The sequence below is a fragment of the Bradyrhizobium sp. SZCCHNR1002 genome (assembly GCF_032381435.1).
In the GTDB taxonomy this organism is placed as follows: domain Bacteria; phylum Pseudomonadota; class Alphaproteobacteria; order Rhizobiales; family Xanthobacteraceae; genus Bradyrhizobium; species Bradyrhizobium aeschynomenes.
The window spans coordinates 115344-346029 of record NZ_JAUHIS010000004.1 but is presented as its reverse complement, the minus strand read 5'-3'; the positions used below and the strand labels follow the sequence as shown (position 1 = coordinate 346029).

198 protein-coding genes and 3 pseudogenes (1 of these 201 running past the window's edge) are annotated in these 230686 nt (G+C 66.0%); 86 read left to right on the top strand and 115 right to left on the bottom strand.

Features of this window, described 5'->3' with window-relative positions; genetic code table 11:
- Positions 1-553: 553 nt before the first annotated feature.
- The 3 genes from ppc to QX108_RS21210 form a co-directional block, all read right to left on the bottom strand.
- Complete coding sequence (gene ppc / locus QX108_RS21220) at positions 554-3337, bottom strand: phosphoenolpyruvate carboxylase (protein WP_315782564.1); 2784 nt, start codon at positions 3335-3337, stop codon at positions 554-556.
- 138 nt (positions 3338-3475) lie between these two features.
- Positions 3476-5020, bottom strand: coding sequence for an acyl-CoA synthetase (locus QX108_RS21215; protein WP_315782566.1), 1545 nt, complete (start codon positions 5018-5020; stop codon positions 3476-3478).
- 126 nt (positions 5021-5146) lie between these two features.
- Positions 5147-5956 (bottom strand): crotonase/enoyl-CoA hydratase family protein, encoded by an 810-nt coding sequence (locus tag QX108_RS21210; RefSeq protein ID WP_315719192.1) that lies wholly within the window; start codon positions 5954-5956, stop codon positions 5147-5149.
- 102 nt (positions 5957-6058) lie between these two features.
- Between QX108_RS21210 and QX108_RS21205 the strand changes: the two genes are divergently transcribed.
- Entirely contained in the window at positions 6059-6934 is an 876-nt protein-coding gene (locus QX108_RS21205; protein WP_006613814.1) for an SDR family oxidoreductase, read from the top strand.
- A gap of 119 nt (positions 6935-7053) precedes the next feature.
- A complete protein-coding gene (locus QX108_RS21200) occupies positions 7054-8634 on the top strand; it encodes a fatty acid--CoA ligase (RefSeq protein WP_315782568.1) in 1581 nt (526 codons plus the stop codon).
- Positions 8635-8947: 313 nt separating this feature from the next.
- On the opposite strand, the gene QX108_RS21195 is transcribed toward QX108_RS21200, so the two are convergent.
- Entirely contained in the window at positions 8948-10222 is a 1275-nt protein-coding gene (locus QX108_RS21195) for an acyl-CoA dehydrogenase family protein (RefSeq protein ID WP_315782570.1), read from the bottom strand.
- A gap of 157 nt (positions 10223-10379) precedes the next feature.
- Here QX108_RS21195 and QX108_RS21190 point away from each other — a divergent pair, with 157 nt between their 5' ends.
- A complete protein-coding gene (locus QX108_RS21190; protein ID WP_315782572.1) occupies positions 10380-11159 on the top strand; it encodes an enoyl-CoA hydratase-related protein in 780 nt (259 codons plus the stop codon).
- Positions 11160-11406: 247 nt separating this feature from the next.
- On the opposite strand, the gene QX108_RS21185 is transcribed toward QX108_RS21190, so the two are convergent.
- The 3 genes from QX108_RS21185 to QX108_RS21175 are packed head-to-tail and all read right to left on the bottom strand — an operon-like array spanning position 11407 to position 13573.
- Positions 11407-11793, bottom strand: coding sequence for a DUF6285 domain-containing protein (locus QX108_RS21185; protein WP_315782574.1), 387 nt, complete (start codon positions 11791-11793; stop codon positions 11407-11409).
- Positions 11793-12782: a phosphotransferase family protein gene (locus QX108_RS21180; protein WP_315782576.1), complete on the bottom strand. Its 990-nt coding sequence runs from the start codon at positions 12780-12782 to the stop codon at positions 11793-11795. The genes QX108_RS21185 and QX108_RS21180 overlap by 1 nt, the downstream gene beginning before the upstream one ends.
- The gene (locus QX108_RS21175) at positions 12779-13573 is read right to left on the bottom strand and encodes an enoyl-CoA hydratase/isomerase (RefSeq protein WP_315782578.1); all 795 of its coding nucleotides are present in this window, start codon (positions 13571-13573) and stop codon (positions 12779-12781) included. Before QX108_RS21175 ends, QX108_RS21180 begins: the two co-directional genes overlap by 4 nt.
- Before the next feature lie 178 nt (positions 13574-13751).
- On the opposite strand from QX108_RS21175, the gene QX108_RS21170 reads away from it, so the two are divergent.
- Positions 13752-14531 (top strand): SDR family oxidoreductase, encoded by a 780-nt coding sequence (locus QX108_RS21170; protein WP_315719185.1) that lies wholly within the window; start codon positions 13752-13754, stop codon positions 14529-14531.
- Between the two features lie 167 nt (positions 14532-14698).
- Positions 14699-15532 carry an alpha/beta fold hydrolase gene (locus QX108_RS21165; RefSeq protein ID WP_315782580.1) on the top strand — a complete coding sequence of 278 codons (834 nt, stop codon included), beginning with the start codon at positions 14699-14701 and terminating at the stop codon, positions 15530-15532.
- 114 nt (positions 15533-15646) lie between these two features.
- Here the strand turns inward: QX108_RS21165 and QX108_RS21160 are convergent, their stop codons facing one another.
- A complete protein-coding gene (locus QX108_RS21160) occupies positions 15647-15940 on the bottom strand; it encodes a hypothetical protein (RefSeq protein WP_315782582.1) in 294 nt (97 codons plus the stop codon).
- A gap of 184 nt (positions 15941-16124) precedes the next feature.
- Between QX108_RS21160 and QX108_RS21155 the strand changes: the two genes are divergently transcribed.
- Positions 16125-16736 (top strand): flavin reductase family protein, encoded by a 612-nt coding sequence (locus tag QX108_RS21155; RefSeq protein WP_315719183.1) that lies wholly within the window; start codon positions 16125-16127, stop codon positions 16734-16736.
- A gap of 257 nt (positions 16737-16993) precedes the next feature.
- Here the strand turns inward: QX108_RS21155 and yghU are convergent, their stop codons facing one another.
- Entirely contained in the window at positions 16994-17884 is an 891-nt protein-coding gene (gene yghU, locus QX108_RS21150; protein WP_409998542.1) for a glutathione-dependent disulfide-bond oxidoreductase, read from the bottom strand.
- 166 nt (positions 17885-18050) lie between these two features.
- On the opposite strand from yghU, the gene QX108_RS21145 reads away from it, so the two are divergent.
- Complete coding sequence (locus QX108_RS21145) at positions 18051-19562, top strand: acetyl-CoA acetyltransferase (protein WP_315782586.1); 1512 nt, start codon at positions 18051-18053, stop codon at positions 19560-19562.
- A gap of 37 nt (positions 19563-19599) precedes the next feature.
- On the opposite strand, the gene QX108_RS21140 is transcribed toward QX108_RS21145, so the two are convergent.
- From QX108_RS21140 to ltnD, 11 genes and pseudogenes are all read right to left on the bottom strand, one after another.
- On the bottom strand, positions 19600-19938 hold the full coding sequence (locus QX108_RS21140; RefSeq protein WP_315782588.1) for an antibiotic biosynthesis monooxygenase: 339 nt from the start codon (positions 19936-19938) through the stop codon (positions 19600-19602).
- 116 nt (positions 19939-20054) lie between these two features.
- A complete protein-coding gene (locus QX108_RS21135; RefSeq protein WP_315782590.1) occupies positions 20055-21170 on the bottom strand; it encodes a tetratricopeptide repeat protein in 1116 nt (371 codons plus the stop codon).
- A gap of 39 nt (positions 21171-21209) precedes the next feature.
- Positions 21210-22172, bottom strand: a complete 963-nt coding sequence (locus QX108_RS21130) for an MBL fold metallo-hydrolase (RefSeq protein ID WP_409998541.1) — start codon at positions 22170-22172, stop codon at positions 21210-21212.
- A 310-nt stretch (positions 22173-22482) separates the two neighbouring features.
- A complete protein-coding gene (locus QX108_RS21125) occupies positions 22483-24174 on the bottom strand; it encodes a methyl-accepting chemotaxis protein (RefSeq protein WP_315719179.1) in 1692 nt (563 codons plus the stop codon).
- A 253-nt stretch (positions 24175-24427) separates the two neighbouring features.
- Complete coding sequence (locus QX108_RS21120; protein WP_315782932.1) at positions 24428-26056, bottom strand: methyl-accepting chemotaxis protein; 1629 nt, start codon at positions 26054-26056, stop codon at positions 24428-24430.
- Positions 26057-26213: 157 nt separating this feature from the next.
- Positions 26214-26686, bottom strand: a pseudogene (locus tag QX108_RS33515) (methyl-accepting chemotaxis protein); the annotation flags it as partial.
- A 27-nt stretch (positions 26687-26713) separates the two neighbouring features.
- Positions 26714-28738 (bottom strand): HAMP domain-containing methyl-accepting chemotaxis protein, encoded by a 2025-nt coding sequence (locus QX108_RS21110; RefSeq protein WP_315782594.1) that lies wholly within the window; start codon positions 28736-28738, stop codon positions 26714-26716.
- Between the two features lie 291 nt (positions 28739-29029).
- On the bottom strand, positions 29030-31057 hold the full coding sequence (locus tag QX108_RS21105) for a HAMP domain-containing methyl-accepting chemotaxis protein (protein WP_315719176.1): 2028 nt from the start codon (positions 31055-31057) through the stop codon (positions 29030-29032).
- 278 nt (positions 31058-31335) lie between these two features.
- Positions 31336-32613, bottom strand: a complete 1278-nt coding sequence (gene otnK, locus QX108_RS21100; RefSeq protein WP_315719175.1) for a 3-oxo-tetronate kinase — start codon at positions 32611-32613, stop codon at positions 31336-31338.
- Entirely contained in the window at positions 32610-33392 is a 783-nt protein-coding gene (gene otnI, locus QX108_RS21095) for a 2-oxo-tetronate isomerase (protein WP_315719174.1), read from the bottom strand. The genes otnK and otnI overlap by 4 nt, the downstream gene beginning before the upstream one ends.
- Before the next feature lie 30 nt (positions 33393-33422).
- The gene (ltnD, locus tag QX108_RS21090; RefSeq protein WP_315782597.1) at positions 33423-34337 is read right to left on the bottom strand and encodes an L-threonate dehydrogenase; all 915 of its coding nucleotides are present in this window, start codon (positions 34335-34337) and stop codon (positions 33423-33425) included.
- Positions 34338-34465: 128 nt separating this feature from the next.
- Here ltnD and QX108_RS21085 point away from each other — a divergent pair, with 128 nt between their 5' ends.
- The 6 genes from QX108_RS21085 (at position 34466) to QX108_RS21060 (ending at position 40369) form a co-directional block, all read left to right on the top strand.
- Positions 34466-35128, top strand: coding sequence for an aldolase (locus tag QX108_RS21085; RefSeq protein ID WP_172112006.1), 663 nt, complete (start codon positions 34466-34468; stop codon positions 35126-35128).
- A gap of 23 nt (positions 35129-35151) precedes the next feature.
- Complete coding sequence (locus tag QX108_RS21080) at positions 35152-35364, top strand: hypothetical protein (protein ID WP_315719171.1); 213 nt, start codon at positions 35152-35154, stop codon at positions 35362-35364.
- Between the two features lie 710 nt (positions 35365-36074).
- Positions 36075-37109, top strand: coding sequence for an ABC transporter ATP-binding protein (locus tag QX108_RS21075; protein WP_315782598.1), 1035 nt, complete (start codon positions 36075-36077; stop codon positions 37107-37109).
- Positions 37110-37148: 39 nt separating this feature from the next.
- The gene (locus tag QX108_RS21070) at positions 37149-38438 is read left to right on the top strand and encodes a PotD/PotF family extracellular solute-binding protein (RefSeq protein WP_172112003.1); all 1290 of its coding nucleotides are present in this window, start codon (positions 37149-37151) and stop codon (positions 38436-38438) included.
- Between the two features lie 89 nt (positions 38439-38527).
- Positions 38528-39463 (top strand): ABC transporter permease, encoded by a 936-nt coding sequence (locus QX108_RS21065; protein ID WP_315782599.1) that lies wholly within the window; start codon positions 38528-38530, stop codon positions 39461-39463.
- 3 nt (positions 39464-39466) lie between these two features.
- A complete protein-coding gene (locus QX108_RS21060) occupies positions 39467-40369 on the top strand; it encodes an ABC transporter permease (protein ID WP_315782600.1) in 903 nt (300 codons plus the stop codon).
- Between the two features lie 407 nt (positions 40370-40776).
- On the opposite strand, the gene QX108_RS21055 is transcribed toward QX108_RS21060, so the two are convergent.
- The 6 genes from QX108_RS21055 to QX108_RS21030 form a co-directional block, all read right to left on the bottom strand.
- The gene (locus QX108_RS21055) at positions 40777-41481 is read right to left on the bottom strand and encodes an ABC transporter ATP-binding protein (RefSeq protein ID WP_315782601.1); all 705 of its coding nucleotides are present in this window, start codon (positions 41479-41481) and stop codon (positions 40777-40779) included.
- Positions 41465-42196 (bottom strand): ABC transporter ATP-binding protein, encoded by a 732-nt coding sequence (locus tag QX108_RS21050; RefSeq protein ID WP_315782603.1) that lies wholly within the window; start codon positions 42194-42196, stop codon positions 41465-41467. Before QX108_RS21050 ends, QX108_RS21055 begins: the two co-directional genes overlap by 17 nt.
- Complete coding sequence (locus QX108_RS21045; protein WP_315719165.1) at positions 42193-43197, bottom strand: branched-chain amino acid ABC transporter permease; 1005 nt, start codon at positions 43195-43197, stop codon at positions 42193-42195. The genes QX108_RS21050 and QX108_RS21045 overlap by 4 nt, the downstream gene beginning before the upstream one ends.
- Positions 43197-44075 carry a branched-chain amino acid ABC transporter permease gene (locus QX108_RS21040; protein ID WP_315719164.1) on the bottom strand — a complete coding sequence of 293 codons (879 nt, stop codon included), beginning with the start codon at positions 44073-44075 and terminating at the stop codon, positions 43197-43199. Before QX108_RS21040 ends, QX108_RS21045 begins: the two co-directional genes overlap by 1 nt.
- A 195-nt stretch (positions 44076-44270) precedes the next feature.
- The gene (locus QX108_RS21035) at positions 44271-45515 is read right to left on the bottom strand and encodes an ABC transporter substrate-binding protein (protein WP_315782605.1); all 1245 of its coding nucleotides are present in this window, start codon (positions 45513-45515) and stop codon (positions 44271-44273) included.
- Positions 45516-45583: 68 nt separating this feature from the next.
- Complete coding sequence (locus tag QX108_RS21030) at positions 45584-46402, bottom strand: putative hydro-lyase (protein WP_315719162.1); 819 nt, start codon at positions 46400-46402, stop codon at positions 45584-45586.
- A 113-nt stretch (positions 46403-46515) separates the two neighbouring features.
- Between QX108_RS21030 and QX108_RS21025 the strand changes: the two genes are divergently transcribed.
- The 3 genes from QX108_RS21025 to QX108_RS21015 are packed head-to-tail and all read left to right on the top strand — an operon-like array spanning position 46516 to position 49665.
- Complete coding sequence (locus QX108_RS21025; protein WP_315719161.1) at positions 46516-47478, top strand: LysR family transcriptional regulator; 963 nt, start codon at positions 46516-46518, stop codon at positions 47476-47478.
- Positions 47475-48725 carry a Zn-dependent hydrolase gene (locus QX108_RS21020; RefSeq protein WP_315782608.1) on the top strand — a complete coding sequence of 417 codons (1251 nt, stop codon included), beginning with the start codon at positions 47475-47477 and terminating at the stop codon, positions 48723-48725. The genes QX108_RS21025 and QX108_RS21020 overlap by 4 nt, the downstream gene beginning before the upstream one ends.
- Before the next feature lie 28 nt (positions 48726-48753).
- The gene (locus QX108_RS21015) at positions 48754-49665 is read left to right on the top strand and encodes an NAD(P)-dependent oxidoreductase (protein WP_315782610.1); all 912 of its coding nucleotides are present in this window, start codon (positions 48754-48756) and stop codon (positions 49663-49665) included.
- A 430-nt stretch (positions 49666-50095) separates the two neighbouring features.
- Here QX108_RS21015 and QX108_RS21010 read toward each other — a convergent pair whose 3' ends face one another.
- A complete protein-coding gene (locus QX108_RS21010) occupies positions 50096-51169 on the bottom strand; it encodes a tartrate dehydrogenase (protein WP_172180724.1) in 1074 nt (357 codons plus the stop codon).
- A gap of 171 nt (positions 51170-51340) precedes the next feature.
- On the opposite strand from QX108_RS21010, the gene QX108_RS21005 reads away from it, so the two are divergent.
- The 6 genes from QX108_RS21005 (at position 51341) to QX108_RS20980 (ending at position 58764) form a co-directional block, all read left to right on the top strand.
- Positions 51341-52117 carry an SDR family oxidoreductase gene (locus tag QX108_RS21005; protein ID WP_315782612.1) on the top strand — a complete coding sequence of 259 codons (777 nt, stop codon included), beginning with the start codon at positions 51341-51343 and terminating at the stop codon, positions 52115-52117.
- A 78-nt stretch (positions 52118-52195) separates the two neighbouring features.
- The gene (locus QX108_RS21000; RefSeq protein WP_315782614.1) at positions 52196-53620 is read left to right on the top strand and encodes an amidase; all 1425 of its coding nucleotides are present in this window, start codon (positions 52196-52198) and stop codon (positions 53618-53620) included.
- 186 nt (positions 53621-53806) lie between these two features.
- Positions 53807-55132, top strand: a complete 1326-nt coding sequence (locus QX108_RS20995) for an MFS transporter (RefSeq protein ID WP_315719156.1) — start codon at positions 53807-53809, stop codon at positions 55130-55132.
- Positions 55133-55173: 41 nt separating this feature from the next.
- A complete protein-coding gene (locus QX108_RS20990; RefSeq protein WP_315782616.1) occupies positions 55174-55836 on the top strand; it encodes a sulfite oxidase-like oxidoreductase in 663 nt (220 codons plus the stop codon).
- 388 nt (positions 55837-56224) lie between these two features.
- Positions 56225-56590, top strand: coding sequence for a hypothetical protein (locus QX108_RS20985; protein WP_315719154.1), 366 nt, complete (start codon positions 56225-56227; stop codon positions 56588-56590).
- Positions 56591-57546: 956 nt separating this feature from the next.
- Complete coding sequence (locus QX108_RS20980; RefSeq protein WP_315782618.1) at positions 57547-58764, top strand: bifunctional alpha/beta hydrolase/OsmC family protein; 1218 nt, start codon at positions 57547-57549, stop codon at positions 58762-58764.
- Between the two features lie 179 nt (positions 58765-58943).
- Here QX108_RS20980 and QX108_RS20975 read toward each other — a convergent pair whose 3' ends face one another.
- Positions 58944-59990: a YeeE/YedE family protein gene (locus QX108_RS20975; RefSeq protein WP_315782934.1), complete on the bottom strand. Its 1047-nt coding sequence runs from the start codon at positions 59988-59990 to the stop codon at positions 58944-58946.
- Positions 59991-60232: 242 nt separating this feature from the next.
- On the opposite strand from QX108_RS20975, the gene paaI reads away from it, so the two are divergent.
- The 3 genes from paaI to QX108_RS20960 all read left to right on the top strand — a co-directional run bounded on the left by paaI (position 60233) and on the right by QX108_RS20960 (position 62510).
- On the top strand, positions 60233-60694 hold the full coding sequence (gene paaI / locus QX108_RS20970; RefSeq protein WP_315782620.1) for a hydroxyphenylacetyl-CoA thioesterase PaaI: 462 nt from the start codon (positions 60233-60235) through the stop codon (positions 60692-60694).
- Positions 60695-60714: 20 nt separating this feature from the next.
- Positions 60715-62037 (top strand): phenylacetate--CoA ligase PaaK, encoded by a 1323-nt coding sequence (paaK, locus tag QX108_RS20965; RefSeq protein ID WP_315782622.1) that lies wholly within the window; start codon positions 60715-60717, stop codon positions 62035-62037.
- Between the two features lie 149 nt (positions 62038-62186).
- Positions 62187-62510 carry a GIY-YIG nuclease family protein gene (locus QX108_RS20960; RefSeq protein ID WP_315782624.1) on the top strand — a complete coding sequence of 108 codons (324 nt, stop codon included), beginning with the start codon at positions 62187-62189 and terminating at the stop codon, positions 62508-62510.
- A gap of 156 nt (positions 62511-62666) precedes the next feature.
- On the opposite strand, the gene paaE is transcribed toward QX108_RS20960, so the two are convergent.
- The 8 genes from paaE to QX108_RS20920 form a co-directional block, all read right to left on the bottom strand.
- Entirely contained in the window at positions 62667-63746 is a 1080-nt protein-coding gene (gene paaE / locus QX108_RS20955; protein WP_315782626.1) for a 1,2-phenylacetyl-CoA epoxidase subunit PaaE, read from the bottom strand.
- Positions 63747-63848: 102 nt separating this feature from the next.
- Complete coding sequence (gene paaD, locus QX108_RS20950; protein ID WP_315782628.1) at positions 63849-64352, bottom strand: 1,2-phenylacetyl-CoA epoxidase subunit PaaD; 504 nt, start codon at positions 64350-64352, stop codon at positions 63849-63851.
- Complete coding sequence (gene paaC / locus QX108_RS20945) at positions 64346-65122, bottom strand: 1,2-phenylacetyl-CoA epoxidase subunit PaaC (RefSeq protein ID WP_315782630.1); 777 nt, start codon at positions 65120-65122, stop codon at positions 64346-64348. Before paaC ends, paaD begins: the two co-directional genes overlap by 7 nt.
- 144 nt (positions 65123-65266) lie before the next feature.
- Entirely contained in the window at positions 65267-65554 is a 288-nt protein-coding gene (gene paaB, locus QX108_RS20940) for a 1,2-phenylacetyl-CoA epoxidase subunit PaaB (RefSeq protein WP_009025702.1), read from the bottom strand.
- Positions 65555-65569: 15 nt separating this feature from the next.
- Positions 65570-66559 carry a 1,2-phenylacetyl-CoA epoxidase subunit PaaA gene (paaA, locus tag QX108_RS20935; protein WP_315719145.1) on the bottom strand — a complete coding sequence of 330 codons (990 nt, stop codon included), beginning with the start codon at positions 66557-66559 and terminating at the stop codon, positions 65570-65572.
- A gap of 78 nt (positions 66560-66637) precedes the next feature.
- Positions 66638-67519, bottom strand: a complete 882-nt coding sequence (gene paaX / locus QX108_RS20930; RefSeq protein WP_315782632.1) for a phenylacetic acid degradation operon negative regulatory protein PaaX — start codon at positions 67517-67519, stop codon at positions 66638-66640.
- Positions 67520-67612: 93 nt separating this feature from the next.
- Positions 67613-68089, bottom strand: a complete 477-nt coding sequence (locus tag QX108_RS20925; protein WP_315719143.1) for a phasin — start codon at positions 68087-68089, stop codon at positions 67613-67615.
- A 138-nt stretch (positions 68090-68227) separates the two neighbouring features.
- A complete protein-coding gene (locus QX108_RS20920) occupies positions 68228-69028 on the bottom strand; it encodes a hypothetical protein (protein WP_315782635.1) in 801 nt (266 codons plus the stop codon).
- A 146-nt stretch (positions 69029-69174) separates the two neighbouring features.
- On the opposite strand from QX108_RS20920, the gene QX108_RS20915 reads away from it, so the two are divergent.
- Entirely contained in the window at positions 69175-70095 is a 921-nt protein-coding gene (locus QX108_RS20915; RefSeq protein ID WP_315719141.1) for an alpha/beta hydrolase, read from the top strand.
- A gap of 274 nt (positions 70096-70369) precedes the next feature.
- Here the strand turns inward: QX108_RS20915 and QX108_RS20910 are convergent, their stop codons facing one another.
- Together QX108_RS20910 and QX108_RS20905 are read right to left on the bottom strand one after the other, a co-directional pair.
- A complete protein-coding gene (locus tag QX108_RS20910) occupies positions 70370-71374 on the bottom strand; it encodes an alpha/beta hydrolase (protein WP_315782637.1) in 1005 nt (334 codons plus the stop codon).
- 132 nt (positions 71375-71506) lie between these two features.
- Positions 71507-71767 (bottom strand): DUF6489 family protein, encoded by a 261-nt coding sequence (locus tag QX108_RS20905; protein WP_172111972.1) that lies wholly within the window; start codon positions 71765-71767, stop codon positions 71507-71509.
- A gap of 554 nt (positions 71768-72321) precedes the next feature.
- On the opposite strand from QX108_RS20905, the gene QX108_RS20900 reads away from it, so the two are divergent.
- From QX108_RS20900 to QX108_RS20855, 10 genes are all read left to right on the top strand, one after another.
- Complete coding sequence (locus QX108_RS20900; RefSeq protein ID WP_315719139.1) at positions 72322-73920, top strand: ABC transporter substrate-binding protein; 1599 nt, start codon at positions 72322-72324, stop codon at positions 73918-73920.
- A 109-nt stretch (positions 73921-74029) separates the two neighbouring features.
- The gene (locus QX108_RS20895) at positions 74030-75010 is read left to right on the top strand and encodes an ABC transporter permease (protein WP_315719138.1); all 981 of its coding nucleotides are present in this window, start codon (positions 74030-74032) and stop codon (positions 75008-75010) included.
- Between the two features lie 2 nt (positions 75011-75012).
- Complete coding sequence (locus tag QX108_RS20890; protein WP_315782640.1) at positions 75013-75981, top strand: ABC transporter permease; 969 nt, start codon at positions 75013-75015, stop codon at positions 75979-75981.
- Positions 75982-76012: 31 nt separating this feature from the next.
- Positions 76013-76996 (top strand): ABC transporter ATP-binding protein, encoded by a 984-nt coding sequence (locus QX108_RS20885; RefSeq protein WP_315719136.1) that lies wholly within the window; start codon positions 76013-76015, stop codon positions 76994-76996.
- Complete coding sequence (locus QX108_RS20880; RefSeq protein WP_315782642.1) at positions 76993-78000, top strand: oligopeptide/dipeptide ABC transporter ATP-binding protein; 1008 nt, start codon at positions 76993-76995, stop codon at positions 77998-78000. Before QX108_RS20885 ends, QX108_RS20880 begins: the two co-directional genes overlap by 4 nt.
- Positions 78001-78163: 163 nt before the next feature.
- Positions 78164-79966, top strand: a complete 1803-nt coding sequence (locus QX108_RS20875; RefSeq protein WP_315719134.1) for a gamma-glutamyltransferase family protein — start codon at positions 78164-78166, stop codon at positions 79964-79966.
- 9 nt (positions 79967-79975) lie between these two features.
- Positions 79976-80686: a DUF1028 domain-containing protein gene (locus tag QX108_RS20870; protein WP_315782644.1), complete on the top strand. Its 711-nt coding sequence runs from the start codon at positions 79976-79978 to the stop codon at positions 80684-80686.
- A gap of 123 nt (positions 80687-80809) precedes the next feature.
- Positions 80810-82282 carry an ABC transporter substrate-binding protein gene (locus QX108_RS20865; protein ID WP_315782646.1) on the top strand — a complete coding sequence of 491 codons (1473 nt, stop codon included), beginning with the start codon at positions 80810-80812 and terminating at the stop codon, positions 82280-82282.
- A gap of 159 nt (positions 82283-82441) precedes the next feature.
- The gene (locus tag QX108_RS20860; RefSeq protein WP_315719131.1) at positions 82442-83383 is read left to right on the top strand and encodes an ABC transporter permease; all 942 of its coding nucleotides are present in this window, start codon (positions 82442-82444) and stop codon (positions 83381-83383) included.
- Positions 83384-83444: 61 nt separating this feature from the next.
- Positions 83445-84275: an ABC transporter permease gene (locus QX108_RS20855; RefSeq protein ID WP_409998540.1), complete on the top strand. Its 831-nt coding sequence runs from the start codon at positions 83445-83447 to the stop codon at positions 84273-84275.
- Between the two features lie 230 nt (positions 84276-84505).
- Here the strand turns inward: QX108_RS20855 and QX108_RS20850 are convergent, their stop codons facing one another.
- The 3 genes from QX108_RS20850 to QX108_RS20840 all read right to left on the bottom strand — a co-directional run bounded on the left by QX108_RS20850 (position 84506) and on the right by QX108_RS20840 (position 89567).
- On the bottom strand, positions 84506-87604 hold the full coding sequence (locus QX108_RS20850; RefSeq protein WP_315719129.1) for a MexW/MexI family multidrug efflux RND transporter permease subunit: 3099 nt from the start codon (positions 87602-87604) through the stop codon (positions 84506-84508).
- 84 nt (positions 87605-87688) lie between these two features.
- A complete protein-coding gene (locus QX108_RS20845; protein ID WP_315782650.1) occupies positions 87689-88879 on the bottom strand; it encodes an efflux RND transporter periplasmic adaptor subunit in 1191 nt (396 codons plus the stop codon).
- A 1-nt stretch (position 88880) separates the two neighbouring features.
- Positions 88881-89567, bottom strand: coding sequence for a helix-turn-helix domain-containing protein (locus tag QX108_RS20840; protein ID WP_315782936.1), 687 nt, complete (start codon positions 89565-89567; stop codon positions 88881-88883).
- Positions 89568-89836: 269 nt separating this feature from the next.
- Here QX108_RS20840 and QX108_RS20835 point away from each other — a divergent pair, with 269 nt between their 5' ends.
- Complete coding sequence (locus tag QX108_RS20835) at positions 89837-91057, top strand: cytochrome P450 (protein ID WP_315782652.1); 1221 nt, start codon at positions 89837-89839, stop codon at positions 91055-91057.
- A gap of 1103 nt (positions 91058-92160) precedes the next feature.
- Here the strand turns inward: QX108_RS20835 and QX108_RS20830 are convergent.
- The 3 genes from QX108_RS20830 to QX108_RS20820 form a co-directional block, all read right to left on the bottom strand.
- Positions 92161-93102 carry an NAD(P)H-binding protein gene (locus tag QX108_RS20830; RefSeq protein WP_315782938.1) on the bottom strand — a complete coding sequence of 314 codons (942 nt, stop codon included), beginning with the start codon at positions 93100-93102 and terminating at the stop codon, positions 92161-92163.
- 494 nt (positions 93103-93596) lie between these two features.
- On the bottom strand, positions 93597-94445 hold the full coding sequence (locus tag QX108_RS20825; RefSeq protein WP_315782654.1) for a VOC family protein: 849 nt from the start codon (positions 94443-94445) through the stop codon (positions 93597-93599).
- Positions 94442-95701, bottom strand: a complete 1260-nt coding sequence (locus QX108_RS20820) for a Glu/Leu/Phe/Val family dehydrogenase (RefSeq protein WP_172134150.1) — start codon at positions 95699-95701, stop codon at positions 94442-94444. Before QX108_RS20820 ends, QX108_RS20825 begins: the two co-directional genes overlap by 4 nt.
- A 203-nt stretch (positions 95702-95904) precedes the next feature.
- On the opposite strand from QX108_RS20820, the gene QX108_RS20815 reads away from it, so the two are divergent.
- The gene (locus tag QX108_RS20815; RefSeq protein WP_172134149.1) at positions 95905-96798 is read left to right on the top strand and encodes a sugar kinase; all 894 of its coding nucleotides are present in this window, start codon (positions 95905-95907) and stop codon (positions 96796-96798) included.
- A gap of 22 nt (positions 96799-96820) precedes the next feature.
- The gene (locus QX108_RS20810; RefSeq protein ID WP_315782657.1) at positions 96821-97729 is read left to right on the top strand and encodes a ribokinase; all 909 of its coding nucleotides are present in this window, start codon (positions 96821-96823) and stop codon (positions 97727-97729) included.
- Here QX108_RS20810 and QX108_RS20805 read toward each other — a convergent pair.
- Complete coding sequence (locus QX108_RS20805) at positions 97726-98961, bottom strand: NAD(P)/FAD-dependent oxidoreductase (protein ID WP_315782659.1); 1236 nt, start codon at positions 98959-98961, stop codon at positions 97726-97728. The genes QX108_RS20810 and QX108_RS20805 overlap by 4 nt on opposite strands.
- Positions 98962-99111: 150 nt before the next feature.
- On the opposite strand from QX108_RS20805, the gene QX108_RS20800 reads away from it, so the two are divergent.
- Positions 99112-99897 (top strand): enoyl-CoA hydratase/isomerase family protein, encoded by a 786-nt coding sequence (locus QX108_RS20800; RefSeq protein ID WP_315719120.1) that lies wholly within the window; start codon positions 99112-99114, stop codon positions 99895-99897.
- An 8-nt stretch (positions 99898-99905) separates the two neighbouring features.
- On the opposite strand, the gene QX108_RS20795 is transcribed toward QX108_RS20800, so the two are convergent.
- Together QX108_RS20795 and QX108_RS20790 are read right to left on the bottom strand one after the other, a co-directional pair.
- Positions 99906-101624: an IlvD/Edd family dehydratase gene (locus tag QX108_RS20795; RefSeq protein ID WP_315782940.1), complete on the bottom strand. Its 1719-nt coding sequence runs from the start codon at positions 101622-101624 to the stop codon at positions 99906-99908.
- Between the two features lie 135 nt (positions 101625-101759).
- The gene (locus QX108_RS20790; RefSeq protein WP_315782661.1) at positions 101760-102578 is read right to left on the bottom strand and encodes an NAD(P)-dependent oxidoreductase; all 819 of its coding nucleotides are present in this window, start codon (positions 102576-102578) and stop codon (positions 101760-101762) included.
- An 89-nt stretch (positions 102579-102667) separates the two neighbouring features.
- Here QX108_RS20790 and QX108_RS20785 point away from each other — a divergent pair, with 89 nt between their 5' ends.
- Entirely contained in the window at positions 102668-103636 is a 969-nt protein-coding gene (locus QX108_RS20785; RefSeq protein ID WP_315782663.1) for an SMP-30/gluconolactonase/LRE family protein, read from the top strand.
- A 163-nt stretch (positions 103637-103799) separates the two neighbouring features.
- On the opposite strand, the gene QX108_RS20780 is transcribed toward QX108_RS20785, so the two are convergent.
- Together QX108_RS20780 and QX108_RS20775 are read right to left on the bottom strand one after the other, a co-directional pair.
- A complete protein-coding gene (locus QX108_RS20780) occupies positions 103800-105230 on the bottom strand; it encodes an aldehyde dehydrogenase family protein (RefSeq protein ID WP_315719117.1) in 1431 nt (476 codons plus the stop codon).
- A 488-nt stretch (positions 105231-105718) separates the two neighbouring features.
- Positions 105719-108103, bottom strand: a complete 2385-nt coding sequence (locus tag QX108_RS20775; protein ID WP_315782665.1) for a transketolase — start codon at positions 108101-108103, stop codon at positions 105719-105721.
- Between the two features lie 142 nt (positions 108104-108245).
- Here QX108_RS20775 and QX108_RS20770 point away from each other — a divergent pair, with 142 nt between their 5' ends.
- The 3 genes from QX108_RS20770 (at position 108246) to QX108_RS20760 (ending at position 112640) form a co-directional block, all read left to right on the top strand.
- Positions 108246-108707 (top strand): Lrp/AsnC family transcriptional regulator, encoded by a 462-nt coding sequence (locus tag QX108_RS20770; RefSeq protein ID WP_006613390.1) that lies wholly within the window; start codon positions 108246-108248, stop codon positions 108705-108707.
- 1509 nt (positions 108708-110216) lie between these two features.
- The gene (locus QX108_RS20765) at positions 110217-111320 is read left to right on the top strand and encodes a ferredoxin (RefSeq protein ID WP_315719115.1); all 1104 of its coding nucleotides are present in this window, start codon (positions 110217-110219) and stop codon (positions 111318-111320) included.
- A gap of 54 nt (positions 111321-111374) precedes the next feature.
- Positions 111375-112640, top strand: a complete 1266-nt coding sequence (locus QX108_RS20760) for a 2Fe-2S iron-sulfur cluster-binding protein (protein WP_315782667.1) — start codon at positions 111375-111377, stop codon at positions 112638-112640.
- 285 nt (positions 112641-112925) lie between these two features.
- Here the strand turns inward: QX108_RS20760 and QX108_RS20755 are convergent, their stop codons facing one another.
- The 10 genes from QX108_RS20755 to QX108_RS20710 all read right to left on the bottom strand — a co-directional run bounded on the left by QX108_RS20755 (position 112926) and on the right by QX108_RS20710 (position 125180).
- A complete protein-coding gene (locus QX108_RS20755; protein ID WP_315782669.1) occupies positions 112926-114098 on the bottom strand; it encodes a fumarylacetoacetate hydrolase family protein in 1173 nt (390 codons plus the stop codon).
- A 114-nt stretch (positions 114099-114212) separates the two neighbouring features.
- Positions 114213-115166: a DMT family transporter gene (locus tag QX108_RS20750; protein ID WP_315782942.1), complete on the bottom strand. Its 954-nt coding sequence runs from the start codon at positions 115164-115166 to the stop codon at positions 114213-114215.
- Between the two features lie 194 nt (positions 115167-115360).
- Positions 115361-116200, bottom strand: a complete 840-nt coding sequence (locus tag QX108_RS20745; protein WP_315782671.1) for an aldo/keto reductase — start codon at positions 116198-116200, stop codon at positions 115361-115363.
- A 197-nt stretch (positions 116201-116397) separates the two neighbouring features.
- Positions 116398-119091 carry a molybdopterin-dependent oxidoreductase gene (locus QX108_RS20740; protein WP_315782673.1) on the bottom strand — a complete coding sequence of 898 codons (2694 nt, stop codon included), beginning with the start codon at positions 119089-119091 and terminating at the stop codon, positions 116398-116400.
- A gap of 18 nt (positions 119092-119109) precedes the next feature.
- A complete protein-coding gene (locus QX108_RS20735; RefSeq protein WP_315782675.1) occupies positions 119110-120324 on the bottom strand; it encodes an NAD(P)/FAD-dependent oxidoreductase in 1215 nt (404 codons plus the stop codon).
- A 5-nt stretch (positions 120325-120329) separates the two neighbouring features.
- A complete protein-coding gene (locus QX108_RS20730; RefSeq protein ID WP_315782677.1) occupies positions 120330-120755 on the bottom strand; it encodes a globin family protein in 426 nt (141 codons plus the stop codon).
- Between the two features lie 82 nt (positions 120756-120837).
- Positions 120838-121632, bottom strand: coding sequence for an ABC transporter ATP-binding protein (locus QX108_RS20725; protein WP_315726045.1), 795 nt, complete (start codon positions 121630-121632; stop codon positions 120838-120840).
- A gap of 11 nt (positions 121633-121643) precedes the next feature.
- The gene (gene ntrB, locus QX108_RS20720) at positions 121644-122552 is read right to left on the bottom strand and encodes a nitrate ABC transporter permease (RefSeq protein ID WP_315782679.1); all 909 of its coding nucleotides are present in this window, start codon (positions 122550-122552) and stop codon (positions 121644-121646) included.
- A 64-nt stretch (positions 122553-122616) separates the two neighbouring features.
- A complete protein-coding gene (locus QX108_RS20715; RefSeq protein ID WP_315719107.1) occupies positions 122617-123933 on the bottom strand; it encodes a CmpA/NrtA family ABC transporter substrate-binding protein in 1317 nt (438 codons plus the stop codon).
- A 326-nt stretch (positions 123934-124259) separates the two neighbouring features.
- Positions 124260-125180 carry an intradiol ring-cleavage dioxygenase gene (locus QX108_RS20710; protein WP_315782681.1) on the bottom strand — a complete coding sequence of 307 codons (921 nt, stop codon included), beginning with the start codon at positions 125178-125180 and terminating at the stop codon, positions 124260-124262.
- A gap of 146 nt (positions 125181-125326) precedes the next feature.
- On the opposite strand from QX108_RS20710, the gene QX108_RS20705 reads away from it, so the two are divergent.
- Both QX108_RS20705 and QX108_RS20700 read left to right on the top strand, forming a co-directional pair.
- Positions 125327-126601, top strand: a complete 1275-nt coding sequence (locus QX108_RS20705) for a serine hydrolase domain-containing protein (protein ID WP_315782683.1) — start codon at positions 125327-125329, stop codon at positions 126599-126601.
- A 242-nt stretch (positions 126602-126843) separates the two neighbouring features.
- On the top strand, positions 126844-128358 hold the full coding sequence (locus QX108_RS20700; protein ID WP_315782685.1) for a sensor histidine kinase: 1515 nt from the start codon (positions 126844-126846) through the stop codon (positions 128356-128358).
- Positions 128359-128362: 4 nt separating this feature from the next.
- Here QX108_RS20700 and QX108_RS20695 read toward each other — a convergent pair whose 3' ends face one another.
- A complete protein-coding gene (locus tag QX108_RS20695; RefSeq protein WP_315719104.1) occupies positions 128363-129097 on the bottom strand; it encodes a cytochrome c biogenesis CcdA family protein in 735 nt (244 codons plus the stop codon).
- Between the two features lie 348 nt (positions 129098-129445).
- Positions 129446-129691, bottom strand: coding sequence for a hypothetical protein (locus QX108_RS20690; RefSeq protein ID WP_172112161.1), 246 nt, complete (start codon positions 129689-129691; stop codon positions 129446-129448).
- Between the two features lie 520 nt (positions 129692-130211).
- Between QX108_RS20690 and QX108_RS20685 the strand changes: the two genes are divergently transcribed.
- The 3 genes from QX108_RS20685 (at position 130212) to QX108_RS20675 (ending at position 133018) form a co-directional block, all read left to right on the top strand.
- Positions 130212-131441, top strand: a complete 1230-nt coding sequence (locus QX108_RS20685) for a LysR family transcriptional regulator (protein WP_315719103.1) — start codon at positions 130212-130214, stop codon at positions 131439-131441.
- A gap of 7 nt (positions 131442-131448) precedes the next feature.
- A complete protein-coding gene (locus QX108_RS20680; protein ID WP_006611929.1) occupies positions 131449-131844 on the top strand; it encodes a helix-turn-helix domain-containing protein in 396 nt (131 codons plus the stop codon).
- 355 nt (positions 131845-132199) lie between these two features.
- A complete protein-coding gene (locus QX108_RS20675; protein WP_315782688.1) occupies positions 132200-133018 on the top strand; it encodes an enoyl-CoA hydratase in 819 nt (272 codons plus the stop codon).
- Positions 133019-133115: 97 nt separating this feature from the next.
- Here the strand turns inward: QX108_RS20675 and QX108_RS20670 are convergent, their stop codons facing one another.
- From QX108_RS20670 to QX108_RS20660, 3 genes are all read right to left on the bottom strand, one after another.
- Positions 133116-134195, bottom strand: coding sequence for an isocitrate/isopropylmalate dehydrogenase family protein (locus QX108_RS20670; protein WP_315719101.1), 1080 nt, complete (start codon positions 134193-134195; stop codon positions 133116-133118).
- 130 nt (positions 134196-134325) lie between these two features.
- Positions 134326-135393: an alcohol dehydrogenase gene (locus tag QX108_RS20665; RefSeq protein ID WP_315782691.1), complete on the bottom strand. Its 1068-nt coding sequence runs from the start codon at positions 135391-135393 to the stop codon at positions 134326-134328.
- Between the two features lie 218 nt (positions 135394-135611).
- Positions 135612-136679: a CaiB/BaiF CoA transferase family protein gene (locus QX108_RS20660; RefSeq protein WP_409998539.1), complete on the bottom strand. Its 1068-nt coding sequence runs from the start codon at positions 136677-136679 to the stop codon at positions 135612-135614.
- Positions 136680-137021: 342 nt separating this feature from the next.
- Between QX108_RS20660 and glgA the strand changes: the two genes are divergently transcribed.
- Positions 137022-138437, top strand: a complete 1416-nt coding sequence (gene glgA / locus QX108_RS20655) for a glycogen synthase GlgA (protein ID WP_315719099.1) — start codon at positions 137022-137024, stop codon at positions 138435-138437.
- Between the two features lie 157 nt (positions 138438-138594).
- Here the strand turns inward: glgA and QX108_RS20650 are convergent, their stop codons facing one another.
- The 3 genes from QX108_RS20650 to QX108_RS20640 all read right to left on the bottom strand — a co-directional run bounded on the left by QX108_RS20650 (position 138595) and on the right by QX108_RS20640 (position 143012).
- The gene (locus QX108_RS20650) at positions 138595-140718 is read right to left on the bottom strand and encodes a HAMP domain-containing methyl-accepting chemotaxis protein (RefSeq protein WP_315719098.1); all 2124 of its coding nucleotides are present in this window, start codon (positions 140716-140718) and stop codon (positions 138595-138597) included.
- A gap of 248 nt (positions 140719-140966) precedes the next feature.
- The gene (locus QX108_RS20645; RefSeq protein WP_315782694.1) at positions 140967-142121 is read right to left on the bottom strand and encodes a patatin-like phospholipase family protein; all 1155 of its coding nucleotides are present in this window, start codon (positions 142119-142121) and stop codon (positions 140967-140969) included.
- A gap of 69 nt (positions 142122-142190) precedes the next feature.
- The gene (locus QX108_RS20640) at positions 142191-143012 is read right to left on the bottom strand and encodes a 3-hydroxybutyrate dehydrogenase (protein WP_315782696.1); all 822 of its coding nucleotides are present in this window, start codon (positions 143010-143012) and stop codon (positions 142191-142193) included.
- Between the two features lie 184 nt (positions 143013-143196).
- Here QX108_RS20640 and QX108_RS20635 point away from each other — a divergent pair, with 184 nt between their 5' ends.
- Positions 143197-144099 carry a LysR family transcriptional regulator gene (locus tag QX108_RS20635; RefSeq protein WP_315719095.1) on the top strand — a complete coding sequence of 301 codons (903 nt, stop codon included), beginning with the start codon at positions 143197-143199 and terminating at the stop codon, positions 144097-144099.
- A gap of 18 nt (positions 144100-144117) precedes the next feature.
- Here the strand turns inward: QX108_RS20635 and QX108_RS20630 are convergent, their stop codons facing one another.
- The gene (locus tag QX108_RS20630; RefSeq protein WP_315719094.1) at positions 144118-144828 is read right to left on the bottom strand and encodes a peroxiredoxin-like family protein; all 711 of its coding nucleotides are present in this window, start codon (positions 144826-144828) and stop codon (positions 144118-144120) included.
- An 84-nt stretch (positions 144829-144912) separates the two neighbouring features.
- Positions 144913-145194, bottom strand: a complete 282-nt coding sequence (locus QX108_RS20625) for a hypothetical protein (RefSeq protein ID WP_315782698.1) — start codon at positions 145192-145194, stop codon at positions 144913-144915.
- 245 nt (positions 145195-145439) lie between these two features.
- On the opposite strand from QX108_RS20625, the gene QX108_RS20620 reads away from it, so the two are divergent.
- Positions 145440-145928, top strand: a complete 489-nt coding sequence (locus QX108_RS20620; RefSeq protein WP_409998538.1) for a cupin domain-containing protein — start codon at positions 145440-145442, stop codon at positions 145926-145928.
- 93 nt (positions 145929-146021) lie between these two features.
- Positions 146022-147251: an MFS transporter gene (locus QX108_RS20615; protein WP_315782702.1), complete on the top strand. Its 1230-nt coding sequence runs from the start codon at positions 146022-146024 to the stop codon at positions 147249-147251.
- Here the strand turns inward: QX108_RS20615 and ccoS are convergent.
- The 10 genes from ccoS to QX108_RS20565 all read right to left on the bottom strand — a co-directional run bounded on the left by ccoS (position 147221) and on the right by QX108_RS20565 (position 156683).
- A complete protein-coding gene (gene ccoS / locus QX108_RS20610) occupies positions 147221-147403 on the bottom strand; it encodes a cbb3-type cytochrome oxidase assembly protein CcoS (RefSeq protein WP_315719090.1) in 183 nt (60 codons plus the stop codon). The two genes, QX108_RS20615 and ccoS, sit on opposite strands and share 31 nt — an antisense overlap.
- Positions 147394-149595, bottom strand: a complete 2202-nt coding sequence (locus tag QX108_RS20605) for a cation-translocating P-type ATPase (RefSeq protein ID WP_315782705.1) — start codon at positions 149593-149595, stop codon at positions 147394-147396. Before QX108_RS20605 ends, ccoS begins: the two co-directional genes overlap by 10 nt.
- 13 nt (positions 149596-149608) lie before the next feature.
- Positions 149609-150109 (bottom strand): FixH family protein, encoded by a 501-nt coding sequence (locus QX108_RS20600; RefSeq protein ID WP_172180798.1) that lies wholly within the window; start codon positions 150107-150109, stop codon positions 149609-149611.
- Positions 150110-150130: 21 nt separating this feature from the next.
- Positions 150131-151612, bottom strand: coding sequence for a cytochrome c oxidase accessory protein CcoG (gene ccoG / locus QX108_RS20595; RefSeq protein ID WP_315782707.1), 1482 nt, complete (start codon positions 151610-151612; stop codon positions 150131-150133).
- Between the two features lie 99 nt (positions 151613-151711).
- Entirely contained in the window at positions 151712-152584 is an 873-nt protein-coding gene (gene ccoP, locus QX108_RS20590; RefSeq protein WP_172111917.1) for a cytochrome-c oxidase, cbb3-type subunit III, read from the bottom strand.
- Positions 152585-152590: 6 nt separating this feature from the next.
- Complete coding sequence (locus tag QX108_RS20585; RefSeq protein WP_015668233.1) at positions 152591-152755, bottom strand: CcoQ/FixQ family Cbb3-type cytochrome c oxidase assembly chaperone; 165 nt, start codon at positions 152753-152755, stop codon at positions 152591-152593.
- Positions 152756-152773: 18 nt separating this feature from the next.
- A complete protein-coding gene (ccoO, locus tag QX108_RS20580; protein WP_172134115.1) occupies positions 152774-153508 on the bottom strand; it encodes a cytochrome-c oxidase, cbb3-type subunit II in 735 nt (244 codons plus the stop codon).
- An 11-nt stretch (positions 153509-153519) separates the two neighbouring features.
- The gene (gene ccoN, locus QX108_RS20575) at positions 153520-155166 is read right to left on the bottom strand and encodes a cytochrome-c oxidase, cbb3-type subunit I (protein ID WP_315719087.1); all 1647 of its coding nucleotides are present in this window, start codon (positions 155164-155166) and stop codon (positions 153520-153522) included.
- A gap of 221 nt (positions 155167-155387) precedes the next feature.
- Complete coding sequence (locus QX108_RS20570; RefSeq protein WP_009027195.1) at positions 155388-155813, bottom strand: HPP family protein; 426 nt, start codon at positions 155811-155813, stop codon at positions 155388-155390.
- Between the two features lie 36 nt (positions 155814-155849).
- A complete protein-coding gene (locus QX108_RS20565) occupies positions 155850-156683 on the bottom strand; it encodes a universal stress protein (RefSeq protein ID WP_315782711.1) in 834 nt (277 codons plus the stop codon).
- A gap of 329 nt (positions 156684-157012) precedes the next feature.
- Here QX108_RS20565 and fixL point away from each other — a divergent pair, with 329 nt between their 5' ends.
- The 4 genes from fixL to QX108_RS20545 all read left to right on the top strand — a co-directional run bounded on the left by fixL (position 157013) and on the right by QX108_RS20545 (position 160398).
- Entirely contained in the window at positions 157013-158488 is a 1476-nt protein-coding gene (fixL, locus tag QX108_RS20560) for a sensor protein FixL (protein WP_409998537.1), read from the top strand.
- Positions 158481-159098 carry a response regulator FixJ gene (gene fixJ / locus QX108_RS20555; RefSeq protein WP_315726039.1) on the top strand — a complete coding sequence of 206 codons (618 nt, stop codon included), beginning with the start codon at positions 158481-158483 and terminating at the stop codon, positions 159096-159098. Before fixL ends, fixJ begins: the two co-directional genes overlap by 8 nt.
- 77 nt (positions 159099-159175) lie before the next feature.
- On the top strand, positions 159176-159580 hold the full coding sequence (locus QX108_RS20550) for a response regulator (protein WP_172111912.1): 405 nt from the start codon (positions 159176-159178) through the stop codon (positions 159578-159580).
- A 110-nt stretch (positions 159581-159690) separates the two neighbouring features.
- The gene (locus tag QX108_RS20545; RefSeq protein ID WP_315782947.1) at positions 159691-160398 is read left to right on the top strand and encodes a helix-turn-helix domain-containing protein; all 708 of its coding nucleotides are present in this window, start codon (positions 159691-159693) and stop codon (positions 160396-160398) included.
- 15 nt (positions 160399-160413) lie between these two features.
- Here QX108_RS20545 and QX108_RS20540 read toward each other — a convergent pair whose 3' ends face one another.
- From QX108_RS20540 to QX108_RS20525, 4 genes are all read right to left on the bottom strand, one after another.
- A complete protein-coding gene (locus QX108_RS20540) occupies positions 160414-161739 on the bottom strand; it encodes an MFS transporter (protein ID WP_315782714.1) in 1326 nt (441 codons plus the stop codon).
- A 91-nt stretch (positions 161740-161830) separates the two neighbouring features.
- The gene (locus QX108_RS20535) at positions 161831-162328 is read right to left on the bottom strand and encodes a PRC-barrel domain-containing protein (protein WP_315782716.1); all 498 of its coding nucleotides are present in this window, start codon (positions 162326-162328) and stop codon (positions 161831-161833) included.
- Positions 162325-164526 (bottom strand): amylo-alpha-1,6-glucosidase, encoded by a 2202-nt coding sequence (locus tag QX108_RS20530; RefSeq protein ID WP_315782718.1) that lies wholly within the window; start codon positions 164524-164526, stop codon positions 162325-162327. Before QX108_RS20530 ends, QX108_RS20535 begins: the two co-directional genes overlap by 4 nt.
- A gap of 40 nt (positions 164527-164566) precedes the next feature.
- The gene (locus QX108_RS20525; RefSeq protein ID WP_315782720.1) at positions 164567-166330 is read right to left on the bottom strand and encodes an ABC transporter ATP-binding protein; all 1764 of its coding nucleotides are present in this window, start codon (positions 166328-166330) and stop codon (positions 164567-164569) included.
- A gap of 288 nt (positions 166331-166618) precedes the next feature.
- Here QX108_RS20525 and QX108_RS20520 point away from each other — a divergent pair, with 288 nt between their 5' ends.
- Complete coding sequence (locus QX108_RS20520) at positions 166619-167689, top strand: glycosyltransferase family 4 protein (RefSeq protein ID WP_315782722.1); 1071 nt, start codon at positions 166619-166621, stop codon at positions 167687-167689.
- Between the two features lie 52 nt (positions 167690-167741).
- On the opposite strand, the gene QX108_RS20515 is transcribed toward QX108_RS20520, so the two are convergent.
- The 5 genes from QX108_RS20515 to bioB form a co-directional block, all read right to left on the bottom strand.
- Positions 167742-169685: an alkyl/aryl-sulfatase gene (locus QX108_RS20515; protein WP_315782724.1), complete on the bottom strand. Its 1944-nt coding sequence runs from the start codon at positions 169683-169685 to the stop codon at positions 167742-167744.
- Positions 169686-169773: 88 nt separating this feature from the next.
- A complete protein-coding gene (locus tag QX108_RS20510) occupies positions 169774-171036 on the bottom strand; it encodes an adenosylmethionine--8-amino-7-oxononanoate transaminase (RefSeq protein ID WP_315782726.1) in 1263 nt (420 codons plus the stop codon).
- A complete protein-coding gene (bioD, locus tag QX108_RS20505; RefSeq protein ID WP_315782728.1) occupies positions 171033-171665 on the bottom strand; it encodes a dethiobiotin synthase in 633 nt (210 codons plus the stop codon). Before bioD ends, QX108_RS20510 begins: the two co-directional genes overlap by 4 nt.
- Complete coding sequence (locus QX108_RS20500) at positions 171647-172804, bottom strand: 8-amino-7-oxononanoate synthase (RefSeq protein WP_409998536.1); 1158 nt, start codon at positions 172802-172804, stop codon at positions 171647-171649. Before QX108_RS20500 ends, bioD begins: the two co-directional genes overlap by 19 nt.
- Before the next feature lie 90 nt (positions 172805-172894).
- Positions 172895-173944: a biotin synthase BioB gene (gene bioB, locus QX108_RS20495; RefSeq protein WP_315782732.1), complete on the bottom strand. Its 1050-nt coding sequence runs from the start codon at positions 173942-173944 to the stop codon at positions 172895-172897.
- Positions 173945-174060: 116 nt separating this feature from the next.
- Between bioB and QX108_RS20490 the strand changes: the two genes are divergently transcribed.
- On the top strand, positions 174061-174696 hold the full coding sequence (locus tag QX108_RS20490) for a GntR family transcriptional regulator (RefSeq protein WP_315719075.1): 636 nt from the start codon (positions 174061-174063) through the stop codon (positions 174694-174696).
- Positions 174697-174891: 195 nt separating this feature from the next.
- On the opposite strand, the gene QX108_RS20485 is transcribed toward QX108_RS20490, so the two are convergent.
- Positions 174892-175962, bottom strand: coding sequence for an NAD-dependent epimerase/dehydratase family protein (locus tag QX108_RS20485; RefSeq protein ID WP_315782734.1), 1071 nt, complete (start codon positions 175960-175962; stop codon positions 174892-174894).
- An 18-nt stretch (positions 175963-175980) separates the two neighbouring features.
- Between QX108_RS20485 and QX108_RS20480 the strand changes: the two genes are divergently transcribed.
- Positions 175981-176712 carry a TetR/AcrR family transcriptional regulator gene (locus tag QX108_RS20480; protein ID WP_315782736.1) on the top strand — a complete coding sequence of 244 codons (732 nt, stop codon included), beginning with the start codon at positions 175981-175983 and terminating at the stop codon, positions 176710-176712.
- Positions 176713-176854: 142 nt separating this feature from the next.
- Here the strand turns inward: QX108_RS20480 and QX108_RS20475 are convergent, their stop codons facing one another.
- The gene (locus QX108_RS20475; protein ID WP_315719072.1) at positions 176855-177298 is read right to left on the bottom strand and encodes a CBS domain-containing protein; all 444 of its coding nucleotides are present in this window, start codon (positions 177296-177298) and stop codon (positions 176855-176857) included.
- A gap of 498 nt (positions 177299-177796) precedes the next feature.
- On the opposite strand from QX108_RS20475, the gene QX108_RS20470 reads away from it, so the two are divergent.
- From QX108_RS20470 to soxA, 8 genes are all read left to right on the top strand, one after another.
- A complete protein-coding gene (locus QX108_RS20470) occupies positions 177797-179191 on the top strand; it encodes an MFS transporter (RefSeq protein WP_315782738.1) in 1395 nt (464 codons plus the stop codon).
- Between the two features lie 140 nt (positions 179192-179331).
- On the top strand, positions 179332-179781 hold the full coding sequence (locus QX108_RS20465) for a (2Fe-2S)-binding protein (protein ID WP_315719070.1): 450 nt from the start codon (positions 179332-179334) through the stop codon (positions 179779-179781).
- Between the two features lie 10 nt (positions 179782-179791).
- Positions 179792-181975 (top strand): xanthine dehydrogenase family protein molybdopterin-binding subunit, encoded by a 2184-nt coding sequence (locus tag QX108_RS20460; RefSeq protein ID WP_315782740.1) that lies wholly within the window; start codon positions 179792-179794, stop codon positions 181973-181975.
- A 55-nt stretch (positions 181976-182030) separates the two neighbouring features.
- The gene (locus tag QX108_RS20455) at positions 182031-183308 is read left to right on the top strand and encodes an NAD(P)/FAD-dependent oxidoreductase (RefSeq protein ID WP_315782743.1); all 1278 of its coding nucleotides are present in this window, start codon (positions 182031-182033) and stop codon (positions 183306-183308) included.
- Positions 183292-183738, top strand: coding sequence for a sulfur oxidation c-type cytochrome SoxX (soxX, locus tag QX108_RS20450; RefSeq protein ID WP_315782745.1), 447 nt, complete (start codon positions 183292-183294; stop codon positions 183736-183738). The genes QX108_RS20455 and soxX overlap by 17 nt, the downstream gene beginning before the upstream one ends.
- A 6-nt stretch (positions 183739-183744) precedes the next feature.
- Positions 183745-184233, top strand: a complete 489-nt coding sequence (locus tag QX108_RS20445; RefSeq protein ID WP_315782746.1) for a SoxY-related AACIE arm protein — start codon at positions 183745-183747, stop codon at positions 184231-184233.
- A complete protein-coding gene (gene soxZ, locus QX108_RS20440; protein WP_315782748.1) occupies positions 184233-184553 on the top strand; it encodes a thiosulfate oxidation carrier complex protein SoxZ in 321 nt (106 codons plus the stop codon). The genes QX108_RS20445 and soxZ overlap by 1 nt, the downstream gene beginning before the upstream one ends.
- Positions 184550-185326: a sulfur oxidation c-type cytochrome SoxA gene (gene soxA, locus QX108_RS20435; protein WP_315782750.1), complete on the top strand. Its 777-nt coding sequence runs from the start codon at positions 184550-184552 to the stop codon at positions 185324-185326. The genes soxZ and soxA overlap by 4 nt, the downstream gene beginning before the upstream one ends.
- A 354-nt stretch (positions 185327-185680) precedes the next feature.
- On the opposite strand, the gene QX108_RS20430 is transcribed toward soxA, so the two are convergent.
- Positions 185681-186640 carry a LysR family transcriptional regulator gene (locus QX108_RS20430; protein WP_315782752.1) on the bottom strand — a complete coding sequence of 320 codons (960 nt, stop codon included), beginning with the start codon at positions 186638-186640 and terminating at the stop codon, positions 185681-185683.
- 100 nt (positions 186641-186740) lie between these two features.
- On the opposite strand from QX108_RS20430, the gene QX108_RS20425 reads away from it, so the two are divergent.
- The 3 genes from QX108_RS20425 to QX108_RS20415 all read left to right on the top strand — a co-directional run bounded on the left by QX108_RS20425 (position 186741) and on the right by QX108_RS20415 (position 188304).
- Positions 186741-187172 (top strand): DoxX family protein, encoded by a 432-nt coding sequence (locus QX108_RS20425; protein ID WP_315782754.1) that lies wholly within the window; start codon positions 186741-186743, stop codon positions 187170-187172.
- A 63-nt stretch (positions 187173-187235) separates the two neighbouring features.
- On the top strand, positions 187236-187700 hold the full coding sequence (locus tag QX108_RS20420) for a hypothetical protein (protein ID WP_315782756.1): 465 nt from the start codon (positions 187236-187238) through the stop codon (positions 187698-187700).
- A 112-nt stretch (positions 187701-187812) separates the two neighbouring features.
- A complete protein-coding gene (locus QX108_RS20415) occupies positions 187813-188304 on the top strand; it encodes a TlpA family protein disulfide reductase (RefSeq protein ID WP_172111886.1) in 492 nt (163 codons plus the stop codon).
- Between the two features lie 261 nt (positions 188305-188565).
- Here QX108_RS20415 and QX108_RS20410 read toward each other — a convergent pair whose 3' ends face one another.
- The 3 genes from QX108_RS20410 to QX108_RS20400 form a co-directional block, all read right to left on the bottom strand.
- Positions 188566-190221, bottom strand: coding sequence for a regulator (locus QX108_RS20410; RefSeq protein WP_315782758.1), 1656 nt, complete (start codon positions 190219-190221; stop codon positions 188566-188568).
- Positions 190222-190296: 75 nt separating this feature from the next.
- Entirely contained in the window at positions 190297-190983 is a 687-nt protein-coding gene (locus QX108_RS20405) for an isochorismatase family cysteine hydrolase (RefSeq protein WP_315782759.1), read from the bottom strand.
- 1218 nt (positions 190984-192201) lie between these two features.
- A complete protein-coding gene (locus QX108_RS20400) occupies positions 192202-193236 on the bottom strand; it encodes a S1C family serine protease (protein WP_315782761.1) in 1035 nt (344 codons plus the stop codon).
- A 152-nt stretch (positions 193237-193388) separates the two neighbouring features.
- Between QX108_RS20400 and QX108_RS20395 the strand changes: the two genes are divergently transcribed.
- Positions 193389-194156, top strand: a complete 768-nt coding sequence (locus tag QX108_RS20395) for a thermonuclease family protein (RefSeq protein WP_315782763.1) — start codon at positions 193389-193391, stop codon at positions 194154-194156.
- A gap of 200 nt (positions 194157-194356) precedes the next feature.
- On the opposite strand, the gene cyoD is transcribed toward QX108_RS20395, so the two are convergent.
- The 6 genes from cyoD to QX108_RS20365 form a co-directional block, all read right to left on the bottom strand.
- The gene (cyoD, locus tag QX108_RS20390) at positions 194357-194749 is read right to left on the bottom strand and encodes a cytochrome o ubiquinol oxidase subunit IV (protein WP_315719056.1); all 393 of its coding nucleotides are present in this window, start codon (positions 194747-194749) and stop codon (positions 194357-194359) included.
- The gene (gene cyoC, locus QX108_RS20385) at positions 194746-195387 is read right to left on the bottom strand and encodes a cytochrome o ubiquinol oxidase subunit III (RefSeq protein WP_315782765.1); all 642 of its coding nucleotides are present in this window, start codon (positions 195385-195387) and stop codon (positions 194746-194748) included. The genes cyoD and cyoC overlap by 4 nt, the downstream gene beginning before the upstream one ends.
- Before the next feature lie 24 nt (positions 195388-195411).
- A complete protein-coding gene (locus tag QX108_RS20380; RefSeq protein ID WP_315719054.1) occupies positions 195412-196245 on the bottom strand; it encodes a cytochrome ubiquinol oxidase subunit II in 834 nt (277 codons plus the stop codon).
- A 66-nt stretch (positions 196246-196311) separates the two neighbouring features.
- Positions 196312-197631 (bottom strand): PQQ-dependent sugar dehydrogenase, encoded by a 1320-nt coding sequence (locus tag QX108_RS20375; RefSeq protein ID WP_409998534.1) that lies wholly within the window; start codon positions 197629-197631, stop codon positions 196312-196314.
- Positions 197632-197715: 84 nt separating this feature from the next.
- A complete protein-coding gene (locus QX108_RS20370; RefSeq protein WP_172111877.1) occupies positions 197716-199503 on the bottom strand; it encodes a chloride channel protein in 1788 nt (595 codons plus the stop codon).
- Positions 199504-199764: 261 nt separating this feature from the next.
- On the bottom strand, positions 199765-200997 hold the full coding sequence (locus tag QX108_RS20365; RefSeq protein WP_315719052.1) for an acetyl-CoA C-acetyltransferase: 1233 nt from the start codon (positions 200995-200997) through the stop codon (positions 199765-199767).
- A gap of 591 nt (positions 200998-201588) precedes the next feature.
- Here QX108_RS20365 and QX108_RS20360 point away from each other — a divergent pair.
- The 3 genes from QX108_RS20360 to QX108_RS20350 all read left to right on the top strand — a co-directional run bounded on the left by QX108_RS20360 (position 201589) and on the right by QX108_RS20350 (position 205082).
- A complete protein-coding gene (locus QX108_RS20360; protein WP_315782770.1) occupies positions 201589-202557 on the top strand; it encodes an amidohydrolase family protein in 969 nt (322 codons plus the stop codon).
- A gap of 46 nt (positions 202558-202603) precedes the next feature.
- Positions 202604-203917: a C4-dicarboxylate transporter DctA gene (gene dctA, locus QX108_RS20355; RefSeq protein WP_315782772.1), complete on the top strand. Its 1314-nt coding sequence runs from the start codon at positions 202604-202606 to the stop codon at positions 203915-203917.
- Between the two features lie 247 nt (positions 203918-204164).
- Positions 204165-205082 (top strand): PepSY-associated TM helix domain-containing protein, encoded by a 918-nt coding sequence (locus QX108_RS20350; RefSeq protein ID WP_315782774.1) that lies wholly within the window; start codon positions 204165-204167, stop codon positions 205080-205082.
- Here the strand turns inward: QX108_RS20350 and QX108_RS20345 are convergent, their stop codons facing one another.
- On the bottom strand, positions 205083-205811 hold the full coding sequence (locus tag QX108_RS20345; RefSeq protein WP_315782776.1) for a TetR/AcrR family transcriptional regulator: 729 nt from the start codon (positions 205809-205811) through the stop codon (positions 205083-205085).
- 84 nt (positions 205812-205895) lie between these two features.
- Here QX108_RS20345 and QX108_RS20340 point away from each other — a divergent pair, with 84 nt between their 5' ends.
- The 5 genes from QX108_RS20340 to QX108_RS20320 all read left to right on the top strand — a co-directional run bounded on the left by QX108_RS20340 (position 205896) and on the right by QX108_RS20320 (position 212831).
- Positions 205896-207476 carry an efflux transporter outer membrane subunit gene (locus QX108_RS20340; RefSeq protein ID WP_315782778.1) on the top strand — a complete coding sequence of 527 codons (1581 nt, stop codon included), beginning with the start codon at positions 205896-205898 and terminating at the stop codon, positions 207474-207476.
- Complete coding sequence (locus QX108_RS20335; protein ID WP_315719046.1) at positions 207476-208591, top strand: efflux RND transporter periplasmic adaptor subunit; 1116 nt, start codon at positions 207476-207478, stop codon at positions 208589-208591. The genes QX108_RS20340 and QX108_RS20335 overlap by 1 nt, the downstream gene beginning before the upstream one ends.
- A 26-nt stretch (positions 208592-208617) precedes the next feature.
- Positions 208618-211695: an efflux RND transporter permease subunit gene (locus QX108_RS20330; protein ID WP_315782780.1), complete on the top strand. Its 3078-nt coding sequence runs from the start codon at positions 208618-208620 to the stop codon at positions 211693-211695.
- Positions 211696-211808: 113 nt separating this feature from the next.
- Positions 211809-212501 carry a PadR family transcriptional regulator gene (locus tag QX108_RS20325; protein WP_315782782.1) on the top strand — a complete coding sequence of 231 codons (693 nt, stop codon included), beginning with the start codon at positions 211809-211811 and terminating at the stop codon, positions 212499-212501.
- A 27-nt stretch (positions 212502-212528) separates the two neighbouring features.
- Positions 212529-212831 (top strand): DUF3861 domain-containing protein, encoded by a 303-nt coding sequence (locus tag QX108_RS20320; RefSeq protein ID WP_315782784.1) that lies wholly within the window; start codon positions 212529-212531, stop codon positions 212829-212831.
- 366 nt (positions 212832-213197) lie between these two features.
- On the opposite strand, the gene QX108_RS20315 is transcribed toward QX108_RS20320, so the two are convergent.
- Positions 213198-214034, bottom strand: coding sequence for a class III extradiol dioxygenase family protein (locus QX108_RS20315; protein ID WP_315719042.1), 837 nt, complete (start codon positions 214032-214034; stop codon positions 213198-213200).
- Between the two features lie 5 nt (positions 214035-214039).
- On the bottom strand, positions 214040-214393 hold the full coding sequence (locus tag QX108_RS20310; protein WP_315782786.1) for a protocatechuate 4,5-dioxygenase subunit alpha: 354 nt from the start codon (positions 214391-214393) through the stop codon (positions 214040-214042).
- Between the two features lie 123 nt (positions 214394-214516).
- On the opposite strand from QX108_RS20310, the gene QX108_RS20305 reads away from it, so the two are divergent.
- Positions 214517-215449: a LysR family transcriptional regulator gene (locus tag QX108_RS20305; RefSeq protein WP_315782788.1), complete on the top strand. Its 933-nt coding sequence runs from the start codon at positions 214517-214519 to the stop codon at positions 215447-215449.
- Between the two features lie 12 nt (positions 215450-215461).
- Here QX108_RS20305 and QX108_RS20300 read toward each other — a convergent pair whose 3' ends face one another.
- The 3 genes from QX108_RS20300 to QX108_RS20290 form a co-directional block, all read right to left on the bottom strand.
- Positions 215462-215848: a VOC family protein gene (locus QX108_RS20300; protein WP_315782790.1), complete on the bottom strand. Its 387-nt coding sequence runs from the start codon at positions 215846-215848 to the stop codon at positions 215462-215464.
- 67 nt (positions 215849-215915) lie between these two features.
- Complete coding sequence (locus tag QX108_RS20295) at positions 215916-217193, bottom strand: NAD(P)/FAD-dependent oxidoreductase (protein ID WP_315782792.1); 1278 nt, start codon at positions 217191-217193, stop codon at positions 215916-215918.
- On the bottom strand, positions 217186-217905 hold the full coding sequence (locus QX108_RS20290; RefSeq protein WP_315782794.1) for a RibD family protein: 720 nt from the start codon (positions 217903-217905) through the stop codon (positions 217186-217188). Before QX108_RS20290 ends, QX108_RS20295 begins: the two co-directional genes overlap by 8 nt.
- Before the next feature lie 164 nt (positions 217906-218069).
- On the opposite strand from QX108_RS20290, the gene QX108_RS20285 reads away from it, so the two are divergent.
- Positions 218070-219596 (top strand): serine aminopeptidase domain-containing protein, encoded by a 1527-nt coding sequence (locus QX108_RS20285; RefSeq protein WP_315782796.1) that lies wholly within the window; start codon positions 218070-218072, stop codon positions 219594-219596.
- Positions 219597-219632: 36 nt separating this feature from the next.
- On the opposite strand, the gene QX108_RS20280 is transcribed toward QX108_RS20285, so the two are convergent.
- Together QX108_RS20280 and QX108_RS20275 are read right to left on the bottom strand one after the other, a co-directional pair.
- Positions 219633-219833, bottom strand: a complete 201-nt coding sequence (locus QX108_RS20280) for a hypothetical protein (protein WP_315782798.1) — start codon at positions 219831-219833, stop codon at positions 219633-219635.
- Positions 219834-219953: 120 nt separating this feature from the next.
- A pseudogene (locus QX108_RS20275) lies at positions 219954-220082 on the bottom strand (GMC oxidoreductase); the annotation flags it as partial.
- A 33-nt stretch (positions 220083-220115) separates the two neighbouring features.
- Here QX108_RS20275 and QX108_RS20270 point away from each other — a divergent pair.
- Positions 220116-220328 (top strand): annotated as a pseudogene (locus tag QX108_RS20270) (DUF2200 family protein); the annotation flags it as partial.
- An 18-nt stretch (positions 220329-220346) separates the two neighbouring features.
- Here QX108_RS20270 and QX108_RS20265 read toward each other — a convergent pair.
- A complete protein-coding gene (locus tag QX108_RS20265; RefSeq protein WP_315782800.1) occupies positions 220347-221261 on the bottom strand; it encodes a PaaI family thioesterase in 915 nt (304 codons plus the stop codon).
- A gap of 322 nt (positions 221262-221583) precedes the next feature.
- Between QX108_RS20265 and QX108_RS20260 the strand changes: the two genes are divergently transcribed.
- On the top strand, positions 221584-222261 hold the full coding sequence (locus QX108_RS20260; protein ID WP_315782802.1) for a hypothetical protein: 678 nt from the start codon (positions 221584-221586) through the stop codon (positions 222259-222261).
- 64 nt (positions 222262-222325) lie between these two features.
- Here QX108_RS20260 and QX108_RS20255 read toward each other — a convergent pair whose 3' ends face one another.
- Together QX108_RS20255 and QX108_RS20250 are read right to left on the bottom strand one after the other, a co-directional pair.
- The gene (locus QX108_RS20255) at positions 222326-223870 is read right to left on the bottom strand and encodes a L,D-transpeptidase (protein ID WP_315782804.1); all 1545 of its coding nucleotides are present in this window, start codon (positions 223868-223870) and stop codon (positions 222326-222328) included.
- Positions 223871-224229: 359 nt separating this feature from the next.
- Positions 224230-225672, bottom strand: a complete 1443-nt coding sequence (locus tag QX108_RS20250; RefSeq protein WP_315782806.1) for a pyridoxal phosphate-dependent decarboxylase family protein — start codon at positions 225670-225672, stop codon at positions 224230-224232.
- 74 nt (positions 225673-225746) lie between these two features.
- Between QX108_RS20250 and QX108_RS20245 the strand changes: the two genes are divergently transcribed.
- Positions 225747-226427: a winged helix-turn-helix domain-containing protein gene (locus QX108_RS20245; protein WP_315782808.1), complete on the top strand. Its 681-nt coding sequence runs from the start codon at positions 225747-225749 to the stop codon at positions 226425-226427.
- A 131-nt stretch (positions 226428-226558) separates the two neighbouring features.
- A complete protein-coding gene (locus tag QX108_RS20240; RefSeq protein WP_409998533.1) occupies positions 226559-227227 on the top strand; it encodes an alpha/beta hydrolase in 669 nt (222 codons plus the stop codon).
- Here QX108_RS20240 and QX108_RS20235 read toward each other — a convergent pair.
- From QX108_RS20235 to QX108_RS20220, 4 genes are all read right to left on the bottom strand, one after another.
- Complete coding sequence (locus QX108_RS20235; protein WP_315782812.1) at positions 227181-228053, bottom strand: helix-turn-helix domain-containing GNAT family N-acetyltransferase; 873 nt, start codon at positions 228051-228053, stop codon at positions 227181-227183. The genes QX108_RS20240 and QX108_RS20235 overlap by 47 nt on opposite strands.
- Before the next feature lie 330 nt (positions 228054-228383).
- Positions 228384-229319 (bottom strand): sugar-binding protein, encoded by a 936-nt coding sequence (locus tag QX108_RS20230; RefSeq protein ID WP_315719028.1) that lies wholly within the window; start codon positions 229317-229319, stop codon positions 228384-228386.
- An 86-nt stretch (positions 229320-229405) separates the two neighbouring features.
- Positions 229406-230503, bottom strand: a complete 1098-nt coding sequence (locus QX108_RS20225; protein WP_315782814.1) for an ABC transporter permease — start codon at positions 230501-230503, stop codon at positions 229406-229408.
- Positions 230503-230686, bottom strand: partial view of an ATP-binding cassette domain-containing protein gene (locus QX108_RS20220; protein WP_315782949.1) — the final stretch only. Its footprint extends 569 nt past the window's final position; 184 of the gene's 753 nt are visible here — the last part of the coding sequence; the start codon falls outside the window, past its right edge; the stop codon is at positions 230503-230505. Before QX108_RS20220 ends, QX108_RS20225 begins: the two co-directional genes overlap by 1 nt.

Genomic DNA, 230686 nt, shown 5'->3' with positions numbered 1-230686 from the left:
CGGACGTGAAATCGCGTGGTCCTGGCGCCCCGAAGCAGGCGTCAAGTCCGTTGTGATGCCCAGCATCGCACGGGCGACGGTGTCTACGAGCCGGCACACCGGGGAGATCGCGTATAAGCGTGAAGACATCGCGCGGGGAATGCCGGATGTTCGGCTGAACCTGTGGTGACTGCCGCCTGCTTATCTTTCTGCAGGCGGGCCATGGGTGAGGCCTTCACCCGGCATTCCCTGCGCCCTTGCTCGTTTGCGAGGGACGTACCGATGGCAACAGCTCGGGCATGAAGTGCCGCGAGAGCGTCAGCTTACGTCCCGTTTTTTCCGACCGCTGTTAGAGCCGTGAATCCGTCGCATCCACCACCGTCGTCCCGGACAAGCCGCGACGCGCGAAGCGCGGCGTGGCGCCGATCCGGACCCACGCCGCGGCGATCGTGGTGGGCAAAAAGGCCAACGACCAGCGTGCCTCAAACGCTCCCTGGGGGTATGGGTCCCGGCGCCGCGTGCGCAATTGCGCACTAGGCCGGGACGACGGCGAGGCTGCGGCTGCTATCGTGGGCTACCCCGTATTCCTCAACCCTGCCGAGATACCGTTGATCGTGAGCTGGATCCCGCGCAGCACCTGCTCGTCCGGGTTCTGCGCGCGGTGCGCCTTCAACAGTTCGACCTGAACATGGTTGAGCGGATCGAGATACGGAAACCGGTTGCGCACCGAGCGCTCCAGCAGCGGGTTGCCTTGCAGGAGCCGCTCTTGTCCCGTGATGTCGAGCAGCGTCTCGATCACCAGATTCCATTCCCGCCGGATGCGGCCAAAAATCTTTTCGCGCAGGGCCTCGTCGGGCACCAGCTCGGCATAGCGCGAGGCGATCGCGATCGAGCTCTTGGCGAGCACCATGTCCATGTTCGACAGCAGCATGCGGAAGAACGGCCATTCGCGATTGAGCTCGCGCAGGAACGGCATGCCCTGCTCCGGATTCTCCGCGATCCAGGTCTCGACCGCGCTGCCGAAGCCGTACCAGCCCGGCAGCATCAGCCGGCACTGCGCCCAGGAGAACACCCAGGGAATGGCGCGGAGGTCCTCGATCGCGCGGGTCTTCTTGCGCGAGGCCGGACGGCTGCCGATGTTCAAGGTCGCGATCTCGTTGATGACGGTCGAGGCCCAGAAATAATCGACGAAGCCGTCGGTCTCATAGACCAGGCCGCGATAGGCCTTGAAAGCGAGCTCGGAGAGCCGGTCCATCGCGGTGAGGTATTCGCGCTTCGGCGCCGGCTGCCGCGGATGCAGCAGGCTGGCCTCGAGCGTCGCCGCCGCGAGAATCTCGAGGTTGTTGCGGCCGACTTCGGCGTTGGAATATTTGCTGGAGATGATCTCACCCTGCTCGGTGATGCGGATCTGACCGTTCACGGCGCCGCCGGGCTGCGCGATGATGGCGTCATAGCTCGGGCCGCCGCCGCGGCCGACCGAACCGCCGCGGCCATGGAACAGCCGCAGCCTGACGTTATGACGCTCGAAGATTTCGACGAGATGGATCTCGGCCTTGTAGAGCTCCCAGCCCGAGGTGACGAAGCCGCCATCCTTGTTGCTGTCGGAATAGCCGAGCATGACCTCCTGCACGGCGCCGCGGCTGTCGACCAGGCGGCGATAATCGTGCAGCGCCAGCATCCGGTCCATGATGCCGCTGGACGCCTGCAGGTCCTCGATGGTCTCGAACAGCGGCACGATGTTGACGGCGCAGCGGCCGGACGGGTCGATCAGGCCGACCTCCTTCAAGAGCAGCGCGACCTCGAGCATGTCCGACATGCCCTTGCACATCGAGATGATGCACTGGGTGATCACGTCGGCGCCGAAGGTGGCGTGCGCCTCGGCCGCGGCGCGGAACAGATTGAGCTCGCCGACGGTCTCGTCGCTGTATTTCACGAACTGCGACACCAGCGGGCGGGTGTTGCGCAGCTCGCTCACGAGCAGGCCGACGCGGGCGTCCTCGCTCAGCGCCATGTAGGACATGCCGGGCATCGCGGTGTCGATCAGCTCGGCCACGGTGCGCTCATGCACCGCCGAGTTCTGGCGGATGTCGAGCCGCGCCAGATGAAAGCCGAAGCAGTCCACGGCGCGCCGGAGCATCCGCAGCCGGCCGCGCGCGATCACCTCGGCATTGTTGGCGATCAGCGAGCGATGCAGCACGTCGAGATCGTCCTGCAGCTCCTTGAAGCCGTCATAGGGCGCGACCGCCGCCACCGGCAGACGGCTGATCTGGATGCCGAGCTTCTTCGCGGTCGCCGCCAGCCGCGCATAGATGCCGGAGACCGCCAACCGATACGGTTCGCCGCTGCGGTGTGGGGAGGTATCGGGCGAGCGCTCGGCGAGCACGCGCAGCTCTTCGGAGACGTCGGCGAGATGGGCTGCAATGGACAGCTCACTGCCGAGCAGATGCAGCTCTTCGAGATAGTAGTGCAAAGCCAGGCTGGATTGCAGCTTCAGCGTTCCCCGCATCACCTCGGCAGTCACGAACGGGTTGCCGTCACGGTCGCCGCCGATCCAGCTGCCCATGCGCAGGAACGACGCCAGGTCACCCGCGACCTCGGCGCCGTCATTGAGCCGATCCTCCAGCGCGCACAACAGCCGCGGCACCTCGCGCAGGAAGGTGTAGTCGTAGAACGACAGGCCATTCGTCACTTCGTCGAGCACCGTGAGCTTGGTCCGGCGCAACAGGTTGGTCTGCCACAGGGTCAGCACGGCGCGGCGCAGCGCCTCGTCATTGGCCTCGCGCTCGTCCGGCGTCAGCTGCATCCGCTCGCGGCGGTCGAGCAGCATCGCGATCTCCATCTCGCGATCCATCGTACTCTTGCGCCGCACTTCTGTCGGATGGGCGGTGAGGACCGGGCTGACCAGCGCGGTGGAAAAGAACTTGCGCAGCTCTGCAGCCTCGAACCCGGCCGACTTGGCATGCGCGAGCGTCGCCGCCAGCATGCCGGCGCCGCCGTTCGCATCGGTCCTGGCGCGCATCCGGCGGATGTTGTTCTGGTCCTCGGCAATGTTGGCGAGGTGGGAGAAATAGCTGAAGGCGCGGACGATGCGGACGGTCTCTGCGGTCGACATGCCGTCCAGGATCTGCTCCAGCTCGCGCCTGGCCTGGCGGTCCTCGTCACGGTGAAAGCGCACCGACGTCTGGCGTATGCGCTCGACGAGATCGAACACGTCTGCGCCCTCCTGGTCCCGGACGGTGTCGCCGAGGATGCGGCCGAGCAGCCGGATATCGTCCCGGAGCCGCGCGTCCTCCTCCATGGCCTGCGCCTCGGCGGCGCGATTGGGGCGGATTTCCTCTGGTATGGCTTGCGGCGACATGGATGCGCTCTCCAGCAGCTGCCCATTTACGGGTCAGTCTGCCGTATCTGTATTGCAGCGCAAGATCAAGAAAGAGGCGTCGCCTGCCCTAACCGATGCGGGTTTCGTCTCCGCTCGCCATCGAATGCCGCCCTTGCGCTAGATCTTCCGTCCGGCCCGCTCCCAATAGGGATCCCGCAGCCGCCGCTTGAAGATCTTGCCGGAATCCTCGCGCGGCAGTTTGTCGTGGATTTCGATCTGCCTGGGCACCTTGTAGTCGGCCAACGACGCTTTCAGCCGCGCCTTGATCTCGCCCGTATCCAGCGTGGCGCCGGGCTGCGGCTCGACGACGGCCATCAGCGCCTCGCCGAACTCCGCGTCGGGGATGCCGAACACAGCGCAATCATGCACGCCGGGCACCGCATGCAGCACGGCCTCGATCTCGGCCGGATAGATGTTGACGCCGCCGGAGATCACCATGTCGCGCTTGCGGTCGCAGAGGAAGACGTAGCCCTCCGCGTCCATGTAGCCGACGTCGCCGGAGGTGATGAAGCCGTCGCGATCGATCTCTGCGCGCTTCTCCGGCTTGTTGTGATAGGTGAAATCCGGATTGCCCGCGATGCGCGAATAGATCTCGCCGATTTCCCCCTGCGGCAGCACGCGACCGTTCTCGCCGAGAAAGCGCAGCTCGGCGCCCGGCGAGACCTTGCCGACGGTGCCGGGCTTTTTCAGCGCGTCCTCGGAGGTCGCGAAGGTCACGGCGCCCGACTCGGTCGAGCCGTAGAACTCGTAGATCACGGGGCCCCACCATTCGATCATCGCGCGCTTGACGTCGGCGGGGCACGGCGCGGCGGCGTGGATGACATGGCGCAGCGACGACACGTCGTAGCTGCGGCGCACCTCCTCCGACAACTTCATCAACCGGATGAACATGGTCGGGACCATGAAGATGGTATCGATCCGCTCCGCCTGAAGGATGGCGAGAAACTCCAACGGCTCGAAGCGCGGCATCAGCACCAGGGCGCCACCGAGGCGGCCGGCCCGCAGGCCAAAGGCGTTCGGCGCCGAATGGTACAGCGGCCCCGGCAACAGCGCCCGCGCGCCCGGCTGCAGGCCATAGATCAGCGCCCGCATCCGCTCGGCCGAGGCCGCCTGCTCGATCGTCGGCGCGTTGCGACGCACGCCCTTCGGGTGGCCGGTCGTGCCCGAGGTGTAGATCATGTTCTGCGGCTGCGGCACCTGGGGCCCTTCGTAACGGCTCTGCCGGGCGAGCCAATCCTCCAGCGCGACGGCGAAGTCGGGCGTTTCGAGCAGATCGGAATCGATCTTGTAGTTGGACAGGATTTCGGGCGGCGTCGGGACGCTGATCACGGTGACTCCGGATGGGATCAGACCGCGCAACTGGTGCAGGAGATCGGCGTGACCGATCAGCACCCGCGTTGCGGAGTCCTTGAGGATGTAGTCGATCTCCTCCGGCTTGAAGTGCCAGTTCACCGGCACGCCATAGGCGCCCAGCCGCATCGCGCCATAGGCCGCCTCGATGAAGGCGATGTCGTTGCGCATCAGCATGCAGACGCAATCGCCCTGGCGCACGCCGAGCTGCACCAGGCCGCTGGCGATCCGCGCGGCGCGGTCGGCGATCTCGGCGTGAGTACGGCGACGATCGCCGGAGATGATGCCCGAGAACAAAGAGGACGTTTCCATTTTCTTGTCTATCCGATCTGTCGTCGGTTCTATTTCATCGCGGTCATTCCGGGGCGATGCGCAGCATCGAACCCGGAATCTCGAGATTCCGGGCCTGCTCCTTCGGAGCATCCCGGAATGACCGTGCTAGTCCGCAAACTTCGGCGCACGCTTCTCGATGTTCGCCCGCACCGACTCCAGCTGGTTCGGGCTGCCGATCAGCTTCTGCTGCTCGACCGATTCGGCGAGCAGCGCCGGGCCCGGATCGACGGAGAGGTTGTTCAGCATCCGCTTCGCGGCGCGGATCGCATCGGGGTTCTTGCCGGCGATCTCACGCGCCGTCTCGAGCGCGGCCGCGCGCGGATCGGCGCAGATGCGGGTGACGAGGCCGTAGGCCTGGCCTTCCTCCGGCGAGAACACCCGGCCGGTATAGGTCAGCTCCCGCAGGATGTCATCGCGCATCAAGGTCGCCAGGATCGGCGTGCCGGCCATGTCAGGCACGAGGCCCCATTTGATCTCCATGATCGACATCTTGGTGTCGGGCGCGACGTAGCGCATGTCGGCGCCGAGGGCGAGTTGGAAGCCGCCGCCATAGGCCACGCCATGCACCGCAGCAATGACCGGTACCGGCAGCTGCCGCCAGCCCCATACCGCCTGCTGGGCGAAGTTCGCCTTGCCGTGGGTGCGAACGGTGAGGTCACGCTTCTCGCCGCCAGCGATCCCGTTGCCGCCGGACTCCTTCATTGCCGCAAAGCGGCCCATGTCGAGCCCGGCGCAGAACGCACGGCCCTCGCCGGACAGCACCACCGCGCGCAGCCCCTTTTCCTTCGACAGCCGTTCGGTGGCCGCCACCAGCGCCGCGAACATCTCCTGATCGAGCGCATTCATCTTGTCGGCGCGGACCAGGCGGACATCGGCGACGCCGTCCTTGATCTCGATCGCGATGCGGTTGTCCATCGAGCGGTCTCCCTACAAATGTCTTTGTGACTTTACAGAAGGCTGTTGGAGCGTTTTAGTCAATCGACCAATTAACTCACAAGATGTCAGGCGGAAACTCCCATGTTCAAGGACAATCTCCTCGAAGGTCGACGCATTCTGGTGACCGGCGGCGGCACCGGCCTTGGCAAGGCGATGGCTGCGCGCTTCCTGCAGCTCGGCGCGGAAGTGCATATTTGCGGACGGCGGAAAATCGTCTGCGACGAGACCGCGACAGAGCTGATGGATCTCTATGGTGGCCGCGTCACCAGCCACGGCGTCGACATCCGCAACGCGATGGCGGTCGAGGAGATGATCGAGGCGATCTTCCAGGAGGGCGGCCTCACCGATCTCATCAACAACGCCGCCGGCAACTTCATTTCCCGCACCGAGGAATTGAGCCCGCGCGGTTTCGACGCAGTCGCCAACATCGTCATGCACGGTACCTTCTACGTGACGCATGCCGTCGGCAAGCGCTGGATCGCGGCGAAGCAGCCGGGCAATGTCGTGTCGATCACGGTGACCTGGGTGCGCAATGGCTCGCCTTATGTCGTGCCGTCGGCGATGAGCAAATCGGCGATCCACGCCATGACGATGTCGCTCGCCACCGAATGGGGCCGCTATGGCATCCGCCTCAACACCATCGCGCCCGGCGAAATTCCGACCGAGGGCATGAGCAAGCGCATCAAGCCGGGCGACGAGGCCGGCGCGCGCACCAAGGCGATGAACCCGATGGGACGCGTCGGCACCATGGAGGAGCTGCAGAACCTCGCCGTGTTCCTGATCTCCGGTGGCTGCAACTGGATCAACGGCGAGACCATCGCGATGGACGGCGCGCAGGCGCTCGCCATGGGCGGCAATTTCTATCAGCTGCGCGACTGGAGCGACGACGACTGGACCAAGGCCAAGGAGTCGATCAAGGCGCAGAACGAGAAGGACCGCGCGACGCGCACGAGCTGACGGCGCTGTTGATTGGCGGCGCGTGCCCTGTAGACTGACGCAAGATGCTTGCTCCGGCGCAATCCGGAGCGGGATGTTTAAAAAAGAAACGAAGAACACGGCACAATCGGAGGGGAAACATGTCCGTCACGACGGCAGCGTCGACGCTCGTCGACGTCGTGCGCAGCCAAGCGCAGGCACTCGGCTCCGCCACCGCCTATGAGTTCGAAGGCCGCATCACCAGCTTTTCCGAATTCGACCGCAAGACCAACCAGGTCGCAAATGCGCTGAAGGCGCTGGGCATCAAGCCGGGTGAGCGGATCGCCTATTTCGGCAAGAACAGCGACTTCTATTTCGAGCTGCTGGTCGGCGCCATGAAGGCCAACGTCGTGATGGCGCCGGTGAACTGGCGGCTGGCCGGTCCCGAGGTCGCCTTCATCGTCGAGGACTGCAAGGCCCCTGCCCTGTTCGTCGGCCCCGAATTCATCACGATGATCCGGCAGATCCGCGATCAGATCCCGAGCGTGCGGCACATCATCACCACCGAAGGCGGCGCGCCGGAATGGCAGGACTACACCGCCTGGCGCGACGCACAGAGCGCCGATGATCCTGGCGTCGAAATCACGCCGAAGGATATCGCGCTGCAGCTCTACACCTCCGGCACCACGGGCAAGCCGAAAGGCGCGATGCTGTCGCACGCGAACTTCCTCAATCTCGTCAACACCGGCAATCCGGACGAGAAGCCGGACTGGAACAAATGGTCCACCGACGACGTCTCGCTGATCGCGATGCCGATCTTCCATATCGGCGGCTCCGGCTGGGGCCTGATGAGCCTGTATCACGGCGCCCGCGGCGTCATCGCGCGCGAGTTCGATCCGACCAGGATCCTCGATTTCTTCGAGCAGTCCGGCATCACCAAACTGTTCATGGTGCCCGCCGCGATGCAGTTCGTGGTGCGGCAGCCGCGCGCGCGGCAGGTCGATTTCTCGCGGCTCAAATACATGCTCTACGGCGCCTCGCCGATTCCGGCAGCGCTGCTCAAGGAATGCATCGACGTGTTCAAATGCGGCTTCGTGCAGATGTACGGGATGACCGAGACCACCGGCACCATCATCGCGCTGTCGCCGGAGGACCATGTCGAGGGCCTCGAGCGGATGCGCTCGGCCGGCAAGCCGCTGCCCGGCATCGAGGTCGCGATCATCGATGTCAACGGCAATCCGCTGCCGCCGCGCGAAGTCGGCGAGATCGCCACGCGCTCCGGCTCCAACATGACGGGCTACTGGAATTTGCCGGAGGCGACCGCGCGCACGCTCGGCAAGGACGGCTGGCTGCGCACCGGTGACGCCGGCTACATGGACGAGGACGGCTACGTCTACATCCACGACCGCATCAAGGACATGATCATCTCCGGCGGCGAGAACATCTATCCGGCCGAGGTCGAGAGCGCGATCTGCGATCATCCCGATGTCGCCGAGGCCGCCGTGATCGGCATTCCCGACGACAAATGGGGTGAGGCGGTCAAGGCGATCGTGGTGATGAAGCCAGGCAAGCGCGCCACCGAGACCGACATCATCAACTTCACCCGCACCCGCATCGCCGGCTTCAAGACGCCGAAGACCGTCGACTTCCTCGACGCCCTGCCGCGCAATCCCTCCGGCAAGATCCTGCGGCGGAATCTGCGCGATCCGTATTGGGCGGGAAAGGACCGGCAGGTGAATTGACTATTGGCGGACGGGGAGCGTGCCCGCTCCACGAGTCATTCCGGGGTGCGCCGCGCAGCGGGGCGAACCCGGAATCCATATTCATGAAACCGGGTGGGGCGCGATCTGGTTGTGGCGCTGGTCTTCGTCACGCGGGCGGTCGTGGTTATGGATTCCGGGCTCGTGCTGCGCACGCCCCGGAATGACTGCGGAGAGAGTTTGCGCGCTCTCCCCACCCTCATTGCGAGGCGCCCTTACGCCGAAGCTATCCAGGGGCCACGCGACAAGTCTGGATTGCTGCGCTGACGCTCTCGATGGCTGAACTACGACGAACTCACCTCTTGTTCACCCCCATATACCCGAACAGGAACCCCGCCACCTTCCGCATCTGGATCTCTTCGCTGCCTTCGGTGATGCGGTAGCGGCGGTGGTGGCGGTAGATGTGCTCGAACGGCTTGTGGCGCGAATAGCCCATCCCACCGTGCACCTGGATCGCACGGTCGGCGGCCTCGCAGCACAGGCGGTTAGCCCAGTAGTTGCACATCGACACCTTGTCGGACAGCGTGTGCTCGACCTGCGCCTGGGTGAGCTGATCCATCTCCCACGCGGTCTTGCGGATCAGCAGCCGCAGCATCTCGGCCTGCGTCGCCAGCTCCACCAGCGGCCATTGAATGGCCTGGTTCTCGGCCAGCGCCTTGCCGAACGGCTTGCGCTCCCGCGCGTAGTTGACGCTCTCATTGATGCAGAAGACCGCGGCGCCGAGCGAGCTCGCCGCCTGCCGGATGCGGTTTTCGTGGACGAAGCATTGCGCCAGCGACAGGCCCCGCCCGACCTCACCGAACAGCGCGGCCTCGGGCACGAACACGTCGGTGAAGCTGACGCGGGGATGGTCGGTTGGCATGTTGAAGGTCCAGAGATATTCCTCGACCTTCACGCCCTCGCTCTTCGCCGGCACCAGGAAGCAGGTGATGCCGCGGGCATCGCCGTCATTGCCGGAGGTGCGGGCGAACAGTGCGCAATGGGTGGCGACGTGCATGCCCGTCGTCCACATCTTCTCGCCGTTGATCAGCCAGCCCTTGACGTTGTCGCGGGTGGCGGGGACGGCCTTGGTATCCATATGAGTCGCGTCCGAGCCGTGATGCGGCTCGGTGAGGCCGAAGGTGATGCGATACTTGCCGGTGATCGAGCCGTCGATCATCGCCTTCTGGTCGTCGCGGCCGTAGCGGTCGAGCATGGTGACGATCGGCAGATTGCCGACGATGGAATGCTCGTTCTGCAGATCATTGTGCAGGCCGAGGCCCTTCGAGGCGAAATGCTCGCGGATTACGGCCATCCAGAGGTTGGAGCCGTCCTTGCCGCCATAGCGCTTGGGGATCGCGAAGCGCAGATGGCCGGCCGCATCGGCACGGTCTTTTGCCTTGCGCAGCAGCTGCTCCCAATCATGCCGCGGCAGGCCGCCATTCTCGAAATCGGTCCGCGCCCATTCGCGGCGATGATCGAAGAATCTGATGTTGTCGTCGGCCTCTTCCAGCGGCTTGATCTCGGCGGCGATGAAGCGGTCGAGCTCGTCGAGATAGGCGACCAGATCCTTTGGCAAGGAAAAATCCATGGCGTGTCTCCCTGTACGTATCGTTGTTGTTCTTGATCTTGGACCTGCGCCGCGTGCTTGTGGCGCGCAGCGCGGTTGCGTATTTGGATGACCGCGCACGCGGCGCAGACGCTAAGCTCGCGTGACGTTGCCAATCAGAAACCAGGAGGAACGGCCGATGGAGCTGAAGTTCTCGAAGATCACGCGCAAGGGACCGATCACGATCGTCACCCTGGCCCGGCCCGAGGTCTACAACGCCCTGCATACCGATGCGCATTACGAGCTCGAGGCGGTGTTCGACGGCTTCGCCGCCGATCCCGAGCAATGGGTCGCGATCGTCACCGGCGAGGGCGACAAGGCGTTCTGCGCCGGCAACGATTTGAAATGGCAGGCAGCCGGCGGCAAGCGCGGTTGGGGCCGAAGCGGCTTCGGCGGTCTGACCTCGCGCTTCGATTGCGACAAGCCGCTGATCGCGGCGGTCAACGGCGTCGCGATGGGCGGCGGCTTCGAGATTGCGCTGGCCTGCGACCTGATCATCGCCTCGGAGAATGCGACGTTTGCTTTGCCCGAGCCGCGCGTCGGCCTCGCCGCGCTGGCCGGTGGCCTGCAGCGGCTGCCGCGCCAGATCGGCATGAAGCGCGCGATGGGCATGATCCTCACGGGGCGCCATGTCGGCGCCCGCGAGGGCCACGAGCTCGGCTTCGTCAACGAGGTGGTGCCGCAGGGCGAGGCGCTGGCCGCCGCGGAGCGTTGGGCCGAGACGATCGCCAAGAACTCGCCGATGTCGATCCGCGCCTCGAAGCAGGCGATCGAGAAGGGGCTGGCGGTGTCGCTGGAGCAGGCCATCACCGAACAGCGCGACTATCCCGCGGTCCAGGCGATGATCCATTCGCAGGACTACATCGAGGGGCCCAAAGCATTTTCGGAAAAGCGGCCGCCGAAGTGGCTGGGGCGGTGAGCGCCAATCGCGGTCGTCATTCCGGGGCGCGACGCAGTCGCGAGCCCGGAATTCATAACCACGATCGGGAGTATGGATTCCGGGCCTGCGCCTGACGGTGCATCCCGGAATGACAGCGGAGGTGATCAATCGACCTGCTCCGCTCTCACCACCGTCATTGCGGGCGAAGCGAAGCAATCCAGACTTCCTCTGCAGAAGCAATCTGGATTGCTTCGTCGCTGACGCTCCTCGCAATGACGACGGAGAGCTAGGCGCCATCTTGGCCCCTCCCCGCCTCGCGCTTGTAGGATGCGTAGTTCGGCTGATCGACGGCGAGCTTGGCGAGCGTGGTCCGCCAGAGGTGCTCCTTCAATCCCGGCGTCGTGAGATCGACTTGTCCGTCGGCGATGCGGGACGCAAGCACACGGTTCAGATCCAGCAAGTCACCGTCTTGCCCCAGCAGCTGCTTCAGCCGCGCATGCTCCGCCGCGTCCGCGGCAGCCGCCTGCTCCAGCTGCCGAACCACCAGATCGAGCGCGTTGATGCCCACGCGCAGCTTGAACGCCTGATGGCCCGAGATCAGCGGCGCGATGTCGTTGCGAAGGAAATCCGCCACGGCCTGCACCAGCTCGGTCGGTGTCGGTTCGTCCTGCATCAACTCTCTCCTCGCGGTGCCAAGAGCCGCAGCAGATCGATTTCCGTCTCCGAGGCGCGGCGGCCGATCATGGCGCGCTCCATCGAATGGTCGGGACCGATCCGAAACCGCTGCATCATGCCGCAGCACATCACGCCCCAGCGCAACGTGCCCATGACTTCCCAGAACTTCACCCGGTCAGCATCGACCTTGCGGCCCGCCGACTCGTATCCGGCGAACAGCTCCTCGCGCGAGCCGAAGCCGCCGACGGGCTTGTCGATCTCGCCGAAGCGCCAGGAATTGACGCAGATCCAGCCGAGGTCCTCCATGGGATCGCCGAGATGGGCGAGTTCCCAGTCGAGCACGGCGCGCACGCCATCGGGACCGATGATAAGATTGCCGTTGCGGAAATCGCCGTGCACCAGCGTCACCTCGGCCGAGGGGCCGGGATCATTCTGCGACAGCCAGCGCAGCGCCAGATCGAACACCGGGCGCGGCCAGTCGAAGCTGTGATATTCGCGCGCGAGCTCCGCGATCTCCCGGGTCGCGTTCATCTCGCGTAGCTCAGGAAGCTCTGCGCGCGCGATGCCGTGGATGCCGGCCGCGATGCCGCCGAGCTGACGCGCCAGCCGCGGCCGTGCTTGCGCGTACTCCCCATCGCGCAGGATCTTGCGCGCGATGGTCTCACCCTCGACGCGGCGCATGATGAAGCCGGTGCCGAGATCATCCTCGGGGCTCAGCACATGCAACACTTCGGGCGACGGCACGCCGGCGGCGTGTGCGAGCCGCATCAAGCTGGCCTCGTTGTCGAGCCCGGCAGCGCGGCCGGGCGCCGCGCCATATCCCTTCGGCGAGCGGCGCAGGATGGCACCGACATCGCCGTCGGGATGGACGATGTCGAAGCGCCACGTCTCCTGGCTGGCGCCGCCGGAGAGCTTTGCGGCGCCACGCACGCCGGTCGCCCCCGCCATGAACGAGGCGACGCAGCGGGACAGCTCGGTCTCGATCATTGGCCCTTGAACTTGGCGGGACGCTTCTCGAGGAACGCGCTCACACCTTCCTTGAAATCGGCGGTGCTGCCGGCGATCCGCTGCGATTGGAATTCCGCGTTGAGTTGCTCCTCGAACGAGTTCTCCGGGCTGTCCCAATACAGCCCGCGGATCTGCGCCAGCGCCACGGTCGGCCCGTTGGCGAGCTCATGGGCGAGCTTCATCGTCTCCCCCTTCAGCGCCGCGTCGTCATAGACGCGGTTGACGAGCCCCCATTGCAGCGCCGTTTCCGCCGGCAGCTTTTCGCCGAGCAGCGACAATTCGATCGCGCGCGCCTTGCCGACGAGGCGCGGCAGCAGCCATGTCGAGCCGCAATCCGGCACCAGGCCGATGCGGCGGAAAGCTTGCAGGAAGTAGGCGGACTTGGCGCACAGGATCATGTCGCCCATCAGGGCGAAGCTCATGCCGGCGCCGGCCGCCGGGCCGTTGACGGACGTCACGATCGGGCAATGCAGGTTGCGGAGGCGTCGCAGGAAGGGATGGAAGGCGGTCTCGAGCGCGGCTCCGGCATTGCTGCGGCCGGGCTTGGCCTGTGCGTTGCGCCCCTGGAGGTTGGCGCCGGTGCAGAACGCGCGGCCCGCGCCGGTGACGACGAGACAACGCACCTCGGCCTTCCGCTCCTCGATCTCGTCAAGCGCCTCGGCGAGCCCGCCGAGCATGTCCATCGAGACCGCATTCATCACCTCCTGATGATCGAGCGTAAGAATGGCGACGGCCCCGTCGAAATCGAGCGTGACGTGCTTGAACTGCATGGTTTCCTCTCAAGAGCTTTTCGAAGGCGGCATTCTTCGCGGCGGAAATTCGAAGCGCCGCCCGGTTCGTGCAGCATATTTGATTTTTGCGCTTCGCTTGTCCATGGTTGCGACATCCAAACAATCGAAGCGACGCACAGCGCGCTCACATCATCACGGAAACACCCAAGAGAGCACCATGAGCATGTTCGATCTCACCGGCCGCGTGGCCGTCGTCACCGGCGGCAATGGAGGCATAGGCCTCGGCATCGCCCAGGCACTTGCGTCCAGTGGCTGCAACGTCTCGATCTGGGGCCGCAACGCCGAGAAGAACAAGGCCGCCGCGGCATCGATGGCCGCAGGTCCCGGCAAGGTCGACACCCGGATCTGCGACGTGACCAGCCCCGCTTCCGTCGCCGAGGCGATGAAGGCGACGCTCGATACGTTCGGCCGCGTCGACGGCTGCTTCGCCAACGCCGGCATCGGCGGTGGCGGCCGCAAGCCCTTCATCGAGCGCAGCGAGGAGGAATGGCGCACGATGTTCGCCACCAATCTCGACGGTGTCTTCCACGCCTTCCAGGCCGCCGCGAAGCACATGACGGCGCGGGCGGAAGCCGGCGATGCATTCGGCCGGCTGGTTGCGACCTCGAGCCTCGCCTCGCTGTTCGGCACGGCGCGCAACGAGCACTATGCCGGGACGAAGGCCGCCCTCAACGCGCTGTGCCGGGCGCTCGCGGTCGAGCTTGCCCGCTACGGCGTCACCGCCAATGCGATCCTGCCGGGCTGGATCAAGAGCGACATGACGGCGGGCATCATGGGCAACGAGAAGTTCGTCGCCAACGTGATGCCGCGCATCCCGGTGCGCCGATTTGGCGAACCGTCCGACTTCGGCGGCATTGCCGTGTACCTGATGAGCAAGGCATCGTCCTATCACACCGCCGACTGCTTCGTGATCGACGGCGGCTACACGGCGTTCTGACTCTCGATGCGGGCAGTGAACCGGTATGCCGGTTCACTGCCCGCAAATTTGTTCCCGTTCCGCGCTGCAAGATTTCCGAAATTTAATCCGGTGTCGGCTGCCACGCCCCCGTGACTATGGCGTTGTCCCTCATCACATGACGGGGAGACTTCCAAGGGAAGGACGCCATGAAGCGCGGTGTGACGGTTTTGGCATGTGTGTCTGCTCTGGCGGTTGCCGGCTACTTTGCGATGGCCAAATGGGGCATCCAGCACGAGAGCCGCGAGTTTTTCGACGCGGCGCGGCAGCGACCGATCAATGTCGACGTCGCCGTACGCAAGGACTATGAGATGAAGGCCAATGCCGGGCTGTGGCGCCTGCCGGTCGCCATCATCAGCAACGGCAACACGGTGAAGAACACGGAGTATTCGTTCCTCGCCAACGTCTTTGCGGCCCGCGGCTATCTCGTCGCCAGCGTGCAGCAGGACCTGCCGACCGACCCGCCGCTCGTCACCAAGGTCGGGATGCCCTATGTCGGCCGCCTCGACGTCTACAAGAAGGGCGAAGCCAATATCCTTTGCGTGCTTGGCGAGATGAAGAAGCGCCATCCGAATGCCGACTATGATCATCTGACGCTGGTCGGTCATTCCAATGGTGGCGACACTGCGATGTATTTCGCCCAGCAGCATCCGAACCTGGTCACGCAGGTGGTCACCCTGGACAATCTGCGCGTTCCCTTCGTCATCAGGGACAAGCTGAAGATCCTGTCGTTCCGCTCCGACGATCCCGAGTTCAAGACCGATCCGGACGTGCTGCCCAAGCAGCTCGGGAAGAAGAGCGGCATCGACATCATCAAGACCGAGTTTCAGCATACCTGGATGAGCGACCGCGGCCCCTACACGGCGCGGGAGCGGATCCAGGCGACGCTCGACAAATATCTCGGCGGCGAATCCACCAGTCAGCTGGCGCCGGCGGACACGGACAATCTGATCGTCACCAACGGAGCGGCCGCGCTGCCGTGACACGATCGAGCTAAACCTTGCCTGTGACGATTGGCTTGCGGAGAGCGTCGAATAACCACGGCACAATGAAGGGGGCGGCTGCGCAAGCGCGCGGCCGCCCCCGTCCATTCACGTTCAGTCCTGCGGCTTCTTGGCAGGCGGGCCATTCTTGTTGCCCGGCATACCCTTGATTTTTGACGGATCCTGCGCGCTGACGTCCGGGTTCTGCCGGTTGATGGTCGAGGACGAGCCGACCGTGCCGGTGTCGGTCGCCGACGGTCCGTTCTTGTTGCCGGGCGCCCCCTGGATGCCGGCTCCGGAATTCTGCGCGCTCGGCGGTGACGTGGTCTGCTGCTGCGTGCCCTGGGCCAGGGCTGACGTGGCCGAGACGATGAACGCACATGCGATCAGACTGACGATGGGTTTCATGGCGTGACCTCCTCTGTCGTTGTTGTGCTGTTCGAACGTGGCGCCGTCGGAGCCGTTCCAGGCAACACCGAATTTCGCGGAGTGCGCCGCCGCAGCAGCACGCAGCCCTGCCCGCTTTATCGGCTTTCGCGTTGCATCACGTCCAACTACGCTGCCGTGCCCAACCGCAACAAAGGCCGCGACAATGGAATACCTCTCGACCGATCTCAGCCCGCGCGAGCGCTACAAGATCCTGACCTCCTTCGTGCTGCCGCGGCCGATTGCCTGGGTGACGACGAGAGGCGAGAATGGGGTCGTCAATGCCGCGCCATTCTCGTTCTTCAACGTGCTCGGCGAGGACCCGCCGCTCTGCGTGTTCGCAATCAATCTGCGGCCGGACGGCCGGGTCAAGGACACCCTGGTCAACATCCGCCGCAGCGGCGAATTCGTGGTGCACATCACCGACGAGCCGCTGGCGCAGGCGATGCACGAGACCGGCGGCGACTTTCCGCCGGACGTCAGCGAGCCGGATCATCTCGGCCTGAAGCTGAAGCCATCGCGCACGATCGGCGTGCCGCGGCTGGCCGAGGCGCCGTTCGCCATGGAGTGCAAGATCTGGCAGCTGATCGACGTCAACGGCGATCGCGTGCTGGTGTTGGGCGAAGGCCTCGCCTTTCACATCCGCGACGAGCTCTGGGACACCGAGAAGATGCGGGTGGAGATGGAGCTGTTCCACCCGGTGGGCCGCATGTTCGCCGATCGCTATTGCCGAACCAACGACCGGATGGACTTCCCGCCGGCGAAGGGAATGGGATGAGAAGCGCTCCGTCATTGCGAGAGCAGTAAAGCAATCCAGAGCCTCGCGCGAGACGCTGGATTGCTTCGTCGCGGAGCCTGCCCTCGGGCTCGCCGTAGGCGAGACCCGGGGGCTCCTCGCAATGACGATTGTTGCTGCAGCGTGCCTGAACGAGAGGCCGCGCTGTACTGGATGCCCCGCCGGAGCCTCATCGGGTCCGCCGAAGGCGAGACCCGGTGGCGGGGCATGACAGCCGAGTGAGGGGCGAGAGCGCAGCCCTAAGAGGCTTGCCCGATCTTGTCCTGCGTCTTGGTATCAAAATCGCCGGCGTCGTGGCGTTCGTGGAGCTGGCTCTTGGGATCGCCGGAGACGCGGTTGACCATGCGGCCGCGCTTGACGGCTGGACGTTGCGCGATCTGATCGGTCCAGCGCTGCACGTGTCTGTAGTCCTGCACCGAGAGGAACTCGCCGCCCTCGTAGAGCAGGCCCTTGGCGAGCGCGCCGTACCACGGCCACACCGCGATATCGGCGATGGTGTAGTCGGGGCCGCCGAGATACTCGCTGTCGGCAAGACGCCGGTCGAGCACGTCGAGCTGGCGCTTCACCTCCATCGCGAAACGGTCGATCGCATACTCGATCTTGGTCGGCGCATAGGCATAGAAGTGGCCGAAGCCGCCGCCGAGATAGGGCGCGGCGCCCATCTGCCAGAACAGCCAGGACAGGCACTCGGCGCGCTTGGCCGGCTCGGTCGGCAGCAAGGCGCCAAACTTCTCGGCGAGATAGACCAGGATCGCGCCGGACTCGAACACGCGGATCGGCTCGGGTCCGCTGCGGTCCAAGAGCGCCGGGATCTTCGAGTTCGGATTGATCGCGACGAAGCCGGAGCCGAACTGATCGCCCTCGCCGATGCGGATCAGCCACGCGTCGTACTCGGCGCCGGCGTGGCCGAGCGCCAGCAGCTCCTCCAGCATCACGGTGACCTTCACGCCGTTCGGCGTTCCCAGCGAATAGAGCTGCAAGGGATGACGGCCGACAGGCAATTCCTTGTCATGCGTGGGACCTGCGATCGGGCGGTTGATATTGGCGAAGCGACCGCCGCTGGCCTTGTTCCAGGTCCAGACCTTGGGCGGGACGTAGCTGTTCTGTTCGGACACGAGAAACTCCGGCATGAGCGGCAAGGGAATGAAGGTTCTAGGCGCATATGCCGTGAAGCGGAAGCCATGCCGCGCGCGGGCGCCATCCGCATTTTCTGCATTGCGCGGTCGAACCTGCGATGACAGAACGGAGACAAGACAACAATGACGGTCCGTGGCGGGCCGGCCTCTGGAAACGCCGATGACTGCAAGTGCCCTGCCCCCGGACCGCATTCCCGTCATCGTCGGCGTGGGCGAGATCGTCGATCGCCCGAAGGAGATCCGCGATGGCCTCGAGCCGCTGGCGCTGCTCGAACAGGCGATCCGCCGGGCGGAGAACGACGCCGGCGCCAAGCTGATTCACGACGCCGGCTCGCTCGACGTCGTCAACTTCCTGAGCTGGCGCTATCGCGATCCGGAGCGGCTGCTCGCGCAGCGGCTCGGCATCAGCCCGTCGCATTGTCACTACGGGCCGGTCGGCGGCGAGAGCCCGATCCGGTTCCTGCACGAGGCCGCTCTGCGCATCGCGCGCGGCGAATGCCAGGTTGCCGTGGTCTGCGGCGCGGAGGCGCAATCCACCGCAACCAAGGCCGAGCGCGCGGGCGTACAGCTGCCGTGGACTCCATTCGCCCATGACGTCGAGGAGCCGAAGCGCGGCGCCGCGTTCCAGAAGCCGCTCGCGGTGAAGCTCGGCGTGTTTCGCCCGGTCTCGGTCTATCCGTTCTACGAGGTCGCAAGCGCCGCCAGATGGGGCCAGACGCCGCGGCAGGCGCTCGCCGAATCCGGCGAGCTGTGGTCGCGCTTCTCCGCGGTCGCGGCCTACAATCCGAATGCCTGGCTGAAGCGGCACTTTGCCCCCGAGGAGATCACGACGGCGTCGGTGGACAACCGCCCGATCGCCTGGCCCTACACCAAGCTGATGGTGGCCAATCCCATGGTCAACATGGGCGCGGCGCTGATCCTCACCAGCCTTGCGAAGGCCCGCGCCGCCGGCATTGCCGACAACCGGATGATCTATCCGCTCGGCGGCGCGTCGGCCGAGGATCCGCGGGACTATCTGACCCGTGATCAGTTCGCCGAGAGCCATCCGCAGAACGCGGTGCTGCAGGCGGCGATGAACCTGGTCGGCGGCACAGGCGCGGCGTTCGACGTCATCGAGCTCTACAGCTGCTTTCCCTGCGTGCCGAAAATGGCCCGGCGAACCCTCGGGCTCGGCGCCGACGTCGAGCCGACTGTCACCGGCGGCCTGACCTTCTTCGGCGCGCCGCTCAACACCTACATGACGCACGCCGCCTGCGCGATGGTGCGGCGGCTCCGCGGCGGCGCCAGGCGCGGCCTGCTGTACGGCCAGGGCGGCTTCGTCACCAAGCATCATGCGCTGGTGATCTCGCGCGAGCCGCCCTCGTCGCTGTCGCAGGAGGTGAGCGTGCAGGCGGAGGCCGATCGTCACCGCAGCGCCGCGCCGGAGTTCGTCAGCGAGGCTGGCGGCAACGCCAAGGTCGAGAGCTTCACCGCGCTTCACGATCGCAACGGCGAGGTCGAGCATGGCGTGGTGATGTTACGCACGGAGCAGGACATGCGCACGCTCGCGCGCGTGTCGGCGCAGGACAAGGCGACGCTCGTGCGGCTGATGGATCTGGACAGAACGCCCGTCGGCACGGTCGGCACCGTCACCATGGCTGCCGATGGCGTCCCGCAGTGGCGGGCGAACTAGCTAGCACGGCCTCCGGCATCCGCCGTCAGATTGCAGTTCACACCTCCCGCGCCTCGCGCTGCCAGCGAGCGTAAGCCGTGTCCCAATCGGGTTCTGTATCAGCTGCAAATCCGAGCGTCCTGCCGCCGCCGAGATCGGCGAAGCCGAGCATGGCGCGACGATGCGCGCCGCTTCTCACATAGGCGCGCATGCTGGCCTCGTCGGTCCAGACCGTCAGCGTATGATACACGCCATCGACCGGTCGCAGCGCGACGCGCAGATTGCCGGGCGCGCTGCGCGCCTGCCGGACGGCACGCAGCGTGTGCCACCAGAACCGCGCCAGGCGCAGCAGGCCGCGGTGTGGACGGAAGCCGGTGACGGAGACATAGACGCCCATCGCGCGCTCCTGGGATCGCGAGCCGCCGCGCAGCCCGGTCGCCCGGGCGGCGGGTCATGGAGCAAACGATGCTGGGCGCCGATTGGATGCCTCGGCCTGGTCAGCAGCGTGCCGGCTCAGCGCCGCGCGGCTGCCGGAACGGATCTCGGCGCCGCGTCGGCGGGCAACGCGCCGGTCGTCTCGGGGCTGGGCTGCCGCGGATCGCTGTCGCCGGCGAGTTGCTGGTCGCGCCGACGCGCGAGCGCATCGTCGCGGCGAGCCACGGCGGTCGCAAGCTCCGGGTTCAGCTTCAGGGCCTGGTTGAAATCGGCGAGCGCACGATCGTAGCGCCCCTTGGCGAGCCAGACCGCGCCGCGGTCGCTATACAGCTCGGCGTCGCTGAAGCTCATGCGCACGGCCCGATCGAGATCCACCAGCGCCTCGTCGAGCTCGCCCGTCCGCTGTAGCGCCAGCGCGCGATCGTGAAGCAGCGCCGGATTGTTCGGATCGAGCCGGATCGCCCGCTCATAGTCGGCCACGGCGCGATCCCAGCGCCCCCTGCGGCCAAGGTCCCTGGCGCGATAGCGGTAGAGGTCGGCATTTCGCGGCGCGAGCCGGATCGCCTCGTCGAAATCGGCAATGGCGCCGTCGAGATCACCTTGCTGGCTGCGCTCCAGACCGCGCCTGACGAAGCCTGCGGCAGTGGTCGGAGACGCCGGCAAGACCCGCTCTCCTGCGGTGGCCTCCGTTGCCGGTGCCGGCACCGGCGCCGGGCTGCTCGTGGCCACCGGCGGCGATGCCGGCAGCACCGCGCCGGTTGCGTCCTGCGCCGCGGACGCCGCATCGAGAAGCGGCTCCGATCGGGGTTGAGGGGATGGCTGCAGTGCGACGGAGCGCGTGGCCTCCGGTCGGCTCGTCCAATCGGCGAGCGATGGAAACAGCAGGATCTCGATCCCGATCAGGATCGCGCTGAGCACCGTGGTCGCTGCAATGAACTGCAGCACCGCGTCCCAGCGCTCGCGGCGGATGCGCGCGCGCTCTGAGGCAAGCTCATCGTCATAATCGGCGCGCAGGCCCGGGTCGCTCAGGATCTTGTAGGCAAGGATGATGATCTTGAGCTGGTGCTCCGACGCCGCATCGCCACCCCCTCTGAGATCGGGATGATGCGCCTTCGCGGCCTGCCGGAATGCGCGCTTGATCGTACCGAGATCGGCGCGCGGCGAAACCCCGAGCACCTCGTAATGGGTTTTCATAATTCAGCCTCGCGGCCCCCTCCCGCGCTCCGTTCGGAATCATGCGGACAGCATGTCGAGCGCATAATGGGCGCCATCGCGAACGAGCCGGCCAAATCCGGGCCATGGAAAATGCGAGCCGCAGATCAGCATGCTGTCTGCGACCACCCTGTCGAGCAATCTGCGCCGGCTGACCTCGGCAGCCGGACCGTCCTGGTCATAGGCCCCGTGCCATCCGGGATGGCGCAGGCTGAGCGCCGGCACATAGGCCGTGTCGCCCGAGATCATCAGCTGCTCCTGGCCGGAGCCGAGATGAAAGGCGGTATGTCCCGGCGTGTGGCCGGGGACGCTGACGAAATGAATGCCGGGCACCACCTCGTCCTGCCCGTCGACCGGCAGCACGTTCTTCCAGCCGGGGATGACGCTCTGGATGCGGCGGGCGAGCGCCTGGCGCCACGGCGGCAGGCGACTGGTCAGCGACGGATCGGTCCAGAACTTGTACTCGGCCGCAGCCACGATGATCTCCGCATTGGGAAATACGGGCGCATTGCTGTCCTCGCCGAGCAGTCCGAAAATATGATCGGGATGGAAATGCGAAATCAGGATGGTGTCGATGTCCTGGGGACGAAGGCCGGCCGCTTTCAGATTGTCCAGCATGCGGCCCGACACGAAGATCGAGTCGGAATTGTAGCCCTGCACCTGCCCGCCGCCGCCGGCGTCGCACAGCACGGTCTTGCCCTTCAGCCGCACCACATAGGTGCAGATCGGGACGGGGACGAAAGCGGGGCTGAGGCCGGCCGCGCGCAGCGCCGCCTTGACGTCATTGACGCCGGCATTGCTCAGGAAGCCCGCCTCATGCGGCTTCTCCCAGATGCCGTCATAGAGTGCGATCACCTCGGCATCGCCGATGGCGATCCGGCGAAAGCCGCGCTCCGGATCCTGGGTGCGGCGTCGTGGCTTGGCGGCGACGGCGAGCGGCGCATCGAGACCGAAGGCCGCGGCGGCGATCGCAGCCGACAGCACCAAGGTCCTGCGCGTGGGGTCGCACGCGATCACATTGCCCGCCACGTATTTGCACCGCTGGTTGAACAAATCTCGGATACAAGGAAGCTTTGCACCTTAGCGGGATTATGGCGCGATGACGGCGTTTGTGGCCGGTCCGTCCTGTGTGAGATGTTTGCAACGGTGCAGCGCACACAGACCGTGTCAGACGTTGCGACTGATTTTGCAGATCCGCAGCAGCGCCGGGGCCAACGCCTCGTTCGAGCATCGAACGCAAACAGCGGCCGTTCCCGGCCGCTGTCATCTGTCGTCATGAAAGCGGCGCGTTCGATCAGGCGGCGCGCACCGACTGCAGGAAACGGCTGACCTCCTGCTTGAGCTTTTGGCTGTCGCCCGACAGCTGGCGGGCGGCGGTGAGAACCTGCCCCGAGGTGTCGCCGGTCTCGCTGGCGCCGCGCTGGACGTCGGTGATGTTCGACGAGACCTCCTGGGTGCCGGCCGCAGCGTGCTGAATGTTGCGCGAGATCTCGGAGGTCGCCGCACCCTGCTCCTCCACGGCGGCGGCGACGGTGGCCGAAATTTCCGACAGCCGCTCGATCGTGACCGAGATTTCCCTGATCGCCGTCACCGACTCCTGGGTCGCGCTCTGGATGCTGCCGATCTGCTGGCCAATCTCACCGGTCGCCTTGGCGGTCTGCTCGGCCAGCGCCTTCACCTCAGAGGCGACGACCGCGAAGCCGCGGCCGGCCTCGCCAGCGCGCGCCGCTTCGATGGTGGCGTTGAGCGCCAGCAGGTTGGTCTGGCCGGCGATGGTGTTGATCAGCTCGACGACGTCGCCGATCCGGGTGGCGGCCTTGGACAGCTCGCCGACACGATCGTTGGTGCGGCGTGCCTGCTCGACCGCATCGGAGGCGATGCGCGCCGATTCCTGCACCTGGCGGCTGATCTCCCTGACGGACGAGGTCAGCTCCTCGGTCGCCGAGGCGACGGCCTGAACGTTCGCGGAGGCTTCCTCCGAGGCCGCGGCCACCGTGGTCGAAAGCTCCTGCCCGCGCGTCGCGGTGCCCGACAACGAGTTGGCCGAGTTCTCCAGCTCGCTCGATGCCGAGGAGACGGTCTCCACGATGTTGCCGACGGCGCTTTCGAAGCTGTCGGCGAGCCGCGACATCTCCTGCTTGCGCGAGACAGCGGCGCGCTTCTCCTGCTCCATGAGCTCGCGCGCATTGAAGCGCACCATCGTCTGCACGGTCTGCAGATTGCGCAAGGCGCGGCCGATCTCGTCGTCGCGCTCGATGCGCATCCGGGTGTCGAGCTTGCCCTGCGTGATGCTCTCCATGGTCTCGTTGACATGATCGAGCGGACCCACGATGACCTGCATCGTTCGCAAGCCGACCAGGCCGCAGAGCAGCACGCCGGCAGCCGCGATGCCCGCGCCGGTCATGCCGGCGAGCCCGCCGCCGCCGAACGACATCACGCCGAGCACGATCAGGAACAGGGTCTGCAGACCCAGCAGCGTCCGCAGCCGGGACGCAATCGTCCCGGTGAACATTGTAAGGTGATCGAACACCGAGCGGCGGCGGACGATGCCGTCATCGATCTTGTAGCCATGCGGCTTCTTCTCGCGGATCGCCGCGTAGACCTGCTCGGCCTCGGCGCGCTGGTCGGACGGCAGCTTGGTGCGCACCGACGTGTAGCCGACGACCTGGCCGTCCTTGCGGATCGGCGACGCCGTCGCCAGCACCCAGTAATAGTCGCCGTTCTTGCGGCGGTTCTTGACCGCGCCGACCCAGGGCCGCCCCGCCTTCAGCGTGGTCCAGAGATTGTCGAACGCCTCCGGCGGCATGTCGGGATGGCGCACGATGTTGTGCGGCTGCCCCATCAGCTCGGCCTCGGTGAAGCCAGCGGCGTCGACAAAATCCTGGTTGAAGAATGTCAGCTTCCCCTTCGCGTCGGTCTTCGACACGATCAGGGTGTCATCCGTGATCGGATACTCGACATTGGTGACGGGCAGGTTCTTACGCATGGCGCGGCTTCCAGTTTGTAATGATGGCCAGGAGGTCATGCCCGCACTGGCATGATTAACTATTCAGCAATCGGTCTACAGATTGTCGCAGCCGCTGATTAACCTAAGATAAAATGGCACAACCGCGAAACTACGGTTCTTCGGGTATGTTCCCATAGGTTGAGTCAGCCCCCAGCCGTCACGAGGACTCCAGCCAAAGAAAAACGGCGGCAACCATGTTGCCGCCGTGAGCCGAATGGGCTGCTGCCGTGGATCAGGCCGCGCGAACCGTTTGCAGGAAGCGCGAGACTTCGGCCTTCAGGCGATTGCTGTCGGACGACAGCGCCTGCGCCGCGGACAGAACCTCCGACGAGGCCGAGCCGGTCTCGTTGGCACCGCGCTGAACCTCGATGATGTTGGTGGAAACGTCCTTGGTGCCCTGCGAGGCGTGCTGGACGTTGCGCGAGATCTCCTGCGTGGCCGCGCCCTGCTGCTCGACGGCAGCAGCAATGGTCGAAGCGATCTCCGACAGCCGCTCGATGGTGCCCGAAATCTCCTTGATGGCGCCGACCGATTCCTGGGTCGCACTCTGGATGCCGGAGATCTGCTGACCGATCTCGCCGGTCGCCTTCGAGGTCTGCTCGGCCAGCGCCTTGACCTCGGTGGCGACCACCGCAAAGCCACGGCCAGCCTCACCGGCGCGCGCCGCCTCGATGGTGGCGTTGAGCGCCAGCAGATTGGTCTGGCCGGCGATGGTGTTGATGAGCTCGACCACGTCGCCGATCCGCGCCGCGGCCTTGGACAGCTCGCTCACCTGCTCATTGGTCCGGCGTGCCTGGTTGACGGCTTCGCCCGCCATGCGCGCCGATTCCTGCACCTGACGGCTGATCTCGGTCACCGACGACGACAGCTCCTCGGTCGCGGAGGCGACCGACTGCACGTTGCTCGAGGCGAGCTCCGAGGCCGAGCTCACGGTCGTGGTCAGCTCCTGCGCACGATCGGCGGAGCGGCTCAGCATATTGGCCGAGGTCTCCAGCCGTCCCGATGCGCTGGAGACGGCGTTGACGATGTCGCCGACGGTCTGCTCGAAGCGCCCGGCAAGATCCATCATGTCGCGGCGGCGATTCTCGGCCTGACGTCGCTCCGTCTCCTTCTGCTCGGCTTCGAGCGCCTGGACCCGGATCGCGTTGTCCTTGAAGATCTGCACGGCTTTCGCCATGTCGCCGACTTCGTCGCGGCGATCGAAATAGGGAATCGTGACGCTGAGATCGTTGGCGGCGAGACGTCCCATCGCGGCGGTCATGCTGGTGATACCGCGCGTGACCGCGCCGTTGAGGACGAACAGCGCGATCACCGCGATCGCGGCCATGACGATGCCGCCGGTGACGATCGCCGTCCGCGACGAGGCCAGGGCCGCGTCGGCGGCATCCGCGCGCGCCTGCAGCAGGGACGCTTCGGCGTCGATGACCTCCTTCACCAGCCCGCGCAGACCGTCCATGTACTTCTTGCCGGCGCCGGAGGCCTCGAGGTTACGTGCCTCGGCCACCGTCTGCGGATTGCGCATCAGCGCGATCTCCTTGTCAGCCACATCCTGGCGCCAGCCGGCCGCGGCCTTCTCGATCTGCTCGAAGCGGCGCTGCTGAGCCGGATTGTCGGACGTCAAGCGCTTCACTTCAGCCAGCGCCTTCTTGAAGGCCGCATCCGAATTTTTGTAGGGCTCGAGGAAGTTCTCGGTTCCGCCGACCAGGAAGCCGCGCACGCCGGTCTCGGCATCGACCATCGCGGAGACGAGCGCCTTGGTCTGATCGATCACCTGATAGGTATGAACCGTCCATTGATTGTTCTGGGCCAGCGTGGACAGGTTCTGCCATGTGATCATGCTGGCAATCACGGACACGACCATCGTCATCAGGAAGGCGGCGGCAAGCTTGCGCGACGTCTTCATGTTCAGCAGAAACGAGAGCATGCGAATCCTCTAAGGAGTTGGGGTCCCCCCGCAGCAGGCAGAAGGCGACTTGACATGGCGTAACGACAATTCCCCATGACAATTGAAGCAGGCGTTAACGATTGTGGCAGTAGATCCACGGGTATCGGCGCGACCGCTGCTCGGGAAACCATCGGCGCATGAATAAAGGGCGCGGCTTTCCGGCCACGCCCTGATCTCGTCGTCGCCGGATCTGCGCCGCCGACAGCACCTGGGACGACGCCGAGCCGGTCTCGCTGGCGCCGCGCGTACCTCGGCAATATTGGACGACACCTGCCGGGTGCCGATCGACGCCTGCTGGATGTTGCGCGAGATCTCCTGCGTCGCCGCGCCCTGCCCCTCGACCGCGGCGGCGATGGCCGACGAGATCTCCGACAGCTTCTCAATGGTGCCGGAGATTTCGCAGATGGCGCGGACGGATTCCTGCGTCGCCGCCTGGATGCTGCCGATCTGCTGGCCGATCTCGCCGGTGGCCTTGGCGGTCTGCTCGGCCGGCGCCTTCACCTCGGAAGCGACCGCGGCAAAGCCGCGGCCGGCCTCGCCGGACCGCATTCGGAGAGGCTGATGTGAACGGTGCTACGCCGCGCGCACCGTCTGCAGGAAGCGGCTGACCTCCAGCTTCAGGCGGTTGCTGTCCGTCGACAGGGTCTGGGCGGCCGACAGCAGCTGCGAGGACGCCGAGCCGGTCTCGCTGGCGCCCCGCTGAACCTCGGTGATGTTGGACGAGACCTGCTGCGTGCCCTGCGCGGCCTGCTGGACGTTGCGCGAGATCTCCTGGGTGGCCGCGCCCTGCTCCTCCACGGCGGCGGCGATCGTCGACGAGATTTCCGAGAGCCGCTCGATCGTGCCGGAGATCGCCTTGATGGCGCTGACCGACTCCTGGGTTGCCGCCTGGATGCCCGCGATCTGCTGGCCGATCTCGCCGGTCGCCTTCGAGGTCTGCTCGGCCAGCGCCTTGACCTCGGTGGCGACGACGGCAAAGCCCTTGCCGGCTTCGCCGGCGCGCGCCGCCTCGATGGTGGCGTTGAGCGCCAGCAGGTTGGTCTGGCCGGCAATGGTGTTGATCAGCTCGACGACGTCGCCGATCCGGGCGGCGGCCTTGGACAGCTCGCTGACCTTGTCGTTGGTGATGCGCGCCTGGTCGACCGCACCGCTCGCCATGCGCGCCGACTCCTGCACCTGGCGGCTGATTTCGGTCACCGACGACGACAGCTCCTCCGTGGCGGAGGCGACCGACTGGACGTTGGTCGTCGCCTGCTCGGAGGCCGCGGCAACGGTCACGGCCATCTGCTGCGAGCGTTCGGCGGTCGAAGTCAGCGAGCCCGCCGAGGCCTCCAATTCGGTCGAGGCCGACGAGACGGTCTCGATGATCTGTCCGACCGAGCGCTCGAACGAGTCGGCGAGCTCGCGCATGTCGCGCTTGCGCTGCTCGGCGGCGATCGCATCCGCCTGCGCCTTCTGCTCGGCCTCGGCGCGCGCCTTGGCTTCGGCGTTCTCGCGAATGATCACGACGTTCTTGGCCATGTCGCCGACCTCGTCGCCGCGGTTCGCGCCGGGCACCTTGATATCGAGATCGCCGGAGGCCATGCGGCCCAACGCACCGTTCAGCGCGACGATCGGGCGGGAGATGCCCATGAAGCCGAACGCCACTGAGCCGGCCAGCACGAGGACGAGCACGACCGAGAGCGTGAAGTTCACCCGCGTTGCGCTCGCAATCGTCGCCTCGGCTGCCTCCTTGGCTTCCTTGGCGAATTTGTCCGCCGCCTGGACGGCCTCCGCCATCAGCTTGCCGGCCTGATCGGCCGCGGGAAACATGCGTTCGGCGAGCAGCTTCGTCTTGGCCTCCTCGAGGGAGGCCGCCTTGGTCGAGGACTCGATATAGGTCTTGAGATCCTCGCGCAGCTTCTCAATGTCCGTCTTCGCCGCTTGCGGCACCCGCGCCATGATCTGGACGAAGCTCTGGTCAAGCTCCTTGGCCCGGGCCATCATGGTCTCCTTGGATCTCACGTCGCCGGTCGCCAGATAGCGCCACGCATGGGTGCGGATCCCGATGCCCACGGCGTTGAGCTCATGCAGATCGCGCTCGAGCGCGGTGGCGTCCGCCGCCTCCTTCAGCGCCGGTAGCTTGATCAGGTGATCGAACTGCTTGGTCCAGTCGGCGGCCTCCGTGTCGCGCAGCGCGTTCGTCGCCAGCAGCTCCTTCTGCATCCGGACGATCTCCTCGGCGCCGTTCTTGTAGTCGACCGTGAGCGCGAGAACCTTGCCGAAGCGCTCCTTGCTGGCCGGACGGACCGCCGTGTTCTGCGCGTTCTCGAGGCTCGACTTCACGCGTGCCTCGATCTGATGCTCGTCGGCAAGAAGCTTGTCGACCTCGGCCACGCTTCGCGCCAGCCGCACGCCGCGGTTGGCGAGTTGAAGGCTGCGCAGGTCGGCGTCCGCAGTCATCGTCAGCCTGCTGATCACCACTTGGCGATCGGACGCCTTGGTGGCCTCTTCAACGGCGCTCTGCGACATCTGCTGGTTGACGAGCGCTGCGACGGCCAGCAGCATGCCGATCAAGCCGGCGAGGCCCAGCTTGTAGCCGATACGATTGAGCTTCATGTCTCCGCTTCCCGGTGAGGCGCTGCAAAGTCCGATCGCTGGGAAACGCCGCGCCAATTTGCAAGAATTCAGACGTGCAAATTGGAACTCGCGCGTAGGGGAACCCTTAACGGACAGCACCGGAGATCTACGGGAGTTCAGCAGCCGCGCTGCGGCAGATTGACGCGAATGACGTAGAACTACGCCCCTTCGGAGGCTGCGCCCCCGCAAAGCTGAAAGGCCGGAGCGTTGCCGCTCCGGCCTTTCATTTACGTCTCGGACCAGTACTCGCCCGTTGTCCCGCTTGTTTTGCTACGCCGCCCGCACCGAGCCGAGGAAGCTCGCGACCTCCTGCTTGAGACGGCTGCTGTCGCCGGACAGCGCCTGCGCCGCGGCGAGCACCTGCGCCGAGGCCGAGCCGGTCGCGGCCGCGCCGCGCTCGACGTCGATGATGTTGGCGGAGACCTGCTGGGTGCCATGCGCGGCCTGCTGGACGTTGCGCGAGATTTCCTGCGTCGCCGCGCCCTGCTCCTCCACGGCGGCAGCGATCGCCGACGAGATCTCCGACAGCTTCTCGATCGTGGCAGAGATCTCCTTGATGGCGCCGACGGATTCCTGGGTCGCGACCTGGATGCTGGAGATCTGCTGACCGATTTCGCCGGTGGCCTTCGCGGTCTGCTCCGCCAGCGCCTTGACCTCGGAGGCGACCACCGCGAAGCCGCGGCCGGCGTCGCCGGCGCGCGCCGCCTCGATGGTGGCGTTGAGCGCCAGCAGGTTGGTCTGACCGGCGATGGTGTTGATCAGCTCGACCACGTCGCCGATCCGCGTCGCGGCCTTGGACAGCTCGCTGACGCGGCCGGTCGTGCTGCGGGCCTGGCCGACGGCATCGTTGGCGATGCGCGCGGATTCCTGCACCTGGCGGCTGATCTCGGTGACCGACGAGGCCATCTGTTCGGTCGCGGACGCCACCGACTGAACGTTCGTGGTGGCCTCCTCGGAGGCGGAGGCAACCGCCGTGGTCAGGCCTTGCGAGCGCTCGGCCGCCTGGGTGAGCGTTGTCGCGGACTGCTCGAGCTGGCTCGACGCCGACGAGACGGTGTTGACGATCTCGCCGACCGCGGCTTCGAACTGCTCGGCGAGCCGCTGCATGTCGGCCTTGCGCTGGCGCGCGGCGGTCGCATCCTGCGCACTCTTCGTCTCCGCTTCGGCGCGCGCCTTGTCCTCGGCATTGCTCTGGATCACGGTCACGGTCTTGGCGACGTCGCCGATCTCGTCACCGCGCGATGCGCCGGGGATTGCGATGTCGAGCCGGCCCCGCGCCATCTCGCCGAGCGCGGCATTGAGACGCGTCAACGGCCGGGCGATGCCGAAGAACGAGAACACGACCGATGAGATCACCGAGACGAGAACGGCCAATCCGACGATCAGCGTGATGCGGCTGGCCTGCGCCGCCACCTCGTTGGCATCGTAGCGGGCGCTGGCGTTGCGCGCGCGGGCATCCTGGATCGATGCGGTCATCAGCTCGCCGGCCTCGCCGAGATATATGAGCGTGCGGTCGCGCAGCAGCGCCTCCTTGATGCCCTCGGTCTTCACCACCTCGTCGTTGGCGGCGACGAACTCGGATGCGATGCCGTTGAGCCGGGTGATCGCGGCCTGAATCTCGCGGTCGTCGGCGAGCATGCGCGCATCGGTGAGCGAGCTCTTCAGCACCGGCACGGTCTGCTTGACCAGCGTGATCGTCGCGGCGTCGCCGGTCACGCCGAAGCGCCACGCCTGCGATCGCACATAGTTCAGCTTGGCGTCGGCGGCATGAAGCTGGCGCTCGACGCGCTCGCGGAAAGCGAGGTTCGGCAGCGTCGGCGAGCTCAGCACCGCCTGCAGCCCCTTGGTCCATTCGTTGGAGACGGCGCTGCGCTTGTCGATCTGCAGCAGCAGCGTCTTCTGCGCCTGCGCCAGCTCGACCGCGCCCGAGGCATAGCTCGTCATCAGCTCCTTGAGCCGGGTCAGGCGGGTGCGGTTCTCACTGGTCGTGACATTGGCGAGCGCGCCGTCGATGTCGGTGACCATGGCGGTCGAGAATTGCTGAATGTCGCTGGCCGCCTTCTCGGCGTCGGCCGGCAGCCGCGCCAGCCGCGCCGAGCGGCCCGCAAGCTGGCTCTGCTGCATGTTGATGCTCGCCGACATCACGCTTTCGACCACGCGCCGGGCGCGCTCGGCCTGCTCATTGGCGCGGTTGACCGCCGTCTCTGCGATCATCTGATTTGCGATCATGCCGACGGCCAGAGTTGCGCCGATGGCGCCAGCGAGCCCGAGTTTATAGCCGATCCGATTCAGTTTCATTGCCCCACCCACAGATGGACGCGTCACGCGACGCTCCGTATCGGCGGTATACAGGTGAGGTCCCTAGAGACCGTTAATTTACGGGAGTCGACGTGCATTACACGCGAAAAACTTCTGCTTTTTCTGTGTGCGTGACGGCGCTTATGGCGGCACGGTCATGCCTCCCGGCAATCCTCCGGCTCACAAACTATGCAGATGAGGAAATCAGGCTCCAGGCCTTGCAGGGCGTTCCAAAATCCGGCACGCCCTGATGCAGCCGGCCGGCGGCCGATGCGCTGCTACCGCATCAGCCCCAGCGCATCGGCAAAGAACTGCGGGCCGCCGAAATTGCCCGACTTCAGCGCCAGCAGCATATCCCTCGCCTCGGCGCCGATCGCGCGCAGCACCGGCACGCCGGCCGCAATCTCCGGCCCGACCAGGAAGCCGGGGATCTTCAGCCGGTCGACCACCGCGCCGGAGGTCTCACCGCCCGCGACGATCAGTCGCCTCACACCGGCGCCGATCAGTCCCTCCGCCAGATCGGCCATCGCCTGCTCAATGGCGTGTCCCGCGGCGTCGCGGCCGTGCCTCGCCTGCAGTGCGCCGACCTGATCCGGCGTGGCGCTGGAGGCGATCAGCACCGGCCCCTTGCCGATGCGTTCACGCGCCCAGGCGAGCGCGCGCCGCGTCTCGTCGGGTCCGGCGATGAGGCCCGCCGCGTCGAGATGCAGCACCGGCATGATGGTCTCGGCCTGCGCGATCTGCTGCAAGGTCGCCTGCGAGCAGCTGCCGGCGAGACACGCCGCCAGGCCGCCGACCGGCGCATCCGCATGATGGGCGAGGCCGTGCGACTGTACGTGACCGCCCTCGACCAGCGCCCGCGCCAGGCCGAGCCCGATGCCGGAGGCGCCGACGGAGACGCGGTTGTTCAGAGCGGCTGCGCCGATCGCCGTCAGATCGGCATCGAACACGGCGTCGACGATGGCAGCGCCAATGCCCTGCCCCGCCAGCTCGGCGAGCCGATGGCCGATCGCCTCGGGGCCGTGCACCACGGTCGCGAGATCGACCAGCCCGATCTTCCTTTGGCTCTGCCGCGCCAGCACCCGCACCAGATTGGCATCGTGCATCGGGTTGAGCGGATGATCCTTCAGCGGGCTCTCGTTGAGCGGCACGGCGCCGACGAACAGGTTGCCCTGATAGACCGTGCGCCTGGTCTCCGGGAAGGCCGGGGTCACCAGGACGATGCCGTCACCGGCATCGCCGGCGAGCGCATCCATGACCGGGCCGATATTGCCGGCGTCGGTGGAGTCGAACGTCGAGCAGATCTTGAACAGCACGTGCCGGGCGCCGCGCCCGCGCAGCCACGTATCGGCCTCGCGCGAGCGGGCCACGGCAAGGGAGGCCTCGATCGAACGGCTCTTGAGCGACACCACGACCGCATCGACCTCCGGCAGCGCGAGATCGGCGGCCGGCACGCCGATCGTCTGCACCGTGCGCAGGCCGGCGCGGGTCAGGGTGTTGGCGAGATCGGAGGCGCCGGTGTAATCGTCGGCTATGCAGCCGAGCTTCAGGGTCACGGCTTCACTCCCTTGTAGGCTGCGAACCAGCCGAGGCCGTCCTCGGTGCGGCCGCGCGGGTTGTACTCGCAGCCGACGAAGCCGGCATAGCCGAGCCGGTCGAGCTCGGCGAACAGGAACGGATAGTTCAGCTCCTCGCCGTCAGGCTCGTTGCGCGAGGGGATGCTGGCGATCTGGATGTGGCCGGTGATGTCCATCATCTCGCGCAGCCGCATCGTGACGTCGCCGTGGATGATCTGGCAGTGATAGATGTCGAACTGCAGCTTCAGGTTCGGAAGCTTGAGCTCGCGGATCAGATCGCGGGCGAAGCCGAAATCGTTGAGGAAATAGCCGGGCACGTTGCGCGCATTGATCGGCTCGATCACGACGTCCAGGCCATGGGGCGCGAAGAACTCCGCCGCCCACGCGACAGACTTGTAGTACGCCTCGACCGCCTTCGCATCGCTGCGCTCGGCGATCCCCGCCATCATGTGCAGCCGCTTCACGCCGGTGGCCTTGGCGTAGGGCAGCGCGGTCTCGAGGCTCGCCTTGAGATCGTCGAAGCGCTGCGGCAGCGCCGCAAAGCCCTTCTCGCCGGCATCCCAATTGCCGGGCGGAAGATTGAACAGCGCCTGGGTCAGGCCGTTGCCGTGCAGCCGCTTGCCGACCTCCTCGACCGGATGATCGTAGGGAAACAGGAATTCCACCGCCGTGAAGCCGGCCTTGGCGGCGGCGGCGAAGCGGTCGAGGAAGGGATGCTCGGTGAACATCATCGAGAGATTGGCGGCGAAGCGGGGCATGGCGTGAGAACTCGTGCTGTTACTTTGCTATCACTTGGAAGAGCCCGGCAGCTTGGTGCCGGTCACCTGCGCATACATCCGGGCGACCGACGCGTCGTCGTCGCGGCCCATGCCGGCGGCCGATGTCATCAGGAACATCTGCAGCGCGGCGGCCGAGACCGGCACCGGGAAGCGGTGATTGCGCGCCATGTCCTGGATGATGCCGAGGTCCTTGACGAAGATCTCCACCGCGCTGCGCGGCGTATAGTCGCCGTCGAGCACGTGCGGCATCCGGTTCTCGAACATCCAGGAATTGCCGGCAGAGGCGGTGATGACCTCATAGACCTTTCTGATATCGAGCCCCTGCTTGGCGGCGAAGGCGATCGCCTCGCTGGCGGCAGCGATGTGCACGCCGGCCAGCAGCTGGTTGATCATCTTGAACGCGGCGCCCTGCCCCGATTCATCACCGAGCTCGTAGAGCTTGGCGGCCATCGCATCGAGCGCGGGCCGCGCCTTGGCGAAGGCGGCCGGGCTGCCGGAGGCCAGGATCGTCAGCTCGCCCTGCGCGGCGCGCTGCGCACCGCCAGAGATCGGCGCATCGAGATAATGCCGCCCGGTGGCTTCGAGCTGCTTGGCGAGCCGGCGTGCGACATCTGGGTCCATGGTCGCGGAGGACACGAACACGGCCTCCTTCGGCATCGTTTCGGCGGCGCCGCCGGGGCCAAACAGGATCGCTTCGGTCTGCGCCGCATTGACGACGACGCTGACCACGATGTCGGCGCCTCGAGCCGCCTCCGCCGGACTGCTCGCCCCCTTGCCGCCGTCGGCCACGAACCGCGCCACCGCATCCGCCGAGACGTCGCAGCCGGTCACCGCAAAGCCCGCGCGCTTGAGCGAGGTCGCCATGCCAAATCCCATCGAGCCGAGCCCGATCACGGCGACGTTCAATTGCGATGGCGACGACATGCGGCAGATCCCTGAAGCGTTTCCTGGTGATGTCCGGTTGGCCCGGACTGGACCTTGGGTAACACGGCTTGGCCGGGTTGCCAAAGCGTGAGACAAAGCGGCACAACGGCGACGATGAGGAAAGACGCGTGGCGGACACTGCGATTCGCGAGGCCATCTGCCGGTTCGGCCGCTCGCTGTTCGAGCGCGGGCTGACGCCCGGCTCCTCCGGCAATATCAGCGTGCGGCTGGAGGACGGCGGCTGGCTGGTGACGCCGACCAACGCTTCGCTCGGCTTCCTCGATCCCGCCCGGCTGTCGCGGCTCGATGCCTCGGGCCGACTGATGTCGGGCGATGCCCCGACCAAGGAGGTGCCGCTGCACACCGCGCTCTACCAGACGCGCGATGCGGCGCGCGCCGTGGTGCATCTGCACTCGACCCATTCGGTCGCGATCTCGATGCTGCCGGAGATCGACCCCCGCGCCGCATTGCCACCGCTGACACCTTATTATTTGATGCGCTGCGGGCAGACGGCGCTTGTGCCCTATCATCGCCCGGGCGATCCGGCCGTGGCCGACGCCATCAAGGGCCTCGCCGGCAAATACGCCTCGGTGCTGCTGGCCAATCACGGTCCCGTCGTCTCCGGCGATACGCTGGAGGCCGCCGTGTTCGCGATGGAAGAGCTCGAAGAGACCGCAAGGCTCTATCTGCTGCTACGCGGGCTCAACCCGCGTCATCTGTCGCCGCAGCAGGTCGCCGACCTCGTCAAGGTGTTCGGCCTCAGTCTGCCCGAACACGCCGATCATCCCTGATCGCAGCGGTCCCGTGGAAGCGCATGCAGTACCCTGCACCATCGCCCGCCGAGATCGAAGCCGCCACCCGCGTGCTGTTCGACGAGGCGAGGTTCTATCGCTGGTTTCCGATCACGACCGAGTCCTATGAGATCTTCGCCGAGTCCGACCGGGTCGGCGCCGCCGAATTGCGCGGCATTGCCGAGCGCATGCTGATGGCGGCTGCCCACGCCAAGCTGGGAACAAGATTGCGCTAGCTGAAGCGAAAGAACTCTGGCGCACGTTCGCGCTTCGCGGCGCGCACCGTTGAGGCGAGCCCCGCTGTCACCCTCCCCTGGAGGGGGAGGGTCGGCTCACATGGAGCGCAGCGGAATGTGAGCCGGGGTAGGGTGATCTCTCCGCTTGCACCGGTTTCCGCGGCTCACCCCACCCCGCTCGCCCGCTTCGCGCGCGAGCGACCCACCCCCTCCAGGGGAGGGTGACCGCGAGATCGCGGCGCCTGCCGTGGCGTCACGCTCCGTCTTGTCAGCGCAAAGCTTTGATGCCTAATATTGAGGCAGAACTTGGCTGCGCAGGCACTCAGCGGCCGCTCGATCGATAGGCAGACACTGGCGAATTGCGCGCAGCCGCGCGACCGGCGTCTCCACCATCGATTGTAGTGGCGCCCGCTTCACACGCCTGGTGCACGGGCAGGGACGGGCTAAGGTGCCTCCACAACGTCGTGGTTGCCGTTGTTTTCTCGGAGAATCGTCCGGCACGAGCCAAGCGGCCGCCGGAGCAGACGGCGTATGCCGGCCTCTTGCATACGGTTCGGCTGAAGCGCGCGCTCTTTATGCACACGGCAATCCGGTTTCCGGTCATTGGCATATCCGTTGCAGACACCACGCAGGTCGGAAGCCGGGCGTTCGACCATGCGTGCGAGCACTCATGCCCGGCTGACGGCAACGATCGAAGACACGGAGGGCGGATGGCGGCGGGCGCGAGCTTGGAACTGGTGAAGGTGACGAAGATGTACGGTCACGTCACCGCCGTCGACGCAATCGACCTGCGGATTCCCGCAGGGTCCTATTGCTGCCTGCTCGGCCCTTCCGGCTGCGGCAAGACCTCGACCTTGCGCATGATCGCCGGACACGAGTCCGCGACCTCGGGCGACATCATCGTCGGCGCGAAGAACGTCACCGAGCTGCCGCCAGCGGGCCGCGGCACTGCGATGATGTTCCAGTCCTATGCGCTATTTCCGCATCTTTCCGTGATCGACAACGTCGCCTTCGCGCTCAAGATGAAGGGCGTCTCGAAACCCGAGCGCCACGCGCGGGCGCGCGAGCTGCTCGAACTCGTGGACATGCAGAGCTATGCCGGCCGCCTGCCGGCGCAGCTGTCCGGCGGCCAGCAGCAGCGCGTGGCGCTGGCGCGCGCGCTGATCACCTCGCCGCAGATTCTGCTGCTCGACGAGCCCTTGTCGGCGCTCGATCCGTTCCTGCGCCTGCGCATGCGCGCCGAGCTGAAGCGGCTGCAGCGCGAGCTCGGCCTCACCTTCATCCACGTCACCCACGGCCAGGACGAGGCGATGGCGCTGTCCGATCTCGTCGTGCTGATGAATGGCGGCCGCATCGAGCAGCAGGGCAGCCCGCGCGAGATCTTCAACCATCCGCGCACCGAGTTCGCCGCCCGCTTCATCGGCGGCCACAACGTCATCCCGCTGAACGGCGAGACCTTCGCGGTGCGCGTCGACCGCATCCAGCTGAAGGCGCCGAACGCGGCGATCGACGGGCCGGCGGTGCCGGGCACGATCAGCAAGATCGAATATCAGGGCACGTACGTGCTGGTGGCGGTCGCGACCGATGGCGGCCCCGAGATTTCGGCGCAGCTCAGCGACGACCAGTTCGATGCCGAGACGCACGTGATCGGCGAGCGCGTCGTCGTCACCTGGAATCCAGCCTACGCCGATGCTCTGACGCCCCGCCCTGCCGCAGCCGCGCCCGCTGCGGAGCTGGTCGCCTGATTTCGTTTGCTCGTTCTTTCTTTCCTCAAGGAGATGATCATGACTGATCGATCGAAGAAGACCCCTATCAGCCGCCGCTCGCTGCTCAAGGGCGCGGCCGGCGTCGCCGGTCTCGCCGGCACGGGCACGCTGCTCAGCGCGCCCTACGTCCACGCCGCCGACCCGAAGGTGCTGCGCTATCTCGGCACTGCCGTGAACGAGGGCGACGAGATCGCCAAGAAATGCCTCGCCGACACCGGCATCAAGATCGAATACATCACGGCGACCACCGATGACGTCACCAAGCGCGTCATCACCCAGCCGAACTCGTTCGACGTGCTCGACACCGAATATTTCTCGCTGAAGAAGCTCGTGCCGTCGGGCAACATCTTTCCGCTCGATGCGCGCAAGATCAAGGAGTTCAACAACATCACGCCCGTGTTCACCAAGGGCGAGCTGCCGAACGGCAAGAAGATCGGCGGCCAGGGCACCGCGCCCTGGAAGGTGCTGTATCTCGACGGTCCGAACTCCAAGACCTTCTCGGCGACGCCGACCGAATACGTCACGCTGATCCCGACCGTCTACAACGCCGACACGCTCGGCATTCGTCCCGACCTCATCAAGCGTCCGATCTCGTCCTGGGCCGAGCTGCTCAACCCCGAGTTCAAGGGCAAGGCCTCGATTCTCAACATCCCCTCGATCGGCATCATGGACGCCGCCCTCGTCGTCGAGGCGACCGGCCAGTACAAATATGCCGACAAGGGCAACATGACCAAGGCCGAGATCGACCTGACCATGAAGGTGCTGACCGAGGCCAAGAAGGCCGGCCAGTTCCGCGCGTTCTGGAAGGACTTCAACGAGTCGGTCAACCTGATGGCCTCGGGCGAGACCGTGATCCAGTCGATGTGGTCGCCGGCCGTCACCAAGGTGCGTTCGATGGGCATTCCTTGCGTGTTCCAGCCGCTGAAGGAAGGCTATCGCTCCTGGGCCTCGGGCTTCTGCGTCTCGAAGGCGGTGGGCGGCAGCCCGAAGCTCGACTGGGCCTATGAGTTCGTCAACTGGTACCTGTCCGGCTGGGCCGGCGCCTATCTCAACCGCCAGGGCTACTACTCGGCCGTGCTCTCCACCGCCAAGGCCAACATGACCGAGGACGAGTGGGGCTACTGGATGGAAGGCAAGCCCGCCAAGGCCGACATCAAGGCGCCGGACGGCACCTTGATGGAGAAGGCCGGCGCGGTGCGCGACGGCGGCTCCTACGACGACCGCATGGGCGGCGTGGTCTGCTGGAACGCGGTCATGGACGAGAACGACTACATGGTCCGCAAGTGGAACGAGTTCATCGCAGCTTGATCTGATCAGCCATGCTGCCGCGCCCATGCTCATGGGCGCGGCAGCAGACTTTTCCAGCGCCCAGCATCCGCATCGACAGGTTTTCGCCCGTGGCCGTGACGATCGACAATTCGCCCGACACCATAGCTCCGGCGGACAGCGGCTTTCGCAGGCTCGCCATGCGCTCGATCGCCTGGCTTCAAGCCGGCCCGATGATGCTGGTGTTCGCGCTGTTCTTCCTGCTGCCGCTGGTGCTTGTCGTCATCGTCAGCGTCTGGGACTACAATGAGTACGAGATGATTCCGGCGCTCAGCTTCCGTGGCTATACGGACACGTTCGAGGGTTGCGTCGCCAATCTGCCCGAGCTGTGCACGATCCTGAAGACCTATCTGAAGACGCTGAAGCTGTGCCTGCTGACCTGGGGCCTGACGCTCCTGATCGGTTTCTGGGTCGCCTACTTCCTCGCCTTCCACGTCCGCAGCAAGACCTGGCAGATCGTGCTGTCGCTGTTGTGCACGATCCCGTTCTGGACCTCCAACGTCATCCGCATGATCGCCTGGGTCCCCCTGCTCGGCCGCAACGGCCTCGTCAACCAGGGGCTCGTCGGCGCAGGCGTGATCAACAAGCCGATCGAATGGCTGCTGTTCTCGGAATTTTCCGTGGTGCTGGCGCTGGTGCACCTGTTCACCTTCTTCATGGTGGTGCCGATCTTCAATTCGATGATCCGCATCGACAAGCGCCTGATCGAGGCCGCCTATGACGCCGGCGCGTCGGGCTGGCAGACGCTTGTCAACATCGTCATTCCCCTGTCGAAGCCCGGCATCGTGATCGGCTCGATCTTCGTCATCACCATCGTGATGGGCGACTTCGTCACCATCGGCGTGATGGGCGGCCAGCAGATCGCCTCCGCCGGCAAGATCATCGAGGCGCGCCTCTCGGCGCTGCAATTCCCGGCGGCCGCGGCGAATGCCGTGATCCTGCTCGGCATCACCATCATCATCATCTCCGCGCTGACGCGGATCGTCGACGTCCGCAAGGAGCTCTGAGAGATGGGAGACAAGCGCCCGCGCTCTTTCTACATCCTGGCAGCGTTCTTCTCGGCCTATGTGCTGTTCCTGTACGGGCCAATGATCGCGATCTACATCCTGTCGTTCCAGGGCCCCGACGGCGGCCTCACCTTTCCGATGAACGGCGTGTCGCTCACCTGGTTCGGCAAGGTGTTCTCCGGCGGCGGCATCGTCGACATCGGCGCCGCGTTCAAGCGGTCGCTGGCGCTCGGCCTCGTCGTGATGGTCATCACCGTGGTGCTGTCGGTCGCCGCCGGCATGGCGTTCCGCAAACCGTTCCGCGGCGCCTCGATCCTGTTCTACACCGCCATCGCCAGCCTGATCATGCCGTCGATCATCACCTCGCTCGGCATCGCGCTGGAGTTCCGCCTGATCGACGACTTCATCAACAAGCATGCCGCCGATTACGGCCTCGGCTGGCTGGCCGAGGGCCACACCACCGCGATGGGCCTGTTCACGTCGGGCTTAGGGGCGCACCTGACCTGGACGCTGCCATTCGGCCTCCTGATCATGTTCGCGATCTTCAACCGCTTCGACGGCCGCCTCGAGGAAGCCGCCCGCGACCTCGGCGCCACGCCCTGGCAGACCTTCCGCCACGTCGTGCTGCCGATCATCCTGCCCTCGGTGGTCGGCATCGGCCTGTTCGGCTTTACCTTGTCTTGGGACGAGCTCGCCCGTTCAAGCCAGGCGATTGGGTCAGTGAACACCTTGCCTCTGGAACTGCAGGGCCTGACGACGACGGTGACCAAGCCGGATATCTACGCCCTGGGCACGCTGACCTCAGCGGTGTCCTTCGTGGTGATCTTCGCCGCGCTGTTCGTGATTCTGGTGCTGCAGGCCCGCCAGCGCCGGCAGGGCTCGGATGCAGGTAAGGGGATGGTGTAAGTCAGCGCCGAGAACTCTCACGCGTCATATCGCGACGCTTTCACTGCACCGCAAGCACGGTGCCCATGAATGCGCCCTCGCCCCTTGTGGGAGAGGGCATGTAGGAAAGAGCAGCAAACTCGGTTGGGTGAGGGGTCTGCCTCTACGAGCGCCGCTCGCGGAAAGAGACCCCTCACCCAACCGCGTACGCGGATGGGCCGCACATGCCCTCTCCCACAAGGGGCGAGGGCGCTGTATCTGGCAGCGCTGTTGTCTCACCGCTTGCTCGGCGCGTAGGGTGGGCAAAGGCGCGCCCACATCATTGCCGTCAGCACTGCTGTTTTGCGCCCCGTGCCCACCGGCCGCGCTCACCAGCACCGGCGGTGGGCACGCGGCGCCTGACGGCGTCGCTTTGCCCACCTACCCGACTACAATCCCAGATACGCCTTCCGCACATCCTTGTTGCCGCTGATCTCGGCGGCCGTGCCCTGCATCAGCACGCGTCCCGTCTGCAGGATGTAGGCCCTATCCGCAATCTCCAGACACTCGGCCATGCGCTGCTCGACGATCAGCACGGTCATGCCGGCGTCGCGGATTTTCTTCACCGCCTGGAAGATCTCGTCGACCAGCTTCGGCATGATGCCCTGCGACGGCTCGTCGAGCATCAGCAGCCGCGGCCGGGTCATCAGTGCGCGGCCGATCGCCAGCATCTGCTGCTCGCCGCCCGACAGCGTCTCCGCGCGCTGATCCATCCGCTCGGACAGCCGCGGGAACAGCTTGAAGACGAAGTCGAGCGGCTCCTCGCGGTTGGCCTCGCCGCGAAACATGTAGCTGCCGAGGCGCAGATTGTCGCGCACCGCGAGCCGCGGGAACAGCCGCCGGTTCTCCGGCACGTAGGCGATGCCCTTGGCCGTGATCAGATGCTGGGCCATGCCGTCGATGCGGTTGCCATCGAAGGTGACGGAGCCGGCGCGCGGCCGCTCAGCGCCGGCGATCGACTTCAGCAAGGTCGACTTGCCCGCGCCATTGGCGCCGGCGACGCAGACGATCTCGCCCTTGTTGACATCGATCGACACGTTAGAGATGGCGACGAGGCCCTGATAGGCGGTGGTGACGTCACGCACCGACAGCATGGCGGTCTCCCAGATAGGCGGAAATGACTTTGGGATCACGGACGACGTCCGTGGGCTTGCCTTCGATCAGCACCTTGCCGAGATCGAGCACGATGGCGCGGTCGACCAGCGGCATGACGATCTCCATGACGTGCTCGACCATCAGCACCGTGATGCCGGTGTCGCGTACGCGGCGGACGAGCTCGACGCCCTTCTGCGATTCGACCGGCGTAAGCCCCGTCAGCACCTCGTCGAGCAGCAGCAGCTTCGGCTCGGTCGCAAGCGCCCGCGCCACTTCGAGCCGCCGCTTCTCCGACGGCACGAGATCGCTGGCCAGCACGTCGGCCCGAGCGCCGAGGCCGCAGAACTCCAGCACCTCGTGCGCCCTGCGCCTGGCATCGCGCATGTGAGTGGTGCGCACCAGGGAGCCGACGATGACGTTCTCGATCACCGTCATGGTCTCGAAGCTCTTCACCACCTGGAAGGTGCGGCCGATGCCGCGCTGGCAGCGCTCGGCTGCCGGCAGCGCCGTGACGTCCTCGCCGTCGAAGATGATCTGACCTTCGGTCGGCTTGAACGCGCCGGCGATCAGGTTGAACAAGGTCGACTTGCCGGCGCCGTTCGGACCGATCAGGCCGACGATCTCGCCGCGCCCGACCTTGATCGAGACGTCGGAGTTGGCCGTCAGGCCCGAGAAGCGCTGGGTGATGTTGCGCGTTTCCAACAAAGCCGTCATGACGCCACCGCCTCTCGGACCGGCTGAGCCGCCGGCTTGGGCTTGCGGGAGAACAGGCTGACCAGGCCCTGCGGCCGCGCCAGCGAGATCGCGATGATCAGGCCGCCATAGACGATCAGATCGACGCCGCGGCCGGAGCCGCCGATATAGGAGCGGGTCAGCTCGGTGAGCGGGATCAGGATCACCGCGCCCAGCAGCGGTCCCCAGAGGGTGCCGATGCCGCCGAGCACGGCCGGAAGCGCCATCAGCAGCGAGAACTGGAATCCCATCACGCTTTCGGGGTCGATGTAGCTGACGAACTGCGCATAGAAGCTGCCGCCGATCGCCACCAGGAACGCGGACACGGCTGCGGCACCCATCTTGGAGTTGAACACGTCGACGCCCAGGCTCTCGGCCGCGACCGGATTGTCCTTCACCGCGCGCCACCAATAGCCCCACTTCGAGTCCTCCAGCCACCAGGTCACCAGCCAGGCGACGCAGGCGAGCCCGAGGGCAAAATAGAAGTATGGCAGCTTGGAGCGCGTGAACTGGAACGTCACCCAGGAGTCACGCCGCACCGGGATATCGATGCCGAGCGCAGCGCCGGCCCAGTCCCAATTGTGGAACAGCAGCAGCGTGATTTCGGCGATCACGATGGTGGCGATGACGAAGTAATGGCCGCCGAGCCGGAAGCAGGGATAGCCGAGCGCCATCGCGATGATGGCGGACAGCACGCCCCCGGAGAGCATGCCGAACCAGGGCAGTACGCCGAACTTGGTGAACAGGATCGCGGTCGTGTACGCTCCGAGTCCGAAATAGAGCGCATGGCCGAGCGAGATCTGTCCGCAATAGCCGGACAGGATGTTCCAGCTCTGCGACAGCGCCCCATACATCAGGGTCAGCACCATGATGTTCTGGACGTAGACGTCCTTGACGAACATCGGCACGACAGCTGCGATGGCCGTGAGGAAGGCGGCGACAACGAGGTCGCGCCGGCGACGTTGAATGAATGCCTTGTCCATCAGATCGATCCGAACAGGCCGCGCGGGCGGACGAAAACAACGAGGAGGTAGACGCCGTAGATGCCGACGGTCTTCAGCGACGGCGGCAGGATCAGCGTGGTGATGGCCTCGACGAGGCCGACCACGATGCCGCCGGCAAAGGCCCCGAACACGCTGCCGAAGCCGCCGAGCGCCACCGTCACATAGGCGATGGTCGCGAACGAGGCGCCGACGTCGGGAAACACGTAGAAGAAGATCGCCATGACGGCACCGGCAAGACCGACCAGTGCCGCGCCGAGGCCCCAGCCGAGCGCGAACACCTTGTTCTTGTCGATGCCGACCAGCGCCACCGCGCCGGCATCCTCACGCGTCGCCTCCAGCGCCCGGCCGAAATCGGTGCGGTGGATGAAGAAGTAGAGCCCGGCAAAGGCCGCGATCGCGATCAGCGCGCCGATCAGCTGCGGCTGCGGCAGATAGATGCCGGCGATCGAGATCGTCTTGCCGCCCAGCCAGGAGTGCGGGATGCTGCGATAATCCGGCGTGAAGAAGTACTGCGCGACGCCGCGCATCAGCACCGCCAGGCCGAAGGTGGAGAAGATCTGCACCATGCCGGTATTGGCCTTGGCCCTGACCGCAAATCTGACGATCAGCAAGTAGACCACCGCGCCGAACACGAACAGCGCGGCGGCGACCAGCGGCGCCGACAACAATGGATCGAGCGCGAAGAACGCGAACAGGAAGAAGGTCGCGTACATCGCGATCATCAGGAACTCGCCATGGGCGAAGTTCACGACGTCCATCAGGCCGAAGATGAGCGCCAGGCCCACGGCGATCAGGCCGTAGAGCAGGCCCATCAGCAGGCCGCTGGCCAGACTTTGAATGATTGTTTCTGCTGTCACAGGCTTTGCCCCCAACTCTCGATGTGACACGGGATGTCGTCCCGGCGAAAGCCGGGACCCATAACCACGACTGTTCTTGTGGGGCACGACGACAGACAATCATCGTCCAACCACGGCCTCGGCATATGGGTCCCGGGTCGGCGCCGCCACGCGCTGGCGCGCGTCGCGGCTTGCCCGGGACGACATCCGAGATAATTACTTCATCGGCCAGATGGCGTCGGCGACCGCGGCCTGGGCCGGGAAGATGGTGACGAACTTGCCGCCGACATATTGCAGCAGCACCGGATCGGCGTCGTTGTTCTGGCCACTCTCGTCGAACTTCACCCGCTTCCACGGCATGATGGTCTGCGCGCCCGGCATGTCGGTCGCCGCCAACGCGTCGCGGATCTTCTCGCCGTCGACGGACTTGGCGCGGTTGATGGCGTCGGCCATCACGATCAGACCCATGAACTGACGCGAGGAGAAGTCGTTCAGGTCCTTGCCGGACTTCGCCTTGAACATGTCGTTGATCTTGCCGACCATCGGCCGCTTGGCGGCGAGGTCGAGCGAGAACGAGCCGCGCGAGATCACGCCTTCGAGCTTGTCGCCGACCGCGTCGTACAGCGCCTTCTCGGAGAAGCCGGCGTCCTGCGCCACGATCGCGTTCGGCTTGTAGCCGAGCTCGGCCATGGTCTTGACCAGCAGGATGCCGTCGGTGGTGTAGCTCGACGGCATCAGTACGTCGGCGTTGGCGGCCTTGAGCTGCTGCACCTCGGCCGACAGCGACGGCGAGTTGGCGCGGTACTTGATGTCGGCGACGACCTTGTAGCCGCGCTCATTGGCGAGCTTGAGCTGGGCATTGCCGGAATCGGTGCCGAAGATGGTGTCCTCGTGGAACAGCGCCAGGGTCTCGATCTTGGTGCCCTTCTTCTTCATCGCATCGAAGAAGTCGAACATCGCCGCCGAGAACATCTCGTCATGCGGCGCGGCGCGGAAATAATACTTCAGGCCGCGGCGATGCAGGCTCGGCGAGGAGTTGTCGGCCGACAGATACGGGATCTGGTAGCGTTCGCAGGTCTGGCTCGCGGTGACCGCGACGGAGCTCTGATACGAGCCGATGACGGCGGCCACCTTCTCCTGCGTGATCAGGCGCTCGGCTTCGGCGCGGCCCTTCTGCGGGTCGGCCTGGTGGTCGGCGAACACCAGCTTGAGCTTGGCGCCGCCGAGGCCCGGCAGGCCCTCGGTACGGGCAAGCGGCAGATCGTAGTCATATTTGCCGTTGATGATCTCGGCGGCGGTCTCGAACGCGCGCTGCGCGTCGACGCCGATCTGGGCGCTGGCGCCCGAGAACGGATAGATGATGCCGATCTTCACTTCGGAGGTCTGGGCGCGGGCGGCGATCGGGCCGAGCGCAGCGGCGGCGGTGGCTCCAAGCAGGACGTTACGGCGCGTGATGGTCATTGCGATATCCTCTGGGGTAAACGACTGAGAGCGATGAAGGCAGAGAACTCCGAGCGGTCCGGCGACGCTCAGAGGACGGCGAGGTCCTTGTTCTTGAGATCGGTGATCAGCATCAGCCCCGGCGCATGGGTGATGGCGAACGGCAGCCTGGCTGCCGCGATCACCGCTTGCGGCGTGACGCCACAGGCCCAGAACACCGGGATTTCGTCGGCGGCGACCGGCACGGGATCGCCGTAGTCGGGCTTGTTGATGTCGGCGATGCCGATCTGATCGGGATGGCCGAGATGCACCGGCGCGCCATGCACGGCCGGAAAGCGCGTCGTGATCTGCACCGCGCGGATCGCCTGCGCCGGCTTGAACGGGCGCATCGACACCACCATGGGGCCTGCGAACGGCCCCGACGGCGTGCAGGCGATGTTGGTGCGATACATCGGCACGCGGCAGCCCTGCTCGATGTGACGGATCGGCAGACCGTCGGCCATCAGCGCCTCCTCGAAGGAGAACGAGCAGCCGAGCACGAAGGTGACGAGATCGTCACGCCAGTGCGTCATCAGATCGGTCGGCTCCTCCACCATCTCGCCGTCGCGCCAGACGCGATAGCGCGGCACGTCGGTGCGGATGTCGAGATCGGCGCCGAGCGCCGGGATATGCGGATTGCCAGGATCGGACATGCCGATGATCGGGCACGGTTTGGGATTGAGCTGGCAGAAGCGGTGGAAGGCGCCGGCATATTGCTCGGGCAGGATCGCCAAATTGCCCTGGACGAAGCCGTTGGCAACGCCCGCCGTGCTCCAGCCTTTGCCGGATCGATAGTCCAGCCGCGCCTGATGGCTGGGGAGAAGCTCGGCCGCGGCGGCCGGTTGCTGCAGTGCCACAGAAACAGTCATGTGAGCCATTTGCCTAATATCTCGACAAACTCACTGAATATCAGCCATGCTATAAAGTCTAATCTTCATTTTTAATCAGGATCGATAAATCAAATTGATCCGAGGCGGGCACGATGTTGGATTTCCGTTCCATCGAGACGTTCCTCTGGGTGGTGAAGCTCGGCAGCTTCCGGGGCGCGGCGCAGCGCCTCAACACCACCCAGCCAGCCATCTCCCAGCGCATCGCGCAGCTCGAGCGCGAGCTCGGCGTCAAGCTGCTCAACCGCGACCATCGCGTGGCCTCGCCCACGGCGAGCGGCCGGCAGATGCTGGTCTATGCGGAGAAGCTGATCGGCCTGCGCGCGGAGATGCTGGCCGAGGTCGGCGACCGCTCGGCGATGCGTGGCGTGCTCCGGCTCGGCGTCGCCGAGACCATCGTGCACGACTGGCTGCCGCGGCTGATCAAGAGCGTCAACGAGAGCCATCCGAACCTGTCGCTTGAGATCGAGGTCGATGTCACGCCGAACCTGCATGCGCGGCTGCTGGCGCAGGAGATCGAGCTCGCCTTCGCGCTGGGATCGCCGACCGAGTCGGGCATCCGCAGCCGCGTGCTGTGCGACTATCCGATCAGCTTTCTCGCAAGCCCGGCTCTCGGCTTCGGTGACGGCGTGGTGACCGCGGAGCAGATGGCGCGGTTTCCGATCATCACCTTCCCGCGCAAGACCCAGCCCTATGACAACGTGCGCTCGCTGTTCAATCGGCCGCATCTGCCGCCGATGCGGCTGCATGCCAGCGCCTCGCTCGCGACCGTGATCCACATGGCGATCGAGGGCCTCGGGGTCGCCGTCATTCCCGCGGCGATCGTCGCCAATGAGCTTGCGACCGGACGGCTGCAGGAGCTCAAGACGGACTTGCGGATCCCGCCGCTGACCTTCACCGCGAGCTGGCTGTCGTCGCCCGAGATGGTCGCGATCGAGCGCGTCGCCGAGCTCGCAGCCCGGACGGCGCAGACGGCCAGCCATCCCTCGGCATCGGTTGACGCCGCCGTCGCGGCGCGCGATGGACAGGATGCCGGAGTACAGGGATTTCAAGCATGAGCCGCGCCGTCACCAATCTGCAGATCGATTCCGCCCGCCTCTGGGACAGCATCCACGAGACCGCCAAATTCGGCGGCACGCCGAAGGGCGGCGTGCGGCGGCTCACCCTGAGCCAGGAGGACAAGCAGGTCCGCGACTGGTTCCGCAAGGCCTGCGAGGACGCCGGGCTCGAGGTTCACATCGATGCGCTCGGCTCGATGTTCGCGCTCCGCAAGGGGCGCGACATGTCGAAGCCCCCTGTCGGCCTCGGCTCGCATCTCGACACCCAGCCGACCGGCGGCAAGTTCGACGGCATCCTCGGCACGCTCGGCGCGCTGGAGGTGATCCGCACGCTCAACGATGCCGGCATCGAGACCGACGCGCCGCTGTGCATCGTCAACTGGACCAACGAGGAAGGCTCGCGCTTCGCCCCGGCGATGATGGCCTCGGCCGCCTATGTCGGCGACTTCACCGTCGAGGACATTCTGTCGCGCAAGGACGCAGCGGGCACCACGGTCGGCGCGGCGCTGGACGAGATCGGCTATCGCGGCGCGACCGCGGTCGGCACGCAGAAATTCTCGGGCTTCGTCGAGCTGCACATCGAGCAGGGCCCGATCCTGGAGGCCGAGAACAAGACCATCGGCGTGGTCGATCACGGCCAGGGCGTGTTCTGGTACGACGGCAAGATCACGGGCTTCGAGAGCCATGCCGGATCGACGCCGATGCCGCTGCGCCGCGACGCGCTGCTGGCGCTGTCGGAGTTCGCGCTGACCCTGGAGCAGATCGCGCTCAAGCTCGGACCGAATGCGGTGGCGACCATCGGCGAAGCCGTGATCGCCAATCCCTCGCGCAACGTCATTCCCGGCGAGATCGCCTTCACCATCGACTGCCGCAGCGCCAATGCCGATACTTTGGAGGCGCTCGATGCCAGCCTGCGCGCGGCCGCAAGCGAGATTTCGAAGAAGCGCCGCGTCGAGATCGCGATCGACCAGGTCTGGCGCAAGCCGCCGACGCATTTCGATCCCAAGCTGGTCGACGCCGTCGAGCGCGCCGCCGGCACGCTCGGCTATGCGCACCGCCGCATCACGTCAGGAGCCGGCCACGACGCCTGCAACCTCAACACCATCATGCCGGCGGCGATGGTGTTCGTCCCCTGCAAGGACGGCATCAGCCACAACGAGCTGGAGGACGCGACGCAATCCGACTGCGCGGCAGGTGCGAATGTGCTGCTGCACACCGTGCTGTCGCTGGCCGGCGTGGCGTCGTAGTCCAGTGGAAGCTCATCAGGAGGTATCCGTGCGCGGAGTTTTCATCGACGCCAACGACTCACTGGCCGAGATCTTCGAGCGGCAGCGCAAGCCGGGCGATCCGGAGATGCGCGTGCATCTCGATCCCGACATCAAGCCGGAGGATTGGCCCGCCATCCTCGACGGCGCCGAGATCGGCGTGGTCGACCACACCGCGCTGCCCACCGGGGTCGCGAAGCAGTGCAAGGGGCTCAAGCACGTCGTCTTCCTCGGCACCGGCGCGCGCAGCTACATGAATCCGGAGGAGCTGGCCGAGCTCGGCATCACGGTGCACCTCATCAAGGGCTACGGCGACACCGCCGTGGCGGAAGCCGCCATCGCGCTGATGTGGGCCTCGGCCCGCGGCATCGCGCAGATGGACCGCGAGATGCGCGCCGGCAACTGGCTGCGCGACGACGGCATGCAGCTCACCGGCAAGACGCTCGGCCTGGTCGGCTTCGGCGGCATCGCCGCCGAGGTCGCGCGCATCGCATCCGGCAGCGGCATGACGGTGATCGCCTGGAACCGGTCGCCGAAGAGCCATCCGGGAGTGAACTTCGTCGAACTCGACACGCTGCTCAAAGAGAGCCACGTCGTCTCGCTGCATCTCCTCCTCAACGACGAGACCCGCGGCTTCCTGTCGCGCGAGCGCATCGCGCAAATGCGCAAGGGCGTGATCTTCGTCAACACCGCCCGCGCCGCCATCGTCGACGAGGTCGCGATGATCGATGCCTTGCGCAGCGGCCACATCCGCCACGCCGGCCTCGACGTGTTCAACACCGAGCCCCTGCCCGCGGACCACGTGCTGACGACGATCCCGAACGTCACGCTGTCGGCGCATTCGGCGTTTCGCACGCCCGAAGCGAGCGAGAATTTGATCCACGCCGCGTGGGAGCACTGCCGAAGGGTGGCAAAGGAGTAGTTGTCGACGCGTAGGGTGGGCAAAGCAGCCGCCCGCAGGGCGGCCGAGTGCCCACTGCGCATCCGTGTTCACGCGGCAAGACGGTGGGCACGGCGCCACCGCGACTTCGTATGGAGATGCAGCAGAGCCGCCCACCCTACGGTCTTTCTCCGTCATTGCGAGCGAAGCAATCCAGGGCCGAGTGCGCGACTCTGGATTGCTTCGTCGCGGAGCCTGTCATCGGGCCGCGCGTTGCGCGGACCCGTTGGCTCCTCGCAATGACGGTTGGTGCGCGAGCTGTCGCCCCAAGCACCAGCGTCGTCCCGGCGAACGCCGGGACCCATACCGCGTGATTTTATCAGTGGCGCGCGGTGGCAGATGCCGGCAGCCACAACACCGGCCGGTGGTTATGGGCCCCGGCGTTCGCCGGGGCGACAACAAACAGCGTCGACTAATCCACCATGTCCGCAACGGCCTTGCCGCACGCCTCGGTATCCGCATTTCCGCCCAGATCCCGCGTCCGCAACGTCCGCTCGCCCAGCGTGCGCTCGATCGCGCCGACGATCGACTGCGCTGCGGTCTTCTCGCCGAGATGCTCCAGCATCATTGCGCCCGACCAGATCATGCCGATCGGATTGGCGATGCCCTGCCCCGCGATATCGGGCGCGGAGCCGTGCACGGGCTCGAACACCGACGGGAAATTGCGCTCCGGATTGATGTTGCCCGACGGCGCGATGCCGATGGTGCCGGTGCAGGCCGGGCCGAGATCCGACAGGATGTCGCCGAACAGATTGGAGCCGACGACGACGTCGAACCAGTCCGGATGCAGCACGAAGTTCGCGGTGAGGATGTCGATGTGGTACTTGTCCCACTTCACGCCCGGATAGTTCTTGGCCATCGCCTCGACGCGCTCGTCCCAATACGGCATCGTGATCGAGATGCCGTTGGACTTGGTCGCCGACGTCAGATGCTTCTTCGGCCGCGATTGCGCCAGCTCGAAGGCGAACTTCAGGATGCGGTCGACGCCGGTGCGGGTCATCACCGTCTGCTGCGTGACGAACTCGCGATCGGTATCCGGGAACATGCGGCCGCCGACGGACGAGTATTCGCCTTCGGTGTTTTCGCGCACCACCCAGAAATCGATGTCGCCGGGCTTGCGGCCCGCCAGCGGACTGGGCACGCCGGGCATCAGGCGCACGGGACGCAGGTTCACATACTGGTCGAACTCACGGCGGAACTTGATCAGCGAGCCCCACAGCGAGACGTGGTCGGCGATCTTGGCCGGCCAGCCGACGGCGCCGAAATAGATCGCGTCATGGCTGCCGATCTGCGTCTTCCAGTCGTCCGGCATCATCTGGCCGTGCTTCTCGTAGTAGTCGTAGCTCGAGAAGTCGAAATGATCGAACTGCACCGCGACGCCGTGCTTCTTGGCAGCCGCCTCGATCACGCGCAGCCCCTCGGGCATGACCTCCTTGCCGATGCCGTCACCGGGAATGACTGCGATACGATAGGGCTTCTTGCTCATCGAGCGGATCCTTGCGGGTTGCGCCGGTTGGCCCGGCTGAATTTGTCGATCGCCTGAATGGACCAAACGGCCGACGAGCGCAACGCTGCGGTGCAAGATTGACCGCATGGCTGACGCGCAAGACAATCGCACAAGCCAAACCGGTCTCCTCTTCATCCAGCGAGAGTTGTCATGGACCTTCATCTGCGCGGCAAGCGCGTCCTCATCACCGGCGCCTCCAAGGGCATCGGCGCCGCGGCGGCCGAGGCCTTTGCCGAGGAAGGCTGCCACGTCCGCCTCGCCGCGCGCAGCGCCGACCGCCTGTCGGCGCTGGTGGAGCAGCTCCGGTCGAAGCATCAGATCGACGCGGCGGCGCATGTGGTCGACCTGCGCAAGTCCGAGGATGTCACGCGGCTCGCGCAGGAAGCGGCGGACATCGACATCCTCGTCAACAATGCCGGCGACATTCCGGGCGGACCGATCGACAAGATCGACGAGGCGACCTGGAGGCATGCCTGGGATCTGAAGGTGTTCGGCTTCATCAACCTGGCGCGGCTGGTCTACGCCCAGATGAAGGCGCGCGGATCGGGCGTGATCATCAACGACATCGGCGCCGCCGGCGAGAAGTTCGACGCCAACTACATCTGCGGCAGCGCCGGCAATGCGGCGCTGATGGCCTTCACCCGCGCGCTCGGCTCCAAGAGCCTTGCCGACAACATCCGAGTCGTCGGCATCAATCCCGGCCCTGTCGGCACCGACCGCCACGTGACCCTGCTGAAGACCCGCGCGAGGCAGCAGTTCGGCGACGAGAGCCGCTACACGGAATTCCAGAAAGGTCTCCCGCTCGGCCGCCCGGCGTATCCGCGCGAGATCGCCGACCTGATGGCGTTCCTCGCGTCCGACCGCGCCGGCTACACCTCCGGTGTGATCTATACCGTCGATGGCGGCATCAGCGCAGGGTGGGGTTGATCGCCGCGACCTTCCCACGTCGCCGCAAACGTGATCTACAACGTCGCGCCGGACGCTTGCCATCAGGAGAACCGCACTTTGGCCGACCAGGGATTGATCCGCGAGACCGCCTGCACCGTCGTCGACAAGTTGAAGGCCGGCGAGGTCACGCCGCTCGATTGCCTCGATGCGCTGGAAGCGCGCATTTCAGCCGTCGACGGCAAGGTCAATGCGCTGCCGACGCTGTGCTTCGACCGCGCCCGCGATCATGCCAAGGCGCTGATGAGCAAGCCCGCCGGTGCCCGCGGTCTGCTCGCTGGCCTGCCGGTGCCGATCAAGGACCTCACCGATGTTCAGGGCGTGCTGACCACGCAGGGCTCGCCGATCTTCAAGGACCGGATTCCGGAACGCTCCGATCTCATGGTCGAGCATCTCGAAGCCAATGGCGGCGTGATCTACGCCAAGTCGAACACGCCGGAGTTCGGCGCCGGCGCCAACACCTTCAACGAGGTGTTCGGGGCCACGCTCAATCCCTGGGACACATCGCGCTCGGCCGCCGGCTCCTCCGGCGGCGCCGCGGTGGCGCTGGCCACCGGCATGGCCTGGCTGGCGCATGGCTCGGACATGGGCGGCTCGCTGCGCAATCCCGCGAGCTTCTGCGGCATCGTCGGCCTGCGCCCGAGCTTCGGCCGCGTCGCGCATACGCCGGCGGTCGCCGTCGATCGCAATCTCGGCGTCCAGGGCCCGATGGCCCGCAATGTCGAGGACCTCGCGCTGCTGCTGGACGCGATGAGCGGCGAGCACGCCGCCGACCCGATCTCGCTGCCCTCGCCCGCGACCTCGTTCCTGGCGGCGGCCCGCTCCGGCAACAAGCCGGTGCGCGTCGCCTATTCGCCCGATCTCGGCATCACGCCGGTCGATCCCGAAGTGATTGCAGTGACCCGCAAGGCGGCGCAGCGCTTCGCTGAGCTGGGCGTCATCGTCGAGGAGGCGCATCCGGATTTCAGCGAGGCGCATGAATGCTTCCATGTGCTGCGCGCGCTCGACTTCGCGATGAGCAAGCAGGAGCTGCTGCGCACCAAGCGCGAGCAGTTGAAGCCCGAGGTGATCTGGAACATCGAGGAAGGACTGAAGCTCTCGGTCGCGCAGATCGCGCGCGCGGAGGCGCAGCGCGTGGCGATCACCGCACGCGCGGTAAAATTCTTCGAGACCTATGATCTGCTGCTGGCGCCGGCGACGATCGTGCCGCCCTTCCCGGTCGAGAACCGCTACGTCGCCGAATGCGCGGGGCACAAATTCGACAACTACGTGCAGTGGCTCGGCATCGTCTATGCGATCACGCTGGCCTGCTGCCCGGCCCTGTCGCTGCCCTGCGGCTTCACGGCATCGGGGCTTCCGGTGGGGCTGCAGGTGATCGCGGCGCCGCGCGCTGACGCCAAGCTGCTCGCCGGCGCCAAGGTGCTGGAGGACATCCTCGGCATAGCCAGCTCGACCCCGATCGATCCGCGCGCCCCGAAAAGCTGATCTGATCAGGGGCCTCATGGTTCGAGACGCCCGTCTTCTGGCGGGCTCCCTCAGGGGCGGCAGGTCTGCTTTGATTTGCGCCGAGTTCCATGCGCTGAACATGGGACCCATGTCCGTTATCGGCTGTTGGCAATTCGGGCGGCTGCCGTAGAAGGGCCGCAAACCACGCTTGCCCGGAGACCGGATATGACAGACCAGGCGATCGAGCCTGCCGTAGAGCCCGCTACGACGTTCAGCGACGTCGAGCGGCGCATCAAGGCCATCCTGATCGGCTCCGCCGGCAATCTGGTCGAATGGTACGACTTCTACGCCTACACGGCATTCGCCTTGTACTTCGCGCCGGCTTTCTTCCCGTCGAAGGACCCCGTCGTCGAGCAGCTCAACGCGGCCGTGGTGTTCGCCGCGACCTTCCTGATGCGCCCGCTCGGCGGCTGGCTGTTCGGCTACCTTGCCGACCAATATGGCCGCAGGCTGTCGCTGACGGTCTCCGTGCTCTGCATGTGCTTCGGCTCGCTGATCATCGCGGTGACGCCGACCTACGCCACCATCGGCATCGCCGCGCCGATCATCCTGGCGCTCGCCCGCGTCATCGAAGGCCTCAGTCTCGGCGGCGAATACGGCGCCAGCGCCACCTATCTCTCGGAGGTCGCCGACGCCAGGCATCGCGGCTTCTATTCCAGCTTCCAATACGTGACCCTGATCGGCGGCCAGCTCACCGCGATCATCGTGCTCCTGCTGCTCCAGAAGGTGTTTCTGACCACAGACGAGCTGAAGGCCTGGGGCTGGCGGATCCCGTTCTTCATCGGCGCGGGCCTTGCGATCTTTGTCGCGGTGATGCGGCGGAACCTGCACGAGACCGAGGCTTTCGTGGAGGCCAAGAAGAAAGCCGGTCCCTCCGGCTCGATGGCCGCACTATTCAAATATCCCCGCGAGCTCCTGCTCGTCGTCGGCCTCACCGCCGGTGGCACCGCCGCGTTCTACACCTTCACGACCTACATGCAGACTTTCGTGAAGCTGTCGGTCGGCCTGACCGAGGACCAGACCACGATGGTGATCTTCGGCTCGCTGCTGTTCGCCTGCGTGCTGCAGCCGCTGTACGGCGCGATCTCGGATCGCATCGGCCGCAAGCCGCTCTTGATCTTCTTCGGCATCGCCGGCACCTTGTCGACGATCCCGATCCTGACGGCACTGAAGGGCACCAAGGAGCCGTTGACAGCCTTCCTGCTGATCTGCGGCGCCTGGATCTTCACCGCCGGCTACACCTCGATCAATGCGGTCGTGAAGGCCGAGTTGTTCCCGACCAACGTCCGCGCGCTCGGCGTCGGCCTGCCCTACGCGATCACCGTGTCGCTGTTCGGCGGCACTGCGCCGGCGATCGCACTCTACTTCAAGAGCATCGGGCACGAGACCTGGTTCTATTATTATCTCACCGGCGTGATCTTCCTGTCGCTGCTCATCTATGCGACCATGCGCGACACCAAGCATGCATCCGCCATGCACCGGCATGACTAGAGCCGCGTGAATGAGCCGCACGACCCTGACGAGGTGCTGACATGGCCGACGAGTCCGGGCTGCCGCCCGAGAGCAAGCTGACCCGCAGCAAGGAGCGCTGGGCGCGCGAGGGCAAATTCCTGACCGGCCGCATCGTCAGGCCGGAGGACCAGCGCCTGCCGCCCGGCCAGCATCTGACCCGCGACTGGCCAGTGCTCGATCTCGGCCTGACGCCGTCGGTCACGTCCGAGCGCTGGCGGCTCGATGTCTACGGCGCGGTCGAAAATCCGCTGTTCTGGGATTTCGCGGCCTTCCGCGCCCAGGAGCAGCGCCAGTTCGTCTCCGACATCCATTGCGTCACGACCTGGTCGCGCTACGACAATCAATGGGAGGGGCTGGCGACGCGCGACCTGCTCGCCGCCTGCCGGCCGCGCGGCACCGCCGACTTCGTCGTGCTGCATTCCTATGACGGCTACACCACCAACCTGACGCTCGAGGATTTCGCCGCCGAGGACGCGCTGCTCGCGCACAGCTGGTCCGGCGCGCCCCTGACACAGGAGCATGGCGGCCCGGTCCGCGTCGTGGTGCCGCATCTGTATTTCTGGAAGAGCGCGAAATGGCTGAAGGCGATCGAGTTTCTCGAGGCCGACAAGCCCGGCTATTGGGAGGTGCGCGGCTATCACAACCGCGGCGATCCCTGGACCGAGCAACGCTATTCGGAGTGACGGCCTTCGCTAACGCCGAGCTGACGGAGCCGTAGGGTGGGCAAAGACGCGCAGCGTCGTGCCCACCATCATCCTGCCGAAAGAACGTGACACGTTTGGCTTCACCGTCCGGGACCGAGTTCATTGCAAATATCCGAGCGCGGCTGCGCGATACAGCGCCCTATCCCCTTGTGGGCCCCTTGTGGGAGAGGGCATCTCCGGCCTATCCAGTCACTCGGTCGGGTGAGGGGTGTCTCTCCACGGATACCTTGCTTGCGGACACATACCCCTCACCAAACCGGGCCTGCCGCTCTTTCCTACATGCCCTCTCCCGCAAGGGGAGAGGGCGCAATCACGACCAGCGGGCTGACGATCTGATCGTCATGTCCAAACGTGCCAGAGACCCAGCATGGAGTTCACCTCAGAGACCGGCAAGATCCCCAAGGGCTATGGGTATCTGCTCAAGCCGAGCGTCATCCTCGCCGCATTGACCGCAAGGGATCTCGGCGGCATTCGCATCCATCTCGTGCGCAGCCACGGCCGGCGTCTGTTCGATGCGCGATATCGGCCGCCGGACGGCGACATCCCCTATGAGCGTCTCAACATCAAGGTCGGCACCGCGCACGAACGCGACCTGCCCCCGCTTCGCCGGCAGGCGAAGGACGAAGCGCTGCCGGCGCTGGTCCAATGGATTTCCGATCTCGTCGCGCAGGACCTGCCGACGGCGATCCGGAACGGCGAACAGGTCATCGAGCTGATCCCTCAGCGGGAGTGATACTTCGCGTGCGAGATTGTCGGTCAGTCAGACCGCAGATCAATCGCATGGAGAGATAATGGGCTGTCTCAACGAACGATCCCGTCAGTGAGTTACTCCGTCATGCCCGGGCTCGTCCCGGGCATCCACGTCGGTCCGAGCACTCCGAGTGACGTGGATGGCCGGGACAAGCCCGGCCATGACGATGCGGAGACAGGCGCGCGCAAGCCCTGCCGAAATTCGCTCTTGACGATTTCTGAAAATCGTGATTTACTCCCCGCCATCCCGCCTCGTTGCAGAGGGACGTATCGCGATCGTCACGGACGTGGAGCGCGGGATGCGGTGGGCGCGACGGGTCGCAGCGTGGTGATCCATGCGGACGAACGATCCGGTGCGCACGGCGAAATCGTGTGGTCTTGACGCCGCGGCGCTGGCGTCAAATCGCGGTGCAATGACGTGCATCGCGGTGACGGGGGCAAGACAGCCGTTCCCCGGAGAGAGCACGTATAAGCCGTTCCAACCATTGCGCAGGGAAGGCCGGGATGTCCTTAAGCCGAACCTGTGGTACCTGCCGCCTGCATTTTTTCCGCAGGCGGGCCATGGGGGCGGCAGGCTCCCGACCTTCCCTGCGCCCTCTCGCTCGTGAGAGGCGCGACGATCTCAAAGCTCGGGCCGTGCAGGCCGCGAGATGGCGTCATCGTATCTGTAGCTGATGCAGCACGGGGTGTCGTTGCTGACGTCTTGGCGTCATTGCTGAGCCCCTGGATCGCTTCGCTTGCGCTCGCGATGACGGAGTTTGTGAAGCGTCCGCTGCCCGCCACGGCAGTCATTGCGAGCGCAAGCGCCGCAATCCAGAGGCCGCACGAAGGGTGCTGATCGGTTCCACTCACCGGCACATGCAGGCCCGATCTGATATACGACAATGTGAGACGACGCAGCGCATCGCCGCGAGCGGACGCACCGATGGGAGACCAACCATGCCGACCGAACGTTTCCAGTTTCAAGGCGCAAGCGGCGACAAACTGTCTGCGGCCCTCGACATGCCCGACGGCGCGCCGCGCGCCTATGCGCTGTTCGCGCATTGCTTCTCCTGCGGCAAGGACACCCATGCGGCGCGGCGCATTGCGATGGCGCTGACGGCGCATGGCGTCGCCGTGCTACGGTTCGACTTCACCGGCCTCGGCTCCAGCGAGGGCGACTTCGCCAACACGACGTTCTCCTCCAACGTCGCCGACCTCGTCCGCGCCGCCGATCATCTGCGCGAGACAAAACAGGCGCCGGCGATCCTGATCGGCCACAGCCTCGGCGGCGCCGCCATGCTGGCCGCCGCCGGCGACATTCCCGATGCAAGGGCCGTGGTGACCATCGCAGCCCCGTCCGATCCGGCCCATGTCACCGACATGTTCAAGGACAGTCTCGAGGCGATCCGCCGCGACGGCTCGGCCGAGGTCTCGCTCGCGGGCCGCCCGTTCCGCATCAGCAGCTCGTTCCTCGACGACGTCGCCGAGCAGCGCCTTCTCGACAAGGTCAGGCATCTGCACAAGGCGCTCCTGGTGATGCATTCGCCCGTCGACGACACCGTCGGGATCGACAATGCGACCCACATCTTCGTCGCCGCCAAGCACCCGAAGAGCTTCATCTCGCTGGACCATGCCGACCATCTCATCAGCAACAAGCTGGATGCCGCCTATATCGCCGAGGTGATCGCGGGTTGGGCCAGCCGCTATGTCACACCGGCCTCCGCCGAGCCGTCAGCCAAAGACGGCCCGCGCGACGTCGTCGTGCGCGAGACCCGCGCGAGCAAGCTGCAGCAGAGCATCGCGCTCGGCCCGCATCGGCTGACGGCCGACGAGCCGGTCTCGGTGGGTGGCCAGGACACCGGCCCCGGCCCCTATGATCTGTTGCTCGCCGCGCTCGGCGCCTGCACGTCGATGACGATGCGGCTCTATGCCGACCGCAAATTCCTGCCGCTCGACCGGGTCACCGTGACCCTCCGCCACAGCAAGATCCACGCGGAGGACTGCGCGGAGTGCGAGACCAGGGTCGGCCTGATCGACCAGCTTGAGCGCGAGATCCATCTCGACGGCGCACTCGACGAGGAGCAGCGCAAGAAGCTGATGGAGATCGCCGACAAATGCCCGGTGCACCGGACGCTGACATCGGAAATCCGCATCGTCACGCGCGCGGCGGAGTGAGCGTTCGACCGCGTCCCACCCACCGTCATTCCGGGGCAAGGCCGACAGGCCTTGAACCCGGAATCCCGAGATTGTCTTGCGTTCTTGTCCGGCCCTCTCGAGATTCCGGGTTCAATCATCGATGCACTAGCGCGCATCGACGATTGCCCCGGAATGACGGTGGGGGTGACGGAGTTGAACTAATGCGCCGCCTGCGGCTCGATCTTCAATGGCCGCACCCGCAGGGCCCCACGCAAACCAACCGCTGTGCCGATGAAGATCCCGGCGATCGCCACGAACGACGGCAGCGCCAGGGTCGACAGTCCCGTGAGCCCCTGCCCGACCGAGCAGCCCAGCGCCATGACGCCGCCTACGCCCATCAGCGCGGCGCCGCCGGCCGAGCGCAGCATGTGCCGCGGCGAGTGAAAGCCTTCGAGCTTGAACCGGCGCGTGACCAGCGCGGTCACGAGGCTGCCGGCCAGCACGCCGGCCACGGTGGCGATGCCGAAACTCACCGTCGATCCGGTCGACAGCATCACATATTGCAGGGCATCGGCAATCGGTGCGACGAAGGTCAACGAGGCCACCGGTACCGGATTGAAATCGTCAGCGCCAAGATACCCGGTTGCAAACCAGCCCGCGGCGATCAGCAGTCCGACGATGAGACCGGCGAGCATCTGGCCGGGCGCGCGCCGGAACGGCGCATGCGCAAAGGCGAAGACAAGCAGCGCGCAACTGAGCGCTAGCGCCGGCAGCAGCCGCGCCGGCGCGCCGTGCAGGCCACCGACCGAGAGCAGCGCGGGGAGCGACGTCGCCGTTGCCGTTGTCTGGGACGTCTGCATCAGCGCGATGCGCAGCGGCGCGATCAGCCCCTTCAGCGTCATCTCCGCCGCGACCGCCAGCACAATCACCACGACGAAGGAGCGCAGATTGCCGCGGCCAAGCAGCACCAGCGCCCGCGAGCCGCAGCCATTCGCCAGCACCATGCCGTAGCCGAACAGGACACCGCCGGCGAACATCGACGGCAGCGAGAAGGTCGGCTGCAGGTAGATCGACTTGCCGAGATCGACGGCGCCATTGGCCGCGAGCAGCTGCGTGGCGATCACCGCAACGCCCATCGCCAGCGCGTAAGTTCGCACCAGACGGCCGTCGCCGGCGGCCCACCAGCCGCGCAGGCTGCTCATCATGCAGAAGCCGCTGAGCAGCCCGACCACGCCATAGACGAGGCCAATCCCCAGACCGGCCATGATGGCCACATCAGCAGTTTCCGGCACGCGCGGCAGTCCTTCTGGTTGCGGAAAAGAGGCGGCGGCACGCTGGCTGCGCAAGCATCGCTTTCGCTTGACGCGCGCGGAATATTCGCCACGATATCGCGCTTAACTAGTTCAGAATGCTTGTTCCAACAAGCATCAGCGGGAGAGAACGCCGTGGTTTCACCAGCGCATCCTCATGCGCCGATTCTGGCCGCTGCGCGGCCGGAGGCCCGCCCATGAGCGGAGCGGCGCAACTCTCTCCCGACGCCCTCGCCCGGGCCTGCGCGGACGCGATGTGGCAGGACGATCGCGCCAGCCAGGGGCTGGGCATGCAGATCGTCGAGATCGGTCCGGGCCGCGCGACCCTGCAGATGACGATCCAGCCGCACATGGTCAACGGCCATGGCATCGCCCATGGCGGCTTCATCTTCACCTTGGCCGATTCCGCCTTCGCATTCGCCTGCAACTCCCACAACGACCGCACCGTGGCGGCCCAGGGCAGCATCAGCTTCATCCGGCCGGGCAAGCTCGGCGATGTCCTGACCGCCCGTGCGCACGAAGTGTCGCGCAGCGGGCGCTCCGGCATCTACGACGTCCGTGTCGCCGCAGGCGAGACCGTCATTGCCGAGTTTCGTGGCCATTCCCGCAGCATCGGCGGCACGCTGGTGCCGGCCGGTACGCCCGAAGCCGCAGGCTGATCCGCCGGAGGACATGACCCATGACCAAGCATCAATCGGCAGGCAGCTACGTGCCCGAGATGGACGACACCGAGCGCGCCTCGCGCGACGAGATCATTGCGCTGCAGACCAGGCGCCTCGCCTGGTCGCTGAAGCACGCCTATGACAACGTCGCCCATTACCGGCAGGCCTTCGACAAGGCCGGCGTGCATCCGTCGGATTTCCGCGAGCTGGCGGATCTCGCCAAATTTCCCTTCACGGTGAAGACCGACCTGCGCGACAACTACCCGTTCAACATGTTCGCCGTGCCGCGCGAGCAGCTGGTCCGGGTGCACGCCTCCTCGGGCACGACCGGCAAGCCGATCGTCGTCGGCTACACCAAGAACGACATCGCGACCTGGTCGACCGTGATGGCCCGCTCGATCCGCGCCGCCGGCGGCCGCGGCGGCATGATCATCCACAATGCGTATGGCTACGGCCTGTTCACCGGCGGCCTCGGCGTCCACTACGGCGCCGAGCAGCTCGGCTGCACCGTGGTGCCGATCTCCGGCGGCATGACCGAGCGGCAGGTGCAGCTGATCAACGATTTCCGCCCCGAGATCATCACGGTGACGCCGAGCTACATGCTGGCCATCCTCGACGAGTTCAGGCGCCAAGGCCTCGATCCCCGGCAGAGCTCGCTGAAGATCGGCATCTTCGGCGCCGAGCCCTGGACCAACGCGATGCGCGCCGAGATCGAGGATGCGTTCGCGATGGATGCCACCGACATCTACGGCCTGTCCGAGGTGATCGGTCCGGGCGTCGCGCAGGAGTGCCTGGAGACCAAGGACGGGCTGCACATCTGGGAGGACCATTTCTACCCGGAGATCGTCGACCCCGACACCGGCAAGGTGCTGCCCGACGGCGAAATGGGCGAATTGGTGTTCACCTCGCTGACCAAGGAGGCTTTCCCGATCATCCGCTATCGCACCCGCGACCTGACGCGGCTATTGCCCGGCACCGCTCGGCCGGGCATGCGCCGGATGGAGAAGGTCACGGGACGCTCCGACGACATGATCATCCTGCGCGGCGTCAATTTGTTCCCGTCGCAGATCGAGGAGATTTTGCTGACCACCGAATGGTGCGGCGGCCATTTCATGCTCGAACTCACGCGTGAAGGCCGCATGGACGAGTTGACGATCTACGCGGAGTCGCGCCCCGAGCATTGGGACGAGACGGGCTTAAGCGAGCACGCGGAGCGGATCTCGATCCACATCAAGAACACCATCGGCGTGACAGCGAAGGTGAAGGCCGTGCCGCCGGACACACTGGAGCGCTCGGCGGGCAAGGCGAAGCGGATCAAGGATCGGCGGCCGGTGGCGTGACTTGCGCGGACCGCGCAATGCAGCTCCTCATGGTGAGGAGCGCCGCAAGGCGCGTCTCGAACCATGAGGCCACAGCTTGGGCCTCGCCCTTCGAGACGCCCGCCCCCGGCGGGCTCCTCAGGGTGAGGAGAAGCAGCGAGGGAAAAACCATGACCGAAGGCGCCTATCTCTACATCCTGCTCTGCGCCGACGGCCGTCTCTACATCGGAACCACACGCACGTCGCTGGAGCTGCGCCTGGCCCAGCACAATGACGGAAGCTTCGGCGGCTACACGTTGACACGGCGTCCAGTCCAACTGATCTACTCGCAATGGTTCGAGCGGATCACGGATGCCATCGAGAACGAGCGCAGCCTGAAGAAATGGACCCGCGCCAAGAAGGAAGCTTTAATTCGTGGCGATCTCGATGCGCTGCAGGCTCTCTCTGCACGCAGAACGACTTTTGAGGAGGCGCGCGACTCCGAAAAGCTATGAAAGCGACTAACCCGCACGAACAACTCGATACCCTCATGGTGAGGAGCACCGCAGGCGCGTCTCGAACCATGAGGCCACAGCCCGGGCCTCACCCTTCGAGACGCCCGCCTCCGGCGGGCTCCTCGGGGTGAGGAGTAGAAGTGGCGGGCCCTCCCCTCACATATGATCGTAGTCCACCACCACCCGCTCCGTCACCGGCCTCGCCTGGCACGTCAGCACGAAACCCGCCTGCAGCTCCCACGGCTCGAGCGAGTAGTTCAGCTCCATCTCGGCCTTGCCCTCGACCAGCTTGGCGCGGCAGGTGGAGCACATGCCGCCTTTGCAGGCGAACGGCAGGTCGACGCCGGCGCGCAGTGCGGCATCGAGGATGGCCTCGCCCTCGGCCACCGGGACTTCGCGGCGCTTGCCGTCGATGATCAGGGCGGCAATCGCCTTGGGTGGCGCGGAGTCAGGAACGATCATCTTTGGTCGCGGCCTGCCGCCGGCGCCGGAGACGAAGCGCTCGACATGGACGCGCTCGTCGGCGATGCCGAGCGCGCGGCAGGCGGCCTCGATGTCCTCGCTCATCCCGGTGGGGCCGCAGATGAAGACGTGGTCGACGCTCTCGGCCGGCACCAGCGAGCGCAGCAGCATGCGTACCTTCTCGCCGTCGAGGCGGCCTTGCAGGATCGGCAGATCCTGCTCCTCGCCGGAGATGACGTGGAACAGCGAGAAGCGCTGGAGGAAGCGATCTTTCAACTCCTCCAACTCCTCGCGGAACAGCATGCCCGCGGTGGTGCGGTTGCCGTAGAACAGGAAGAAGCGGCTGTCGGGCTCGCGGGCCAGCACAGCTTTGACGATCGACAGGATCGGCGTGATGCCCGATCCCGCCGCGAAGCCGACATGGGTGCGCGCCGCCTCCGGCTGCAGCGCCACGCCGAAACGTCCGGTCGGCGTCATGACGTCGATCTGGTCGCCACGCTTCAATTCGTCGGTGACGAAGCTGGAGAACGCGCCGCCATCGACGCGCTTCACGGCAATGCGAATCTCATTATCGTCGGGGCCGGAACAGATCGAATAAGAGCGGCGGACCTCTTCGCCGCCGAGCGTGGTCTTCAGCGTGAGATATTGTCCCGGTGCGAACTGATAGTCCGCTGTCAGCTCGCTCGGAATCGCAAACGTCAGCGACACCGCATCAGGCGCCTCGCGGCGCAAGTCACGGACAGCAAGACGGTGGAAGCGCGGCGTTGTCGACATCGGTTCTATCCCCGCGTCATTGCGAGCGAAGCGAAGCAATCCAGAGCCGCGTACGCAGCCCTTGAAAGCTTCGCTTCGCTCGCCATGACGGCTGTGGCTGCATCAGTGGCACTTGAAGTAATCGAACGGCTCGCGGCACGACTTGCAGCGCCACAATGCCTTGCACGAGGTCGAGCCGAACTCGGCCAATTGCTCTGTGTCGACCGAGCCGCATTGCGGACACGCGACCTCGGCGACGCCGAACAGCGCCCGCCGGCCGCTCGTGGCTTGCGGCGGCGCGATCCCATACTCTCGCAGCTTGCGGCGGCCCTGCTCGCTCATCCAGTCGGTGGTCCAGGCCGGCGACAGCACGGTGCGCACGCTGGCCTCGCGAAAGCCGGCGCGCTCCAGCGCGAGCTCGATCTCCAGCGCGATCATGTTCATGGCGGGACAGCCGGAATAGGTCGGCGTGATCGCGACCTCGACGCGGTCGCCGACCACCTCGACCTCGCGCAGCACGCCGAGATCATCGATCGTCAGCACCGGGATTTCCGGATCGGCGACCGACGCCGCCGCGTCCCAGGCACGCTGGCGCAACTCGGCCGGGCTGGTGTCGGCGACTACCACGTCGCACCGGGGAAACTGCGCTGCATATATTGCAGCTCGCTGAGGAGATGGCCGAGATGCTCGCTGTGCCGCCCGTCGCGGCCGCCCTGCTGCATCCAGTCGTTCTCAGGCAGCACCAACGACGCCTCGCGCACGAGGTGCGAGACGATCGACAGCCATTCCGGCAACAGCATCGTCGGGTCGATCGCGATGCCGGCATCGATCAGGCCACGCTCGGAGTCGTCGACGCTGAACATCTCGCCGGTATACGCCCAGAGATCGTCGACCGCGGCCTGCGCGCGGGCGTGGCTTTCGTCGGTGCCGTCACCGAGCCGGATCACCCATTCGCTGGCATGGCGCAGATGATAGGCGCATTCCTTCTCCGACTTGGCCGCGATCGCCGCGAGCGTCGCATCGGTGGAGCCCATCATGCCGCGCCAATAGAGATCGGCGAACGCCGCGTAGAACAGCTGCCGCACCATCGTGTGTGCGAAATCGCCGTTGGGACGCTCGACCAGAAGCAGGTTGCGGTACTGCCTGACGTCGCGGAGATAAGCGAGCTTGTCCTCGTCATGGCCGCGGCCCTCGACCTTCGCCGCGTAGCCGTAGAGCTCGCGCGCCTGGCCGATCAGGTCGAGCGCCATGTTGGACAGCGCCATGTCCTCTTCGAGAACAGGCGCGTGGCCGCACCATTCCGACAGGCGATGGCCGAGGATCAGCGCATCATCGGCACGACGCAGCGTGTAAAGCACCAGCGGCGTTTCGGAGACGGTGATCGAGGGAGCGGTCATGACGTTTCGCCTCTGAAGCCACGCATTCGACCTCATCCTGAGGAGCCCGCCGCAGGCGGGCGTCTCGAAGGATGGGCCATAAGCGATACCGGGCCTCATGGTTCGAGACGGCGCTACGCGCCTCCTCACCATGAGGAGTTGCACCTACATATGCCCGACTTCTTCCGGCACTTCATAGAACGTCGGGTGACGATAGATCTTCGATTCCGCCGGCTCGAACATCATGCCCTTGTCGGCGGGATCGGAGGCGGTAATCGCGCTCGACGGCACCACCCAGATCGACAAGCCTTCTCCGCGGCGGGTGTAGAGGTCGCGCGCGGCCTGCAGCGCCATGGTGGCGTCGGGCGCATGCAGCGAGCCGCAATGCTTGTGCGCGAGCCCGTTGCGGCTGCGGATGAAGACCTCCCACAACGGCGTGTTCGGCGTCGCCATTTCGCTCTCCCTGTCCTACTCGGCGGCCTGCGCCATCTGGCGCCGCGCGCGCTTCTCGGCATAGGCGGCCGCGGCCTCGCGCACCCAGGCGCCGTCGGCATGCGCCTTGCGACGCGCCGCGAGCCGATCACGGTTGCATGGGCCGTTGCCGGCGAGCACCTGCTTGAACTCGTTCCAGTCGATCGGGCCGTGCCGCCAATGGCCCTGCTCGTCCTGCTTCATCTCGGGATCGGGCATCGTCAGACCGAGATACTGCGCCTGCGGGACGGTGGCATCGATGAACTTCTGGCGCAGCTCGTCATTCGAGAAGCGCTTGATCTTCCATTTGGTCGAGGTGTCGCTGTGCTGGCTTGCCTGATCGGGCGGGCCGAACATCATCAGCACCGGCCACCACCAGCGGTTCAGCGCGTCCTGCGCCATCGCCTTCTGCTCGGCCGTACCGTGGCAGAGCGTCAGCATGATCTCGTAGCCCTGGCGCTGGTGGAACGATTCTTCCTTGCAGACGCGGATCATCGCGCGCGCATACGGACCGTAGGAGCAGCGGCACAGCGGAATCTGGTTCATGATCGCGGCGCCGTCGACAAGCCAGCCGATCACGCCGATGTCAGCCCAGGTCAGGGTCGGGTAGTTGAAGATCGAGGAGTACTTCGCTTTGCCCGCCAGCATCGCGTCGACCAGCTCCTCGCGCGAGGCGCCGAGCGTCTCGGCGGCGGCGTAGAGGTAGAGCCCGTGGCCGCATTCGTCCTGGACCTTGGCGAGCAGCGCCGCCTTGCGGCGCAGGCTCGGCGCGCGCGTGATCCAGTTGCCCTCGGGCAGCATGCCGACGATTTCGGAATGGGCGTGCTGGGAAATCTGTCGGACCAGCGTCTTGCGGTAGGCCGCCGGCATCCAGTCGTTCGGCTCGATGCGCTCCTCGGCATCGATGCGCGCCTGAAACCGTTGGGCGCGCACGGCGTCCTCGGCGTGGCTGCCCTCCTCGGGCGAATTAAGCGCCTGCGTGTACATGCGGCGGCGTCCTCCCAGGACTTGGTTGCCGCCAACATATTACAAAATTCGAGTGATGCAATCGAATTCCGTAATATATCAGCGCGCCTCATCCTCGTCGGTGAACCGCCGCATCAGCGCCGCATCCGCCACCGGCAGCGGCCCGTCCTCGTTGGTCGCATGCGCGTCGAGCCAGCGCTCGGCACCGGTCAGCAGCAATCGATAGATCTCACCGCACAGCGCCCTCGCCTGCCGCCCCGGCCAGTTCCCGGGCAACAGCTCGGCCGGCAGCAGTGGATCGCGCAGCACGACGCGCCGATAGTGGTGGATCAGCAAGATCCGGGCGGTGAAGGCCTGGCCGTCGGTCAGCGCCTCGCCGCGTTCGATGCTGGCCTTGAGCGGCGCGAACGACGCGCTGAACTTGCGATAGGCCTCGGCCGTCCGCTCCAGCGCCCAGCTCTCGGCGACCAGCCGCCGCGCCATGTCGGAGCCCGCGGAGGTCTGCAGGCGGATCGCGCCCTCCACGGCATCGGGCACGGCAATGCTCGAGGGCGCCACGAACACGCCGGGCAGCGGGCTGCCAAAGCCGGCGTCGCGCAACGCGGTCCGGGCTTGCTCGCGGTCATCGGCGCTGCCGGTCAGCACCAGCTCGAAGCTGCCGTTCCATTCGGCCGGCGGCGAATCGTAGATGTGCCGGGTGGCGCCGGCAAAGGTCTGCTCGCCGCGCCGGGTCAGGCGATAGAAGCTGTTGCGGCCGCTCTTGGTGCGCTCGAACCAGCCCTCCGCGGTCAGCCGCGACATCGCCGTGCGGACGACGCTGCCGTCGATCGCGAGTCCCTCGAAGAAGGCGAGCAGGCTGCCGAGCCAGACGCTGCCACCGCGCGGCACGATGGCGTCGCCGAACACCGTGATGATCAGCGACCCCGTGCGCGAGGGCTCGCTCTTGAGCTGGCTGACGATGCGGGACAGCGACTGGGGCATGATCCCCGCTTTATCCGGTTTCGCCCGATCACAAAAGAAAAGGCCCGCGCGATGCGGGCCTTGAAGGTCGATCGACTGACGCTGTTGACGCGATCAGGCGGTCTTGTTGTAGGCCTTGGCCATGTTCTCCTGGGCGACCTTGGCCCCCTCGGTGACGAGCTTGCCGACATACTCGCTGGTCGACTTCGCACGGGCCACCAGGGCCTCGCCGCGGGCACGGGCCAGCTCACCCTGGATCTGAACGGCTTCGCTGATCGACTTGGCGGACGCGAGCTTGTCCAGGCCGTCGAAGAACGCCTCGGTGTCCTGATACAGCGCCTGCTGGATGTTGCGGCTGATCTTGCCGGCCTCGGTCACGCCGTCGAACACGGCGGTCTCGATCGCCGAGGTCACCTTCTCGGAGCCTGCGAGGGCCTCCGCAGCGCGCTCCTTGGCGGTCGACGCGGTCTTCTTGACGAACTCCCGCGCGGATTCCGGCACTTCCATGGTCTGCAGGTTCTTGAACGCGTCCGTCACCGGCGCAAAGGCATCCTTGACGGTATCGAACACGGTATTGGTCTCGGTGGTCATGGTCGTCTCCATCCTCGTCTGAGCTATGGCTCTCGCTCCGTCCCTAAGAAAACCGGAGTAACTCAACCATACCACAAAAATGGTGCACCGCAACAGTTATGTTGCAATGCACCATTGCGGGAGGATCGGGAATGCGGCTCAGCCGCCGCCGTGCTTCTTGTTGCGCGACTTGCCAGGGCGGACCGGCTCGGCGGCTCTGGAGGCGGCTTCGGCCGACGCTGGAGCCTCGGTCGCAGGAGGAACCTCGGCTACCTCCGACGCGACCTCGACCGCATGCTGGGTCTGCTTGACCAGCACATCGAGCGCGGACCGGATCTCGCGCAACCCCGCCTCGATCGAGGCCGTGGCTGCAGGTTCCCGCGTCTGCGCACCCTTCAGAAATTGGTCGAGCAGCGCCTTGATCTCGCTCAACTGGGGCGTGGGATCGACGGGTGGCTTCACTTCCGGCCGAGGGGCCTTGGATGCGGCAACAAGCTCGCCCAGCAAAGCCTTGATCACGTGGAGTTCAGGCGTGACATCCACCAGCGTCGGGGCGGCGGGCGGCGGGACCTTGGACGCGGCAACAAGCACGTCGAGCAAGCCCTTGATATCGTTCAGCTGGGGAACCAGGTCCACAGCCGGCTTTTCTGCTGGGGGCGCCTTCGTCGCGGCCAGCAGTTCCTTGAGCAGCGCCCGCGTCTCCGCCAGTTCGCTCTCGATCGAGGTCAGCCGTTCGCTCAACGCCGTGAGCTGACCGCGGCTCGGCACGTTCATGCCGGCGAAGTAGTTTTCCATCAGATCGGCCATGGGCTTCTGTCCGTTTCCAGAAGTTGCGGGATCATCGGAGGAGCTGGTCGCCGCGCCCATCGGGCGCAGCCGGGTGAAGGCCGTGAAGCTCTTCTGCATCTCCCCGACCATCTGCTGCCAGAATGCGATCGGGTCGCCGGATTTGTTCGCCATCGGCACGCTCCTTCAGACCAACACAAGACTCAAACACAACCTATCATAGCACGATCTCGCTGCGGTGCGGGAGGATCATGGGCCGCTTCTCTCGATCAACGGAACCATGCCATAGAGGACCCGTTGGCCTTGAACGAGGGAACACCGTGACTGCCATTGCTCATCAGCCGCCGCAGACCGTCCGCGCCAACGGTATCGACATCTGCTACGAGATCTTCGGTGATCCCGGCGCGCCCCCTCTGCTGCTGATCATGGGCCTGGGCGCGCAGATGATCATCTGGGACGACGAGTTCTGCGAACAGCTCGCTGCCCGCGGCTTCCGCGTCATCCGCTTCGACAATCGCGACATCGGCCAGTCGAGCAAGCTGCATGGCGGCCGCCGGCTGTCGCCGTTCGAGCTGCTCAAGCTGCGCTTCTTCCACATTCCGGTGTCCGCGCCCTACAAGATCCTGGACATGGCCAACGACACGGTCGGACTGATGGACGCGCTCGACATCAAGTCGGCGCATCTCGTCGGCGCCTCGATGGGCGGCATGATCGCCCAGGAGATCGCGATCAGCTTTCCCCATCGCGTACGGTCATTGACCTCGATCATGTCGACGACCGGGAACCCGCGCCTTCCTCCGCCGACCCGTGAGGTTGCGATGTTGCTGATGGCACCGCCGCCCAAGACCAGGGACGAGTACATCAAGCGCTTCCAGAAGACCTGGAAAGCGCTGCGCGCCGGCTCCTTCCCCGAAGACGAGGCCCGCGACGCGGCGCTCGCCGAACGCTGCTTCGCCCGCGGCCTCAACCCCGCCGGCGTCGGCCGCCAGCTGCGCGCCATCCTCGCCTCCGGCAGCCGCAAGCCACGGCTGCATCTGGTCACGGCGCCGACGCTCGTCATCCACGGCAAGCGCGACCCGCTGGTGCATCACGCAGCCGGTACGGATACCGCGGAATCGATCCCGAACGCCAAGCTGGTGATGATCGAGCGCATGGGCCACGCCATCCCCATCCCGACCTGGCCTGTGATCATCGCTGCCATCGCGGAGCACGCGCATGGTGCGAACGCGCAGGCGGCTTAGGACGGCAGCTCTCAGAGCCATCGCTGTCGCGCGGAAAAAGGTGTCGTCCCGGCGAACGCCGGGACCCATAACCACCGACCTTCGTGGTTGCGACGCGCTGTGGCACCAGCCCGCTTTCACGATCAGGGGCGGTGAATATGGATCCCGGATCTGCGCCCGCCGACGCGTTGCGTCGGCAGGCTTGTCCGGGACGACACCTGTTGCTGGGGCGCCGCTGTCGCTACGTCCACGACGGGCCTGCAGCTCAGGCGCCCCCGGCCGAACCGCCCCGCCCCTACCCAAACCTCCGCCGGCGCCATTCGATCAGCTTGGCGCTGACCTCCGCCGGCTGCTCCTGCTGCGTCCAATGGCCGCTGTCGCGGACGAGGTATTTCTCCAGGTCGGGAACGAGCTTCTCCATGCCGTCGGCGGCCGAGGGCGGCAGCACGGCATCGTTCTCCGCCATGATCATCAGCGACGGCACCCGCACCGTATGGTCGAGCCCTTCCGAGCGCTGCCAGTTGCGGGTCATGTTGCGATACCAGTTGATGCCGCCGGTGAAGCCGGTGCGCGAGAATGTCTCGACGAACACGCGCTTCTCCGCGTCCAAGAGAATCGGCTGCCGCGCGTCCTTGGCGGCGTCATAGGCCGCGATCATCTGCGGGAACGCCAGGTTGAGCGAGGGCGATGCAGCGATTCCACCTGCTGGCGGCTCGGTCGACGGCGCATCGTTGCGCGGCAGCGGCTTACGCATGAAGGCGTCGAAGGTCTGCTCCACCCGCGAACCGAAGATCCGATCGGGCTCGCGCGCGGGGTCCTGGAACTGCACGATGTACATCGTGTCGCCGAAGCGCTTGCGCATGATCGCGATCGGATCGGCGGGCGCACGCGGCAGATGCGGCGTGTTGATGCAGACCACGCCGGCGACACGGTCGAGATGACGCAGCGGCATCTGCCAGACGACGAACCCGCCCCAGTCATGGCCGACGAAGATCGCCTTGTCGATTCCGAGATGATCCAGCAGACCGACGAGGTCGCCGGTGAGATGCTCGAGATCATAGGCCTCGACCGGCTCCGGCCGGTCGGTGGCCCCGTAGCCGCGCTGGTCCGGCGCGATGACGCGGATGCCGGCCTCCGCAAGCGCCTTCATCTGATGCCGCCACGAGAACGCCAATTCCGGCCAGCCGTGGCAGAGGATCATGGGCGGCCGGTCGGTTGCGGGACCGGCCTCGTAGTACCCCATGCGAATGCCGTTGGTCATCGCAAACTGCAGCGGCGGCATCCCAGCCGGATCGGTCATGCGTCCTCCCTCAAGCTGCTGCGCCGGCCTTTGCTGGCGGTCGCGTGCCTCGGTCTGGAGCAGGCTCCAGGCCGGACGTGCAGGCGTCTCGCTGCTCCGCTGGTTCCGCGCAGCGAAATCGATCGGCCGTGATCAGGCCGATTTCTTGTCGCTCGAGCGGCTGCCGCCCAGGCCGGTCATGGTCAGCATCAGGTCCTGAAACCGCTCGGCCAGGCGCGGATCGAAGGTGAACCAGCTCTGCATGATCGCTTCAGGGGTCAGCTTGTCGATATTGCTGGTCATCTGATGCTGAAGCCGGTCCATCACCGCGGCCTGCATCGGGCCGACGTCGGGAAGTCCGAAAAACTGCCGTGCCTCGAGCGGTGTGCAATCGATCTCGATGTTGACTTTCATGTCCGCTCCGCGCTGTTCGAACCATTCCCCGCCGCCTCCAGCAGGACCCCGCTCACATGGGACGCCCTCCGGGACTCTCGGCCGAGAGCGGCACAGTATCACCGCTTGCCGCCCTCTCTAGCAAGCGGCGCGTTGCTGCAGGTGCGCAATTCCCGGGACATGGTCAATCCCAGCCCGGGGCGGCCGAATGCGACGGTCGAGTCCCGCGTGCGCTGCACATCCAGGGCTCGGGGACTAACCATATCGTTTAGGCTTAAACAAACTGCACTTGTGTGCCGCCGCCGAATTCTGGCAACATCGTCAGATCGACGTGCCGCGGGTCCTCCAGCGCACCGCCAAGCCGAAGCCTTCGAACGGCCAAGGCTTCGGTACAAGGCTTCGGGATCAGTCATTCCGGCGCGGCATCAGACTTGCAAGCACATCGCTCGGCGTCCTGTTGCTTCTTGAAGTTCGTGCAAGAGGCGCCTCTGACATCACGAACTTCGAAGCAAGGCCGGCCGGATCAAATCGCGCCTGCCGAGAAAACAAGCGTCAAACGCGGAGAATTTGAACATATGTCGGGACGCAAATCCCTGCTCATCGCGGCGGCCGTCGCATTCGTCGGCCTTGCCGGGCTGCCGGCCTCGGCCCAGACCCTGCGCTATGCCAACCAGGGCACCCTGAAGTCGCTCGATCCCTACACCTTCAAGGAATCGACCACGATTGCGCACCATGCCCACATCTATGAAGGACTGACCGCGCGCGACAAGGATCTCAAGATCATCCCCGCGCTGGCTGAAAGCTGGGAGACGCCCGAGCCAACTCGCTGGCGCTTCCATCTGCGCAAGGGCGTCAAGTTCCACAATGGCGAACCCTTCACCGCTGACGACGTGATCTTCTCCGCCGAGCGCGTCCGCGCCACCGGCTCGAACTTCCTCTCCAACGTCCCGCCAGACGCAAAATTCATCAAGGTCGACGACTACACGGTCGACGTGAAGCTCGATGCGCCCAATCCCATCCTGATCTCGCAGTGGGACACGTGGTACATCATGAGCAAGAAGTGGTGCGAGGAGAACAACTCCGTCGCGCCGACGCCGGTGTCGGCAACCACGCCGAGCTACGCCGCGCTGCACGAGAACGGCACCGGCCCCTTCATCATCGAGAGCCATCAGCCCGGCGTGAAGACCGTGTTCAAGGTCAATCCGAACTGGTGGGGCAAGCCCGAGCATAATCTGAAGGAGATCGTGTTCACCACCATCTCCTCCGACGCCACGCGCGTCGCGGCGCTGCTGTCCGGCGAGGTCGACATCATCGAGCCGGTTCCCGTGCAGGACATCGGCCGCGTCGATTCCAGCCCGAACGCACAGGTCCTGAAGGGACCGGAGCTGCGCACGATCTTCCTCGGCATGGACCAGAACCGCGACGAGTTGCTCTACTCCAGCGTCAAGGGCAAGAACCCGTTCAAGGACGTCCGCGTCCGCGAGGCCTTCTACAAGGCCGTTGACGTCGAGCTGATCAAGACGCGCGTCATGCGCGGCCTGTCGACGCCGTCGGCATTGATGATCGCGCCGGAGCTGTTCCCGCTGTCGAAGGAGTTCACACGGCCCAAATTCGATCCGGACGCAGCCAAGAAGCTCTTGACCGAGGCCGGCTATCCGGATGGCTTCGAGGTCGGAATGGACTGCCCGAACGATCGCTACGTCAACGACGCGGCGATCTGCCAGGCCGTGGTCGGCATGCTCGCCCGCATCGGCGTCAAGGTGAACCTGAACGCGCAGCCGAAGGCGCAGTACTTCGCCAAGGTGCTGAAGCCGGGCGGCTACAACACCTCGTTCTTCCTGCTCGGCTGGACGCCGTCCTCGATGGACCCGCACAACGTGCTGCACGACATCATGGGCTGCCGCGAGGACCCGAAGGATCCGACCCGCGGTGAAGCCAATCTCGGCAACTATTGCAACAAGGAGCTGGACGCGCTCACCGACAAGGTCCTGGTCGAGACCGACACCGCCAAGCGCAACCAGATGATCAAGCAGGCCTTCGAGATCGGCATCAAGGACTACGGCTACATTCCGCTGCACCAGCAGGCCGTGGCCTGGGGCGTGTCGAAGAAGGTGAAGATCCCGCTGCGCGCCGACAACGCCGTGCTGCTGTTCCTCGCCACCAAGACCGAGTAGTTCGCCAGACGACCACGAGTCCCGGAAAGCAGAACTGCTTTTCGGGACTTTTCATTTCCAGCGGCAGGTGCTACCCGCCGCCGCGTCTTTCAAGTCCAGAAGGGATCAGATGCTCGCCTTCGCGCTTCGCCGAGCGATCCAGGCCATCGGCGTGATGATCGCCGTCGGAATCATCTCGTTCGCCATGTTCCGCTTCGCCGGCGATCCGGTGAACCAGCTGGTCGCCATCGATGCCTCGGCCGCGGAGCGTGCCAGCATCCGCGAATCCCTGGGTCTGGACGATCCTTTCATCGTGCAGTTCGGCCGCTATCTCTACAATGCGGCCCAGTTCAAGTTCGGCGTGTCCTACCAGTTCCGGCAGCCGGTCTCGGATCTGCTCAAGGAGCGGATGCCCGCGACGCTGGAGCTTGCGATCTGCGCGACCATCCTGTCGCTGTTCTTCGGCATCCTGATGGGCGTGTTCTCCGCGCTGCGCCGCGACTCCCTGATGGCCAAGCTGTTCCAGATGGTGTCCCTGATCGGCATCTCCCTGCCGACGTTCCTGATCGGCATCCTGCTGATCTATTTGTTCTCGGTCACGCTGGGCTGGCTGCCCTCGTTCGGCCGCGGCGACGTCGTGAAGCTCGGCTGGTGGTCATCAGGCCTGTTCACCCTGTCCGGCTGGAAGGCGCTGATCATGCCCTCGATCACGCTCGGCCTGTTCCAGATGACCCTGATCATGCGCCTCGTCCGCGCCGAGATGCTCGAGGTGCTGCGCACCGACTACATCCGCTTCGCCCGCGCCCGCGGCCTCACCACCCGCGCCATCCATTTCGGCCACGCCCTGCGCAACACGCTGGTTCCGGTCATCACCGTGGTCGGCCTGCAGTTCGGCTCCGTCATCGCGTTCTCGATCATCACCGAGCAGGTGTTCCAATGGCCGGGCATGGGTCTGCTGTTCGTGCAGGCCGTGCAGAACGTCGACATCCCGATCATGGCGGCCTATCTGATGATGGTGTCGCTGATCTTCGTCACCATCAATCTCGTGGTTGATATCCTCTACACCGTGGTCGATCCGCGCCTGCGCACGACCATCAGCCGTCCGGCCTGATCATGAGCGACGCCGCCGTCCCCCACCCCGCTCCCGTCGAGGCGCCACGCGCAGCTCCCGATGGCTGGCTCAAGCGCGCGCTCGCCAGCGACCTGTTCTATTCGTTCCGCCGCTCCAAGCTCACGGTGATCGCGGCCGTCATCACGCTGCTGTTCTTCCTGCTCGCGATCTTCGCGCCGCTGCTGTCGCCGCAGAACCCGTTCGATCCGGCGCAGTTGCAGCTGTTGAACTCGCGGATCTCGCCGCTGTGGACCGCCGACGGCCAGAGCCCGTTCCTGCTCGGCACCGACGAGCAGGGCCGCGACGTGCTCTCGGCCATCCTCTACGGCCTGCGCATCTCGCTGATCGTCGGCATCCTCGGCGTGCTGTTCTCCGGTGCCCTCGGCATCGCGCTCGGCCTGATCGCCGGCTATTTCGGCGGCCGCGTCGATACCGTGATCATGCGTATCGCCGACGTCCAGCTCACCTTCCCGCCGATCCTGATCGCGCTTCTGGTCAACGGCATCGCCAAGTCGGTCTCCGGCAATCGCCTGGACTGGCTGAGCATGCTGATCGTTCTGGTCCTGGCCATTGGCCTCTCCTTCTGGGTGCAATATGCGCGCACGGTGCGCAGCTCGGTGATGGTCGAGAAGAACAAGGACTATGTCGCCGCCGCGCAACTGATCGGCCTGCCCGCGCCCGTGATCATGCTGCGCCACGTGCTGCCCAACACGACGGGTCCGGTGCTGGTCATCGCCACCATCAATCTGGCGCTCGCCATCATCACCGAGGCCACCTTGTCGTTCCTCGGTTCAGGCATGCCGGAGACGATGCCCTCGCTCGGAACCCTGATCCGGATCGGCAACAATTATCTGTTCGCCGGCGAATGGTGGATCGTCGCCTTCCCCGGCATCGCGCTCGCGGGACTGATCCTCGCGATCAACCTGCTCGGCGACTGGCTGCGCGACGCGCTCAACCCGAAACTGCGATGACCCTGCTCCTGCGTATGAAGGTCTCAACCTCATGACCGCCCCCGTTCTGTCCGTGCGCAATCTGCAGGTCGAGTTCGAGACCAGGCGCGGCACCTTGCGCGCGATCGACGGCGTCTCCTACGACATCGCCAAGGGCGAGGTGCTCGGCGTCGTCGGCGAATCCGGCGCCGGCAAGTCGGTCACCGGCTTGGCCGTGATCGGCCTGATCGACCGCCCCGGCCGCATTTCCGGCGGCGAGATCCTGCTGTCGGGCCTGCGCATCGACAACCTCCCGCCGGAGGAGATGCGCAAGGTGCGCGGCAAGCGCATCGGCATGATCTTCCAGGACCCGCTGACCTCGCTCAATCCGCTGTACCGCGTCGGCGACCAGATCATCGAGACCATCAAGACCCACACCAATCTCACCGACCAGCAGGCGCGCAAGCGCGCCATCGACCTGCTTGCCGAGGTCGGCATCCCCGCGCCCGAGAAGCGCATCGACGGCTATCCACACGAATTCTCCGGCGGCATGCGCCAGCGCGTCGTGATCGCGCTCGCGCTCTGCGCCGAGCCGGAGCTGATCATCGCCGACGAGCCGACCACCGCGCTCGACGTCTCCGTGCAGGCGCAGATCATCTCGCTGATAAAGCGGCTCGGCCGCGATCACGGCACCGCCGTGATGCTGGTGACCCACGACATGGGCGTGATCGCCGAGACCTGCGACCGCGTCGCCGTAATGTATGCCGGCCGCGTCGCCGAGATCGGCCCGGTGCAGGAAGTCATCAAGAACCCGCTGCATCCCTACGCCAAGGGCCTGATGGGCGCGATCCCGACGCTCGCCGGCGAGGACAAGCGCCTGGTGCAAATCCCGGGCTCGATGCCGCGGCTGTCGGCGATCCCACCGGGCTGCTCGTTCAATCCGCGCTGCAACGCCGCCTTCGACCGCTGCCGCATCGACCGGCCAGAGCCGCTGCGCCAGGGTACCCAGGCGGTCGCCTGCCATCTATATGATCGCGCGACGGAGACCGCGGCATGAGCGATTTCGTCGAGGTCAAGGATCTGCGCCGGGTGTTCGACGTCTCGAAGCCCTGGCTCAACCGCGTCATCGAGCGCCAGCCGCAGGAGTTTTTGAAGGCGGTTGACGGCGTCAGCTTCGGCATCCGGAAGGGTGAGACGTTCGCGCTGGTCGGCGAGTCCGGCTCCGGCAAGACCACGGTGGCGCGCATGGTGGTCGGGCTGCTGGCGCCGACCTCCGGCGAGGTCATCATCGACGGCGTGTCGATGAGCGAGGCGCGTCAGGCGCAGGTCCGGCGCAAGCTGCGCCGGCGCATCCAGATGGTGTTTCAGGATCCCTACGCCAGCCTCAACCCGCGCTTCCGCGTCGATTCCATCATCGCCGAGCCGATCCGCGCCTTCAACGTCATCGAGGGCGAACGCCAGATCAAGGATCGCGTCGGCGAGCTGCTGACCCTGGTCGGCCTGCATCCCGACGACGGCCAGAAGTTTCCGCACGAATTCTCCGGCGGCCAGCGCCAGCGCGTCGCGATCGCGCGCGCGCTCGCCTCCGAGGCCGAGTTCATCGTCTGCGATGAGCCGACCTCGGCGCTCGACGTCTCCGTGCAGGCGCAGATTCTCAATCTGATGCGCGACCTGCAGGACAAGTTCGGTCTCACCTACCTGTTCATCAGCCACAATCTCGCGGTCGTCCGCCACATGGCGAGCCGCATCGGCGTGATGTATCTCGGCCGCATCGTCGAAATCGCGGAAGGGCGCCAGCTCTTCAACGATCCGCGCATGCCCTATACCAAGATGCTGCTCGGCGCGGTGCCGGATCTGTCGATGTCCGGCCGCCAGCGCATCCCGGTGAAGGGCGAGATCCCCAACCCGATTAATCCGCCGTCCGGCTGCACGTTCAATCCGCGTTGTCCGCTCGCGTTCGATCTGTGCCGGCAGAAGTCGCCGGAGCTGATCGGCGGCGTCGCCTGCCATGCAGTGAACCAGCCGGCAGCGACGGCCGTTTCGACCGCATCGGTTGCGTGAAGCGAACTCTGAATGAAGTCGTCATTGCGAGGAGCAAAGCGACGACGTGTCCGCCGAAGCCCATCGGGCGAAGGCGGAAGCAATCCAGGGGCGTCATCCTGGGCCCTGGATTTTCGCTATCGCTCGCAATGACTACCACTAACTACACAGATCAAAGGGCGCCATGAGCTTCATCAATCCCGATCCCTTCACGACCCGCCCGGAGATCGACGGCACCTTCGGCGTCGTCACCTCCACGCACTGGCTCGCCACCGCCGTCGGCATGGCGATGCTGGAGCGCGGCGGCAACGCGTTCGACGCCGGTGTCGCGGCCGCCTTCACCTTGCAGGTGGTCGAGCCGCATCTCAACGGCCCCGGCGGCGACGTGCCGATCATCCTGCACGACGTGAAGCGCGGGCGCACCGAGGTGATCTGTGGCCAGGGACCTGCACCGGCTGGCGCCACCATCGCGCACTACAAGCGCGAAGGGCTCGACATGGTGCCCGGCACCGGACTGCTCGCGGCCTGCGTTCCCGGCACCTTCGACTCCTGGATGATGCTGCTGCGCGACTACGGCACGATGCGGCTGCGCGACGTGCTGGAGCCGGCGATTTCCTACGCCCGCGACGGCTATCCACTGGTCGAGCGCGTCTCGGCAACGATCCAGACCGTCGAACAGTTGTTCAAGACGCATTGGCCGACCTCGGCCGCGCTCTATCTGCCGAACGGCGAGGTGCCGCGTCCGGGCACGCTGTTCACCAATCCCAAGCTGGCCGAGACCTATGCGCGCATCCTCAGCGAAGCCGAGAGCGCCGGGGAGAATCGCGATGCGCAGATCGAGCGCGCGCGCAAGGCGTGGTCGCAGGGCTTCGTCGCCGAAGCGATCGACCGCTTCTGCCGGACTCAGGAGGTCATGGACGTCTCGGGATCCCGCCACAAGGGCGTGCTGACGGCCGACGACATGGCGCGCTGGCAGCCGACCATCGAGGCGCCGCTGACCTATCAGTACGGCCGCTACACCGTGTGCAAGGCCGGCGTCTGGAGCCAGGGCCCGGTGCTGTTGCAGCAGCTCGCGCTGCTCAAGGGCTTTGCGCTCGACGGCCTCGATCCGACCGGACCCGATTTCATCCATTGGCAGATCGAAGCTGCGAAGCTGGCGTTCGCCGATCGCGAGGCGTTCTACGGCGATCCGAACTTCGCCGACATCCCGATCGAGACGCTGCTGTCGGATGCCTACAACGACGAGCGGCGCAAGCTGATCACCGACAAGGCCTCGCTGGAGCTGCGGCCCGGCAAGCTCGACGGCTACGGCGCCGAGGTGAAGCTGCGCGAGGCGCAAGGCAATCGCGAGGCCGTCGGCGCGATGGGCTCGGGCGAGCCGACCGTCGGCCGCTTCGGCGAGGTGCGCGGCGACACCGTGCATTTCGACATCATCGACCGCGACGGCAACATGATCTCGGCGACGCCCTCCGGCGGCTGGCTGCAATCCTCGCCCGTCATCCCCGAACTCGGCTTCTGCCTCGGCACGCGCGCGCAGATGTTCTGGCTGGAAGAAAATCATCCGGCGGCGCTGGTGCCCGGCAAGCGGCCGCGCACGACCTTGTCGCCGACCATGGCGCTGCGCGACGGCGAGCCCTACGTCGCCTGGGGCTCGCCCGGCGGCGACCAGCAGGACCAGTGGAACACGCAGTTCTTCCTGCGCCACGTCCATGCCGGCATGAACCTGCAGGAATCGATCGACGCGCCCGCATGGCACTCCGAGCATTTCCCGATCTCGTTCTGGCCGCGCACCGCGCGCCCCGGCGTCCTCGTGGTCGAGGGCCGCGTGCCGAAGGCGACCGTCGAAGAGTTGCGCCGCCGCGGCCATGTCGTCGAGGTCGGCCCTGACTGGTCGGAAGGTCGTCTCACCGCCGCCTCGCGCGTCGGCCGCCGCCGCCGCGCCGCCGCCAATCCCAGGGGCATGCAGGGCTACGCCGCGGGACGCTGAGGGCCGACGATGACCTGGTCGATCATTGCCAAGGACGACACCACCGGCCGGATCGGCATCGCTGTCGCCACCCGCTTCTTCGCCGTCGGCGCACGCGTGCCGTTCATCGTCGCCGGCCGCGGCGGCATCGCCACGCAGGCCCTCGTCAATCCCTACTACGGCATCGACGGCGCGACGCTGCTGCGCGATGGCCGCCACCCGCGCGAGATTGTGCAGTTGCTGACCTCAGGCGATCCTGGGCGGGAGAGCCGGCAGATCCACATCCTGGATATCAACGGCCAGATCGCCGCCCATACCGGCCGCGACTGCATCGACTGGTGCGGCCATCTCGAAGGCCAGGGGTTTTCGATCGCCGGCAACATGCTGGCCGGCCCGCAAGTGTTGAACGAAACCGCGAACGCTTATCTTGCCAACACCGCCCTGCCCTTCGCGCAGCGCCTGATCGCTGCGATGAAGGCCGGCGAGGCCGCCGGTGGCGACAAGCGCGGCAGGCAATCGGCGGCGCTGCTGATCCACGGCAAGGACGAATGGTCGGAGCTCGACCTGCGCGTCGACGATCATCCCGATCCGCTCAGCGAGCTCGAACGGCTGGAAGGCGTGAGCCGCAAGCATTGGGCGGTGTTCCGGCAGTTCATGCCGACCCGCGACAATCCGGCCGGCGTCACCGATCGCGCCACGATCGATGCCGGCATCACGGCGGCGCTCGCGAACCCGACTTGAGTTCCGGAAGGACCGCCTCTGACCGGGGTTGGTATGGATGGTGCAACGACACTGGCTGCATTTCGTAGGGGACTTCGTATGCTGAGAAAGAACTGGTGCTTGGCCGCTCTCGCGGCTGTTCTCATGGCCTCTTGCGCGGCCACTGCTCAGGCGCAAACCACGTTGCGCATCGGCTTAGCCGAGGACCCCGACGTGCTCGATCCGACCATGGCCCGCACCTATGTCGGCCGCATCGTCTTCGCCGCAACCTGCGACAAGCTGTTCGACATCGACGAGAAGCTCAACATCGTGCCGCAACTGGCGCTGTCGCACGAGACCTCCGCCGACGGCAAGGAGGTCACGATCAAGCTGCGGCCGGGCGTGAAGTTTCACGACGGCGAGCCGTTCGATGCCGAGGCCGCGAAATTCTCGATCGATCGCCATCTCACCTTCCCCGGCTCGTTCCGCAAGCCGGAGCTCGCGTCGGTCGATCACGTCGACGTCGTCGATCCCCTGACCATCAAGCTCGTCCTGAAGGCGCCGTTCTCGCCGCTGATCGCGCAGCTCACCGACCGCGCCGGCATGATGGTGTCGCCGAAGGCCGCCAAGGAGGCCGGCGACAAGTTCGGCCTGCGGCCGGTCTGCGCCGGTCCGTACAAATTCGTCGAGCGCGTCCAGCAGGACCGCATCGTGTTCGAGAAGTTCGCCGACTACTGGAATAAGGACAACGTCTTCATCGACAAGATCGTCTACCAGCCGATCGTCGACGCCACGGTGCGGCTGGCCAATCTGAAGTCCGGCGGGCTCGACCTGATCGAGCGCGTGCTCGCGACCGACATCAAGGACGTACGCGCCGATTCCAAGCTCGCGCTGTCGACCGCGATCGAGCTCGGCTATCAGGGCATCACGCTGAACATCGGCAAGGACAAGGCCAAGGGTCCGCTGAGCCAGTCCGCGAAGGTGCGGCAGGCACTAGACCTCTCGATCGATCGCGAGGCGCTGAACCAGGTGGTGTTCAACGGCGAGTTCATGCCGGGCAACCAGTGGGTCAATCCCTCGCATCCCTACTATCAGAAGGCCTTCCCGATCCGCGCCCGCGACGTCGAGAAGGCGAAGGCGCTGTTGAAGGAGGCCGGCGTCACGCCGCCGGTCGCGGTCGACTTCCTGGTGTCGAAGGGCGCCGAGACCGAGGCGGTCGCCCAGGTCGTGCAGTCGATGGCCGCCGAGGCCGGCTTCGACATGAAGATCCGGGTGACGGAGTTCGCGACCTCGCTGAAGCAGGCCGAGGCCGGCGACTATCAGGCCTTCATGCTGTCGTGGAGTGGGCGCATCGATCCCGACGGCAACAGCTACTTGTTCATGAAGAAGAACGCGCCGCAGAACTACAGCGTCTGGGAGAATGCGGAGGCCGACAAGGCGCTCGACGACGCCCGACTCATCACCGACATGGCGCAGCGCAAGGCGCTGTACGAGAAGCTCGCCAAGCTCGAGATCGAGGAAGAGCCGATCCTCTACCTCTACCACCGCCGCATCCTGATCGCGCATACCAAGAAGCTGGAGGGCTACAAGCAGATGCCGGATGGCCTGGTGCGCGTGGTCGGACTGAAGCTGAAGTGAGCGCCAAATTGGCGAGAGAGGCGAGCACTCGGTCCTCCGTCATGCCCGGGACAGGCCCGGCCATGACGACGCGGAGACAGGCGGGCGCAAAACTCCGCTCATCACCTGCGATAATCCTACCGCACGGGGAGCGAGGTGGCAGCAAGCGAGGCAGATCCCATGCTGACCTTCCTCGCCCGCCGCCTCGCCCAGATCATCCCGACCTTGATCTTCGTCTCGATCCTGATCTTCTCGCTGCAGCAGCTGCTGCCCGGCGACCCCGCCCTCGTGATGGCCGGCGAGGAGCGCGATCCCGCGGTCATCGAGCAGATCCGCAAGCAGTATCGCCTCGACCAGCCCCTGCCCGTCCAGTACGGCTACTGGATCAAGGGCGTGCTCTCGGGCGATTTCGGCGAGTCGCTCCGCATCAAGATGCCGGTGCGCGATCTCATCCTGCAGAAGCTGCCGGTGACGTTGCAGCTCGCATCAATGGCGATCGTGATCGCGTTCCTGATCGGCATTCCCGCCGGCATCATCTCCGCTGTGAAGCGCGGCACAGGATGGGACTACGCCGCCAATCTGTTCGCGCTCTGGGGCATCTCGACGCCGAACTTCTGGCTCGGCATCATGCTGATCTTCGTGTTCTCGATCCAGCTCGGCTGGCTGCCCGCTTCCGGCTATGTCTCGCTGGCGGAGGATTGGCGCGCCAGCATCGCCGCCACCATCATGCCGGCCTTCGTGCTCGGCAACGCCATCGCGGCGATCCTGATGCGCCATACCCGCAGCGCCATGCTGCAGGTCTTGAGCAGCGACTACATCCGCACCGCGCGCGCCAAGGGCATCTCCGAGCGCCAGGTCATCCTGCGCCACGCGCTGCGCAACGCGCTGACGCCGGTGATCACGCTCGGCGCGCTCGAACTCGGCACGCTGTTGTCAGGTGCGGTGTTGACGGAACAGATCTTCTCGATTCCCGGCTTCGGCAAGCTGATCGTCGACGCCGTGTTCAACCGCGACTACGCCGTCGTGCAGGGCGTCGTGCTGGTCACCGCCACCGTCTACATCATGCTCAATTTGATCGCCGACCTCGCTTATGTCCTCGTCAATCCGCGCTTGAGGAGCTGACATGGCAGAGACCACGCTGTCAGCACCGGGCATCCGCACCCTTGCCCCGCTCGAGCGGCCGATCCAGCGCACCTGGCCCCGCCTGGTCAAGCGCCGGGGAGCCATGGTCGGGCTCGGCCTGATCACGGCCTTCATCCTGCTCGCGGTATCAGCGCCGCTGGTGGCGCCCTACGATCCGATCAAGACGAGCTGGGCGCTGGTGCGGAAAGCGCCCTCGGCGGCGCATTGGTTCGGCACCGACGATCTCGGCCGCGACGTGCTGGCCCGCGTCATCTATGGCGCGCGTGCCTCGCTGATGGCCGGCGCGATCTCCGTCGTCATCGCGCTGGCGATCGGCGTGCCGATCGGCATGATCGCGGGCTATCGCGGCGGCTTCATCGATGCCCTGATCAGCCGCATCACCGATGCGATGCTGGCCTGCCCGTTCCTGATCCTGGCGATCGCGCTGGCTGCATTCCTGGGGCCGAGCCTCGGCAACGCGATGATCGCGATCGGCATCTCGGCGACCCCGATCTTCGTCCGGCTCACCCGCGGCGAGGTGCTGAGTGTCAAGGTCGAGGAATATGTCGAGGCCGCGCGCAGCGTCGGCGACACCGATCTGCAGATTGCCGTCCGGCACATCCTGCCCAACATCATGCCGGCGCTGCTGGTGCAGGCGACCCTGTCGGTCGCCGCCGCCATCATCGCCGAGGCCGCGCTGTCGTTCCTGGGGCTGGGCCAGCAGCCGCCGGCGCCGTCCTGGGGCAGCATGCTCAACGCCGCCCAGCGCTTCCTCACCAACGCGCCGTGGATGGCGATCTGGCCGGGGCTTGCGATCTTCCTGGTCGTGCTCTCGCTCAATCTGCTGGGCGACGGCCTGCGCGACGCGCTGGATCCGCAGCAGGAGGAGTAAGGCAACGCCGGCGCTTCACCCTCCGCCGTCGTCCCGGCCTCCGAGCCGGGACCCATCGCCACCGTCGGTCGTGTTGCGCGAGAAGATCACTCCACGCCTGCCTCACACCACGGACTGTGGCTATGGGTCCCGGCGTTCGCCGGGACGACAGCGAGGATGTTGAGAGACTGCCAAAAACAAAAAGGCGGCTGCCAGGGCAGCCGCCTTTGATGTGCTGGACGAGCGTTCGCTTACGCCGCCTTCACCGCGTGATCCGGCTCGGCATCGAACTGGGCGATCTCCTTGGCGCGCTGCGACTTGGCGGCGGCCTGGTGGTCGGTGGCGATGACGGTGTAGACCGCCGGCAGCACGAACAGCGTGAACAGCGTGCCGATCGACATGCCGGCGACGACGACGAGGCCGATCGAGAAGCGGCTGGCGGCGCCGGCGCCCGAGGCGGTCAGCAGCGGAATCAGGCCGGTGACCATCGCCGCCGTCGTCATCAGGATCGGCCGCAGGCGGATGCGCGCCGAGGTTTCGATCGCCCTGCGCCGATCCATCCCTTCGTTCAGCTGCAGCTCGTTGGCGAACTCCACCATCAGGATGCCGTGCTTGGTGATCAGGCCGACCAGCGTGAGCAGACCAACCTGGGTGTAGATGTTCATCGTCGCAAGCCCGAAGAACAACGGGATCAGCGCGCCGACGATCGCCATGGGCACGCTGATCATGATGACCAGCGGATCACGCAGGCTCTCGAACTGCGCCGCGAGCACCAGGAAGATGATGATCAGCGCGAAGCCGAAGGTGATGGCGAGCTGATTGCCTTCCTGCACATATTGGCGGGCGTCGGCGAGATAGTCGTGGCTGAAGCCCGACGGCAGATTCTTGGCCTGCTTCTCCAGGAAGTCGACCGCCTGGCCGACCGTGACGCCGGGCATCGGCACCGCCGAGAAGGTCGCCGAGTTGAGCTGGTTGAAATGCGTCAGCGAGTTCGGGTCGGTCGCGGTCTCGATGTTGACGACCGTCGACAGCGGCACCTGCTGGCCGGCCGCGCTCGCGACGTAGTAGCCGGACAGCGATTCCGGTGACAGCCGCTTGTCGCGCGGCACCTGCGGGATCACCTGGTAGGAACGGCCCTCGAGGTTGAAGCGGTTGATGTAGTTGCCGCCGAGCAGCACGGCGAGCGTGTTGCCGATCGACTGCATGGTGATGCCGAGATCGCTGGCCTTGCTGCGGTTGATCCAGACCTTCACCACCGGCTGGTTGAAGTCGAGGTCGCTGTCGGAGACGATGAAGATGCCGCTCTTGCGCGCGGCGTCCTTGAGCTTGGCCATCTGCTCATAGACGGCCCGGAAGCCGCTGGTCGAGCTGATCACCATCTGCACCGGCAGACCGCCGGGGCCGCCCGGCAGCGCCGGCAAGTTGAAGGCGAAGGCATTGATGCCCTCGATCTTGGAGAGCTCCGCCTGCACCAGCGGCTTCAGCTTGATCGAGGAGCGCGTGCGCTCGTCCCACGGCTTCAGCAGCATGCCGGCAAATCCGCCTTGCGGCCCCTGGATGCCGTTCAGGATGAAACGCAGGTCGGTCTCGGGAAACTTCGCGAACGCCTTGTCGACCTTGTCGGTGTAGAAATTGATGTAGTCGATGTTGGCGTATTTCGGCGCCTTGGTGATCGAGAACACGATTCCCTGATCCTCCTCCGGCGCCAGTTCCTTGGCGGTGTGCATATAGAGGAAGCCGACCAGGCCGAGGATCGTCAGCGCGAACAGGCCGGTCACCGGACGGTAGTCGAGCGAGCGGTCGAGTTGGCGGCCGTACCAGTTGGTCATCGAACCGAACACGCGGTTGACGAGCCGCGCGAAGCGGCCCTCATCGGCGCTCTTCAGCAGCACCGAGCACATCATCGGCGACAGCGTCAGCGCGATGACGCCGGACACGATGACCGAGCCCGCGAGCGTGAAGGCGAATTCGCGGAACAGCGAGCCGGTGAGGCCGCCGAGGAAGCCGATCGGCGCGTACACGGCGGCGAGCGTGATCGTCATCGAAATGACCGGGCCGACGATCTCGCGCGCGCCCTGCAGTGCCGCCTGGACGGGTGTCTTGCCCTCCTCCAGATGGCGATGGATGTTCTCCACCACCACGATCGCATCGTCGACGACGAGGCCGATCGCGAGCACCATGGCGAGCAGCGTCAGCAGGTTGATGGAAAAGCCGAGCGCCAGCATCAGCGTGCAGACGCCGATCAAGGACAACGGGATCGTCACCACGGGGATGATGACCGAGCGCAGCGATGCCAGGAACAGGAAGATGACGACGATGACGATCAGCACGGCTTCGCCGAGCGTGTGCTCGACCTCGTCGATCGAGGATTGGATGAACTTGGTGGAGTCGTAGGCCACCTTCATCTTCATCGACGGCGGCAGATTGCGCTCGAGGTCGGGGAACAGCGCGCGCACGCCCTTGACGATGTTGAGCGGGTTGCCCTGCGGCGTGGCGTCGACGCCGATGAAGATCGCCCGCTCGCCGTTGAAGGCGACGCTGGCGTCGGTGCTCTGCGCCGCAAGCTCGACGGTCGCGATGTCCTCCATGCGGACGAAGCCGCCGTCCTTGGCCTTGACGATCATCCGCTTGAACTGGTTGACGTCGGTCAGGCCGGTATTGGTGGTGACGTTGGAGACGATGAAGTAGCCCTTGGACTGGCCGGCGGCGGACTGGAAGTTGTTGGCGGCGATCGCCTGCGCGACATCGGTCGGCGAGACGTTGCGGCCGGCCATCTTCTCCGGGTTGAGCCAGATGCGCATCGCGAAGGTCTGGCCGCCGAGGATGTTGGCCGCGGCGACGCCGTCGACGGTCGACAACACCGGCTGAACGACGCGCGTCAGATAGTCGGAGATGGCCGAGCCCGACAGCTCCTCGCTGGAGAAGCCGAGATACATCACCGAGGTCGTCTGGCCCGTGGTCTTAGTGACGATCGGGTCGTTGGATTCCTTCGGGATCAGGTAACGGACCGAGTTCACCTTGGCGAGGACCTCGGTGAGCGCCTGGTTCGGATCGAAGTTAAGCTTCACGAACACCTGGATGGTGCTGGTGCCCTGCACCGATGACGAGGTGATGTAGTCGACGCCTTCGGCCGAGGCGACCGCCTGCTCCAGCGGCGTGGTGATGAAGCCCTGGATCAGGTCGGCGGACGCGCCGGGATAGACGGTCGTGACGTTCACGACTGTGTTCGACAGCTTCGGATATTGCCGGATCGGCAGCTCGAACGCGGCGCGCAGGCCGAGCAGCAGGATGAGCATGCTGACCACGAGCGCCAGAACCGGGCGCTTGATGAAGATATCGGTGAAACGCATCGCGGCTATCCCGTCAGCAGACGTCAGGTGAGGACCGAACGGGCCGCCTGCTCGCGGCGGCCCGGCATTGACTCAGAGGTTCGCTCAGTAGCGCGGCGGCTTCGCCGGCACCGGCGGCGGCGGATCGGTCGAGATCGCAACCGCGGCGCCCGACTGGATCTTGAGCTGGCCGACGGCGACGACGCGGTCGCCTTCCTTCAGGCCCTTCAGGATCACCGCCCGGCCGTTGATGCGGTCGCCGGTCTGCACATAGGTGCGGTCGGCCGTCAGCGTGACCTTGCCGTCGTCGGCCTTCTTCTCGTTGATGACGAACACGGAGTCGCCATACAGCGTGTAGTCGACCGCGGTCTCCGGCACCGTCAGCACCGGCGGCTTGTCCGGCAGCACCACCGTGGTGGTGGCGAACATGCCGGGCTTGAGGATGTGCTCGGGATTGGCGATCGTCGCCTGCACGCGAATGTTGCGCGTGTCGGTCGCGATCTGCGGCTCGATGGTGGTGATCTTGCCCTCGAAGGTCTTGCCCGGATAGGCATCGACGCCGATGCGCACGGTCTGCCCGACCTTGAGTTGGCCACTGTCCTTCTCGGTCACCGTGAAGTTGACCCAGAGCTGCGACAAATCGGTGAGCGACACGATCTGCGTGCCGGCCGACAGATACTGGCCGACCTCGACCTTGCGGACGCCGAGATCGCCGTCGAACGGCGCGCGCACCAGCTTCTGCGCGATCAGCGCCTCGGTCTTGGCGACGCCCGCCTGCGCCTGGTCGTAGGCAGCCTGGGCCTGGTCGACGGTTGCCTGCGGGCCGAACTGGCGCGACGCCAGCTGCTTGGCGCGGTCCAGCGAGAGCTGCGCCACCGTGACCTGGGCCTTGTAGTTGGCGAGATCGCCCTGCTCCGGCGCGTCGTAGAGCTGAACCAGCGGCGTGCCCTGCTTCACCGTCGTGCCCGGCATGAACATGATCTCGGTGATGCGGCCGGAGGCGTCCGAGGTGACGTTGACCTGGTGTACGGCGGCGAGGTCGCCGACGGCGGTCAACAGGTTCGGCACGGTCTCCGTCGACGCCGTGGCGGCGGTCACGTTGAGCGGCGGCGGCTTCATGTTGGCGAAGAACTGCGCGATCATCTTGTCGCGAAACATGTTGAACCACACGAAGCCGCCGACCAGCGCCGCGAGCAGAGTGCCGACGATGATGAACCACAGCACCGGGCGGGTGCGCTTGCGCGGCTTGTCGTCGATCGGCTGGCCTGAGAGCTTGGGTTCCGTCGCAATGTTCATGTCATGCACTTTCTGCCGTCGCCGGCCGGGCCGGAGGTTGCGACAATTCGTGATTGAGATGGTACGCAATGGCGGCGTCGGTCACTCCGATGCCGCGCAGGATGAACTGGCTGAGCTGGCGCTCCAGGCTTTCAGCGGTTCCATAAGCCAGACACGGGGTCGAGGGAAGCCGGGTCAAGGCCGCCATCAATACGGTGTGATGCGCAAACCAGAACAGGTCGCGGGGCGCCGCCGCTGATGGCAAGGCATCACCAGCCGCGACGGCGCTTTCCAGAGAGTTAACGAATTTGGCGCCGATCAGATCATCGATCTTCACATAGAGCAGCCGCGCAAACTCGCCATCGTCGAGATGGCTCGACGCCATCAGCCGCAACCGCTGCTCTTCCTCGTCGTTGGGGCCGTCAGCGATGCTGAGAAAATGCCGGACCATCCCGGCCATCATCCTGACCAGTGTGGCGGTGGAAGGTTCCTGTCCGAGCAGCAGCTCGAAATCCGGATCGGCCTCGCATTGCTCGGTGAGGATCTCGGCATAGAGCGCCGCCTTCGACGGGAAATGCTTGAACAGCAACGCTTCCGAGATGGCCGCCGCCGCCGCGACGCTCTTGGTGGTGGTGCCCGCATAGCCATGACGTGCGAAGCAGCGCTTGGCTGCACCGAGGATCAGCTGCCTTCGGAGATCGCTTGTCATGCGCAAACTGGACATCGCCCGTGAGTAAATACTCACTTGATTGATGTCAAGAAATATGCCGCGTCGCAGCAGGGTTCGGCGGTCAAGTCCCTGAAATTGCAGGAGAGAAACGACTGCGCCGAAGGCAATTTTATACCTCTACAACAAGGCGGATCTGCGGCACGCCCCGGTGGTGGAGATGCGGGCTCACACCGCCCGGCGGATTTTCTTCCGCGCCCGGCCGTGCGACGGTCGCAGCAACAAACCAGAATCGGCCGGGAGGACCAGGGATGACCGACGACACGGCGCTCGCCGCCAGCTTCGACCTCGAGAGCCTGACGCCGGAGTTCTACGCCGACCCCTACCCGACCTATCGCGCGCTGCGCCAGCACGCCCCGGTCAAGCGGATGCGCAGCGGCTCCTACTTTCTCACCCGTTATGACGACCTCGTCACCGCCTACAAGGCGACGAAGACGTTCTCGTCGGACAAGACGCGCGAGTTCGCGCCGAAATACGGCGACTCACTGCTGTACGAGCACCACACCACGAGCCTCGTCTTCAACGATCCGCCGGCGCATACGCGCGTGCGCCGCCTGATCATGGGTGCGCTGTCGCCGCGCGCCATCGCCGAGATGGAGCCGGCGCTGATCACGCTGGTCGACGGGCTGCTGGAGAGAATCGCCGCGAAGGAGCACTTCGAGCTGATCGAGGATTTCGCCGCGGCGATCCCCATCGAGGTGATCGGCAATCTGCTCGGCGTGCCGCATGAGGAGCGCGGACCCTTGCGCGACTGGTCGCTCGCCATCCTCGGCGCCCTGGAGCCGGTGTTGACGCCGGAGCAGTTTGCCCGCGGCAACCAGGCCGTCGGCGACATGCTGGCCTATCTGGAAACCCTGGTGGCCCGCCGGCGCGCGGCTCCCGGCAATCCCGAGCGCGACGTGCTGACGCGGCTGATCCAGGGCGAGGCCGACGGCGAGCGGCTGAGCGCGAAGGAGCTGCTGCACAACTGCATCTTCCTGCTCAATGCAGGACACGAGACCACGACCAATCTCATCGGCAACGGCCTGGTGCTGCTGTGCCAGCATCCGGCCGAGCGCAGGAAGCTGATCGAGACCCCCGCTTTGATCCGCACCGCCGTCGAGGAGATCCTGCGCTATGAAAGCTCCAACCAGCTCGGCAACCGCATGACGACCGAGCCGGTCGAACTCGGCGGCGTTGGCCTGGAAGCAGGCACGTCCATCACCCTGTGCATCGGCGCCGCCAATCGCGACCCCGCCCAGTTCGACGATCCCGAGCGCTTCGACATCACCCGCCCCGCCAACCGCCACCTCGCCTTCGGCACCGGCGCGCACCAATGCGCGGGGATGGCGTTGGCACGGCTGGAAGGCGCGGTGGCGATCTCGCGGTTTGTCAGCCGGTTTCCGAACTATCAGCTCGCGGGCGAGCCGGTGCGTGGCGGGCGAGTGCGGTTTCGGGGGTTTGCGAGCGTGCCGTGTGTGGTCGAGGGGTAAGGAAGATCGCAGTAGCTCCCCGAATGCGCTCGGTCCCGAGCCGATATCGCCAGCCATTCGGATCGGCGTCATTCCGGGGCGCGCGCAGCGCGAGCCCGGAATCCATAACCACAGGATGCCGTGTGAGGCATGCACGGAGTTGCCAGCTCGCCTGACGACATCGCTCCGTGGCTATGGATTTCGGGCTCATTCGCGCTGTTCCAAAATGGCTACGCCATTTTGCGCGCGAATGCCCCGGAATGACGAACTCTCTAAGAACTTCGCTGCGGCGAATTGCAGAACACGATCCCTCACCTGCACCGCCGTGTTGGGCCATTCGACGTGCGCCAAAACAGATTGTTCAGGAACCAGCTCAAGGACATCACCCTTCCAGTCCGTCCAGCTGCAAAAAATTACTTTCTTTTTTCCAGAAATTATGATTGTATATCCCGATCCCGTCTCACAAGAGGGACGCTTCGCGGTCGTCACGAACGTCGAGGCGGGATGCGGTGGGCGTGTTGGTGCTGCGGCGTGGGTTTCCACCCGGACGAACGGCAGCGATGCGCACGGTCAAGTCGCGTGGTCCTGACACCCCGATGCTGGTGTCCAGCGCAATGCGCGCAAGCGCATTGTCGCGATACGGTGGCCAGAAAGCCCGGCGCACCGGGGAGATCGCGAAGCAGCCGTTAGACCATCGCGCGGGGAATGCCGGGTGTTCTCGGCTGAACCTGTGGTTCCTGCCGCCTGCATTTTTTCCGCAGGCGGGCCATGGGTGCGGCCAGCGCCCGGCATTCCCCGTGCCCTCTTCTCAGGAGAGGGCAGGACGAACAGCAAAGCTCGGACGCGAAAGCGCGCCGCGAGATAGAGATTCCATGCCTCACCGCCGTCATTGCGAGCGAAGCGAAGCAATCCAGGGCCGCGCTCGCGACGCTGGATTGCTTCGTCGCTGCGCTCCTCGCAATGACGGTGCCTCAAGGGAGATCATGCGACGGCAATTCAATCAGTTGCTCGTCATGCCCGGGCTTGACCCGGGCATCCATCTTCTTGCGAAGAGTGATGGATGGCCGGGTCAAGCCCGGCCATGACGACCGGAGAGATGGATGACCATCACTTCGACGGAGACTTCAAAACACCGCGTGGTCGCCGCGCTCCGCCTCGGCCTCGCCGCGGATCAGCTTGGCGTAGTAGTCGAACAGCGTTTCCGATCCGGTCGACGGCGTAGCATCGGCGTCGTAGCGGCCAGTGAGGGGGTCGAGCACCAGCATCGATTCCGTCGCGTAGTAGCGGCCGATGCGGGCGAGCTCCGCCTTGTCGGCGAGCGACGGCACGATCCGCTTGGCGACGTCGAGCCCTCCGATGATGAGATCGAGCAGCGCCACCGGCACGCGGCGGATGTTCGGCTTGCGGCCGAGCAGCGCGAACAGATGCTCCGCCTGCTCCAGCGGCGTGATCGCAGGTCCGGGGCCGCCGATCGGCAGAACCTTGTTCCAGCGGCTCTCGTCATCGAGACAGCCGGCGAGATAGTCGCCGAGATCGGCGTCACTGACCGGCTTGCACGCGGTCAAACGGCCGTCGCCGAACACGAGATAGGGACGGCCCTGCTGCACGCGTGCGACCTGCCCCGACAGCGACTTGAAGAACGCGGTGGGGCGGACGATCGAATAGGTCAGGCCTGCCGCCATCAGCTGCGCCTCGAAGGCCAGCTTGGCCTGCTGAAACGCGAGCAGCGGCTTCTGCACGCAGATGGCGGACAGCAGCACGAACTGCGTGACACCGGCCTGACCTGCTGCAGTCAGCGCGTTCACATGGGCCTGATAGTCGATTGCCTGGGCATCCCGCGGCACGCCGGTCCGCGAGGCCATGCAGGACATAATCGCATCGAAGCGCTCACCGCGAAAGCCGTCGCGCGCCAGCGAGACAGGATCGGTGACGTCGCCGATCCTGACGGTCGCGGCGGGGATCGCCATCGTGTCATTGTGCGGACGCACGAAGCAGACCACCTCGTGCCCGCGCGCGACCAGCGCGCGCACCGTGGCACGGCCGATCGTCCCGGTCGCGCCGAGCATGAACACGCGGCGCGGAAGCACAGCGGCAGCGGGATCAGACAGCGACATCATTGGCGAGAACGGCTCCGAGAACTGCGTCAATCTATATCACTTGCCGCCGCCCTGGGATGCAGCCGACTTCGCAATGGGCATCCTTCTCACGCGCGCTGGGAGGCCGTTATGCGCTCGTCTCGCTCCACGCCGTCTTGGCCGGGCTCGTCCCGGGCATGACGGAGCAACAAATGAACAGGATCGTTCGCCCGGGCGGCCGTGTATCGCCAGAAACAACAGCCATGCACGCACTGGAAAGGCACATTGCGATTTCCACCCTCATAGTGAGGAACGCCGCAGGCGCGTCTCGAACCATGAGGCCCTCAGCCTCGCCCTTCGAGACGCCCGCCTTCGGCGGGCTCCTCTGGGTGAGGGTCAAAGTGTGCGGCCTGAGGACAGGGGCAGGCTTCGATTTGGTGCGCAGCGCGGGGTACGAGCAGCCTCATACGCCGAACCTAACCGCCTCACTCCGCCGCGCGCGGCGTCTTCTCCAGGATCAGCGTATGAATGCCGCAGGCGCCGCTATAGAGGCTCATCACCCGCGTGCCGGGCTTGCGGCCCGCCCTCGGCTCGGAGACCTGCAGCCCGGCGGCAAGCAGTCTGGCGCGGGTCGCTTCGATGTCGGCGACGCGCCAGCTCAGGCCCCACAGCTTGTCGTTCGCCTTGTCGTTGCCGGCGACCGGCCGCTTCACCACCTCGACGATCAGGTCGCCGCAGCGGAAGAACATCAGCTGGCCCCATTCCTGATGGCTGCGGTCGAGCGCCATGTCCAGGCCGAGCCGCGCGCCATACAGCGCGGCGGCACGCTCGGGGTCCTCGGTCGAGACCACGATGTGGTCGAGGCCGAGCACCGCGGAGTCCGCGGTCTTCTCCGACGGCGGCCGCGGCTGGCTGAGTTCCAGGAAGAACATGCGCACGCCACGCGTCAGATCCGTCATCGCGCGGGTGCGCTTCCAGTGCAACGTCTGACCCGAGACGCGGTCGGTGTTGTCGACCTCGGCAATCGGGTCCGGCTTCAGCGCCACGCGCTCCAGCCGCCGATGCATCTTGCCGATGTCGTTGGTGGCGAAGCAGATGCTGGCGAGGCCCTCGCCCCAGATCTTGATGACGTTGCGGATGCGATCGGCGGCGGGGCTCTGTCCCGCCGGCGCCATCAGCTCCAGGCTCATATTGTCGAGCGTGAACAGGACGCGGTCGGCGCCCTCGCCCGAATTGTGCCAGGACGGCTTGCGCGCCAGCAGCGTCTCGAACGCGGCGCTGCCGGCCTTGATGTCCTCGAGCAGGATGACGACGTGGTCGAGACCGGTGATCACGGAAACAGCCCTCGCGTGTTCTTGGCGTTGCGCACCTTCTCGACGCCGATCGCCATCGCCGCAGTCCGGTGCGGGACGTCGTCGGCCTTGGCCCGGTTCACCATCTTCTCGAAGGCGCGGTCGAGGATCTGGTACTCGCGCCGCATCACCTCCTCCTCCTCCCAGAACAGCTGCTGCAGATCCTGCACCCATTCGAAGTAGCTGACGATGACGCCGCCGGAATTGCAGAGGATGTCGGGAATGAGAAAGATCTCCTTGCGGCGCTGGTCGAGCACCAGATCGGCATCCGGCGTGGTCGGGCCGTTGGCGGCCTCGGCAATGACGCGGCATTTCAGGTTCGCCGCCACCTTGGCGTCGATCACGCGCTCCACAGCCGCTGGCACCAGGATGTCGCAGGCCAGCGTCAGGATCTCGTTCGGGTCGAACGCGAGCTCGGTGGAGAAGCCGGCGATGCTGCCGTGCTTGCTCGCATGCGCCATCAGCTGGGGGATATCGAGGCCGCGCGGGTCGTGGAGCGCACCGGTATGATCGCTGACCGCAATCACCTTCATGCCCATCTGGTGGAAGCCGAGCGCGGCATAGGAGCCGACATTGCCGAAGCCCTGCACCACCACGCTCGACTTGGCGGGATCGATGCCGAGCACGTCCATCACCCGGCGCGAGACGTGGGCGACACCGCGCCCCGTCGCCTCGCGGCGGCCGAGCGTGCCGCCGGAGAATACCGGCTTGCCGGTGACGATCTCGGTCACGGTCTGGCCCTGATACATGGAGTACGTATCCATGAACCACGCCATCACCTGCTCGTTGGTGCCCATATCCGGCGCCATCACGTCGGTGTGCGGGCCGACGAACGGGATCATCTCCTGCATGTAGCGGCGGGACAGGGATTCGAGCTCACGCTTCGACAGCTTGGACAGGTCAACATTGACGCCGCCCTTGGCACCGCCATAGGGCAGACCGACCAGCGCGCATTTCCAGCTCATCCAGATCGCGAGTGCCGCAACCTCGCCGATGTCGACGGTCGGCGCAAAGCGGGTACCGCCCTTGGTCGGCCCCATGGTCAGGAGATGCTGGACGCGATACCCCTCATAGACGGCAATGGTGCCGTCGTCCTTGTGGATCGGACACGAGACGGTGATCGCGCGCTTGGGAAGCAGCAGCCGGTCGCGCTCGTCGGCTGGGATGCCAAGATGGTCGGCAATCACGTTGAACTGATTGGTCGCCATCTCGAACACCGGACCCGCATAGACCGTCATCTTCCACTCCCGAATCTGCTCCTGCAGGCCGGCAACCATAGCGCGACCCGTGCGCCGGTGGCAGGGGGCCTCCGGTTGCAAGGGGCCGATCTCAACCACCATGGTGACGATTTGACGAAGAATTTCAGCGTTGATCCGCCTTAACCGCTTGCTAATCTGCGGCGCCGGGGCCGCGATCACCCCTTAGTGAGACAGAAATGCCCATGCAGGCCCTTTTCATCGGACAGACCTACATCGACGTTACGTTCATCACCGACCATATGCCGACCGGAGACGAGAAGCACGTCGCCTCCGACTACGCCGTGTCGTTCGGCGGCAATGCGGTGACTGCGGCATTTTGCTGCGCCAAGCTGGGCATCGTGCCGGACCTGATCGCCACGATTGCGAATGACTGGCTCGGGCGGATGTTCCAGGACATGACCGCGAAGTACGGCATCTCCGTACATCCACGGAAGGTCAACGCCTCCTCGCTGTCCTTCATCATGCCGAAGGACGGCAAGCGGGCCATCGTGCGCTGCCGCGACGATGCCCACATTCACCCGTTCCCGCTGCTCAATCTCGGCAATTGCCGGGCGCTCCACGTCGATGGCCATCAGCCCGACGCCGCCCTGCATTACGCCAAGCTGTGCCGCGAGGCCGGCATCCTCACATCCCTCGACGGCGGCGGCCTGCGCACCAACACGCATGAGCTGCTCGAATATATCGACGTCGCCATCGTCGCCGAGCGACTGTGCGAGCAGATGGACCTCACGCCGGAGAAGATGCTCGACTACCTCAAGGGCCGCGGCTGCCGCATTGGCGGCGTCACCCAGGGCGAGAAAGGCCTGCTCTGGTACGACGAGCTCGGCGCGGTGCACACGCTGCCCGCCTATCCGATCCCGCGCGAGCGCGTCATCGACACCAATGGCGCCGGCGACGTGTTCCATGGCGCCTATGTGTATTCGTATCTCGCCAACCCGGCGAAGGGCTGGAAGGAGCATTTCGAGTTCGCCCGCGCGGCCTCGACGTTCAAGATCCAGAAGCTCGGCAACGAAGCCGGCCTGCCGACGCTCGCCGACATCGAGCTTGTCAGGCAGGAATTCGAGGCCCGCGTCTAGCGGCTGATCAGGGAGAACACCGATGGGGCGCGTGGTCGTCGCCGGCAGCATCAACATGGATGTCGTGGCAACGGCCGAGCGCCATCCCCGCATCGGCGAGACCGTTGCGGGACAGTCTGTGATGTACTTCCCCGGCGGCAAGGGCGCCAACCAGGCCGTGTCCGCGGCCAAGCTCGGCGCGCCGACGCTGTTGATCGGCCGGCTCGGCGCCGATGCGTTCGGCGAGCAGCTGCGCGCGTTTCTCGCCGGCCAGGGCATCGATCTCTCGGCGGTGAAGGACAGCGCGAGCGCATCGACCGGCACGGCGATCATCACGCTGGCGAATGCCGACAACACGATCGTCGTGATTCCCGGCGCGAACGCGGAGGTCTCGGCAGACGATGTGGCTCAGGTGGAATTGACAGCGGGCGACGTGGCGGTGAGCCAGTTCGAGATCCCGCAAGCCACGATCGCCTCGTTCTTCCAGCGTGCCAAGGCAGCGGGCGCCACCACGATCCTCAACCCGGCCCCAGCCAGCGCATTCGACGGCGCGCTTTTCGCGCTGGTCGACGTGCTCGTGCTCAACGAGACGGAGCTCGGCTTCCTGGCTGGTGTCGATCTCGGCGACGCGCCCTCTCCGCAGCAGGTGACGGAAGCCGTGAAGGCGCTGATACCTCGCCGAGACCAGACGGTCTGCGTCACGCTCGGCCCGCGCGGCGCGATCGCCGTGTGTCGCGGCGACGGCAGGCTGGTCGAAGGCCGCGCGGTGAAGGCGGTCGACACCACCGGCGCCGGCGACTGCTTCGTCGGCGCGCTGGCGGCGCGGCTCTCGCAGGGCGCTGCGATCGCGGATGCGATCGCCTACGCCAACGTTGCGGCGTCCATCTCCGTGCAGCGGATGGGCGCCGGCCCCTCGATGCCCACGGCGGAGGAGGTCCGCGCGGCCCTCTAGGCGAGAGCGCTCTTCAGGTCGAAGCCGGGATCAGCAGCCTTGGCCGCATCGATCGTGCCGCCCGCAGCCAGCAGCTTGCGGCCGAACATGTGGTCACCGGCGCGGTTGACGGATTCGATGCCGACCAGCCGGCCCTCCTTGTAGCAGAATGCGGAGAATGCCTTTTGCGCCGGATCCCCGCGCAGCACGACCTGATCATAGCCCGTGGTGAGCCCCGCGATCTGCAGCTTGTCGTTGGCCTGGTCGCTCCAGAACCACGGCTGGCCGTCATACGGCTTGACGTCGCCCGTCAGCCGCGCGGCAACGCAGCGGGCATGATCGGTGGCGTTCTGCACCGACTCGAGCCGCAAGGTGCCACCGAAGCGCTGACTGGTAAACAGCGCGCAGTCGCCGATGGCCGAGATGTGCGGATCGCTGGTCAGGAGGTACTCGTCGACCACGATGCCCGCGGCGACCTGCAGTCCGGCGTCCGCGGCGAGCTCGACATTCGGCAGCACGCCGACGCCGACTACGACGAGATCAGCCGGGATATGCCGGCCGTCGCTGAGGCTGACGCCGGTGACCTTGTTGCCATCGGCTTCGATGCTGGTGGACTGCACACCCAAATGAATGCGCACGCCGGCATCGGCATGCTGCTTCTGGAAGTAGTCGGAGATTTCCGCCGTGACGGCCCGCGCCATCACCCGCGCGCCGAGTTCGAGCACGTCGACCTCGAGGCCCTTGATACGCGCGGTCGCCGCGAATTCGAGGCCGATGAAGCCGGCGCCGATGACGACGACACGCTTGGCATCGCCGAGCAAGCTTCTGAGCGCTTCACTGTCGTCGAGAATACGCAGATAGCGCACAGCGGGGAGATTGGCGTTGGGAATGTCGAGCAGCCGGTTGCGCGCACCGGTGGCGAGCACGAGGTGCCCGTAGTCGAGCGTCCTGCCGGAGGCGAGCAGGACCCTGCGCTGGTCGCGCTGAACCGAGACGACACGGTCGTAGACGAGGTCGATGGCCTGGTCGGCATAGAACTTCTGCGGCCGGAACATCAGCGTCTCGGGACCACCGGTGCCCTTGAGATACGCCTTCGACAGCGGCGGACGCTGGTACGGCAGATGCGGCTCGTCATTGATCAAATGGATGGGATCGGCAAAGCCTGCCTGACGCAGCGAGGTCGCGAGCTGAAAGCCCGCATGCCCCGCGCCTACGATCACAACCGGTCCCTTGGTCACTGCGTCCTGCCCCATTCTGTCCGTATCCCGTGTTTGCACGCCTTGTCTGCTGCGGGTTTACCTCCCGTCATGCCAGCCGTGCCGGGTTGTCGCAGACTTCCCCGGCATTGTCACCGGCCCGCTGTGCGCTTTAAATGCGGCAACAACCATACGAGGGAGGATTGAATGTCGGACGCAGAAGCGGAACCTGCCCGCCTGAGCATCGAGGGCCCGATCGCGACCATCACGCTCGACCGTCCGGCCGCGTTCAACGCCATCAACCTCGCCATTGCGCAGCGCCTGCAGCAGCTCGCGGCGCAAGTCGAGGCGGATCCGAGCATCGGGGTGCTTGTTTTGAAGGGCGAAGGGCGTGCCTTCTGCGCCGGCGGTGACCTGCAGACGATTGGCGCCGCGGCCGAAGCCGATACGATCACACCCGTGGTCAGCGAACTGCTGCATCACTATCACGCCTTCATCGCCAGCCTGCGGCGCATGCCCAAGATCGTACTCGCCAGCGTTCACGGATCTGCTGCGGGCGCCGGGATGTCGCTTGCCTTCGCCGCCGACCTTTGCATCGCAGCCGAAGAGGCCCGCTTCACGCCGGCCTACGCCAAGCTCGGCGTTTCGCCCGATGGCGGCGGCACCGTCGGGGTCGTCGCCACCGCCGGTGTCCGGCGCGCGCTGCAGATCTTTCTGGCCGAGGACAGTTTCACGGCCGCGCAAGCCCATGAGTGGGGCCTGGTCGCCAAGGTCGTCCCCGGGTCCGAGCTCGCCGCAGCCACGGACGCGCTGGCGCAGCGGCTGGCGCAGAACGTGCCGGCCGGCATCGCCGCCACCAAGGCGTTGATCCATCGGGCGCCGACCAGCTCGGTCGAGGACCAGTTGGCCGCGGAGCGCGATGCGATCATCAATTGCATGCACACGGATGAATTCCGCGCCGCCGTGAAGCGGTTCACCAGCAAAGGAAAGTAGGACTGCGCTCACCCCTTCCCTTGCCCCTTCCCTTTCCGCCGCATGAAGTCGAAATCGCAGCCGTCATCGGCCTGCAGAATCGTTTCATGAAACAGATGCGCATAGCCGCGCTCCGCCCAGTCGGGCGTCGCGGCAGCCGTCAGTGCAGCGCGGCGCCGGTCGAGCTCGGCGTCGTCGACCAGCAGATCGATGCTCCGCTTGGCAACGTCGAGACGGATCATGTCACCGGTCCGGACCAGCGCCAGGGGACCGCCGACGGCAGACTCCGGCGTGATGTGCAGCACGATCGTACCAAACGCGGTGCCGCTCATGCGCGCGTCCGAGATCCGCACCATGTCCTTGGTACCGCACCGTGCGAGCTTTTTCGGGATCGGCAGATAGCCCGCCTCCGGCATCCCCGGCGCGCCCTTCGGCCCGGCGTTGCGCAGCACCAGCACGTCGTCAGCCGAGACGTCGAGATCGGGATCATCGACCCGCAAGGTCATGTCCTCGACCGACTCGAACACCACAGCGCGCCCGGTGTGCTGCAGCAGCTTGGGACTCGCGGCCGAATGCTTGATGACGGCGCCGCGCGGAGCAAGATTGCCGCGCAGCACTGCAAGGCCGCCTTCCGGCTTGATCGCGTCGGCGCGCGAGCGGATCACATCTTGCCCAGGCACATCCTCCGCCGCAGCGACGATGTCGCGCAGCGACTGACCGGTGATCGAGCGGCAGTCCAGATCGATGAGATCGCCGAGCTGCTGCATCAGCTTCGGCACGCCGCCGGCGTGGTGGAAGTGCTCCATGTAGTGATCGCCGGACGGCTTGAGGTCGACCAGCACCGGCACCTCGCGGCCGATGCGGTCGAAGGCGTCGAGATCGATCTTGTGCGGGGTGCGGCCAGCGATCGCGGCGAGATGCACGAGGCCGTTGGTCGAGCCACCGATCGCCTGCAGCACCACCTGCGCATTCTTGAAGGCAGACGGCGTCAGCAACTCGCTGGGCCGCGGCCCCTTCGCCTTGGCCATTTCGGCCGCGACCCGGCCGCTGGCTTCGGCCGAGCAGAAGCGTTCGGCATGCGGCGCCGGGATCGTCGCGCTCATCGGCAAGGACAGGCCGAGCGCCTCGGTGATGCAGGCCATCGTGGAAGCCGTGCCCATCACCATGCAGGTGCCGACCGACGGCGCGAGCCGGCCATTGACCGCCTCGATCTCGCTGTCGTCCATCTCGCCAGCGCGATACTTGGCCCACAGACGGCGGCAGTCGGTGCAGGCGCCGAGCACCTCGCCTTTGTGATGTCCGACCACCATAGGTCCCACGGGAATGACGACGGTCGGCAGATCCGCCGACACCGCGGCCATGATCTGCGCCGGCAGCGTCTTGTCACAGCCGCCGATCACGACGACCGCATCCATCGGCTGCGCGCGGATCATCTCCTCGGTTTCCATCGCCATCAAATTGCGCAGATACATCGAGGTCGGATGCGCAAAGCTCTCGGCGATCGAGATGGTCGGAAACACGAACGGCATCGCGCCCGACAGCATGACGCCGCGCTTCACGGCTTCCAGGATCTGCGGCACGTTGCCGTGGCAGGGGTTGTAGTCGCTGTAGGTGTTGGTGATGCCGACGATGGGGCGGTCGAGCGCGTCGTCGGAATAGCCCGCCGCCTTGATGAAAGCTTTGCGAAGGAACAGCGAGAATCCGGCATCGCCGTAAGCGGTCAGTCCCTTGCGCAGGCCATCGGTCATGGTCTTCTCTTTCATTCTCTACGTCATTCCGGGGCGCGCGAAGCGCGAACCCGGAATCCAGACATTGTCTTACGCTCTCACAACGAGATTCCGGATTCGCGTGCTGCGGACGCGCCCCGGAATGACGGCCTCCAACTAACCCCAGTCGATGATCCGGCTGGTGTCGGCGTCGAACTCCGTGGTGCAGAACGCGCCGCCCTGGAAATAGTCCCCGATCGGATCGGCGGGCAGCTTGGCCTGCTCGGCCATGGCGTGCTCGCGGAAATCCTCGGCGCGGCCGGTCGGGCGATAGCCGAGATCATAGGCGCGCTGGTTGTCCCACCAGGCCCGTTCGTTGAGCGAGGCGCCGTACAGCACCTCGAAATGGATGTCCGGATGCTCCAGGCCGATGCGGCAGAGCTGGACGAGATCCTCGGGCTTCAGCCAGATCGACAGCCTCCGCTTGTCGAGCGGCTTCTCGCCGAAATTGCCGATGCGCAGACACGTGACCTTCAGCCCGTGCTTGTCGGCATAGAGCGAGCCCACCGCCTCGCCGAACACCTTGCTGACGCCGTAGCGGCCGTCGGGGCGCGGCTGCACGTCGTTGTCGATCTTGCGGTGGCGCGGATAAAAGCCGACGGCATGGTTCGACGACGCGAACACCACGCGCTTCACACCATTGCGGCGCGCCGCCTCGAACAGGTTGTAGCCGCCGATGATGTTGGCCTGCAGGATATCGTTCCACGGGCCCTCGACCGAATAGCCGCCGAAATGGATGATGCCGTCGACGCCTTCGCACAGCGCCTCGACCTGAGCGAGGTCGGCAAGATCGGCCGCCTTGAAGGTCTCTTGGCTGGAGAGATCGGCCGGCGGTTTGAGGTCGCTGAGCAGAAGGTCCGGATAGATCGGCGGCAGCAGCTTCCGCAAAGACGTGCCGATTCCTCCGCTCGCACCGGTCATCAAGATACGTGGCATTTCATCCCTCGTGTTGGGTCCGCAGGTTTGCGGTCGTGACAAGCCGATGATAGCAGAGATCGCCAGGGCACAATAACGGGACCAGCCAAATGTCCGACGGAAACGCTCACGCGCAGGGCTGGCGCCCTGCCACTTTCTATCCCGATCCGGCGATCCAGGCGCTGGATCCGCGCTTCGAGAAGTACTGGCTCAAGCTGTCGGCCGTGGAACGTCTGGCCACGGGCCTGCGCTGGGCCGAGGGGCCGGTGTGGTTCGGCGACGGGCGCTATCTGCTGTGCAGCGACATTCCCAACCAGCGCATCCTCAAATGGGAGGAGGAGACCGGCGCGGTGTCGGTGTTCCGGAAGCCGTCGAGCTTTGCCAACGGCAACACCCGGGATCGCCAGGGCCGGCTCGTCACCTGCGAGCACGGCGGCCGACGTGTCACCCGCACCGAATATGATGGCTCCATCACGGTGCTGATGGACTCGTTCGACGGCAAGCGGCTGAATTCGCCGAACGACGTCGTGGTGAAATCCGACGGCTCGATCTGGTTCACCGACCCGAGCTTCGGGCTGCTCGGCAATTACGAGGGCTACAAGGCCGAGCCGGAGATCGACACCCACGTGTACCGCATCGACGGCGCCACCGGCCAGGCGACCATCGTCGCCGAGGGGGTGCTGGGGCCGAACGGGCTGTGCTTCTCGCCCGATGAATCCATCCTTTACATCGTCGAATCCCGTGGGCAACCGACGCGCAAGATCCTCGCTTATGACGTCTCCGCCGATGGGACGAAGCTCACCAACAAGCGCGTCCACATCGATGCCGGGCCGGGCACGCCGGACGGCATGCGCTGCGACGTCGACGGCAATCTCTGGTGCGGCTGGGGCATGGGCTCGCCCGAGCTCGACGGCGTCATGGTGTTCGCGCCCGACGGCGCGCCGATCGGACGCATCGCCCTGCCCGAGCGCTGCGCCAATGTCTGCTTCGGCGGCCTGAAGCGCAACCGCCTGTTCATGGCCGCCAGCCAGTCGATCTACGCGCTCTATGTGAATACGCAGGGCGCGCTGGGCGGCTGACCACACGTCGTCCCGGACAAGTGAGCGAAGCGAACGCGATCCGGGATCCATACCGCGTGATGCCTGTTTGAGCCCGTGTGGCCGACGCTCTGCATCAAAGCGTCGGCCGGTGGTTATGGGTCCCGGCGTTCGCCGGGACGACATTGTATTTGTAGCAGCCAACTCAAGCCGCGTTGTAGCCCGCGACGGCCTTGACCTCGAGATACTCCTCGAGACCGAACCGGCCCCATTCGCGGCCGTTGCCGGACTGCTTGTAGCCGCCGAACGGCGCGGTGCGGTCGTTCGGGACGCCTTGCAGGTTGACGTTGCCGGCGCGGATCTTGCGACCGACCTCGCGGGCCTTCTCGATCGTCGGCGCGGTGACGTAGCCGGCGAGACCATAGGGCGTGTCGTTGGCGATCTTCACCGCCTCGGCTTCGTCCTGCGCGCCGATGATGACGAGCACCGGCCCGAAGATCTCCTCGCGCGAGATCGTCATCTCGGGCTTGACGTCGGCGAAGATCGTCGGACGCACATAGAAGCCCTTGTTGACGCCCTCGGGCAGGCCCGGACCACCGGCGACGAGGGTCGCGCCCTCCTCGATGCCCTTGTTGATCAGCGCCTGGATCTTGTCCCACTGGCCGCGATTGACGACCGGGCCGATGGTGGTGCCCTCGCCGCGCGGATCGCCGGCCTTGGTCTTGTCGGCGACGCCCTTGGCGATCGCGGCCACTTCCTTCATCCGCGCAGCCGGCACGATCATGCGCGACGGCGCGTTGCAGGACTGGCCGGAGTTGTTGAACATGTGCATGACGCCGCCGATGACCGCCTTGTTCAGGTCGGAGCCTTCGAGGATCACGTTCGGCGACTTGCCGCCGAGCTCCTGGCTGACGCGCTTGACCGTCGGCGCGGCGCGCTTGGCGACGTCGATGCCGGCGCGGGTCGAGCCGGTGAACGAGATCATGTCGATGTCGGGATGCTCGCTCATCGCGGCGCCGACCTCCGGCCCCAAGCCGTTGATCAGGTTGAACACGCCCTTCGGCACGCCGGCTTCGTGCAGGATCTCGGCGAAGATCAGCGCCGAGGTCGGGGTGAACTCCGACGGCTTCAGGATCATGGTGCAGCCGGCGGCGAGCGCGGGCGCGACCTTGCAGGCGATCTGGTTGAGCGGCCAATTCCACGGCGTGATCATGCCGACGACGCCGACAGGCTCGCGCACCACCACGGACGACGGCAAGGTCTCCTCGAACTCGTATTTCTTCAGCACGTCGAGCGTCGACATCAGATGGCCGAGGCCGGCGCCGGCCTGCAGCTTCTCGGCCATCGGCAGCGGCGCGCCCATCTCGTCGGAGACGGCGGCGCCGATCTCCTTCATGCGGCCCTTGTAGATCGTGATGATCTTCTCGAGCAGTGCGACGCGCTCCTCGCGCGAGGTCTGCGAGAAGGTCTCGAAGGCGCGCTTGGCGGCGGCCACCGCCTTGTCGACATCGGCCTTGGAGCCCAGCGCAACCTCGTACATCGCCTCTTCGGTCGCCGGATTGACGACCGGGGTGGACTTCTTGACGACCGGATCGACCCAGGCGCCGTCGATGTAGAATTGCAGGCGATTGACCATCGGAAAACCTCTTCAGGTGGAAGCATATGGGGGAGCGGCTGCGCGCGGACCGGCATCCTGGCACGCGCGATCCGCGGGATGAACCCGCCACATGCGGGGACCGGGGTTGCGTCCCGCGGATATAGGAGCAAGGCCGCGACCGGCGCAAGCCGAGGCGCCTGCGTTTCGTCGCCGCTCCATTTTGCGCCGCAGCAAGCACGGCTCCCCTGTTTCGCCTCCGGCCGGCCATCATTCCGGATGGCAGAATTTCCAGCTCGAAGATTCATTTCCGAGATGTGAACTGCTTCACATCGCCGTCCGATCGCCGTGGCTAATCTCCTCGTCATAGATATGACGGCATCTCGAAAGGACGCCGGACACGATTTCAGAACCGATACTTTCTCCAGTTCTTATTGCGTAGTCTTTCAGCACGTAGACATTTGATCCAAGTTGCGACGCCGTCTCCTTCACCCAGGTGAGGGGGCGGCGTCCTCGCTTTCGGCCCGCCCTCACACCGCCATCTTGCGATGCCGGACCGGCGCGCCGGTCAGGCTCTCGGCGGCATCGATGATGGCGTTCGCGTCCATGCCATTGTGGCGATAGAGATCGTCGATCGTGCCGGTCTGGCCGAACTTCTCCACCCCCAGCGCCTCGACGCGATGGCCGCGCACCGAGCCGAGCCAGCCAAGCGTCGCCGGATGGCCATCGATAACGGTGACGATGCCGCAATCGCGCGGCAGCGGCGCCAGCAACTGCTCGATATGGCTGAGATGCTGCACGCCACGGCGATGCCGCCGCAGGCTGCGGGCCGCGGTCCAGCCGGCGTGCAGGCGGTCGGCCGAGGTGATCGCGAGCAGGCCGACATCGCGGCGGGATTCGCCGATCAGCCCGGTGGCCTCGATTGCTTCCGGCGCAACCGTCCCCGTATAGGCGATGATCACCTCCGCGTTTGGTCCCGGCTTGCGCAGCCAATAGGCGCCGGCGGCGATGTCCGCTTCCATCTCCGGCGTCATGATGCGCTGCGGCTGGTCGACCGGGCGGGTCGACAGCCGCAGGTACACCGAACCGCCCTCGCCCGGCTCACGCTGCATATGGGCAAAGCCCCATTTCATGATCGCGGCAAGCTCGTCAACGAAAGCCGGCTCGAACGACGACAAGCCGTCCTGCGCCATGCCGATCAGCGGCGTCGCGATCGACTGGTGCGCGCCGCCCTCCGGCGCGAGCGTGACGCCCGACGGTGTCGCGACCACCATGAAACGGGCATCCTGATAGCAGGCGTAGTTCAGCGCATCGAGGCCGCGTTCGATGAAGGGATCGTACAAGGTCACGATCGGCAGCAGCCGCGCGCCGTTGATGGAATGCGACAGGCCGAGCGCGGAGGCCATGATGAACAGATTCATCTCGGCGATGCCGAGCTCGATGTGCTGGCCCTTCGGCGACGCCGCCCAGTTGAAGGTCGACGGAATCTTCTCGCTGCGGAACAGGTCGGCCTTCTCGGCATGCGCGAACAGGCCGCGGCGGTTGACCCAGGCGCCGAGATTGGTCGAGACGGTCACGTCCGGCGACGACGTCACGATGCGCGAGGCGAGCGCAGTGTCGCTGCGCGCGAGATCGTTGAGGATCAGGCCAAAACCCTGCTGCGTCGACATCTGCGCCGCCGCGGTGAAGGTCAGCCGCTCCGGCACATCGAAGACGGCATCGTCGAGCCGGCGGCCATCGCGGTTGAACGGCACGGAGGCCAAGAACGCCTCCAAAGTCGCCGCGTCCTGCGTCAGGCCCTCGAACTTGTCCCACTCATGGCCCGGGCGGATGTTCTGCTGCGCGCGCCAGGTCTCCATCTGCGCGACCGTCATCAGGCCGGCATGGTTGTCCTTGTGGCCCTGGAACGGCAGGCCGACGCCCTTGATGGTGTAGGCGATGAAGCAGACCGGACGATCGTGATCGATCGACTCGAAGGCCTCCAGCATGCTCGCCATGTCGTGGCCGCCGAGATTGGACATCAGCGCCAGCAGCTCATCGTCGCTGCGCTTGTCGAGCAGCCGCGTGACGTCGCCCTGGTCGCCGATCTCGTCCTGGATGTGCTTGCGGAACGCAGCACCACCCTGGAAGCACAGCGCCGCGTAGAGCGCGTTGGGGCAATTGTCGATCCAGCGCCTGAGCGACTCGCCGCCGGGCTCGGCGAATGCTTCGCGCATCAGCCGGCCGTATTTCACGATCACCACGTCCCAGCCGAAATTGCGGAACATGGTCTCGAACTTCTCCCAAAGGCCCTCGCGCACCACGGCATCGAGGCTCTGGCGGTTGTAGTCCACGATCCACCAGGTATTGCGCAGGCCATGCTTCCAGCCCTCGGCCAGCGCCTCGAAGATGTTGCCCTCGTCCATCTCGGCGTCGCCGACCAGCGCGATCATGCGGCCCTCGCGGCGGTCCTTCATCCAGCCATGCGCCTTGACGTAGTCCTGCACCAGCGAGGAGAACAGCGTCTGCGCGACGCCGAGGCCGACCGAGCCGGTCGAGAAGTCGACATCGTCGACATCCTTGGTGCGCGACGGATAGGACTGTGCGCCCTTGAAGCCGCGGAAGTTTTCCAGCTTCTCCCTGGTCTGCCGGCCGAACAGATATTGGATGGCGTGGAACACCGGGCTCGCATGCGGCTTCACCGCGACGCGGTCCTCGGGGCGCAGCACCGAGAAGTACAGTGCCGACATGATGGTCGCGAGCGAGGCCGAGGACGCCTGGTGGCCGCCGACCTTGAGGCCGTCGACGTTCGGCCGGATGTGGTTGGCGTGGTGGATGGTCCAGGACGACAGCCACAGCGCCTTGCGGGTCAGCGCGTTCAGGATGGCGAGACGGTCTGACGATGCGGATGGCGTCAATGCAGATGGCTTGGCCATGGCGCGCGGCTCCCAGGGGCGTTCGGTGGATTCGTTGACTTTAATCCTGCCAAGGCGGCCATAATTCTCAAATTTTCGCGCACGCCGGGCCATTATTGGGATATTTTCCCACCAGATTGACCCTTTCCGGCACCCTATCCCAATGCCCGACCTCGACGCCATCGACCGCAAGATCCTCGGCCACCTCCAGGCCGACGGCCGCATCACCATGCAGGAGCTCGCCGACAAGGTCGGCCTCTCCGTCTCGCCCTGCCACCGCCGCGTCAAGCTGCTGGAGGAGCGCGGCGTCATCACCCGCTATCTCGCGACCGTCGACCAGAAGGCGCTCGGGCTGCACGTCTCGGTCTTCATCTCGATCAAGCTGGCGCGGCAGAAGGAGGAGGATCTGAAGCGGTTCGAAAAGGCCATCTCCGCCTGGCCCGAGGTGCTCGAGTGCTATCTGATGACGGGCAACCGCGACTATCTGCTGCGCGTGGTAGCGGCGGATCTGTCGTCGTATGAGGCGTTCCTGAAGACGAAGCTGACGCGACTCGACGGCATCGCCTCGATCGAGTCGAGCTTTGCGCTCAGCCAGGTGAAGTACTCGATTGCACTGCCGGTGTGACGCACGCCGGCTCCTCGCCCACCGCCGTCGTCCCGGCGAACGCCGGGACCCATACTCCGCGGCGGTTGTGAGGCGCGAAAAGGCCAATGACCATCCAGCCACAAACTCCTCCCAGGGGGTATGGGTCCCGGGTCGGCGCCCGACAACGCTTTGCGTTGCCGGGCTTGTCCGGGACGACAGCGGTGGGGACCGAGGCGGCTCGGCTCCCGCGAGCGATGTGTCGCCTGTTGCATTGAGGATGCGGGCGCGAGCCCATACCTTTCCTCCGTCATTCCGGGGCGCGCGGAGCGCGAGCCCGGAATCCATAACCACGATCGGGCGTATGGATTCCGGACCCGCGCCGCTGCGCGTCGCGTCCCGGAATGACGACCATTGTCGTGTCGACGGAATTGCCACAAGCATCTGAGTCGCCACACGAGCTCGGGATTTCCACACGCGTCTTCATCACATGTGTTCGCGATCCCGCGACGCACTTCGCCCGGGTCATGCTGATCTCATCGCCCTTTTGGAAGTGAAGGGCGCAGGGAAGGCTGGGCGCTGGCCGCGCCCGTGGCCCGCCTGCGAGAAAGAATGCAGGCGGCAGGTACCACAGGTCTGGCCGAGAACGCCCGGCCTTCCCCGCGCGATGGTTTTGACGGCTGCTTCGCGTTCTCCCTGGTGCGCCGGGCTTTCTGGCCACCATCACGAGCGCGACACGCTGAGGCATCGTCACCCGCTTGATATCAGCGTCGGGATATCAGGACCGCGCGACTTGACCGTGCGTGCATTATTGTTCGTCCGCGCGACTGATCACGCTGCAACGACACACGCCCATCGCATTCCGCTGCCGACGTCCATGACGACCGCGATACGTCCCCTCCGACGCAACGGAATGAGCGGGAGCATAATGCTGATTTCACGAAGTCGCCAAGCGGTTTATTTTTCATCCGGGGGCTGGACAGGATTTGCGCAGGCAATCTGATTTGCCCGTCGGGTCGCCACGCGCACCGCCGGCCTCTCCCAGCGTGCGGGGAGAGGCCTGATTGCATCGGCAGATGCAATCAGGATCAGGGGAGACTCTCCGCTGGGCTGGTGCGCGCGGCTGCCCCTCCCCCACCCCTCTCAGCGCGAGCGAAGCCTTGATCGCGCCTGCGATCTGTCACGGCCAAGGCCGTCATTGATCCAGATCAAACGCCTCGGGAAAACATCTCCCGCTTCCAATCAAATCCTTGATGTTCCTCGGTTTGATCCAGATCAAACGGCCGCATGCCTACCGCAGCATGGCCCAGACACGTCCATATTGGCCGTCAAAAAGCGCCACATCTCGCCGTCAGATTCTGCGGCACAGCATGCGCTGATGACGCGAACTAACAGGCACGGCGGACCAACACGTCCGGCCCGACGTCGTCACACCAGCGCGCCCGTACAGAGAAACCAGCGTCCTGGAAAGCAATGCGAAACAACAGCGCTCAACGTTCGGCTCAACACGATTATGCTTCGTACCAACGACAGACCCGGCCGCTCACCCATGTGGCCGTGAACGTGGCTCCCGCCCGATATCAGCCGGCCGCGCAGCCCGGCAGCCGCAGCACGGGGCGCGGCGAGCGGCGGTTCTGGCTGACGATGCAGACGGTGATGCTGGTCGTCGGCGTTCTGCTGGTGAATCTCTTGCTGTTCTTTCCCGCGCTCGGCATCGCCTTGATGTGGAATCTGCTGATTCCGGTCGCGCCGGCGTTGGTGACGATCTCGCCCGGGCTGTGGCGCAACATCTGCCCGATGGCGACCTTCCATCTGCTGCCGAACAAGATGGGGATCTCGCAGAACATCCGGATGCCGGAATGGGGCGCGGCGACGCTCGCGGTGATCAGCGTGACGCTTCTCTTCATCGTGGTGCCGATGCGACGCATCGGACTCAATGTCGACGGCCCGCTGACGGCGGTCATGCTGCTGTCGGCTGCGTTCATGGCGTTCGCGATGGGCTCGGTGTTCGAGATGCGCTCGGGCTGGTGCACCTCGCTGTGCCCGATCCACCCCGTGGAGCGGCTCTACGGCACCAATCCGGCGCTGACCTTCAAGAACGCCCGCTGCAACATCTGCGAGGCCTGCAGCAATCCCTGCCCCGACTCGACGCCGGAGCTCACGCCGACCGCGGGCGTGCCGACGAAGGTCCAGCAGTTTCTCGGCAGCTTCCTGACCGGCAGCTTTCCGGGCTTCGTGTGGGGCTGGTTCCAGGTGCCGGACTATCCGCCGCAGCAGGTCGGCAGCGCCGAGATCATCACGGCCTATGTCTGGCCGTTCGGTGCGGCCATCATCAGCTACATCCTGTTCCGGATCGGCGAGCACCTGCTGCGCTACAAGCCCGCCACCCGCACCCGGATGCATCGCATCTTCGCGGCGACTGCGATCAGCACCTATTATTGGTACCGCCTGCCGGGCCCGGCCTCGCTGCTGCCGGACTGGTTTCCGCTGGTCTCGCATCTCGTCACGACGCCGTTCTTCTTCTGGTTCCTGGTGCTGCGCTCGCCGAAGGTGAGCTGGCTGAAGCGGCCGGTGATGGCGTCGAACTACTGGTCGAGCCGGTTCGAGAGCACGACCAACAAGAACCTGATCCGCGTCTCACCCGGCAAGGCGTGATCGCGCGGCACAAGCCCCAACACAGTCATCGCGTATTCGATCGAGGAGTTGATCATGTCGAACTTCAGGACCGTCACCGTCAAAGGCCGCCAGTTCCGCGTCCGCGCGGGTGACGTGCTGCTCGATGGGGCGCTCGCCAACGGCGTCGAGATTCCGTTCGACTGCCGCGCCGGCACCTGCGGCACCTGCATGGTCCACGTCTCCAAGGGCCAGACGGTCTGCGGCGAGACGCATACGCAGGGCATGATCTATGCGTGCCAGGCGCGCGTGGTGTCAGATCTCGACGTCGAGATGGAGGACGTGCCTGAGATCGACATCAGCAAGGCGCGGCTCGTCGGCCTGCGCGAGGTGGCGCCCGACATCATGGAGCTGATGATCGCGCCGGAGAAAAGCATCAGCTATCTGCCGGGGCAGTACTTCAAGTTCACCTTCAACGGCTATCCGGCGCGCGCCTACAGTCCGACGGCGTCGTTCGACGGCCGCATCGGCGGCCGCGTCATCCATCTCAACATCAAGCGCGTGCGCGGCGGACGTGTGACGACGGCGCTCGGCAGCGGCATCCGTCCCGGGCATCGGCTGCGCATCCAGGGGCCGTATGGTCATGCGTTCCTGCGCCCCGGCGGGACCGGCCGGCTGATCCTCGTCGGCAGCGGCACCGGCTTTGCGCCGATCTGGGCGATCGCGGCGATGGCGCTACGCGAGCAGCGGAGCCGGCCGATGGTCATCATCGCCGGCGCCAAGAAGCTGCCGCAGCTCTACATGACGCCGATCCTGGCGCAGTTGGCGCGACTGCCGAACGTCACGATCATTCCGACCGTGGAGGAAGGCCCGATCAATCACGCCTCGATCCGCACCGGGCGCATCGAGCCGCATATGCCGACGCTGACCGCCTCCGACGTGGTCTATGCCTGCGGCTCGCCGCGCATGGTGAGCGCGCTCGCCGGCATGGTGGAAAAGGCCGGCGCGACGTTCTACGCCGATCCGTTCGACCCGGCCCCGCCGGAAGCGCCGTCAGGCCTGATCGGACGCATCAAGACGCTGGTGGCGCGGCGGCCGACGGAGCCGGAGCCCAGCCGCGACAGCGGCAAGAGCCCACGCGACGCCTCGGTCGATCCGTTCGAGCGCGCGCTGTCGCTGGTGCCGAAGGATCCGATCGAGGACGATCTCGGCCTGCGCCGTCCCGCCGAGCCGCGCCGCAGCACGGCCGCCGAGCGCGATCACGCGCTGTCGCTGGTCCGCGAGCGCGCGCTGGGCGAGCAGGCGTCGTTGCAGGAGCGCCCCCGCCGCGCTGCCGGGCAGATGGCGTCGGGGCACGTGTGAAGCCGCCCCTGCCGTCGAGGACCGCCGCACGGCATGGATTTGGGTTCAGAAGGCTCCCAGACCACCGCGGTCATCCCCGCGAAAGCGGGGATCCAGTACGCCGCGGCCTCTCGGTGGACCCATTCAGGCCGCGGCGTACTGGATCGACCGGTCAAGCCGGGCGATGACGACTGAGTGCTATGAGACGTCCTAGGCTATTCCTCACGCGCGCTGCGGCGTATGGATTCCGGGCTCGCTCTTTCGCGCGCCCCGGAATGACAGCGGGGGGTGTGGAGGCCGCGTGCCTCAGATCAGCTTGCGCCTGGCCAAACTGCGCATCAGCGCGCCGACGCCGAACGTCCACGGCTCGCATTCGTCGCTGTTGCGCATGCGGTTGACGAGGCGGCCGAGCTGGGGCGCTGAAATCGTGACGATGTCGTCGCGCTTGTGGGTGAAGCCCTGCCCCGGCGCATCGCGGTCCTTCACCGGTGCGAACATCGTGCCGAGGAACAGCGCGAAGCCGTCGGGATATTGATGCACGGCGCCGATGGTCTGAGAAACGAGATCGGTCGGATCGCGGCTGATCTTGCTGATCGAGGAATGGCCGTCGAGCACGAAGCCATCGCTGCCGGTCACGTTCAGCGCGACGTCCATCTTGCGCACATCATCCAGCGTGAAGCTCTTGTCGAACAGGCGCAGCAGCGGGCCGATGGCGCAGGAGGCGTTGTTGTCCTTGGCCTTGGACAGCAGCAGCGCCGAGCGGCCCTCGAAGTCGCGCAGATTGACGTCGTTGCCGAGCGTGGCGCCGACGATGGCGCCGCGGCTGGACACCACGAGCACCACCTCCGGCTCCGGATTGTTCCAGGTCGATTTCGGATGCAGCCCGGCATCCATGCCGGTGCCGACCGACGACAAGGTCGGCGCCTTGGTGAAGACCTCGGCGTCGGGACCGATGCCGACCTCGAGATACTGGCTCCAGGCATTCTGCTCGATCAGCACCTGCTTGAGGTGCATCGCCTGGTCCGAGCCCGGCTTGAGCTTGGAGAAGTCGTCGCCGACCAGCCGCACCACCTCCTTGCGGATCGCCTCGGCCGAGGCCGGGTTGCCGCGCGCGCGCTCCTCGATCACGCGCTCCAGCATCGAGATCGCGAAGGTGACGCCGGCGGCCTTCAGCACCTGCAGATCGACCGGCGCCAGCAGCCATGGCTTGGCGGGATCGCGGCGATCGGGCGAGGTGTTGGCGAGGATGGCGGCGAGATCGCCGATGCGCTCGCCCTTCATCGCTCGCAGCGCCGCGGCCGGATCATCCTGCTCGCAGAGGGCGCTGACGGTGGGGAAAGCCGAGGTCACGTCGAACACGCCGTCATCGCGCACGGCCACCACCGCCGGGCCATCGACGTCAGGTCGCCAGATGCGGCCGACCAGCGTTCCGCTGGCGCCGTCGTCCGGCAGGACGGATTCGGGCGTGAGATCGATCATGGCTGCGTGCTCCCCTGTTGTTCTTGTTGCTCAGCGCACCCGTAGCATCGGCGGGCGCAGGCTCCAAGCCGCACAGTCTCATTTCGGGGAGGAGGCCGAGCGACAGAGCGCCGCTCAGGGATTCGGCGAGCTTTCGCCGGCGACCTGCAGCAGTTGCGAGCGGCGGACGCGCTCGCGATGGGCGGTGTAAAGGCCGCTGGAGACGATGAAGGCGGCGCCGACGATGGTCCAGACGTCCGGCAGCTCGCCGAATACCAGGAAGCCGAGGATGCTGACCCACAGCAGCTGGGTGTAGGAGAACGGCGCCAGCACCGAGGCATCTGCATAGCGGAAGGCGAGCACGACGATCCACTGCCCCATGGTCGAGGCGACGCCGACCAGCACGCCGAAGGCGATGTCCTGCCAGGACGGCGTGACCCACACGAACGGCACCATCATCGAGAGCACGCAGACGCCCGCGATCGACGAATAGGTCATGATGGTGATCGCGTGCTCGCGCCCGCTCATCATGCGCGTCATGATCAACGTGCAGGCCCAGGCGAAGGCCGAGACGATGGGGAACAACGCGGCGAGATGGAATGCGCCGGTGCCGGGCCGGAGGATGATCAGCACCCCGCACAGGCCGACGGCGGTGGCGATCCAGCGGCGCAGGCCGACCTTCTCGCTCAGGAAGACGATCGACAGCGCGGTGACGAACAGCGGCGCGACGAAGCCCGTCGCCGAGGCCTCGGCGATCGGCAGGTAGCGTAAACCGGTGATGAACATCAGCGACGAGCCGAGCAGCGCGATGCCGCGTAGCAGCTGGAACTTGAGCTGCTCCGTGCGCATCGCAAACAGCGGCGAGCCCGGAATCATCGCCGGCACCATGATCAGCGAGAAGATGACGAAGCGGATCCAGGTGATCTCGACCGACGGCAAGGTCTTCGACAGATATTTCGCCGTGACGTCCGAGGTGCCGAGGAACACGGTCGACAGCAGGATGAGCGCGATGCCGCGGAATGGCCGGTCGGCGCGCGCGGGCGCGCGCTTGCGCTTTGGCTGCGGCTTGTCCTGCAGCGTCGTCGGCACGTCGTCGAGCCGCGCGGCAGCAGCCGCGCTGGGGGGCGGGGTCACGGTCGAACTCGGAATTGGAATGCAAAACGAATCGGTGAGTGGCGACAAAACGCCAATCACGGCTCGCCGACAACCCGTTGAAAGCGGGCAGCACTTATGCGTTGCTCACGCGCCGGTAGCAAATATCCGTAATACTCCGTGATGCTGCACTACAGCATGGGCAGGCCGCGCGGCTTCGGACCGCGCGGGAAGGCGCGATCGATGGCGGCAATCTCGGCCGCGGTGAGCGCGATGTCGCCGGCGGCGGCGTTCTCCTCGGCATGTTCGAGACGCGACGCCTTGGGGATCGCGAGCAGAGATGACGCGCGGGTCAGGAACGCGAGCGCGATCTGGCGCGGCGTCGCCTTGTGCTGCTGGGCGATGCGCTGCAAGACTTCGCCGCCAGGACTGCGCGGCTCCGGGAAGTCATCGTGGCCGAACGGCGAGTAGGCGACCACGGCGACGCCGTGCTGGCCGCACCACGGGATGACCGCGTGCTCGATGGCACGCTCCTGCAGGTGGTACAGCACCTGATTGCAGGCGATCTTGCCCTCGCCCGCGACGTCAAGCAGCTCGTCGAGATCGTCGACGTCGAAATTGCTGACGCCCCAGGACGCGATCTTGCCGGCGGCCTTGAGCTCCTCGAACGCGGCGACGGTCTCCTCCAGCGGATAGGAGCCCGGCCAATGCAGCAGATAACAGTCGAGCCGGTCCGTCTTGAGGCGCTTCAGCGAGCGTTCGCAGGCGGTGATCGTGCCCTTGCGCGAGGCGTTGCTGGGCAGGACCTTGGACACCAGAAACACCTCGTCGCGGCGGCCGGCGATCGCCTCGGCGATGACCAGCTCGGCATCGCCATACATCTCGGCAGTGTCGATGTGGCTCATGCCGCGGTCCAGGCCGCGCTGCAACGTGGTGATGGCCCGTTTGCGGTCGGCGTGGTCGAGATACCAGGTGCCCTGCCCGATCACGGACACACTCGCGCCGCCGGTTCCGAATGTCTTGTGCTTCATTTGGGAGAGCATAGAGGATAGCGGAGGTGGCGTCGATTGGCTCGCCCAGCGCGTAGTCAACCAGCAACGTCATTCCGGGGCGACGCGCCAGCGTCGAACCCGGAATCCCGAGATTGGTTTGCGCCAATTACCGCTCAACACATCGAGATTGCGGGTTCGAGGCCTGCGGCCTCGCCCCGGAATGACGGTGGAATTGGCTAGCTCGCCACTTTCACTGCATCAGCCGCCTGCGCCGGCATCTGCGTGATCAGCCGCTTCATCTCCGGAATGCACGAGCCGCAATTGGTGCCGGCCTTGAGCTGCGCACCGATCGCGGCGGGCGTGCGCGCACCGGCCGCGATCGCCTCGCAGATGGTGTCGCGGCCGACGCCGAAGCAGGCGCAGACGATCGGGCCGCCACCGGTGCCATCCGGCGCGCGGCCGGACAACAGCATGCGGCGCTGCTCGTCGTCGAGACGATCGGCGGCGAACATCGTCTTCACGACGTTCCAGTCGCCGGCGTCGTGGCCGGGGCCGACGAACAGGCACGTCGCGATGCGATCCTCGGTGAAGGACGCCGCGCGATAGACGCCGCCGCCGACATCCATGTAGTCGGCGACGTCCTCGGTGGCGTGCGCCTTCAGCCAGGCCGGCCAGCGCGACAGGTCGCCATTGTCGGCGAACAGATAGCCGAAGCCGCCCGGCACCGTGGCGCGCACCCACCACAGATTGGACGGCAGCGCGATCTCGTGGCGTGCAAGGATGAAACCGCGGAACACGTACTCGTAGGGGCTGATCGCGGCCGGCGTCGCCTTGGCCTCGGGCTGGCCGGAGAACGGATCGGTGTGCGAGGCGACCAGCGCGCCGACGCGGCCATGCGAGGCGTTGGTCGCATTCCAGTGGATCGGCGCGAACAGCATGCCGCGCTGCTGGCGCTCGCTGACGACGACCTTGAGGATGCACTGGCCGTGCTCGGTGGTGACCTTGGCAAAGCCGTCATGCATCAGGCCGTAGCGCAGCGCGTCGTCCGGATGCACCTCGACGAACGGCTCCGGCAGATGCGCCCCCAGACGCGGGCTGAGGCCCGTGCGCGTCATCGTGTGCCACTGGTCGCGGATGCGCCCGGTGTTGAGACGCATGGGACGCGCGGCCGTGGTCTCGCCGCGCAGCGCCGGGACCTCGGGCGCGACGAAGCGCGCCTTGCGGTCGTTGGTGTAGAAGGCGCCGTCGGCGAAGAAGCGCGGTGACGGCGGCCTGCCCGCAGGCGCGGGCCACTGCACCGGGGCCATCATGTCATATTCGTCGTTCGACAGCGTCGCCAGCGCGCCGATGTCGAAATCGCGGCTGCCGTCGTTCTCGAACGCCGACAGCGCGGCATGCTCGCGAAACACGTCGGCCGCGGAATTGTAGTTGAAGGCGGAGGCGAAGCCGAGCCGCTTGCCGACCTCGCTGAGGATCCACCAGTCCGGCATGGCCTCGCCGGCCGGCGGGAGAAACGCGCGCTGGCGCGAGATGCGGCGCTCCGAGTTGGTGACGGTGCCCGACTTCTCGCCCCACGCCTGCGCCGGCAGCAGCACATGGGCGCCGACATCCACGGTGTCGTTGGAGCGGACGTTCTCGGAGACGACGAACAGTTCGAGCTTCTTCAGCGCGGCACGCACCAGATCGGCATCCGGAAGCGACACCGCGGGATTGGTGCCGATCACCCACAGCGCCTTGATCTGGCCGCGCGCGATCGCCTCGAACATCGCGACCGCCTTCAGCCCTTCATGGGTGGCGATGTTGGGCGCCTTCCAGAAGCGTCGGACACGATCCGTGTCCGGCGGCGTGAAACCCATGTGGGCGGCGAGCTGATTGGCGAGACCGCCGACCTCGCGCCCGCCCATCGCATTCGGCTGGCCCGTCAGCGAGAACGGCCCCATGCCCGGCTTGCCGATGCGCGCGGTGGCAAGGTGGCAGTTGAGGATCGCGTTGACCTTGTCGGTGCCTTGCGCCGACTGGTTGACACCCTGCGAATACAGCGTGACCGCCTTGGGCGTGTCGCGGAACAGCTTGAAGAAGGCGGCGACGTCGGCCTCCGACAGGCCGGTGGCGAGCGCGGTGGCGCCGACGCTGCCGGCGAGGCTGCGCGCGCGCGCGAGCGCGTCGTCGAATCCGCTCGTGTGGTTCGCGATGTAGTCGCGATCGAGCGCGCCGGCGTCGGCGAGATGCACCAGCAGGCCGGAGAACAGCGCCGCGTCGGTGCCCGGCTTGAGCCCCAGGAACAGGTCCGCTTCCTCAGCCGTGTCGGTGCGGCGCGGGTCGACGACCACGAATTTGGCGCCCCGTCCCTGCTTGTTCGCCAGCATGCGCTGGTACAGCACCGGGTGGCACCACGCGGCATTGCTGCCGACGAACACCAAGAGATCGGCCTGGTCGAGATCTTCATAGGTGCCGGGCACGGTGTCGGCGCCGAAGCCGCGGCGGTGGCCGGCGACCGAGGAGGCCATGCACAGCCGCGAATTGGTGTCGACATTGGCCGAGCCGAGAAAGCCCTTCATTAGCTTGTTGGCGACGTAATAGTCCTCGGTCAGCATCTGGCCCGAGAGATAGAACGCCACCGCATCCTCGCCGTCGCGGGCGACGATGTGCTTCATGCGGCTCGCGACGTGGTCGAGCGCATCGCTCCAGGCGACGCGCTCCATGCCGCCCTTGCAGCGGATCATCGGATGCAGCAGGCGGTTGTCCAGCCCGAGCGTCTCGCCGAGCGCCGAGCCCTTGGAGCAGAGCCGGCCGAGATTGGCCGGATGCACGGGATCACCGGAAACGGCGGCACCGCCGTTGCCGTCGGGCGTGGCCAGCACGCCGCAGCCGACACCACAATAGGGACAGGCCGTGCGCACCGTGCGCAGCTTGGGATCGACAGTGGTCATCGTCGTGCGAGCCCCCCCTCACGCAGCCTTCGGCCGCGTCCCCACGCGGCCGAACATCATCGCCGTCCGGATCGACGCGATCGGCTCGCGATTGCGGATCAGGTCGCGATACCACAAGGCGTCCTGTGTCTCGCCGATCAGCACGGCGCCAGTGAGGCGCCCCTGCGCGATGACGAGCTTCTTGTAGATGCCGCGCCTCACATCATTGAGCACGATCTGCTCGCTGCCCTCGGCTCCGATGAAATCGCCGGCCGAGAACACCGAGACCCCCGACACTTTCAGGTTGGTCGACACGACGCTGCCGCCATAGGCCGCCTTGCGCCCGGCCAGATGGCGCGCCAGAACCCGCGCCTGCTCGTAAGCCGGCTCGACCAGCCCATAGCAGGTGCCGCGATGCTCGGCGCATTCTCCGAGCGCGAAGATGCCGGGCGCCGATGTCTGCATGGCGTCGTCGACCACGATGCCGCGGTTGACGGCAAGCCCCGCCTCCTTGGCGAGCGCGACATTGGGCTTGATGCCGGCGGCGAAGATCACGGCGTCGGCGGCGATCCGGCGACCATCGGCCAGCTCGACACCCTCGACGCAGCCGTCGCCATGAATGGCCGCGGTGCTGGCATTGAGCAGCACCTCGATGCCCTTGCGCGCCACCAGCGCCTTGAGCAGCGCGGCGGCCGGCGCATCGAGCTGCCGCTCCATCAGCCGGTCCATCAGATGCAGCAACGTGACCCTGGCGCCGGCGCGCGCCAGACCGTAGGCCGCTTCCAGCCCGAGCAGTCCGCCGCCGACGACCACGACGCGCGTCTTCCGCGCCGCGAGCGCCAGCAGCACGTCGGTGTCGCGGCTGTCGCGGAACGTGTGCACGCCGCGCAGATCGGCCCCCGGCACAGGGAGCCGCAACGGCAGCGAGCCGGTGGCCAGGACCAGGCGCGAGAACGCCACGTTCTCGTCGTTCTCGATCTGAAGCTCGCGGCGGCCGACATCGATGCCGGTGACCCGCGCGCCGTATTTCAAGGTCACGCCGCGCTCGCGCCACCAGGCGGCCGGCTTGAGCTCGATCTCGTGCGACGCCGCCTCGCCGGCCAGCACCGATGACAGCAGCACACGGTTATAGGCGAGCCGCGGCTCCTCGCCGATGACGGCGATGGCATAGCGGCCGAGGGCCGTCTGCGACAGCTCCTCGACCAGCTTTGCTGCGGCCATGCCGTTGCCGACGATGACGAGCGGTTCACTCAACGCCTCTACTCCGCCGCCTGCGCCTTGCCGTGGGCTTCGGCAATCATGTAGCTCGACAGCGTGCCGTAGGCAGCGGTCCATGCCGCGGCGACCTCGGGAGTCCAAGCTGCGCCCAGCCCCTTCTCAAGCGTCCACAACAGGGCGGAGCCGACCACCGGATAGTGCTCGGGCTTGGCACCATAGTCCACATGGCGCTTGGCCAGTGCGCTCGCAGCCGGCAGGATCGCAGGCAAGTTGGACAACCCATTCACAACCACAGCCAGCGTGGCCATCAGCTTCTTGCGCTGTTCGGTGAGATCATCGGGAAACATCTGCCGCACCTGCGGCGCGACCTCGAACAGGCGATTGTAGAAGATCACGGCGGCCTGGTCGGAAATCGGCGCGACCTTGGCGAAACTCTCCTGAACCAGGGCGATCTGTGACGGCGTCATGGGAAATCCTTTTGATGAAACGAGAACCCGTTAGTCGCCGGAGGCGGAGAGCGGTTCGATCCGCTCTCCGCCTTCGATTCTGTCAGGCCGCCTCGACGAAGCGGTGCCGTTCGTAGAGGAATTCGAGCACGCGCTGCCGGCACTTCACGTAGGTCGGGTTGGTCGCGAGCTCGAGCCGCTTGCGCGGACGCGGCAGCGCGACCTCAAGCACCTCGCCGATATGCGCACTCGGGCCGTTGGTCATCATCACGATGCGGTCCGACAGCAGCACGGCTTCGTCGACGTCGTGGGTGATCATCAGGATGGTGTTGCCGAGCTTCTGATGCAGCGCCATCACCGAGTCCTGCAGATGCGCGCGGGTCAGCGCATCCAGCGCGCCGAACGGCTCGTCGAGCAGCAGCACCTTCGGCTCCATGGCCAGCGCGCGCGCGATGCCGACGCGCTGCTTCATGCCGCCGGAGATCTCGCTCGGGCGCTTGTCCTTGGCGTGAGCCATCTGCACCAGGTTGAGATTGTGCAAGGTCCAGGCGTCGCGCTCGGCGCGGGTCTTGGACCTGCTGAACACCTTGTCGACGCCGAGACGCACGTTCTCATAGACCGTGAGCCAGGGCAGCAGGCTGTGGTTCTGGAACACCACGGCGCGGTCGGGTCCCGGCGAGTTGACCTCGCGCTCCTCCAGCAGCACGCCGCCGGTCGTGGCCGTGGTGAGGCCGGCGACGATGTTGAGCATCGTCGACTTGCCGCAGCCGGAATGGCCGATGATCGAGACATACTCGCCCTTCTCGATCGAGAGGTTGATGTCCTTCAGCACCTCTGTGGTCGCATTGCCGCGAGTGAAGGTCTTGTCGACGTGGTCGAGCTTCAGATAGGCCATGATCGAAGTCCCTCTCAGTTCGTCGCGGTGCCGCGGGTGACGACCTTGCCGACCACCGCGATCAGGCGGTCGAGCACGAAGCCGATGATGCCGACATAGAACAGCGCCAGGATGATCTCGCTGATATGCGAGGAATTCCACGCATCCCAGATGAAGAAGCCGATGCCGACACCGCCGATCAGCATCTCGGCTGCGACGATGGCGAGCCAGGACAGGCCGATGCCGATGCGAAGGCCCGTGAAGATGTAGGGCGCGGCCGCCGGGATCATGATCTTGGCGAAGAACTCCAGCGGATTGAGCTGCACCACCGCGGCGACGTTGCGGTAGTCCTGCGGGATGTTGCGGATGCCGACCGCGGTGTTGATGATGATCGGCCACACCGAGGTGATGAAGATGACGAAGATCGCCGAGGGCTGGCCGTCGCGGAACGCCGCGAGCGACAGCGGCAACCAGGCGAGCGGCGGGATCGTGCGCAGCACCTGGAAGATCGGATCGAGACCGCGCATCGCCCAGACCGACTGGCCGATCAGCGTGCCGAGCGCGACGCCGACGACGGCGGCAATGGCATAGCCGATTGCGACGCGGCGAAGGCTGGCCTCGAGATGCCAGAACAGGCCCTTGTCGATGCCGCCATGATCGAAGAACGGATCGAAGATCAGCTCGCGCGTGTCGGCGAAGACGCGCGACGGCGGCGGCAGCGCCGAGCCGGCGCGGCGGCACAGCAGCTCCCAGACCAGGATGAACAGAGCGAGCACGATCAGCGGCGGCACCACGCGTACCGCGACCTCACGGGCCATCTTCACGTAGCGCTCGGCGCGCGGCTGCTGCTTCGGCGTCATCGTCACGACTGATGCGGATGTTGATGGTGACGCGGTCGGCACGATCTTCGGAGCGCTATCATTGGTCAACGCTGGCATGGACATCGGAAGCCTTTCTCCGTGCAATGAGAGGAGCCGCGCGCTTCACGCGCGCGGCTGAAGATCCTGATCAAGCGTCGACGCGCTTGATCGACAGCGACTTGAGATAGGCGGCGGGATCTTCGGGATCGAACACCTTGCCGTCGAAGAATGTCTCCTTGCCGCGCGACTTGGAGGTCGGGATCTCCGCAGCCGGAACGTTCATCTCCTTGGCCGCCTCGCGCCAGATATCTTCGCGGTTGACCTTGGCGATCAGAGACTTGGCATCGAAGCCGGCCTCATACTTGCCCCAGCGGATGTCCTCGGTGATGAACCAGAGGTCGTGGCTCTGGAACGGATAGGAGGCGAAGTCGCGCCAGTACTTCATGATGTGCGGCGAGTTCTCGACCACCTTGCCGGTGCCGTAGTCGAACTTGCCGGCGGTGCGTCCGGCGACGTCCTCGACCGGGCAGTTCATCCACTGCCGCTTGGCCATGATGGTCGCAAGCTCCTGCTTGTTTTCCATCTTGTCGCACCACTGCTGCGCTTCCATGACCGCCATGGTCAGCGCCTTCGCAGCCTTCGGATATTTGTCGACGAAGGCGGCGCGCATCGCGAAGGACTTCTCGGGATGCTTGTTCCAGATTTCGCCGGTCGTCACAGCCGTGTAGCCGATGCCCTGGTTGACGAGCTGCGCATTCCAGGGCTCGCCGACGCAGAAGCAATCCATGGTGCCGACCTTCATGTTGGCCACCATCTGCGGCGGCGGCACCACGATTGTCTCGATGTCCTTGTCGGGATCGATGCCGCCGGCGGCGAGCCAGTAACGGATCCACAGATCGTGAGTGCCGCCGGGGAAGGTCATCGCGGCCTTCACGGACTTGCCGGAGGCCTTCTTCTTCTCCAGCGCCGCCTTGAACGGCGCGGTGTCGAGGCTGAGCTTCAGATCGGCATATTCTTTGGCCACGGAGATGCACTGCGCATCGAGATTGAGCCGCGCCAGGATGTACATCGGTGTCGGCTGGTTGTTCTGCGTCACCTTGCCGGAGGAGATCAGGTAAGGCATGGGCGTGAGGATATGCGCGCCGTCGATGCCGTTGCCTTCGGAGCCGAGCACGAGATTGTCGCGCGTCGTGCCCCACGACGCCTGCTTCTGCACGTCGACATCCGGCATGCCGTATTTGGCGAAGAGACCCTTGTCCTTGGCGACGAACAGCGGGCCGGCATCGCTGAGCGCGATGAAGCCGAGCTTGGCACTGGTGACTTCCGGCCCAGCGCCTTGTGCGAACGCTCCGCCCGGCAGGTTCAACTTCGCGGCCGCAAGCAGCGCGGCCGTGCCGGCGCCGGCCTTGAGAAGCTGACGGCGGCTGAGGCCGTTGCGGCGAGCGGAATTGGCAGTCTTCGTCATGAGTACTGTCGTCCTTTGTCTGAAGAGCGCTCGATGGGTTGAAAGGCCGTCCGCCATACGCCGGTCGATCGCGCACGGGGGCGCGCTCCGAGGGAAGCCTCGGAAGGGGCAGCGTCAGATGTCGGATGGGGTTTGCGCAGACGGCATCGATGGCGTCGGAACCATCTATTCAAGCTTCATGCCAAGGGCCGCCGGAACAAGAATCTTCGAATAATCAATAGGATGATAAAAATGCTCGCGAGCCGAAATGCCGAATGGCCGCACGCAAAATTTGCGATTCGCCCACTTCCTGTGCGTTGCACAAGAAGTGGGCGACGTCCGCTGTCCTATTCTGCCGCAGCGTCGATGGGCTTCGCCAGCATCGGCCTCGGGGCTGTCCCCGCGCCCGGCTTCATGCGGAATTCGTAGCTCATCAGGTGCCACGGCGCCGCCGCGAGCTTGCCGTCCGGCATCACAGGATCGGTGCGCTGATCGACCTTGGCGATCAGGTCGTCCTTCACGCCGAACACCACGTCGCTGTCGAGATAGGCATCGCCGCCGATGAACACATGGGTGATCAGCGGCTCGTAGCCTTCGGCATCGACCAGGAAGTGCACATGGGCCGGGCGCATCGGATGGCGCCCGGTGCTCACGATCATCTGCCCCACCGGACCGTCGGTCGGAATCGGATAGCTGCAGGGCAGAATGGTGCGGAAGAAGAAGCGGCCGTCGGCATCGGCAATGAAACGCGCGCGCGACGATGGCCCGTCCGACGCGTAAGATGCCCGCTGCGAATCGTAGAAGCCCTCGTCGTCGGCGTGCCAGACGTCGACCGCAGCGCCCGGCAGCGGCGCGCCCGACAGATCCGTCACCCGCGCCTGCACGAACATCTTCTCACCCTTGAGGTCGGAGGAAATATCGGTGCCGTGGGGCGTGACCTTGTGCTCGCCGACATAGAACGGGCCGAGCACGGTGGTCTCCGTGGCCCCTGCCCTGTCACGATGGTTGATGGCATCGACCAGCATCGAGACCCCGAGCACGTCGGACAACAGGATGAACTCCTGCCGGCTCGGAGTGCAGGTCTGGCCGGTGCGGGTGAGAAAGTCGATCGCCGCGGCCCATTCGTCGAAGCTGAGATTCGTGCGCCGCACATAATCGTGCAGCGACTTCACTAATTCCTGAAGCAGGAATTTCGTGCGCGCATCCGGCGTCTGCGCGAAGCTTGCGACGACGGCCTCGGTGAGCTCGGCCTCGTTGAATTGAGTCATTGGCAATCCTCCCGGCGGCCGAGGCTACACGAGGCCGCCGGGCCCTGCCATTGGAAGCGGGGCAATTTTCCGCTATCACCCATGTCTGCCGCCCTGCGCAGCGTCCCGCGCGGGCCACGAAAATCCAACGACAGCGGAGATGCCCGATGCTCGCCCCGACCCCCGCCTCGCCCGACACCGTCGGCATGTCGAAAGCCGCGCTCGACCGCATCGATGCTCATCTGAAGCAGCGCTATGTCGATGCTGGCCGCTTCCCCGGCACCCAGCTGATGGTCTATCGCCGCGGCAAGATCGTGCACAAGAGCTCGCTCGGCTATGCCGATGTCGAGCGCAAGGTGCCGGTCGCGGACGACACGATCTACCGCATCTACTCGATGACCAAGCCGATCACATCGGTTGCCTTCATGATGCTGGTCGAGGAAGGCAAGGTCGCACTCGACGAGCCGGTCGCCAAATACATCCCCGAATGGAAGAATCTCGGCGTGTTCGTCGCGGGCACGGCGCCGGCCTTCATCAGCCGGCCGCCGGCGCGGCCGATGCTGATCGTCGACCTGCTGCGCCACACCTCCGGTCTGACCTACGGCTTCCAGCAGCGCTCGAATGTCGACGCCGCCTACCGCGACGCCAAGATCGGCGCGGTCGAGAAGGCCGGCACGCTGCAGTCGATGATCGACGATCTGGCGAAAATTCCATTGGAGTTCTCGCCCGGGGAAGCCTGGAACTACTCGGTCTCGACCGACGTGGTCGGCTATCTCGTCGGCAAGATCGCCGATAAGCCGTTCGAGCATTTCCTGAAGGAGCGCATCTTCGACCCGCTGGGGATGGCCGACACCGGCTTCCACGTCCCCGCCGCCAAGGCCCATCGGCTCGCCGCATGCTACTCGGCCGATCCCGCCGGGACGCTGTCGTTCCACGCCGCCGATCGCAAGGGCGGCCTGACCCTGCAGGACGATCCAACAACCAGCACGTTCCTCAGCCCGCCCGATTTCATCTCCGGCGGCGGCGGCCTGTGCGCGACCACGGCGGACTATCTGACCTTCTGCCGTGCCCTGATCAATGGCGGCGAGCTCGGCGGCGTCCGGCTGCTCGGGCCGAAGACGCTGAAGCTGATGGCATCGAACCATCTGCCCGGCGGCGTCGACTTGCCGGCGCTGTCGCGATCGATGTTCGCGGAAGCCGCCTATAATGGCATCGGCTTCGGCCTCGGCTTCTCCGTGACGATGGATCCGGCCAAGACGCTGATTGCGGGCAGCGCCGGCGAATATGCCTGGGGCGGCGCAGCGTCCACCGCATTCTGGATCGATCCGGCCGAGGAGCTGATCACGATCTTCATGACCCAGGTGCTGCCGTCGAGCGCCTATCCGATCCGGCGCGAGTTGCGCACGATGGTGTATGCGGCGATCACCGAGAGCAATCTGTAGCGGCATCGCTGTGGCGCGAAAGCCGCTGACGGAACCACGAAATCAGGGCGCATTGATCTTGGCGAGCGCAGGCCGCGCTCCTATGCTGACAGGGATGTGAACGGCCACAACCGCAAGACGATTGCGGTTATCGCCCTTGCAGCCCGATAACCGCTCGCCGCACACGATCACCGCCGCGCCCATTCACCTGCCAAGCGTCCCGGCGCGGCGCGACGGTCGAGAACGCCATCCACGGAGCATCCGTGCCGAAGCTGACACTGCCGGTCCGGCTTGCTCTTCTGGTCGCGGGGACCACACTGCCGCTCATCCTGTTTGCGAGCGGGATCGTGTTTCACAACTACATGCAGGACCGCAGCGACGCGCGGCAGCGCGTGCTCGAAACGGTGCGCAGCATCCGCCTGACGCTCGATGCCGAGATGCAGCGCATGACCGGCGGCGTCCAGGTCCTGGCGCTCACCGACGCCCTGACCGCCGGCGATTTCGAGCGCTTCCGCCCGATCGCGATGGGCTTTCTCGAGCAATACGGCAAGGACGGCACGATCGTCGTTGCCGATCGCGAGGGTCACCAGCTGTTCTCATCCGCCACGACGGATACGGCTCACCTGCCGTTGCGTAGCAATCGCGAGATCACCGGCCGTGTGTTCGAGACCCGGCAGCCGCAATATTCGGACCTCTTCTACGGTGTGGTGAAGAAGAGCCTGATCGTGACGGTCGAGGTGCCGGTGTTTCGCAACGGCGAGGTCGTCTACGACATCTCCTTCAGCCCGCCGATCGCGATGTTCCAGACCATTCTGGACAAGCAGCGCCCGAACGCGGACTGGACGCTGTCGCTGCTCGACCGCAAGGCCACCGTGTTCGCACGCGTGCCCAATCTGGCCGAGACATTCGGCAAGCAGGCCACGTCCTCAGTCATGGATCGCATGATGAGCGAGCACGAGGCGACGCTGTCGAGCGTCTCGCTCGAAGGTCAGCCGCTGCTGTCGAGCTTCACCCATTCGTCCCTCACCGGCTGGATCATCGGCGCCGGCATCAGCGAGACCTCGCTGGTCGCGCCGCTGTGGCGCAACCTCGCGATCACCAGCCTGCTCGGCGGCATCATGCTGGCGATCGGGCTGGCCTTCGCGGTGCGGATGGCAACGACGATCGCACGCGCCGAAATGCTGCACGACCTGCTGATCGAGGAGCTCAACCATCGCGTCAAGAACACGCTGGCGATCCTGCAGGCCATTGCAGTTCAGACCTTCCGCAGCGCCAGCCGCCATGAGCGCGAGAAGTTCGAGGGCCGGCTCGGCGCGCTCGCCGAGGCGCACAATCTCCTGAGCAAGGAGAAATGGCAGGGCTCCGAGCTGGAGGACGTGATCGGCCGCGTGCTCAAGCCGTACCGGCTGAACACCCCCGAGCGAATCCGGATCTCCGGCCCGAAGGTCGCGCTGTCGCCGCGGCTTGCCGTCGTGCTGTCGATGATCGTGCACGAGATCGCGACCAACGCCGCCAAATATGGCGCGTTGTCGAACGACACCGGCACGGTCGATCTGTCCTGGGAATTCAATCAGCCGGACGCGGCCAAGAAGCTGCCCGGCCGCCTGCGGCTGGTGTGGCGGGAGACCGGCGGCCCCGTCGTCTCGGCGCCGATCCAGCGCGGCTTCGGCTCGCGCCTGATCGAGCGCAGCGCGCGCGATCAGCTCGGCGGCGAGGCCACCGTCGACTTCCTGCCGCCGGGCGTGGTCTACACGATCAGTTGCAAGCTGGACGATTGAAGCCTCAGCCGAACCTCTGCAGCGCCGGGAACGTCTCGAGCAGCCAGATGCTGAAGGTCGACACCGCGCCGGTCAGGAAGCCGATGCCGGTTGCGACCATCAGCACGCCCATGGCGCGCTCGACGTTGACGAGATGGCCGCGCATCCGCATGAACAGCGCCGAGAACTGCTCGATCATGAAGGCCGCGACCAGGAAGGGAATGCCGAGCCCGGCGGAGTAGACCGCCAGCAGCCCGGCACCCTTGGCGACCGTCGTCTCTGCGGCAGCAATCGACAGGATCGCGGCCAGGATCGGACCGATGCACGGCGTCCAGCCGAACGCGAAGGCAAGCCCCATGACATAGGCGCCCCACAGGCCGACCGGCTTCGGGATCGGCAGCCGCCCCTCGCGCATCAGGAACGCGATCCGCGTCAGGCCGAGGAAGTGCAGGCCCATCACGATGATGACGATGCCGGCGAGGATCGAGAGCTGCTCCGACCAGGCGCGGATGAAGCCGCCGATCAGAGAGGCGCTGGCGCCGAGCATCACGAACACGGTGGAGAAGCCGAGCACGAACAGCGCCGCCGAGATCATCACCGCGCGACGTGACGCCGACGGCGGCTCCTCGCTCTCGATATGCTCGATCGTGGCACCGGTGAGATACACCAGGTAGGGCGGAACCAGCGGCAGCACGCAGGGCGACAGGAAACTGACCAGGCCAGCGATGAACGCCGCCGGAATCGATACGTTCTGGATCATGCTAATCCCGCGATACGCCCCGTCAGCGGCGTCCTGACGCCGGGGGCACGACGCTTCATGCCGCCGATACGGGGAATACGCAACAGAGGTGCCGAAGTTGCGGCCGCAGGCGGCCGCCCCTTCCCGGGCGCCAGATATCTGTCTCTAGATTCGCGAGAGGCTCGCGAGGCTCCCGACGCCGAGATTGCCGGCCCTGAGAATCGGTTGATGACAGCTCATCAACCCTTCCCGATGCAGCCGGCATCGGCATTCCGGGCAAGGCGCGCCGCCCGGAGCGCGCGCGTCTCATCATCATCACGACATATCACAAATGCGCTAAATGCACCTTTGTGCACATAGCGAACCGTGCTATTTAACGACTCGAAGCAGGGGTTGGCGACGCTGGCCCGGCTGAAGCTTCGGGTCACGCAGCTTGTCGGGATTGTCGGACTGGACCATCTCATCGCAGAGCGACTTCAGGTCGTCCTCGCTCAGGCGGTTCAGCTTCATACGCAGGTCGAGGATGGCGACCGAAATCAACTGCGCCGATTCGCGATTGCCGGTCGCAACAAGCGTCGCACGGCACTGCTCCAAGGACGCGAGCACTGCAAGCATTTGGTCGTCTGAATTGGCCACGGGCGTCGTTCCGTTCTAGCGTGCGACGAGAGGGAGCCGAGCAAGTCCCGACTCGCGGATGGCTTTCCAATACGTCATCTGTTGCCCTCCTGCGCGCTTTCCGTGCTCCACTGGCGCCCCCGCGCCCGAAGCTGTGGTCAGCCCGCCGACGTCCCGGCACGATACGTGCGAGGACGCGTGATCGAACATCGGTATTCGATGAGTCAGCGCCACCATCCGTTCATCAAGATAGCATGACCTATGGTCATCTTCGAATACCATTTCATTGCGGTCGAAGCAAAAACCATCGATGTTCGTTTCGACTCGCGCTAAGCGTGTCCTTGGCATACAACGTGCGTACCTCCGCACGCCTGCGGACGGTAAGACCGTGCCGCGAAGGATGGAAGCCGAAGGACTCGTATCGAACGTCAACGTCTCGATGTCTCAATCAATGCATGGCACGGAATGCGCCATGTCCCGTAGTTTAGCGGAATCACTCTAGCAGGCGGAGAAAGCTTGTATGCGCGTTGCGGCGGAACGGGGCGTTCCTCAGAAGGAACGCCAGGAGGTATCTGCCCCCCAGGCGACCCTGGCGCCCGCTGTGCAGGGCGAGCCCTCGGCTGCGCCGGGCGCGAGCGGCGATCCGGTCCGCGAGCGTGGTGACGACGTCGCCGTGCCCGGCTCGGCGCTCGGCAAGGCTGCCGCCCGCCCCGCCGGCCGTGCCGCCCCAGCCAAGCCGGCCGCAAGCAAATCAGCGCTGGCCAATCTCACCGACTGGGATGCGGCACGCATCTTTCTCGAGGTCGTCAGGGCCGGCAGCTTCCGCTCGGCGGCGGAGCGACTGACACTCTCGATCAATGCCGTGCGCCGGCGCATCGATGATTTCGAGCGACAGATCGGCGCGACGCTGTTCACGCGCGACGTTCATGGCGCTCGCCTGACCGACGAAGGTGCGCTGGTCGTGTCGGCAGTCGAGCGCATGGAAGCAGCCTCGTTCGAACTGTTGCGCGCCGGCGATGGCCTGGCCAGCGCAGCGTCCGGCGAGGTCCGCGTCGCGGTGACGGAAGGCCTCGGGACGTTCTGGCTGGCGCCGCGGCTCGTCGAGTTCCAGCAGAGCTTCCCCAACGTGATGGTCGACCTGTACTGCGCGATGCGATCGGCCGACGTGTCGCGCCACGAGGCGGACGTCGCCATCCATCTGTCGCGGCCGGCGGCGCTCGACGTCAAGCTGGTCCGGCTCGGCCGCATGCACCTGATGTGCTTTGCGAGCGAGAAGTATCTCGAAGCCTATGGGGTGCCCAGGTCGATCGAGGAGCTGGTGAAGCATCGCCTGGTTCTGCAGGTGGCCGACGAGGCCGCGGCCAATGCCGCCTTCGCCACGATCTTTCCCGGCTATGAGCAGCGCGACCTGATCGCGATGACCACCAATGTCTCCAGCGCCAATTATTGGGCCGTGGCCCACGGCGCCGGGATCGGCGTATTCCCAACCTATGCGAGCGCTCTGGGCGGGAAAATAATACCACTAGAGATTGATCTGAAGTGGTCCTACGATATCTGGCTGTCATACCACGCCACCACGGGACGCATCCCTAGGGTGCGCCACATGATCGACTGGCTGGTGGAGGCTTTTAACCCTGGCAAATACCCGTGGTTTAAAGACGAATTCATTCATCCCCAGCAACTTAAAACAGTATATATGGGTGAACCCCTGACCCATCTATTCGGGGGATTTCCGACGGAAGGACGGTAAAATCAGTATGAACAAATCAGCGGCAAAGAAGATGAAGCAGCGCAGCGCCGGCAAGCCCGACATCGAGCTTGGCAAGCGCATTCGCCTGCGGCGTGTGGAGCAGAAGATCTCCCAGGCGGAGCTCGGCGAAAAGCTCGGCGTGAGCTTCCAGCAGGTCCAGAAGTACGAGAAGGGCGTCAACCGCGTCGGCGCTGCGCGTCTGCAGCAGATCGCCACCGCGCTCGACGTGCCCGTGACGTTCTTCTACGACGGCGACAACAAGGCCCGGGAAGTCGAGAGCCTGCTGTTCCTGGACAGCGCTTTCAGCCTGCGGTTGCTGCGCGCCTACAGCAAGATCAAGGACCAGACGGTGCAACGTCAGCTGGTGTCCCTGATGGAGTCGATCGCTGCGAACGAGGAATAGGCCGTCTGACAGGCCACCTCGTGATGGGTATGGGCCATCTTCGCTCGAGGGCGCAACTTGGGGGCGCCAGGCGCGTCAGCCAACTCGGGCGAGTTCACGGCTTCGGACCAGCTTCGGCCCTTGGGCCGATCGATCGGCGCGGCCGGCTGTCCGGCTGCTCTCGTCCGCCCAGCGATGGCTGCGCGGCCTGAGATCTCGTCACTCTCATCTGCCTATCCTGCCTAATCTGCCGTCATAGGAAGTGGCGGCATGCCGGGGTTTCGCCTGGCACGGCTCTCGGCTCCGATCCTGCGTTGACGGCCGACCGGATGCGATGAACGATGCGGGCGACCTGCCCCGCCGCCTCCGGATGTCCATGCCCGCAACGTCTGACTCACCCACCTCCTTCGCCGACGGCAAGATCCTGCTGACCGTCGATGACCGCATCGGAATCGTCACCTTCAACAACCCCGACAAGCGCAACGCGATGTCGCTGGAGATGTGGGAGGGGCTCGGCCAGGCCCTGGTCGCTCTGCGCGACGATCCCGACATCCGCGTCGTGGTGCTGACCGGTGCGGGCGACAGGGCGTTCGTCTCCGGCGCCGATATCAGCCAGTTCGAGCAGAGCCGTCACAACGCCGAGGCCTCGGAGGCCTATGCCCGGAAGAGCACCGCGCAGCGGGCGCTGCTCGCAGACTATCCGAAGCCGACCATCGCCTGCATCCGCGGCTTCTGCCTCGGAGGCGGCCTGCAGATCGCGATGCTGACCGATATGCGGTTTGCGTCCGAGGACAGCCAGTTCGGCATTCCCGCCGCAAAGCTCGGCATCGCCTATGGCTATGACGGCCTGCGCAACCTGGTGTCGCTGGTCGGCCCGTCGCAGGCCCGGCTGCTGCTCTATACGGGCATGCGGATCGATGCCCGGGAGGCGCTACGGATCGGCCTCGTCGACCGGATGATGGGCACCGACGACCTGCTGCCGGCCACGCTCGACACTGCCCGCACGATCGCCGGCAACGCGCCACTGGCGGTCCAGGCCGCCAAGATCACCATCGCCGAAGTGCTGAAGGACGAGAGCCGCCGCGACATGGCCGCGATCAGGCGTATCGGCGACGCCTGCATGGACTCGGACGACTTCCGCGAAGGCCGCCGCGCCTTCATGGACAAGCGCAAGCCGGCCTTCAAGGGACGCTAGATCATGATGCGTATCGGCGGAAACGCATCACGATCTTATCTCTTTGTCTGAGCATAATCTTCTCGGAAAATCGGTTTCCACTTTTCCGGATCATGCGTTACAGCGCCTCCAGCACCGCCCGGGTCACATCGACCGTTCCGGCGCGGCCGCCGAACTCGAACGGCTTGAGGCCGGACGCATAGACCTTGTCGACGGCCTGCTCGATCCGCTGCGCGGCGTCGGCCGCGCCCTCGATCCCGTGGGTATCGGCCAGCCAGTCGAGCATCATTGCCGCCGACAGGATCATCGCGGTCGGGTTGGCCTTGCCCTGCCCCATGATGTCGGGCGCGGTGCCGTGGCAGGGTTGAAACACCGCGTGGCGGTCGCCGATGTCGGCCGACGGTGCCATGCCCATGCCGCCGACGAGACCGGCGGCGAGATCGGACAGGATGTCGCCGAACATGTTTTCGGTGACCAGCACGTCGAAATCCCAGGGACGTTTCACCAGCATGAGCGCGCAGGCATCGATGTAGAGCCGGTCGGTCTTCACGTCTGGATGAAGTTGAGCGACCTCGTCAAAGATCTTGCGGAAGTAGGCGAAGGCCTTGAAGACGTTGGCCTTGTCGACGCAGGCTAAAGTCCCGGAGCGGCCGCGCGCCTTGCGGCGGGCGGCAAGCTTGAAGGAGAAGTTGAACAACCGCTCGGAGGTCTTGCGGGTGATCACGAGGGTCTCGCGCGCCTCCTCATGTGTCACCACACCTTTGCCCATCGAGGCGAACAGGCCTTCGGTGGACTCGCGGATCACCACGAAGTCGATGCCGCGCTCGGCGGCGCCGACGATCGGGCTCGGCACGCCCGGGATCAGCCGCGCCGGCCGCACGCCGGCATAAAGGTCGAAATGGAAGCGCAGCTCGATCTGCGGCGCGATCTCGGTGTTGTCGGGATAGCGCACCGACGGCAGCCCGCAGGCGCCGAGCAGAATGGCGTCGGCCCCCTCGCACAGCTTGATTGTGGACTCGGCGATCGAGACGCCGGTCGCGAGATAGTTGCCCGCGCCGGCCTGGGCCTCGGTGAAGCGCAACGAAAGTCCGGCCTTCGCCTCGACCTTCCGCAGCACCTCGAGCGCCGGCGCCATGACCTCCGGTCCGATGCCGTCGCCGGGGAGAACTGCGATGTGAAGTGAATTGGTGGAGGGCATGGGTTTCGTTCACGATCCGAGGGAGTTACGGCCGTCATTGCGAGCGAAGCGAAGCAATCCGGGGCCCAGGTTGAGACCCTGGATTGCCTCGTCGCTTCGCTCCTCGCAACGACGGATGTGAGAGCGACGGCTACGGCGTCAGCACGGCACGGCCGACCAACTGCCCCTTCTGCAGATCTTGCAGGGCATCGTTCGCCTTGGACAACGGCATCGGCGTCACCGGGATCGGGGCGATGTTCTTGGCGCGGACGAGGTCGAGCAGCTCCTTGGTCTCACGGAGATTGCCGACATAGCTACCCTGGATGGTGACCGCCTTGATCGGAATGAGCGGCAAGGCCCAGGGCGCGCCGCCGCCGAACAGGCCGACCATGACGAGCTTGCCGCCCTTGGTCAGGCAATCGAAGCCGAGCTGCGCGGTGGCGGCATTGCCGACCAGGTCGATGACGGCGCGGATCGGCTCGCCGGCCGCCTTGTTCAGCTGCTCCAGCGCGTCCGGCGCCTTGCCGTCGACCGCCGCCAGAGCGCCGGCCGCGAGCGCCGCCTCGCGCTTGCGCGCATCGATGTCGACGACGATCGCCCCCTTGCCGCCCATGGCCTTGAGCAGTGACAGCGCCATCAGCCCGAGGCCGCCGGCCCCGAAGATCACGATCGGCGTGTCGAAATCCTTCTCGACCTTCTTCAGCGCGCTATAGGTGGTGACGCCCGAGCAGGCGTAGGGAGCGGTCGTCACCGGATCGAGGCCCTTGAGATCGATCAGGTGGCGCGGATGCGGCACGGTCATGTGGTCGGCATAGCCGCCGTCGCAATAGACGCCGAGCGAGGCCGGCTTCAGGCACATGTTCTCGTCGCCGGCGAGGCACGTCGCACATTTGCCGCAGCCGATCCAAGGGTAGACCAGCGCGACGTCGCCGACCTTCAACCCGCCCTTCTCCGCTTCGGTCACGTCAGGGCCGAACGCGACGATCTCGCCGGCGCTCTCATGCCCCATCGTCCGCGGCAGCGAGACGCCGCGATCCTTCAAAGAGAGCGGCTTGCGGCCGTGCCCGAGATCATAGCCGCCTTCCCAGATGTGCAGATCGCTGTGGCAGACGCCGGCGGCCTTGACCCTGATCAGCACCTGCTTGCCGAACGGCTGCGGCGTCGGCTCGTCGACCTCGGTCAGCGGCGCGTTGAAATCGGTGACCTTGAAGCTCTTCATGCTCTCACTCCCGTGGTCCGGTCGGCGGCGGGACCGGACGCCGCAATGACGGGCGAGCGACGGCTGCACGCGGCAACGGCGTCGCGGCATCTCCTCCCGGCATGCGCGTCCGGCTGGTCCGGACTGTTCCTGCAATGCCAGGACATTGGCCGGAAACGCGTGGAGCGGCAAGGCCGCCCGCCTCGCGCGCGATCATGGCTGCCCTGCAGCCTTTTGCCTCAGCGTTTGCCGCGGTCGCTGGCGCCCGCCTCCGCAAGGACTTCTGCTGTATGCTCGCCGAGGCTCGCGGCGCGCGGGCCCGCCGCGACCTTCGCCTCGGACATCCGGAACGGCAGGTTGACGACCCTGAAGCTGCCGGCGGCATCCGCGACATCGGCCAGCGCGCCGCGATGCGCGATCTGCGGATCGGCCAACGCCTCGGCGACGCTGCGATAGGCCGAGCTCGGTACGCCCCCCGCGTTCAAGGCCTCCAGGCATTGCGCGACGCTGAGCCGGCCCGACCAGGCTTCGACACCATCCATCAGCGCGCCCCAGTTTGTCCGCCGGTCGGAATATTTCGCAAACCTGGCATCATCGACCCATTCGGGATGGCCGATCACGGTCATCAGGTTCTGGAACGTCTTCTCGCTGGCGATGGCGATCATCACATAGCCGTCGCGGCATGCCGCCGGACCGAAGGTCGGCCGCGACGGCTGTGCGACGGCAAATTGCGACCATTGGATCTCGTTCAAGGTCAGGCTCAGCATCGATTCCAGCATCGAGCAGTCGACATGCTGGCCGCGCCCGGTGCGCTCGCGCTGATACAACGCCGAGGCGACGGCGCCGAAGGCGTAGGTCCCGGTCACGACATCGGCATGATAGATGCCGCAATAGTCGGGCCTCTCGCGCCCCGGCTGATAGGCGAGGTGCGCCATGTCGTAGCCAGAGGCGGCATGGATCACCGGCGCATAGGCCGGCAGTTCCGCCGACGGGCCGGTCTGGCCGTAGCCCGAGATCGAGCAGTAGATCAGCCGTGGGTTGAGCGCGCTGAGCGCGGCGTAGTCCAGCCCGAGCCGCTGCATCACGCCCGGTCGAAAATTCTCGACCAGGATATCGGCGGCTGCGACCAGCCGACGCACGGCCTCGACGCCATCCCGCGACTTGAGATCGAGCACGACGCTCTTCTTGCCGACGTTGAGCTGACCGAAAGCGGTGGAGCAGCCATGCCGCATCGGCGGCCGGGTGCGCATGGTTTCACCTTCGGCTGACTCGATCTTGATCACGTCAGCCCCCATATCTGCAAGCATGCGTGCACAATGCGGGCCGGCAATGGTGGTCGAAAAATCCAGCACGCGCAGGCCGTCGAAGCATCCTGTCAAACGGCTCTCATCGTTCCCAACTAGACTCACAAGCGCAGCTCCCTGGTGGAGTTCTCTATTTTACCGCGTGCCGAAGCCAGCGGGCCCGCTTCGTCTTCGCTGATTCACGAAGCGTAAGCCATCGGACGCGGCAGGCTCCGAGTCTAGATCGAACCATTCGATGTCGAAAGCGTTTGGCCTTTCGCCGCAATGCGCAACGCTTTTGTTTAATGGCTGAATTTGGACCCTTTCTTGCATAGGACGAACATGGGGCTTGATCGAGGACATCTCTTGCGGGTTCTGTTCGTTACGACCGAAATGGACGATTTCGTCCGGGTGGGCGGACTGGCTGCCGTTTCGGCAGCACTTCCCCGGGCACTGCGCTCACACACCGACGTCAGGATCATGTTGCCCGGCTACCGGGACGTGATCGAGCAACTCACTTACATCGAGATCGTCGGCCAATGCGCGCCGCTGGCGGAGATGCCGGGCTGCGCGCTGGGACGATCATCGACGCGCGACGGCCTGCCGGTCTACGTCCTGCTCTGCGACGAGCTGTACGACCGGCCGGGCAACCCCTACGGCGACGAGAGCGGGAAGGACTGGCCGGACAACGATATCCGCTTCGGCCGGCTCGCCGCGGCGGCGGCCGAGCTCGCGGCGGGCACCCTGGACACGAACTGGGCAGCCGATCTGGTCCATGCCAACGACTGGCAGGCGGCGCTGGTGCCGGCCTATCTGGCATGGCGCGGGGTCGACGTGCCGTCGATCCTCACCATCCACAACCTCGCTTATCAGGGCCTGTTTCCGCGCGAGTCGCTGCGCCGGATCGGCGCACCGGAATCGTCGTTCCACATCGACGGGCTGGAGTTCTACGACAAGCTCTCGTTCCTGAAGGGCGGCCTGATCTATGCGTCGCATCTGACCACGGTCAGCTCGACCTACGCCCAGGAGATCACGACGTCGGAACTCGGCTGCGGCCTGGAAGGGCTGCTCCGCCAGCGCTCCAACGCCCATGAGCTCACCGGCATCCTCAACGGCATCGACGAGAGCTGGGATCCCCGCTACTGCCAGCAGCTGGCGCAGCCCTTCGCCGCCGGCGACTGGGAGGGCAAGAAGGCCAACGCGGACTACGTCCGAAAGCAGTTCGGGCTCGCGGTCTCGCGCGGCCCGATGTTCGGCATCGTCGCGCGGCTCGTGCATCAAAAGGGCATCGATCTGGTGCTGGAGGCCGCCGATGAAATCGTCGGCGCCGGTGGCCAGATCGTGGTGACCGGCACTGGCGAGCCGGCGATCGAGCGCGCGCTGATGGAGGCGCACCGCCGCCGTCCCGATGCGATCGGGGTCGCGATCGGCTTCAACGACGCCCAGGCGCGACGCATCTTTGCCGGTAGCGACTTCACCCTGATGCCGTCGCGCTTCGAGCCGTGCGGCCTCAGCCAGATGTACGCCCAGCGCTTCGGCTCGCTGCCGATCGGGCACCAGACCGGTGGCCTCGCCGAGACCATCACCGACGGCGAGACCGGCTTCCTGTTCCAGAAGCCATCCGCCGAGTCGTTCCTCGGCGGCGTCAAGCGCGCGTTCTCGGCATTCACCAGCACGGAGAAACTGAACGCGATGCGGCTGTCGGCGATGGGGCGCTCGTTCAGCTGGGACCTGTCGGCCGCCTGCTACAACGCACTGTATCGGAAAATGCTCACGTCGTAGCGCGTCGTGCGTAGCCCGGATGAGCGCAGCGACATCCGGGTTCATCTCCACATCTCGTGAGACCCCGGATATCGCTGCGCCCATCCGGGCTACGGTCAAACAACAAAAAAGCCCGGACGACGTCCGGGCTTTTTCCTTTGGCGCCTGGAGGCTGAGCTCAGGCCGCGCGCACCGCTTCAAGGAAGTTTCCGACCTCGCGCTTGAGGCGATTGGAATCGCCGGCGAGCGATTTGGCCGATGACAGCACCTCGGCGGACGCCGAGCCGGTCTGCGCCGCGCCACGCTGCACGTCGGTGATGTTGGACGAGACCTGCTGGGTGCCGTGCGCGGCCTGCTGGACGTTGCGGGAGATTTCCTGCGTCGCGGCGCCCTGCTCCTCGACCGCGGCCGCAATGGCCGCGGCGATCTCGGCAAGCCGCTCGATCGTCGAGCTGATCGCCTGGATCGCATTCACCGACTCCTGCGTCGCCGCCTGGACACCGGAGATCTGCTGCGAGATCTCGTCGGTGGCCTTGGCGGTCTGCTCGGCCAGCGCCTTCACCTCGGTCGCGACCACGGCGAAGCCGCGTCCGGCATCACCGGCGCGCGCCGCCTCGATGGTGGCATTCAGCGCCAGCAGATTGGTCTGCCCGGCGATGCTGTTGATGAGCTCGACGACGTCGCCGATGCGCGCCGCCGCCTGCGACAGGTCGGCGACCCGGCCGTTGGTCTGACGCACCTGCTGCACGGCATCGCCGGCCATGCGGGCCGAGGCCTGCACCTGGCGGCTGATCTCGTGCACCGAGGAGGACAGCTCCTCGGTCGCGGAGGCCACCGACTGAACGTTGGCGGAGGCTTCCTCCGACGCAGCCGCCACCACGGTGCTCAGCTCCTTCGAGCGATTGGCCGTATCGGTCAGCGTATCGGCGGAGGTTTCGAGGCCGGAGGCTGCCGACGATACGGTGTTGACGATGTCGGCGATGGTGGCTTCGAAATTGCGCGTCAGCGTATCCAGCCGGCGGGCACGATCGATCTGCGCCTGCGCGTCACGTTGCGCCGCCTCGTCGGACTCCTTCTTGGCGATCAGGGCATCCTTGAAGATCTTCAGCGCGCGCGCCATCGCGCCGATCTCGTCCTTGCGGGTGTCGTTCGGAATGTCGGCGCTCAGCTCGCCATTGGCGAGGCGCAGGGTCACTCCGGTCAGACCAACCAGCGGGCCGATGACGCCGCGTACGACGCCGATGACCACCGCCACCGAAACGATCGCGACCAGCAACAGGATGCCGAGTGCGAGGAACAGACGCATCCGCGCCGCACCGATCGCCTGGTCGATCGCCTGATGCGCCGATTTGAGCGCCGCGTCGCGCAGCACGATGACGTTGTTCAGCATCGGCGTGGTCCAGCGGCCCCACTCCTCGGCCGTGATCGGCGACGGCTGGCCGTCGCGGCCGGCCGTGACGAGCTGGCGGTAGCGGCGTTCGCCCTCGCCCATCAGGGTCGAGCGGACATGCTCGAGCGCGGCGGACACTTCCGGCGTGTTGCGAACGCTGCGGGCTGCGAGCTCGATCTGCTGCCACAGCAGGGTTACCTGGCCGCTCTGCTCGGTCACCTCGCCGAGGCGCGCGGGCGTCCAGCCGGTGTTCTGAATGAAGAAGCGCAGCACCGCGGAGCGGGCGCCATTGATGGTGCGCATCGACTGCGAGAGCTGCGCCAGTTGCGCTGACGGCAGCAGATTCTCGACCTCGCCACCGTCCCGTGCCAGCTCGATCGCAGTCTCGTCGATCGCGGCATTGAGCGATTCGGCAGCTCGACCGAGGCCGTCGGTTGTCGCCGCCTGAATGTTGGCCGGACGCTGGGCCGCCGGCAGCGGCGCGGCGCTGCGTGCTGCGGATCTGACGCCACGCAGCGTCTGCTCGGCGGCATCGATGTTGCTCGTCGTCAATCCTGCGAGTTGCGCCGCAGTCTTGGCCTGCGCCAGCGCCGCGTCGGTGCTTGCAATCGCCTTGTCCAGCTTGGCGATGTCATCCGCCGATGCGGACCCGGCCGCGGCGAGCAGATTCCACTGGCTGCGCTCGAGCGGGATCTGGGCGTTGACCTTCAGCACCAGCTCGAAGGCATCGAGAACCCGCGCCGCCTGCTCGCGCTTGCGCAGATCACCCCACCCGCTCCAGGCGAGCACGCAGGCAAAGGCCATGGCGAAGAAGCCGGTCAACAGATTGCCGGCGAGGATTTTCCATTTGAGACTGACCGCTCCGGTCTCCGGTCTGACGGATTCATTGTGCAACAGCGCGCGTTCAGACATTGGCCATTCCCAATCAATGCCGCTTTCCAGCTGCTCACATGCGCAGGCGCGGCCGACAGCGCGGCTGCGCAACGGCCCTCCGGCGACGTCTCGCACGGTCAGGAAATACGGCTCGCGGCAACGCCGCCGCGCCCTAATGATTAAGAAGGAACTACGACTAATCCCTTAAAGAGAATCGAGTGAACGGTATCCTCATGCCGGACCACCGCAGGATTGCATCCTAACAAACATCAGAAGACCGTGCACTGCTACTCCGCAGCGGCCGCCGTCGTGACCAAGGGATCGTGCAGCACGACGCCGGACAGCGGGTCGAACTCGCCTGACCAGGGCATCCGATTCAGCACCGACCGAGTGTGCTGATAGCCCGCATCCCAACGCGCGGTGATGCCGCGCTCGGTGAAATCGATGTCCTTGGTATGACCCTCGCGGTCGAGCTGCGGCGCCAGAAGCCGGACGACGTGCATCCGTGTCTGACAGCCATAGCTGGCGAGATCGCGCACCGCCGGATCATTGCGCGCCGACTCCGGCAGGCGCGCGGCCAATTGGTTGATGACGTGGCGCAACCGGTGCGTCTGCTGCTGCCGCGCGATGTGGCTGGCAATCCGGCTCGAATACTGCACGTCCTTGTGGCGATTGAACACCTCGGCCATCGTCGTCGGCTCGGCTCCCTCGGGATTCCACAGGTGCACGGCGAAGATCAGCGAGTCCTTGCGCGGATTGTCGTCGAAGACGACCTCTGTCGGCGTGTTCGACAGAATGCCGCCGTCCCAATACAGCTCGCCATCGATGCGAACGGCGGGAAAGGCAGGAGGCAGCGCGCCGGACGCGAGGATGTGGCGTACATCGAGCGTGCCGTCGCGGCTATCGAAATAGCGCATCCGGCTGCTCCGGACATGCGCGGCGCCGACCGTGAGGCGAAGCCCGCCTTCGTTCAACAAATCGAAGTCGACCAGCTCCTGCAGCGTCTCGCGCAGCGGCGTCGTCGAGTAGTAGCCGGCGTGCTCGGCCCCCAGCGGATAGGCCTCGCCGGCATGCGCCAGTGCGTTGGGACGGAAGAAGCCGGAAATTCCGTGCGTCACCGTGGTCCAGTAGGACAAGCGCTCGTTGAAATCCGGAAACGCCGTCCGCACCGTCCAGGCCGGCTTGCGATGCATTCGCTTCCAGAACTCCCGCAAGCGCGCCATGCGCTCCTGCACCGGACTGCCGGCGATCAGGGCGGCGTTGATGGCACCGATCGATGTTCCGATCACCCAGTCCGGCTCGAGACCGGCTTCGTGCAGCGCCTGGTAGACGCCGGCCTGATAAGATCCGAGGGCCCCGCCGCCCTGCAGGACGAGAACCACCTGGCCGGGCAATCCGCTGCGATCGGCCGTCGTCCGCATGGTGTCGTTGGTCTCAGTCATGTCTCGCCTCCTGCCTGCGCGATGTCTTGTTGTGCTTCGCAACGTCCGCGTAGTTGTTACGCTGCGGCGTCAATGCGCCGTCCAGCCACCGTCGACCGGCAGGGCGATACCGGTGATCGATGCTGCAGCCTCACTCGCCAAGAACACGCTGAGCGCGCCGATCTCCTCCACCGTCGCAAAACGCTTGTTGGGCTGCTGCGCCAGCAGGACGTCGCGGATGACCTGATCGCGGGAGATGCCGTGCGCCCTCGCCTGCCCGTCGATCTGCGCCTCGACCAGCGGCGTATAGACATAGCCCGGACAGATCGCGTTGCAGGTGATGCCGCCTTCGGCCGCCTCCAGCGCTGCGACCTTGGTCAGGCCGATGATGCCGTGCTTGGCTGCGACATAGGCCGCCTTGAACGGCGAGGCGACCAGCCCGTGCGCCGAGGCGACGTTGATGATGCGGCCGAAGCCGTTCCGCCGCATCGCAGGCAGCGCCAGCCGCATCGTATGGAAGGCCGACGACAGGTTGATCGCGACGATGGCATTCCACTTGTCGACCGGAAACGCCTCGAGCGGCGCGACGTGCTGAATACCGGCATTGTTGACCAGCACGTCGATGCGGCCAAACTCCTGCAAGACGTCATCGATCATCTGCTCGATGGCCGCGGGCTGCATCATGTCGGCCGCCGCATGGAATGTCCGGACACCGAACTCGGCCGCGATGTCCGACCTGATCCGATCGATCTCCTCCGCCGCGCCAAACCCGTTCAGCACCACGTGTGCCCCCGCGCCGGCGAGCGCCCGCGCGATGCCGAGGCCGATGCCGCTGGTGGAGCCCGTGATCACCGCCACCTTTCCGGACATCCGAAGTAACGAAGGCTCGGCTCTCATCGTATCTGCAACCATGGCTGTTCCTTCATCCGCGTCGAAGATTGTTCAATGTGGCGGTAATCTGCCGGTTCGACGCAATGAACGGAAATGCCGTTTGACTCGCCACACGATAGGGTCCTGCTATCGCATTCGGTGATGCCAGGACGTGGTCTGTCAGGTTATGCACTCGGGACGGCGCCGGGTCGAACGGAGCACCTCAATGGAAATGCATCAAGTTCGGTATTTTCTTGCCGTTGCCCGGCTGCTGCACTTCACGCGCGCGGCCGAGGAATGCAACGTGACGCAGCCCTCGCTGACGCGGGCGATCAAGCAGCTGGAAGCGGAGCTCGGCGGTGATCTGTTCCGGCGAGAGCGGCCCGCCGCACAGCTGACGGAGCTGGGCCAGCGCATGCAACCGCTGCTCAAGCAGTGCTACGAGGCGGCTGTCGGCGCACGGACGCTGGCGTCGTCGTTCAAGAGCGGAGAGCTCGGAACGCTCAGGATCGCGCTGGCGGATTCGATCGACCTCGCCTTGCTGCTGCCGCTGCTCGATCAGTTGCAACGCCAGTTCAACAAGCTCGAGCTCAGGTTTCTGCGCGGGAGCAGCCGGACGATCGCCGACCATCTGAAGAGCGGGGAAGCGGAGCTCGGCATCGCCTCGGAGATCGACGAGACCTGGGACCGGCTCGACGTCTGGCCGCTGTTCACCGAGGACTTCGCACTCGTCACGAGCGAGCGTCACCGGCTCGCCGCTCAGGACAGGATCGGCATCGACGAACTCGGCGGCGAGGCCTTCCTGTCCCGCTGCTATTGCGAACACTCCGACAGGTTGCGCACGCTGATGCGGGATCGCGGCATCGATCTCGACCGGAGCCACGACATTCACTCCGAGCGCGACCTGATCGCGCTCGTCGAAGCCGGCGTCGGCATTGGTGTCGTCCCGCAGACCACCGCGCTGCCGCCGACGCTACATCGGGCCAGCGTCGATGGGCTCGATGCCCGCCGCACCGTGCATCTCTATGGCGTCGCGGGGCGTGAGCGCACCGCAGTGGCCTCGGCCGTCATGCGCATGCTGCGCGGCAGGAATTGGCGGGAATGGCTCGATCGTGAGGTCGAGGCGTGAAATGTCAACGCGGCCGGATCAGCCGGCTGCCTCGCGCAGCGCCGCGACGAGATCGTCGATCTCCATGCGCTTGCGGAAATCGGGATCGACGAAGCGCGCTGTCACGAGACCGTCGCGGCCGACGACGAAGGCCGCCGGGATCGGCAGGACCCAACCATCATTGCCATGGAAGCTCGCCATGTCCTGGTGCGCCAGCAGATCCTGGATCTCGCGGCCGAGCCAGATTGCGAGATTCAGGGACAACGCATAGCCATTGTCGAGATCCGTCAGCACCGGAAAGGTGGCGCCCGAGTCCGTCTTGAACTGCTGCGTGAAGGCCTGCAGCTCCGGCATGATCGCGACGACGGCGCCGCCCGCCGCCGCGATGCGATCCTGCGCCTTGATCACGGCGCGGACGTTGAGCCGGCAATAGGGACACCAATGGCCGCGGAAGAACATCACCGCGACCGGCCCCCTGGCGATGCACGATGCCAGGCTGACCAGCCGGCCGGCCTCATCGGGCAGGACGAACGGCGGCATCGGCTCTCCCGGCCGCGGCGCATTCTCACCACCCCCATTCTCGTCGAGCCGGGCGACCAGGCGATCCACCGCCGAGGCATAGGCCGGGAAGATCTCGCGGCCCGCCGCAGCGTAGGCCTCGAGCTGCTGGCGCAAGGTGCCCTGCATCTCCCTGCACTGCAGGAAGGCCTGCCTGAGCCGTTCGGCATCTGCGGGTGAAAGCGCGGTCATGAGCTGCTCCGGCATATCGGGAGATCGGCATGATAGGTTCGCAGGCAAGCCGCCCACAAGGGCGGCCTGCCGCTCCATCGACGCTCAGGGCCGGTAGAAATTCCCGGTCGGGTCGAGCGTGCCGGACGTGGAATAGACCTGTCCGTTGCTCATGAAGAAGACGGTGTTGTTCGGCACCTTGGTGGCGTGGCGCATCATGGCGCGATGATTGGCATCGCCCGCGGCCATCGCCATCGTGCTGGTCTTGCCGGCGCTGTAGACATAGGCCATGCCGGGCATGAGATCGAAGCCGCCTTGCGCCATCGCCGCCGTGGCAGAGACCGCGACGACGGCCGCGGCGATGAAGGTCCTGGACAAGCGGGTCATGGATATCTCCTCCTGATGAATGCTGTCGCCCGTGGGTCGGGCGTTCGCATTTCAAGCGCGGCCTCGCCGGCCTGAGAAATGCCGTTGTCCAATCGCGAGCATAGCGCCCGCCTATCGATAGCGAGAACCTATCGCTTCCAGAGGCAGGATGCATTTCCGCAGCGGGCGCCGCGCGTCGATGGTGGCGCGTCGCGAGGCCTGCTCGACGCGGGCCGCGGCTTCAACAGAGGAGACATGACATGTCCATGCAGATCGCAGCTCAACGCATCAGCCGCAGCAGCGCGGCCTTCGCCGCCCTGACCATTGCAACGACTTTGTTGGCGACGTCCGTCGCTCATGCCGGCGAATGCCCGGCGGACAAGGTCAAGGCCGGCGCGCGCGAGATGGTGGACGTCAAGGCCGTTGGCGTCACCGACGTCACGCTCGGCGCGATCGACCTCGCCAAGCAGCCGGCGGCCATCAAGGATCGCGAGCTGCGATTCCGCAAGCTCACCATCGCCCCCGGCGGCATCGTGCCGTGGCACAGCCACGACGACCGCCCGGCCCTGATCTTCGTCCAGCAGGGCGAGATCATCGAATATGCCAGCAACTGTGCCGAGCCGATCCTGCACAAGGCCGGCGACATCAGGCCGGAGGTGTTCGGCACCTCGCATTGGTGGAAGAACGACGGCAAGGAGACCGTCATCCTCTATGTCGGCGACGTCCGCAAGGATCCGCACGATCACAACATGTAAGCACCGCGTCCGCCTGTCGCGTACGGATCGCCGCCGGACGAGCGCGCGATCCGGATGCGTCGGCGCTTCCCGTGACGAACTGCGAGAGATGACATGACGGACCTTTCGGCAGAGGCCGTGCCACGCACGGACGGCACCCATGCAAGGGCGGCGGCGTGGCGCTCTGCCGTGATCGGCTTCATCGCCTTCTTCAGCCTCGTCGATCTCTTCGCGGCCCAGGCAATGCTGCCGGCGCTGATCAAGCACTACCAGGTCAGGCCCGCCGCGATGGGCCTCGCGGTCAATGCCTGCACGCTGGGCATGGCGATCTCGAGCCTGGCGACCGGGCTGCTCAGCCCGCTGATCGACCGCCGGACCGGCATCGTCTGCAGCCTCGGCCTGCTCGCCATCTTCACGGCGCTGCTCGCGAGCGCGCCGGACCTCTCGATCTTCGCCGGCTTGCGGATCCTGCAGGGCCTTTGCATGGCCTCGGCCTTCGCGCTCACCTTGGCCTATCTCGGCGAGCAATGCAGCGACGGCGAGGCCGGCGGTGCCTTCGCGGCCTATATCACGGGAAACGTCGCGAGCAATCTGGTGGGCCGGCTGCTCTCGGCCAGCCTCACCAGCAAGCTCGGTCTCGAGCCGACCTTCTACGTCTTCGCGGCGCTCAATCTCGTCGGCGCCGTGCTGGTCGGCGCCACGATGCGACGCGGCGAGATGATGATGGCAGGCAGGATGCCGCTGCGAAGCGCCGCAATCCTCGACCACTGGCGCAACCGCCGCCTGCGCGCGGCTTTCGGCCTCGGCTTCTGCGTCCTGTTCGCCTTCATCGGAGCCTTCACCTTCGTCAACTTCGTGCTGGTGCGGCCGCCGCTCTCGCTGGGCATGATGGAGATCGGGCTGGTCTATGTCGTGTTCCTGCCGTCGATCGCCACCACGCTGCTGGCGGGCCGGATCGCAGCGCGGACCGGCACGCGGCTCGCAATCTGGGGGTCTCTCGCCACCGCAGCGCTCGGCCTCGTCCTGATGCTGTCGTCACAGCTCGCCGCGGTGCTTGCCGGCATGGTTCTGGTCGGCGCCGGCACCTTCTTCGCGCAGGCGGTGGCCACCGGCTTCGTGGGACAAACGGCCGTGCATGATCGAGGCGTCGCCAGCGGGATCTATCTCGCCAGCTATTTCGCCGGCGGCATCGTCGGGACGGCCGTGCTCGGCCAGCTGTTCGATCGGTTCGGCTGGACGGCCTGCGTGGCGGGCATCGGCGCCGCGCTGGCAGTGGCGGGATGGCTGGCGTTCCGACTGACGCCGCCGAACGCTCAGGACCGGCTCGGCGCCGGCGCAGGCTGAGCCGGCGGGGGCTCGTCGTCGTCGGCGATCGCCCGCCAGGCTGCGCCTTCGAGGTCCTCATACTGGCCGCTCTTCAGCGACCAGAGAAAGCCGACCAGGCCAGCAAGGCCGAGCGCAAGCGCAAGCGGAACGAGAATGATCATCACTTCCATGAGGGGGCCTCCCCGGCAACCTTGCGGGCGCGCAACGCGTTCAGCATGACGATGATCGACGAACCGGACATCGCCGCGGCGGCGATCAGGGGGGTGACGACGCCGCTGATCGCCAAGGGCACCGCGAGGACATTGTAGAGCACCGCGAGCCACAGATTCTGCCGCATCAGATGCAACGCCTTGCGCGCGTAGTCGACCGCGGCCAGTACCGGCGCCAGGGGACGGCCGAGGAAGACGAGATCGGCGGTGGCCTGGCTGAGATGCGCGGCCGAGATCGGCGACATCGAGACGTGGGCGGCAGCGAGCGACGGCGCATCGTTCATGCCGTCGCCGACCATCATCACCTTCACGCCGGCCCGCTTCAGCTCCTCGATGCGGGCGATCTTGTCGGCCGGCGTCACGCCGGCGCGCCATTCGCTGATGCCGAGCGCCTTGGCCGCCGCAGCCACGGCGGCCTCGCGATCGCCGGAGAGGATCTCGACCTTGATGCCGCGGCGCTGCAGGCCGGCAACGATCTTCGCCGCATCGGGACGCAGGCCCTGGCGCACCGAGAACAGGTATGTCTCGGTGCCGCGGCGGAACGCGACGACGGAGGCTTCGGGATCGGCGCTGCCGCTCTGCGCCACCAGCGCCTCGGCTCCGCAAAACGAGGGACGGCCGAGCCTGATCTCAACGCCGTCCACGACGGCGCGGACGCCCTGCCCCGGCTCTTCGACGGCGCCCATCAGGGGCGACCTCGACTTTGCCGCCTGAGCGACCGCGGCCGCGACCGGATGATGGCTCGACAGCGCAAGCTGGCCGGCCACGGAGAAGACGTCGGCCGGAATGTCGGCGGCGTTGACGACCTCGAGCTCCGGCAGGGTCAAGGTGCCGGTCTTGTCGAAGATGACGTGCTCGGCCTCGGCGAGGCGCTCGATCGCATCGCCCGCATTGAGCAGCACGCCGGACTTGAACATTGCGCCCGACGCAACGGTCTGAACGGTAGGGATCGCAAGGCCGAGCGCGCAGGGACAGGTGATGATCAGCACCGCAATGCCGGTGACGATCGCATCGTGCCAGCTCGCGCCCGCGAGCACCCAGCCGAGCACGGTGAGCGCAGCGGTCGCATGCACCACCGGCGCATAGAGCCGCGAGGCGCGGTCGGCAAGGCGCATGTAGCGCGAGCGGGCCTGCAGCGCGGTGTCGAGCAGGCGCGTGATCTCGGCGAGCAAGGTGCCCTCGGCCGCGGCCGACACGCGGACGCGCAAGGTGCCGGAGATGTTGAGCGAGCCGGCATAGACGGCCGTGCCCTGCTCCGCCGGCACGTACAGCGTCTCGCCGGTGATCAGGCTCTGGTCGATCTCGGAGCGGCCCTCGACCACGACGCCGTCGACGGCGCAGCGCTCGCCGGGGCGCAGCAGCACCAGGTCGCCGGCACGCACGGCGGCGACCGGCACCTCGGAGATTTCATCCGCGCCGACGAACTTGGTCGCAGTCTCGGCCTTCAGCGCGGCGAGATTGCCGGCGACGGCGCGCGTCCGCCGCCGCATGTTCTGGTCGAGATAGCGGCCGACCAGCAGGAAGGTCAGCAGCATGATCGCAGCGTCGAAATAAGCGTGCTCGGCGTGATGGAAGGTCTCGACGATGGACATTCCCAGCGCCAGGATCACGCCGATGCAGATCGGTACGTCCATGTTGACGTTGCCGGTCTTCAAGGCGCGCCAGGCCGAGCGGAAGAACGGCTGGCCGGCATAGGCGGCCGCCGGCAGGGCGATGAGCGCCGAGAGCCAGTGGAAGAAGTCGCGCTGCTCCGGCAGCATGTCGCTGACATTGCCGGACCATACCGGGATCGACAGCATCATGACGTTCATGGTCGCAAAGGCCGCGACGCCAAGACAGCGCAGCAGGAAGCGCGATTCCTCGGCCTCGGTCGCCTCGGCGCTCGCCTTCTCGAACGGATAGGCCTTGTAGCCGAGCTCGGCGAGACGGTCGATGAACTTGGCCGGATCGAGCGTGCCCTGCTTCCACTCCAGCGCGACGCGGCGATCGGTGAGATTGACGCGCGCCAAGGTCACGTCGGGCAGCGCCGACAGGCCGCGCTCGATCTTGGCCATGCAGCCGGCGCAACTGACGCCTTCGACCGCGAGGTCGATGTGCTTCAGGCCGGCGCCAAGATCCTTGACGTAATGAGAGAAGTCACGCGTCACATGCATGATCGGGAGTCCTTCAGTTCAGCAGCACGCGGTTCTTCGACATGAACAGACGGCGGCCGCTGGAATCGCCTTCCAGCACCAGATCCCACTGGCCGGGCGCGATCGCCTCCGCCGTGCCGCGATAGATGCCGATGCCGACCTCGGCGAGCGCGACCTCCTGATCGGCGCGCTTGTCGGCGGGCCGCTCCAGCCGGCCCTGGAAGGTCAGGCCCGACACGGGATTGCCGCTCGCGTCGCGCGCATTGACCTGCACGACCGCCGCGCCGCCGGCGCCGCGCTCGATATGTGCTTCGACCTGCCAACGCCGGGCGTCCTGGGCGCGCGCCGCCGCGATCTCCTTTTCGTAGCCGAGGCTGGCGCTGTAGGCGCTGTCCACCTCGGTGCCCGGCAAGGTCGAGATCGCCAGCTTCATCATGACGACGTTGACGCCGATCACGATGCCGAAGAAGGCGACCAGCATTGCGAGCACCATGCGTCCGGTCAGCGGTGTGGATCTGTCGGAACGGCTGGCCATGGACGGGCTCCTCGGACTGTCTTAAGGGCTGACGAAATTGTCGGTGGCGGAGGCGACGACGCCGAGGCCGATATCGGTGATGTGGAACTTCACCGGGATCGACTTCTCCGGATTGCTCTCCTCCGGCGCGGTCACCAGGAGCCGCAGCTCCTCGGTCTGGTCGCGGCCGATCACGATCATCGGACGGTCGGGCGTGACGGAGTCGGCGCCGACGACGTGGACGGTCGAATTCACCGGTCCCTCGATGTCGATGGCGATGACGCGGTCGAAGCCGTGCTTGTTGAGCACGCGCACCGTATAGGCATTGCGGATCGAACCATCGGACAGCTTGATCGCGATCGGGTTGCGATCGTGCAGCACGTTGACGTCGAGCAGCGAACGGGTCGCGAGCTTGTAGACCATGGCACCGCCGACCACCGCGATGATCGCGGCGTAAGCGACCGTGCGCGCGCGCACGAGCTTGTAGATCGGCGCCTTGCCTTCCTGCCGGCGGTGGATGTTGATGTCGTTGTCATAGCCGATCAGCCGCGTCGGCCGGCCGATCTTGGTCATGACCGTGTCGCAGGCGTCGATGCAGAGGCCGCACTGGATGCAGTCCATCTGCGCGCCGTCGCGGATGTCGATGCCGGTCGGGCACACCGCGACGCATTGCTTGCAGTCGATGCAATCGCCGGCCGGCTGGCCCAGCGCGCGCAGCTCGGCGGCCTTCTTGACCGACATGCGGCTCTCGCCGCGGTCATAGCGATAGGTGACGTTGAGCGCCCATTCATCGGTCAGCGCCGCCTGGATGCGCGGCCACGGGCACATGTAGACGCAGACCTGCTCGCGCATGAAGCCGGCGAGCGTGTAGGTCGTGGCAGTGAGGATCGCGATCCAGACATAGGCCAGCATCGGCCCTTGGAAGGTGACGAGCTCCTTCACCAGGGTCGGCGCATCGCTGAAATACAGCACCCAGGCGCCACCGGTCCACCAAGCGATCATCAGCCAGATCGAATGCTTGAGCACGAGCTCGGAGATCCGCTCCAGCTTCATCGGGTCGCTGGAGGCATCCTTCTTCATGCGCTCGCGGCGGTCGCCCTCGATCAGGCGTTCCACCGCGTAGAACAGGTCGGTCCACACCGTCTGCGGGCAGAGATAGCCGCACCAGATGCGGCCGCCGATCGCATTCATCAGGAACAGGCCGATGGCGGCGATGATCAGCAGGCCGGTAAAGTAGTAGACCTCCTGCGGCCAAAGCTCGATGAAGAAGAAGTAAAATCGATGGTTCGGAAAGTCGATCAGCACCGCCTGATCGGGCGCGCCAAGGCCGCGATTCCAGCGCACGAACGGCAGGAAGTAATAGACGCCGAGGCAGAAGCCCATCAGGCCCCATTTGATCCGGCGGAAGGTGCCCGAGACGCTCTGCGGATAGACCTTTTTGTGCGCGGCATACAGCGGACCGTAATCATCCACCGCCTGCACCTCGTCACGCTTCAGGTCGTCGGGTTTTACCGTCTGGTTCATCGCTGGGGGGTCTTCTCGCAGTTGCGGCCGAAGGTATGCCCACCTCCGGCCGCTCAGTTGATCCAGCTCAATTGAAGGGAAAGTTCCGTTGGATTTCCGTTACTTTCCTCCGCCCAGCGAGTGGACATAGACCGCCATCGCCTTGATCGTGGTCGGGTCGAGACGGCCCTCCCAGGCCGGCATGACACCGGCGCGGCCATTGGTGATGGTCTCGATCAGGGTCGCCTCGTCCGAGCCGTACAGCCAGATCTTGTCCGTGAGGTTCGGCGCGCCGAGCTCCGGATTCCCCTTGGCGTTGTCGCCATGGCATGCCGCGCAATTCTCGGCGAAGATCTTGGCGCCGGCCTTGGCGTCATAGCCCGGCCGGGTCGAAAGCCCCGCCAGCTCGCGGACGTAGTTGGCGACCGTCACGATCTCGGCCGGCTTCAGGACACCGTCCTTGCCGAAGGCGAGCATCTGGCCCTCGCGGGTCTTCGGGTGACCCGAGCGGATGCCGTACAGCAGGGTCTGCTGGATCTGCTCCAGCGAGCCGCCCCACAGCCAGTCGTCGTCGTTCAGGTTCGGGAAGCCCTTGGCGCCCGCCGCACCCGTGCCATGGCACGCGGCGCAGTTGTCGCCGAACACCGTCTTGCCCTTGGCGCGGGCCAGACCCAGCATCGCCGGATCCTTCTCGATGTCGGCGAGCGAGGCGGTGGCGAGCGCCGCCATCTTGGCGCCGCGGATCTTCTCGAGGTTGGCGAGCTCGACCGCCACGTCCGCGCGGGACGAGTAGCCGAACAGGCCAGCCGTGTTGCTGGAGATGGTCGGCCAGGCCGGATACACGATCCAGTAGCCGATCGCCCAGACGATGGTGATGTAGAAGGTGATCACCCACCACCGCGGCAGCGGGGTGTTGAGCTCCTTGATGCCGTCCCAGGCATGGCCCGTCGTGGCGGTGCCGGAGACGCTGTCGACTTCGGTATGGTCAGCCATGTTGAATTACTCCTCGCGCAACGGCATGCTCGCCGCCTCGTCGAAAGCGGCCTTGTTGCGAGGCCAGAGGGCGTAGGTGACGATCGCGATGAAGATCGCGACGAAGATCGGGGTCCACAGCGTCGTCACGAGTGACGACGCGATGTTTTCGACTGCAATGATGGGCTTCATGATGCTCGCCTCTCGATCTCAGCGCAGATTGGCTTTTTCGTTGTAGATCTTGAAGTCCACCAGCGTGCCGAGCATCTGCAGATACGCGACCAGCGCATCCATTTCCGTCGGCGCGCCCGCCTTGCCGTCGAAGTTGCGCACCACCGCCTTCGGATAGCGCTTGGTGAGCGCCTCCGCGCCGGCACCGTCCGGATCGACCTGCGCCTTGAGATCGGCGGCGGCGTTGGCGATCTGGTCGTCGGTGTAGGGCACACCGACCGCGCGCAGCGTCTTCAGATGGTCCGCGACGTTGTTCGCGTCGAGCTCGTTCTCCTTCAGGAAAGGATAGCCGGGCATGATCGACTGCGGCACGATGGCGCGCGGGTTGGCCAGATGGGTGACGTGCCAATCGTCGGAATACTTGTTGCCGACGCGGGCGAGGTCGGGTCCCGTGCGCTTCGAGCCCCACTGGAACGGATGGTCGTACATGCTCTCCGCGGCGAGCGAGAAGTGGCCGTAGCGCTCCACTTCGTCACGCAGCGGACGCACCATCTGCGAGTGGCAGAGATAGCAGCCCTCGCGGACATAGATGTTGCGGCCGGCCAGCTCGAGCGGCGTGTAAGGACGCACGCCGTCGACCGCCTCGATCGTGCTCTTCAGGTAGAAGAGCGGAGTGATCTCGACGAGGCCGCCGATCGCGATCACCAGCAGGATGCCGATGACCAGGATGATCGAGTTCTTCTCGAAGACTTGGTGTCGTTGCCAGAATGACATGGTTGGATACCTCACTCCGCCGGCTGAAGAGCGACGGGCGACTGAACTTCTTCCTCACCGACACGGACCGTCATCCAGAGATTGTAGGCCATGATGAGTGAGCCGATCAGGAACAGCGCGCCGCCAGCGGCACGGATGATGTAGAAGGGGTGCATCGCCTCGACGGTCTCGATGAAGGAGTATTCGAGGAAGCCGAGCGCCGTGTAGGACCGCCACATCAGACCCTGCAGGATGCCCGAGACCCACATCGCCGAGATGTAGAGCACGATGCCGAGCGTGGCCGTCCAGAAGTGCCAGTTCACGAGCTTGAGGCTGTAGAGACCCTTGCGGTTCCAGATCCACGGCACCAGGCAGTACAGCGCGCCGAAGGACACGAAGCCGACCCAGCCGAGCGCACCGGAATGCACGTGACCGATGGTCCAGTCGGTGTAGTGGCTGAGCGAGTTGACCACCTTGATCGACATCATCGGACCTTCGAAGGTCGACATGCCGTAGAAGGCGACCGAGACGACCAGCATGCGCAGCACCGGGTCGGTCCGCAGCTTGTCCCAAGCTCCCGACAGCGTCATCAGGCCGTTGATCATGCCGCCCCAGGACGGCATCCACAGCATGATCGAGAAGGTCATGCCGAGAGTCTGCGTCCAGTCCGGCAGCGCGGTGTAGTGCAGGTGGTGCGGGCCGGCCCAGATGTAGAGGAAGATCAGCGCCCAGAAGTGGATGATCGACAGCCGGTAGGAATAGACCGGCCGCTCCGCCCGCTTCGGGATGAAGTAGTACATGATGGCGAGGAAGCCGGCGGTCAGGAAGAAGCCGACCGCGTTGTGGCCGTACCACCACTGGAACATCGCATCCTGCACGCCGCCCCAGGCGATGTAGGACTTCGAGCCGAACACCGACACCGGGAGCGCCGGGTTGTTGCCGAGATGCAGCACGGCGATCGTGACGATGAAGGCCAGGTAGAACCAGTTCGCCACGAAGATGTGCGGCTCCTTGCGCTTGATGATCGTCACCAAGAACACGAGCAGGTAGACCACCCAGACGATCGTCAGCCACAGATCGGAGTACCATTCGGGCTCGGCGTATTCCTTGCCCTCGGTGACGCCGAGCAGATAGCCGGTGCCTGCGATCAGGATGAAGAAGTTGTAGCCGACCACCACGAACCACGGCGCGAGGTCACCCGCGAGGCGGACGCGGCAGGTCCGCTGCACGACGTAGAACGACGTCGCCAGCAGCACGTTGCCGCCGAAGGCGAAGATCACCGCCGAGGTGTGCAGCGGCCGCAGACGGCCGAAACTGGTCCAGGGCAGATCGAAGTTCAGCGCCGGCCAGGCCAGCTGCGAGGCGATGATGAGACCGACGGCGAAGCCGGCGATGCCCCAGAACATGGCCATGAACGACGAGAACTTGACCGGGCCGAGATTGTAGTTCGGCCGGCCATTGATCTCCTGCGGCGGCAGCTCGCCGCGCTCGAAGTAGCGGTTGAGGATGAAGAAGACGGACGCCGCGCTGGCGGCAGCCGCGAGCGAGGCGTGGAACGCGAAGGCCGTATCCAGTGCCTTCGCCGCAGCGAAGACGCACAAGAAGGCGGTGACGGCGAAAATGAGCGATAAGCCACTTTCGCCGATGGTCATGGATTTTGTGGATGAGGACGCGCTCATGCGGAATCTCGCTGAAAGAACACGAGCCCAGCAACCACAATCGCTCACACGTGGAATTGATCGAAATCAACCTTGCGATCCGTTCGCCGTTAAAGAGCCGGGTGTTGCACGACCAAGCGCGGCGCCGTGCAAGCAAAGCACATCGTCCCGCACGCAGAGGATGCGTACGGGACGATGTGATCTTAGACTTCCGTATCAGTTCCGGATCGAGGCGCCCGCCGTCAGTCCTTGGCCGCGGCCGCGAGCGCCCGCACGATGTCCTCGCGGGCGATGATGCCGACCAGACGGTTGTCGCCGTCGGTGACGGGAAGGCTGCGGATGCGATGCTCGACCATCAGCTGCAGCACACGCGTCAGCTTGGTGTCCGGCCTGACGTAGATGAACTCGGACGTCATCACGTCGGCGACCGTCCTGTTCATCAGGTCGCTGTAGCGCGGCAGCATCTGGTTGGGCGTGAACGCAAAGCATTTCAGCACGTCGAACTTGGTGACGATGCCGATGACCTCGTCGTTCTCGACGACGGGGTAGGTGTTGAAATCGTCGCGGTCGAACATGTCGCCGAGCTCGCGAATCGTCGTCTCGCGGGTCACGGTCGTGATCGTGCGCGTCATGTAGCTGCCGGCGGTGTCCTCGAGAAATTTGTACAAGGCGGCAATCCTGTTCTCGGATGGAGCGGTTGAAATTCAGTGCGACAGCAGCACGCAGCGCTCGGTGCGCGTGACGAGATGCTCGGTGACGCCGCCGAGCACGAGCTCGCGGAATCGGGAATGGCCATAGGCGCCGGCGACGACCAGCCCGGCGGTGAGATCGGCGGCCACGGCGTCGAGCTTGGCGGCCACGTTGCGCGCCGTCCCCGGCTCCTCGACGCGGGCCGAGGCGGTGATCTTGTGATGGCCGAGCCAGGCGACCACGTCGCCGAGGCGCGCCTCGCAGGCATCATAGTCCGAGCTGTTCTCAAGGATCTCGACCACGACCACGTCGCTCGCCTTGGCGAGCAGCGGCAGCGCGTCCATGACCGCCCGGCGCGCCTCCGGCGTCTCCTTCCAGGCCACCAGCACGGTCCCGAGATCTAGCCAGCCGACATTATCGGGAACGACGAGCAGCGGCCGTCCGGCCTCCATCACCAGATCCTTGGGACTTGCGATCGCAAACGCATCGGACATGCCGGGAGGCGCGCTCCCGGTGACGAGAATATCGGCCGCGCGCGCCTGGGCCAGGACGTAGCGGGCGGGAAAATCCAGCGCGCTGCGCCAGCTCAGCGAAGTGGCCCGCTCGCCGACGACCGAGCGAAACTGCTGCTCGAGCTCGGCCAGCCTGTTCTGCAGGGCGCCCTCGCCCTGCTCGACCAGCTCCTGGGCCTGCTCGCCGGTGGTGAAATAGAGCGGAGGCGTGAACTCCGCGGCCGCCACGCCGATGATGCCGGCGTCGAACCGGGCCGCGAGATCGCCCGCGACCTGGAGACGGGCCTCATTGGGCTGGTTGAGCGCAAGGCTCACCATGACAGTCGCGAACGTCATCCGTCTCTCCAAACAATGCTTCCATGCAGCTCTTAGAGGTGAAATCACCTACCGTGATGAGCTAGATCAAAGTGCCGCAGCGGAACCCGGACGGCAAGAAACCGATGGAACCCGCCCAACATCGGAGAAAGCCTTGAATTGTCGAACCAAAGTTACGTCGGCCCGGGTTGCAATGGCGCAATCTGGTATAGAATACCGTAGGGCGTCCTCGTCTTCCCCGGGCTGCTCACAGCAACTCTGCTCCTGACAACTCTGCTTCTGGCCATAACGGCGAATCGATCGAAAGCTTCCAAGTGCGCGGCGTCACCCAACCCTTTCCCGACGCATCCATCCGATCCGAAGACGCCCACTCGCTGGGCTTCGGCGCGTGGGATCTCGACCTCGCGTCGGGCGAATTCTACTGGTCCGTGACCACGCGGAAGCTGTTCGGAATCGCGGCCGACCAGCCGGTCACCTATGGCTCGTTCCTGTCGCTTTTGGCCAGCGAGGACCGCGCCCCGGTCGAAGCGGCGGTCGAGCATGCCCGCCACCAGGGCACCGGGTTCGACATGTCGTTCAAGGTGCCGGGCGGCGGACACTGGATCCGCGTGCTCGCTGGCGTGGTCCCGGATGAGGATGGCCAGCCGCGGCACCTGCGCGGCATCGCCCTCGACATCGACCAGGAGAAGCGGCTGGAAGAGGCGCTGCGCCTGCGCGAGCAGCACTTCCGCTCGATCCTGGACACCGTGCCCGACGCGATGATCGTGATCGACGGCAGCGGCACCATCCAGTTCTTCAGCGCCGCGGCCGAGCGGATGTTCGGCTTCACCGAGGAAGAGGCGGTCGGCCTCGACGTCAGCGAGCTGATGCCCGAGCCCGACCGATCGCGCCACGCCGGCTACCTGCTCCGCTATCATGCCAGCCGCGAGCGGCACATCATCGGCATCGGCCGGATCGTCACCGGACGCCGCCGCGACGGCTCGACGTTTCCCATGCATCTGTCGATCGGCGAGATGCAGTCCGGCGGCAAGCCCTATTTCACCGGCTTCGCCCATGATCTCACCGAGCACCAGCAGACCCAGGCGCGCTTACGCGAATTGCAGTCGGAGCTGGTCCATGTCTCGCGCCTCAGCGCCATGGGCGAGATGGCTTCGGCTCTGGCTCACGAGCTGAACCAGCCGCTCGCCGCCATCAGCAACTACATGAAGGGCTCGCGCCGGCTGCTCGCCGGCAGCAACGATCCGAACACCGGCAAGATCGAGAGCGCGATGGACCGCGCCGCCGAGCAGGCGATTCGCGCCGGCCAGATCATCCGCCGGCTGCGCGATTTCGTCTCACGGGGCGAATCGGAAAAGCGGGTCGAGAGCCTGTCCAAGCTGATCGAGGAGGCTGGCGCGCTGGGCCTTGCCGGCGCCCGTGAGCAGAACGTGCAGTTGCGGTTCCAGCTCAATCCGGACGCCGACCTCGTGCTGGCCGACCGGGTCCAGATCCAGCAGGTGCTGGTGAACCTGTTCCGCAATGCGCTGGAGGCGATGTCGCATGCGCCCCGGCGCGAGCTCGCCGCGACCAATCACAGGGTCAGCGACGACTTGATCGAGGTTGCCGTGTCCGATACCGGAACGGGATTCCACGACGACGTCATGCCCAACCTCTTCAAGACCTTCTTCACCACCAAGGATACCGGAATGGGAGTTGGGCTCTCGATCAGCCGCTCCATCATCGAGGCCCATGGCGGGCGCATGTGGGCCGAGAACAACGAGGCAGGCGGGGCGACATTCCGCTTCACCCTGCCGGCCGCCCCAACCAAGGTTGAGCATGATGGCTGAACAGGCCAAGGTCTATGTGATCGACGACGACGAGGCGATGCGGGACTCACTGAACTTCCTGCTCGATTCCTCCGGATTCAAGGTCACGCTGTTCGAGAATGCGCAAAGCTTCCTCGACCGGCTGCCGACGCTCGCCTTCGGCTGCGTCGTCTCGGACGTGCGGATGCCCGGCATCGACGGCATCGAGCTGCTCAAGCGCATGAAGGCCGCCGGCAGCAGCTTTCCGATTCTGGTGATGACCGGACATGGCGACGTGCCGCTCGCCGTCGAAGCCATGAAGCTCGGCGCGGTCGACTTCCTCGAGAAGCCGTTCGAGGACGAGCGCCTCGTCGCCATGATCGAGACGGCGATCCAGCAGGCCGAGCCGGCGGCGAAGAACGAATCGGTCACGCAGGACATTCTCGGTCGCATCGCCAGCCTGAGCCCGAGGGAGCGCCAGGTGATGGACGGCTTGATGGCCGGACTCTCCAACAAGCTGATCGCCCGCGAATACGACATCAGCCCGCGCACCATCGAGGTCTACAGGGCCAACGTGATGACCAAGATGGGAGCGAACAGCCTCTCCGAGCTGGTGCGTCTTGCGATGCGCGCGGGCGCGCTGAAGGATTGAGCTAGATCAAGCTGCCTTGACAGAATCGAGTGTTATGTTGCGCCTCGGTTCAACATCACATTCTCGCGGCACGTGCGATGTCGGCTCACATGAAACCCACGGTCTACGTAGCCGACGACGATGCCGACGTGCTCGGCTCGCTGCGCTTCCTGCTGGAAGCCGACGGCTTCGATGTGCGCACTTTTCGCAGCGGCACCGCGCTGCTGAAGGCCTCGGATCACGCTTTGGTCGACTGCTTCGTCGTCGATTACAAGATGCCCGAGCTCAACGGGGTCGAACTCGCGGAACGGTTGCGCAAGCAGGGCGCGACGGCTCCGGTGGTGCTGATCACCGGCCATTACGACGATCGGCTGGCGGCCCGCGCCGCCGCGGTCGGGATCCAGGACTTTCTGCTCAAGCCGCTGCTGGACGACAATCTGGTGAAGCGGATTCGCAAGGCGATCGCCAACGACCATTCGGCTACCGCCCAGCGCGCCTCCTGAGCGCCCCATTACGTAGATCTACGTAGGGGAACCCCCTTAAGATAACGGCCCAAATGTCCTTAACGGGAGCCGCCGTGTACCACATCGCCATCCGCCGCAAGGAGATGGTCATGCTCAATCAGTCGATTGCCAATTCGGTCGTCAGCACCAACGCCACCCACACCGTCCCCTCGCCTGCTGTCCCCTCTCCCGCCGCCAATCCGTTTGCCGAGATCACCGGTCATGCCGGGCTGATCGCCAGCGAGTTCTCCTACAAGAAGGACGAGGAGATCTATGGCGAGGACGAGCCGGCCGAGTATGTCTATCAGGTGATTTCCGGCGCCGTGCGCAGCTACAAGCTGTTGTCCGATGGCCGCCGCCAGATCGGCGCCTTCCATCTTCCCGGCGACGTGTTCGGCCTCGAATTCGGCTCCGCCCACCGCCTCGCCGCTGAAGCCATCATCGACACCACCGTGCGCCTGGTGAAGCGCCGCAGCCTCGAACAGGCCGCCGGCACCGACGTCACGGTCGCCCGCAAGCTCTGGACCATGACGGCTCACGACCTCCGCCATGCCGAGGACCACATGCTGCTGCTGGGCCGCAAGACCGCGATGGAGCGCGTCGCGACCTTCCTGCTCGAGATGGACCGCCGCCTTGCCGTGGCCGGCATGATGGCGCTGCCGATGTGCCGCCGCGACATCGGCGACTATCTCGGCCTCACCCTCGAGACCGTCTCCCGCGCGCTGTCGCAGCTGCACAGCCAGGGCGTTCTCGGCTTCTCGGGCGCGCGCCAGATCGTGCTCCGCAACCGCCAGCGCCTGCGCAGCATGGACGCCTGAGGCGTCCCACCCGCATCACGCCCTGACCTCGCGCTGCCCCGTCTCCGGCATCAGCAGCGCGATGAGCAAGAGACCGGCGAGCGCCACGCCCGACAACCCCATGAAGGCGGTGGCGCTGCCGAATCTGTCGCTGGCGAAGCCCGCCATGACGGTCGACAGCGAGGCGCCGATCCCGGTCGCCGTGCCGACGATCCCCTGAGCCAGATTGAAGTGGCCGCTGCCGAAGGCAACGTCGGCCACGGTCAATGGAATCATCACGGCGAAGACGGCGGCCGTGACCCCGTCGAAGATCTGCACGGCGACGAGCACGTAGGGGTCGTGAACCACCGCGAACAGCGCGCCACGAACGGTGAGCGCAGCAAACCCCAGCATCAGCAGCGGCCGCCTGCCCCATTGCTGCGCCACCGCGCCGACCGATGGCGAGGTCAGCGCCACGATGGCCTGCGGCACGACGATGCAGAAGGCGATCAGCATCGGCGCCCATTCGCTCGACTTCGTCGTCACCACGCCCGCCATCAGCGGCAGCATCGCCGCATTGGCAAGCTGCAGCAGGAACACGCCGAGCGCAAATACCAGCAATGCACGCTGGCGCAGCAGGCCGAGCAGACCCGACAGCCGCGCCCCCTCGCTGTCCTCCCGGAGGGCATGGCCATGGGCGCGCGCAATGTCGATCTCACGCTCGCGGATGCGCGACAACGCGATCAGCGTGGGAAAGGCGAGAATGAACGTCACGAGGAAAACCGCGCGGCTGGAGATGAGATAGCCGCAGGTCCCCATGACGGCCGCCGCCACGCCACTGCCGAGCGACGCGAAGCGCGCGTTGCGCCCCAGTCGCTCCGCCATGCCGCGCGGACCGACCAGCCCGAGACTGATGGCGGCGATGGCCGGGCCCAGCACGCAGCTCGCCGCCGCATGCAAGGTTGCGGCGCCCGCGACCACGGGAAAAATCGGCCATACGGCGTAGGCCAGCGCACTGCAGCCGATGGCGGCGACGGCGAGCCCGGCCACCCGCCGTTCCGACCTGGCCGCATCGATGATCGCGCCGCCTGGCATCTGCCCGATCAGTCCGACGATGCCGCCAATCGACAGCACCAGACCGATCTGGGCCTGCGTCCATTTCTGCGTCGTAAGGTACACTGCGATGAACGGCCCGAAGCCGGTCTGCACGTCGGCCAGGAAGAAGATGAACCAGTCGAGCCCGCGCAGGCTCTGCCGGGAGGGCACGGGTCTCGCCATCGTCCGGCCATGATCCTGCACGGCCTCACGACGCGCGCCAGCTTCCGCCGCGCGGTCGGACCCGGGCTCCCGGTCAGGTGATCTGGACGGCCGTGCAATCGGCATGGTTTCACGTCTCAACTCATGAGGCTGGCGGGACACAAACTCCCCGCCATGATCCGCTGCACGGGCGCAGAGCGGACTCACACACATCAACTCAATGATCGAAATCCCAGGGGGACAGCTTGCCGGCTGCGCCAAGCACGACGACAGGCTTGTCCTCCTTGTATTCGGGTGCGGCCTTGACCTGCTCCTTGGTGAGGTCGAGGGTCACCCGGTCGCTCTTCTCGGCGATGTGCTTGAAATCGAGCGCGGTCCAGTCGACCACGATCTTGCGGCTGCCGACGCCGAGAAAGCCGCCGAAATCGATCACGGCGGCACGCACGGTGCCGGTGAGATCGACGATGACGTCGACGATGTGGCCCATGTCCTCGCCGTTCGAGCTGCGCACGTCACGGCCCAGCACGCCATGCGCATCGCGGGCGCCGAGAATGGTTACCGAAGGCGGCGGTGCCGGCTCCTTGGCAGGCACAGCCGCATCCTTGGCGGGCGCCGTCGGCGCCTGTGCATGGCCAGTCGTGGCGCACCCCAGCAGCAGCCACAGCACGGCGAAACCGACGGCGCCGCCGCGCCAATTCCGTTTCAGCCCCGTCATTGCGCCAGCACCAGCGAGACCTGGATCTGGCCGCGCCGCCGCAGCACCTCCATGGAGACATCCTCGCCATGGCGGCGGATGCGCAGGTCGATCGCCGAACCGCCGAGCCTGAGATCGCGCAGCACCACCCAGTCCAGGAACGCAGGCAGGCGCGGATTGCGCAGACGGATCTGGCCGCGCTCCGCGTCGAATTCGAGCCCGAGGGCTGCTTCGAGCAGGGTGAACGGCGTCGCGCTGGCCCAGGCCTGCGGCGCGCAGGCCACCGGATAGAGCGTGGGACCACGGTGCTTCTCGCGCCGGAAGCCGCAGAACAGCTCGGGCAGCCGGCGCAGATCCATGTAGGAGGCCGCTTCGAACAGGCCGCGGAACACCTGCTCGACGGCATGCTTGAGGCCATAGCGCGCCAGGCCGAGCGCGATCAGCGCATTGTCGTGCGGCCAGATCGAGCCGTCGTGATAGGACATCGGATTGTAGCGCGCCTCACCGCAGGCCACGGTGCGGATGCCCCAGCCGGAGAAGAAATGCGGCCGTAGCAGATCGGCGGCCAGCTTACGGGCGCGATCCTCGCGCACCATGCCGCTGAACAGCAGCTGCCCGGCATTGGAGGTGCGCACCCGGCACGGCTGCTTGGTGCCGTCGAGCGCGAGCGCATAGGTGTTGAGCTCCTCGCACCAGAAGGCATCCTCGAAGCGCTCGGCGAGCAGCGCAGCCTCGGCCTGGAGCCGGTCCGCCATGTCGGCTTTGCCGAGCCGGCGCGCGCAGCGCGCGGCCAGCTGCTTGCCGGCGAAAACGTAGCCCTGCACCTCCGCGAGCGCGATGTAGCCTTCGGCAAGGCGGCCGTCGGCATGGAACACCGCATCGTAGGAATCCTTCCAGCCTTGATTGGCGAGCCCCTGCTCGGACGCACGCTGATATTCGACGAAGCCGTCGCGATCGGGATCGCCCGGTCCGTCGATCCATTTCAGCGCCTGCTCGATCGCCGGCCACAGCTCCCGCAACGTGTCGATGTCGCCGGTACGCTCGATGTAGAGGCCCGCGAGCAGCACGAACAGCGGCGTCGAATCGACGCTGCCGTAGTAGCAGGCGAACGGCACCTCGCGCAGCGCCGCCATCTCGCCGCCGCGCATCTCGTGCAGGATCTTGCCGGGCTCGGCATCGGCAAGCGCGTCGGTCCGCTTCGCCTGATGGCGCGCGAGCCGCCGCAGCACGCCGCGGGCGATGCGCGGATCGACCCACAGCATCTGCATCGCCGTGATCAGCCCGTCGCGCCCGAACGTCGTCGAGTACCAGGGAATGCCGGCATAGGGATATCGTCCCTCCGGCGTATCCGTCATCAGGATGTTGAGATCAGCCGCGGCCTGGCACAACACCTCGTTGAGGATGTCGTTCGACGTCTCGATGCTGGTCGCCCCCTGCGTGCACCGGCGCATCTCGCGGCGATGAGCGAGCAGGCTGCGGAAGAAACGGCCCGGCGGCTCACCGGTGCTGGCGTTACATGTCACGGCAATGAACAGCGACGTCGATTGCTGCGGGTCGAGCTCGAAGTGATAGGTTGCGACATCGATCGTGAGCCGGGACGGACGCGGATCGAAATGCAGCGCCGTCGTGCGGATCGCGCCGTCGAGCCCGCGATAGTCGAGCATCACGTCCGACGGTCCCATCAGGCGGCCCGAGCCGCTGCCGCGCCGCGCCCGCACGGTTCCGCGCACCTCGAACAGATCGGCGAAGTCATTGTCGAAGCTCAGCTTGAGATCGAAGCTGGCGCGGCGATCGCCGTGGTTCTGCAGGCCGATGCGCTGATAGGCCGTGCCGCGCCACAGGAAGATGGTGCGCACGATGTGCAGCATGTCCTTCGGCAGCACCAATCGGCCCTGCTCGTAGATGTCCGGGTTTGTCAGATCGATCGTCAGCGCCGAATTGTCATCGCGCAGGCTCGATCCGAGCAGCAGCGGCTGCACTTCGTCGAGCGTCAGCTCGAGCCGAGCGAGATAGCGCGTATCGGCATTGAACAGTCCGTCCGGCCCGCCCGCCGACGCGCCGATGTCGCCATGGCCGTCGAGCACGATGAAGGTGTCGTCGTGCTTGAGCGAGCGCCGCGGACGTGCCGCGGGTCCCGTCATCGGAATGTAGAACGGCTGCTCCGCCGGCTCGTCCAGACCGGCCATCGATGTACGTGTGCTTGCGAGCTCGGCCGACATGTTGACCTCGTGCGATGTTGAAGCGCGGCGCCGCGAACGGTCAGGCGGCGAACTTGGCGAGCCGGTCGATCTCCTGAGTGACCAGTTCCCGATACGGACCCTCGCCCTGCATGAGCCGGTCGGGCGCGCCATCCTCGATGATCGTGCCTGATTTGAGCACCACGACGCGATCAAAATTGCGCAAGGTCGCAAGTCGATGCGCGATCGCGATCACGGTGCGGCCGCGCATCAGACGGCTCAGCGCTTCCCGGATCGCCTCCTCGGACTCGCTGTCGAGCGCCGCGGTCGCCTCATCGAGCAGCAGGATCGGCGCATCCTTGAGGAACGCGCGCGCGATCGCGATGCGCTGGCGCTGGCCGCCGGACAGCTTGACGCCGCGATCGCCGACCATGGTCTGCAATCCCTCGGGCAGCGTGTCGACGAAGTCGCAGCGCGCCGCGATGGCCGCCCGGAGCACCTCGTCATCGGTCGCGCTCGGCCGGCCGTAGCGGATGTTCTCCAGAATCGAGCGATGGAACAGCGAGATGTCCTGCGGCACCACCGAGATCGCCTCGCGCAGGCTCTGCTGCGTGACCTTGGCGATGTCCTGGCCGTCGATCGTGATCCGGCCGGCTTGCGGATCGTGGAACCGCTGCAACAGCGTGAACAGGCTCGACTTGCCGCCGCCGGATTGCCCGACAAGGCCGACGCGCTGGCCCGGTTGCAGGCGCAGCGAGAAGTTCTCGAACAGCTTGTGCCCGCCGGGATAATGGAAGGTGATGTCGTGAAAGGCGATGGCCGCGCCGCTCTTGACCAGTGGCTCGGCCTCGGGGTGATCGCGCAGCTCGTGCGGCTGCAACAGGGTTGCGATGGCCTCGCTCATGCGCGCGACGTGCTGGGTCACGTCGACCAACGCCACGGCCAGATCACGCGTCGCATTGAGGATGCACAGGCCGAGCGTGCAGACCAGAACGACATCCCCTGTCGTCGCTCCGCCCCTCTGCCACAGCGAGATCGCCCACGCCATCAGCGCCACCGTCAGCACGATCGTCACCGTCGCGTGCAGGATGCGCAGCTTCTCGAGGTAGCGAAGGCTGCGCCCGCGCGCCTCCAGCTCCTTGTCGACGGTCGCATCGAACCGATCATGCTCGTGGCGCAGACCGCAGAACGCGCGCACCAGCGGCATGTTCGAGATCACGTCGACCATCTCGCCATCGACCATCGCCGCCTTGTCGGCGAAATCATCATGCAGCGGCTTGCCAGCAGCGGCAAGCCGGAACATCGCCATGACCATCATGGCCGCAATGAACAGCAGGCCAATGGCCATGGGACCGCTGACGGTTCCAATCAGGCAGATCGCCGCCACCGTCGCGAGACATGGCGGCAGCACGTTCCAGACGAACATGTTCTCAACCGTGAACACGGCATTCGACGTCGCCGTGATGCGGCTCGACAACATGCCCGGCAGGCGATCGCCGAAGTAGCTGGGAGAATGTCCCGTGAGATGACGGAAGATGTCGCGACGAAGGTCGCCGGTCACGCCCACGAAGGTGAAGCTCGCGATCCAGCTCGCGACGCGCCACAGAATATTGTCCGTGGCGATCAAGGCGATCAGCAATGCAAAGGCCGACCACACGCTGCTGCTGCCGCGCACGCCCGCGGAGAGGCTATCGACGAGGAACTTCACGCCATATTGCGTGCCTACCGAACAGGCAACGGCACCGGCGACCGATGTCAGAATGACGATGTGAGCTGCCTGACGTTTGCGCAGATAGCGCATCACGAAGGGGAAGGGCCGGTGCGCGTAGCCTGATAGCTGATCCATGTCTGTCCCGTACGACTGTTCGCAACACACCCGCTGCGGCGAGATGAACGGGGCCTGGTTTCTTCGGTTCCCCGGAGTATCGGCACAGCCGCCCTGCTGCATCTGCATGATCGCGTGCCGAACGGGTTCGAAGACGATGCGGGCATCAATGAGACGCGTGGGAACACGTTGTGTCGAAGAAAGAGTGATCGCAGCACCGGAACTTCACCACTGCGACCACGTTCCCGCTGCGGCAGTGCCGGTGCCGATTGGGGGCTTCATCCATGATCACGAACAGGAGACGGTGAGATGCGCATTGCGCAGGTTGCTCCATTGACGGAGGCCGTGCCTCCGAAGCTCTACGGCGGCACTGAGCGGGTCGTTCATTGGTTGACCGAGGAGCTCGTGGCCCTCGGTCACGACGTCACGCTGTTCGCCAGCGGCGATTCGCAAACCTCGGCGAAGCTCTCTCCGACATGGCCGAAGGCGCTGCGCCTGGACGGATCCGTCAGAGACCCGAACGCGCTGCACATGGTGATGCTGGAGAGCGTCCGCCAGAAATGCGACGATGAAGAATTCGACATCCTGCACTTCCATCTCGACTACTACCCGTTCTCGCTGTTCCACCGGCAACCGACCCCGTTCCTGACCACGCTGCATGGCAGGCTCGATCTGCCGGAACATCAGCCGGTGTTCGCCATGTTCAAGGATGTTCCCGTCATCTCGATCTCCGACTCGCAGCGCCGCCCGGTGCCGAATGCCAACTGGGTGCGCACCGTTCTGCATGGATTGCCCGAGCAGCTGCTGATGCCCCGGCCGGTGACGCCGAGCTATCTTGCGGTGCTCGGCCGCATCGCGCCGGAGAAGGGCGTCGACCGCGCCATCAAGATCGCGATGCGCTGTGGCATCCCGCTCAAGATCGCCGCCAAGGTGGATCGCGCCGATCAGGATTATTTCGATCAGCTGATCTCTCCGCTGATCCGGGGCAACCCGCTGGTCGAGTATATCGGCGAGATCGGCGACCACGAGAAACCGGAGTTCCTGTCCGGCGCGCTCGGGCTGTTGCTGCCGATCGACTGGCCCGAGCCATTCGGCCTGGTGATGATCGAATCGATGGCCTGCGGCACGCCGGTCATCGCCTACAACCGCGGCTCGGTTCCCGAGGTGATCGACGACGGCGTCACCGGCTTCGTCGTCGAGGACGAGCTCAGCGCCGTCGCCGCCGTGGGCCGCCTCCGCGATCTCAGCCGCGCCGGCGTGCGCGAGCGGTTCGAGCAGCGCTTCACCGCGCGGCGCATGGCGCTTGATTATCTCGCGGCCTACCGCCGTCTGATCGAGCGCGCCGAGCCGCGCATCCGGCTGGTCAGCAGCGCGGAATGATCGACGCATCACGGAGGTCGGTGACCGGACGGGCCGACCTCCTCCGTCTTTCTCAAGTCACCTTCGCGCGCTTCGGCTCGACGATCTCGAACATCCGCGGAAACTCGTCCATCAGCGACATCAGTTCGGCGAGCCGCATCGGATTGCCCACGAAGCTGATCTTGCCGGCAGCGACGGCTTCCGGAAAGGTCGTCGCCTTGGCGATGATCTCGTCAAGCGTGGCGCGCGCCAGGGTGAAGCCGGCGTCGGCCGTGGAAGCCTGCACCCCCACGGCATAGGTCAGCGCGCAGTTCTGCAAGGTGAGCATGAAGCGCTCGCCGGTGTCGGTGAAGGTCCAGTTCAGGACGATGTGCTTGCCCTCGGCCTTGGGTCCGTTCAGGCGCACGCCGAGCACATCCCATAATTGCTCGGTGCGCAACGCGGCCAAGGTCTCGCGCGGCATGCCCGGACGTGCCGGCACCTCCGGCATGCCGTGACGGAGCTCCTGCGCACCGAACAGATAGGCGTTGCGCCAGGTCGCGCTTTCGGCGGCATAGCCGAGCTGCTCCAGCGTATCGGCGAGCAGCGCACGGGCCTCGGCGTTGTCGGGCTCGGCGAACACGAGATGAGAGACGACCTGCGCCACGAAACGGAACTCGCCCTTCGCGAAGTCCTCGCGCGCCCGTGCCAGCAGAGGCTCCGCGCCGCCCATATAGGCGACGTACTTTCTGCCGGCTTCGACCGGCGGCAGCGGATCGAGATTGACCGGGTTGGCGTCGTACCAGCCGAGATATTTCTGATAGATCGCCTTCACATTGTGGCGGATGTGGCCGTAATAGCCGCGCGCGTGCCATGCGCCTTCAAGGCTTTTCGGCAGCGTGATCTGCTCGGCGATTTCATTTGCCGTCAGGCCGTGATTCATCAGCCGCAGGGTCTGGTCGTGCGCGAACTTGTAGAGGTCGCGCTGCTCACGGATCATGCCGTCGATGCGGCTGGCGCCCCAGACCGGCCAGTGATGCTGGCCGCACATCACGTCGGCCTTGCCGCCCCATAATTGCAGGGCCTCGCCGAGATATTTCGACCACGCCAGCGCGTCGCGCACGTCGGCGCCGCGAAACGGCAGCAGATTGTGGAAGTTGTGCGTGCAGTTCTCGGCGAGGTTCAACAGCTTGTAGCGCGGCACGAAGAAATGCATCTCCGCCGGCGCCTCGCTGTTCGGCGCCATCTGGAATTCGAAGCTGACGCCGTCGATGGTCCTGGTGTCGCCGGTCGCCATGATCAGATCATTTGGCCGCAGCAACGCCACGCCGCCCGCCGCCATCGTCTTGCCAAGCCCGCAATCGACATGCCCCCTGGGACCTTTCGCGAGCAGCGGCCCGAACTGATACTGCGCCCGGCGCAACATCGCGGGACCCGCGATGATGTTCTCGGACACGGCGTGCTCGATGAACAGGTTGGGCGCGATCAGCGGCACGCGGCCGCTGGTCACGGCGTCCTCATCCACCACCCCGCGGGCGCCGCCCCAATGATCGGTGTGGGTATGCGTGAACATCACGGCCATGACCGGCCTCGTGCCGCGATGCTGATAGTAGAGATTGAGCGCAGCGCGCGCGCCCTCGATCGAGGTCAGCGTGTCCACGACGATGACGCCGGTGCGGCCCTCGATCAAGGTCATGTTGGCGATGTCGAGCCCGCGCACCTGGTAGACGCCGGGGACCACCTCGAACAGGCCGTGATGCATGTTCAGCTTCGCCTGCCGCCACAGACTGGGATTGACGGTCGGCGGCGCATCCTCGGCGTCGAGGAAGCCGTAGGGTTCGAGGCTCCAGACGCTGCGCCCCTGCGCCGTCGTGACCTTGGCCTGGTCGATGGTGCCGAGAAAGCCGCGCGCGGCATCGTCGAAATCGGCGGTGTCGTCGAACGGCAGCGTCTCCAGCGTCGCCTGCTGCGCCGCACTGACGGCCAGGCTGGCCTCCTTGGTCTCCTTGGCGCTGCCACCGCCGGCCGGTGCGTTCATGACTGCCTCCTCCCCGCAACGAACTTCGTTCGTACGATGCTAATGCGGGGACTCGTGAAGCGCAAATTGCGCCCGGCGGAACGACTCCTCAGAGCACGTGATCGACGGCCGCGTCGATCGCCGAATAGATCGTATCGAGATCATCCGACGTGACGCAATATGGCGGCATCACGTAGATCGTGTGCCCGAGCGGCCGCAGCAGCACGTCGCTGTCGCGGAAGAACGCCTGGAGCTTCGGCCCGACCTCGGCGAGATAGCCGGGCTCGTCGGCATGGAGATCGAGCGCCGTGATGGTGCCGCACTGCCGGAGATCGGAGAAACGCTCATCGTAGCGGAAGCGGGCCAGGCAACGCTGCTGCGCTGCCACGACCGCGGCGACCCGCGCCGGCGTCTCGGGCTGGCGCCACAGCTCGAGATTGGCTGATGCCGCCGCGCACGCGATCGGATTGGCGGTGTACGAGCTGGAATGGAAGAAGGTTCGTGCGCGATCGGCCGCGAGATGCGCCTCGAAGATGGCGTCGTTGCAGAGCGTCACCGCGAGCGGCAGCGTGCCGCCGGTGAGCCCCTTCGCGTAGCAGGCGATGTCGGGCGCGATGTCCGCCTGCGCGCAGGCGAACGGCGTCCCGGTGCGGCCCCAGCCGGTCATCACCTCGTCGGCGATGAACAGCACGCCGAACGCACGGCAGATCCGATGCATCTCGCGCAGCACGGCGGGCGGGTACATCAGCATGCCCCCGGCGCCGAGCACCAGCGGCTCGACGATGAAGGCCGCCGGACGATCCCGGGCGCAGATCGCGGCCAGCGCATCGAGCGTCGCCTGCTCGCGGCCCTGAGCCGGAAACGGCACGACCGCCACGTCGAACAGCAGCGGCTCATAGGCGGCGTTGAACACGCCGCGCGCACCGACCGACATCGCGCCGATGGTGTCGCCGTGATAGGAATGCTGCATCACCACGAGGCGCGTGCGCGGCGCGCCGATGTTCCTGAAATAGCCGAGCGCCATCTTCAGCGCGACCTCGACGCTGGTGGCCCCGGAGTCGGAGAAGAACACGTGCGCCAGGCCGGCTGGCGCAAGCTCCAGCAGGCCTGCGGCGACCTGCTCGGCCGGCTCGTGGGTGTGCCCGGCGAAGATCACCTGATCCAGCCGTTCGGCCTGCGCCTGGATCGCGCGCACGATATGCTGACAACAATGACCATGCGTGACCACCCACCACGAGGCGATGGCGTCGATGATGCGCCGGCCGTCGGCCGCATGGAGATAGGCGCCCTCGCCGCGCACGATCGGCGTCATCTGCGGCTGCAGTGCATGCTGGGTGAATGGATGCCAGATCGGTGAAGCCGCGCCTGTCATCGCTCGAAGTCCATCCGCCGAAATTCGTCTCTGAAGGCCCGCTGCAGCGAGGAGCCGGTGAGCGGCGCGAGCCAGGGCAGGCGGCCGAGACGCTTGACCGCGCCGAGACGGCAGATCGTCGCCTCGCCGTCGGGATTGGCGTCGCCGACGAAGGCCACGCCGAGCATGTCGATGCCGCGGCTGCGCAGCGCCGCCAATGACAGCAGCGAATGGTTGATGGTGCCGAGGCTGGTGCGTGCACACAGCACCACCGGGCACCGCCAGCGGGCGAAGACGTCGAGATACAGCGTGTCGCCGTCGAGCGGCACCATGACGCCGCCGGCGCCTTCGATCACGATCGGCACGTCGCCCGAGTCGGGCGGATCGAGGCGGAGCGGATCGATGCTGATCCCGTCGAGGCGCGCCGCCAGATGCGGCGAGGCGGGCGTGGCCAATCGGTAGCGTTCGGGGATCACACGGTCGTCGGCGAGCCCGGCGAGCTGCTGGACACGGCGCGAGTCCGTCGCCTCGGCAAGGCCAGCCTGCACAGGCTTCCAATAGCGGGCGCCGAGCAGCGCCGTCAGGCCGGCCGCGAACACGGTCTTGCCGATGCCGGTGTCGGTGCCCGTGACTACGATGCGCTGCGCCATCGCTGCTCTCCTTCGAGCTCGACCAGCGCGTCGAGCAGCGCCGCGATCGCGGCCTCGTCGACGTTCAAGGTCAGTGACAGCCTGAGACGCGCCGTCCTGGCGGGCACGGTGGGCGGCCGGATGCCGCGGATGTCGAAGCCGCGCTGCTGCAGGCCGCCGGCAAGAACCATCGCCCGCGCATTGTCGCCGACGATGTAGGGGATGATCTGAGAGGACGACCAGGTCCGGCCGAAGCGCGCGGCGATCTCGCGATGCGCGAACGTCACCAGTTGCGCCAGCCTCTGCTGCCGCTCCGGCTCGTCCAGCAGAATCGCCAGCGCCTCCAAGACGGCCACAGCCATCAGCGGCGATGGCGCCGTGGCAAAGATGAAGGGACGGCAGCGGTTGACCAGCGTCTCGCGCAGCATGCGATGCGCCGTGACCAGCGCGCCCGCGGCGCCCAGCGCCTTGCCGCAGGTGTGCACGATGACCGTGTCGTCGCGGCCTTCGAACCGGGCGGCAAGGCCCCGCCCCTGCGGACCGAGCACGCCGGTCGCATGCGCCTCGTCGATCAACAGGAAGGCGTCGTGCCGTTCAGCCACCGCGATCAGATCATCCAAGGGCGCGATGTCGCCATCCATGCTGTAGAGGCTTTCGACGACGATCCAGGGCCGGCCGACGCCGCCGTCCCGGCGCCAGATCATGATCGCATCCTCGGCGGCCTGCGCATCGTTGTGGGTGAACTGACAGATCTCGGCGCGGCCGGCGCGCGCACCCTCGTGGGTGCTGGCGTGGACGAGCGCGTCGAGGAGCAGCAGATCGTCACGTTGCGGCAGCGTCGTGAGCACGGCGAAATTGGCGACGTAGCCAGAGCCGAAGAACAGTGCGCCGTCGGCGCCGAAGAACCGCGCCGCCTCCACCTCGAGCCGTTCGTGCTCCGCGCAATTGCCGCGCAGCAGCCGTGAGCCGCCGGCGCCGACCGGCGTGCCCGCCTCCATGGCCGCGGCGACCGCGCGCTTGATACGCGGCGACTGAGCGAGGCCAAGATAGTCGTTGGAGGAGAAATCCAGACCCGACCTGGGCACGAGCCGTCGCAGCCGGTCATCGGCCGCGAGCGCCTGGAGACCGTCGGCATAGATCGCCAATCTGTTCGAAGGCATGGTCATCGCTGCGCCCCTCGGTCGGTCGACGGCAAGGATCGGCACCACGCGGCAAGCCGCGCGCGTCGTGATGCTGATGAGATGTTCGGATCAGGCCGCGGGCGAAACGTCGGCGGCGTGGCCTCCGCCCCTGGTGCCGGCGCGCGCCGACAAGGACGATGTCATGCCGAGCCGCGCGAGCAGATCCGCGTCGCGTGCGGCCAGCGGATTGGCCGTGGTCAGCAGCACGTCGCCGATGAAGATCGAGTTGGCGCCGGCCAGCAGGCACAGGGTCTGCAGCTCGTCGCTCATATACTGCCGGCCGGCGGACAGGCGCACCACGCTCCGTGGCATCATGATCCGCGCCACCGCGATCAGCCGCACCAGCGCGATTCCGTCGGGCCGCGCCGCCGTGTCGTTGACCGGCACGCCCTTGACCTCGTTCCACATGTTGATCGGCACGCTGTCCGGGTGCGCGGCGAGATTGGCGAGCAGAACCAGCATGCCGAGCCGGTCCTCGACCTCCTCGCCCATGCCGATGATGCCGCCGCAGCACGTTTTGATGCCGGCCTCGCGCACATGCGCCAGCGTGTCGATGCGGTCCTGCAGGGTCCGCGTGGTGATGATGCGGTCGTAGTACTCGGGCGAGGTATCGACGTTGTGGTTGTAGTAGTCGAGCCCGGCCTGCTTGAGCCGCTGCGCCTGCGGCGGCGTCAGCATGCCCAGGGTCACGCAGGTCTCCATGCCCAACCCCTTCACCGCGCTGACCATGTCGCAGACCTGGTCGAGATCACGGTCCTTCGGGCTGCGCCAGGCCGCGGCCATGCAGAAGCGCTCCGCGCCGGCGGCCTTCGCGCGCCGCGCGGTCGCCACGACGGCATCATGGTCCATCAGCCTGGTCGCCTTCAGCCCGGTGTCGTAATGCGCGCTCTGCGAGCAGTAGCCGCAATCCTCCGGGCAGCCGCCGGTCTTGATGCTGAGCAGGCTCGCCGTCTCCAGCCGGGTCGGATCGAAATGCCGGCGATGCGTGGACTGGGCGAGAAACATCAGGTCCGGAAACGGCAGGCCGTACAGCGCCTCGGCCTCGTCCCTCGTCCAATCATGACGCACAGCGTCGCCATGCTCGATCTGCTGCGACGACGAGCGGCTCACCTCGGCCATGTTCATACTCCAAATTATAGATTTTCATAGATATTATCTATGAAAGTCGTCCAGCTCAGACCGTAGGATACCGCAGCTTCCCCCGCATCAGGTTTTTTGATAGATAATCTATCATCATGCAGGACGAAAACGTCACCACGGCGCATCGCATCGCCGAAGCGATCACCGAACGCATCGTCAGCGGCGCCCTGCTCCCGGACGCGCCGCTGCGGCAGGACCACATCGCGCGCGAGTTCAACTCCAGCCACGTGCCGGTGCGCGAGGCGTTCCGGCAGCTCGAGGCGCTCTATCTCGTGGTCGCAGCGCCCCGGCGCGGCGTGCGGGTGGCGCCGCTCGATGCGAAGTCCACCAAGGAGATCGTCGAGATGCGCGTCGCGCTCGAAGTGGTGGCACTGCGCAATGCCGCGCCGCGCTACACGCCGGCGCATCTCGCCGCGATCGAACTCGCGCTGATCGAGGGCGACAATGCCGAGACCATCCAGGAATTCGAGACCGCCAACCGCGCCTTCCACCGCGCGCTGGTTGCGCCCTGCGCGATGCCGCGCCTGCTCGCGAGCCTCGACGGACTGCGTCTCGCCAATTCGCGCCTCGTGCTCACCATGGCCCGCACCGCCGGGTGGCGCCCGCGCAGCAACGGCGATCACCGCCTGATCCTGCAGGCGCTGCGCGAGCGGCAGATCGGTCATGCGTGCGAGCTGCTGACGCGGCATAACCAGACGATCGAGCGGCTGGCGCGCCCGGTCGGCGCTTAGCTCTGCACAGCGACTTGGACGTTCGGTTAGATCAGGGGCAGCTGACGTCCGGCCTGGTCAGGCTATTTGGCGGTCCTTGATCGTAGGTGTTGGTCCGTGCAGACGCGCGCGGCGGCAGCACGCTCGCGCGAAGGCGGCAGGACTTCGATAACGGGACTTCCGACAAGCAGGCACCGAGACGGCCTGATAAGGTCGTCACGAGGCAACGCTCGCGCGGCGTTCGACCTGTGGGGCATACGCACCAGCGAACTTTGGCTGGGTCTTCCGCATCGCGGACAGCCCTTCGTGCATCGTGATCTGCGGCGTGTAGCCCAACTCGGCTTGAGCCTTTCGGATGCTGATTGTGAACGGCTGGCCGATAAGGCGTAACATTTGCCGCGTAATCGGCGGCTCGCCCTTCATGCGCAGTCCACGCCACGCGGCGCCCATGATGCCAGCGGCGATCCAGGCCATCCTGAACGAGATCGCCTTGTCCGGTGCAGTCACCTCGCGCGTGGCAAGCAGTGATGAAATGAAGCTTTTCAAAGTGCTCCGCTCGGCATCCGCGACGAAATAGGCGTGGCCGCCCCGACCCGCGTCTGCGGCGAGAAGCAGAGCATGACACAGATTGTCGATATGACAGCTCGACATGGCCTGTTCGCCGCCGGAGACCCACTGCCATCGGCCGGCATGGACCGTCTGCACCATGTGATCAAGGGTCGGCATCTCGCCGCCCCAAATGAACGGTGGCCGCAGTGCGACTGTCTCCAGACCTGGCCTCGCGCCGTTGGCGGCAAGCAAGGCGCGCTCACCTTCGGCCTTCGATGATCCATAAGGCGAGAACGCGCGCGTCTGCAGAGGGAGGCTCTCGTCGACATCGAACATGGGTTCGGGATCACCCATGACAACGGCCGCAGCGCTCACTGCGACCACGCGGCGCACGCTGGTCGTCGCAGCTGCAGCGTTGACGACCGAGCGCGTCCCTTCGACGTTGACCGCATCGAACACCTTCGGCTGCCCCCAAAGCTTGAAATGCGCGGCGACGTGGAACACGACCTCGCACCCATCCATCGCCTGTCGCAGCGATTGTTCGTCGTTGAGTTCGCCGGGGACGGGACTCGCTCCGAGGCTCTTCACCTTCGCCCCGCTGTCGGCGCTGCGGGCGAGCGCGCGCACCTGCCAACCCTCGCTGAGAAGACGCGCGATCAGGCGACTTCCGACATAGCCTGAGCCACCAGTGACAAGCGCGAGGCGCGGAGGGCGGGGCGATGAAGCAGCGGCAGTCATGACGGACCTCTTCGGTTGATGTCCAACCTTGATGGCCGCCCGTTCAAAAGTCAACGAACATATTTCATATTTTGTTGGTTTGCGTATTCAGGCACGCATCGCTATTGTGAAATGACCATGAAATCGAAGGCTTCCAACCCCACAACCCCTTCCCCTGACGACGAAAATTCGTTTCGGGCGCAGATCCTCGATGCCGCACGTGACCAGGTGCGACGTCATGGCGAAGCCAAGACCAACGTTGTCGATGTCGCCCGAGCCATGGGCACGTCACACACGACGATCTATCGCCACTTCCGCTCCAAAGCTGACCTCTTCGATGCCCTGGTCATCGAGGCCATGCGTGATGAGGAAGAAATGGCTGCTCGCTTCGCGGAGGCTGAAGGACCTTTCGCAGAGCGGATAGAGGGCATGGTGCTTGCGCTGCACGCACGCAAGCGCGAGCGCTTCGCTGCCGATCCAGAAGTCTACGGGCTGTACCGTCGCATCGTGGAGGAGAGGCCGGAGATCATCGCGGCCTATTCTCGGGCCATGACGTCGCTCATCGCCCGCATTCTTGCTGACGCGAAAAGACGCGGTGAAATAAAGGTCGACGATGTTGATGCTGCAGCCGGCGTCGTACGAGATGCAGTCACTGTTTTCGTTCATCCCGCTCACGTCGCAGCTGCGGCTGCAGCCAATCTTCCGAGCGAGCAAATGGCTCGCAACGTCGTCCGAACGCTCTGTGCTGGTTTCCGCGCCGGGCTTGATTGAAGGCGAGCAGGATCGGCCGACGCCGTGCGACGCATCGCATCCGCCTACGGTCTTCGACCTCTGAAGCGGGACGTCTGCGCAAGGACACTCGTTGTTGCCCCACCAGAATCCGCTGTGGTCATCAGCGGACACCGGTCGCCTGTCAGCCCCCTGGGCCGTCCTTCATGATGTAGCCCATCAGGTCGTCGACGTTGTGCTCCAGATCCCGGATGATGTTCTTGACGACGTCTCCGATCGAGATCACGCCAACCACCCTGCCCGCGTTCAGCACCGGCAGATGGCGAAAGCCGCGCTGGGACATCATCGCCATGCAGCTGTCGAGCCGGTGGTCCGGTCTGACTGTCACCGGGTTGGCCGTCATCACCTGGCCGACCGGCGTCTCCTTCGCATCGAGCCCAGGCAGCAGCACCTTGATGGCGCAGTCACCCTGGGTGACGATACCGACCAGCACGTCGTCGTCGATGACCAGCACCGACCGGACCCGATGGTCGCGCATCTGGCGCAAGGCTTCGACGACCATGTCGCGGGACCGAACATGGATGAGGGCGCCACTCTTCTGCGCCAGAGCGTCTTTGACTGTGCTCATTGATCTCCTCGTGGGCTCCCTGCCTTGTTCTGCCTTGCTGGCCAGTTTGTATCGGAAGATAGTCGAAATAGATGGCCGCGTCAGCACCGTGACGATGCCGCCGGCGAGGCCATGAGCACGCGGACCGCACTCTCCCCCGCGTCGTTCCGGGGCGCGCGGAGCTTGAGGCCGACGCAGTCGGCCGCAAGCGCAGCACGAGCCCGGAACCCATACCCTCAGGACATCGTGTGAGGCAGGCTGGTGGTGGGCGTCTCGCGCCCCACCTCCGTCCGTGGTTATGGATTCCAGGCTCGTTCGCGCTGCTTCAAAACGGCTGCGCCGTTTTGCGCGCGAATGCCCCGGAATGACGGAGCAAGACGGGGTTAGCTCCTTCTGCATGGGCCACCTCGCGTTGCAGCCTGACGCATACGGCCATGCGCCAGCGACGGCTGGGGCTCTCACCCGCCCCCGTGTACATGCTCATCCGAGACGCGCTCACCAAAGGCCCAAAAGGTCCCCATGTCCAACCGCCACCACGCTTCGAAGCTCGCCGGCGACGGCGCCGATGGCCTGCCAGCCAGCCAACGGCCCTGGGCGATCGCGGCGATCTTCACGGCGCTGTCGATGGCCTCGCTCGACGTCGCCATCGCCAACATCGCGCTGCCGTCGATCTCCAATGATCTCCACGTCTCGCCGGCCGAGGTGGTCTGGGTCGTCAACATCTATCAGATCGCCCTCGTCGCCACCCTGCTGCCGCTCGGGGCGCTCGGCGAGATCGTCGGCCACCAGCGCATCTATCTCGGCGGCCTCTTGCTGTTCACACTGGCCTCGGTCGGCTGCGCGCTGGCCTGGTCGCTGCCGACATTGGTGATCGCCCGCGCATTGCAGGGGCTCGGCGCCAGCGGCATCATGAGCGTCAACACCGCGCTGGTGCGCTATATCTATCCCGGCAAGATGCTCGGGCGCGGGCTCGGCCACAATGCGCTGGTGGTCGGCATCTCCTTCACCTTCGGGCCGACGATCGCCTCGGCCATTCTCTCGCTCGGCTCCTGGCCGTGGCTGTTCGCGATCAACCTGCCGTTCGGCCTCATCGCAATCGCCATCGGCATGAAGATGCTGCCGAAGACGCCGCGCGCCGAGCACGCCTTCGACTTCCTCGGCGCCGGCCTCGCCGCGCTGTGCCTCGGTCTCTTCATCACCGGCATCGGTAGCGCCGCGCATGGCGCGACACCGGCCATGGTCGTGGCCGAACTGGTCGGCGCGCTGGTGCTCGGCATCATCCTCGCGCGGCGGCAGGCTGATCATCCCGCGCCGATGCTGCCGATCGACCTGTTCCGCCGCGGCGTGTTCGCACTGTCGGCGGCGACGGCGGTGTGCTCGTTTGCAGTCCAAGGCCTCGGCTTCGTGTCGCTGCCGTTCTACTTCGAGGACATATTGCAGCGCTCGCAGGTCGAGACCGGTTTCTTCATGACGCCCTGGCCGCTCGCCGTCACGATCATGGCCCCGATCGCCGGGCGGCTGTCCGATCGCTTTCCCGCCGGCCTGCTCGGCGGCATCGGCCTCGTGATGCTCGGAACCGGCATGGCGCTGCTCGCCACGCTGCCGGAGAACCCGAGCATTCCGAACATCGTCTGGCGGATGCTGATCTGCGGCATCGGCTTCGGCTTCTTCCAGGCACCGAATATGAAGGCCATCATGTCAAGCGCCCCGCCCCATCGCAGCGGCGGCGCCAGCGGCATCGTCGCGACGGCGCGGCTGACCGGCCAGACCACGGGCGCGGCGCTGGCGGCGCTGTGCTTCAGCCTGGCCGGTCGCGAGGGCGCGACCATGGCGCTGGCGCTCGGCGCGGGCTTTGCGGCGCTCGGCAGCGTGATGAGTTTCCTGCGGCTGGCGGTGGCGCCGCCGCGAGGCTGATGAGTTCGAGCAAACTCCAACCCCGACCCATCACAGATCTTCCGCGCCCCAAACGCATATTCTTGATTTGAAGGATTCCAACCTTCGCGCCACAGTGCGCCCATCAGTTCAACTGGCGAGTTGAACGAAAGGGATCTGCGATGGCAAACCTGACGATTAACGGCAAAGTTTTTGATCTCGACGTCGAGCCGGACACGCCGCTGCTGTGGGCGATCCGCGAGAACGCCGGACTGACCGGCACCAAATATGGCTGCGGCATCGCACAATGCGGCGCCTGCACCGTGCATCTCGACGGCAGCGCCGTGCGCTCCTGCGGCGTGACCGTCTCGGAAGCCGTCGGCAAGCAGATCACTACCATCGAGGGCCTCGCGGCGGACAATGGCCTGCACAAGGTGCAGCAGGCCTGGCTCGAGAACGACGTTCCGCAATGCGGCTACTGCCAGAGCGGGATGATCATGGCCGTCGCGGCGCTGCTCAAGGACAATCCGAAGCCAAGCGACCAGGACATCAACGACGCCATCACCAACATCTGCCGCTGTGGAACCTTCGCGCAGGTGCGCGAGGCGATCCACGCCGCGGCGAACGCCTGAGGAGGCCGGCATGAACCAGCACGTGACGCCGCGCCTCAACCGCCGCTCCTTCGTCATCGGCACCGCCGCACTCGGCGGCGGCTTGGCGCTCGGGCTCGACATTCCCTTTGGCGGGCCGCAGGTGGTGCGCGCCGCCGATGGCTCGCCCGAGGTCAACGCCTGGGTCGTGATACGGCCTGATGACACCGTGGTGATCCGCATCGCCCGCTCCGAGATGGGCCAGGGCTCGCTGACCGGTCTCGCCCAGCTCGTCGCGGAAGAACTCGCCTGCGACTGGAGCAAGGTCACGACCGAATATCCGACGCCCGGCCAGAACGTCGCGCGCAAGCGTGTGTGGGGCGATTTCTCCACCGGCGGCAGCCGCGGCATCCGCTCGTCGCAGGACTATGTCCGCAAGGGCGGCGCCGCCGCGCGCATGATGCTGATCCAGGCCGCCGCCGACGCGTGGAAGGTGCCGGTCGCCGAATGCACCGCCGCCAACAGCGTCATTACCCACAAGGCCTCGGGCAAGACCACCACCTACGGCAAGGTCGCGGAGGCCGCTGCGAAGCTCACGCCGCCTGCCGACGTCAAGCTGAAGGATCCGAAGGACTGGACCCTGATCGGCAAGGGCGTGAAGCGGCTCGACACCGCCGACAAGGTCACGGGCGCGATGATCTATGGCGCCGACATCAAGCTGCCGAACATGCTCAACGCCGCGATCAAGGACTGCCCGGTCACCGGCGGCAAGCTCAAGAGCTATGACGAGGCCAAGATCGCCGGCATGAAGGGCGTCAAGAAGGTGATCGCGATCGACGGCACCGCGGTCGCCGTGGTCGCCGACACCTGGTGGCACGCCAAGACCGCGCTCGATGCGCTGCCGATCGTGTGGGACGAAGGTCCGAATGCAAAAGTCTCGTCGGAGTCGATCGGCAAATGGCTGGCGGAAGGTCTGGAGTCCGGTCCGGCCTTCGTCGGCAACGAGAACGGCGACGCGAAGGCGGCGCTGGCTGGCGCGGTGAAGAAGGTCGAGGCGGTCTACAATTATCCCTATCAGAACCACGCCACGATGGAGCCGATGAATGCGACTGCGCTCTACACGCCGGAGCGCTGCGAGGTCTGGTGCGGCACGCAGAATGGCGAAGCGGCGTTCGCCGCGGTGCTCGAAGCCTCAGGCCTGCCGGCCGACAAATGCGAGGTGCACAAGCTGATCCTCGGCGGCGGCTTTGGCCGGCGCGGCCAGACCGATTACGTCCGCCAGGCGGTGAAGATCGCGAAGGAAATGCCGGGCACGCCGGTCAAGCTGATCTGGTCGCGCGAGGAGGACATGACGCATGGCCGCTATCATCCGATCACGCAGTGCAAGCTGACCGGCGGCTTCGACGCCGACAACAACCTGACCGCGCTGCACATGCGCATCTCCGGCCAGTCGATCCTGTTCAGCCTGCGCCCCGATGCGCTGGTCAACGGCAAGGACCCCGCGACCTTCCAGGGGCTGGCGCCCTCGGGCGAGGCGACGATCGGCTATTCCGTGCCGAATTTGCTGATCGAACATTCGATGCGCAACCCGCACATCAATCCGGGCTTCTGGCGCGGCGTCAACGTGAACCAGAACGCGATCTATCTCGAATGCTTCATGGATGAGCTCGCCAACGCCGTCGGCCAGGACCCGCTGGAATTCCGCCGCAAGCTGATGAGCAAGAATCCCAAGCATCTCGCCGTCCTCAACGCCGTCGCCGAGAAAATCGGCTGGGGCACGCCGGCGCCGGAAGGTGTCTATCGCGGGCTGGCGCAATTGCACGGCTATGGCAGCTACGTCGCTGGCGCGGCCGAGATCTCGGTGATCGACGGCAGCAAGATCAAGATCCATCGCATCGTCGCCTCGACCGATCCGGGCTACGTCGTCAACCCCGCACAGGTCGAGCGGCAGATCGCAGGCTCGTTCGTCTATGGCCTGTCGGCGCTGTTCTATGGCGGCTGTACGGTGAAGGACGGCCGGATCGAGCAGACCAATTTCGACAGCTACAACTCGATGCGCATCGCCGAGATGCCGAAGGTGGAAGCGATCATGATCCCGAGCGGCGGCTTCTGGGGCGGTGTCGGCGAGCCGACCATCGGCGTCGCCGCGCCTGCCGTGCTGAACGCGTTCTTCGCCGCCACCGGCAAACGCATCCGCTCGGTGCCGCTGCGCGACCAGAACATCACCTTCGCATGAGAGACGCGGCGGCGGCCGTTCGCAGCAATGGCCGCCGCCGTGCTAGTCTGAACCCATGACGTTCACCCGATCGCGCACGCGCAGAGAGGTCGGCGGCCTGATCGCGGCAAGCGTCGCGATGATCGCCGCCCCTGCCGTGCTGCGCGCGCAAGCCGCGGCCCGCGTCGTCGTGATCGGCGGCGGTTTTGGCGGCGCGAGCTGTGCCCGCGCATTGCGCGCGGCCGATGCCAGGCTCGATGTCACGCTCGTCGAGGCCAACAGGACATTCACCTCGTGCCCCCTGAGCAACGAGGTGATCGCCGGCCTGCGCGACATCCATGCGCAGCAGTTCGGCTACGACAGGATCGCCGCCGAGGGCGTCCGCGTCGTGCTGCAGGCGGCCACGGCGATCGATGCGCCGGCGCACAAGGTCACGCTCGCCGACGGCGCCACCATCGCCTATGACCGCCTGGTGCTGGCGCCGGGCATCGACATCGACGTCACGGCGCTGCAGGGCTATGACGAAGCCGCGTCGATGGCGATGCCGCACGCCTACAAGGCCGGCGAGCAGACCCTGCTGCTGCGCCGGCAGATCGCGGCGATGCCGGACGGCGGCACCGTGGCGATCGCCGTCCCCGCCAATCCCTCGCGCTGCCCACCGGCGCCCTATGAGCGCGCCAGCCTGATCGCGCACCATCTGATGGCGACCAAGCCGAAGTCGAAGGTGCTGATCCTCGACGCCAAGGACGGCTTCTCGCAGCAGAGGCTGTTCGAGCAGGCATGGAAGGATCTCTACCCAGGCATGATCGAGCGCATTCCGCTCTCGCAGGGCGGCCGCGTCACCGGCGTCGACGTGGCGAGCCGCACCGTCATCACCGAGTTCGGCAATTACACGCCCGACGTCGCCAACATCATCCCGCCGCAGAAGGCCGGCCGCATCGCCTCGCTCGCCGGCGCGGCCGACCGCACCGGCTGGTGCCCGATCGACGCGGCAACCTTCGCCTCGAAGCTGCTGGCCGATGTCCACGTGATCGGCGATGCCTGCCTCGGCGGCGGCATTCCGAAATCGGCCGGCGCCGCGCAGGCGCAGGGCAAGACGTGCGCGGCGGTGATCGCGCGCGACCTGATGGGACGACAGGTCGAGCGGCCGCCGCTGACGGGCATCTGCTACAGCCTGGTCGCGCCGGACTACGCGTTCTCGCTGTCGGGCCTGTATCAGCCCAAGGGCGACCTGTTCGCCGAAGTCGAGGGCGGGCACAGCAGCCCCATCGACGCGCCGCGCGCGACGCGCGCATCGGAGGCCGAGGAGGCAACGAGTTGGTTTGAGGCCTTGACCCATGATGCCTTTGGCTAGCCGGCTCGTCCTGTTGATCCTCGCCGCCCTGCCCGCGACCGCCGCTGCGCAGGCGCTGAAATCCACGACGATCGTCGGCGACGGCATCCCGGACTCGCTCACCGGCCTGCCCGGCGATTCTACGCGCGGCCGCGCGCTGGTGCTCGCGCGCAGCTCGACCTGCATCCTCTGTCATTCCGGTCCGTTTCCGGAGGCACGCTTCCAGGGCGATCTGGCGCCGAGCCTCACGGGCGCGGGCAGCCGTTCCACGCCCGCGCAGCTGCGGTTGCGGCTGGTCGATGCCTCCAGGCTCAATCCGGATACGATCATGCCGTCCTACTACCGCGCCGACGGCCTGACGCGCGTCGGCTCCGCCTGGCGCGACAAGCCGATCCTGTCAGCGGAGCAGATCGAAGACATCGTCGCCTATCTCGCGACCCTGCGCGAGTGAGCCCATATGGACAGCATGATCGCCCCGCTTTCCCTGTCTCGCCGCCATCTGCTGCAACTGGCCGGAACCGCCGCTGTCGCGGGCGCGCTGCCGCTCGTCACCGTTCGCCCCGCGCAGGCCACGCCGGCGATGCTGTCGTCCGCGATCCGCAACCTCGTCGGCGAAGCCAAGGTGACCGTCGGAAAAGTCCGGCTCGACATCCCGCCGCTGGTCGAGAACGGCAACACCGTGCCGATGACGGTCAGCGTCGATCATCCGATGACGCCCGAGAGCTTCGTCAAGAGCATCCACGTCTTCAACGAGAAGAACCCGCAGCCGAACGTCGCGAACTTTTTCCTCGCGCCGAGCGCCGGCCGCGCCCAGGTCACGGCCCGCATCCGGCTCGCCGACACGCAGAAGGTGGTCGCGATCGCAAAACTCTCCGACGGCTCGTTCTGGTTGGCGACCGTCGACGTCATCGTCACGCTCGCCGCCTGCACCGAGGAGATGCCGTGATGCCCACAGCCCTCGTCAACGTGCCGCCCAAGGCCAGGCGCGGCGCAGTCATCGAGATCAAGACGCTGATGAGCCACGTCATGGAGCCGGGCTATCGCCATACCGCTGCGGGCGAGGCCATCCCGCGCGACATCATCACCGGCTTCACCTGCAGGTTCAACGGCGCCGAGATCTTCCGCGCCGATCTCTATCCGGCCATCGCCGCCAACCCGTTCCTGTCGTTCTTCACCACCGCGAGCGAGAGCGGCAAGTTCGACTTCGAGTGGATCGGCGACAACGGCTTCGTCGCCACCGCGTCGGCAGTGATCACGGTCGAATGACGCCGCGCGCCCTCCTCGCTGTGGCTCTGCTCGGCGCAGCGCTGCCCGCGCTGGCCGGCGAGATCGCGACCGCTGACCGCCGCTCCGGCTATGACTTCATGTCGCCGGAGACCAAGGCGATGCAGGACGACGACACCACCAATCCCGCGATGCTGTCGGTGCTCGACGGGGAGACGCTGTGGACGACCAGCGCCGGCGCCGCCAGCAAATCCTGCAGCGATTGCCATGGCGCGGTCGACGTCAGCATGAAGGGCGTCGCCGCGCGCTATCCCGCCTTCAATGCCGCCAGCACCGCGCCGGTCGATCTCGGCCAGCGCGTCAATCTCTGCCGCAGGCAACATCAGGAGGCGGCGGCCTTTGCGCCTGAGAGCCGCGAGCTGCTCGCGCTGACGGCGCTGATCGCCAGGCAGTCGCGCGGCATGCCGATCAAGGCCGGGGACGATCCGCGGCTGTCGCCGTTCGTCGCGCGCGGCCGCGAGCTGTTCGTTCAGCGCCAAGGCCAGCTCAACCTCGCCTGCGCCAATTGCCACGACGACAATTGGGACAAGCACCTCGCGGGATCTTCCATCACCCAGGGGCAACCGACCGGCTATCCGATCTACCGCCTGGAGTGGCAAGGCATGGGCTCGCTGCAACGCCGCCTGCGCGGCTGCATGACCGGCGTGCGCGCGCAGGCGTTCGACTTCGACGCGCCCGACATGATCGCACTGGAGCTGTATCTGATGTCGCGCGCGCGGGGCATGACGATGGACGCCCCGGCGGTAAGGCCTTGAGCTAGTGCTTCTGAGCAGAAGCCGCTATCAGCGCGGGCGCTTCAACCTCTTCCCGCCCTTTGCGGGGAGAGGTCGGATTGCGCAGCAATCCGGGTGAGGGGCATGGCACATAAGTAGCTCAGAATGCGGCCCATCGGACGGGCACGTCGACTCCGCGCTGTTAGCGAAAGTACTACCTAGTATATGTTCCGTCTGGAACAGATCTCAGAATCTGCACCGCCCGTGCGGCTGCCCCTCACCCCGACCCTCTCCCCGTAAGAACGGGGAGAGGGAGCGCACCGGTTACGCGGCGACAACTCCTATGGCAGGGGCAGTCATCAGCTCGGATCACCCGGACAAACATCCTCCCTCTCCTCACGCCCCCACGTTCCGCCTCTTCCTCCCGCCCGCCGCCGTCGCGTCGATCACCGGCGGCGGTCCCTCCGAGGCCTGCTTCATCAGGGGATCGGCGGCGATGAAGTCGATGAAGGTGCGCACTTTCGCAGAGAGATATTTGCGGCTGGGGTAGACGGCCATCAGCGGCGCCTTGATGGTCATCGCGTCCGGCAGCACCGGTTCGAGCCGGCCGCTCGCGAGATCGTCCGCCATCAGCCAGCGCGGCAGCACCGCCATGCCCATCCCGGCGACGGCGGCATGATGCAGCAGGGTCTCGTTGCCGCTGATCAGCACGTCCTTGAACGTCAGCGCCACCTCGCCCTCGGGACCGGACACGGTGACCGTCCGCAGCGGATACAGCGCATATTTCAGCATCGCGTGGCCGTTGAGATCGGCCACCGATTTCGGCCGCCCTGCCGCGGCGAGATAACGCGGCGACGCCACGAGCTGCATCAGCACCGGAGCCAGCGGCCGGGCGATCAGTCCATCTCCGGGTGTCGCCGAGACGCGCAGCGCGAGATCGAACCCCTCCTCGACCAGGTTCACCAGCCGACCGCTGAGATCGAGATCGATCACGACGTCCGGGTAGCGCGCGCGGTAGGCCGCGAGCGTGCCGGCAAACAGCGGATTGGCAAACCACACCGGCGCGCTGACCTTCAACGTCCCGCGCGGGATCACCGTGGCCTTGCTGACGACGGCCTCGGCCTCGTCGAGCTGATCGAGCATCGGACGCACCTGATCGAAATAGACCTGGCCGGCCTCGGTGAGGCCGACCCGCCGGCTGGTGCGGTTGAGCAGCCGCGTCGACAGCCGCTGCTCCAATTGCATCACGTGCTTGGAGGCCATCGCCGGCGACAGGCTCAGGCGGTCGGCCGCCGCCGCGAAGCTCTTGAGTTCGGCGACCTGGCAGAATACCCGAATACTGATGAGCGTATCCATCATCAACCCAGAGGAAATAATGCTTCAACGACAAGCATAATGATCAAACTGGATGAAATCATCAATGTGGGCGGCAGGATTCAATCTCGGAGACCCCCTAATGTCCGCGACGACCACCAACGACCTTCCGCTCCAGCCCTCGCTCGCGCTGCGCATCGGCCTTTGGATCGCACAGGCCCTGCTGTTTGCCCTGTTCACCTTCGCCGGCGTGACAAAGCTGTTCACGCCAATCCCGGAGCTGGCGCACATGATGCCGTGGACCGGCGATCATTCCGCGACCTTCGTCCGCATCATCGGCCTGATCGATCTGGCCGGCGGCCTCGGCATCCTGCTGCCGTCGCTGACCCGCATCATGCCGCGCCTGACCGTGCTGGCCGCCCTCGGCTGCGCCACCCTGCAGGTGTTCGCCCTCGCCTTCCATCTCTCGCGCGGCGAGGCCGCGGTGACGCCGCTGAACATCGTGCTGCTGGCGCTGTCGCTGTTCGTGCTGTGGGGCCGCAACGGCAAGGCGCCGATCGCGCCGCGCGGCTAAGCCGACAACCGACGGCCCCGGCCAGGTCAGGGCCGTCCCTTGCTCGCGACACGGAGGAAGGCCATGAGCGAACCTGTTGCACCGGTGTCGCGCCGCGGCTTCCTCGCTGGCGCGACGGCCCTCGGCGCTCCAGCCCCCGCCGTGCCGGCCGTCGCCCAGCCTCGCGCCGGCATCGTCATTCTGATCGATCGCAACGACCCGCATGTGATGGGTCATGCGATCAGCTATTCGGGCAATCTGTCGCGGTATTTCACCAGCCTCGGACAGTCGCCCATCATCGAGGTCGTCGCCAACGGCACCGGCATCGATGTGTTGCGCGCCGACAAATCTCCGTTGCAGGAGCCGATCGCCGCGCTGCGCCAGATGTATCCGCATATCGGCTTCAGCATGTGCGCCTCGTCGAAGGCGATCGCCGAAAGCAAGGAGAACCTGACGATCCAGCTGATCGACGGCGCCAGGCTGGTGCCGTTCGGCATCGGCCGCGTCGTCGAGCTGCAGCGCAAGGGCTGGGCCTATGTCCATGGCTAGCCCTGCGTCTGCGAGCGCGCTCACGCGCCGCGCAGCTCTGCTGGGAGCTGCGACCACCCTCCTCGGATCGTCTCCGGCTGTCCGTGCGGCTGCCGATGATCCGAGCCCGCCGATGTTTCGCAGCGGCCGCAGCCAGTTCATCGTCGAACGGCCGCGCAATCCACTGCCCCCGCTGAAGCTTCAGGAGATGAGCGGCAAGGACGTCACGCTCGCGCCGAAGCCCGGCCACGTCACGCTGATCAATCTCTGGGCCACTTGGTGCGCGGCCTGCAAGACCGATCTGCCGACGCTGGCCGCGCTAGAGCGCATGCGCCTGCCGGCGCTCGATGTCTGGACCATCTGCACCGACCGCCGCGACATCAGGACGATCCGCCGCTATGCGGAGGCGATCGCGATGCCCCGCTTCTCCTTCGCCGACCCGCATGCGCAGGCGACCAATCCGGTCAATGCCGAGGCCTCGATCTTCGCCACTCCGGCGATGCCGATCACCTATCTGGTCGGCACCAGCGGCTTGCTCGAGGGCTACGTGACGGGCGCGGCCGAGTGGCTGTCGGAGCCGGGCCAGGCGCTGCTGCACTACTATCTCGATCGCCCACCGGCGTGACCTTGGAAATACAGGGGTCGCCTGCAGACGTTGGTCTCTGTTGGTGTCGGCGTCTGCATCACCACGACGTCATTCCGGGGCAAGGCCGGCAGGCCTTGAACCCGGAATCTCGAGCTTGTCTTGCGCTGGTCATGGCAGCGGTTCTCCGCCATATCGAGATTCCGGGTTCGATCGTCCATACGCAGCCGCTGCGCGCCTGCGCATGCACGATCGCCCCGGAATGACGGAGCCTAGCCGGCACAGGTCGTATCATTCCAGCACCTACTCCGCCGGCGCCGCGTGCATGTCGGCATGCGGCACGTAGCTCTCGGACATGCCGAGCCGTCCGAGCCAGAACAGCCCGCCGGCCACCACGACATAGGCCAGCGCCACAGCCGGCGTCACGCCGAAGCCGCCGCCGATGCCGACCGCCTCGCCGTGCATGAAGCCGAAATAGGTCATCACCGCGCCGGCCAGCGCGAACGCCGCCGCCTTGGTGAAGTCGCGCTCGATCACGAACACGCCGATAGCGCCGAGCACGAGGCCGGCGAGGATCGAGCCGCCGCCCATCACCTCGAGCCCGTGATAGAGCACGCCCTGCTGCGGCAGCGCCGCGATCGCCGCGGTCTTGACCGCGTCGACCTTGTCGGCCGCCAGCCCGCCGACGGCCTGCGCCGCGGTCACGGTGGAGGCCAGCATGGTGTCGATCTGCAGCTTGGCCCAGGCCGCGAGATGCGGCGTGAAGGCGAGCACGATCGCCGGCGCGTGCTTGACCGGCGTGGTCTGGAACGCCTGCGCACCGATCAGCATGCCGATGTAGAGCAGGATCGGCGAGATCGCGACCACCGGCACCAAGGCCAGCAGCACCGAGATGATGCCGAGCCAGGACAGCACGATCACCATCAGGCCTGTTGCCGCGGAGTAGCCGATGCGGCCGCCCATCGCCTTCCAGCCGGGATGGCCAATATAGACCGCGTTGATGAACGGATTGCCCATCAGGCAGCCGATCAGGCTGACGACGCCGTCGGCCGTCAGCACCCGCGTGGTCGGATATTCGTCGCCGGCCGCTTCTGCGCTCTCGACATTGTCCATGGCCTCGACGAGATCGTAGATGCCGAACGGGATCGCGGTCACCAGGATGACGCCGAGATATTCGAAGCCGGAGAACACCGTGCCGAACGCCGGCAGCGGCACCGAGAAGCCGAAATTCGCAAACGCATCGCCGACGCCCTTGACGCTGAGACCGCCGAGCCCGAGGCCGAACAAATTGGAGCCCCAGGCGATGATCATGCCGACCGCGATCGCGACCAGACCGGCCGGCAATCCCTTCGGATATTTCACGCCGCCGAACCAGCTGACGAGAATGATCGCGAAGCACACCAGCCCGATCTGCGGCGTCATGTACATCTCCAGCGCCGGCCGCATCGAGATGAAGGTGACGGAGACGCCGGCGAGCGTGCCGAGCAGCGCGGCGCGCGGCGTGATCTTGCGGATATAGGGCGCAATGAAGCCGCCGATCATCAGGATGAAGCTCTGGAAGAACACCCAGACGAGGCCGGCCGACCAGCCCTTCAGCGGATCGCCGGTCTTCAGCGTGATCGGCAGCATGATCACGAAGGTGACGATGAACATGTGCGGCACACTGACGCCGGAGGGCAGCGCGCAGACGTCGGTCCGTCCGGTCTTCTGCGCCAGACGATAGGCCAGGAATGCATAGTAGAGAGTCGACAGGCACATCATCAGCCCGAGCGCCGGCAGGATGCGGCCGAACACCAGGCTGTCCGGCATCTTGAGCACGAAGCGCAACAGCCCGGTAAGGACGAGCATGTTGACGAGGATGTTGGTGCCGAAACCGAAGAACGCGTTCCAGTCCCCTGGTGTCCAGAGCACCGGCTTGAAATCCGCTTTGACCGAGCTTGCCGTCCCGCTTCCGCTCATCGCCTTGCTCCCCTGTTTGCCGTCAGCGACTACATGATCGAACTCATCCGTCTCGACTCGTCTCTCAGCTCTTCCTCAACTCATGGCCTTCAGCACCGCGGCGGAGTCCGCGACCCATCCGAAGATGCCACCCTGGGCCTTGATCATCTTCAGGCCCATCTCGTGGAATTCCGGGAAGTAGGATGCGCAGCCATCGGAGATGACGACGCAGCGGTAGCCGCGGTCATTCGCCTCGCGCACGGTCGTGTTGACGCAGACCTCGGTGGTGACGCCGCACACCAGCAGGTTTTCGATGCCGTGCTGCTTCAGGACCTCGCCCATCTCGGTGGCGTAGAATGCGCCCTTGCCCGGCTTGTCGATCACCACCTCGCCGTCCGTGGGATAGAGCGCGGGAATGATGTCGTGCCCGGCCTCGCCGCGGATGAGGATGCGGCCCATCGGCCCGGGATCGCCGATGCGCAACGACGGTGCGCCGCGCTCGACCTTCGCCGGCGGCGCGTCGGAGAGATCAGGCTCGTGGCCTTCGCGCGTATGGATCACCAGCATCCCGGTGTTGCGGGCCGCCGCCAGCACACTGGCGATCGGCTCGACCGCGCGGGCGAGTTGCGAGACGTCGTTGCCCAACGTCTCGCCGAAGCCGCCCGGCTCCATGAAGTCGCGCTGCATGTCGATGATGACGAGCGCGGTCTTGGACAGATCGAGCGTGATCGGCTCCGGCTCGGCCGTGATCGTTGCGGTTGCCGATGCAGCTGGGTTCGCCATTGTCGCCGCGTGCCTCCCCGCGAGAATGCGTCGCAGGAGACGAAGCAAGCGGTGTGCCATTGTGTACAATTGGGCAGAGAACGACGGCGATCGCGAAGTACGAACTCATTCAATAGGTTGATCAGATCTTCGACGTTGCCTGCCTGCTGAGCAGGCTTGTTCAACGCGAAACTCAGCCCATTTATTGGGCCGCCGTTGCATGCAACGATCACCGAGATGCATCGCCGTCAGTCAAAGATGAGGCGGTGCGTTCATCCGTGATTTCTGGATTGAGCCGGGTCCGGCGCGACAGCAACGGTGTCATTCCGGGGCGCCCGCAGGGCGAGCCCGGAATCCATTGGGCCACGGACCAAGCGGAGAGATGGATTCCGGGCTCGTGCTACGCACGCCCCGGAATGACGGAGGAGAGATATTGCCATCGTCGTGCAGCGTCCCGGCGGCAAGCAAATGGACCAGCAAAGCAGGCCTCCCCTCACATGGTCGGCCTCTCCGTCAACCCGCATCAAATTCCGATAAAAATAATCTACTTGCTATTTTTCGGAAATCATGATCATCTCCGCGCATCCCGCCTCAAGCAGAAGGGGCGTAGCGCGCGATCGTCACGACACGCGAGGCGGGGATGCGGTGGCCGCGAGAGATCGCAGCGTCTTCTTGACGAGGGCGCGGACGAACGATCGATCGCGGACGTGAAGTCGCAGCGTCCTGATACCCCGAAGCTGGTATCACCCGCGCAATGCGCAAGCCTTGTCGCGGCATGGTGGCCAACAAGCCGGCGCACCAGGGAGACTGCGTATAAGCGTGAAACCCATCGCGCAGGGAATGCCGGCGTGTTTCGGCTTTGCCTGTGGTACCTGCCGCCTGCATTTTTTTCGCAGGCGGGCCATGGGTGAGGCTGTCACCCGGCATTCCCTGCGCCCTCTGCATGTTTGTGAGGGACGAACGAAGCGAACAACTCGGGCGTCATCAGCCGCGAGAGCGAGATGCCATGCTCATCGCCGCTTGCCCCGTATCGCCGCCAAAACCACCGCCGTCGTCCCGGACAGCCGCGACGCGCGCCAGCGCGTCACGGCGCCGATCCGGGACCCATACTCCGCAGCAGATGTGTTGGGCAAAAAGCCAATGACCAGACTGCCTCAAATCACTCTCTGGGGGTATGGGTCCAGGCGTTCGCCGGGACGACGACGGAGGTTGTGGCGACAGCTCTGGGTGCCGCGAAAACTAGGACGCCTGCCGCGCCGCCGGCTTGCGCTCCACCGGATGGATGTCGATGCCGCGCAGTCTGCCCAGCCGCAGCACGTCCATCGCCACCGTGCGGCCGATGCGATCGCGGTCGAGGACGCGGATCAGATCGTCGACGCCGTTGATGTCGACGCCGTCGAGCTTGATCACGACGTCGCCCGGCAACAGCCCGGCACGCGCCGCCGGTCCGTCCGGCTCGATCTGCATCAGCAGCGCGCCCATCTTGTTCTCGACGCCGGCGAGCACGGCATGACGCCGCGGCACCGGCGCGGTCTGGCCGGACACGCCGATATAGGCGCGGCGGACATAGCCGTGGCGGATGATCTCCGACAGCACGAACTGCGCGGTGTTGCTGGCGACCGCGAAGCAGATGCCCTGCGCGCCCTGGATGATGGCGGTATTGATGCCGATCACCTCCGCGGCCGACGACACCAGCGCGCCGCCGGAATTGCCGGGGTTGAGCGCGGCATCGGTCTGGATGACGTCCTCGATCATCCGGCCCGACACCGAGCGGATCGAGCGGCCCAGCGCGGAGACGACGCCGGCCGTGACGGTCGACTCGAAGCCCAGCGGATTGCCGATCGCGACCACGAGCTGCCCGCGCCGCAGGCCCTTCGAATTGCCGAGCGACGCGTAGCGCAGATCGCGCGCATGGTTGGCGCGCAGCAGCGCGAGATCCGTGTCCGGATCGACGCCCAGCACCTGCGCATCGGTGACGATCCCCTCGGCATCGCGCAGCCGGATGGCCTTGGAGGCGCCGACGACATGGCTGTTGGTCAGCACCAGTCCATCCGGCGAGATCACGATGCCGGAGCCGAGGCCGCCGCGCTCGGCACGGGAGCCTGCTTTGGGGCCGGTCTCGACGCGCACGACGGCGGGGCCGACGCGCTCGGTGACGTCGATGACGGCGTTGGAATAGGCGTCGAGCAGCACCCGGTCATCGACCGGGACGGCAGAAGACGCTTGCGCCGGCGACAGGGCGTCGCCGGCGACATCGGAGGTGAAATCCAGCATGATGTAATTCCTTCGTAACGTCAGATGGGTAGCTGGCCGCTCCAGTGCAAGACGGGGCATTTGTGCCGAACCCGGCGGCCCTTGGCGAGACTCATGCTCGATGTGATAGGACTTCAATCGGATATTTCATGATTGTGATTGCGGGAGGAACCATGCGGCTGCGAGACCGGCTGTTGTCGTTGTGCGGAGCCATCGTCATCGGGGCCGGCATGACCGGGGCCGCGCTGGCTGCGAGCGCCACGGTGCGCAGCGGTGACACGATCCAGCTCGGCGACGTCGTGTATCGACTGGACGGCATCGATGCACCCGAGGTCGATCAGCTGTGCATCGACGACCGCGCCGATCCGTGGAGCTGCGGCGTCGAGGCGCGCGAGCAGCTCGGCAAGCTGATCGGCGGGCGCTCGGTGCGCTGCGACGATCTCGGTCCGGACAAGCCGCTGAAGACCCGCAAGGTCGGGCTGTGCACCATCGATGGCGACAAGGTCAGCCTGAACCAGCAGGTCGCGCGCTCGGGCTATGCCGTGAGCGCCGACCCCGGCACGAAATATCGCGCCAAGGACGATGTCGCGGCGGCCAGGGAGGCGTTGCGCGGCCTCTGGAAAGGCTGCTTCGTCGCGCCGGCCGAGTTCCGCACCGACAAGAAGGACGGTGCCCTGCTCGGCTCCGCCTGCCGCGCCGACCGCGACCGCGAGATCCGCGCCGTGCTGTTCCCGGATGCGCCGAGCGCGCCGCCCGGCTGCACCATCAAGGGCAAGTTCGCGGTACGCGCCCGCGTCACCGGCAACATCGGCATCTATCATCTGCAGGGCTGCCCGAGCTATCCCGCGACCACCGAGCCCGACCGCTGGTTCTGCTCCGAGGACGACGCCCGCGCCGCCGGCTTCCGCCGCGCCTTCAATTGCCGCGCGGCGAAAAAGTGACGAAGGCGCGCTGGCGCCAGAGCAATCTAAACCCTTCGTGCGGCCCCTGGATTGCTTCGCTTGCGCTCGCAATGACGGCCGTGGCGGGCACCGAGCGCGACAGACTCCGTCATCGCGAGTGCAAGCGAAGCGATCCAGGGGCTCAGGACAGACTTCGAGTTACCCTGCCCTCACCACGACGGCAGGAGAACGGCAGGATGTCAGTGCTGCATCTGCATCAGCTGATCCATCGGCATCATGTTGTGGTTGAGGTTCGCCATGATCCACAGCGAGCCGCCGACGACGAGCAGGACGATCAGCAGTCCGAAGGCGAGCGCCAGCACGTTGTTGGTGTTGTCCGGCCCTGTCGTGATGTGCAGGAAGAACACGAGGTGCACGCCCATCTGCGCGATCGCCAGCACGATCAGCGCCACCGGGATCGAGGGCTGCCAGACGAGGTTGGTCCCGGCGATGAAGAACGAGGTCGCCGTCAGCAGCACCGCAAGCCCGAGACCGGCGAGGTAGAACAGGATGCGCGAGCGCAGATCGCCGTGCTGCTGCTCGCCCGGCGCGAGATCGCCGCGATCGTCGAATTCCTGGGCGTGATCGGTCATGTCGCACTCCCGAGCAGATAGACCACGGAGAACACCGCGACCCAGATGATGTCGAGCGCATGCCAGAACAGTGCAAAGCACAGGATCCGGCGCTCGATGTCGGCGCGAAAGCCCTTGGCCACGACCTGGGCCATCATGGTCAGCAGCCAGAGAATGCCGGCGGCCACGTGCAGGCCATGGCAGCCGACCAGGGTGAAGAACGCCGAGAGGAAGGCGCTGCGGCTCGGTCCGTCGCCGCGTCCGACCAGCTCCACGAACTCGCGCACTTCCAGCAGCAGGAAGCCGGCGCCGAGCAGCCCGGTGACAGCCATCGCGACCTGGAACCAGAGGCGGTTGTGCCGGTCGGCGGCGATGCTCGCCATGCCGCAGGTGAAGCTCGACAGCAGCAGCAAGCCGGTCTCGATCGCGACGTTCCCGATGTCGAACAGCTCGGCACCGCCTGGGCCGCCGGCCGTCGCGCCCGACAGCACCGCGAAGCTCGCGAAGAAGCACGAGAACATCACGATGTCGGACAGCAGGAAGATCCAGAAGCCGAATCCGGTCACGATCCGCTTCGGCGCCGGCCCCGGATGTTCGGTGGCGCGCAGATGATGCGGATCGGCATAGGCAGTCGCCTGCGCGACGGTGGTCACCGACATCGGATCACTCCGGCTGCGAACAGATCAGCGGGCATGAGAGGCTGCGCCTTCCGGTCGCGACTTGTTCTCGCTGAGCTGCGGTCCCGGCGCCGGCGGAATCTTCTGGCTGGCGATCTTGCCGAACAGCCCGGGGTCGGCGAGCCGGTACGTCCTCGGTGTCTTCTCCACGGATTGCACCGCGAGCTGCGTGTAGCTCGCCTCGTCCAGCACTTGGTCGGTCTTGGCCGTATTGGCGGCCCAGTTGGAGAAGTCGGGCTGCGACACGACGTGAGTGTCGAACATCATGTCGGGAAAGCCGTCGCCGCTGAAATGCGAGGCGAGGCCCCTGTAGGTGCCGACATGATCGCCACGCAGGTTGAGCCGCGTCACCATGCCGTTCATGGTGTAGATCATGCCGCCGAGCTGCGGGATGAAGAACGCGGTCATGACGCTGCCCGAGGTGAGCTCGAAGCGCAGCGGCGCGCCGATCGGCACCGTGAGACTGTTGACGGTCGCGATGCGCTGGTCGGGATAGATGAACAACCACTTCCAGTCGAGCGAGACCGCCTGGATGCGGATAGGCAGCCCGGTGCCTTCGACCGGCTTGCCCGGATCGAGATCGTGCGAGCCGATCCAGGCGACGCCGCCGAGCAGGATCACGGTGAGCGCCGGGATCGACCACACCACGAGCTCGGCCGCGCCGGAATAGGCGAAGTCGGGCCGGTAGCGCGCCTTGCCGTTGGAACTGCGGAACCAGTAGGCGAAGGCGAGGACGGCGATCGAGGTCGGAACGATGATCGCCAGCATGATGATGACGGAGTCGATCAGGATCGTCTGCTGGGCGGCGGCGATCGGTCCTTTCGGATCGAAGATGTTCATGCGGTCATCCGGCGTTCAACCCCGCTCCCAACCACTCTTGGCTGCGGAGGTTCCTGCGCCGGAAGCTCAGCGGCTGACGCGCCAGATCGTGCCGTTGCCATCCTCGGAGATCAGCAGGCTGCCGTCGCGCGCGACGGTGACGCCGACCGGCCGGCCCCAGACCTCGCGGTCGTTGACGACGAAGCCGGTGACGAAGTCCTCGTATTCGCCGGTGGGCACGCCGTCCTTCAGCCGGACGCGGATGACCTTGTAGCCGGTGCGCTTCGAGCGGTTCCAGGAGCCGTGCTCGGCCGCAAAGGCGTCACCGCGATACTCCGGCGGGAACAGCGTGCCGTCATAGAAGGTCAGCCCGAGCGAAGCCGAATGGGGCTGCAGCAGCACGTCGGGGACCGTGATCTTGCCCTTGAGGTCCGGGCGCTCCCCGGCATGACGGGGGTCGGAGTTGTCGCCCATGTAGTACCATGGCCAGCCAAAGAAGCTGCCCTCGTTCACGCGCGTGACATAGTCCGGCACGAGATCGTCGCCAAGCCCGTCGCGCTCATTGGTCGAGCACCACGGCACACCCGTCGCCGGCTGGATGGCGAGGCCGACGCAGTTGCGGATGCCGGTCGCGAACAGGCTCCGGTTCTTGCCGTCGGGATCGAAGGCCAGCACGCCGGCGCGGTCGCTCTCCCCGCCCCAGGCCGCGCCCAGCGGATGCGCCTTGATCCAGGCGGCCAGCCCGCCGGCCGGCTCGCCCAGATTTTCGCCGACATTGCCGGCGGAGCCGACCGAGACCAGCATGCGCTTGTCGTCCCGGGTGAACACGATATCGCGCGTGGAATGGCCGTAGCCGGCGGGCAGATCGGGGACGACCACCTGCAACGAACCGGACGCCTTCATATCGCCGGCACGATAGGGAAAGCGCATGACGCGCTCGGTGCTGGCGACATAGACCCATTGCGGATCGCGACTTGGATAGAAGGCGATGCCGAAGGGATGGCCGAGCCGGTCGGCGAAGATCTCGCTCGAGGCGACCTTGCTGCCGTCCTCGCTGGGACGCAGCACGCGGACACGCCCTGCCCGGGTCTCGGCGACGAAGATGTCGCCGTTCGGCGCGGTGCGGATGATGCGCGGCCCGCTCAGCCCTTCGGCGAACAGGGCGATCTTGAAGCCGTCGGACACCCGGGGCACAGCCGAGGCCGGCCGCTGCACCACACGCGAGACGTTGGCGGCAGAGGCTGTCGCACCGGGCTTGGGCAGGTCCTCGGGACGGATCAGCCTGATGGTGCCGGGCGTGTCGCTCTGCCAGCTGCCAAACGCGTCTCTGCCCTTGAGCACAGCAGGCTCGGCGGCAGCCGCGCTCGCGAGCACCGTGCCGAACATGGCCGCAATCATCCGTCTCATCATGCCGTCCTCGCGCGTCGCAAGCCGCCGGCAGCCTACCCTGGTCCCGGCCTGGAGATCACGTGTCGCGGCGATGTGACGCGATCACGACAGCGCGCCGAGCACGCCGCGCGTCGCCTGGTCGATCTCCTCGACATAGCGGCGGCGCGCGAACGACTCGGTCAGGAAGCCGATCACCTTGCGGCTGTTCTCCGACTCCAGGACCGCCAGCACCTCGGCGCCGGAATCGTCGAAGATCTTCATCGCCGTCTTGACGTTCATTTCGGGCAACAGCGCGACCTCGAAATATTTCGCCAGCTCGACCACCTGGATCTCGTCGGCGATGGAGTCCAATTCGCCGGAGAACAGATCGGGCAGCGACACCAGCCCGCAATAATCGTCGCTGTTGTTCACCACCACCACCGCCTGGCGCGTCCCCAGCGCGAACTCGCGACGGCAGGCGGCGATGCTCGTCGTGGTCGGCACCTTGGCGACGTCGGAGCGCATCAGACGCTCGACGGTGAGATTGCGCAGCCAGCCGACATCGTTGGCGCTGCGGATGGTCTCGCCGCGCAGATGCAGGCGCCAGGTCGAGAACGAGTGCCCGAACAGCACGCGGACGCACACCGAGGTCACGATGCAGGCGGCGAGCACCACGGCCGTGACGTCGACGCTGCGGGTCATCTCCAGCACCAGGAACGACATCGTCAGCGGCCCGCCGACGATGGCCACCCCCAGCGTGGCCATGCCCGTCAGCATCGCCACCATGGGATCGAGCGCGAGCCCGTGTCCTGCGAGCGCGAGCAGACCCGCGAACAGCTTGCCGAGCAGGCTGCCGATGAACAGCGATGCGAAGAACAGGCCGCCGCGGAAGCCCGAGGCCAGCGAGATCAGGCAGGCGGCGAGCTTCAGCACGATGATGGTGGCGATCATTCCGAGCGCCATCTCGCGGTGCAGGTCGAGCAGCATCGCACCGTGCCCGGCCGCCAGAACCTGCGGCGTCACGATGGCCATGGCGCCGACGCACACCCCGCCGATCACCGGGCGCAGCCAGACCGGAATGCGGACGAACAGCCGCTCCACCGCGGGCGAGGCGCGCATCACCATGATGCCGATGCCGGCGACGACCAGCGCCAGCACGAACAGCGCGATGTATTGCTCGAAGCCGACGGCGCCGACCTTCTGAATCTCGAGCGAGTACGGCGCGCCTGCAAGGTACTGCGAGGTCAGCGCGCCGGCCAGCGAGGCGGCCAGGATGGGAGCAGCGCTGCCGACCGAGTAGACGCCGACGATCAGCTCGCAGGCGTAGAACGCCCCGGTGATCGGCGCGCCGAACGCGGCCGCGATCGCCGCGGCCGCACCGCAGCCGAGGATCAGGCGGAGATCGTTGCGGCGAAGCGTGAGATACTGTCCGAGCAGCGAGGCGACACCGGCGCCGATCTGGGTATAGCCGGCCTCCAGTCCCACCGAGGCGCCGGACCCGTTGGAGACCAGGGTCTGGCCGCTCACCACGATGCTGTCGCGCATCGACAGCCGCCCGCCGCGCAGCGCATTGGCCTCGACGGGGTCGACGGCAGGTGCGATCTTCCAGCGCCGCCGCAGCCACTCCATGAGGCCGAGCGCGAGACCGCCGAGAGCCGGAGCGATCAGCGCAATCACCGGATTGACCCAGGCGTTCGCGCTGAGCCGAACGTCGATCGGGATGCCATAGATGATCATATGGGCGAGCTGCGCGATCAGGCTCATCACCGTCACGATTCCGCCCGTCATGACGCCGATCACCAGCGCCAGCGGTATCAGGTAGAACTCGTTGCTGCGCAGCAGTGCCCGCAGCCGCGTGACCAGCCGGTTCGAGGCCTTGCGATCGATGATATGCGACAGGGTCGAGAGCACGAGAGCCGTTTCTTCTAAGATGAGGCCTCTCGGTGGCAATAACCTGTCGCAACTAGCGGAACAAGCGCGAATTCCTTTCCAGTCGAAACGTGGTTGACCGGTCCGGAAAGTGGAACCGCCACGGCCCACCCGGGAGGAGCGAAACATCAACGGCGCCAAGCGGCGAGAGCCGCAAACGCCAAAACGTCAGCGCCCGCTGCGGAGCGGTCGCAGCGGGCGCACGGACTGCAAGATGAGATCATGCAGATGAGACCAGCCGCCTCACACCCGCTCGATGATGATCGCCGGGGCCATGCCGCCGGCCGCGCACATCGTGACCAGGCCGCGCTTGAGATCACGCCGCTCCAATTCGTCCAGCAAGGTGCCGATCAGGATCGAACCGGTGGCGCCGATCGGATGCCCCAGCGCGATCGAGCCGCCGTTCACATTGACCTTGGCGCGATCGAGCTTGAGGTCACGGATGTACTTCTCGGCCACGACCGCGAACGCCTCGTTGATCTCGAACAGGTCGATGTCGTCCAGCGTGAGCCCGGCCTTGGCCAGCACCTTGCGGGTCGCCGGCACCGGCGCGTTCAGCATCAGCGTCGGATCATCGCCCATATTGGCCATCGCCACGACGCGCGCGCGGGGCTTGAGGCCGTGCGCCCTGGCGTAGGATGGCGATGCCAGGAGGATCGCAGCCGAGCCATCGACCACGCCGGAGGAATTGCCGGCGTGGTGCATGAACTCGATCTCGAGGCCGGGATAGCGCTGCAGGATCAGACCCCGATAGGTGGTGCCCTTGTCGTCGAGCGCATAATCGGCGACCGCCGGGAACGCCGGCTTCAGCCCGGCCAGCGCCTCGGCGGTGGTCTGCGGCCGTGGATACTCCTCGTGGTCGAGCGCCAGGCTGCCGTCGTCGCGATGGACCGGCACCAGGCTCTTGTTGAAATGCCCGGCCTGGATCGCCGCGGCCGCACGCTTCTGGCTCTCCAGCCCGAGAGCGTCGACGTCGGCGCGGGTGATGCCTTCCATGGTGGCAATGGCATCGGCGCAGACGCCCTGATGCGACTGCGGATGCAGCGCGCGCAGATGCAGATTGCCGGCATCCATCATCAGCGGCCCCTCGCCGCGCCGGCCCTCCATCGACATCATCTCGCAGCCGCCGGCGATGACGAGATCCTCTTGTCCCGCCATGATCGAGCTTGCTGCGATGTTGACGCTGGTGATGCCGGAGCCGCAGAAGCGGTCGAGCGTGACGCCGGAGGCGCGGATGTCGTAGCCGGCATCGAGTGCCGACATGCGGCCGAGGTCGCCGCTCTGGGGGCCGCGCTGCGACGAGCAGCCCCAGATGATGTCGTCGACATCGGCGGTGTTGATGCCGGTCCGGTCGGCCAGCGCGCGCAGCACGGTGGCGCCGAGGTGCTGGGGATGCAGCCCGGCGAGCGCGCCCTTGCCTGCCTTGCCGATGCCGCGCGGGGTCCTGCAAGCGTCGATGATGAGCGCGTCGACCATGGTGTTTCCTTTGCCCGATGTTGTCGTTGGTTTGGCCGCCGCACAGCGCCGGCACGACGGCCTTTGTGATCGCATAGCATTGCGCGTGCGGTCCCCACAACGCCGCTTCAGGCTGCCGGCGCATGACCAGAACGCACACCATAGCGTTGATGCAACTTGCCTTTCCGCCGTGCGAACAATCCAGCGGCGCTGCGCGATGGAAGCCCGTTCCAGCAGATTGGTCGAAGCGCCGCCTGCGCTCGCGCGCATGCGCTGCAATGCACCTCGAACCGCCGTGCCCGCCGCCTTGCCAATCTGGCTACAGAGCATTGTCCAACCAAGAGAACTGACCGTTCGCCCAATGCTTCTTGTCATATTCCGAAGGCTGCCAGATCTTCGCGCCTGGAACAGATCGGACCAACGTGATCGGCCGCTGCAAACACCGACGCCCTAAGGCGCCGGATCGGGAGGACGCCATGATCACGACGTCACGTTGCAAGGCTGCCTGATCTCTGAGCGGCAGCGTGAAGATAGCGAACACGAAAGCGGCCGGTGGACTGGCAGGCGACGTCTGCCCGTGACGTCGACGATTTTTGGGGGAAGGACACTGCGATGTTGCGACGAGATCTGCTGGCCACCATGGCCGGACTGGGTACGGCTACCGTGCTCGGCACGGTCCCCGCGTCACTTGCTGCCGAGGAGGCCAAGATCCCCACAATTGCGGGCCCCGATCCTGCCACCAAGACCCCGAGCTTCAAGGCGCCGCCGGGCAGCGTCGATACCCACACCCACATCTTCGGGCCGGCATCGACCTACCCGTTCTCGCCAACTCGTCCCTACACCCCGCCCGACGCGTCGCTGGAGATGTTCCGAGCGCTGCATGCGAAGATTGGGGTCGAGCGCGCGGTCATCGTCAATGCTACGGTCCACGGCACCGACAATCGCGTCGTCACCGACGCGATTGCGCAGAGCAACGGCAATTACAAGGGCGTCGCCAACATCAATGCGGCGATGTCGGAGGCCGACCTTGCAGCGCTCGGCAAGGCCGGCATCTGCGCCTGTCGGTTTGCCTTCCTGCGCCGGCTCGGCGGGGTTGGTGACATGAAGGTGTTTCGCACGCTGGTCGACCGTGTCGCGGCGATCGGCTGGCATGTCGACATCTACCTCGAGGCCGGTACGATCCAGGAGTTCGTGCCGATCCTGAAGGCGCTGCCGGTGACGTATGTGATCGACCACATGGGTACGATCAGCGCCGCGAAAGGCATCGACGACGCGGAGTTCAAGGCGCTGCTCGACCTGCAGGCCGGCGACGACAGGTGCTGGGTCAAGATCACCGGTCCGGAGCGCGCTTCCGCCGGTGCACCGTTCCACGACGCCGTGCCGTTCGCCCGGAAGCTGATCGACAACGCGCCGGATCGCGTCATCTGGGGCACCGACTGGCCGCACCCGAACGTCAAGATCATGCCCAATGACGGTGATCTGGTCGATCTGATCCCGCTGTACGCCCCGGACGCCGCCGTTCAGCGAAAGCTGCTTGTCAGCAATCCCGAACGGCTGTTCAAGTTCGAGCCCAGGAGCTGAGTCACAACCGGCTCGAGCTTCAAGCCCCTCATCGACAGGACCGATCATGACTGCCACGACCCTCGCCGCCGACAGCAAAGCAGGCAGCCGCCGCGCCTGGTGGAAGGAGCTGTGGGTCCAGGTCATGATCGCGATGGCTGCGGGCATCCTGCTCGGCGCGGTGAAGCCGGATCTCGGCGCGCAGATGCAGCCGCTCGGCGATGCCTTCATCAAGGCGATTCGGATGCTGATCGCGCCGATCATCTTCTGCACGGTGGTGAACGGCATCGCCCACATGGCGGACATGGCCAAGGTGGGCCGCGTCGCGATCAAGGCGCTGGTCTATTTCGAGGTGATCACGACGCTCGCGCTGATCATCGGGCTCGCCGCAGTCAATCTCTTCCAGCCCGGCGCCGGGATGAACATCGACCCGGCCACGATCAACTCCGCGGTCATCGAGCCCTACGTCAAGCAGACCGCGGCCGTCGGCCTGGTGCCGTTCCTGCTCAACATCATCCCGCAAACCTTCGTCGGCGCGTTCGCGGAAGGCAACATCCTGCAGGTGCTGTTCATCTCGGTCATGTCAGGCTTTGCGTTGATCTGGCTCGGTGATCGCGCCAAACCGGTGACCGACGTGATCGAGGTCGCCGGACAGATGATCTTCGGCGTGGTCAGGATCGTGATGTGGGCAGCGCCGCTCGGCGCCTTCGGCGCCATTGCGTTTACCGTCGGCAAGTTCGGCATCGGCTCACTGGCGAAGCTCGGCCTGCTGCTCGGCAGCTTCTATCTGACCTGCCTGATCTTCATCGCCGGGGTGCTCGGTCCCATCGCCGCCTTTACCGGGTTCAGCGTCTGGAAGCTGATCCGCTACCTCCGCGACGAAGTGCTGGTCTGCATCGCGACCACCTCGTCCGAGACGGTCTTGCCGCGGATGCTGGCCAAGATGGAGGCCGCAGGCTGTGAGCGCAGCATCGTCGGGCTGGTGATCCCGACCGGCTATTCGTTCAATCTCGACGGCACCTGCCTCTACCTCGCCACTGCCGCGGTCTTCCTGGCGCAGGCCACCAACACCCAGTTGGACATCGGTCATCAGATCGGGCTGCTGCTGATCCTGCTGGTGACATCCAAAGGTGCGGCGGGCATCGCCGGCGCCGCCTTCGTCGTGCTGGCCGCAACGCTCGCGGCCACCGGCACCATCCCCGTCGCCAGCGTCGCGCTGGTGCTCGGCATTCATCGCCTGATGTCGCAGGGGCTGACGCCAACCAACCTGATCGGCAACGCAGTGGCGACCATCGTGATCGCGAGGTGGGAGAACGCGCTGGATACGACGCGCTTGAAGCAGGCGCTCGATGGCGACGAGACGGAAATTGTTGCAAATTGAAATCATCGGCGCAGGCACGACGCTGCTCTCGCCGCATTGATGCCGGTCAAATGGCGCATGACCTAAAATTAATAGTTCTGCTCTTCGTTCGACCGGCACGCTCAGCTAATAAGTAGCGGCGAAGCGGTGGATGCAGATTGCACCGCCGCTCAGCGAGAAACGATCGGACATGGTCGATGAGCGAACGCCCGGGAACAACGGTCCCGACGCATCACGCCATGTGCCGGACGGTCATTCGGAGACGATCATGAACAAACAGCTGCTGCTCAAACTTCACCGCTGGATCAGCCTGGCCTTCGCGCTGCCGCTGCTCGTGATCATCGTCACCGGCCTGATTCTCTCCTTCGAGCCGATCGCCCAGGTCGCGGCGGTGAAGCCCGGAAGTGTCGATCCGGCGCGCGTCGTCGCGCTGATCAAGCAATATGATCCTGAAGGCAAGGCGCGCGGCATCTCCATCAATCCGGCGACACAGCATCTGACCCTGCAGGGCCGGCCCGGCACCGAGCTCGACATGACCACGGGTGCGGTGGCAGACAAGCCCGTCACGGGAAGCTTGTTTCAGTGGGCCCGCATGACCCATGAGCACCTGATCGGGATCGAGGGCCTCACGACGATCTCCACCATCGGCATGATCGTCATCATGATCATCGGCATCCTGATGGGGCTGCCGCGGCTGCGCAACACGCTCTCCGGCTGGCACAAGGGCGCGGCGTGGTTCACGCTGCCGCTGATCCTGCTGAGCCCGCTGACCGGGCTCCTGCTCGATCCCAGCAACAGCTTTTTCAGCACGCCGTCGGCGGCGACCAAGCGGATCACCCTGCCGGACGTGGTCAGCATCGTCGCCAAGGATCATGACCTCGCCACCGTCAACATGATCGGCAATCGCGGCGGGCGGATGTTGGCGCGGATCATCGAGGGCGACGAGCTGCGCGCCTACGCCGTCACCGCGGACGGTCTCTCTGCGCTGCCGCGCAACTGGGTGCGGCTGCTGCACGAAGGCAATTGGTCGCTGATCGGCAGTGCCGCCAATGTGCTGATCTCGGTCGTGCTGCTCACGCTGCTGGTCACCGGCGTGCTGATCTGGACGCAGCGCCGGCTGCGGCGGCCGAAGCGGACAAGAGACGCATCGGCCAAGCCGGCCGTCGCGTCATCCGCGATCTCCTGATCACGGCCGTCTGGCGGCCGTTCCAAGCGGACGCCGCGCGGCGGAGGTCGAGACGGCGCCCGTCCGCCGCTTTGGTCCCGCTCCTGTCCGTCCATAGGCCGCGGTGAACACCTTGATTCCGCCCTCGATCTGGGCACGGTACACGGCCGCGCTCGGTGCCTTCATGGACAGCGCCCATGTCAGCGGCAGCCGGCCCTGGATCAAGGTGAGGAATTGCGTGGCGGCGAGCCTGGCATTGGGGACATCGATCAGCCCCTGCGCCTCCGCCGCGCGTAGAAACGCCGCGACCTCCGCCTCGCAGCGGTCCGGCCCCGCTGTCATGAACGCTTCGGCAATCGCCGGATAACGAGAGGCGCAGGACATCACGAGCCGGTGCATCGCCAGCCCCCGGCCGTCGAGAAACATCGCCAGGAAGCGGCGTGCGATCTGGCGCAGGTCGCGCTCGAGGTCGATGGGCCGCCCGTCCCGGATCCACAGCTGCTCACCCATGCTTCGGCAATCCGCCTCGACCAAAGCGAGCAGCAGCGCGTCCTTGTCGGCGAAATGACCATAGACCGTCGCCTTCGACACGCCGGCATGGCGCGCGATCGCATCCACGCTGGTGGTGTCGAAGCCGCCCGCCATGAACAGCGTCCGCGCGCTCGCGAGAATCTGCGCGTGCTTGCGCTCCGTGCGCGCAGAGCCTGCGACTGCAGGTGATGGCGCTGCATGCGAAGAAGATGTGACCATGCTTCTCCCTATCATCAACGTGACTTGACTCAAGCCTGACACGCGCCGCATGTTCCCTCAAGAAGAACGAAACGGTTTAGTTTTATGAAGAATCATGTCCGGATGTTTCAGGTCTTGCGGGGGCCTATCCTGAGACGTGGCGCAGCTTCTGCGCCGCTCGGCGTCGTCGGCTGTAGTGTGCTGCTTGCATCCTGCGCCATGGGGCCCGACTTCATGTCGCCCGATGCGCCGGCCGCGACCGGCTACGTCGCCGAGCGGCGCCTCGCAGCAACGGCGAGCGCCACCACGCCCGGCGGCAATGCGCAGAGCTTCGCTCCCGGAAGCGACCTGCCCGGCACATGGTGGGCGCTGTTTCATTCCCGGCAGATCAACGCCTTCGTCGAGGAGGCGATTCGCAACCACCCGGACGTCGAGGCCGCTCAGTTCGCGCTGCGCGCCGCACGCGAGAATGCGCTCTCACAACAAGGCGCGCTGTTTCCGCAAGTCAGCGCGAGCGGATCGGCCGAGCGCACGCAGGCGTCCAGCACGCAGCAGGGACAGTGGCCCGGCCAAACCTCGCTCTACACGCTCTACGGTGCCTCGGTGAGCGTCAGCTATGCGCTCGATCTATGGGGCGGCACGCGCCGACAGGTCGAGGCGCTGCAGGCGCAGGCCGACTATCAGGCGTTCAAGATGGAGGCGACCTATCTGGCGCTGACCGCCAATGTCGTCACGGCTGCGATCACCGACGCCTCGCTGCGCGACCAGATCGCGGCGACGGAAGAGATCATCAAGGCCGAAACCGATCAGCTCGGCCGCATCCAGCGTCAGTTCGACGTCGGCGCCATCTCCAAGTCCGACGTGCTGTCCCAGGAGGCGACCCTGGCGCAGGCCAAGGCCACCTTGGCGCCGCTGCAGAAGCAACTGGCGCAGCAGCGCAATCAGCTGATGGCCTATCTCGGCCGGCTGCCGAACCAGGACCGCGGCGAGCACGTGACGTTGGCGGAGCTGAAGCTGCCGCGCAAGCTGCCGGTGTCGCTGCCCTCCTCGCTCGTTCGTCAGCGTCCGGACATAAGGCAAGCCGAGGCGACGTTGCACCAGGCCACCGCAACGGTCGGCGTCGGCATTGCCAATCTGCTGCCGCAGCTGACCTTGTCAGGCAGCTACGGCGCGAGCGGATCGGAACGGCTGTTCTCGCCGACGACGATCGTGTGGGACGCAGCCTCCAGCGTCAGCCAGAAGCTGATCGACGGCGGCGCGCTCTATCACACCAAGGAGGCGAATGTCGCGACATTCGAGCAGGACCTGTCGCTCTACAAGAGCACGGTCATCACTGCGTTCCAGAACGTCTCCGACTCGCTGCGCGCCATCCAGTACGACGCCGAGGCCTTGAAGGCCCAGGCCGCCGCCGAGAAGGCCACCGCCGACAGCCTCGCCATGGCGATCGAGCAGTTCAAGAGCGGAGCCGTGCCCTACGCCAACGTCATCACGGCGCAGCAATCCTATCTCAACGCGCGCGTCTCCCGCATCAAGTCGCAAGCCACGCGCTTCACCGACACCGCGGCCTTGTTCCAGGCGCTCGGCGGCGGCTGGTGGAATCGCCAGGACGAGACCCCGGCGGCGCTGCCGCGTGCCAATCCCGGCTATTTCGCCGGCCCCAATCGCACGACCCAGGAAGCAATGTAATGAAGAAGCGCATGACGATCATGCTGGCCGCGATGGCCGTTCTGTTCGGCGGCCTCTACGGCTTTCAAACCTTCAAGGGCGTCATGATCGCCAAGGCCATTGGCGCCATGGCGAACCCACCGCAGACGGTCTCGACAGTGGTCGCGCAGAGCGCGCCGTGGCGCACCGGCCTCACCGCGATCGGCTCGCTGCGCGCCGTCAACGGCGCCGATCTGGCGCTGCAGGCCGCAGGCATCGTTCAGAGCATCCAGTTCAACTCCGGCGACACGGTCGAAGCGGGCCAGCAATTGCTGCAGCTCGTTGCCACCGATGACGTCGCCAAGCTGCAGTCGCTGCAGGCAACGGCGGAGAACTACGGCATCGTCGTCAAGCGCGACGAGGAGCAGATCAAGTTCAATGCGGTGAGCCAGGCCACCCTCGACACCGACCGCGCCAATCTGAAGAACGCGCAGGCCCTGGTGGCGCAGCAGAAGGCGATCGTCGAGCAGAAGACGTTGAAGGCCCCCTTCGCCGGCCGGCTCGGGATCCGCGCCGTCGATCTCGGCCAGTTCCTCAGTGCGGGCACGTCCATCGTAACCTTGCAGAGTCTCGATCCGATCTTCGTCGACTTCTATCTGCCGCAGCAATCGCTCGCCGACATCCGCATCGGCCAGAACGTCGACGTCGTCGTCGATGCCTTCCCCGGCGAACGCTTCACCGGTCAGATCTCGGCGATCAACGCCAAGGTCGATTCCTCGAGCCGCAACGTTCAGGTCCGCGCCACCCTGCACAACGAGTCCGCGCGGCTGCTGCCGGGCATGTTCGCCAAGGTCGAGATCGCGATCGGCAAGCCCGAGCAGCTCGTCAACGTTCCGCTCACGGCCGTTGTCAGCAATCCCTATGGCGACCTCGTCTACGTCGTCGACGATCTCAAGGACGGTCAGGGCAAGGCGCGGCAGATGTTCGTCAAGAGCAAGCCGGCAAAGGGCGACCGGATCGCGATCACCGACGGCGTCAAGCCGGGCGAGACGGTGGTGATCGCGGGGCAGATCAAGCTGCGCAACGGCAGCCCGGTCAAGGTCGACAATTCGCACGTGCCGGTCGCCGAAGCCGCGCCTGATGTCGTCGATCAATAGACCCGTCCAGCCCTGAGCCATCATCCATGCGATTCACAGACATCTTCATCCGCCGGCCAGTGCTGGCGCTCGTGGTCAGCGCGCTGATCCTCGTGCTCGGCCTGCGCTCGATGACGACGCTCGCCATTCTGCAATATCCGCGCACGCAGAACGCGATCGTCACGGTGAGCACGGCTTATGCCGGCGCCGACAGCGACATCATCGCCGGCTTCATCACGACGCCGCTGGAGAACGCGATCGCCCAGGCCAACGGCATCGACTACATGACCTCGACCAGCGTCACCGGCAGCAGCACGATCACGGTGAACCTGCGGCTCAACTATGATTCCGGCAAGGCGATGACCGAGATCAACGCCAAGGTGAACTCGGTGCTGAACCAGCTGCCGACCGGCACGCAGCAGCCGACCCTCACCCTGAAGGTCGGCCAGACCATTGATTCGATGTATATCGGCTTCGCCAGCGAGGTTCTGGCGCCGAACCAGATCACCGATTATCTCACGCGCGTGGTACAGCCGAAGCTGCAGGCCGTGTCCGGCGTGCAGACGGCAGAGCTGCTCGGCGCCAAGAAATTCGCGCTGCGCGCCTGGCTCGATCCCGACAAGCTCGCCGCCTACGGCCTGACAGCGACCGACGTCTCGACGGCGCTGTCGGGCAACGACTACATCTCCGGGCTCGGAACGACGAAGGGCCGGCTGGTGCAGGTCGACCTCGCGGCGGCCACCAATCTCCACTCGCTGGAGCAATACCGCAACCTCGTCGTCAAGCAGGTCAACGGCGCCATCATCCGCTTGCGCGATGTCGCGAACGTCACGCTCGGCAACGACGATTACGACAGCGCGACGCGGTTCAACGGCCGCACCGCGGTCTATGTCGGCATCCAGGTGGCGCCGACCGCCAATCTGCTCGACGTCATCAACGGCGTGAAGGCCGTCTATCCGGAGCTCCAACGCCAGCTGCCGAACGGCATCAGCAGCGAGATCCTGTACGACTCGACCGACTTCGTGAACTCGTCGATCGACGAGGTGATCCATACGCTTGTCGAGGCCATCGGCATCGTGATCGTCGTCGTATTCATGTTCCTGGGGTCGTGGCGCTCGGTGCTGATCCCGGTGATCGCGATCCCGCTGTCGCTGATCGGCACCTTCGGCCTGATGCTGCTGATGGGCTTCTCGATCAACCTGCTGACCCTGCTGGCGCTGGTACTCGCGATCGGCCTCGTCGTCGACGACGCCATCATCGTCGTCGAGGCGGTCCATCGCCTGATCGACGAGGGCGTCTCGCCGGTCGAGGCCGCGATCCAGTCGGCGCGGGCGCTGGCGAGCCCGATCATCGCGATGACCGTGGTGCTGATCGCGGTCTATGTGCCCGTCGGCTTCCAGGGTGGCCTGACCGGCGCGCTGTTCACCGAGTTCGCCTTCACCCTGGCCGGCGCCGTCACGGTCTCGGCGGTGATCGCACTCACCTTGTCGCCAATGAACTGCGCCTGGCTGCTGCGCCGGACCGAGCGCGAGTCGACGACGCTGGAAGCGCGGCTGGTCCGCGCCATCGACCACGTGCTCGAGCGGCTCGCGCACGGCTACCGCCGCTCGCTCGAAAGCGTGTTCACGACCAAACCGGTGGTCGTCGTGTTCGCGCTCCTGCTGCTGGCCATGATCCCCTGGCTCTATGTCAGTTCGACCAGCGAGCTCGCGCCGGACGAGGACCAGGGCATCGTGCTGTCGCTGACCAACTCGGCGCCTTCGGCCACGCTCGAGCAGCGCGAGTTCTACGGCCAGCAGCTGTTCGGCCTGATTGCGCAGCGTCCGGAGACCCGCACCGTGTTCCAGATCGACACCCCGACGCAGGCGATCGGCGGCTGGGTCCTGAAGCCCTGGGATCAGCGCAAGGCGACGACCAAGACCCTGCAGCCGGAATTCCAGCAGATGCTGAACGGCATCGCCGGCGCCCGCTCGGTCGCGTTCCAGCCCGCACCGCTGCCGGGCAGCAACGGCCTGCCGATCCAGTTCGTGATCGGCACCACCGGATCGTTCTCCGAGCTCAACGACGTGTCGCGCGAATTCATGAACAAGGCCCTGGCGAGCGGCAAGTTCATCTTCCTCGACACCGACCTGAAGATCGACAAGCCGCAGACGACCGTCGTGTTCGATCGTGACAAGGCCGGCGATCTCGGCCTCAAGATGAGCGATCTCGGCGGCGCGCTGGCGACGATGCTGGGCGGCAACTATCTGGATTATTTCAGCCTGGAGGGACGCTCCTACAAGGTGATCCCGCAGGTCCGGCAGAACGACCGCCTGACCGACAACCAGCTGCTCGACTACTCGATCCGCACCAGCGGCAACGCCATGGTGCCGCTCTCGACGGTGGCCCGGCTCGAGCACAAGACGATCCCCGAGTCGCTCAACCACTTCCAGCAGATCAACGCCGCGACGATCTCCGGCGTGGCGATGCCCGGCCTGGCGATGGGCGATGCGCTCGCCGCGTTGAAGGAGATCGCGACCTCGCTGCCGTCGGGCTATTCGATCGATTATGGCGGCGCGTCGCGGCAGCTGGAGAAGGAGTCCGGCGGCTTCGTCACCACCTTCGTGTTCGCGCTGATCATCATCTTCCTGGCGCTCGCCGCCTTGTTCAACAGCTTCGTCGATCCGATCATCATCCTGGTCTCGGTGCCGATGTCGCTGGCCGGCGCGCTGCTGTTCATCAGCCTCGGCATCGGCGGCGCCAGCATCAACATCTACACCCAGGTCGGCCTCGTCACGCTGATGGGCCTCGTCAGCAAGCACGGCATCCTGATGGTCGAGGTCGCCAACGAGCTGCGCGAGCACGGCAAGGACCGCACCGAGGCGATCATCGAGGCCGCCACCGTCCGCCTGCGGCCGATCCTGATGACGACGGCGGCGATGGTGCTCGGCGTCATCCCGCTGATCACCGCGAGCGGCGCCGGCGCGGTGTCGCGCTTCAACATGGGCCTCGTCATCGCCACCGGGCTCGCCATCGGCACCCTGTTCACGCTGTTCGTGGTTCCCGTCGCTTATGCGCTGATCGCCCATCGAGGCACAGCGCACCAGGTGGCGGCACATGGCGGAGAGGCGCCGGCCGTGCCTTGAAAATCTAGTAAGATCAGGCTGTTGATGGCTGAGCCAGGGAGTTACATCGATCAGCATTGACAAACGATGCAGTGAAACGATATATCGTTCGTACGAAACGGAGATCATATCGTATGAGACATCATCATTGGACATTCGACCGCTCGCGCTGCGATGACGACCGCCAGGAGCGCGGCTGGGGCCATCGTGGACGTCACCATGGGCATCACGGCTTCGACGAGGCTTCCGACGAGATCCGCATGGGCGGGCGCGGCGGCGGCTTCGGTCCGCGCGGACCAGGCCTGTTCGAACGTGGTCGCCGCGGCGGCCGCGAGGAATTCGGGCGTGGCGGCGGCGGCCGTGTCTTCGGTCCCGGTGACCTGCGTAGCCTGCTGCTGTGGTTGATCGGCGAGAAGCCACGCCATGGCTATGAGCTGATCAAGGCGGTCGAAGAGCTCGTCGGCGGCGCCTATTCGCCGAGCCCCGGCTCGGTCTACCCGATCCTCAGCCTGCTCGAGGACATGGGCCAGATCGAAGCCGCTTCGGCCGAGGGCGGCAAGAAGCTGTTCGCGATCACCGAGGCTGGCCGCCAGGCTCTCAAGGATGACGCTGCGGCCATCGACGGCCTGCTCAGCCGCCTGCGCATCCTGGCTCGTTCGATGGGCGGCATGCGTCCGTCTGAACAGGTGATGCAAGCGGTTCAGACGCTGAAGATGGCGCTCAAGATGCACCGGCGCGGCTGGAGCGACGAGGAGTCGAAGCGCGTCAGCAGCATCCTCACCCGCGCCATCGCCGAGATCCAGGGCGACGACGACGCCGCGACCTGACACTCAGACACTGAAAGGAGCATCGACATGCCCCACGCCTACGCCATCGAGGTGACCGACATCGGCCCGCCCCGCGACGGCGCCGTCGGTCCGAGCTACGACTTCACCTTCACCAGCCACGACGATCTCAACGAGATCGTCGCCCGCGTCCAGCGCCGCGGCTTGTTCGACCACAATGATAGCAAGGCCTTCGTCACCGGTCTCAAACTGCTCGGCGGCGTGATGCTCAACCACCGCGGCGAGCCGCTGTTCGCCGAGTTCGGCCCGGCGTTCAAGGAGTTCATGACCAAGCTGAAATCAGGCGCGAAGGCGCAGGAGGCGGAGGCTTGAGGACTGCGCGTCGAGGCGCGCTTGTCGCTCCCCACGAAAGGTGCCCTCCCTCTCCCCGTTCTTCACGGGGAGAGGGTCGGGGTGAGGGGCAGCCGCACGGGTGGCATCAATCAAAGCAGGCAACTAACAGCGACGTCCCTCGATAGCATCCGCGGTATGGGTCCCGGCGTTCGCCGGGACGACACCGGTGATGTGGCGCAATCGTGCCACACCGCCGGGATTGGGCACGGTCCGTGCCAAACCCATCCGCGATCCCTTGTGATCCAATCCACCGCTGTCGTCCCGGCCTTGAGCCGGGACCCATACCGCGTGATGGTCGTTGTCGGAGCAGATGTCAGTCATCGCACTCCGATCAACACGCCGCCGCTACACAGGCTCCAGCACCATCAACCCCGTCGCCGTATTCGAGATCGGGATGTGGTAGTTGGAATGCTCCTTGCGGACCTTCTCCGGCAGGGTGCCGCGCGCGACCATCCAGTTCAGCAGCTCGACGCCCTGCGTGCCCGACAGCTCGACCAGCTCGGTGGTCGAGTACTTGGTGGCCCAGGCGGGATCGTCGACCATGCTGGCCATGAACTTCTCGTCGAAGTCCTTGTTGATGAAGCCGGCCCGCTCGCCGTCGAGCTGATGCGACAGGCCGCCGGTGCCCATCACCACGACGCGCTCGTCCTTCGGCCAGGCCTGAATCGCCCGCGCCAGCGCCTGGCCGAGCTTGTAGCACCGCGCAGCCGAGGGCAACGGCGCCTGCACGGTATTGACCACCACCGGCACGACGCGCACCGGCCATTTCTGGTCGGGCCAGCACAGCGCCATCGGCAGGGTGAAGGCGTGATCGACCGTCATCTCCTGACAGGTCACGAGATCGAAATCCTCCTTCACCAGATGCTCGATCAGGTGCCAGGACAATTCGCTGTCGCCCTTGAACGGCGCGGTCTGCGGGATGCCCCAGCCTTCGTCGGCATTGCTGTAGGCATCGGCCGCGCCGATCGCGAAGGTCGGCATCTTGTCGAGGAAGAAGTTGAGGCCGTGGTCGTTGTAGACCAGCACGACCACGTCGGGCTTCACCTTGGCGAGCCATTCGCGCACATGCGGGAAGCCGTCGAAGAACGGCTTCCAATACGGATCCTGCTGCAGCCCCTTGGCGATGGCGCCGCCGATGGCCGGGACGTGGGAGGTGGTGATTGCGCCTACGATCTTCGCCATGATGATTACCCCCTCGCCGCCAGAAGCTTGGCCTTGAACTGCTCCTTGGTCAGACCGGTCTGCTGCGCGCCGATGTCCTGCATGTCGAGCCCGAAGATGCCGGCGAACTTGGCGAGGTAATAGGCGTTGCCGCCGGCCTCGATCAGCTCGAGCACGTTGCGGTTCTTGATCGCCGCGCGCTGCTGCGCATTGAGGCCGTACTTCGCGCAATAGCCGTCCTCGTCGGCGACGAAGGCCTTGCGGTTGGCAGCGTCGTTGAACGAGTAGCACATCTTGTTGAGCGCATAGCCCTTGCGGGCCTGCTCGCCGTCGAAGATGGTGGTGCCGGGCACGGGCTGCCGGGCCGATGTGGCGGACATTGTAACCTCCCCTGAAAGCGTTCTGACCGGCCGCATTTGATCTGGATCAAACGCGGCGCGTTCCATGCCCGCCAGTATCGCCCGAAGACACCGCCGATAAAGGCCGCCCGCCCGATCTGATCCATGAGCCAATTCGATCATTTGGACCTCGACGGCCATCTGCTGCAGCTGCTGCTCGCCGTAACCGAGGAGGGCTCGGTGACGCGCGCCGCGCACCGGCTGGGCGTGACGCAATCGGCCGTCAGCCATCTGCTCGACAAATTGCGGGCCATCACCGGCGATCCGCTGTTCGTCAAATCCGGCCGCGGCATCGTGCCGACGGCGCATGCGCAGTTGCTCGCGCTCCGCGCCCGTGCCCTGCTCGACGACCTCCGGAGCTTCTCGCACGCCGCTGCGTTCGAGCCGACCAAGATCTCCGCGCAGGTGACGATCGCCGCCAACGACCTGCAGCGCGACCTGCTGCTACCCTCCCTGCTCCGCTATGCGCGGGCGCAAGCCCCCGGCCTCAGCCTGCGCGTGATCCCTTCGGGCGCGCCGACGCCGGAGATGCTGCGCGAGGAGCACTGCCAGCTGATCATCACGCCGCGCCCGCCCGAGGGCAGCGACATTCTGCAGAAGCGGCTGTTCGAGGACAGCTACCGGGTGTTCTACGACGCCGGCCAGCGTGAGCCGCCACAGTCGCTTGAAGACTATCTCGCCAGCGAACATGTGACGGTGGTCTACGAGCCGCGCCGGCGGCTCGACATCGACGAGGTCCTGGCCGAGCGCGGCCTCGTCAGGCGCTTCGCCGCGCAGGTGCCGGGGTTCGGCGGCATCGGTCCGTTCCTGCGCGGAAGCCGCATGATCGCGACCCTGCCGAGCCTGCTGCGCGCCTACATGCTGCGCGGCCTCAGCATTGCACCAGTGCCCGTCCCCTGCCCGCCGATGCCGATGTACATGGTCTGGCATCTGCGCCATCACGAGGACCCGCTGCATCGCTGGCTGCGCCAGCAGCTCGAGATCGTGGTGGCGCCGAGCCTCGCCGCCGCAGCCGAGCACATGCCGGTGACGGTCTAGTCAGGGGGCGCCTCACTCCGGCGCGTGGCAGACCGCCTCGACATTGTTGCCGTCGGGATCGCGCACGAAGGCGCCGTAATAGTGCTGGTGATAGTGCGGCCGCAGTCCCGGCGCGCCGTTGTCAGTTCCACCCGCCGCGATCGCCGCCCGGTAGAACGCGTCGACCGTCGCGCGATCCTTGGCGTGGAAGGCGACGTGTGTCGAGGTCGCAGCCGTCCCGCCGGTGCCGATCCAGAAATCCGGCCGGCCCTCACCGAAGCCGGCGTGCTCACCATGACCTCCGGTCTGTTCGTTGGTGATCTCCATCATGAGCACATAGCCGAGCGGCGCCAGCGCGGCGGCGTAGAACGCCTTGGCGCGCGCGAAATCGGAAACGGGAAAACCGACGTGGTCGAGCATGACGATCCTTTCGTGCCGTGATCCGCCAACGATAAAGCGGCCGTCCGGCGATCGCAACGTCACGCAATCATCGCGCAACGATGCGACGCGCCGTCGCCAGGCCACTCGCCAGCGCTGCCTCGACCGTGCCCATGTCCCGTCCCTGATACAACGCCTCACCGGAGATCAGCACCGGGCCGCCGTCCCAGGACGCGAGCACGTCCTGCGCCTGACGCGTCGCGAGCGTCGCGTAGGAATAGGCGCCGCGGGCAAACGGATCCTTGCTCCAATCGGTGACATGCGCTGCCGCCAGCTCCTGCCTGAGAACGGTCACGGGCTTCGCGAAAATATCGGCAAGCGCCACGAGTCCGGCTTCGATCAACGCGGCCTGGTCGAGCGCCTCGAAGGCACGGGTGGGCGGACCGGCGCGCCAGCCGGTCAGCACGGCATGATCGCTCGGGTGCTGCGTCCACCACACCGGCACGTCTGCGTCCGACAGCACGAACAGAATGTCCGACAGGTCATGCGCCGGCATCGCCGTCCACCAGCGCCGCTCGAAGCGCAGCAGCAGCTTGATCACATTGCCGAAGCCGATTTCGGCGCAGGCCGCCAGCTGCGCCCGCATCGCCGCGGGCAGCGTGATGGACGATAACAGCGGCAGCGGCACGGTGAGAATGACGACGTCGCCGCGATAGGTCTGGCCATCAGCACAGCGGACGAGCGCTCCACCATCCGCGCTCTCGATCGCCGTCACGATCGACTGGAACGCAAACACCACATCGCGCGCGCGGCACTCGGCGACGAGATGATCCAGCAGCGCGCCGTAGCCCCTGACGATGCGCGTCTGCGCGCCGCGATCGCCGCCCATCCACTCCTCGCGCAGCGCCAGCACGCTGGCGCGATCGGGATCGGCGGCATCATAGCCCTGCACCATCCCAAGCACGGAATCGCGCAGGGCCGCAAACTCGGGACCCGCGAAATGACGCGCGAGCAGCGTGGTGACGGTGAGGTCTTCATCGAGCCTGGCCAGCACCTCGTGCAGCCGGTCCATTTGCGCATCCGCAGGGTCGCCGCGCGAGAACCTTCCGTTCGCGACATGCCAGCGCTCGCCTTCGATCGGCTGCGCCGAGAGCCCGGCCTCGGCCAGCAGCCGATAGGTGACCGGTGCGTCACCGTGAATGAACTCGGCGCCGGCCTCCGCCCTGTATCCGAACGCGTCTTCGCTGAGCGGATGAATCCGGCCGCCGCAGCGCTCGCGCGCTTCCAGCAGCGTCACCCGGCGGCCGGCGCGCGACAGCTCGCGTGCGGCCATCAGTCCCGCGGCGCCGGCGCCGACGATGATGACGTGATCGCGTCTCTCAGCCATGGCTGGCCTGCGCCGGCACGGCGGCGGAGTTGGTGATCTTGTAGCGCAACCACAGCGCTCCGCGTTCCAGTGCCGTCGTGCTTTCGAGCGTCATCGCCGTCACAGGCGCGCGCTGGTCGGACTCGGCCTCCGTGGAATCGAACACCATTGGCGAGCCCTTCGCACCGTCCACGGCCGGACACAGCACGAGATTGAGCTCGTCGACCAACCCGGCGCGCAGGAACGCGCCGTTGACATGGCCGCCCCCTTCGAGCAGCAGACGCTTGACGCCGAACTCGCGCGAGAGGATGTCGAGGACGCGCGGCAGATCGAGCGAGGTCTCGCCGGCGAAGATGTAGGAGACGCCCTCGCTGCGCAGACCTGCGAGATGGGCATCCGATACGGCTTCCGTGAGCACGACGACGATCGGATCGCCGCCGATGTCGGAACGCCCCCAGCAGATCTTGCCCTCGCCATCGAGCACCACGCCATAGGCCTTGGCCTCGCGCCTCGCGATCCAGTTCTCGCGCGGGAAGCGTTCGGTGGTCGTCGCAGGATAGGTTGTGCCCTTGGCAAATTCCTGGCCGGTGACGCGGCCGATCAGCCAGGCATCGCCGCCGAGTTGCTCGTGGACCTGCTCGAACAGGTCGCCCGAGCCCTTTGGCCTCCAGCGGCTCGGCCAGGTCCGGCCATCGACGCTCGAGGCCATCAGGCAGATCACGTCCGGTTTCATGGGTACTCCTCTCAGCGCTCAACGAATATCGCTCCCGCGGGCTTGTCAACGAAGCGGCGTAATTTTCGTTCGATGGCGGCCATGCCCCTCTGCGTGCCGTCACCGGCCCCCGGCGCTGTCACGGCGCAGATCCATGCGCTAGATTCTGGGAAACGGAGCAGATCATGCACGGCGCGGGGCACGGACGAAACGCCATCGGCATGCGGAACGTCGCATTGCTCGCGGCCGCGCTATCCGGGCTTGCCCTTTGCATCGCCGGGTTATGGCGACTCGAAGCCGCGCGTGACGGCGTGACCATCACTCAGCTCCAGGCCGGCACGACACCGATCACCGTCTACCGGCGCGAAGGGCCGACCGCATCGCCGGTGGTCGTGATCGCGCACGGCTTCGCCGGCTCGCGCCAGTTCATGGAGGCCTATGCGCTGACCTTGGCGCATGCCGGCTATCTCGCCGTGTCGTTCGACTTCGAAGGCCATGGCCGCAATCCGACGCCGATGTCCGGAGACGTCACTCGCGTCGACGGCACCACGCGCAAGCTGATGGCCGAGATCGGCCGCGTCACCGACGCCGCCTTGGCATTGCCGGGCGCCGACGGCCGCGTCGCGCTGCTCGGGCATTCGATGGCATCCGACATCATCGTGCGCCAGGCGATCGCCGACCCGCGCATCTCGGCCACGGTGGCGATCTCGATGTTCTCCGAGGCGGTCACGGCCAGCGCGCCGCGCAATTTGCTGGTCATCACCGGCGAATGGGAGGGCGCGCTCCGCCGCAACGCATTGCGCAACCTGCAGCTCGCCGATCCCGCCGCGCGTGAAGGCGATACCGTGGGTGATCCCGCCGCGGGCAACCGGCGCCGCGCCGTCGTCGCCCCCGACGTCGAGCATGTCAGCGTGCTGTATTCGACGACGGCGCTGCGCGAGGCGCGCGACTGGCTCGATCAGGTGTTCGGCCGCGCCAGCACCGGCCCGGTCGCCGCCACGGGCGGCGCGATCGCACTGCTGCTCGCCGGCATCGTCCTGCTGGCGTGGCCTCTCGCCGAGCTGCTGCCGAACGGCGATGTGCCGCCGCCTCCGATGGCGTTGCGCAGCCTGGCCATCGCCACGCTGGTTCCGGCAGTGCTGACGCCGCTGGTGCTGCGATTGGTCAATACACGCTTCCTGCCGGTGCTGGTCGCGGACTATCTCGCCGTGCATCTGTTCGTGTATGGCACGCTGTCGCTGGCGCTGCTGCGCTGGTACGGGGTTCGCTTCGGTCGCGTGGCATGGTTTGCTGCGCTCGCGCTCGCCGCCTATGGCATCCTCGTATTCGGCGGTGCGCTCGACCGCTATGTCGCGTCCTTCATGCCGATCCCCGCCCGCCTCCCGATCATCGCCGCCATCGCCGTCGGCGCCATCCCTGCCATGCTCGCCGACAGCATCGCCAACCAGGGCGGCCGCGCCGCATGGTGGCGCACGCTCTGGATCAGAGCCGCCTTCCTGGCCTCGCTCGGCGGCGCGGTCGCGCTCGATCTGCGCAGGCTGTTCTTCCTGCTGATCATCATCCCCGTCATCGTGCTGTTCTTCATCGTGTTCGGACTGATCGGCGGCTGCGTCGGCCGCAGGACCGGTTCGCCCACCGCCGCGGGCATCGGCCTCGGCCTGATCCTGGCGTGGGCGCTCGGCGTGTCGTTTCCGATGTTCGCGCCGGGCTAGCCTGGCGCTGCAGCGCATCGACAACGAGGCTCGCAATCATATCAGAACCAGCACCAGCCGCCTTGGCGCGCCGGAGGACAGCGGCACTTTCCCCCCGTCGAGGAGGCGAAGCTCTTCACGCGACGGCACGCGGTCGCGCGTCCGGAGCATCGCTGCGCGCCGCCGCAGATAGAGCGCAACGCGCAGGTCGAGCCAGAGCCGGACATGGAGGCCGAGCAGGATCAACTCGTTTGTCATCAAAACGTCTCTTCACAATTGCCGGCCGCGATCTGAGGTGAGCCTGCCACCTACCGCCCCGGAGCGAATGAAATTGCGATCAGACGGGCCCGCCGGGACACGACGGGCCCGTCTGCCGAACTAACTCAGGCCATGCGCCGCCTTGATGATGTCTGCGGCGCGCTCGCCGATGACGACGCACGGCGCCATCGTGTTGCCGCTGGTGATCTCCGGCATGATCGACGCATCGGCGATGCGCAGCCTGTCGACCCGGGAAGGGCTTCGCGCTTCACGAGCCTGTTGAAGGCCCAGCTGCAACGACAGACCGATGTCGAGACCTTCTTCGCGCAGGCGCCCGCGATGAATCCCGCGCGGTCCCTGATCAAGGGCACGATCCGCGGCGTCCACGTCGAGGAAATCGAGGAGCCGACGATGCGGGATATCCGTTACCTCGACAAGCTGATCGATGAGCTGGCGAAGGGCAAGGCCATCGACAAGATCCTGCGCAAGCCATGATCGCGCCGCTGGCCCGGCTCAGTCCTGCTCCTGCCCGGGCGCCTTCCGCAGCATGAAATGACCGAAGGCGGTGGCGATCGGCTTGGCGGCATCGTCCTGCCAGGCCCGGGCCTCGAACGCGACGACGCGTCGGCCCTGCTTGACGATCGAGGCGGAGGCGATGCTGTCGAGCGCACGGCCCGAACGCAGGTAGTTGATGGTGAGGCCGATCGGCTTCGGCGGGGACACGCCGAGTTCGCGCATGACGGTGACGATCGCGGCCGTCTCCAGAAACGCACCGGTCATGCCGCCATGAATGGCGGGAAGTACGGGATTGCCGATGATCTGGCGCGAGAACGGCATCACCAGGGTGTCGTTCTCGCCGAGCCGAATGCCGAGACAGCGCGCAAACGGACTGGTGGCAAACAGCCCCGTGGCATCGTCGGGGGCTTCGAGCGGCGGCGGTGCCCCGGTGAAGGCCGGGCGATCGGTCAGCATGTTGGTGCGGTTGGCGCCGATCATGAAGCAGGCCGTCGCGGTCGCAACCGGATCGCTCTCCTCCTCCTGAAAGGCTGTGGCACGCACGAAGGCGATCGAGCGGGTGACGCGGTAGCACACCGCATGCGCCTGGATGTCGACACCCGGCGCCGCCGGTTTCTGATAGTCGATGCGCAGGTCGAGCGTGGCGATCGCCCGGCTGCCGTCGAGCGCGAGCTGCACCGCCATGCCGCAGCTCTCGTCGAGCATCGCGGTGACGACGCCGCCATGGATCACGCCGGTGTCGCTGTCGCCGACGAACACCTCGCGATAGGGCAAGGTCGACCAGGCCTCGCCTGGGGCGAAGCGGTCCATGCGCAGCCCGCTGATATGGCCATAGACCGATCGGCGATGCCGGATCGCTTCGGCGAGTTCATCGAAAGCAGGCGTTGCCGTGGTGGTCGGAGTGTCGGACATGGTCGAGATGTAACGCATGATCGGGACGGCGCGCGAGGTATTTTCCGGACCCTCGCCGTGTGAGAGCTTCCGTGGTCCGTCCGCGTCATGATCGTGCAGTGGGACCCGCTCATTCTCGGCCACATGACGCGGCACAACTTTCGGGTGCGACCTGCGCCCACGGCACCTGCGATGTGCGTGTCTTTGTAGTTGCGCAACGACGCCATATGCGCGCCCCCCGCAAATCTACGTGCTTCAAATCGCGAGGGAGCACGGCGCGCTTAGAACATTGGCAACCTTAATATGGTCATAATGGTCTCAACCGAATCCCGGAGACCTGTCGATGCACAAATCCCCCAAGACGCCGGACGTCCCGCCGAAGAGCGGCACGGCCTCTCTACGTATCATCATGAGCCTGGCGCTCGCAGCCAGCGCCGGCGTGATCTGGTGGAGCGGCGGCGGGGCCAACAGCTTCTCGTTGGGAGGCAACGGATCGCCTTCGCTGGAGACCCGCGTCGCCGCGTTGACGTCCGAGCTCACCCAGCTCAAGGCGGAAACCGCCCGGCTGCGCGACCGCCAGAACGATGCCTCCGGCGAGCTGATCCAGCTGCGCGCCAGCCTCACCAGCACCGAGACCGGCCTCGCGACGCTGCGCACCGCAGCCGACGAGACCGAGGCGCGGCGCCGCGACACGGCCGACAAGATCGAGCAGGATCTCGCGCTGCTGAAGCGGCAGGCCATCCGCCTGCGCGCCGCGCAGGAGGACACCTCGACCGAGCTGAGCGGATTGCGCGCAGCCGCAGCGACCAGCGAGATGGGCATCGAGCAGCTCCGGACCAGCACGAGCGAAATCCGTCAGCAGGTCGCGCGCATCGAGACGGCTCGCGAGGCGACGAGCTCGATCAGCCGCATGCACAAGCATCGCGTCCGGCGCGTTGCGCGCACGGCCGAGACCCAGCCGCAACAGGTTCAGCCGTTCATGATGCAATGGCCGGGCGTGGTGCCGGCGGGCCGGAACTGAGCGCCGTCCTGATCGAACGACCTGACCGCGCGCCTGTCGCGCGGTCCAACGATCGCCCCCGTCGCTACCACCAGCTCGGCTGCACCGGCCGGTAATAGGTCGGAGGCCCCCCGCGCCGGCGCTGCGGCGCCACGGGCTGGCCGTCCCAGCTGCGCTGGAAGAAATTGCCGAACCCATCATCATATTCATCGCCGCTGGCAATGACATCAACGTTGGTGGTGGGCCGGCGCGTGACGAAGCCGCCTTGCGGCTGGTTGCTCAAGACGGCGACGAATTCGGTGCGGTAGTTGGTCTCGCTCGACAGCGGCTCGTCCGAGACGATGATCGAGGAGCGCGCCACCGCGGTGGGCGCGATCCGGGCCAGCACGTCCTTCGGAATGGTGATGCGATCGAGCGCGTCCTTGGCGTCGTCGCCGTCGTCGATCGTCACCGCCGTCCAGCGCAACCCCGCGCCATTCTGCGCCACCGCCGTGAAGATATGGGTCCCGATCGGCCGGTCGGGATCGCGGATCGTGACCGGCGACTCCAGCGAGGTATCGAAGACCTCGCCGCCGCCGTCGCGCGCCGGCTTGTGCGTGTTGCGCCTGACATAGAGCATCTGCGTCGAGCGGCTGATGTAGACCGACACCGGCTCGGTCGCGAGCTTGGCCTCCTCGGCCGCCTTGCCGGTTTCGGTCTTCTTCGCAGCGGCCGCCTTGGCCGCGTCCTTCGTCGTCGCGGCCACAGCGAGCTTGGCAACGGAGTCCGATTTGGCGGCCTCGAACTGCGCCGCCGCGTCAGCGGCCTTGGTCGCGGCCTTCTGCTGCGCGTCCTCGGCTTGCGCCTTGGCCTGATCGGTCTTGGCGGCGGCCAATTTCTTGTCGGCGAATTTCAACTCGGCCTCACTGCGCGCCTTGGCCTGCTCCAGCTTGCGCAAGGACGCCTTCAGCGACTTCGCATCGCGCTCGGCCGCGGCGGCAGCCGCCTTGGCCTCGTCGGCGATCCTGGCGGCGTCCTCGGCCTCGCGGCCGAGCGCGGCCGCTCGCGAGGGGGCTCCCGTGAGCGCCTCGGCAGTCGGTGCGAACAAGGCCGGATGCGAGAAGTCGACCGGCGCGACGTCGCCCGGCGCAATGATCACCCGCATGCCGATATAGGTCCTGTCGAACAGTTTCTCGGCGAAGCCGTAGGGCATGCGGACGCAGCCATGCGACGCGGCATAGCCGGGCAGCGGCCCGCCATGCAGCGCGACGCCGTTCCAGGTGATGCGCTGCATGTTCGGCATCCAGGCATCGTCATACAGTGTCGAGCGGTGGTCCTTGTCCTTCTCCAGCACGGCGAACACGCCGGCCGGCGTCTCGCGGCCGGCGACCCCGGTGGACACCGGCGCCCGCCAGATCCAGCCCTCCGCGTCGTAGAACGTGACCTTCTGCGCCTTGATCGACACGATCGCCATGATCGGATCACCATGCGCCCGCGGCGCCGTGGCTTCGGTCACGGGCGCGGGGCGGGCCTGCCGGGCGTAAGCCTCCCCCGAAAAAGTCAAGGCGACCAGCGCCGCGAGAGTCATTGAGGCCGGTCCTCGGCGACGCATCGCTGCAAGGTTCCGAGCCGCCGTGGATCGTATCGCCATGCCCTGTCCCGATTCCATGCTGTTCCGCCGCGCCGCTTCGCGCGGCGCACTTCGAATTCTATACGCTCAATCATGTCTTCGGGTTAAGTGAGGCGAAGGACCGCCCTGGAGTTACAACGCTTCCAACTCGCCACAATTGCGTCCGCCCGGGGCAGGAAATTGGACTCAAGGCCATCTTATCTCTCGCCGTCTCAACTCGCGAAGCCCGCGCTGTAGCATCCAAGCACCACTCCGGTTGCCCCTCGCTTAACGCCGAGAAGGCAGCCGAGGTCCGTTGCGGGGCGGAGATGTCCGCCGAAGCGGTGCGAAACGGGTTTGAGCTCTTCATCTGATGGGCGACGCGCTCAGATCGCACCGAATCAACCGTCGTCCAGCCTTGTCTCGCGCGCCAAGAGATCGTCGAGCACGTGCCGGGCTGCGGCAACCGCGCGATCGACGGCAGCCGTATCGGTTTGCCAGTTGCAGACGGACACCCGCATGCAGCGTCGCCCTCGCCATGTCGTGCCGCCGAAGAAGGCCTCTCCCGTGGCACAGATTTGGGCAATCACGAGGTCCGTTCGCCGATCGTGATCAGCCTCCGTCGCATCGGGGCGCGGGTCCAGAAACCGAACAAGGCCCTGGTTGATCGTGGGCTCGAACGCGACAACGGCACCAGGGAGGCTTCCGATCCGAGTGACCAGCGCATGCGCGTGCGCGCAGCTGCGGTTTACGAGATCGGCGACGCCGTCGCGGCCGAGTTGGCGGAGTGCGGCATACGTCGGCACGGCGCGACCGCGTCGCGACCATTCCGGATTCCAGTCGATCTGGTCGCGCGCACCATCGACATACATCGTATAGCTGGTGCGATGAGAAAACGCGCCGCGGTGAGCCTGCGGATCAGCAACGAAGGCGTAGCCGCAATCGAACGGCGTATTGAGCCATTTGTGCCCATCGTTGGTCCAGGAATCCGCCAGCTCGACGCCGCGTAGCAAATGCCGATAACGCGGACTCGCTGCCGCCCACAAGCCGAACGCTCCGTCCACGTGCACCCATGCACCATGCTCATGAGCGATGGGGACCAGTTCGGCAAAAGGGTCACAAGCCCCGATGTTGAGATCACCCGCCTGCAGGATCACGATGGTCGGCTGTGCCGCTTCACTGAGGGCCTGGTGGAGTGCCGACGGATCGAGCTGACCCGCATGGCTGCATGGCAGCGATCGCACCGAGTTCTTTCCGAGCCCGAGAATCCGCAACGCCCGTTCGATAGAACCGTGACGCTCGCTACTGGTGACGACGCGGATCGCCGGAGCGCCGAACAGTCCCTTCTCCTCGACATCCCACCCTGCCCGCACCAGCAGACGATGGCGTGCGGCGCCGAGACAGGTCACATGCGCCATTTGCGTGCCGGAAACGAAGGCGAAGCTGGCGGTCGCGGGCAGGCCGAACAGGCGCTTCAGCCACTCGCCGGCAATTTCCTCGATGACCGCCTCGGCGGGGCCGCACGCGTGGATCGCCGCGTTCTGGTCCCAGGCCGAGACCAGCCAATCCGCCGCAAGAGCCGCTGGCAGCGTTCCTCCAATGACCCAGCCGAAGAAGCGCGCACTCGTGCTACCGAGAATGCCGCCCTCGACGTCGCGGACCAACTCGTCGAGCACCTGCTCGGAAGGAAGCCCCTCGTCGGGCAGCGGTCCCCCCAACCGCTGCCGCAGCGCATCCAGCGTGGCAAAGGCACCGACCGGACGGAGGTCCGCTTCACAAAGGTACTTCACCGCGTGCCTGAATGCGTATTCGAGGGGCGCAGTCCACTGGTCATGCCTGGTCATCTGTCCATCTCTTGCTCTGGCCGGCGGCCTTATAGGCGTTGAAACAAGGACGATGCTTCGCTATCGGTCAAACCATGAAGGACGGCCCTCATATCGCTGCCATCGCCGCGCTCATCGGCGACCCAGCCCGCGCCAACATTCTTTCCGCTCTGATGGACGGGCGCGCCCTCACGATCAGCGAGCTCGCGCGTTCAGCTAATGTCGGGCTTCCCACCGCCAGTACGCACATCAGCAAGCTCGAAGCAGCGGGCCTCCTCCTCTCGATCAAGCAAGGACGTCATCGTTATGTCCGTCTTTCCGGTGAGGACGTCGTCCACACACTAGAGACACTGATGTTGCTCGCTGCCCGCACCGGGCATCGGCGGGTCCGCACCGGGCCCCGCGACCCGGCACTGCGCGAGGCGCGCGTGTGCTATGATCACCTCGCCGGCGCACGCGGCGTGCAGATGTTCGAAAGCATGGTGCAGAGCCGGCTGTTGGAATGCGGCGGCGGCCACGTCAGACTGACGAACGCGGGGCGACGCTTCGCGGAGCGGTTCGGCATCGACCTTGGTGAACATCAGACCAAGGACAGCGTGACCTGCGTCAGTTGTCTCGACTGGAGCGAACGGCGCGACCATCTCGCCGGCCGGCTTGGCTGTGCCTGCCTATCGCGGATATTCGCACTGAAGTGGGCGCGGCGCGACAAGGACAGCCGTGCCGTACTCTTCAGCGCAAACGGACTGCGTGAATTCAACCGCCTATTTCCGATCTGACTCGCATCCGATCGCGCTCCGGGGACGAAAGTATGCCAGTCGAATTTGTTCTCGTCGCGGGTCCAATGGTCAGGGCATCCAGCTGGAAGCCGACGGCCGACCGACTACGCGCAGCTGGATGCGTAGTACAGGTGCCCGATATCCTCGCCCAATGCGCTGTTCCACCCGCCTGGAGCGACTGGACTCGACATCTTCTCGATCAGATCACGCCGTCTGAAGAGCTGATCCTGGTCGGGCACAGCTCGGCGAGCGCGCTCGTCGCCGACCTCGCAACGAGGTTGCCGGCACGGGCGATCATCATTTTCGACGGCGACATCCCGCCGCCAGAGGGGCGCGCCGGACCTGTTCGGCCTGCCCTTCACGATTTCATCCGAAGCATCGCTGCATCCGACGGAACACTGCCGGTCTGGTCCCGCTGGTTCTCACGGCATCCCGATCGTGCCGCAATCATTGGACTGGATCATCTTGCCCTCGATCCTGTCGCCCTTGCGGAATTCGAGATTGGGCTACCACGGATGACGATCGGTTGGTTCGATGACGTCATCCATCTGGCGCCGTGGCATCATGTCCCGGCTGGTTATGTTCAGACGTCCCCCATATACGACCACGCCAGCGCAGAGGCGCGAAGGCGTGCTTGGCCTGTGGTGAGGCTGCGCGGAACTCATCTGCATCCCACCCTGAATCCGACCGAGTCCGCGAATGCGATCCTATCACTCGGGCGAGAACTCGAGGTGGCAAGCAGCGGCTCTGGGATTAAAGCTGCTTCTCGAAAAACAGGTCCGGATACGGATCGTCGTTGAAGCGCTCGATCTCGGTCCAGCCGGTCTTGCGATAGAGCTGCTGGGCCTCGGCCAACGCGCTGTTGGTGTCGAGCCGCAGCCTCGTGATCGACAGCCTTCGCGCGGCGTTCTCGGCCGCATCCATCAGGCGGCGGCCGAGGCCGAGGCCGCGCGCGGCGGGGGCGACCCAGAGCCGTTTGATCTCGGCGACATCGCGGCCGCTGCCCTTCAGCCCGACGCAGCCGAGCGGCAGGCCATCGGACAGCGCGACGAAGAACGCGCCGCGTGGGGCCATCATGTCCAATGCGTCGGGATCGCGCGACAGCGCCACGTCGTAGCCGCGCGCGAAGCGGCGTGACAGCTCGGCATAATATTCGTTCAGACAATAGCGGGCCGGTTCACCACGCGGATCGACCTCCTCGATGGCGGTGCGATCGCGGCCGAGCGCGGCCCCCACCATGTCCATCGCGGCCAGCAGCGCCTCGCGCTGGCTCGACCGCGCCAGCATGGCCTGGGCCTGCGCGTTGGAGAGCGTCTCATAGGCCTCGAACTCGCGGCGGCCGGCGGCGGTGAGCTTGGCGATGCGGCGGCGTGCGTCGTCAGGGTGCGGTTTCGTCGTGACCAGCCCCTCCTCCTCGAGGCTGCGCAGGAACCGGCTCATCAGGCCGGAGTCGAGCGCGAGATAGTCGCGGAGATCGGCGACGTCGCTGCGGCCGTGGCCGATCGCGTTGAGCACGCGCGCCGCGCCGAGCGGCCGGCCGCGGCCGAGAAACGAGGTGTCGAGCGCGCCGACCTCCGAGGTGACGGCGCGGTTGAAGCGGCGGACGCGGGCAATGGGGGCGAGCATGATATCTGACTTAGGTCAGATATCATGCCTTTGTCAATTGGGTGGGAGCAGCCGGCCCAACCTCCGCCGTCATCATCATCGCAGGCGGATGATCCAGTACGCTGCGGCGATCATCATAAATCGAGAGGCGGCGGCGTACTGGATGCCCGCCTTCGCGGGCATGACAGCGGAGTTGAACAAACGGCGACGTCACACCGCGGCGACGTGACACCTCGCGGGAAGGTCGCGCCCCGCAGCCGCCCCAGCACTCCCGCCCAACAAAAAGGGCGGCCCGGCCGCCGGCCGAAGCCGGTTGCCGGACCGCCAGGTTTTCCCCGGGAGGAACTGCGATCAGTTCAGAAGCTTCGCGACGTTGTCCTTGGTCACGAGATCGAGGCCGGTGTAGATCACGTCCGGCACCTTCTCGCCCTTCTTGATCGCGAGCAGCGTGTCCATCGACTTCTCGCCCATCTCGAACGGCCGCTGGCCGGTCAGCGCGTTGGAATAGCCGTCGCGCAGCAGCTCGAGCTGCATCTTCAAGGTGTCGGCGACGACGAGCGTCAGCTTGCCGGCGTCGATGTCCTTCTTGTTCTTGTTGACGAAGGCCTTGTAGCCCTCGGGCGCGAACATCGGCCAGCCGCCGATCGGCACGATGGCGCCGAGGTCGGGGGTCGCGGTGCGGAGGTCGGCCATCTGCTGCACGGCGAGCGCCGGATCGTCGTTGCAGAAGGTCGGCGAGCCCGCGACTTCCGTCCACTTCGAGCCCTTCAGCGCCTCACGCACGCCGTCGACGCGCTCGGCGAGATTCTTGGCGCCCGGACCGCCGGAGACCACCGCATATTTGCCGCCGTCAGGCCGGAGCTCGCGCAGCTGCTTGCCGAGCGCGAGGCCAAAGTCCTTGTTGTTGGTGCCGATATAAGCGAGGCGCTTGGAGCCCGGCGCGTCGGCGTCGAAGGTGATGACGGGGATGCCGGCGGCGGTCGCCGCGTCGATCGACTTGGTCATCGCCGCGACGTCGGCCACCGAGATGGCGAGGCCGTCGACCTTCTGGGTGATGAAGTCCTGGATGATCTGCGCCTGGGTGGCGGGCTCGTGCTCGACCGGGCCCTTGTAGATGCACTCGACATTGCCGAGCTCCTTGGCGCGCTTCAGGCAGCCGTCGCGCGCGACGTCGAAGAACGGGTTGTTCATCGCCTTCGGCACGATGGCGAAGCGATATTTGGTCTCGGCCTGGGCCGGCCCCATCAGGATCGCGAGCGATGCGACCGCATACAGCAACTTCTTCATGGCTTCCCTCCTCCATGTCTATCCGTGATGATTGTCTGTGCCGGGCGCGGATAGACCTGATCAGTCACATCCCGGCCAGTATCTCGTCACAACAGTCGCGCGCGGATTCGATCGACCAGCACCGCGGCGATGATGATCACGCCGACCAAGGTCTGCTGCCAGTAGGAGTTGACCTGCGCCAGCACGAGGCCATTGCGGATCACTTCGAGCAGCACGCAGCCGACGATGGCGCCGAGCGGGCCGCCGATGCCGCCGGCCAAATTGGCGCCGCCGATCACGGCCGCCGCGATCACGTTGAGCTCGTAGGACGTCGCCATGTTGGCGGGCGCGGAGCCCAGCCAGCCGGAGATGATGATGCCCTGCAGGCCCGCGGCGAGCGCGCCGACCACATAGACCTCGATCTTGACGCGCGGCACCGAGACGCCGGTCAGCTCCGCCGCCTTCTCGTTGCCGCCGATCGCGAAGACGTGGCGGCCGAACGTCGTGTGATGCAGCACCAGCGCCATCACCAGCGCCAGCAGGATCAGATAGATGAACGGGGCCGGCACGCCGTACACGTCGCCTTGCGTCAGCGCATAGAAGTAGTCGGCATCGGGACCGCCGGGGAAGCTGCCCTTGCCGTTGGAGACGACGTAGCCGAGCCCACGCACGATCGAGAGCATGCCGAGCGTGGTCACGAACGGCGACAGCCCGAGCAGCGCCACGCAGGCGCCGTTGATGAGACCCACCACCAGCGAGACCGCGAGCCCGGCGAGCACCGAGACGATCAGGATCAGCCCCGGCACGTTGGCGACCACCGTCTTGCCGTCGGCGGCCAGATGCACGAACAGCGACGATAGCGGCATCCCAGGCGTCGACAGTGACGTCATCACCATCGAAGTGATCATCGCCGCGAAGCACATCAGCGATCCCACCGAGAGATCGATGCCGCCGGTGATGATCACGAAGGTGATGCCGAGCGTGGCGATCGCGATGAACGAGAAGTTCTTCGCGACGTTCTGCAGATTGCCCTGGGTCAGGAAGTACGGGCTCGCGAAGCTCATGATGACGATGAGCGCGATCAGCGCCAAGGTGACATAGGCGGTCTGCGAGGCGAACACGCCGCGGTGCCACCAGCGCGCCGAGCCGACATTGGTGAAGGTCACATCGGTTTTGGCGGTGCTGGTTTCGGATGGAACGGACATCACGCCGCCTCCTTGGCGCCGGTGATCAGCGCGGTGACTTCCTCGGGGCTGGTGTCGGCGACCGGCTTGTCGGCTTTCTTCTCGCCGCGCCGCATCACCACGACGCGATCGCACACCGCGAAGATGTCGGGCATGCGGTGCGAGATCAGGATCACGGCGATGCCCTGCTCCTTGAGCCGATGA

Bases quoted from the DNA above. Each gene is read 5' to 3' on its own strand.
- ppc (WP_315782564.1), bottom strand. From the start codon at position 3,337: ATGTCGCCGCAAGCCATACCAGAGGAAATCCGCCCCAATCGCGCCGCC.
- QX108_RS21215 (WP_315782566.1), bottom strand. From the start codon at position 5,020: ATGGAAACGTCCTCTTTGTTCTCGGGCATCATCTCCGGCGATCGTCGC.
- QX108_RS21210 (WP_315719192.1), bottom strand. From the start codon at position 5,956: ATGGACAACCGCATCGCGATCGAGATCAAGGACGGCGTCGCCGATGTC.
- QX108_RS21205 (WP_006613814.1), top strand. From the start codon at position 6,059: ATGTTCAAGGACAATCTCCTCGAAGGTCGACGCATTCTGGTGACCGGC.
- QX108_RS21200 (WP_315782568.1), top strand. From the start codon at position 7,054: ATGTCCGTCACGACGGCAGCGTCGACGCTCGTCGACGTCGTGCGCAGC.
- QX108_RS21195 (WP_315782570.1), bottom strand. From the start codon at position 10,222: ATGGATTTTTCCTTGCCAAAGGATCTGGTCGCCTATCTCGACGAGCTC.
- QX108_RS21190 (WP_315782572.1), top strand. From the start codon at position 10,380: ATGGAGCTGAAGTTCTCGAAGATCACGCGCAAGGGACCGATCACGATC.
- QX108_RS21185 (WP_315782574.1), bottom strand. From the start codon at position 11,793: ATGCAGGACGAACCGACACCGACCGAGCTGGTGCAGGCCGTGGCGGAT.
- QX108_RS21180 (WP_315782576.1), bottom strand. From the start codon at position 12,782: ATGATCGAGACCGAGCTGTCCCGCTGCGTCGCCTCGTTCATGGCGGGG.
- QX108_RS21175 (WP_315782578.1), bottom strand. From the start codon at position 13,573: ATGCAGTTCAAGCACGTCACGCTCGATTTCGACGGGGCCGTCGCCATT.
- QX108_RS21170 (WP_315719185.1), top strand. From the start codon at position 13,752: ATGAGCATGTTCGATCTCACCGGCCGCGTGGCCGTCGTCACCGGCGGC.
- QX108_RS21165 (WP_315782580.1), top strand. From the start codon at position 14,699: ATGAAGCGCGGTGTGACGGTTTTGGCATGTGTGTCTGCTCTGGCGGTT.
- QX108_RS21160 (WP_315782582.1), bottom strand. From the start codon at position 15,940: ATGAAACCCATCGTCAGTCTGATCGCATGTGCGTTCATCGTCTCGGCC.
- QX108_RS21155 (WP_315719183.1), top strand. From the start codon at position 16,125: ATGGAATACCTCTCGACCGATCTCAGCCCGCGCGAGCGCTACAAGATC.
- yghU (WP_409998542.1), bottom strand. From the start codon at position 17,884: ATGCCGGAGTTTCTCGTGTCCGAACAGAACAGCTACGTCCCGCCCAAG.
- QX108_RS21145 (WP_315782586.1), top strand. From the start codon at position 18,051: ATGACTGCAAGTGCCCTGCCCCCGGACCGCATTCCCGTCATCGTCGGC.
- QX108_RS21140 (WP_315782588.1), bottom strand. From the start codon at position 19,938: ATGGGCGTCTATGTCTCCGTCACCGGCTTCCGTCCACACCGCGGCCTG.
- QX108_RS21135 (WP_315782590.1), bottom strand. From the start codon at position 21,170: ATGAAAACCCATTACGAGGTGCTCGGGGTTTCGCCGCGCGCCGATCTC.
- QX108_RS21125 (WP_315719179.1), bottom strand. From the start codon at position 24,174: ATGCGTAAGAACCTGCCCGTCACCAATGTCGAGTATCCGATCACGGAT.
- QX108_RS21120 (WP_315782932.1), bottom strand. From the start codon at position 26,056: ATGGTCGTGTCCGTGATTGCCAGCATGATCACATGGCAGAACCTGTCC.
- QX108_RS21110 (WP_315782594.1), bottom strand. From the start codon at position 28,738: ATGAAGCTCAATCGTATCGGCTACAAGCTGGGCCTCGCCGGCTTGATC.
- QX108_RS21105 (WP_315719176.1), bottom strand. From the start codon at position 31,057: ATGAAACTGAATCGGATCGGCTATAAACTCGGGCTCGCTGGCGCCATC.
- otnI (WP_315719174.1), bottom strand. From the start codon at position 33,392: ATGCCCCGCTTCGCCGCCAATCTCTCGATGATGTTCACCGAGCATCCC.
- ltnD (WP_315782597.1), bottom strand. From the start codon at position 34,337: ATGTCGTCGCCATCGCAATTGAACGTCGCCGTGATCGGGCTCGGCTCG.
- QX108_RS21080 (WP_315719171.1), top strand. From the start codon at position 35,152: ATGCAGTACCCTGCACCATCGCCCGCCGAGATCGAAGCCGCCACCCGC.
- QX108_RS21075 (WP_315782598.1), top strand. From the start codon at position 36,075: ATGGCGGCGGGCGCGAGCTTGGAACTGGTGAAGGTGACGAAGATGTAC.
- QX108_RS21070 (WP_172112003.1), top strand. From the start codon at position 37,149: ATGACTGATCGATCGAAGAAGACCCCTATCAGCCGCCGCTCGCTGCTC.
- QX108_RS21060 (WP_315782600.1), top strand. From the start codon at position 39,467: ATGGGAGACAAGCGCCCGCGCTCTTTCTACATCCTGGCAGCGTTCTTC.
- QX108_RS21055 (WP_315782601.1), bottom strand. From the start codon at position 41,481: ATGCTGTCGGTGCGTGACGTCACCACCGCCTATCAGGGCCTCGTCGCC.
- QX108_RS21050 (WP_315782603.1), bottom strand. From the start codon at position 42,196: ATGACGGCTTTGTTGGAAACGCGCAACATCACCCAGCGCTTCTCGGGC.
- QX108_RS21045 (WP_315719165.1), bottom strand. From the start codon at position 43,197: ATGGACAAGGCATTCATTCAACGTCGCCGGCGCGACCTCGTTGTCGCC.
- QX108_RS21035 (WP_315782605.1), bottom strand. From the start codon at position 45,515: ATGACCATCACGCGCCGTAACGTCCTGCTTGGAGCCACCGCCGCCGCT.
- QX108_RS21030 (WP_315719162.1), bottom strand. From the start codon at position 46,402: ATGACTGTTTCTGTGGCACTGCAGCAACCGGCCGCCGCGGCCGAGCTT.
- QX108_RS21025 (WP_315719161.1), top strand. From the start codon at position 46,516: ATGTTGGATTTCCGTTCCATCGAGACGTTCCTCTGGGTGGTGAAGCTC.
- QX108_RS21020 (WP_315782608.1), top strand. From the start codon at position 47,475: ATGAGCCGCGCCGTCACCAATCTGCAGATCGATTCCGCCCGCCTCTGG.
- QX108_RS21010 (WP_172180724.1), bottom strand. From the start codon at position 51,169: ATGAGCAAGAAGCCCTATCGTATCGCAGTCATTCCCGGTGACGGCATC.
- QX108_RS21005 (WP_315782612.1), top strand. From the start codon at position 51,341: ATGGACCTTCATCTGCGCGGCAAGCGCGTCCTCATCACCGGCGCCTCC.
- QX108_RS20995 (WP_315719156.1), top strand. From the start codon at position 53,807: ATGACAGACCAGGCGATCGAGCCTGCCGTAGAGCCCGCTACGACGTTC.
- QX108_RS20990 (WP_315782616.1), top strand. From the start codon at position 55,174: ATGGCCGACGAGTCCGGGCTGCCGCCCGAGAGCAAGCTGACCCGCAGC.
- QX108_RS20985 (WP_315719154.1), top strand. From the start codon at position 56,225: ATGGAGTTCACCTCAGAGACCGGCAAGATCCCCAAGGGCTATGGGTAT.
- QX108_RS20980 (WP_315782618.1), top strand. From the start codon at position 57,547: ATGCCGACCGAACGTTTCCAGTTTCAAGGCGCAAGCGGCGACAAACTG.
- QX108_RS20975 (WP_315782934.1), bottom strand. From the start codon at position 59,990: ATGGCCGGTCTGGGGATTGGCCTCGTCTATGGCGTGGTCGGGCTGCTC.
- paaI (WP_315782620.1), top strand. From the start codon at position 60,233: ATGAGCGGAGCGGCGCAACTCTCTCCCGACGCCCTCGCCCGGGCCTGC.
- paaK (WP_315782622.1), top strand. From the start codon at position 60,715: ATGACCAAGCATCAATCGGCAGGCAGCTACGTGCCCGAGATGGACGAC.
- QX108_RS20960 (WP_315782624.1), top strand. From the start codon at position 62,187: ATGACCGAAGGCGCCTATCTCTACATCCTGCTCTGCGCCGACGGCCGT.
- paaE (WP_315782626.1), bottom strand. From the start codon at position 63,746: ATGTCGACAACGCCGCGCTTCCACCGTCTTGCTGTCCGTGACTTGCGC.
- paaC (WP_315782630.1), bottom strand. From the start codon at position 65,122: ATGACCGCTCCCTCGATCACCGTCTCCGAAACGCCGCTGGTGCTTTAC.
- paaB (WP_009025702.1), bottom strand. From the start codon at position 65,554: ATGGCGACGCCGAACACGCCGTTGTGGGAGGTCTTCATCCGCAGCCGC.
- paaA (WP_315719145.1), bottom strand. From the start codon at position 66,559: ATGTACACGCAGGCGCTTAATTCGCCCGAGGAGGGCAGCCACGCCGAG.
- paaX (WP_315782632.1), bottom strand. From the start codon at position 67,519: ATGCCCCAGTCGCTGTCCCGCATCGTCAGCCAGCTCAAGAGCGAGCCC.
- QX108_RS20925 (WP_315719143.1), bottom strand. From the start codon at position 68,089: ATGACCACCGAGACCAATACCGTGTTCGATACCGTCAAGGATGCCTTT.
- QX108_RS20920 (WP_315782635.1), bottom strand. From the start codon at position 69,028: ATGGCGAACAAATCCGGCGACCCGATCGCATTCTGGCAGCAGATGGTC.
- QX108_RS20910 (WP_315782637.1), bottom strand. From the start codon at position 71,374: ATGACCGATCCGGCTGGGATGCCGCCGCTGCAGTTTGCGATGACCAAC.
- QX108_RS20905 (WP_172111972.1), bottom strand. From the start codon at position 71,767: ATGAAAGTCAACATCGAGATCGATTGCACACCGCTCGAGGCACGGCAG.
- QX108_RS20900 (WP_315719139.1), top strand. From the start codon at position 72,322: ATGTCGGGACGCAAATCCCTGCTCATCGCGGCGGCCGTCGCATTCGTC.
- QX108_RS20895 (WP_315719138.1), top strand. From the start codon at position 74,030: ATGCTCGCCTTCGCGCTTCGCCGAGCGATCCAGGCCATCGGCGTGATG.
- QX108_RS20890 (WP_315782640.1), top strand. From the start codon at position 75,013: ATGAGCGACGCCGCCGTCCCCCACCCCGCTCCCGTCGAGGCGCCACGC.
- QX108_RS20885 (WP_315719136.1), top strand. From the start codon at position 76,013: ATGACCGCCCCCGTTCTGTCCGTGCGCAATCTGCAGGTCGAGTTCGAG.
- QX108_RS20880 (WP_315782642.1), top strand. From the start codon at position 76,993: ATGAGCGATTTCGTCGAGGTCAAGGATCTGCGCCGGGTGTTCGACGTC.
- QX108_RS20875 (WP_315719134.1), top strand. From the start codon at position 78,164: ATGAGCTTCATCAATCCCGATCCCTTCACGACCCGCCCGGAGATCGAC.
- QX108_RS20870 (WP_315782644.1), top strand. From the start codon at position 79,976: ATGACCTGGTCGATCATTGCCAAGGACGACACCACCGGCCGGATCGGC.
- QX108_RS20865 (WP_315782646.1), top strand. From the start codon at position 80,810: ATGGCCTCTTGCGCGGCCACTGCTCAGGCGCAAACCACGTTGCGCATC.
- QX108_RS20860 (WP_315719131.1), top strand. From the start codon at position 82,442: ATGCTGACCTTCCTCGCCCGCCGCCTCGCCCAGATCATCCCGACCTTG.
- QX108_RS20850 (WP_315719129.1), bottom strand. From the start codon at position 87,604: ATGCGTTTCACCGATATCTTCATCAAGCGCCCGGTTCTGGCGCTCGTG.
- QX108_RS20845 (WP_315782650.1), bottom strand. From the start codon at position 88,879: ATGAACATTGCGACGGAACCCAAGCTCTCAGGCCAGCCGATCGACGAC.
- QX108_RS20840 (WP_315782936.1), bottom strand. From the start codon at position 89,567: ATGACAAGCGATCTCCGAAGGCAGCTGATCCTCGGTGCAGCCAAGCGC.
- QX108_RS20835 (WP_315782652.1), top strand. From the start codon at position 89,837: ATGACCGACGACACGGCGCTCGCCGCCAGCTTCGACCTCGAGAGCCTG.
- QX108_RS20830 (WP_315782938.1), bottom strand. From the start codon at position 93,102: ATGCTCGGCGCGACCGGGACGATCGGCCGTGCCACGGTGCGCGCGCTG.
- QX108_RS20820 (WP_172134150.1), bottom strand. From the start codon at position 95,701: ATGACGGTCTATGCGGGTCCGGTGTTCGAGATGGCGACCAATCAGTTC.
- QX108_RS20815 (WP_172134149.1), top strand. From the start codon at position 95,905: ATGCAGGCCCTTTTCATCGGACAGACCTACATCGACGTTACGTTCATC.
- QX108_RS20810 (WP_315782657.1), top strand. From the start codon at position 96,821: ATGGGGCGCGTGGTCGTCGCCGGCAGCATCAACATGGATGTCGTGGCA.
- QX108_RS20805 (WP_315782659.1), bottom strand. From the start codon at position 98,961: ATGGGGCAGGACGCAGTGACCAAGGGACCGGTTGTGATCGTAGGCGCG.
- QX108_RS20800 (WP_315719120.1), top strand. From the start codon at position 99,112: ATGTCGGACGCAGAAGCGGAACCTGCCCGCCTGAGCATCGAGGGCCCG.
- QX108_RS20795 (WP_315782940.1), bottom strand. From the start codon at position 101,624: ATGACCGATGGCCTGCGCAAGGGACTGACCGCTTACGGCGATGCCGGA.
- QX108_RS20790 (WP_315782661.1), bottom strand. From the start codon at position 102,578: ATGCCACGTATCTTGATGACCGGTGCGAGCGGAGGAATCGGCACGTCT.
- QX108_RS20785 (WP_315782663.1), top strand. From the start codon at position 102,668: ATGTCCGACGGAAACGCTCACGCGCAGGGCTGGCGCCCTGCCACTTTC.
- QX108_RS20780 (WP_315719117.1), bottom strand. From the start codon at position 105,230: ATGGTCAATCGCCTGCAATTCTACATCGACGGCGCCTGGGTCGATCCG.
- QX108_RS20775 (WP_315782665.1), bottom strand. From the start codon at position 108,103: ATGGCCAAGCCATCTGCATTGACGCCATCCGCATCGTCAGACCGTCTC.
- QX108_RS20770 (WP_006613390.1), top strand. From the start codon at position 108,246: ATGCCCGACCTCGACGCCATCGACCGCAAGATCCTCGGCCACCTCCAG.
- QX108_RS20760 (WP_315782667.1), top strand. From the start codon at position 111,375: ATGTCGAACTTCAGGACCGTCACCGTCAAAGGCCGCCAGTTCCGCGTC.
- QX108_RS20755 (WP_315782669.1), bottom strand. From the start codon at position 114,098: ATGATCGATCTCACGCCCGAATCCGTCCTGCCGGACGACGGCGCCAGC.
- QX108_RS20745 (WP_315782671.1), bottom strand. From the start codon at position 116,200: ATGAAGCACAAGACATTCGGAACCGGCGGCGCGAGTGTGTCCGTGATC.
- QX108_RS20740 (WP_315782673.1), bottom strand. From the start codon at position 119,091: ATGACCACTGTCGATCCCAAGCTGCGCACGGTGCGCACGGCCTGTCCC.
- QX108_RS20730 (WP_315782677.1), bottom strand. From the start codon at position 120,755: ATGACGCCGTCACAGATCGCCCTGGTTCAGGAGAGTTTCGCCAAGGTC.
- ntrB (WP_315782679.1), bottom strand. From the start codon at position 122,552: ATGTCCATGCCAGCGTTGACCAATGATAGCGCTCCGAAGATCGTGCCG.
- QX108_RS20715 (WP_315719107.1), bottom strand. From the start codon at position 123,933: ATGACGAAGACTGCCAATTCCGCTCGCCGCAACGGCCTCAGCCGCCGT.
- QX108_RS20710 (WP_315782681.1), bottom strand. From the start codon at position 125,180: ATGACTCAATTCAACGAGGCCGAGCTCACCGAGGCCGTCGTCGCAAGC.
- QX108_RS20705 (WP_315782683.1), top strand. From the start codon at position 125,327: ATGCTCGCCCCGACCCCCGCCTCGCCCGACACCGTCGGCATGTCGAAA.
- QX108_RS20695 (WP_315719104.1), bottom strand. From the start codon at position 129,097: ATGATCCAGAACGTATCGATTCCGGCGGCGTTCATCGCTGGCCTGGTC.
- QX108_RS20690 (WP_172112161.1), bottom strand. From the start codon at position 129,691: ATGCTTGCAGTGCTCGCGTCCTTGGAGCAGTGCCGTGCGACGCTTGTT.
- QX108_RS20685 (WP_315719103.1), top strand. From the start codon at position 130,212: ATGCGCGTTGCGGCGGAACGGGGCGTTCCTCAGAAGGAACGCCAGGAG.
- QX108_RS20680 (WP_006611929.1), top strand. From the start codon at position 131,449: ATGAACAAATCAGCGGCAAAGAAGATGAAGCAGCGCAGCGCCGGCAAG.
- QX108_RS20675 (WP_315782688.1), top strand. From the start codon at position 132,200: ATGCCCGCAACGTCTGACTCACCCACCTCCTTCGCCGACGGCAAGATC.
- QX108_RS20670 (WP_315719101.1), bottom strand. From the start codon at position 134,195: ATGCCCTCCACCAATTCACTTCACATCGCAGTTCTCCCCGGCGACGGC.
- QX108_RS20665 (WP_315782691.1), bottom strand. From the start codon at position 135,393: ATGAAGAGCTTCAAGGTCACCGATTTCAACGCGCCGCTGACCGAGGTC.
- QX108_RS20660 (WP_409998539.1), bottom strand. From the start codon at position 136,679: ATGCTTGCAGATATGGGGGCTGACGTGATCAAGATCGAGTCAGCCGAA.
- QX108_RS20650 (WP_315719098.1), bottom strand. From the start codon at position 140,718: ATGTCTGAACGCGCGCTGTTGCACAATGAATCCGTCAGACCGGAGACC.
- QX108_RS20645 (WP_315782694.1), bottom strand. From the start codon at position 142,121: ATGACTGAGACCAACGACACCATGCGGACGACGGCCGATCGCAGCGGA.
- QX108_RS20640 (WP_315782696.1), bottom strand. From the start codon at position 143,012: ATGGTTGCAGATACGATGAGAGCCGAGCCTTCGTTACTTCGGATGTCC.
- QX108_RS20635 (WP_315719095.1), top strand. From the start codon at position 143,197: ATGGAAATGCATCAAGTTCGGTATTTTCTTGCCGTTGCCCGGCTGCTG.
- QX108_RS20630 (WP_315719094.1), bottom strand. From the start codon at position 144,828: ATGACCGCGCTTTCACCCGCAGATGCCGAACGGCTCAGGCAGGCCTTC.
- QX108_RS20625 (WP_315782698.1), bottom strand. From the start codon at position 145,194: ATGACCCGCTTGTCCAGGACCTTCATCGCCGCGGCCGTCGTCGCGGTC.
- QX108_RS20620 (WP_409998538.1), top strand. From the start codon at position 145,440: ATGCAGATCGCAGCTCAACGCATCAGCCGCAGCAGCGCGGCCTTCGCC.
- QX108_RS20615 (WP_315782702.1), top strand. From the start codon at position 146,022: ATGACGGACCTTTCGGCAGAGGCCGTGCCACGCACGGACGGCACCCAT.
- ccoS (WP_315719090.1), bottom strand. From the start codon at position 147,403: ATGGAAGTGATGATCATTCTCGTTCCGCTTGCGCTTGCGCTCGGCCTT.
- QX108_RS20605 (WP_315782705.1), bottom strand. From the start codon at position 149,595: ATGCATGTGACGCGTGACTTCTCTCATTACGTCAAGGATCTTGGCGCC.
- QX108_RS20600 (WP_172180798.1), bottom strand. From the start codon at position 150,109: ATGGCCAGCCGTTCCGACAGATCCACACCGCTGACCGGACGCATGGTG.
- ccoG (WP_315782707.1), bottom strand. From the start codon at position 151,612: ATGAACCAGACGGTAAAACCCGACGACCTGAAGCGTGACGAGGTGCAG.
- ccoP (WP_172111917.1), bottom strand. From the start codon at position 152,584: ATGGCTGACCATACCGAAGTCGACAGCGTCTCCGGCACCGCCACGACG.
- QX108_RS20585 (WP_015668233.1), bottom strand. From the start codon at position 152,755: ATGAAGCCCATCATTGCAGTCGAAAACATCGCGTCGTCACTCGTGACG.
- ccoO (WP_172134115.1), bottom strand. From the start codon at position 153,508: ATGTCATTCTGGCAACGACACCAAGTCTTCGAGAAGAACTCGATCATC.
- ccoN (WP_315719087.1), bottom strand. From the start codon at position 155,166: ATGAGCGCGTCCTCATCCACAAAATCCATGACCATCGGCGAAAGTGGC.
- QX108_RS20565 (WP_315782711.1), bottom strand. From the start codon at position 156,683: ATGACGTTCGCGACTGTCATGGTGAGCCTTGCGCTCAACCAGCCCAAT.
- fixJ (WP_315726039.1), top strand. From the start codon at position 158,481: ATGGCTGAACAGGCCAAGGTCTATGTGATCGACGACGACGAGGCGATG.
- QX108_RS20550 (WP_172111912.1), top strand. From the start codon at position 159,176: ATGTCGGCTCACATGAAACCCACGGTCTACGTAGCCGACGACGATGCC.
- QX108_RS20545 (WP_315782947.1), top strand. From the start codon at position 159,691: ATGCTCAATCAGTCGATTGCCAATTCGGTCGTCAGCACCAACGCCACC.
- QX108_RS20540 (WP_315782714.1), bottom strand. From the start codon at position 161,739: ATGCCGATTGCACGGCCGTCCAGATCACCTGACCGGGAGCCCGGGTCC.
- QX108_RS20535 (WP_315782716.1), bottom strand. From the start codon at position 162,328: ATGACGGGGCTGAAACGGAATTGGCGCGGCGGCGCCGTCGGTTTCGCC.
- QX108_RS20530 (WP_315782718.1), bottom strand. From the start codon at position 164,526: ATGTCGGCCGAGCTCGCAAGCACACGTACATCGATGGCCGGTCTGGAC.
- QX108_RS20525 (WP_315782720.1), bottom strand. From the start codon at position 166,330: ATGGATCAGCTATCAGGCTACGCGCACCGGCCCTTCCCCTTCGTGATG.
- QX108_RS20520 (WP_315782722.1), top strand. From the start codon at position 166,619: ATGCGCATTGCGCAGGTTGCTCCATTGACGGAGGCCGTGCCTCCGAAG.
- QX108_RS20515 (WP_315782724.1), bottom strand. From the start codon at position 169,685: ATGAACGCACCGGCCGGCGGTGGCAGCGCCAAGGAGACCAAGGAGGCC.
- QX108_RS20510 (WP_315782726.1), bottom strand. From the start codon at position 171,036: ATGACAGGCGCGGCTTCACCGATCTGGCATCCATTCACCCAGCATGCA.
- bioD (WP_315782728.1), bottom strand. From the start codon at position 171,665: ATGGCGCAGCGCATCGTAGTCACGGGCACCGACACCGGCATCGGCAAG.
- QX108_RS20500 (WP_409998536.1), bottom strand. From the start codon at position 172,804: ATGCCTTCGAACAGATTGGCGATCTATGCCGACGGTCTCCAGGCGCTC.
- bioB (WP_315782732.1), bottom strand. From the start codon at position 173,944: ATGGCCGAGGTGAGCCGCTCGTCGTCGCAGCAGATCGAGCATGGCGAC.
- QX108_RS20490 (WP_315719075.1), top strand. From the start codon at position 174,061: ATGCAGGACGAAAACGTCACCACGGCGCATCGCATCGCCGAAGCGATC.
- QX108_RS20485 (WP_315782734.1), bottom strand. From the start codon at position 175,962: ATGACTGCCGCTGCTTCATCGCCCCGCCCTCCGCGCCTCGCGCTTGTC.
- QX108_RS20480 (WP_315782736.1), top strand. From the start codon at position 175,981: ATGTCCAACCTTGATGGCCGCCCGTTCAAAAGTCAACGAACATATTTC.
- QX108_RS20475 (WP_315719072.1), bottom strand. From the start codon at position 177,298: ATGAGCACAGTCAAAGACGCTCTGGCGCAGAAGAGTGGCGCCCTCATC.
- QX108_RS20470 (WP_315782738.1), top strand. From the start codon at position 177,797: ATGTCCAACCGCCACCACGCTTCGAAGCTCGCCGGCGACGGCGCCGAT.
- QX108_RS20465 (WP_315719070.1), top strand. From the start codon at position 179,332: ATGGCAAACCTGACGATTAACGGCAAAGTTTTTGATCTCGACGTCGAG.
- QX108_RS20460 (WP_315782740.1), top strand. From the start codon at position 179,792: ATGAACCAGCACGTGACGCCGCGCCTCAACCGCCGCTCCTTCGTCATC.
- QX108_RS20455 (WP_315782743.1), top strand. From the start codon at position 182,031: ATGACGTTCACCCGATCGCGCACGCGCAGAGAGGTCGGCGGCCTGATC.
- soxX (WP_315782745.1), top strand. From the start codon at position 183,292: ATGATGCCTTTGGCTAGCCGGCTCGTCCTGTTGATCCTCGCCGCCCTG.
- QX108_RS20445 (WP_315782746.1), top strand. From the start codon at position 183,745: ATGGACAGCATGATCGCCCCGCTTTCCCTGTCTCGCCGCCATCTGCTG.
- soxZ (WP_315782748.1), top strand. From the start codon at position 184,233: ATGCCCACAGCCCTCGTCAACGTGCCGCCCAAGGCCAGGCGCGGCGCA.
- soxA (WP_315782750.1), top strand. From the start codon at position 184,550: ATGACGCCGCGCGCCCTCCTCGCTGTGGCTCTGCTCGGCGCAGCGCTG.
- QX108_RS20430 (WP_315782752.1), bottom strand. From the start codon at position 186,640: ATGGATACGCTCATCAGTATTCGGGTATTCTGCCAGGTCGCCGAACTC.
- QX108_RS20425 (WP_315782754.1), top strand. From the start codon at position 186,741: ATGTCCGCGACGACCACCAACGACCTTCCGCTCCAGCCCTCGCTCGCG.
- QX108_RS20420 (WP_315782756.1), top strand. From the start codon at position 187,236: ATGAGCGAACCTGTTGCACCGGTGTCGCGCCGCGGCTTCCTCGCTGGC.
- QX108_RS20415 (WP_172111886.1), top strand. From the start codon at position 187,813: ATGTTTCGCAGCGGCCGCAGCCAGTTCATCGTCGAACGGCCGCGCAAT.
- QX108_RS20410 (WP_315782758.1), bottom strand. From the start codon at position 190,221: ATGAGCGGAAGCGGGACGGCAAGCTCGGTCAAAGCGGATTTCAAGCCG.
- QX108_RS20405 (WP_315782759.1), bottom strand. From the start codon at position 190,983: ATGGCGAACCCAGCTGCATCGGCAACCGCAACGATCACGGCCGAGCCG.
- QX108_RS20400 (WP_315782761.1), bottom strand. From the start codon at position 193,236: ATGCTGGATTTCACCTCCGATGTCGCCGGCGACGCCCTGTCGCCGGCG.
- QX108_RS20395 (WP_315782763.1), top strand. From the start codon at position 193,389: ATGCGGCTGCGAGACCGGCTGTTGTCGTTGTGCGGAGCCATCGTCATC.
- cyoD (WP_315719056.1), bottom strand. From the start codon at position 194,749: ATGACCGATCACGCCCAGGAATTCGACGATCGCGGCGATCTCGCGCCG.
- cyoC (WP_315782765.1), bottom strand. From the start codon at position 195,387: ATGTCGGTGACCACCGTCGCGCAGGCGACTGCCTATGCCGATCCGCAT.
- QX108_RS20380 (WP_315719054.1), bottom strand. From the start codon at position 196,245: ATGAACATCTTCGATCCGAAAGGACCGATCGCCGCCGCCCAGCAGACG.
- QX108_RS20375 (WP_409998534.1), bottom strand. From the start codon at position 197,631: ATGAGACGGATGATTGCGGCCATGTTCGGCACGGTGCTCGCGAGCGCG.
- QX108_RS20365 (WP_315719052.1), bottom strand. From the start codon at position 200,997: ATGGTCGACGCGCTCATCATCGACGCTTGCAGGACCCCGCGCGGCATC.
- QX108_RS20360 (WP_315782770.1), top strand. From the start codon at position 201,589: ATGTTGCGACGAGATCTGCTGGCCACCATGGCCGGACTGGGTACGGCT.
- dctA (WP_315782772.1), top strand. From the start codon at position 202,604: ATGACTGCCACGACCCTCGCCGCCGACAGCAAAGCAGGCAGCCGCCGC.
- QX108_RS20350 (WP_315782774.1), top strand. From the start codon at position 204,165: ATGAACAAACAGCTGCTGCTCAAACTTCACCGCTGGATCAGCCTGGCC.
- QX108_RS20345 (WP_315782776.1), bottom strand. From the start codon at position 205,811: ATGGTCACATCTTCTTCGCATGCAGCGCCATCACCTGCAGTCGCAGGC.
- QX108_RS20340 (WP_315782778.1), top strand. From the start codon at position 205,896: ATGAAGAATCATGTCCGGATGTTTCAGGTCTTGCGGGGGCCTATCCTG.
- QX108_RS20335 (WP_315719046.1), top strand. From the start codon at position 207,476: ATGAAGAAGCGCATGACGATCATGCTGGCCGCGATGGCCGTTCTGTTC.
- QX108_RS20330 (WP_315782780.1), top strand. From the start codon at position 208,618: ATGCGATTCACAGACATCTTCATCCGCCGGCCAGTGCTGGCGCTCGTG.
- QX108_RS20325 (WP_315782782.1), top strand. From the start codon at position 211,809: ATGAGACATCATCATTGGACATTCGACCGCTCGCGCTGCGATGACGAC.
- QX108_RS20320 (WP_315782784.1), top strand. From the start codon at position 212,529: ATGCCCCACGCCTACGCCATCGAGGTGACCGACATCGGCCCGCCCCGC.
- QX108_RS20315 (WP_315719042.1), bottom strand. From the start codon at position 214,034: ATGGCGAAGATCGTAGGCGCAATCACCACCTCCCACGTCCCGGCCATC.
- QX108_RS20310 (WP_315782786.1), bottom strand. From the start codon at position 214,393: ATGTCCGCCACATCGGCCCGGCAGCCCGTGCCCGGCACCACCATCTTC.
- QX108_RS20305 (WP_315782788.1), top strand. From the start codon at position 214,517: ATGAGCCAATTCGATCATTTGGACCTCGACGGCCATCTGCTGCAGCTG.
- QX108_RS20300 (WP_315782790.1), bottom strand. From the start codon at position 215,848: ATGCTCGACCACGTCGGTTTTCCCGTTTCCGATTTCGCGCGCGCCAAG.
- QX108_RS20295 (WP_315782792.1), bottom strand. From the start codon at position 217,193: ATGGCTGAGAGACGCGATCACGTCATCATCGTCGGCGCCGGCGCCGCG.
- QX108_RS20290 (WP_315782794.1), bottom strand. From the start codon at position 217,905: ATGAAACCGGACGTGATCTGCCTGATGGCCTCGAGCGTCGATGGCCGG.
- QX108_RS20285 (WP_315782796.1), top strand. From the start codon at position 218,070: ATGCACGGCGCGGGGCACGGACGAAACGCCATCGGCATGCGGAACGTC.
- QX108_RS20280 (WP_315782798.1), bottom strand. From the start codon at position 219,833: ATGACAAACGAGTTGATCCTGCTCGGCCTCCATGTCCGGCTCTGGCTC.
- QX108_RS20265 (WP_315782800.1), bottom strand. From the start codon at position 221,261: ATGTCCGACACTCCGACCACCACGGCAACGCCTGCTTTCGATGAACTC.
- QX108_RS20260 (WP_315782802.1), top strand. From the start codon at position 221,584: ATGCACAAATCCCCCAAGACGCCGGACGTCCCGCCGAAGAGCGGCACG.
- QX108_RS20255 (WP_315782804.1), bottom strand. From the start codon at position 223,870: ATGGCGATACGATCCACGGCGGCTCGGAACCTTGCAGCGATGCGTCGC.
- QX108_RS20250 (WP_315782806.1), bottom strand. From the start codon at position 225,672: ATGACCAGGCATGACCAGTGGACTGCGCCCCTCGAATACGCATTCAGG.
- QX108_RS20245 (WP_315782808.1), top strand. From the start codon at position 225,747: ATGAAGGACGGCCCTCATATCGCTGCCATCGCCGCGCTCATCGGCGAC.
- QX108_RS20235 (WP_315782812.1), bottom strand. From the start codon at position 228,053: ATGCTCGCCCCCATTGCCCGCGTCCGCCGCTTCAACCGCGCCGTCACC.
- QX108_RS20230 (WP_315719028.1), bottom strand. From the start codon at position 229,319: ATGAAGAAGTTGCTGTATGCGGTCGCATCGCTCGCGATCCTGATGGGG.
- QX108_RS20225 (WP_315782814.1), bottom strand. From the start codon at position 230,503: ATGTCCGTTCCATCCGAAACCAGCACCGCCAAAACCGATGTGACCTTC.